Source organism: Agrobacterium sp. 22-3639C2, assembly GCF_053522105.1.
The window spans coordinates 173,015-400,458 of record NZ_JBNWDB010000002.1 but is presented as its reverse complement, the minus strand read 5'-3'; the positions used below and the strand labels follow the sequence as shown (position 1 = coordinate 400,458).

Annotated in this window: 210 protein-coding genes and 5 pseudogenes (2 of these 215 running past the window's edge); 131 read left to right on the top strand and 84 right to left on the bottom strand. The window is 57.6% G+C overall.

The features are described 5' to 3' along the window. Positions 1 to 649: the 3' portion of a substrate-binding domain-containing protein gene (locus tag ACQZ6D_RS09600; protein ID WP_003510665.1), read on the top strand. Its footprint begins 305 nt before the window's first position; 649 of the gene's 954 nt are visible here — the last part of the coding sequence; the start codon falls outside the window, past its left edge; the stop codon is at positions 647 to 649. A 207-nt stretch (positions 650 to 856) separates the two neighbouring features. Here ACQZ6D_RS09600 and ACQZ6D_RS09595 read toward each other — a convergent pair whose 3' ends face one another. Beyond that, positions 857 to 1,750 carry a LysR family transcriptional regulator gene (locus ACQZ6D_RS09595; protein ID WP_003510664.1) on the bottom strand — a complete coding sequence of 298 codons (894 nt, stop codon included), beginning with the start codon at positions 1,748 to 1,750 and terminating at the stop codon, positions 857 to 859. Between the two features lie 537 nt (positions 1,751 to 2,287). Between ACQZ6D_RS09595 and odc2 the strand changes: the two genes are divergently transcribed. The 8 genes from odc2 (at position 2,288) to ACQZ6D_RS09555 (ending at position 17,135) form a co-directional block, all read left to right on the top strand. Then, the gene (odc2, locus tag ACQZ6D_RS09590; RefSeq protein ID WP_003510663.1) at positions 2,288 to 3,421 is read left to right on the top strand and encodes an ornithine/lysine decarboxylase; all 1,134 of its coding nucleotides are present in this window, start codon (positions 2,288 to 2,290) and stop codon (positions 3,419 to 3,421) included. Between the two features lie 193 nt (positions 3,422 to 3,614). After that, on the top strand, positions 3,615 to 4,184 hold the full coding sequence (locus tag ACQZ6D_RS09585) for a GNAT family N-acetyltransferase (protein WP_013761478.1): 570 nt from the start codon (positions 3,615 to 3,617) through the stop codon (positions 4,182 to 4,184). Positions 4,185 to 4,564: 380 nt separating this feature from the next. Continuing rightward, entirely contained in the window at positions 4,565 to 5,143 is a 579-nt protein-coding gene (locus tag ACQZ6D_RS09580; RefSeq protein WP_448729882.1) for a hypothetical protein, read from the top strand. 470 nt (positions 5,144 to 5,613) lie between these two features. After that, the gene (locus tag ACQZ6D_RS09575) at positions 5,614 to 11,079 is read left to right on the top strand and encodes a DUF4011 domain-containing protein (protein ID WP_448729881.1); all 5,466 of its coding nucleotides are present in this window, start codon (positions 5,614 to 5,616) and stop codon (positions 11,077 to 11,079) included. 122 nt (positions 11,080 to 11,201) lie between these two features. Further along, positions 11,202 to 14,045 carry a type I restriction enzyme HsdR N-terminal domain-containing protein gene (locus tag ACQZ6D_RS09570; RefSeq protein WP_448729880.1) on the top strand — a complete coding sequence of 948 codons (2,844 nt, stop codon included), beginning with the start codon at positions 11,202 to 11,204 and terminating at the stop codon, positions 14,043 to 14,045. Between the two features lie 758 nt (positions 14,046 to 14,803). Continuing rightward, positions 14,804 to 15,598, top strand: coding sequence for a TIGR04255 family protein (locus ACQZ6D_RS09565; RefSeq protein WP_025595793.1), 795 nt, complete (start codon positions 14,804 to 14,806; stop codon positions 15,596 to 15,598). Continuing rightward, the gene (locus tag ACQZ6D_RS09560; RefSeq protein ID WP_025595795.1) at positions 15,598 to 16,281 is read left to right on the top strand and encodes a helix-turn-helix domain-containing protein; all 684 of its coding nucleotides are present in this window, start codon (positions 15,598 to 15,600) and stop codon (positions 16,279 to 16,281) included. Before ACQZ6D_RS09565 ends, ACQZ6D_RS09560 begins: the two co-directional genes overlap by 1 nt. Positions 16,282 to 16,289: 8 nt before the next feature. After that, positions 16,290 to 17,135, top strand: coding sequence for a hypothetical protein (locus tag ACQZ6D_RS09555; protein ID WP_448729879.1), 846 nt, complete (start codon positions 16,290 to 16,292; stop codon positions 17,133 to 17,135). A gap of 154 nt (positions 17,136 to 17,289) precedes the next feature. On the opposite strand, the gene istB is transcribed toward ACQZ6D_RS09555, so the two are convergent. From istB to ACQZ6D_RS09535, 4 genes and pseudogenes are all read right to left on the bottom strand, one after another. After that, a complete protein-coding gene (gene istB / locus ACQZ6D_RS09550) occupies positions 17,290 to 18,024 on the bottom strand; it encodes an IS21-like element helper ATPase IstB (protein ID WP_217003783.1) in 735 nt (244 codons plus the stop codon). Between the two features lie 8 nt (positions 18,025 to 18,032). Next, positions 18,033 to 19,523, bottom strand: a pseudogene (gene istA / locus ACQZ6D_RS09545) (IS21 family transposase); the annotation flags it as partial. 279 nt (positions 19,524 to 19,802) lie between these two features. Then, positions 19,803 to 20,480 (bottom strand): SH3 domain-containing protein, encoded by a 678-nt coding sequence (locus tag ACQZ6D_RS09540; protein WP_448729878.1) that lies wholly within the window; start codon positions 20,478 to 20,480, stop codon positions 19,803 to 19,805. Between the two features lie 198 nt (positions 20,481 to 20,678). Continuing rightward, positions 20,679 to 22,415 carry a hypothetical protein gene (locus tag ACQZ6D_RS09535; RefSeq protein ID WP_448729877.1) on the bottom strand — a complete coding sequence of 579 codons (1,737 nt, stop codon included), beginning with the start codon at positions 22,413 to 22,415 and terminating at the stop codon, positions 20,679 to 20,681. A 417-nt stretch (positions 22,416 to 22,832) separates the two neighbouring features. Between ACQZ6D_RS09535 and ACQZ6D_RS09530 the strand changes: the two genes are divergently transcribed. Continuing rightward, complete coding sequence (locus ACQZ6D_RS09530) at positions 22,833 to 23,639, top strand: 2'-5' RNA ligase family protein (protein ID WP_448729876.1); 807 nt, start codon at positions 22,833 to 22,835, stop codon at positions 23,637 to 23,639. A 311-nt stretch (positions 23,640 to 23,950) separates the two neighbouring features. After that, positions 23,951 to 24,373, top strand: a complete 423-nt coding sequence (locus tag ACQZ6D_RS09525) for a hypothetical protein (protein ID WP_041694629.1) — start codon at positions 23,951 to 23,953, stop codon at positions 24,371 to 24,373. Positions 24,374 to 24,584: 211 nt separating this feature from the next. Here the strand turns inward: ACQZ6D_RS09525 and aspS are convergent, their stop codons facing one another. Then, positions 24,585 to 25,901: an aspartate--tRNA(Asn) ligase gene (aspS, locus tag ACQZ6D_RS09520; RefSeq protein ID WP_013761470.1), complete on the bottom strand. Its 1,317-nt coding sequence runs from the start codon at positions 25,899 to 25,901 to the stop codon at positions 24,585 to 24,587. Positions 25,902 to 26,532: 631 nt separating this feature from the next. On the opposite strand from aspS, the gene ACQZ6D_RS09515 reads away from it, so the two are divergent. Continuing rightward, on the top strand, positions 26,533 to 27,153 hold the full coding sequence (locus ACQZ6D_RS09515; RefSeq protein ID WP_448729981.1) for a hypothetical protein: 621 nt from the start codon (positions 26,533 to 26,535) through the stop codon (positions 27,151 to 27,153). A 521-nt stretch (positions 27,154 to 27,674) separates the two neighbouring features. Here ACQZ6D_RS09515 and ACQZ6D_RS09510 read toward each other — a convergent pair. Together ACQZ6D_RS09510 and ACQZ6D_RS09505 are read right to left on the bottom strand one after the other, a co-directional pair. Beyond that, entirely contained in the window at positions 27,675 to 28,292 is a 618-nt protein-coding gene (locus ACQZ6D_RS09510) for a GNAT family N-acetyltransferase (protein WP_013761463.1), read from the bottom strand. A 106-nt stretch (positions 28,293 to 28,398) separates the two neighbouring features. Continuing rightward, on the bottom strand, positions 28,399 to 28,896 hold the full coding sequence (locus tag ACQZ6D_RS09505; RefSeq protein WP_448729875.1) for an AAA family ATPase: 498 nt from the start codon (positions 28,894 to 28,896) through the stop codon (positions 28,399 to 28,401). A 236-nt stretch (positions 28,897 to 29,132) separates the two neighbouring features. On the opposite strand from ACQZ6D_RS09505, the gene ACQZ6D_RS09500 reads away from it, so the two are divergent. Beyond that, a complete protein-coding gene (locus tag ACQZ6D_RS09500) occupies positions 29,133 to 29,585 on the top strand; it encodes an NUDIX hydrolase (RefSeq protein ID WP_448729874.1) in 453 nt (150 codons plus the stop codon). A 128-nt stretch (positions 29,586 to 29,713) separates the two neighbouring features. Here ACQZ6D_RS09500 and ACQZ6D_RS09495 read toward each other — a convergent pair whose 3' ends face one another. The 4 genes from ACQZ6D_RS09495 to ACQZ6D_RS09480 form a co-directional block, all read right to left on the bottom strand. Next, complete coding sequence (locus ACQZ6D_RS09495) at positions 29,714 to 30,634, bottom strand: ornithine cyclodeaminase family protein (RefSeq protein WP_448729980.1); 921 nt, start codon at positions 30,632 to 30,634, stop codon at positions 29,714 to 29,716. Between the two features lie 113 nt (positions 30,635 to 30,747). Continuing rightward, on the bottom strand, positions 30,748 to 31,236 hold the full coding sequence (locus ACQZ6D_RS09490) for an HIT family protein (RefSeq protein ID WP_448729873.1): 489 nt from the start codon (positions 31,234 to 31,236) through the stop codon (positions 30,748 to 30,750). Positions 31,237 to 31,339: 103 nt separating this feature from the next. After that, positions 31,340 to 31,978, bottom strand: coding sequence for a CatB-related O-acetyltransferase (locus ACQZ6D_RS09485; RefSeq protein WP_448729872.1), 639 nt, complete (start codon positions 31,976 to 31,978; stop codon positions 31,340 to 31,342). Between the two features lie 284 nt (positions 31,979 to 32,262). Then, positions 32,263 to 33,252 (bottom strand): carbon-nitrogen hydrolase family protein, encoded by a 990-nt coding sequence (locus tag ACQZ6D_RS09480; protein ID WP_448729871.1) that lies wholly within the window; start codon positions 33,250 to 33,252, stop codon positions 32,263 to 32,265. Between the two features lie 579 nt (positions 33,253 to 33,831). On the opposite strand from ACQZ6D_RS09480, the gene ACQZ6D_RS09475 reads away from it, so the two are divergent. After that, the gene (locus ACQZ6D_RS09475) at positions 33,832 to 34,854 is read left to right on the top strand and encodes an NAD-dependent epimerase/dehydratase family protein (RefSeq protein ID WP_448729870.1); all 1,023 of its coding nucleotides are present in this window, start codon (positions 33,832 to 33,834) and stop codon (positions 34,852 to 34,854) included. Between the two features lie 12 nt (positions 34,855 to 34,866). Here the strand turns inward: ACQZ6D_RS09475 and ACQZ6D_RS09470 are convergent, their stop codons facing one another. Further along, positions 34,867 to 35,748, bottom strand: a complete 882-nt coding sequence (locus tag ACQZ6D_RS09470; RefSeq protein ID WP_448729869.1) for a LysR family transcriptional regulator — start codon at positions 35,746 to 35,748, stop codon at positions 34,867 to 34,869. Positions 35,749 to 35,839: 91 nt separating this feature from the next. Between ACQZ6D_RS09470 and ACQZ6D_RS09465 the strand changes: the two genes are divergently transcribed. The 5 genes from ACQZ6D_RS09465 to ACQZ6D_RS09445 all read left to right on the top strand — a co-directional run bounded on the left by ACQZ6D_RS09465 (position 35,840) and on the right by ACQZ6D_RS09445 (position 39,358). Beyond that, positions 35,840 to 36,754: a DMT family transporter gene (locus ACQZ6D_RS09465; protein ID WP_448729868.1), complete on the top strand. Its 915-nt coding sequence runs from the start codon at positions 35,840 to 35,842 to the stop codon at positions 36,752 to 36,754. Positions 36,755 to 36,833: 79 nt separating this feature from the next. Further along, positions 36,834 to 37,733 carry a DMT family transporter gene (locus tag ACQZ6D_RS09460; protein WP_448729867.1) on the top strand — a complete coding sequence of 300 codons (900 nt, stop codon included), beginning with the start codon at positions 36,834 to 36,836 and terminating at the stop codon, positions 37,731 to 37,733. Positions 37,734 to 37,836: 103 nt separating this feature from the next. Continuing rightward, entirely contained in the window at positions 37,837 to 38,007 is a 171-nt protein-coding gene (locus ACQZ6D_RS09455) for a hypothetical protein (protein WP_448731717.1), read from the top strand. A 248-nt stretch (positions 38,008 to 38,255) separates the two neighbouring features. Next, entirely contained in the window at positions 38,256 to 38,486 is a 231-nt protein-coding gene (rpsU, locus tag ACQZ6D_RS09450) for a 30S ribosomal protein S21 (protein WP_025595849.1), read from the top strand. 245 nt (positions 38,487 to 38,731) lie between these two features. Then, complete coding sequence (locus tag ACQZ6D_RS09445) at positions 38,732 to 39,358, top strand: DUF930 domain-containing protein (RefSeq protein ID WP_448729866.1); 627 nt, start codon at positions 38,732 to 38,734, stop codon at positions 39,356 to 39,358. Between the two features lie 166 nt (positions 39,359 to 39,524). Here ACQZ6D_RS09445 and ACQZ6D_RS09440 read toward each other — a convergent pair. From ACQZ6D_RS09440 to ACQZ6D_RS09410, 7 genes and pseudogenes are all read right to left on the bottom strand, one after another. Then, positions 39,525 to 39,882: pseudogene (locus ACQZ6D_RS09440) on the bottom strand (transposase); the annotation flags it as partial. 559 nt (positions 39,883 to 40,441) lie between these two features. After that, the gene (locus ACQZ6D_RS09435) at positions 40,442 to 40,963 is read right to left on the bottom strand and encodes a PIN domain-containing protein (protein ID WP_448729865.1); all 522 of its coding nucleotides are present in this window, start codon (positions 40,961 to 40,963) and stop codon (positions 40,442 to 40,444) included. Positions 40,964 to 41,295: 332 nt separating this feature from the next. Beyond that, positions 41,296 to 41,835, bottom strand: a pseudogene (locus tag ACQZ6D_RS09430) (IS3 family transposase); the annotation flags it as partial. Positions 41,836 to 41,907: 72 nt separating this feature from the next. Next, positions 41,908 to 42,159: a hypothetical protein gene (locus ACQZ6D_RS09425; RefSeq protein ID WP_448729864.1), complete on the bottom strand. Its 252-nt coding sequence runs from the start codon at positions 42,157 to 42,159 to the stop codon at positions 41,908 to 41,910. 314 nt (positions 42,160 to 42,473) lie between these two features. Further along, a complete protein-coding gene (locus ACQZ6D_RS09420) occupies positions 42,474 to 43,724 on the bottom strand; it encodes a hypothetical protein (RefSeq protein WP_448729863.1) in 1,251 nt (416 codons plus the stop codon). Positions 43,725 to 44,393: 669 nt separating this feature from the next. After that, positions 44,394 to 45,341 (bottom strand): alpha/beta hydrolase, encoded by a 948-nt coding sequence (locus tag ACQZ6D_RS09415; protein WP_448729861.1) that lies wholly within the window; start codon positions 45,339 to 45,341, stop codon positions 44,394 to 44,396. A gap of 242 nt (positions 45,342 to 45,583) precedes the next feature. Then, a complete protein-coding gene (locus ACQZ6D_RS09410) occupies positions 45,584 to 46,105 on the bottom strand; it encodes a 2'-5' RNA ligase family protein (RefSeq protein ID WP_448742091.1) in 522 nt (173 codons plus the stop codon). A 134-nt stretch (positions 46,106 to 46,239) separates the two neighbouring features. On the opposite strand from ACQZ6D_RS09410, the gene ACQZ6D_RS09405 reads away from it, so the two are divergent. Genes ACQZ6D_RS09405 through ACQZ6D_RS09390 form a run of 4 tightly spaced genes read left to right on the top strand, consistent with a single transcriptional unit; the run spans position 46,240 to position 48,831 of the window. Then, the gene (locus ACQZ6D_RS09405; protein ID WP_448729859.1) at positions 46,240 to 46,944 is read left to right on the top strand and encodes a hypothetical protein; all 705 of its coding nucleotides are present in this window, start codon (positions 46,240 to 46,242) and stop codon (positions 46,942 to 46,944) included. Continuing rightward, positions 46,941 to 47,219 (top strand): hypothetical protein, encoded by a 279-nt coding sequence (locus tag ACQZ6D_RS09400; RefSeq protein ID WP_448729858.1) that lies wholly within the window; start codon positions 46,941 to 46,943, stop codon positions 47,217 to 47,219. Before ACQZ6D_RS09405 ends, ACQZ6D_RS09400 begins: the two co-directional genes overlap by 4 nt. A gap of 1 nt (position 47,220) precedes the next feature. Then, on the top strand, positions 47,221 to 47,844 hold the full coding sequence (locus ACQZ6D_RS09395) for a hypothetical protein (RefSeq protein WP_448729857.1): 624 nt from the start codon (positions 47,221 to 47,223) through the stop codon (positions 47,842 to 47,844). Positions 47,845 to 47,862: 18 nt separating this feature from the next. After that, complete coding sequence (locus ACQZ6D_RS09390) at positions 47,863 to 48,831, top strand: hypothetical protein (protein ID WP_448729856.1); 969 nt, start codon at positions 47,863 to 47,865, stop codon at positions 48,829 to 48,831. Positions 48,832 to 48,845: 14 nt separating this feature from the next. Here ACQZ6D_RS09390 and ACQZ6D_RS09385 read toward each other — a convergent pair whose 3' ends face one another. Beyond that, a complete protein-coding gene (locus ACQZ6D_RS09385) occupies positions 48,846 to 49,583 on the bottom strand; it encodes a hypothetical protein (protein ID WP_448729855.1) in 738 nt (245 codons plus the stop codon). Between the two features lie 396 nt (positions 49,584 to 49,979). Between ACQZ6D_RS09385 and ACQZ6D_RS09380 the strand changes: the two genes are divergently transcribed. The 7 genes and pseudogenes from ACQZ6D_RS09380 (at position 49,980) to ACQZ6D_RS09350 (ending at position 56,553) form a co-directional block, all read left to right on the top strand. After that, positions 49,980 to 50,210, top strand: coding sequence for a hypothetical protein (locus ACQZ6D_RS09380; protein WP_448729854.1), 231 nt, complete (start codon positions 49,980 to 49,982; stop codon positions 50,208 to 50,210). Positions 50,211 to 50,547: 337 nt separating this feature from the next. Continuing rightward, positions 50,548 to 50,721: pseudogene (locus tag ACQZ6D_RS09375) on the top strand (DUF4236 domain-containing protein); the annotation flags it as partial. A gap of 108 nt (positions 50,722 to 50,829) precedes the next feature. Continuing rightward, entirely contained in the window at positions 50,830 to 52,203 is a 1,374-nt protein-coding gene (locus tag ACQZ6D_RS09370) for an SH3 domain-containing protein (RefSeq protein ID WP_448729979.1), read from the top strand. 516 nt (positions 52,204 to 52,719) lie between these two features. Beyond that, positions 52,720 to 53,775, top strand: a complete 1,056-nt coding sequence (locus ACQZ6D_RS09365; RefSeq protein ID WP_448729853.1) for a dsDNA nuclease domain-containing protein — start codon at positions 52,720 to 52,722, stop codon at positions 53,773 to 53,775. 51 nt (positions 53,776 to 53,826) lie between these two features. Beyond that, a complete protein-coding gene (locus ACQZ6D_RS09360; RefSeq protein WP_448729852.1) occupies positions 53,827 to 55,521 on the top strand; it encodes a hypothetical protein in 1,695 nt (564 codons plus the stop codon). Positions 55,522 to 55,841: 320 nt separating this feature from the next. Continuing rightward, entirely contained in the window at positions 55,842 to 56,012 is a 171-nt protein-coding gene (locus tag ACQZ6D_RS09355) for a hypothetical protein (RefSeq protein ID WP_448731715.1), read from the top strand. A 10-nt stretch (positions 56,013 to 56,022) separates the two neighbouring features. Next, positions 56,023 to 56,553 carry a hypothetical protein gene (locus ACQZ6D_RS09350; RefSeq protein ID WP_448729851.1) on the top strand — a complete coding sequence of 177 codons (531 nt, stop codon included), beginning with the start codon at positions 56,023 to 56,025 and terminating at the stop codon, positions 56,551 to 56,553. A gap of 99 nt (positions 56,554 to 56,652) precedes the next feature. Here ACQZ6D_RS09350 and ACQZ6D_RS09345 read toward each other — a convergent pair whose 3' ends face one another. Together ACQZ6D_RS09345 and ACQZ6D_RS09340 are read right to left on the bottom strand one after the other, a co-directional pair. After that, positions 56,653 to 56,955 (bottom strand): hypothetical protein, encoded by a 303-nt coding sequence (locus tag ACQZ6D_RS09345; RefSeq protein ID WP_448729850.1) that lies wholly within the window; start codon positions 56,953 to 56,955, stop codon positions 56,653 to 56,655. Positions 56,956 to 57,134: 179 nt separating this feature from the next. After that, entirely contained in the window at positions 57,135 to 57,581 is a 447-nt protein-coding gene (locus tag ACQZ6D_RS09340; protein WP_448729849.1) for a hypothetical protein, read from the bottom strand. A 638-nt stretch (positions 57,582 to 58,219) separates the two neighbouring features. Between ACQZ6D_RS09340 and ACQZ6D_RS09335 the strand changes: the two genes are divergently transcribed. From ACQZ6D_RS09335 to ACQZ6D_RS09320, 4 genes are all read left to right on the top strand, one after another. After that, complete coding sequence (locus tag ACQZ6D_RS09335) at positions 58,220 to 58,621, top strand: MarR family winged helix-turn-helix transcriptional regulator (protein WP_174005870.1); 402 nt, start codon at positions 58,220 to 58,222, stop codon at positions 58,619 to 58,621. 91 nt (positions 58,622 to 58,712) lie between these two features. Beyond that, positions 58,713 to 60,008: an MFS transporter gene (locus ACQZ6D_RS09330; protein WP_113555721.1), complete on the top strand. Its 1,296-nt coding sequence runs from the start codon at positions 58,713 to 58,715 to the stop codon at positions 60,006 to 60,008. Between the two features lie 281 nt (positions 60,009 to 60,289). Further along, complete coding sequence (locus ACQZ6D_RS09325) at positions 60,290 to 60,988, top strand: OmpW/AlkL family protein (protein WP_019564584.1); 699 nt, start codon at positions 60,290 to 60,292, stop codon at positions 60,986 to 60,988. Between the two features lie 212 nt (positions 60,989 to 61,200). Beyond that, entirely contained in the window at positions 61,201 to 61,644 is a 444-nt protein-coding gene (locus ACQZ6D_RS09320; RefSeq protein WP_003510652.1) for a glyoxalase superfamily protein, read from the top strand. 48 nt (positions 61,645 to 61,692) lie between these two features. Here ACQZ6D_RS09320 and ACQZ6D_RS09315 read toward each other — a convergent pair whose 3' ends face one another. The 4 genes from ACQZ6D_RS09315 to ugpB form a co-directional block, all read right to left on the bottom strand. After that, on the bottom strand, positions 61,693 to 62,754 hold the full coding sequence (locus ACQZ6D_RS09315; protein WP_013761452.1) for a sn-glycerol-3-phosphate import ATP-binding protein UgpC: 1,062 nt from the start codon (positions 62,752 to 62,754) through the stop codon (positions 61,693 to 61,695). Next, the gene (ugpE, locus tag ACQZ6D_RS09310; RefSeq protein WP_003510648.1) at positions 62,754 to 63,602 is read right to left on the bottom strand and encodes a sn-glycerol-3-phosphate ABC transporter permease UgpE; all 849 of its coding nucleotides are present in this window, start codon (positions 63,600 to 63,602) and stop codon (positions 62,754 to 62,756) included. Before ugpE ends, ACQZ6D_RS09315 begins: the two co-directional genes overlap by 1 nt. 10 nt (positions 63,603 to 63,612) lie before the next feature. Beyond that, positions 63,613 to 64,494 carry a sn-glycerol-3-phosphate ABC transporter permease UgpA gene (ugpA, locus tag ACQZ6D_RS09305; RefSeq protein WP_003510646.1) on the bottom strand — a complete coding sequence of 294 codons (882 nt, stop codon included), beginning with the start codon at positions 64,492 to 64,494 and terminating at the stop codon, positions 63,613 to 63,615. A 68-nt stretch (positions 64,495 to 64,562) separates the two neighbouring features. Further along, on the bottom strand, positions 64,563 to 65,873 hold the full coding sequence (ugpB, locus tag ACQZ6D_RS09300; protein WP_174005929.1) for a sn-glycerol-3-phosphate ABC transporter substrate-binding protein UgpB: 1,311 nt from the start codon (positions 65,871 to 65,873) through the stop codon (positions 64,563 to 64,565). Between the two features lie 355 nt (positions 65,874 to 66,228). On the opposite strand from ugpB, the gene ACQZ6D_RS09295 reads away from it, so the two are divergent. The 3 genes from ACQZ6D_RS09295 to ACQZ6D_RS09285 all read left to right on the top strand — a co-directional run bounded on the left by ACQZ6D_RS09295 (position 66,229) and on the right by ACQZ6D_RS09285 (position 68,143). Further along, positions 66,229 to 67,335 (top strand): CobW family GTP-binding protein, encoded by a 1,107-nt coding sequence (locus ACQZ6D_RS09295; RefSeq protein WP_162647802.1) that lies wholly within the window; start codon positions 66,229 to 66,231, stop codon positions 67,333 to 67,335. Beyond that, entirely contained in the window at positions 67,332 to 67,610 is a 279-nt protein-coding gene (locus tag ACQZ6D_RS09290) for a hypothetical protein (protein WP_112153953.1), read from the top strand. The genes ACQZ6D_RS09295 and ACQZ6D_RS09290 overlap by 4 nt, the downstream gene beginning before the upstream one ends. Before the next feature lie 95 nt (positions 67,611 to 67,705). Then, on the top strand, positions 67,706 to 68,143 hold the full coding sequence (locus tag ACQZ6D_RS09285) for a YqaA family protein (RefSeq protein ID WP_003510639.1): 438 nt from the start codon (positions 67,706 to 67,708) through the stop codon (positions 68,141 to 68,143). A gap of 83 nt (positions 68,144 to 68,226) precedes the next feature. Here the strand turns inward: ACQZ6D_RS09285 and zigA are convergent, their stop codons facing one another. Further along, positions 68,227 to 69,432 carry a zinc metallochaperone GTPase ZigA gene (zigA, locus tag ACQZ6D_RS09280; RefSeq protein WP_065703001.1) on the bottom strand — a complete coding sequence of 402 codons (1,206 nt, stop codon included), beginning with the start codon at positions 69,430 to 69,432 and terminating at the stop codon, positions 68,227 to 68,229. Positions 69,433 to 69,790: 358 nt separating this feature from the next. Between zigA and aztA the strand changes: the two genes are divergently transcribed. The 9 genes from aztA to ACQZ6D_RS09235 all read left to right on the top strand — a co-directional run bounded on the left by aztA (position 69,791) and on the right by ACQZ6D_RS09235 (position 79,063). Beyond that, positions 69,791 to 70,606 carry a zinc ABC transporter ATP-binding protein AztA gene (gene aztA / locus ACQZ6D_RS09275; RefSeq protein WP_065702999.1) on the top strand — a complete coding sequence of 272 codons (816 nt, stop codon included), beginning with the start codon at positions 69,791 to 69,793 and terminating at the stop codon, positions 70,604 to 70,606. Further along, the gene (gene aztB / locus ACQZ6D_RS09270) at positions 70,599 to 71,465 is read left to right on the top strand and encodes a zinc ABC transporter permease AztB (RefSeq protein ID WP_065659472.1); all 867 of its coding nucleotides are present in this window, start codon (positions 70,599 to 70,601) and stop codon (positions 71,463 to 71,465) included. The genes aztA and aztB overlap by 8 nt, the downstream gene beginning before the upstream one ends. Before the next feature lie 30 nt (positions 71,466 to 71,495). Further along, positions 71,496 to 72,479: a zinc ABC transporter substrate-binding protein AztC gene (gene aztC / locus ACQZ6D_RS09265; protein WP_448729848.1), complete on the top strand. Its 984-nt coding sequence runs from the start codon at positions 71,496 to 71,498 to the stop codon at positions 72,477 to 72,479. A gap of 413 nt (positions 72,480 to 72,892) precedes the next feature. Beyond that, entirely contained in the window at positions 72,893 to 73,585 is a 693-nt protein-coding gene (locus ACQZ6D_RS09260; protein ID WP_003510624.1) for a FadR/GntR family transcriptional regulator, read from the top strand. Further along, positions 73,582 to 74,754, top strand: coding sequence for a PLP-dependent transferase (locus ACQZ6D_RS09255; protein ID WP_003510623.1), 1,173 nt, complete (start codon positions 73,582 to 73,584; stop codon positions 74,752 to 74,754). Before ACQZ6D_RS09260 ends, ACQZ6D_RS09255 begins: the two co-directional genes overlap by 4 nt. Before the next feature lie 37 nt (positions 74,755 to 74,791). Then, entirely contained in the window at positions 74,792 to 76,051 is a 1,260-nt protein-coding gene (locus tag ACQZ6D_RS09250; protein WP_019564577.1) for an ABC transporter substrate-binding protein, read from the top strand. Between the two features lie 152 nt (positions 76,052 to 76,203). Then, the gene (locus ACQZ6D_RS09245) at positions 76,204 to 77,148 is read left to right on the top strand and encodes a carbohydrate ABC transporter permease (RefSeq protein ID WP_448729847.1); all 945 of its coding nucleotides are present in this window, start codon (positions 76,204 to 76,206) and stop codon (positions 77,146 to 77,148) included. A gap of 3 nt (positions 77,149 to 77,151) precedes the next feature. Next, positions 77,152 to 77,982, top strand: a complete 831-nt coding sequence (locus ACQZ6D_RS09240; RefSeq protein WP_003510396.1) for a carbohydrate ABC transporter permease — start codon at positions 77,152 to 77,154, stop codon at positions 77,980 to 77,982. A gap of 4 nt (positions 77,983 to 77,986) precedes the next feature. After that, positions 77,987 to 79,063: an ABC transporter ATP-binding protein gene (locus ACQZ6D_RS09235; protein ID WP_003510617.1), complete on the top strand. Its 1,077-nt coding sequence runs from the start codon at positions 77,987 to 77,989 to the stop codon at positions 79,061 to 79,063. A 10-nt stretch (positions 79,064 to 79,073) separates the two neighbouring features. On the opposite strand, the gene ACQZ6D_RS09230 is transcribed toward ACQZ6D_RS09235, so the two are convergent. From ACQZ6D_RS09230 to ACQZ6D_RS09210, 5 genes are all read right to left on the bottom strand, one after another. Beyond that, a complete protein-coding gene (locus ACQZ6D_RS09230; protein WP_013761442.1) occupies positions 79,074 to 80,072 on the bottom strand; it encodes an ABC transporter ATP-binding protein in 999 nt (332 codons plus the stop codon). A gap of 12 nt (positions 80,073 to 80,084) precedes the next feature. Beyond that, positions 80,085 to 80,909: a carbohydrate ABC transporter permease gene (locus ACQZ6D_RS09225; protein WP_003510506.1), complete on the bottom strand. Its 825-nt coding sequence runs from the start codon at positions 80,907 to 80,909 to the stop codon at positions 80,085 to 80,087. Positions 80,910 to 80,921: 12 nt separating this feature from the next. Next, positions 80,922 to 81,794 (bottom strand): carbohydrate ABC transporter permease, encoded by an 873-nt coding sequence (locus tag ACQZ6D_RS09220; protein WP_013761441.1) that lies wholly within the window; start codon positions 81,792 to 81,794, stop codon positions 80,922 to 80,924. A gap of 71 nt (positions 81,795 to 81,865) precedes the next feature. Next, positions 81,866 to 83,143, bottom strand: coding sequence for a D-tagatose-bisphosphate aldolase, class II, non-catalytic subunit (locus ACQZ6D_RS09215; protein WP_112154401.1), 1,278 nt, complete (start codon positions 83,141 to 83,143; stop codon positions 81,866 to 81,868). Further along, a complete protein-coding gene (locus ACQZ6D_RS09210; RefSeq protein ID WP_162647833.1) occupies positions 83,140 to 84,147 on the bottom strand; it encodes a tagatose kinase in 1,008 nt (335 codons plus the stop codon). Before ACQZ6D_RS09210 ends, ACQZ6D_RS09215 begins: the two co-directional genes overlap by 4 nt. Positions 84,148 to 84,457: 310 nt before the next feature. Between ACQZ6D_RS09210 and ACQZ6D_RS09205 the strand changes: the two genes are divergently transcribed. From ACQZ6D_RS09205 to ACQZ6D_RS09160, 10 genes are all read left to right on the top strand, one after another. Further along, positions 84,458 to 85,771, top strand: coding sequence for an ABC transporter substrate-binding protein (locus ACQZ6D_RS09205; protein WP_112154402.1), 1,314 nt, complete (start codon positions 84,458 to 84,460; stop codon positions 85,769 to 85,771). A gap of 270 nt (positions 85,772 to 86,041) precedes the next feature. Next, positions 86,042 to 86,812: a galactitol 2-dehydrogenase gene (locus tag ACQZ6D_RS09200; protein WP_025595922.1), complete on the top strand. Its 771-nt coding sequence runs from the start codon at positions 86,042 to 86,044 to the stop codon at positions 86,810 to 86,812. Positions 86,813 to 86,828: 16 nt separating this feature from the next. Further along, positions 86,829 to 87,839 carry a D-altritol 5-dehydrogenase gene (locus tag ACQZ6D_RS09195; protein WP_112154484.1) on the top strand — a complete coding sequence of 337 codons (1,011 nt, stop codon included), beginning with the start codon at positions 86,829 to 86,831 and terminating at the stop codon, positions 87,837 to 87,839. Positions 87,840 to 87,955: 116 nt separating this feature from the next. Beyond that, positions 87,956 to 88,969, top strand: coding sequence for a LacI family DNA-binding transcriptional regulator (locus ACQZ6D_RS09190; RefSeq protein ID WP_019566487.1), 1,014 nt, complete (start codon positions 87,956 to 87,958; stop codon positions 88,967 to 88,969). Positions 88,970 to 89,231: 262 nt separating this feature from the next. Then, positions 89,232 to 90,590, top strand: coding sequence for an NAD(P)H-dependent oxidoreductase (locus ACQZ6D_RS09185; protein WP_448730275.1), 1,359 nt, complete (start codon positions 89,232 to 89,234; stop codon positions 90,588 to 90,590). Positions 90,591 to 90,607: 17 nt separating this feature from the next. Continuing rightward, positions 90,608 to 90,910 carry a putative quinol monooxygenase gene (locus tag ACQZ6D_RS09180; RefSeq protein ID WP_038495772.1) on the top strand — a complete coding sequence of 101 codons (303 nt, stop codon included), beginning with the start codon at positions 90,608 to 90,610 and terminating at the stop codon, positions 90,908 to 90,910. Between the two features lie 12 nt (positions 90,911 to 90,922). Next, the gene (locus ACQZ6D_RS09175) at positions 90,923 to 91,825 is read left to right on the top strand and encodes an NAD(P)-dependent oxidoreductase (RefSeq protein ID WP_111800388.1); all 903 of its coding nucleotides are present in this window, start codon (positions 90,923 to 90,925) and stop codon (positions 91,823 to 91,825) included. Between the two features lie 21 nt (positions 91,826 to 91,846). Continuing rightward, on the top strand, positions 91,847 to 92,842 hold the full coding sequence (locus tag ACQZ6D_RS09170) for a DctP family TRAP transporter solute-binding subunit (RefSeq protein ID WP_013761431.1): 996 nt from the start codon (positions 91,847 to 91,849) through the stop codon (positions 92,840 to 92,842). A 141-nt stretch (positions 92,843 to 92,983) separates the two neighbouring features. Further along, positions 92,984 to 93,535, top strand: a complete 552-nt coding sequence (locus tag ACQZ6D_RS09165; RefSeq protein WP_112154404.1) for a TRAP transporter small permease — start codon at positions 92,984 to 92,986, stop codon at positions 93,533 to 93,535. A gap of 3 nt (positions 93,536 to 93,538) precedes the next feature. Next, entirely contained in the window at positions 93,539 to 94,819 is a 1,281-nt protein-coding gene (locus ACQZ6D_RS09160) for a TRAP transporter large permease (protein ID WP_003517952.1), read from the top strand. A 24-nt stretch (positions 94,820 to 94,843) separates the two neighbouring features. Here ACQZ6D_RS09160 and ACQZ6D_RS09155 read toward each other — a convergent pair whose 3' ends face one another. Both ACQZ6D_RS09155 and ACQZ6D_RS09150 read right to left on the bottom strand, forming a co-directional pair. Then, positions 94,844 to 95,740, bottom strand: a complete 897-nt coding sequence (locus ACQZ6D_RS09155) for a LysR substrate-binding domain-containing protein (RefSeq protein WP_003517949.1) — start codon at positions 95,738 to 95,740, stop codon at positions 94,844 to 94,846. 88 nt (positions 95,741 to 95,828) lie between these two features. Continuing rightward, positions 95,829 to 97,025, bottom strand: a complete 1,197-nt coding sequence (locus ACQZ6D_RS09150) for an MFS transporter (protein ID WP_003517947.1) — start codon at positions 97,023 to 97,025, stop codon at positions 95,829 to 95,831. 123 nt (positions 97,026 to 97,148) lie between these two features. Between ACQZ6D_RS09150 and ACQZ6D_RS09145 the strand changes: the two genes are divergently transcribed. Then, on the top strand, positions 97,149 to 98,003 hold the full coding sequence (locus tag ACQZ6D_RS09145) for an AraC family transcriptional regulator (RefSeq protein WP_013761429.1): 855 nt from the start codon (positions 97,149 to 97,151) through the stop codon (positions 98,001 to 98,003). Here the strand turns inward: ACQZ6D_RS09145 and ACQZ6D_RS09140 are convergent. Next, positions 98,000 to 98,890 (bottom strand): helix-turn-helix domain-containing protein, encoded by an 891-nt coding sequence (locus ACQZ6D_RS09140; RefSeq protein WP_080801135.1) that lies wholly within the window; start codon positions 98,888 to 98,890, stop codon positions 98,000 to 98,002. The genes ACQZ6D_RS09145 and ACQZ6D_RS09140 overlap by 4 nt on opposite strands. Before the next feature lie 93 nt (positions 98,891 to 98,983). Here ACQZ6D_RS09140 and ACQZ6D_RS09135 point away from each other — a divergent pair, with 93 nt between their 5' ends. From ACQZ6D_RS09135 to ACQZ6D_RS09110, 6 genes are all read left to right on the top strand, one after another. Next, complete coding sequence (locus ACQZ6D_RS09135; RefSeq protein WP_035199351.1) at positions 98,984 to 100,255, top strand: ABC transporter substrate-binding protein; 1,272 nt, start codon at positions 98,984 to 98,986, stop codon at positions 100,253 to 100,255. A gap of 78 nt (positions 100,256 to 100,333) precedes the next feature. After that, entirely contained in the window at positions 100,334 to 101,194 is an 861-nt protein-coding gene (locus tag ACQZ6D_RS09130) for a carbohydrate ABC transporter permease (protein WP_065688896.1), read from the top strand. Further along, entirely contained in the window at positions 101,191 to 102,027 is an 837-nt protein-coding gene (locus ACQZ6D_RS09125) for a carbohydrate ABC transporter permease (RefSeq protein ID WP_111803012.1), read from the top strand. Before ACQZ6D_RS09130 ends, ACQZ6D_RS09125 begins: the two co-directional genes overlap by 4 nt. Before the next feature lie 13 nt (positions 102,028 to 102,040). Beyond that, a complete protein-coding gene (locus ACQZ6D_RS09120; protein ID WP_112154405.1) occupies positions 102,041 to 103,126 on the top strand; it encodes an ABC transporter ATP-binding protein in 1,086 nt (361 codons plus the stop codon). A gap of 37 nt (positions 103,127 to 103,163) precedes the next feature. After that, the gene (locus ACQZ6D_RS09115; RefSeq protein ID WP_112154406.1) at positions 103,164 to 105,167 is read left to right on the top strand and encodes an aldo/keto reductase; all 2,004 of its coding nucleotides are present in this window, start codon (positions 103,164 to 103,166) and stop codon (positions 105,165 to 105,167) included. A 352-nt stretch (positions 105,168 to 105,519) separates the two neighbouring features. Continuing rightward, positions 105,520 to 106,752, top strand: a complete 1,233-nt coding sequence (locus ACQZ6D_RS09110) for a M24 family metallopeptidase (protein WP_112154407.1) — start codon at positions 105,520 to 105,522, stop codon at positions 106,750 to 106,752. Between the two features lie 12 nt (positions 106,753 to 106,764). Here ACQZ6D_RS09110 and ACQZ6D_RS09105 read toward each other — a convergent pair whose 3' ends face one another. From ACQZ6D_RS09105 to ACQZ6D_RS09095, 3 genes are all read right to left on the bottom strand, one after another. Further along, positions 106,765 to 107,082 (bottom strand): cupin domain-containing protein, encoded by a 318-nt coding sequence (locus ACQZ6D_RS09105; protein ID WP_003517929.1) that lies wholly within the window; start codon positions 107,080 to 107,082, stop codon positions 106,765 to 106,767. Between the two features lie 41 nt (positions 107,083 to 107,123). Further along, positions 107,124 to 107,861, bottom strand: coding sequence for a FadR/GntR family transcriptional regulator (locus tag ACQZ6D_RS09100; RefSeq protein WP_003517927.1), 738 nt, complete (start codon positions 107,859 to 107,861; stop codon positions 107,124 to 107,126). Between the two features lie 134 nt (positions 107,862 to 107,995). Continuing rightward, the gene (locus tag ACQZ6D_RS09095; RefSeq protein ID WP_065705287.1) at positions 107,996 to 108,793 is read right to left on the bottom strand and encodes an NAD-dependent epimerase/dehydratase family protein; all 798 of its coding nucleotides are present in this window, start codon (positions 108,791 to 108,793) and stop codon (positions 107,996 to 107,998) included. Between the two features lie 175 nt (positions 108,794 to 108,968). Here ACQZ6D_RS09095 and kduI point away from each other — a divergent pair, with 175 nt between their 5' ends. From kduI to ACQZ6D_RS09055, 8 genes are all read left to right on the top strand, one after another. After that, on the top strand, positions 108,969 to 109,793 hold the full coding sequence (gene kduI, locus ACQZ6D_RS09090) for a 5-dehydro-4-deoxy-D-glucuronate isomerase (protein ID WP_003517924.1): 825 nt from the start codon (positions 108,969 to 108,971) through the stop codon (positions 109,791 to 109,793). Then, entirely contained in the window at positions 109,790 to 110,533 is a 744-nt protein-coding gene (kduD, locus tag ACQZ6D_RS09085; protein WP_065663049.1) for a 2-dehydro-3-deoxy-D-gluconate 5-dehydrogenase KduD, read from the top strand. The genes kduI and kduD overlap by 4 nt, the downstream gene beginning before the upstream one ends. Positions 110,534 to 110,646: 113 nt before the next feature. Next, entirely contained in the window at positions 110,647 to 111,558 is a 912-nt protein-coding gene (gene kdgD, locus ACQZ6D_RS09080) for a 5-dehydro-4-deoxyglucarate dehydratase (RefSeq protein WP_003517921.1), read from the top strand. Between the two features lie 24 nt (positions 111,559 to 111,582). Beyond that, entirely contained in the window at positions 111,583 to 112,719 is a 1,137-nt protein-coding gene (locus ACQZ6D_RS09075) for a D-galactarolactone cycloisomerase (protein ID WP_111842051.1), read from the top strand. After that, a complete protein-coding gene (locus ACQZ6D_RS09070) occupies positions 112,716 to 113,594 on the top strand; it encodes an amidohydrolase family protein (RefSeq protein WP_112154408.1) in 879 nt (292 codons plus the stop codon). The genes ACQZ6D_RS09075 and ACQZ6D_RS09070 overlap by 4 nt, the downstream gene beginning before the upstream one ends. A 146-nt stretch (positions 113,595 to 113,740) precedes the next feature. Continuing rightward, positions 113,741 to 114,718 (top strand): TRAP transporter substrate-binding protein, encoded by a 978-nt coding sequence (locus tag ACQZ6D_RS09065; RefSeq protein WP_003517915.1) that lies wholly within the window; start codon positions 113,741 to 113,743, stop codon positions 114,716 to 114,718. 77 nt (positions 114,719 to 114,795) lie between these two features. Beyond that, positions 114,796 to 115,317, top strand: coding sequence for a TRAP transporter small permease (locus ACQZ6D_RS09060; RefSeq protein WP_013761414.1), 522 nt, complete (start codon positions 114,796 to 114,798; stop codon positions 115,315 to 115,317). After that, entirely contained in the window at positions 115,318 to 116,598 is a 1,281-nt protein-coding gene (locus ACQZ6D_RS09055; RefSeq protein ID WP_003517912.1) for a TRAP transporter large permease, read from the top strand. It abuts the gene before it with no gap. Positions 116,599 to 116,627: 29 nt separating this feature from the next. Here the strand turns inward: ACQZ6D_RS09055 and ACQZ6D_RS09050 are convergent, their stop codons facing one another. Continuing rightward, the gene (locus tag ACQZ6D_RS09050) at positions 116,628 to 117,554 is read right to left on the bottom strand and encodes an AraC family transcriptional regulator (protein WP_019566472.1); all 927 of its coding nucleotides are present in this window, start codon (positions 117,552 to 117,554) and stop codon (positions 116,628 to 116,630) included. 211 nt (positions 117,555 to 117,765) lie between these two features. On the opposite strand from ACQZ6D_RS09050, the gene ACQZ6D_RS09045 reads away from it, so the two are divergent. The 6 genes from ACQZ6D_RS09045 to ACQZ6D_RS09020 all read left to right on the top strand — a co-directional run bounded on the left by ACQZ6D_RS09045 (position 117,766) and on the right by ACQZ6D_RS09020 (position 124,713). After that, entirely contained in the window at positions 117,766 to 118,647 is an 882-nt protein-coding gene (locus tag ACQZ6D_RS09045) for a carbohydrate ABC transporter permease (RefSeq protein WP_003517909.1), read from the top strand. A gap of 4 nt (positions 118,648 to 118,651) precedes the next feature. Continuing rightward, positions 118,652 to 119,536 carry a carbohydrate ABC transporter permease gene (locus ACQZ6D_RS09040; RefSeq protein WP_019566471.1) on the top strand — a complete coding sequence of 295 codons (885 nt, stop codon included), beginning with the start codon at positions 118,652 to 118,654 and terminating at the stop codon, positions 119,534 to 119,536. Positions 119,537 to 119,538: 2 nt separating this feature from the next. Beyond that, entirely contained in the window at positions 119,539 to 120,639 is a 1,101-nt protein-coding gene (locus tag ACQZ6D_RS09035) for a sn-glycerol-3-phosphate ABC transporter ATP-binding protein UgpC (protein ID WP_112154409.1), read from the top strand. A gap of 43 nt (positions 120,640 to 120,682) precedes the next feature. After that, positions 120,683 to 121,948 carry an ABC transporter substrate-binding protein gene (locus ACQZ6D_RS09030; RefSeq protein WP_112154410.1) on the top strand — a complete coding sequence of 422 codons (1,266 nt, stop codon included), beginning with the start codon at positions 120,683 to 120,685 and terminating at the stop codon, positions 121,946 to 121,948. A gap of 112 nt (positions 121,949 to 122,060) precedes the next feature. Beyond that, positions 122,061 to 123,632 carry a polygalacturonase PglA gene (gene pglA / locus ACQZ6D_RS09025; protein ID WP_112154411.1) on the top strand — a complete coding sequence of 524 codons (1,572 nt, stop codon included), beginning with the start codon at positions 122,061 to 122,063 and terminating at the stop codon, positions 123,630 to 123,632. Further along, positions 123,619 to 124,713, top strand: a complete 1,095-nt coding sequence (locus ACQZ6D_RS09020; RefSeq protein ID WP_112153402.1) for a glycoside hydrolase family 88/105 protein — start codon at positions 123,619 to 123,621, stop codon at positions 124,711 to 124,713. The genes pglA and ACQZ6D_RS09020 overlap by 14 nt, the downstream gene beginning before the upstream one ends. 45 nt (positions 124,714 to 124,758) lie before the next feature. Here the strand turns inward: ACQZ6D_RS09020 and ACQZ6D_RS09015 are convergent, their stop codons facing one another. Both ACQZ6D_RS09015 and ACQZ6D_RS09010 read right to left on the bottom strand, forming a co-directional pair. Then, on the bottom strand, positions 124,759 to 126,021 hold the full coding sequence (locus ACQZ6D_RS09015; protein ID WP_111789576.1) for an ATP-binding protein: 1,263 nt from the start codon (positions 126,019 to 126,021) through the stop codon (positions 124,759 to 124,761). Next, positions 126,018 to 126,749, bottom strand: a complete 732-nt coding sequence (locus ACQZ6D_RS09010; protein ID WP_211391350.1) for a response regulator — start codon at positions 126,747 to 126,749, stop codon at positions 126,018 to 126,020. Before ACQZ6D_RS09010 ends, ACQZ6D_RS09015 begins: the two co-directional genes overlap by 4 nt. Before the next feature lie 203 nt (positions 126,750 to 126,952). Between ACQZ6D_RS09010 and ACQZ6D_RS09005 the strand changes: the two genes are divergently transcribed. From ACQZ6D_RS09005 to ACQZ6D_RS08990, 4 genes are all read left to right on the top strand, one after another. Continuing rightward, positions 126,953 to 127,594 (top strand): hypothetical protein, encoded by a 642-nt coding sequence (locus ACQZ6D_RS09005; RefSeq protein WP_111789602.1) that lies wholly within the window; start codon positions 126,953 to 126,955, stop codon positions 127,592 to 127,594. Positions 127,595 to 127,720: 126 nt separating this feature from the next. Continuing rightward, the gene (locus ACQZ6D_RS09000; protein WP_111789601.1) at positions 127,721 to 128,017 is read left to right on the top strand and encodes a hypothetical protein; all 297 of its coding nucleotides are present in this window, start codon (positions 127,721 to 127,723) and stop codon (positions 128,015 to 128,017) included. Between the two features lie 27 nt (positions 128,018 to 128,044). Continuing rightward, positions 128,045 to 129,268, top strand: coding sequence for an efflux RND transporter periplasmic adaptor subunit (locus ACQZ6D_RS08995; RefSeq protein ID WP_111789575.1), 1,224 nt, complete (start codon positions 128,045 to 128,047; stop codon positions 129,266 to 129,268). Between the two features lie 3 nt (positions 129,269 to 129,271). Further along, complete coding sequence (locus tag ACQZ6D_RS08990) at positions 129,272 to 131,230, top strand: MacB family efflux pump subunit (RefSeq protein ID WP_111789574.1); 1,959 nt, start codon at positions 129,272 to 129,274, stop codon at positions 131,228 to 131,230. A gap of 16 nt (positions 131,231 to 131,246) precedes the next feature. Here the strand turns inward: ACQZ6D_RS08990 and ACQZ6D_RS08985 are convergent, their stop codons facing one another. Further along, complete coding sequence (locus ACQZ6D_RS08985) at positions 131,247 to 131,483, bottom strand: acyl carrier protein (RefSeq protein WP_003517889.1); 237 nt, start codon at positions 131,481 to 131,483, stop codon at positions 131,247 to 131,249. 309 nt (positions 131,484 to 131,792) lie between these two features. Between ACQZ6D_RS08985 and ACQZ6D_RS08980 the strand changes: the two genes are divergently transcribed. Beyond that, positions 131,793 to 132,890, top strand: a complete 1,098-nt coding sequence (locus tag ACQZ6D_RS08980; protein ID WP_019566461.1) for an acyltransferase family protein — start codon at positions 131,793 to 131,795, stop codon at positions 132,888 to 132,890. Positions 132,891 to 133,158: 268 nt separating this feature from the next. Here the strand turns inward: ACQZ6D_RS08980 and ACQZ6D_RS08975 are convergent, their stop codons facing one another. From ACQZ6D_RS08975 to ACQZ6D_RS08915, 13 genes are all read right to left on the bottom strand, one after another. Next, complete coding sequence (locus ACQZ6D_RS08975; protein ID WP_003517885.1) at positions 133,159 to 133,470, bottom strand: hypothetical protein; 312 nt, start codon at positions 133,468 to 133,470, stop codon at positions 133,159 to 133,161. 13 nt (positions 133,471 to 133,483) lie between these two features. Next, positions 133,484 to 133,777 carry a hypothetical protein gene (locus tag ACQZ6D_RS08970; protein WP_013761399.1) on the bottom strand — a complete coding sequence of 98 codons (294 nt, stop codon included), beginning with the start codon at positions 133,775 to 133,777 and terminating at the stop codon, positions 133,484 to 133,486. A gap of 639 nt (positions 133,778 to 134,416) precedes the next feature. Then, positions 134,417 to 134,557, bottom strand: a complete 141-nt coding sequence (locus ACQZ6D_RS08965; RefSeq protein ID WP_003517881.1) for a hypothetical protein — start codon at positions 134,555 to 134,557, stop codon at positions 134,417 to 134,419. Between the two features lie 90 nt (positions 134,558 to 134,647). Continuing rightward, complete coding sequence (locus tag ACQZ6D_RS08960; RefSeq protein WP_003517879.1) at positions 134,648 to 134,932, bottom strand: hypothetical protein; 285 nt, start codon at positions 134,930 to 134,932, stop codon at positions 134,648 to 134,650. Positions 134,933 to 135,079: 147 nt separating this feature from the next. Further along, positions 135,080 to 135,295 (bottom strand): hypothetical protein, encoded by a 216-nt coding sequence (locus tag ACQZ6D_RS08955; protein ID WP_003517878.1) that lies wholly within the window; start codon positions 135,293 to 135,295, stop codon positions 135,080 to 135,082. 30 nt (positions 135,296 to 135,325) lie between these two features. Then, entirely contained in the window at positions 135,326 to 135,562 is a 237-nt protein-coding gene (rpsU, locus tag ACQZ6D_RS08950; protein ID WP_003517876.1) for a 30S ribosomal protein S21, read from the bottom strand. A 27-nt stretch (positions 135,563 to 135,589) separates the two neighbouring features. Beyond that, a complete protein-coding gene (locus tag ACQZ6D_RS08945) occupies positions 135,590 to 135,880 on the bottom strand; it encodes a hypothetical protein (RefSeq protein WP_019566459.1) in 291 nt (96 codons plus the stop codon). A 110-nt stretch (positions 135,881 to 135,990) separates the two neighbouring features. After that, positions 135,991 to 136,200, bottom strand: a complete 210-nt coding sequence (locus tag ACQZ6D_RS08940) for a cold-shock protein (protein WP_003517872.1) — start codon at positions 136,198 to 136,200, stop codon at positions 135,991 to 135,993. 479 nt (positions 136,201 to 136,679) lie between these two features. After that, positions 136,680 to 137,915 (bottom strand): Gfo/Idh/MocA family protein, encoded by a 1,236-nt coding sequence (locus ACQZ6D_RS08935; protein ID WP_019566458.1) that lies wholly within the window; start codon positions 137,913 to 137,915, stop codon positions 136,680 to 136,682. Between the two features lie 20 nt (positions 137,916 to 137,935). Beyond that, on the bottom strand, positions 137,936 to 138,757 hold the full coding sequence (locus tag ACQZ6D_RS08930; protein ID WP_013761396.1) for a sugar phosphate isomerase/epimerase family protein: 822 nt from the start codon (positions 138,755 to 138,757) through the stop codon (positions 137,936 to 137,938). A 51-nt stretch (positions 138,758 to 138,808) separates the two neighbouring features. After that, positions 138,809 to 139,972: a dihydrodipicolinate synthase family protein gene (locus ACQZ6D_RS08925; RefSeq protein WP_035199323.1), complete on the bottom strand. Its 1,164-nt coding sequence runs from the start codon at positions 139,970 to 139,972 to the stop codon at positions 138,809 to 138,811. A gap of 10 nt (positions 139,973 to 139,982) precedes the next feature. After that, entirely contained in the window at positions 139,983 to 141,125 is a 1,143-nt protein-coding gene (locus tag ACQZ6D_RS08920; RefSeq protein ID WP_003517858.1) for a Gfo/Idh/MocA family protein, read from the bottom strand. Between the two features lie 245 nt (positions 141,126 to 141,370). Then, the gene (locus ACQZ6D_RS08915; protein ID WP_003517856.1) at positions 141,371 to 142,069 is read right to left on the bottom strand and encodes a TetR/AcrR family transcriptional regulator; all 699 of its coding nucleotides are present in this window, start codon (positions 142,067 to 142,069) and stop codon (positions 141,371 to 141,373) included. Between the two features lie 119 nt (positions 142,070 to 142,188). On the opposite strand from ACQZ6D_RS08915, the gene ACQZ6D_RS08910 reads away from it, so the two are divergent. The 4 genes from ACQZ6D_RS08910 to ACQZ6D_RS08895 all read left to right on the top strand — a co-directional run bounded on the left by ACQZ6D_RS08910 (position 142,189) and on the right by ACQZ6D_RS08895 (position 146,471). Continuing rightward, complete coding sequence (locus tag ACQZ6D_RS08910) at positions 142,189 to 143,478, top strand: ABC transporter substrate-binding protein (protein WP_013761393.1); 1,290 nt, start codon at positions 142,189 to 142,191, stop codon at positions 143,476 to 143,478. 6 nt (positions 143,479 to 143,484) lie between these two features. Further along, entirely contained in the window at positions 143,485 to 144,438 is a 954-nt protein-coding gene (locus ACQZ6D_RS08905) for a carbohydrate ABC transporter permease (RefSeq protein ID WP_003517854.1), read from the top strand. Next, positions 144,431 to 145,306 carry a carbohydrate ABC transporter permease gene (locus ACQZ6D_RS08900; RefSeq protein ID WP_025595962.1) on the top strand — a complete coding sequence of 292 codons (876 nt, stop codon included), beginning with the start codon at positions 144,431 to 144,433 and terminating at the stop codon, positions 145,304 to 145,306. The genes ACQZ6D_RS08905 and ACQZ6D_RS08900 overlap by 8 nt, the downstream gene beginning before the upstream one ends. 88 nt (positions 145,307 to 145,394) lie before the next feature. Further along, entirely contained in the window at positions 145,395 to 146,471 is a 1,077-nt protein-coding gene (locus tag ACQZ6D_RS08895) for an ABC transporter ATP-binding protein (protein WP_003517850.1), read from the top strand. A 214-nt stretch (positions 146,472 to 146,685) separates the two neighbouring features. Here ACQZ6D_RS08895 and ACQZ6D_RS08890 read toward each other — a convergent pair whose 3' ends face one another. The 4 genes from ACQZ6D_RS08890 to ACQZ6D_RS08875 are packed head-to-tail and all read right to left on the bottom strand — an operon-like array spanning position 146,686 to position 151,406. Next, the gene (locus ACQZ6D_RS08890) at positions 146,686 to 147,462 is read right to left on the bottom strand and encodes a TIM barrel protein (RefSeq protein WP_112154412.1); all 777 of its coding nucleotides are present in this window, start codon (positions 147,460 to 147,462) and stop codon (positions 146,686 to 146,688) included. Then, positions 147,459 to 148,475, bottom strand: a complete 1,017-nt coding sequence (locus tag ACQZ6D_RS08885; protein ID WP_038493786.1) for a hydroxyacid dehydrogenase — start codon at positions 148,473 to 148,475, stop codon at positions 147,459 to 147,461. Before ACQZ6D_RS08885 ends, ACQZ6D_RS08890 begins: the two co-directional genes overlap by 4 nt. Next, on the bottom strand, positions 148,472 to 150,349 hold the full coding sequence (locus tag ACQZ6D_RS08880) for a DUF2264 domain-containing protein (protein ID WP_112154413.1): 1,878 nt from the start codon (positions 150,347 to 150,349) through the stop codon (positions 148,472 to 148,474). The genes ACQZ6D_RS08885 and ACQZ6D_RS08880 overlap by 4 nt, the downstream gene beginning before the upstream one ends. Then, the gene (locus ACQZ6D_RS08875; protein WP_025595969.1) at positions 150,342 to 151,406 is read right to left on the bottom strand and encodes a LacI family DNA-binding transcriptional regulator; all 1,065 of its coding nucleotides are present in this window, start codon (positions 151,404 to 151,406) and stop codon (positions 150,342 to 150,344) included. The genes ACQZ6D_RS08880 and ACQZ6D_RS08875 overlap by 8 nt, the downstream gene beginning before the upstream one ends. A 112-nt stretch (positions 151,407 to 151,518) precedes the next feature. On the opposite strand from ACQZ6D_RS08875, the gene ACQZ6D_RS08870 reads away from it, so the two are divergent. The 7 genes from ACQZ6D_RS08870 to ACQZ6D_RS08840 all read left to right on the top strand — a co-directional run bounded on the left by ACQZ6D_RS08870 (position 151,519) and on the right by ACQZ6D_RS08840 (position 159,754). Further along, positions 151,519 to 152,811, top strand: a complete 1,293-nt coding sequence (locus ACQZ6D_RS08870; RefSeq protein ID WP_080801084.1) for an ABC transporter substrate-binding protein — start codon at positions 151,519 to 151,521, stop codon at positions 152,809 to 152,811. A 169-nt stretch (positions 152,812 to 152,980) separates the two neighbouring features. Further along, entirely contained in the window at positions 152,981 to 153,910 is a 930-nt protein-coding gene (locus tag ACQZ6D_RS08865; protein WP_019566450.1) for an ArsR/SmtB family transcription factor, read from the top strand. Between the two features lie 122 nt (positions 153,911 to 154,032). Beyond that, entirely contained in the window at positions 154,033 to 155,544 is a 1,512-nt protein-coding gene (gene arfA / locus ACQZ6D_RS08860; RefSeq protein ID WP_112154415.1) for an arabinosylfuranosidase ArfA, read from the top strand. Positions 155,545 to 155,551: 7 nt separating this feature from the next. Continuing rightward, a complete protein-coding gene (locus ACQZ6D_RS08855) occupies positions 155,552 to 156,625 on the top strand; it encodes an ABC transporter ATP-binding protein (protein WP_003517841.1) in 1,074 nt (357 codons plus the stop codon). A gap of 78 nt (positions 156,626 to 156,703) precedes the next feature. Beyond that, complete coding sequence (locus ACQZ6D_RS08850; RefSeq protein WP_025595973.1) at positions 156,704 to 157,978, top strand: extracellular solute-binding protein; 1,275 nt, start codon at positions 156,704 to 156,706, stop codon at positions 157,976 to 157,978. Between the two features lie 67 nt (positions 157,979 to 158,045). Next, positions 158,046 to 158,930 carry a carbohydrate ABC transporter permease gene (locus ACQZ6D_RS08845; protein WP_003517835.1) on the top strand — a complete coding sequence of 295 codons (885 nt, stop codon included), beginning with the start codon at positions 158,046 to 158,048 and terminating at the stop codon, positions 158,928 to 158,930. Next, positions 158,927 to 159,754, top strand: a complete 828-nt coding sequence (locus ACQZ6D_RS08840; protein WP_019566447.1) for a carbohydrate ABC transporter permease — start codon at positions 158,927 to 158,929, stop codon at positions 159,752 to 159,754. The genes ACQZ6D_RS08845 and ACQZ6D_RS08840 overlap by 4 nt, the downstream gene beginning before the upstream one ends. 25 nt (positions 159,755 to 159,779) lie before the next feature. Here the strand turns inward: ACQZ6D_RS08840 and ACQZ6D_RS08835 are convergent, their stop codons facing one another. The 9 genes from ACQZ6D_RS08835 to ACQZ6D_RS08795 all read right to left on the bottom strand — a co-directional run bounded on the left by ACQZ6D_RS08835 (position 159,780) and on the right by ACQZ6D_RS08795 (position 169,408). Beyond that, positions 159,780 to 160,514, bottom strand: a complete 735-nt coding sequence (locus ACQZ6D_RS08835; RefSeq protein WP_013761384.1) for an ABC transporter ATP-binding protein — start codon at positions 160,512 to 160,514, stop codon at positions 159,780 to 159,782. Continuing rightward, positions 160,511 to 161,380 (bottom strand): ABC transporter permease, encoded by an 870-nt coding sequence (locus ACQZ6D_RS08830; RefSeq protein ID WP_003517829.1) that lies wholly within the window; start codon positions 161,378 to 161,380, stop codon positions 160,511 to 160,513. Before ACQZ6D_RS08830 ends, ACQZ6D_RS08835 begins: the two co-directional genes overlap by 4 nt. Then, positions 161,377 to 162,372 carry an aliphatic sulfonate ABC transporter substrate-binding protein gene (locus ACQZ6D_RS08825; protein ID WP_448730276.1) on the bottom strand — a complete coding sequence of 332 codons (996 nt, stop codon included), beginning with the start codon at positions 162,370 to 162,372 and terminating at the stop codon, positions 161,377 to 161,379. The genes ACQZ6D_RS08830 and ACQZ6D_RS08825 overlap by 4 nt, the downstream gene beginning before the upstream one ends. A 149-nt stretch (positions 162,373 to 162,521) precedes the next feature. Beyond that, on the bottom strand, positions 162,522 to 163,850 hold the full coding sequence (locus ACQZ6D_RS08820; RefSeq protein ID WP_448730277.1) for an LLM class flavin-dependent oxidoreductase: 1,329 nt from the start codon (positions 163,848 to 163,850) through the stop codon (positions 162,522 to 162,524). 453 nt (positions 163,851 to 164,303) lie between these two features. After that, positions 164,304 to 165,425 carry a sn-glycerol-3-phosphate import ATP-binding protein UgpC gene (locus ACQZ6D_RS08815; protein ID WP_025595982.1) on the bottom strand — a complete coding sequence of 374 codons (1,122 nt, stop codon included), beginning with the start codon at positions 165,423 to 165,425 and terminating at the stop codon, positions 164,304 to 164,306. 41 nt (positions 165,426 to 165,466) lie between these two features. Beyond that, the gene (locus ACQZ6D_RS08810) at positions 165,467 to 166,354 is read right to left on the bottom strand and encodes an ABC transporter permease subunit (protein WP_003517820.1); all 888 of its coding nucleotides are present in this window, start codon (positions 166,352 to 166,354) and stop codon (positions 165,467 to 165,469) included. Positions 166,355 to 166,364: 10 nt separating this feature from the next. Beyond that, positions 166,365 to 167,255, bottom strand: coding sequence for a carbohydrate ABC transporter permease (locus ACQZ6D_RS08805; protein ID WP_003517818.1), 891 nt, complete (start codon positions 167,253 to 167,255; stop codon positions 166,365 to 166,367). Between the two features lie 75 nt (positions 167,256 to 167,330). Next, a complete protein-coding gene (locus ACQZ6D_RS08800; protein WP_111804097.1) occupies positions 167,331 to 168,674 on the bottom strand; it encodes an extracellular solute-binding protein in 1,344 nt (447 codons plus the stop codon). Positions 168,675 to 168,934: 260 nt separating this feature from the next. Next, positions 168,935 to 169,408 carry a VOC family protein gene (locus tag ACQZ6D_RS08795; protein ID WP_025595986.1) on the bottom strand — a complete coding sequence of 158 codons (474 nt, stop codon included), beginning with the start codon at positions 169,406 to 169,408 and terminating at the stop codon, positions 168,935 to 168,937. A gap of 444 nt (positions 169,409 to 169,852) precedes the next feature. On the opposite strand from ACQZ6D_RS08795, the gene ACQZ6D_RS08790 reads away from it, so the two are divergent. From ACQZ6D_RS08790 to chrA, 23 genes are all read left to right on the top strand, one after another. After that, positions 169,853 to 171,637 carry a methyl-accepting chemotaxis protein gene (locus ACQZ6D_RS08790; protein WP_003517811.1) on the top strand — a complete coding sequence of 595 codons (1,785 nt, stop codon included), beginning with the start codon at positions 169,853 to 169,855 and terminating at the stop codon, positions 171,635 to 171,637. 196 nt (positions 171,638 to 171,833) lie between these two features. Then, positions 171,834 to 172,727, top strand: coding sequence for a lytic transglycosylase domain-containing protein (locus tag ACQZ6D_RS08785; RefSeq protein ID WP_112154418.1), 894 nt, complete (start codon positions 171,834 to 171,836; stop codon positions 172,725 to 172,727). Positions 172,728 to 172,874: 147 nt separating this feature from the next. After that, the gene (locus tag ACQZ6D_RS08780) at positions 172,875 to 173,288 is read left to right on the top strand and encodes a hypothetical protein (RefSeq protein ID WP_112154419.1); all 414 of its coding nucleotides are present in this window, start codon (positions 172,875 to 172,877) and stop codon (positions 173,286 to 173,288) included. Between the two features lie 109 nt (positions 173,289 to 173,397). Then, complete coding sequence (locus ACQZ6D_RS08775) at positions 173,398 to 175,272, top strand: sigma-54-dependent Fis family transcriptional regulator (RefSeq protein WP_003517806.1); 1,875 nt, start codon at positions 173,398 to 173,400, stop codon at positions 175,270 to 175,272. Positions 175,273 to 175,448: 176 nt separating this feature from the next. Further along, the gene (locus ACQZ6D_RS08770; protein WP_112154420.1) at positions 175,449 to 176,522 is read left to right on the top strand and encodes a 2,3-butanediol dehydrogenase; all 1,074 of its coding nucleotides are present in this window, start codon (positions 175,449 to 175,451) and stop codon (positions 176,520 to 176,522) included. A 66-nt stretch (positions 176,523 to 176,588) separates the two neighbouring features. Then, a complete protein-coding gene (locus ACQZ6D_RS08765) occupies positions 176,589 to 178,388 on the top strand; it encodes an NAD(P)/FAD-dependent oxidoreductase (RefSeq protein ID WP_448730278.1) in 1,800 nt (599 codons plus the stop codon). A 199-nt stretch (positions 178,389 to 178,587) separates the two neighbouring features. After that, positions 178,588 to 179,568: a 3'-5' exonuclease gene (locus ACQZ6D_RS08760; protein WP_112154421.1), complete on the top strand. Its 981-nt coding sequence runs from the start codon at positions 178,588 to 178,590 to the stop codon at positions 179,566 to 179,568. A 167-nt stretch (positions 179,569 to 179,735) separates the two neighbouring features. After that, positions 179,736 to 180,488, top strand: coding sequence for a GntR family transcriptional regulator (locus ACQZ6D_RS08755; RefSeq protein ID WP_003517798.1), 753 nt, complete (start codon positions 179,736 to 179,738; stop codon positions 180,486 to 180,488). Further along, the gene (locus ACQZ6D_RS08750) at positions 180,485 to 181,270 is read left to right on the top strand and encodes a transporter substrate-binding domain-containing protein (RefSeq protein ID WP_019566433.1); all 786 of its coding nucleotides are present in this window, start codon (positions 180,485 to 180,487) and stop codon (positions 181,268 to 181,270) included. The genes ACQZ6D_RS08755 and ACQZ6D_RS08750 overlap by 4 nt, the downstream gene beginning before the upstream one ends. Positions 181,271 to 181,342: 72 nt before the next feature. Further along, a complete protein-coding gene (locus ACQZ6D_RS08745) occupies positions 181,343 to 182,014 on the top strand; it encodes an amino acid ABC transporter permease (protein ID WP_003517793.1) in 672 nt (223 codons plus the stop codon). Then, positions 182,011 to 182,670 (top strand): amino acid ABC transporter permease, encoded by a 660-nt coding sequence (locus ACQZ6D_RS08740; RefSeq protein WP_019566432.1) that lies wholly within the window; start codon positions 182,011 to 182,013, stop codon positions 182,668 to 182,670. The genes ACQZ6D_RS08745 and ACQZ6D_RS08740 overlap by 4 nt, the downstream gene beginning before the upstream one ends. Continuing rightward, positions 182,648 to 183,373, top strand: coding sequence for an amino acid ABC transporter ATP-binding protein (locus ACQZ6D_RS08735; RefSeq protein WP_019566431.1), 726 nt, complete (start codon positions 182,648 to 182,650; stop codon positions 183,371 to 183,373). Before ACQZ6D_RS08740 ends, ACQZ6D_RS08735 begins: the two co-directional genes overlap by 23 nt. A 313-nt stretch (positions 183,374 to 183,686) precedes the next feature. Continuing rightward, entirely contained in the window at positions 183,687 to 184,772 is a 1,086-nt protein-coding gene (locus tag ACQZ6D_RS08730) for an ABC transporter ATP-binding protein (RefSeq protein WP_019566430.1), read from the top strand. A 30-nt stretch (positions 184,773 to 184,802) separates the two neighbouring features. Further along, positions 184,803 to 186,092 (top strand): ABC transporter substrate-binding protein, encoded by a 1,290-nt coding sequence (locus tag ACQZ6D_RS08725; RefSeq protein ID WP_003517786.1) that lies wholly within the window; start codon positions 184,803 to 184,805, stop codon positions 186,090 to 186,092. 75 nt (positions 186,093 to 186,167) lie between these two features. After that, entirely contained in the window at positions 186,168 to 187,079 is a 912-nt protein-coding gene (locus ACQZ6D_RS08720) for an ABC transporter permease (protein WP_019566429.1), read from the top strand. Between the two features lie 3 nt (positions 187,080 to 187,082). Next, positions 187,083 to 187,898: an ABC transporter permease gene (locus ACQZ6D_RS08715; protein ID WP_003517782.1), complete on the top strand. Its 816-nt coding sequence runs from the start codon at positions 187,083 to 187,085 to the stop codon at positions 187,896 to 187,898. 14 nt (positions 187,899 to 187,912) lie between these two features. Next, positions 187,913 to 188,671 (top strand): aspartate/glutamate racemase family protein, encoded by a 759-nt coding sequence (locus ACQZ6D_RS08710; protein ID WP_038493729.1) that lies wholly within the window; start codon positions 187,913 to 187,915, stop codon positions 188,669 to 188,671. A 198-nt stretch (positions 188,672 to 188,869) separates the two neighbouring features. Next, the gene (locus ACQZ6D_RS08705; protein ID WP_019566427.1) at positions 188,870 to 189,415 is read left to right on the top strand and encodes an RNA polymerase sigma factor; all 546 of its coding nucleotides are present in this window, start codon (positions 188,870 to 188,872) and stop codon (positions 189,413 to 189,415) included. 20 nt (positions 189,416 to 189,435) lie between these two features. Beyond that, positions 189,436 to 189,849, top strand: a complete 414-nt coding sequence (locus tag ACQZ6D_RS08700) for a hypothetical protein (RefSeq protein ID WP_448730279.1) — start codon at positions 189,436 to 189,438, stop codon at positions 189,847 to 189,849. Continuing rightward, positions 189,846 to 190,295: a periplasmic heavy metal sensor gene (locus tag ACQZ6D_RS08695; RefSeq protein ID WP_003517770.1), complete on the top strand. Its 450-nt coding sequence runs from the start codon at positions 189,846 to 189,848 to the stop codon at positions 190,293 to 190,295. Before ACQZ6D_RS08700 ends, ACQZ6D_RS08695 begins: the two co-directional genes overlap by 4 nt. A gap of 76 nt (positions 190,296 to 190,371) precedes the next feature. Then, positions 190,372 to 191,889 carry a DUF1800 domain-containing protein gene (locus tag ACQZ6D_RS08690; RefSeq protein ID WP_448730280.1) on the top strand — a complete coding sequence of 506 codons (1,518 nt, stop codon included), beginning with the start codon at positions 190,372 to 190,374 and terminating at the stop codon, positions 191,887 to 191,889. A 2-nt stretch (positions 191,890 to 191,891) separates the two neighbouring features. Next, positions 191,892 to 193,118 (top strand): DUF1501 domain-containing protein, encoded by a 1,227-nt coding sequence (locus ACQZ6D_RS08685; protein WP_019566424.1) that lies wholly within the window; start codon positions 191,892 to 191,894, stop codon positions 193,116 to 193,118. Positions 193,119 to 193,289: 171 nt separating this feature from the next. Further along, the gene (gene chrA, locus ACQZ6D_RS08680) at positions 193,290 to 194,519 is read left to right on the top strand and encodes a chromate efflux transporter (RefSeq protein WP_019566423.1); all 1,230 of its coding nucleotides are present in this window, start codon (positions 193,290 to 193,292) and stop codon (positions 194,517 to 194,519) included. Here chrA and ACQZ6D_RS08675 read toward each other — a convergent pair. After that, a complete protein-coding gene (locus tag ACQZ6D_RS08675) occupies positions 194,514 to 195,404 on the bottom strand; it encodes a LysR substrate-binding domain-containing protein (protein ID WP_019566422.1) in 891 nt (296 codons plus the stop codon). The two genes, chrA and ACQZ6D_RS08675, sit on opposite strands and share 6 nt — an antisense overlap. Positions 195,405 to 195,537: 133 nt before the next feature. On the opposite strand from ACQZ6D_RS08675, the gene ampC reads away from it, so the two are divergent. From ampC to ACQZ6D_RS08625, 10 genes are all read left to right on the top strand, one after another. After that, on the top strand, positions 195,538 to 196,695 hold the full coding sequence (ampC, locus tag ACQZ6D_RS08670) for a class C beta-lactamase (RefSeq protein WP_112154427.1): 1,158 nt from the start codon (positions 195,538 to 195,540) through the stop codon (positions 196,693 to 196,695). A gap of 191 nt (positions 196,696 to 196,886) precedes the next feature. Next, complete coding sequence (locus tag ACQZ6D_RS08665) at positions 196,887 to 197,699, top strand: FadR/GntR family transcriptional regulator (protein WP_019566420.1); 813 nt, start codon at positions 196,887 to 196,889, stop codon at positions 197,697 to 197,699. 78 nt (positions 197,700 to 197,777) lie between these two features. Further along, positions 197,778 to 199,286, top strand: coding sequence for an ABC transporter substrate-binding protein (locus ACQZ6D_RS08660; protein WP_019566419.1), 1,509 nt, complete (start codon positions 197,778 to 197,780; stop codon positions 199,284 to 199,286). 67 nt (positions 199,287 to 199,353) lie between these two features. After that, positions 199,354 to 200,301, top strand: a complete 948-nt coding sequence (locus ACQZ6D_RS08655) for an ABC transporter permease (RefSeq protein ID WP_003499573.1) — start codon at positions 199,354 to 199,356, stop codon at positions 200,299 to 200,301. 11 nt (positions 200,302 to 200,312) lie between these two features. Beyond that, positions 200,313 to 201,185, top strand: a complete 873-nt coding sequence (locus ACQZ6D_RS08650) for an ABC transporter permease (protein WP_019566418.1) — start codon at positions 200,313 to 200,315, stop codon at positions 201,183 to 201,185. A gap of 22 nt (positions 201,186 to 201,207) precedes the next feature. Continuing rightward, positions 201,208 to 202,992 carry a gamma-glutamyltransferase family protein gene (locus ACQZ6D_RS08645; RefSeq protein ID WP_019566417.1) on the top strand — a complete coding sequence of 595 codons (1,785 nt, stop codon included), beginning with the start codon at positions 201,208 to 201,210 and terminating at the stop codon, positions 202,990 to 202,992. Positions 202,993 to 202,996: 4 nt separating this feature from the next. Next, on the top strand, positions 202,997 to 204,808 hold the full coding sequence (locus ACQZ6D_RS08640; protein WP_026330966.1) for an ABC transporter ATP-binding protein: 1,812 nt from the start codon (positions 202,997 to 202,999) through the stop codon (positions 204,806 to 204,808). Between the two features lie 240 nt (positions 204,809 to 205,048). Continuing rightward, positions 205,049 to 206,503 (top strand): sensor histidine kinase, encoded by a 1,455-nt coding sequence (locus ACQZ6D_RS08635; RefSeq protein ID WP_041694620.1) that lies wholly within the window; start codon positions 205,049 to 205,051, stop codon positions 206,501 to 206,503. Continuing rightward, positions 206,500 to 206,937, top strand: a complete 438-nt coding sequence (locus tag ACQZ6D_RS08630) for a response regulator (RefSeq protein WP_003517744.1) — start codon at positions 206,500 to 206,502, stop codon at positions 206,935 to 206,937. Before ACQZ6D_RS08635 ends, ACQZ6D_RS08630 begins: the two co-directional genes overlap by 4 nt. 4 nt (positions 206,938 to 206,941) lie before the next feature. Continuing rightward, a complete protein-coding gene (locus ACQZ6D_RS08625) occupies positions 206,942 to 207,979 on the top strand; it encodes a sensor histidine kinase (protein WP_026330965.1) in 1,038 nt (345 codons plus the stop codon). Between the two features lie 210 nt (positions 207,980 to 208,189). Here ACQZ6D_RS08625 and ACQZ6D_RS08620 read toward each other — a convergent pair whose 3' ends face one another. Then, positions 208,190 to 208,414: a hypothetical protein gene (locus ACQZ6D_RS08620; protein WP_003517740.1), complete on the bottom strand. Its 225-nt coding sequence runs from the start codon at positions 208,412 to 208,414 to the stop codon at positions 208,190 to 208,192. 129 nt (positions 208,415 to 208,543) lie between these two features. Further along, entirely contained in the window at positions 208,544 to 208,753 is a 210-nt protein-coding gene (locus tag ACQZ6D_RS08615) for a cold-shock protein (RefSeq protein WP_003517737.1), read from the bottom strand. 224 nt (positions 208,754 to 208,977) lie between these two features. Between ACQZ6D_RS08615 and ACQZ6D_RS08610 the strand changes: the two are divergent. Further along, a pseudogene (locus ACQZ6D_RS08610) lies at positions 208,978 to 209,183 on the top strand (type II toxin-antitoxin system VapC family toxin); the annotation flags it as partial. A 66-nt stretch (positions 209,184 to 209,249) separates the two neighbouring features. Here ACQZ6D_RS08610 and ACQZ6D_RS08605 read toward each other — a convergent pair. From ACQZ6D_RS08605 to ACQZ6D_RS08585, 5 genes are all read right to left on the bottom strand, one after another. Beyond that, positions 209,250 to 211,253, bottom strand: coding sequence for a CocE/NonD family hydrolase (locus ACQZ6D_RS08605; protein ID WP_019566414.1), 2,004 nt, complete (start codon positions 211,251 to 211,253; stop codon positions 209,250 to 209,252). A gap of 105 nt (positions 211,254 to 211,358) precedes the next feature. After that, positions 211,359 to 212,972: an ABC transporter ATP-binding protein gene (locus tag ACQZ6D_RS08600; RefSeq protein ID WP_013761346.1), complete on the bottom strand. Its 1,614-nt coding sequence runs from the start codon at positions 212,970 to 212,972 to the stop codon at positions 211,359 to 211,361. Continuing rightward, positions 212,969 to 213,793 (bottom strand): ABC transporter permease, encoded by an 825-nt coding sequence (locus tag ACQZ6D_RS08595; protein WP_019566413.1) that lies wholly within the window; start codon positions 213,791 to 213,793, stop codon positions 212,969 to 212,971. Before ACQZ6D_RS08595 ends, ACQZ6D_RS08600 begins: the two co-directional genes overlap by 4 nt. Then, complete coding sequence (locus ACQZ6D_RS08590; protein ID WP_003517729.1) at positions 213,790 to 214,737, bottom strand: ABC transporter permease; 948 nt, start codon at positions 214,735 to 214,737, stop codon at positions 213,790 to 213,792. The genes ACQZ6D_RS08595 and ACQZ6D_RS08590 overlap by 4 nt, the downstream gene beginning before the upstream one ends. After that, a complete protein-coding gene (locus ACQZ6D_RS08585) occupies positions 214,737 to 216,299 on the bottom strand; it encodes an ABC transporter substrate-binding protein (RefSeq protein WP_013761343.1) in 1,563 nt (520 codons plus the stop codon). The genes ACQZ6D_RS08590 and ACQZ6D_RS08585 overlap by 1 nt, the downstream gene beginning before the upstream one ends. A gap of 234 nt (positions 216,300 to 216,533) precedes the next feature. Here ACQZ6D_RS08585 and ACQZ6D_RS08580 point away from each other — a divergent pair, with 234 nt between their 5' ends. Further along, positions 216,534 to 216,800 (top strand): CBU_0592 family membrane protein, encoded by a 267-nt coding sequence (locus ACQZ6D_RS08580; RefSeq protein WP_003517727.1) that lies wholly within the window; start codon positions 216,534 to 216,536, stop codon positions 216,798 to 216,800. Positions 216,801 to 216,806: 6 nt separating this feature from the next. Here the strand turns inward: ACQZ6D_RS08580 and ACQZ6D_RS08575 are convergent, their stop codons facing one another. Then, a complete protein-coding gene (locus tag ACQZ6D_RS08575; protein ID WP_013761341.1) occupies positions 216,807 to 217,697 on the bottom strand; it encodes a LysR substrate-binding domain-containing protein in 891 nt (296 codons plus the stop codon). 118 nt (positions 217,698 to 217,815) lie between these two features. Beyond that, positions 217,816 to 218,034: a hypothetical protein gene (locus tag ACQZ6D_RS08570; protein WP_003517716.1), complete on the bottom strand. Its 219-nt coding sequence runs from the start codon at positions 218,032 to 218,034 to the stop codon at positions 217,816 to 217,818. Positions 218,035 to 218,332: 298 nt separating this feature from the next. On the opposite strand from ACQZ6D_RS08570, the gene ACQZ6D_RS08565 reads away from it, so the two are divergent. Further along, on the top strand, positions 218,333 to 218,659 hold the full coding sequence (locus tag ACQZ6D_RS08565; protein WP_013761339.1) for a GCG_CRPN prefix-to-repeats domain-containing protein: 327 nt from the start codon (positions 218,333 to 218,335) through the stop codon (positions 218,657 to 218,659). A gap of 257 nt (positions 218,660 to 218,916) precedes the next feature. On the opposite strand, the gene ACQZ6D_RS08560 is transcribed toward ACQZ6D_RS08565, so the two are convergent. Next, positions 218,917 to 219,711 carry an SDR family oxidoreductase gene (locus ACQZ6D_RS08560; RefSeq protein WP_019566411.1) on the bottom strand — a complete coding sequence of 265 codons (795 nt, stop codon included), beginning with the start codon at positions 219,709 to 219,711 and terminating at the stop codon, positions 218,917 to 218,919. 251 nt (positions 219,712 to 219,962) lie between these two features. Then, positions 219,963 to 220,853, bottom strand: coding sequence for a LysR family transcriptional regulator (locus ACQZ6D_RS08555; RefSeq protein WP_019566410.1), 891 nt, complete (start codon positions 220,851 to 220,853; stop codon positions 219,963 to 219,965). Between the two features lie 133 nt (positions 220,854 to 220,986). Here ACQZ6D_RS08555 and ACQZ6D_RS08550 point away from each other — a divergent pair, with 133 nt between their 5' ends. After that, positions 220,987 to 222,501: an MFS transporter gene (locus ACQZ6D_RS08550; protein WP_448730281.1), complete on the top strand. Its 1,515-nt coding sequence runs from the start codon at positions 220,987 to 220,989 to the stop codon at positions 222,499 to 222,501. 151 nt (positions 222,502 to 222,652) lie between these two features. On the opposite strand, the gene ACQZ6D_RS08545 is transcribed toward ACQZ6D_RS08550, so the two are convergent. Next, positions 222,653 to 223,588, bottom strand: a complete 936-nt coding sequence (locus ACQZ6D_RS08545) for an MYG1 family protein (protein ID WP_111789548.1) — start codon at positions 223,586 to 223,588, stop codon at positions 222,653 to 222,655. Positions 223,589 to 223,841: 253 nt separating this feature from the next. Further along, entirely contained in the window at positions 223,842 to 225,125 is a 1,284-nt protein-coding gene (locus ACQZ6D_RS08540) for a cystathionine gamma-synthase family protein (protein ID WP_065663082.1), read from the bottom strand. A gap of 126 nt (positions 225,126 to 225,251) precedes the next feature. Between ACQZ6D_RS08540 and ACQZ6D_RS08535 the strand changes: the two genes are divergently transcribed. After that, positions 225,252 to 225,710, top strand: a complete 459-nt coding sequence (locus ACQZ6D_RS08535) for an Lrp/AsnC family transcriptional regulator (protein WP_013761333.1) — start codon at positions 225,252 to 225,254, stop codon at positions 225,708 to 225,710. An 81-nt stretch (positions 225,711 to 225,791) separates the two neighbouring features. Here ACQZ6D_RS08535 and ACQZ6D_RS08530 read toward each other — a convergent pair whose 3' ends face one another. Then, a protein-coding gene (locus ACQZ6D_RS08530; RefSeq protein WP_025596013.1) for a hypothetical protein crosses the window boundary here: on the bottom strand, positions 225,792 to 227,444 show its 3' portion. The gene runs 375 nt beyond the window's last position; 1,653 of the gene's 2,028 nt are visible here — the last part of the coding sequence; its start codon lies beyond the right edge, outside the window; its stop codon occupies positions 225,792 to 225,794.

The following is a 227,444-nucleotide window of genomic DNA, read 5'->3' as shown; positions in this document are numbered from 1 at the left end:
CAACGCCATCAAGGAGATCAAGGACAAGGGCACCTTTGTCGCGCTCGTCGACCGCGCGCCGAGCGTCAACGACAATTCGATCCGCGATCTCTACGTTGCGGGTAACAATCCGGCACTCGGACAAGTGGCAGGCGAATACATCAAGAAAACCACGCCTGATGCGGAAGTGGTGGTCATTCGCGGTCTGCCGATCCCGATCGACCAGCAGCGCCAGGATGGTTTCGACAAGGGAATTGCCGGCTCCAGCGTCAAGGTTCTCGACCGCCAGTACGGCAACTGGAACCGCGACGACGCCTTCCGCGTGATGCAGGACTACCTGACCAAATACAAGAAGATCGACGTGGTCTGGTGTCAGGACGACGACATGGCGGTTGGCGTGCTGGAGGCAATCCAGCAGGCGAAACGCACCGATATCAAGTATATCGTTGCTGGCGCCGGTTCCAAGGACATGATCAAGCGCGTCATGGACGGCGACAAGCTAATTCCGGTCGACGTGCTCTATCCGCCGGCGATGGTGGCGACCGCCATGCAGCTTACGGCTGGTCATTTTTACGATCAGGTGCCGGTTGCTGGCGAGTATATTCTCGACGCTACGCTCATCACCAAGGACAATGCCAAGCAGTTCTACTTCCCGGATTCGCCGTTCTGATAAGTGGTTTCCGGCTAAGCAACGCCCGCTGAAAGGCAGGCGTTGCATCCGCACTCCTGCACCCCGGACCAGATTCGGGGTGCAGCGCGATCAGGTCGTTGATCGTGATAGAGGCATTCATGGCGCGGGCGCGCCGCGGCTCGATGCCGGATTAAATACGGCATGACGAGGGGAAGGTCGGCGGAAACTATACCGCTCCCCCGCTCTTCATCCATTTTTCCTGAACCACGCCGAGAGATAATCCACGAAGCTGCGCACTTTGGCGGGAAGGTAGCGGCGGTGGGGGTAGACGGCATATATGCCGCGGTCTTTGGAAATATAGTCGTCGAACAGGGTCACAAGCTCGCCGGACTGGATGAAGGGTCTTGCAATAAAGTCCGGCACCATGGCGATGCCAAGCCCTGCACGGGCGGCGCGGAGTGTCGCCTGCGGGCTGTTCACCTCGATCGGTCCACTGATGGTAACGGAGTTCGAGCCGCCATCCGCTTCAAGATAACGCACGGTGTTGTGGAAGCGGGTGTTGGTGTCGATGATGAAGGGCACGCGGGAAAAGTCCTGCGGACCATTGAGCGGGCCGTGTCTGGCGACAAAATCCGCCGTTGCTACTGCATAGACCCGGAAATCGGAGATCTTGCGGGCGATGAGGCCTGAATCTTCCAGACGCGTTATGCGAATCGCAAGGTCGAACCCTTCCTCGATCAGATCGACGAACCGGTCATCGGCGACGATTTCCAGAGACAGTTCCGGATTTTCCTTGGCGAAATCGATGAGGCTCTGGCCAACATCGGCGTCGATGAAGGTGCGCGGAACGGATATTCTGAGCTTGCCCTTCAGATCGGCATTCTTCTCGCGCACCAGATCGGCGAGGTTGTCGATCTCCTTCAAAATGTCAGAGGCAGTGCGGTAATATGTATGGCCGGCCTCCGTCAGCGAGAATTGCCGGGTGGTGCGGTTGAGAAGCAGTGCACCGAGATCATCTTCCAGTTCCCGGACATATTTGGACAAAAGCGCCTTGGAACGCCCGGTCTTGCGGGCAGCGGCGGAAAAACCCTCCGCTTCGACAACGTCGATAAAGGCGCGGATGCGGGTGAGCGTGTCCATGAAGATCCTCCGGTTCGTTCCATATAATTGAACGCTGAGGCGCGACTGTTCAACCCGTAAAATGGTTGCCGAAAAAATCCGCTATATGGTGAAAAAATCCTCTTGATTATGACGGCGAATATTCTTATCTCCCGTGCTGCCCAAAGTCGCACGTGCCCATGTGTGTCCGCCGAGTCCTCGATGTGGTGAGGAGTTCGGTAAGGTACCTGGAACTAACCCCTCCAGTCGCTATTCCGGCCAACCGGGAAATGCGAGGACATATGAAGCAACGACGGTGCGGGCCTTTCTGGTTCTCTGCCGGCTTTCCATCAGCCGGGGTACTGAAGAGGCACACCATCATTGCCTGAAGTGCGGTCGGGTCATTCCCTCCAATCGATGGCAGACAAAGCCGAATGATGCTCTGGCAGGGCGTCATTCATATTTGCGCCTTGAGCGTATGCTATCGATTCTGCGCCTCCACCGGCTGATTCGTATGCATATCTCGAGCGTCCTTTGTCCTCCGGATTTTCCGGAGCCGGTTTTATAGGGAATATATCGATGACGACTGCACGCATTCTCGATTTCATCAAGACCCGACGTCCCGAAGGCCCTTGCCTCGTCGTCGACCTCGACGTCGTGCGCGACAATTTCAACGCGTTCCGGCATTCCCTGCCGAACAGCGCGATCTACTATGCGGTCAAGGCAAACCCGGCTCCCGAAATCCTGAAGCTGCTTGCTTCGCTCGGCTCGAACTTCGATTGCGCCTCCGTGGCTGAAATCCAGATGGCGCTTGATGCAGGTGCGACGTCCGACCGGATCTCGTTCGGCAACACCATCAAGAAGGAACGCGATGTCGCCCGCGCTTACGCGCTCGGCATCGATCTCTTCGCCGTCGACAGCCATGAGGAAGTCGAGAAGGTTGCCCGTGCCGCTCCTGGCGCGCGCGTGTTCTGCCGCGTGCTGACGGACGGTGAAGGTGCCGAATGGCCGCTGTCGCGCAAGTTCGGCTGCGTACCGCAGATGGCTGTTGATGTTCTGGTCTACGCACATCAGCTGGGCCTTGAATCCTACGGCGTTTCCTTCCATGTCGGTTCGCAGATGATGAATCTCGACGCATGGGATGCAGCGCTGGGCGATGCCAAGCGCGTTTTCGCTTCGCTGTCCAAGCAGGGTATTCACCTGCAGATGGTCAATATGGGCGGTGGTTTCCCGACCAAGTACCTGCGCGACGTTCCTGCTGCCGAAGAATACGGCCAGGCTATCGACACGGCGCTGCGCAAGCACTTCGGCAACCAGATCCCGAAGACGATCATCGAGCCGGGCCGTGGCATGGTGGGTAACGCTGGCGTCATCAAGGCGGAAGTTGTTCTCGTGTCGCGCAAGTCCGACAACGACAACCATCGCTGGGTGTTCCTCGACATCGGCAAGTTCGGCGGTCTCGCCGAGACGATGGATGAGGCTATCCGCTATCCGATCCGCACCGAGCGCGATCAGGACGAGATGGAGCCTTGCGTTCTGGCCGGTCCGACCTGCGACAGCGCCGACGTGCTGTACGAAAAGAACATGTACCCGTTGCCGGTCTCTCTGACCATCGGCGATGAGGTTCTAATCGAAGGCGCAGGTGCCTATACGACGACCTATTCGGCGGTTGCCTTCAACGGTTTCGAGCCGCTGAAAGCCTACGTCATCTGATCCGAACGCCGCCCGCTGAGTAAGGCGGCGTCTCGAACAAGCTTCCGTTCCGGCTTTGCCGATTGTGCTGTTGCGCAAATCCCTGCTTGCTGCTCCTCTTCCAGCCGAGGAAAGCGTGTCGGCGGGCCGGAACGGCTCCACCATTTTTGATCAAGGGCCGCGTGTGGGCGGTTGTGTGATGGAGGGCCGAGAGATGGCCGCTCTTCTGAATTCGGTACGTGCATTTTTCACCCCGCAGACATTTCATGTCGATCAGGAAAATCCGGGCGATGTCGTTGCTCGTGAAAACCTGCTCGACCGCGCCATGGGCGCTGGCCGCCGCCGCAAGTCTTCCGAAAAGCTGCGCGCCGGCCGCGTGCCAGCGGAGGGTCTGGCGCTCGTTGCCCGTGACGAGGACGGCCATGTCATCGGCACGGTGCGCCTGTGGAATGTCGAAGCTGGCATTTCGCGAGAAGGCCGCGCTGTCGAAGCGCTGCTGCTTGGCCCGCTTGCGGTTGATGCTGCCCATGAGGGCAAGGGCATCGGTTCGGCGCTGATGCGTGCGGCAATCTCCGAGGCAACCAAACGTGGCCATGGCGGCATTCTTCTGGTCGGCGACGCCGCCTATTATGAACGCTTCGGCTTTTTTGCCGATAAGGCCCAGCACCTGATCATGCCCGGCCCGTTCGAGCGCAGCCGTTTTCTGGCGCTTGAACTCAAAGCCGGCTGGCTGGAAGGTGCGGCTGGTATGCTGGTCGCAAGCGGCCGCAGGCTCTCTGCCTGAGACGAGCCCTGTCACTGATATGAAACCCCGGCTTATTGCCGGGGTTTTTCTTTCTACCCTGTGGCCTGGCGGACGGCCTTTGATTGCCGATAATTGTACGGAGTCACGGATTTTGACCGGGGAAATACTCGGATCGGGGCTTTTTTTGCACGTCATTCTGACCGGGGAGTCAGCTTGAAATGGCCAAAATAGACAACGTATTGATTTTGAACAAGAAAAATTGGTGAAAATCGTTGCCGTTTTTCAGTTCTTGATCGACGTGAGCTCTCGAAATTCTACCTCTCAGTCACGGTTGGCGAGTCTCGTTCCTCAGCCCTCGGAGTTGTCCATTGCGTGGCGAGCAATGATTGGTTCTAAATCGAATTTAAGGAGCAGAGCCAATGAACGATCCGTGGTCGAAAGAACCAAAACCCACCAATCGAGCAATACTTGACCATTTTGAAGATCAAGCAGCACGCACCCGATTGCACGCTGAAGTGATCAGGAAGTGGACCGCGGCAGGTGCAATCCAATATGATTTTGGCGACCTTCCCGAAACGATTGATGACGTCCGCGAGGTTTCATTTTCGGACCTCGGAGTTGAAGACAACGCATTTCTAATTCGCTTCCGTGAGGGGGCTAGCCACTATCTCGACGAGAAGCGCGAACTGTTCGTAGAGAGTGTCTTTGTTTTGAAGCAATCTTACGAAGGCAAGGAGGGAGTATTTGTCACACTCGTAGTAGGTCGATCGGGTCATGGCATGGAACCCTCAGCAGACACTTCCCGGATCGCGAGTGCGTGGATTGATGCAGACCGATCCGTGGATGACGGCTTGACGCACTTCGGGCTGGTAGGCGATCCGGTTATCCTGGGGTCCAAAAATCTGTTCGAGATTGAGATGTTTTTGGGGGAGGCTATTGCCCGTGTGGGCGCTGGCGTGAGGGCGATGACTCTTCCATCAAATCCTTATAGCGCCTAACGCGGTGCGGCTCCGGTGCGGGTCGGCGACAACCATCGCCGCGAACTGAATACTCCGTATGGCCCGTACAAAACCAGCTTGCTCCGCAGCGAAAGTGCTCGTCAAAGCGAGCGTTGATTTACTTCGGTCAGTAACGATGTGCCACAATCCGGGCCTTGACTTCATCGTATAGGCGATTGACCTCACGTCGCCCGCGACTTGTTGTGAAATCACCGGCGTAGTCTCCGTGGAGAAACTCCCGGGCTCTTCCGTAGAAACAAGATTGCAGAACAGGCAAAGGCGAGCAAGTTCGGCGCAGAGCATTGATCGCGTTTCAGCAAAGCGTCTTCAATTTTACGGCTTAGCGAGTGCTGGGCATCACATCTTCAATACAATCTAGGAGTGACGATAAGGATCAAGTAATTCACGCTTGATTTGTATAGGTCCGGCATGAGACACCACGAAATACCCTAATATTACGAGAGTCCTCTATGTCCGACGCGAGTCAATCAAAAGCGCAGGATTTCAGCCAACTGGTAAGGTCGAAGATCGAGGAGATCAGGCCAAGACTACTTGATCTTTCTGCGAAGAACCCTTTGGTCTCCCTGAGTTTCGGTTCTCGTTCCGCAGGGTATGTCCGCGTTGTCGACGAGCTTCCCGACAGGCTATTCTATTCGCTATTGAACGACGTTTCGCTTGATTTTCGCGCGCTGCCACCGCTTGAGGATGGCCCGCCCGACGAGCAGGGTGCCTCCTTTCTTGAGGAGTTTGCAATCGGGCTGGTGACAGACCCCATATATCTTGAGCAGCATTCGAAATTGAACGCGGATGCTGTCGATTATCCAGACCTAGCGCGAACATTGGAGCGGGAGCTAAAGGACCGCATCCGTGAAAAACTCGGGTTGCCGAAACGGATCACGCGAAAAGATGAACCTCTCACCCAGCATGCCCGTAATCACGGCATTGATCCTGGGTTTGACCTGCCTGAACCTAGTGAAAACATAGACTCGAAACATAACGATGACCTCATCCAGACGCTGCTTCTCGGGCCAGATTTAGAGCGCAAGCTTAACGGACTGATGGCCAAGGGGAAAACTTGGCAGCAAGAGACGGGCTTAAACCTGCTTCGTGGCGCGTTTGGTTTCCTGGAGTGGAAGGACCCCAAGCGCGGCGATAACCGCGTTTATTACTCTCCCTTGGTACTGTTGCCGACGACAATGTCGCGCCAGAAAACTTCTGCAGGACCGGTATTCACTGTCGAAGGTGCCGGAGAAGAAGCAGAGACAAATTTGGTACTGCGCGAAAAGCTCCGCCGTGAATTCGATATCGAGCTGCCTGTTTTCGGCGGGGGGTCTCTCGAGGCCTATTTCGAGGAGGTTTCCGCTGTCGAGCAGACAAAGGTTTCTTGGCGCGTCCGTCGTTGGATCGTGTTCGGTGTGTTTCCCGCAGCACGCATGGCCATGTACGAAGACCTTGATACAGCAATATCGGATTTCTCCGAAAACAGTGTAATCGAAAATCTCCTTGTTGGCTCTGAGGTTGGACAAGCCGGAGCGATTGCGAACGAGTACGAAGTCGACGCTCCGGATGTCGAGGCGCACGTCCCTCATCTAGTGAAAAAGGCGGATGCTTCGCAGTTTAGCGTCCTCGTTGATCTCGTGAAAGGCAAGAACATCGCTGTCGAGGGCCCGCCCGGGACAGGGAAGTCCGATACGATCGTCAACTCGATTGCCGCGGCGTTGGCGAAGGGTAAGAAGGTACTTTTCGTTGCCGAAAAATCCGCAGCCTTGAAAGTCGTGCATTCTCGTCTCGAAGAAGTTGGGTTAGGGGAGTTCGTTCTGCCACTCCTTGCGGGAAAGGGAAGCCGCGAGGAGTTCATGGACTCGCTTCGAGCGCGACTTGATGCGGTGGAACCATCGCCCCGTTATCTGCAACAAGAGCGAGAACGGTTTGCTGCGGCTAGAGATCGTCTGGCACGCTACGTCAGCATCCTGTCCGAGGAATGGAACGGTAGCGGCAAATCAGTCCATTCTGTTTTGGGCGCTGCGATTGCGACACAAGATGCCCTCTCGAATCTTACGCCCACGGCAGTGTTGGAACATCGGTTGCCAAAAAACGATCTCAAGGAACACGAGATCGCCAACTTGGTTGAGGCGGTTCGAAGATTGGTAGAGATATCCTCTACAGATGCCGCCAAGCGTCCGTATTGGCGTGGTACCACATCCCTCGACACCAGCCCGTTTAAGATGAACGCTATTATTGCGCGAACCGAAAAGGCGGCGGAGTCTCATAAGCGGTTTAATGAAAACCTTTCGGCGTTGCGTAAGCGGACAGGCATTTCGGCGCTCACGCTTAGCGACGTTACCCAACTGGCTTCATGGATAGATCGTTTAGGCGAACGGAATCCGCAATCTTTGTCGGACGACGATACCACAATCGCGGTCACAGCTTCCGCGCCAGCGATTTCGCAGTTCCTTGACCGATGTGCGAGCGCTCAAGAAAAGGTGGCAGAGCTCAGTGAAGTTGTCATTGATCCTCTGATGCCGCACCTTTCTGATGCACTCAGTCGTATTGCGGATATCTGTGACGTGAACGGGATCGCCAGATTGGACCCGTCCGATCGGCTGCTGCAAATCGAATTTCACTCGAATGCCAAGATCGAGGCGGAACGGCTCAGCGCGGATGTCTCGGCTTTTGTACGCCGTATACCCGGTGCTGCGGATTGGACCGCCCGAGATGTACGCAACGCGCGCAGAATATGGTCGGAAACGAGTGAGCGAGTTGTTGCTCAGCGCCGTGCGAGCCTGATCGACGCGGCTGCGATCGAAACCCTCAAGGGGCTGTTGGGAAGGGCAGAGCTACTTCGCCAGCGGCACGCGGAGTTAAGCGGGGCAGTCACTATTAAAACTCGGTTGAAAGCGTCCGACGTTGAAGGTCCACTTGTTGTGATCAGACAATCGGGAGCATTCAGCTTCCTGTCGGGGGCTTTCAAACAAGCGAAGGCGTTTTACCTTTCAATTTCCAAACGAGGCGCTTTCGACAAGAATACGGCAATCGGCGATCTCCAAGGATTACAAACTTTCCTCGAAGATGAGGAAGCGTTCAACGAGAGGGCTATCCGAAGCGGAGTTTTTGGGCCCAGCTTCGAAGGTCGAGATACGGATTTCCAGGCCTTCGAAGAGTTGGCCCGCTTCTATGTTGAGGTTGATAAAACACTTCCTAGCTTCGAACATCGCGAGATCAGGACTTTCCTGAAGACAGCAGAGGCCGATCTAGTTGGGAGCATGCCTCCCGTTGGAGATTTGCCTCCGGAAATGAAGCTTGGAGCGGTCGAGGAACTCAGCAAGGACTCGTCGACGGCTCTGGCTCAACTACGTGAGGTTCACGAGGAGCTTTCGAGACTGGAAATTCAACTTCTTCCATCTGGAAGGGAATTCGGGCCATCCGCGATAAGGTCGCTAGCCGCTGATATAGACCGTTTGCAGACAGCTCTTCTCCGATTGGATTCATTTCCTCAATCTGCCCAACTCGGAGGACGCTTCGCGGGCTGGAGAACCGATGTTCAGGCAACGAGACCGCTTATTAAACTCGCTTCCCTGTTCGAGGAAGCCGCCAAGTCCGGCGAAATCCTTCGCCGGAGTCTTCAGGACAAGGACTACCCTCTACTGATTGCGGAAACCAGTGCAACGGTTGCTACTGGCGTGGAGGCCAATGCTGCGCTGGCTGATGCATCGCGGGAGGCAGTCTGCGATCTGCGGGCCAACGCCACCGATTTGGATGCATCTGCAATGAGTACATTCCTATCGGCGGCTGCTTCCGATGCAGAGGGACTAGAGACAGCGATCCTGACCTCAAAGGCTATGGCGGACGTGGCTCGCTTCGGAATGATGGAGACTGTTGATTTGCTACAAACGCAAGTCGCTGGATGGGAAAAGCTGCCTCAAATAGTGGAAGCGCTGGTTCGTCGGTCGGCGGCCGAACGCGTATACGAGAAATATGGATCAGAGTTGGCTGGTTACTCCGGCAAGCAGATCGAGGACATCCGAGCCGAATTCAAGCATGCCGATGAAAATGTCAGGAAACTCTCACGTAAAGCCCTCAGATCGGAACTCATCGCAGCGGCAAGGCCGGCTGCCGGAAATTCACGCGGTCGTGTTGCTGATTATTCCGAAATGGGGCTTCTCGAGCACTTGGCAAACCAAAGGCGAATTCGTGTTCCATTGCGCGACATCACGCGTCGTGCCGGCCGCGCACTGCTTGAACTCAAGCCTTGCTGGATCATGTCACCACTTGCCGTTGCTCAGTTCATTCCCAAGGGATCAATCCACTTCGACATATGCGTGATCGACGAAGCATCCCAGATGCCTCCCGAGGATGCTGTCGGTGCTTTGTATCGCGCCCATCAAGCGATGATCGTAGGTGACACGAAGCAGTTGCCGCCTACGAATTTTTTCCAAAAGATTTACGCGGGCGATGATGAGGACGACGACAAGCCCGACGCTGTTACCCAGGAATCTGTACTGGAAATGGCGAACGGTGCATTCCGACCACGTAGGATGCTTCGTTGGCACTATCGGTCCCGCCACTCTGCATTGATCAGATTTTCAAATAGGATTATGTACGACGACGACTTGGTCGTTTTCCCATCATCGAACGAGGATGATCCGTCTATGGGCGTCTTCTCTACATTCACGTCGGGCATCTACAAGGCCGGCTTGAATCCTATCGAAGGCGAGGCGGTGGTAGAAGCGGCACTGGATTTCATGAAAACCGATCCGCATCGATCGCTCGGTGTCGTAGCAATGAATAAGTCGCAATCGGACTTCATTAACGAGCGTCTTCAATATGCAATCGCTAGAGACAAAAGGGCGACCGAGTACGTCGAGCGCTGGAGTGCGGAGAGAGGTGGGCTCGAGGAGTTCTTCGTAAAGAACCTCGAAAACGTCCAGGGCGACGAGCGCGATGTGATTTTCATCTCGACGGTCTACGGCCCGCCTGCACCTGGTGAACGCGTCCGCCAAGCGTTCGGTCCGCTGAACGGCGCAACTGGTAAACGGCGTCTGAATGTTCTCTTCAGCCGCGCTAAAGAGCAAATTCGTACGTTTACGTCCATGACAAGCGACGACCTTCTTGCGGAGGAGGGAGGCAATGAAGGGGCGCTCATGCTCAAGCGTTGGCTCCAATACAGTGCTGGAGGTCTCCTTGAAGCTTCGTCCGGCACTCACGGCGCATTCGATTCACCGCTTGAGCAGTACATCGCCCAGCAGATCGAAACCATGGGATGCACTGTCGTTCCGCAAGTAGGGGTTGTTGGTTATTCGATTGATCTAGGTATCAGACATACGGAATGGCCAAATGGCTTCATTATGGGTGTCGAGTGCGATGGGGCAACATACCATTCTTCAAAGTCGGCGCGTGACCGCGACCGTCATCGACAGGAAGTTCTGGAAAACCTGGGTTGGAAAATTCACCGGGTTTGGAGCACGGACTGGTTCGACAATCCGCGGAGGGAAGCTGATCGTCTTCGATCGGCGATCTCCGGCCGCTTGTCGGAATTGAAGGATCGGGTCAGCCGGCCGCTCTCCCAAAAGCCAATTGTGGTTGAGAAGTCCGAGTCGATGGTTCTGTCGCCCAAGACGCGCCCGAGTGGTGAAGATGATGGACAGGCCGCTCTTGCACTGCGGGCGCAGCCCACGCCCGCGCCAGTGACGGGTCGTGCTGCGGCCAAAACAATAACGGCCAGATTGGGCGACACCGTTCGTCTGCGCTATCTGGACAAAAATCAGGAAACCTATCAGTTCAAGATCGTCAAAGAACCGAGCCAACCCGAACGCGGAATTGTGAATCAGTCAGCCCCGTTGGCGAAGAGCGTCATCGATACGGAAGAGGGTGAGGAGATCGAAATCCTTCTAGGCAGCTTGATACGTCGGGCGGTCGTAGAAAAGATTTCCCGATAGGTCCCGGTTTTTACGCTAACACTGATGTGATCACATATCGATTTTTAGCTAGGCCCTAAACACTTAGGGCACCGAGAAAGGCCCAGTATGCATGCGGCGTGAATTGATGAGAGGAGAGAGAATTGGAGAATACGTTTTGGGACAGTTTGTCCACACTTCGTTTCTCTAACGAGGCAGAGGTAGAAACGCGTTTGGTATTGCCACTACTCGACGCCCTCGGCTACCAAAATTCCGACATCCGGCCGAAGCCTCCCGTTGAAATCCGTGTTGGCAGCAAGAAGCAAAAGGGTAGGTCGCCCGAGGCTGACTTCGTCGTGTACACTGGAAAGCCGCATAATCGTAACACCGCGGCGATCGTCGTCGAGGCAAAGCGTCCTGGAATCCCACTGTATGACGGCGTCGCCCAGGCGGAGTCCTATGCCCAGCATCTGCGCGCACCTCTTATTCTGGTGACGAATGGAGTGGCCATGCAAATTTGGCAGCTCCAGCCCACGTTGGACAATGACTTGGTGTTCCACGCAGATGTCTGTGACCTCGCGTCAAGGCGATTCGATCTTGAGGTGATCGCAGGCGTCGAGGCCGTTCGCATTATTTGTGCCAACCTCGCGCATAAGCATGTTGCTACGATCACGGATGATTTTTCGGCTTTCGATGAAAGGGAGTTGGAGAGACTGTCTGCACTGGGGCCGTGGATGCAACGCACATTGCATGACCCTCCGGCCGATCAAACTGTCAGTTCGCAGAGCCTCCTTGAAAGGTTTAGGAAGGGTGCCATCGTACTAGGGCCGTCCGGCTATGGAAAATCCATGCTCGCGGCTTCGTTGTGCGTCCAGGCGATTGAGCAACGGCGGCAGGGGATGCGACAGCATCTCGTACTCGAAGTCTTTATCCCGGACGTCGCTGTAGACGAGACGGGGATTGAAGAATTCCTGCACGAGCGGATTTCTCGCCAAGTTCCGCATGTAACGGAACTCGTTCTCCGAGATCGGATTAGAAGAGATGGTATCACCATTGTTGCCGACGGTTTCGAACGTTTAGAGCCTCGGTTGCGCGAGAAATTAATTTCCAGTCTACGAAGTTTTTGCCGTGATTATCCGCGCGCTCAGATTTTCGTGATGTCCCGTGCGATTGGTCGGGAACTCATCACTCTTGGCCTGCCAATACTACGTCTCGAAAGCTATAGCGGGAGCGACCTCCAGACGTTGATGAAGCTGCGAAACGTAAGTAAGCCTAGCCTCCTCGGCCGGTCGCCGGCAATGCCGGGTCACCTTGAAGCGCTATGTAAGGAGCCGCTGATCGCCGACCTCGTCGTGTCTTACATTAGGGAACACAATCGCTATCCGACACATGTACGCCCGCTCTACGAAGACTGGGTGAGCAGACTGTTGGTTGACTTCGGCGAGATCGAGAAACTGAAGTACCGAGCCTCGCTCACGGCGCTCGCGAAGGCTACCCGCATCGCGCCATTGACCTTCGAAGAGGCTGCGGCTGCCGTCTCTGGAGATGGCAATGCCACCGTGACGTTAGAACGATTGACGGACGCCAACGCCATAAGCATCACGGAGAGTAGAATCGAACTGACGCATGAGGCTCTTGCTGATTATCTCAGGGCGTTGGCGTTCATTCATGACGCAGGCAGCGACATCAAGTCTCGCGTCGAGGAACTGGACCTAGAGGAGACTTCTCATTTTCCACGTCTTCTTTTAGCTGCGGCCGAGACATCTGAGCAGAGCCAAACCATATGGAATGCGATAGCACGGGCTAATCTCAAGACGGCGATTGACTGCCTCCATCTCACGCCTGGAACCGCAGTGGCCGCCGGTCGGGACTCGCGTGGATCGACGTCTGAAGCCTATGAGTTCCTCACCGTGGTTTTAAACACTCTCGATACCGTGGTCGAGGCGCACCTGAAACCGATGACGACTTCGATAAGGTCCGCTCTGATCGGTACGGATGTCGATGAGATAGGAGTAATGGGTGACCTCAGCCAAGACCACGCCTTCTATGCCTTTCGCGCCCTGAGGCCGGGGATGCCGAGGATCGAGGTCAAGTCTAGGGCAGAAGGCTACCGTAGCTTCGGCATAAATCTCAAAGCGTTCGGCCTGGACTATGACGCAGGCCGCATAATTGGAATTAAGGCGGTTGGTTCGGCGCTCTCAGATGTGATCAAGGCGCGGCGCATTCGGGGCGGTATGGTATGGACCGAGGAGCTCGTTATGAGTCGGATCAACCACTTGGAGCGCGAATACAAGATCATCATGCCCGACGGATACGCGCTGAAGGCTATCAGAAAGGAGCTTCGCGCATTTGAAGACCATGCCGTCTTACCGTATTCCAATCGACGCGGCCAAAGTTTTATGATGCGCGACCTCATCGCAGATGTGGACTTTCTACTGGATTCGGGCGTCAGAAAATTGCAGCCTTGGTGGTGCGATCCGCGGCGGCTTGATTTGAAACAACCTAGTGATCAGCGGAAGCTCGCGAAAGCACTCCAGGCACTTCATAGCAGACGGCAAGTCGCGTATGCTGAGATTGTTAAAAACTCGGTTCCTGCCTTAGCACAGCTACTGGGAAATTTCCGAGAACTCCCTGTTCGAAGAAACATTGAGGTCGAAGTTATTAAGGATGCGACCCACCCTGAAATCTCTCTCAACTATTGGGAGGAGCCAATCGAGTTTTTCTCAGAGGCCGGTGCAGTGGTATCCTTTCCGCCCACTGTGTCGGACGACTGGCGCTCGTGGGAATTTATTGAAGAGTTGCATCAAAGAAACCTCGAACGACTCGCCCGGTTCTCAGGCGACCGATCTCACTTTGAGACCAAAGCTGGGTCGGGGATTCTCCGCAATCTGGTCGTTGGCCGCTGGGACGGAGACGGGCTCCCTGATGAGACGGGTGTCGTTCGGGATGTTATGAACTGGCTGGCAAAAGATGTACGTCAGCTTTTTGAAGAAGTCCCAGGTCATTAGGCTCTCCAAATTAGAGCAAGGGCACACAGTTGTCCGTGATCCTCCTGTCTGACAAGACCCATTGGCCAATTAGAACGCACTGCGGCCGCCGACAGTTATTTCTCGCAATGAAAACAATGATCCGCAGAATATCGTTTTGATGAAAAAATTATCGGTGGTGACGAGCTAGAGCGAATTGTAGCTCTTCACATTGCACGATCGTGGCGTCATTAAAACATTAAAATTTCATCAGACTGTTTTTGTCATCGCTGACCCAATCGTCACATTCGTTGCTTATCCGGCAACGTTTTCTCACATTCGATCTGAAATACACGGCGTAATATTCCTCACGCTCATACGAGTACCAGTTACGGACGAACTCCTGATATGCGCTGCCAACGATTGCCGACGTGCAAAACTTTGCCCGATACCACGGCTATAACCTCCCCTTGGTGAAGTAGCTGGCCGCAGGTATTTTCTGAAAGCGCGACCGCGGTCGACTTCAGCAGCTTTGATCTGAAAGGATTGATCGCCCAGGGTCATCGATATCACCCCTCCCGTCCCGAGAGAGCTTGAAACCAATAGCAAAGGCCGTCACGGTCAAGGCTTCGTCTAGGCGAGGAATGCGTTCAAAATTCAAAGCATGCCATCGAAATATCTTACGTAAACGTAATTGAATGGCAAGTTAAACGAATATTGAAACTTGCCGCACATTATCCCACTTTACGTCGTACTTTACATCGCTATAACATGAATCAGCAGCGAAGGGGCAACGCGATATGACGAAGACATTCGATCCGCTATTTGGCGATTTCATCGATCATATTCCATTGAAATCCGCTCCACTCGTAAAGGTGATCGCGCAAGTCCGCTTTCCTGACGTCACCGTCAATCCGGACCGCGAATTCGTCGCTGGATTTCAGAAGGCTATAAGGACGCGTTATCCCCGTTTCGTTGAGGAGGGCACTCAGAATCTCGTTTTCGGACCGGCGGGTGTCTCCATGACCCCTTCGGTTGTCTGGCGTTTCCTGGACCCTGCGAGCCTCTGGCGCGTCTCGTTGACCCCGACGTTCATGTCACTCGAAACGATGAAGTACCAGTCGGGCAAAGATTTCGCGGATCGCTTCAGGCAGCTTCTCGAATTCCTCGGTGAGACCGTGGCCCCCAGCCATGTATCACGAATCGGAATCAGGTACGTGGACCAAGTACAGATCACCGACGGACTGAACGTCGACGATTTGCTTGAATCTCACATGTCAGAGGTTTCGAGCCGACTCTCCGGGGTCCGCCATATGCTGTCGGAGCTCGAAGCAAAATCAAATGAGGGCATGGTGTTGGCTAGGTGGGGGCATCTACCCGCTCAGGGAACCCACGATCCCGAAACTATGCCGCCCGTAGACAACCCATCGTGGTTTCTCGATGTCGATTCATACGCTAGTTACGAATCAAACCTTCTCGAATATGATGCGAACAAAGTGTCCGGCCTTACCCACGGCCTCGCTAACCGCGCGTATAATTTTTTTCGCTGGTGCGTGAACGACGACTTCCTAGCGAAATTTGGAAAGGATGCCTGATGTCAGCCTTCAAACGTAAACCCTTAGGCTGGGACAGGGGCTCTTCATCACACGGAGGCTCCTTCGGTCTCGTCATCGTGGACGACAACTTTCTCGAAGGTCTTGCTCAGCGAGCAACATCCAGTTCTTCGACACTGGTTGCGCTTCCGACGGCGGGGACTCTTCTAAAGAGCGGTACTGCTGCCCGTGCGAACGTGATGACGGTCGCCGACGGCCAGAAGAATGTCCCGATGTATCTCGCTATGATCAAACGGATCACAGGCTTTTCGTGGGAGAGGATTGGGGCTTTGCTCGGATGCAGCCGTCAGACGGTCTACAACTGGACGCAGGGCGAGCAAGTGAAGCTCAATAACGCGCGCCAAGTTGCAGAACTTTACGAGACCCTCGTCTATGTCGATCGCGGAAGCCAAACCGAAACCGTAGGAGTTCTCGAGACAGAGATAGGTGGCCGCACCATCCTCGCGATCATCGAGGCAGGCGAGTTCTCCGTCGCCAAGAGACTTGCAGGCAAGGGTCGAGGTCGGCCGACTGCGACTTGGACCAGGATGCAGCCGCAAAAGCCATCGGGACGTCAAGATCACTGGACTGATCGCATCGCTGCCGCCGACGACGAGGTTGTTGACGTTAGTCCTGCTTTTGTTCCCAATAAAGTGGTCAAGAGAACGAAACTCAAGAGCAGATAAGACGGCAGATGGCAGACTCGGATGTCTCGGTGGAGGTTCTGACCGGAGAGGAAATCAAAGCGCTGGAGTGCTGGCGGCAGGGCGACTACACGCTCCAGAGGACTCAATTTCCTTTGATCGTCGATACCGATGACGAGGACCTGTATCTTGATACGGTCGAGGCTTGCGGCTGGGTAGTCATTACCCAGACGTGTGACATCGTCAACTATGGCCCCGGAAAAGAATTCGTGTCCTTCTGTCCGATCGTCGAAGCATACGATCCAACGCTCAAAGACGTGAAGGCTGGGGTCACTCCTGCCTTCGCCAAACTCGACCTCGCCGTTAATGAACATCATGTCATCGACTTCGGTAGGATTGCTAGCATACACAAGCGTGCGTTGCTGAAGCTCGAACGATCCAATGGCTTTCCCGACGACGCCGCTCGCAGTGTTTTTCAGCAGGCGCTTGAGCGCCGATTTGGTCGCTTTGCATTCCCAGATTGGCTTAGTAACGGACCATTGCGGCAGCTTCGTAACCGCGCGCGCGAGGCTCACAAATCAGGCGGTCCCCTTGGTGACATCTACAAGGCTATCGACGAGTTCCGGGTGCGTGGAAACCCCGATCTCGATAGTAAGGGGTCGGCCATTGGATTCTTTGCAATTGTAGACTCCGTGAAGGAAAAGAAGACGACGCGGGAGGCAATCCGAGAGGAATTCATGAAACAGGCCAAGAAGTTCGTTTGGTCTGATGAATTCATTAGAGAAGAAGAGTTCCTCGCAATTGCAACCCTCGACGAAGTATCAGGCAGGGACATCAAGCAAAGCTATGCGATCGATTTGGATTTTATTTCAATGAATTCAAATAAAGGTAGCTGAATTCTGCGACTTTATCTGTCAATCGGCTCAGAATATTGACCCCTTATCGGCGTCCAATATTCACCCCCCCTGTAAGCGATCAGCGCTTGGCCTGCCCGGCGCTGGCCGGGGTTGCAGAGGGTAGGCCAAGTGCGGGTGATGGGTATCTTCGGCTTCAGCTTTGAGATCGATTCTTGAAGCGCCAGGACTCGTTTCCTGTTTCCACGATCTCGCAGTGATGGGTCAGGCGGTCGAGGAGTGCTGTCGTCATCTTGGCATCACCGAACACGGACGGCCATTCGCCGAAGGCAAGGTTCGTCGTGACGATGACCGAGGTGCGCTCGTAGAGCCTGCTGATAAGGTGGAACAGGAGCTGACCTCCGGCCTGCGCGAACGGCAGATAGCCAAGTTCATCGAGGATGATGAAGTCGAGGCGCGTGAGGTAATCGGCCATCCGACCTTGCTTGCCGTTGCGCGTTTCCGTTTCCAGGCGATTGACCAGATCGACGACATTATAGAAGCGCCCACGCGTCCCGTTACGGATGAGCGCACGGGCAATCGCGATGGCCAGATGGCTCTTGCCTGTTCCCGTGCCGCCAACGAGGACGACGTTGCGCTGGTCGGCAACGAAGGTGCCGGTGGCCAGTTCTCGAACCAGGGGTTCATTGATGGGCGTATCTGCAAAATCGAAGTCGTCAATGTCTTTCGCCAAAGGCAATTTGGCGATGGTGAGCTGGTAGCGGATTGAGCGTGCCTGTTTCTCGGCGATCTCCGACTGCAGGAGGTCCCCAACAATGTGCGGTGGTTCGTGCTGCCGTTTGATCCCATTGCTCATGACCTCGTCGTAGGCGCTGCGCATTCCGTAAAGCTTCAGCGTACTCATCAGTTCGAGAACCTGCGTGCGTTCCATCAACTTACCCTCCTGAGCCTGTCGTAACGGGCGCAGTCGGCGACCGGCTCATGGGCAAGCCGAAGCGCATCCGGGATTTGCAGCGTTGCCGCGGGAGCCGGATCGCGACTTCGCGCCAGAATGTTGATGACCACCGAGGCCGAGCAGACGCCGTGATCGAGCGCTTCCTGACAGGCAGCCTCAACGGCTGCGAGACCATCGGCGGGAACGCATCCGAGTATGGTGACCATCTGCCGATCACCGTCATCGACGCTCTTCAGTCGCTTGCGGACCTTCTCCATCGCGGCTGGCAAAACCCATTCGCGGAAGGGAGCGCCGTTGCGCAAGGCTCCGGGTTTGCGAGCAAGGACAGGGACATAGTGCCAGGGATCATAGACGGTATCGCCACGGCCGAAGCTGCGCTGGTGTTCCGCGACCGTCACTCCATCCTGTTTGATGACGATCCGGTCGGCATAGGCATGAACCTCGACAGGGCGGCCGACGGCAGTCGACAGGACCGAGTATTTGTTGTTGTCGAAGCGGACGGTGCAGGTCTTCGACACCGAGGCAGGGACGCTGTGGAAACCATCGAATGGGCCGACGTAGCGCACGAGGCTGCTGCGTTCGGCTTCGAACATCTGCCAGATCGTCTGCGCCGTCTGTTCGGGATGGCTATGGGCCTTGGCATAGGCAACGCATTTGTCGAGCAGCCAGACATTGAGTTCCTCCAGGCTTTTGACCCTGAGGCGCGGCGTGAAGAACCGCTCGCGCACAAGGCCGACCTGGTTCTCGACCTGTCCTTTCTCCCAGCCGGATGCGGGCGTGCATGCTACGGGATGGACGAGATAATGGCTGCACATCTGCAGGAAACGGCGATTGTAGAGCCGTTCCTTGCCGATAAAGACGGCCTCCACCGCCGTCTTCATGTTGTCGTAGATGCCGCGCGTGCAAGTGCCACGGAAGAAGTCGAAGGCCTTGTCGTGCGCGTCGAAGACCATCTCCTGGCTCTCACGCATATAGGCCCGCGCGAACATCATCCGGCTGTGGCAGAGCCGGACATGGGCAACCTTCACCGTCGTCGTCACGCCCTGGATCAGGACGATCTCATGGCTCCAGTCGAACTGGTAAGCCTCGCCGGGCGCATAGTAGAGCGGCACGTAGGCCTCGGCCGTCACAGCCCCTCGATCCTTCGACCATCCGTTCGCATAACGCCTGATTGCATCGTAGCTGCCGTCATAACCCAGCGCCCGAAGCTCTTCGTAAATCCGGATCAGCGTCAGCCGCTCGCGAGAAGGCTTGCCTTCGTTCGCGGCTAGGAAGCGTTCGATCTCAGCCTTCCAGGCCCCGGTCTTCGGAAGCGGCTGCCGTTCGCGCTCGTAGGAAAAGTCGGTCTCATCGGATCGCAGTATCTTGCGCACCGTGTTGCGGGACACATGCAGCTCCCGAACGATCCTCTTCACCGACCAGCCCTGCACATGGAAGGCTCGACGAACACGCGCAATCGTATCCACTCGCTTCAACTCCCCCTCCATCCGCCAGCAAAAGACGGATGGTCAGACGAAAAAGGTGGGGGGTCAAAATTGGACGCCGGTCACCCCGCCAGAGGGGTCAATATTCCACGCCGAAACACACCTTGACCTCGTCCGGCCACTGCCGGTGAACCTCAAGTCCAGACTTCCTCGTCGTGAGAACCTCCAATGTATTCTCCATGGAGAAACTCCCGTTGCTTGTCCATGGAAAGGCGATCACAGATTAGGGCGGCGAGGACAATGTGTGATCGGAACACCGGTTACAATGGGTCAGCGATAGGCTTCAATCATCGATTTCGTAACGTCCTGTGCAAAACAGACTGGCGCATAACCGCCAGGCTTAGAATATGCACTTCGGTTGCCGCATCTTCGGCCCCCACGATCTGTGCTGTAGGGACAGGCGCACGTGCCGGGATAGTTGGCAAGAGATTCTGCAATGATCCGCTGGATGATGATGGTGGGTGATAGTGTCGGTGGAGGCTTACTCTTTGGTTCCGACGGTTTTGAGATTTCCTCCCGTTTGGGGTTGTCATCCTGCAAAAACCTGGTTGCGACCCACCCTTCTTTTTGAGTCAGAACATCTTTGACCCGGGACCATTGTGCCTCCGACTGAAGGAGGTCCACTTTTCGTCCTCGATCCAGTCTATCAATGATTTGAGATTTTGGGTTTGGCGCATCGCGCAGTGCGACACCGTTTCCGTTGACAAACTTGGTTCGTATTTCTGTGAAATTCGGCGAAGTGGGCGTCTCATCTCGTGGTGAAGCGGTTGTTGCTGAAGGGGAGGCGGGTTGTTGGTCAATCACCGTCGACGGCGGAGGTTCCGGGACTCGCGCACCAGTCGAAAAGCTTGGCGATGGTGTTGTTACGCCGGACTTCGATGGTGTTTCCCCCAATTTCGAAATGCCGAAGAGGATGAGTCCACAAAGCAGCCAGTATCTTTTTTTCATAGAAGAGCCCCCACGGCATATTGCCGATGGCTAAAATGCTCTGCAAGTAGCAATAGCGGCCACTCTCAACTTAATGGTTAATTTCGATGATGCATGGCCGGCAGGCGGTCGCTCTTGGCTTTCGGCGAGCGCGTGCGTGATCGGGCCGGACGCAGCCAGGTGGTTTTTAAGCTCGGGAAGTTCGTCGCTAAACTGAACTCAACGGAGGTTTTCGGCGATCGTCCGATAGCACGCATCGTCTTTACCGACGTCAGTTTTGGTGATCGGTTTCCAAATATCTCGGTCAAAATCGAAGAACTCGACCACACATGTATTAGTGTCGTAGTTCAGCCACTGAGCGGCCACCAGCCTGCTGTCGCGGCGAAAGTCCAAACTCAGATACATGTGTTCTTCGCCACCACGTGGGAATGACGCCGGGCGGCCCGTTTGATTGTTGGCGACGATAACGAATGAGCACCCTGTACCACAACCGATCTGGATAAGGGTATATCGGCCAGCGAAGTTTGGCCCTTGACGCATACCGTCTCGAATACGGGTTCTGAAACTGTTGAATTCGCGGTCGCGCCCCTTGAAGTCCGGCATTATAGTCTTTCCTGAGAAACGACCTTGGGCCGGGTAGTCGGAAAGGTCTGGCCGCTTGAACGTTGCGCTCGAAGAAACCGCTACCGCACTTTCCTGTTTATAGGATGTCGAGTCACAGGCATGCCATCGCATCTGATAGCCATATTCTCCCTCACGACCATAACACCATCCTGCAGCCTCTAGCTTGTTGCTGATGACTTCGCGTCGTTCGCAGGCCGCGTTTGTTTCCGGCAGGTCGCCGCTGCCGCCGCGGCAGGCACTATTCTGTTCCGTCCATTGGGATATCAGAACTACAGGTTGAGAGACGCCCTTGTCGGTCTGGATAACCTTGCTCGTTTCGGAGATGATCACGCCCGCCCTCTGGTCCCAAACCAGAGCGAACTCGGCCGAGCCGGATGAAATACGGTTCCCGACGTCGCGTTTCGTGTACCAGTCAACAATGCCGTCAACCTTGCAGGTTTGCGTGCAAGTCACCTTCGTCGAGCCTGGCTGCACGCTGTAGGCGCGGACTGGCCATCTGGTCGCGAAGTTACGTTTTTCGTCAATCAGAGCCGCCTTTGGAGTCGTCTTCCCGTAGAATTCGACCGTATTGGCATACGCCCTGGCCATAAAGGCGAGCGCTTCTGAATTACTACGAGACCAGGCGTCGTAGTACGCCGTCACAAAGGCCGATGCTTTTTCCTCTGTTGTTGGCAAATGGGCCTGATTGGTTTGTGGAGTTGCAGGCACCACCGTCGGTGCGGCCTTGGATGGAGCAGCGGATTCCGTTAAGTCGGCCAGACTTCCCCACGTCACTTTATAGCTCTGCATCTCACTGGCGGTGAGATAACGCATGTCGTTGCTGGGAACGGACAGGCTGAGTTGGAGCAGTTTCGGGTCGACATCCATCTCCACAAGGTACGTCATGATCTGGGCGGTCAGTGCCTGAACCGCAGCGACTGCAGTGTGCCCCTCGACAATCGTTTCCGGGGAGAAAGAGGATTGGTGCACACCGATCGCGCCGGGCTCTGCCTGCCGGTTCACGCCTCCGACGAAACCGAGTGCACAGGCTGACGCGCATTCGGCGGACCGGAGCTGCAGCGTCGATAGACCGAGCGATCTGATCATCCTCCCATACGCCATCGCCGTAGCGACGTTGCCGCCGTTGCTGTTGAAGGTGATCAGCTTGGCACCGCTTGCGGCGACTTCACGCGCAAGTTGGTCAGGATTGTCCGATGTCGTGAACTCACCCTTCAGCAGGAGAACAGGTGAAGAGCCGTCAATTGGAACACGCTCAAGGGTGATGTCCGCATGTGAGACCCCGGCACAAGCGATGGATGCCGTAACCGCTACCAATAGAATACGCTGAAACACGACCTCTGCCCCCGTTCGCTTTCAGATGCATGCTATCGCGTCAAATCCCACGCGCAATATGGAAAGCCGCCACACCGGGTTTGACAACTGCCTTGAGTAAGTGAAGAGAGTCGATGATGGTACGTGGTCTGGAATTGGCCATCCCTCGCTGTTGCGGGGATGGCCACAGGACGTCAACGTAAATTGCGCCTATTGGTAAGGCGCTCTCTCCGGGTTTTGAATATATTTCCGTCAAAAAGACCGAAAGATTTCCAACCGTCTTCCTTGATCTCACCATACAGAATACGGACTCTAACAGTTCCGTCACCAATATCTTCTATGATGGAGACCGTGAATGTCCCGCCGATCTCGGAATTCACGTCAAAGACCTCTTCGCCGAGAGCCGGCGCGGTCGCGATAGCTCGCATAAGTGCTCCAATGCTCGATGAAAGTTCGGGCGTGGCGCACAAGCGAAAGGATGAACTTGCGCTTGTGCGCTTAGAGTTCGGTTTGCCTCAGCAAAAATATCTGCCTCATGATATCCCCCTACGTAGGAACTTCTGGCCGAAGGTTCGGCGTAGCTGTCCTGCCATAAGCAACAGATGCCGTCAATCAGCGGGAAATGGCGCAACTGAATTCGGCTGTTTTGATCCAAGGCACACGCTCGACCCGCAACACCTGGTTGATGTAAGGTCGAACAGAAGCGCACAATGGACGCAGCAAATGCTTTATGGAATCTGCCTGAAGAGCTGCAACGCTACGACAAGTGAAATCCTGAAACTGTGGGATGAGGCAAGCTTATTTGAGGCCAAAGGCTCGATGCAGGAATTGGGGTACCCGCCCCATCTGACGCTTGCAGTATTTGACCAGTCGCCAGGAGACGTTAGCGCGATCATGGCAGAGGTCTTTTCGGTGCAGAAAGAGCTTTTGATCACATTCGACGCAGTAAAATACTTTGACAATGATACCATGGTTCTCTGGGCAAAACCCCTCTCGAACCAGGTTTTGTCCGACATACACGGCAGACTACTCGGTCACTTTGATCCGCTGAGCTGTCACGAACATTACCGCGTTGGTCGGTGGGTTCCTCATTGCTCCCTCGCGACTGCGGTGCCGCAGTCTGCCAAACCAACAGCAATCCAGTGGGCCGAAAGCCGAAAAGTAAGGTTCACCGTCGAATTTGACGTGGCAGATTTTGTCCAGTTTCCGCCGGTCGTGGTGCGACACGAACTGCGATTGCGTTGAATGTCCACTCTTGGAGCTTCGTCGCCATGACGGCGGCCGGAGCAAACCGGGTATTGAAGCTCGGTGCGATGCGTTGATCACTGCGACTGGCTATACCAAAGCGTCGACGGTAGTGCCGGTCCATCATGCAAGCAACTTGTTCAGAGCCTTTATGACGGTTTCGGCGCGCTCCAGTGTTGCCATACATCTTTCGTGTTGCCATCAACACAAATGCGTTGAAGCTCGTTGCTCGACCTCTTACACCCTCTTCGCGCGAGTACTCGATGATTACGATAGCATGTCCCTTGTTTAGGGAGCGTGTATCGTTATGCATGAAAGCTGACAAAGGAACGCAGATGTCGATCACTGTAGAGAAAATAATCCCTGCTGCGCGTATGCGCCAGTTCCATCAGATGGTTGATCGGTGGCTTGAGGAGGGTCCGATCAAGCTTGCGACCAATGCCACGATAACCGCAATGGACAATGCCGGAATCCCTAAAGCTGAACAGGCAGCGATCATCGAGGATCGGGACATCATCATGAAACACAACATGCGCCTCGGTGTCATCAGCGAAGTATTCGCATCAGCCATCGAGAAAGCGGTGAATTCGTCTCGGTCGGGAAGTGAAGCTCAGGATGAGATCGCTCGGTTGATTGTGACTGCAATTGGCATCCGTCAGGACGATGATAGTGAACGGGTCACATTCACGTTCACTACTGAAAGCGAGGCAGATGCATTCGATAAATCCATCTGAAAGCATCTGCTGATCCAAAAGGACTTTCCAGAAGTGCTGTCCATGACATCGTAGCGAGAAAGGCAGGAGACTTGTTTGCAAGCGTCTCAAAGTAGTTTTCTTGCAGGGCGTTCCCCACGGCTTCATGTGGCCTAAAACGGCCTTACGGGTTCAAAAGCAGCACCAGACGACGCGCGATCAACGCGCACCGTCTGGTGCATGCAGCGGTCACTCAGGGCCGCAGCCGCTTCGGTGTCCGGCTGAGCAATGTGACCTCCCTTATGCTGGCGGCGTTGAGAAGGCGCATCATGATGCGACCAAGCCCAACCCCCATACCTCCGTGTGGCGGGCAGCCAAATCGAAAGAAATCAAAATAATCGGATAGGCCGTCCAGCTTCAATCCGCGTTGCTCTGCCTGCGCAACAAGGCGGTCGTGGCGATGTTCCCGTTGCGCACCGGTCGTGATTTCGAGGCCACGCCAGAGGAGATCGAAACCCTTCGTAATGTCAGGGCAACCCTCATGGCGCATATGATAGAAGGCCCGGCCGCTCGCCGGGTAGTCAGTTATAAACAAGAACTCATGCCCCGTTTGTGCGCCAATATGTTCGCAGAGGATTCGCTCACCTTCAGCATCAAGGTCGTCCTGTCGCGTCAGCACGTGACCGAGCTGGCTGAGGATTTCGCGGGCTTCGGCAAAAGTCACCTGTGGAAACGGTAATGTAGGTGGAATTACCTTCACGCCGAAATGAGCCTCGATCTCAGGGCCATGAATCTCCGCGACCACCCTGATGGAATGGGCGAGCCAGCGTTGTTCAAAGTCCATCAGTTCATGGTGGTCTTTAATCCAGCTGATCTCCATGTCGATGGAGGTGAACTCGGTTTCGTGCCGCGAAGTGAAGGAGGGCTCAGCACGGAAGACCGGGCCGATCTCAAATACCTTCTCCATGCCGCCGGCGATAGCCAGTTGCTTGTAGAATTGCGGCGACTGCGCGAGGAAGGCCGTGGTGTCGAAGTATTTGACGGAGAAAACTTCAGCTCCGGACTCGCTTGCAGTCCCCATCAGCTTGGGCGAGTGAATCTCACGGAAACCGTACTGCTTCCAGAACTCGCGCATCGCCTCTTCCAAGGTCGTCTGTACAGCAAAGACCAGTTGTTGCTCCGGATAGCGCAAACTTACCTGCCGGTGGTCCAGCCATTTTTCGAGGCCGGAATCGCGCGCTATGGGTATAAGGCTGTCGGCCAGCCCGCACACCTCAGCGCCGTCGAGTATGACTTCCAGGCCACCGAGTTTTACTGCCGGGGCAGCAACGACCGTGCCGGTGGCCATGAGTGCACTTTCGGGTGTCAGAGTATCGAGTGCTGAGGCGAGAGCTTTATTGTCCTTGTTCTGAGTAAGCTGAACCTTGCCTGTTCCATCACGCAGGATGATGAAACGCATGTGTTTTTGATCGCGAATGGTGTCGACGAATCCATGCAGCTTGACACTCTGCCCGATGCTAAGGGGCAATTCCGAAATCGGGCGATCGTACGAAAGGAAGGGATGAGACATGACTTTCTCCAGGAAAAACCGATACGGAGAAGCCAAACCTACAGCCCTTCCGAAACCGGCAGGGCTGTGGTGATCAATGAGCTACGCTAAATCGCGCACACACCATCCACGACCCCGGAGGGGTCGTTATTATTGACGGTCATGTTGGGTCGCGTGCTCATGCGTCGATTTAGCCGCAATGACAGACCGTTGTAAACCGTCAATCGTAAATCACGATACTGCCTTGTGTGATGAACTATCTGCCGCGCTGATCGCCAGCGTTTTGGCGATTGCGAACGATATCCGGATTCGGCGCTGAGCGGCAGAGGCCTCTCGGCCCGAAGCGGTTTTTGCGGCTCGGCAATAGATGCCGCCGCCGCTCCTTCGCACGAATGGGAGCTACGGCACGATCGAGCTCTTCGTTTGTTCGGTGCACAGGCCGCTTTGTTTTTGGCTGGCTAGAATGCCTTTGTTCCAAGGACAGCGTGCATGCAGTATGGCGGTGTCCATAACCAAATCTCCGCCACGCCACCGTCTCGTCGCCACATGGCTCCAGCCGGCCCATCTCATCATGCGTCGACATTGGACCGAAGCCGTGAGGGGATCACAAAAAATCGCTCGAATGACGATTTTTGCGCGTTATGGTAGCGGTATGCGATGCAGGTTAGGGAGGTCGGCTGTGCTGAGAAGTTTATTTCTGTTGGCTGGTATAGTTTCGGCTGTTCCAGCGTTTGGACATTGCTTGACCCCAAAGGAAACCAAACAGGGCGTGCTCCTCACCAGAGAGCAACCGTTCTTCTCCGTCTTCTACAAACCGACGCAGTCAGGGTTAACCGAGCAGCGCCTGATGGCACGGCACGCTTCACTAGAGCCAATATCGGCGGAATATCTGCACCCCTTGCTCGTCACCAAACGGATCAGCGCGAAGGGCTTGCAAGAAGTGACCTACTCGGACGCGACGACGCTCGACGATTTGCCATCAAAGGGAAATTGGCGATCCGGTACAACGCTGTTCGTAAATGGTCAGAAAACGGTTGCGGGCACGACCACCATCACCTTCGAAAAATGGGCCGAGGAAACAATTGGATTCTGCTCGTATCCGGTTTGGGTGGTGAAAAGCCGCGTGGAGCTGCAAGGACTGTCTCCGATAATCTTTGAACAATATTACTCTGCCAACCTGAACCTCGTGCTTCGCTCGATCAGACTCGACCCGTCGGGACATCCCATTAGTGAAGTCCGATTTGACCGGTTTCAGATTGGTTGGAGCAACTGACAACTGGTGGCCACAGGACGGGACTGCTTCGCCGGATATCTGAGACATTCGCCTATCCAATCTCGTCGGTTTGGGATTATCACCAAAGCCCGCCTTCTGCACAACGGTAAGGCCTTGCTTACGACGCGTGGTCCCAACGTGCTCGACTACCATTATGGCCGCAGACGGGGTCGCCGCAGTCGACCTTGCGACGACCCGTTCTGGCGCATTTTCTGCAAGCCGCCGATCTTCCGCTATCGACCTATTGCGGACATACTCAGTCGTAAAAATCGGCGGCGAGCTCTGAGTTTTGCGACAGAAATTCCCTTTTGATTTGAGGCGCGGCCGACTGTCGCGTAATTAGGATTTCTGCGAATCTTCATCACGCCAAGGCACAACGGAGAGGTCAGGCCAGACAGCGATCCACCGCGCAGTTTTAGCATCGTATATTTCGCGGGTGATTTGCTTATCGTTGTGTCGTCTCGCCGGGCAGGAGAATGCGATGCCCAGCATCTTTATCGAAGATGAGCGTACCTGTGGTTTTACGCCACGACGTCTTCCGGTCCTTTGCTGTCGCTGCGCTTCCAGATAAAAGACCATCCATCGATTTTTTGGCCGCTTGCTTTCATCGATAAGGCCTGTTCAATCAATTGATCTCGGATAAGGCCCATTTTTTCCAAAACGCGGCAGCTTGCGTTGTGGTCTGCTGCGCACACTGTGCGGACTTCGGATAATGTTGATCGCTCGCGGACCCACTGCATGACCGCCGAGCCGGCCTCGGTTGCGAAGCCATGTCCCCAGAACGCAGGTCCCAATCCGTAATGTATTTCTGCCGTCTCGTCATCCGGCATGAACATGAGGAAGATGCCGATCGGTCTGTTGGTGCGCCGGTCGATAATGGTCCAGACAAAACGGCTGGTCTTGCCCCAGGTGGTTTCGCCCCACGCATTGATCAGTTTTTCGGTTGTCGATTGCGACGTATGAGGACCCCGTGGCAAAAATTCTGAGGCTTGGACGTTCCCGGTGTATTCGTCGAACAGTATCCTGGCATCTTCCGCACGTGCAGCCCGCAGCACCAGATGCTGAGTTGGAATTCTGATCGGCGGCGAGTTCATCGTAACTTCCGTCTCTCCGGTGGTCGCGTTGTCGTATGTCGGCATGGCCTTCCTACCGGATTGAGGTCACGCAAAAAACCGTTCAGCGTGTTGCCGATGTTGTTTGAATGATCGGATAGTGAGTGAACTGGTCGTGCGCTCGGCAATCGAGTCAGAGCTGCTTTATGATCTCCGAAACGCATTTCTCGACGGACATGTGGAACGTATCCACACGCAGATCAGGGGACCACGGCTCGAAGTTAAGTTCCTGTATCTGGGCCCACGTTGGGTTTGATCGACCTTCAATGGCAGGTGATCGCGTTTCGGCACGATGGCGATGTGTTGTGACATCCGAACAAATAACTTCAACCTCAATGAAGCCACTGCCGGTTTCGGTCGCGACTTTTCTGAATGCAGCCCGGGTAAGATCGATAGGATTGACGGAGTCAGCGATGACGGTCCGGCCCAGACGCAAGTTGTCCTCGGCTACCCGATAAAGCGTAACATATCCCGCAGGTCCGACATCTTGTCGGTATGCGGATGGTGCCGACGAGCTGATGGCTTGTTCAATGGTATCAACGCGCAGGTAACACGCGCCGGTTCTAAGGGCCAAACCCTGTGCAACAGTGCTCTTGCCCGAGCCGGGCAGCCCACCAAAAATAATCAGCATTCATCCCTCCCGTTTCGTTGCGCATACACCATCCGTCGTATTTGGCACGGGGATGGACATCTCTCCGTAGCAGTCGCGTTCAAATTCCATACTGTGAGGCAAGTTTGGGGATGTGAAAAGTTTCTACGGATCGGGACAAAGAGCAGCAATGCTACAGCCACTTCATCTTGAAGTCGGGGTGGGGTGACCACATTTGAACCGTTGCCAACAACTGGCCGCTACTGTAGCCGTGACGGATGACGGTAATTTCCAAATCAACTGTTATCCGTATCAAGGCCCTCGGTCTACATTGGCGAGACTCTAGGCTCCTGGCGTTTGAGGTTTACGATAGGGAAGGCCACCTCAAGGGAGTGCGGCCGATTGGCGGTAGCGTAGAATTTGGCGAAACAGCGAAAGCCGCGGTTGTAAGAGAGTTCAAAGAGGAAATTGATACCGACGTTGACGTTATCGGCGGGCCTATTGTTCTTGAGAACGTCTTCGTCCACGAGGGGCAACCTCGGCACGAAATCCTATTCATTTTTGATTTGGTATTTCCTCAGGGGGCGTTCGAGGCACAAGATCGTATCCGATTCCAAGAGGACGATGGTACCGTAATGGAGGCGGCTTGGTATGATCTACGAGAACTCGACGTTGAGGGGGGACCAAAGCTTTACCCGAAAGGCCTCAAATCCCGATTGATCGAGCGATGATCCGTGACGGCTAAAGACCATAGACAGAGCCAAGCCTTGGAGTTATCGAACAAGGTATCGAGCTGCCATGTCTTGCCAGCTGGGAGCCGAAATAAACGGCAGTAGCTCGGGCGTAGCGAACGTCGGGGTTACAAACTGTCGAAGATTGCCGAGGCCACCGCGACTTCAGTACCGGCCAGCCCGAGGGAGCAGAACAGGGTCATTTGATCCGCTGACGTCCGGCCGGGCACAGTTCCTGCAACGATATCAGAAAGCTCCACCATCCGATTCTCATTGCCTGAACCATTCAGGAAGAAGGGGGAGGTGTAGGCTCGCGTCTGTTCGGAAGCATCTGTCGCAATAGTGCCTGCCATATCCGCGATATCGAGCGCGAGTTCGTATCCATCAAGCGTTTTAGGGCCAATCGTGTTGAGATGCACACCGCGCTTCAGATCGGATGCATGGACAACAGGTTGATTGCTGGACGTGGCACAGATGACGATATCAGCATCGCTCACGGCCTCATAAACACTGTCTGCTGGCCTTATCTCAATTCCCAGGTCCGCTTCCATTTCCCGCGCGAAAAGGCTTCGCCGGGTTTCGTCGCGGCTGTAAACGCGGGCAGAAGTGATTTTCCGAACGGCAACAGCAGCTTCAAGCTGGCTTCGCGCCTGAAGCCCGCTACCCAATACCCCCACGACCCTGGCGTCAGGTGAACTAAGGTGCCGAATTGCGACACCTCCTATCGCACCGGTTCTGATCGCGCCAAGGCGTTCCCCGAGGATAAGCCCCTTCAGCCGCCCGTCGTCCGCAGACCAAACGGCGACGATCTGGGAGTGTTCCGCGCCCTCGAATGTCTCATATACCCGAAAGCCCGCGAGAGGTTTTTCGCCAAGGCTGCCTCCTACTGTAAAGATCAGATCGCCCCGCCCGGGGAACGAGACATGGTGTCGGGGTGGGGATATTGTTTGGCCATCAGCGCGATCGCGAAGAATATTTTCTACGGCCTCTATCGCAACATTCATGAATGAGCCGTCCAGCAGGTCACAGTCGTTCAATATTCTTGTCATCATCGAAACTCCAGTTTCAGCCAATTTGCAACCTGAACCCGCCCTGAGGTCAATAGGCATGGTTAGTTTGAACCGCTGCCTTGTCTGGCGTGAAGCCGAAGCCGCCTATTACCTCACGAGAACCGAATTGCCTGACGTAGTGTCGCGATGGCCTCTGCTACAGACGGCCCCTCGATCAGTGGCGGATCAGGCCGCTCACAGAATTCCCGCCATACAAACAATGTGAGCTCTGCGCCGTCAGTTTGCATCTCCTCCGGTCCGTTCGAGAGTTGCTGGAGGACTCTATAGCGGTGATCTGCCCAGAAGAGGTCTTCGACCCACTCATAGATTGGAATAGCGTGGAAATGGATCGGATACCCAAGGGAATGCCCGTAGCGGCCGATGTAAATCCTGGTCGCGCCCAGGCTCTTCAAGGCACGCTGAACAACCGCGAAGACCCGCCCCATCGAGCTCAGCGCCTCGACGGAAAGATCACTTAAATCGTTCGTGGCTTTCGTCGAAGCTATGATGAGATAGCCGGGAAGCGTCGAGTTGACACGATGGTTTATAGACCAATGAGCATTTCGGGCGATATGAAGGTGCGGCGGAATATCCTGGGTCATCGCACCAATTTATCAGGCCGGCTTGTAGCCGCAATGGCTGGTGTACGGCGCAATCCAGTTGAGACGGGAGGAGCCGTTTGCCGCTGGTGGAAATGTTGAATGTTCACCCGTAGGCGAGCCGGAGCGCAGCCATGTCACCGCTGCCGAGCGCCGCCAGGTTGGCTTCGATTTTCTCGATAGGCCAGTCCCACCAGGCGAGACGAAGCAGTTCGTTGATGAGTTCGCTGGGATAACGCATTCGGATAATAGATGCTGGATTTCCCCCGACAACTGCGTAGGGCGGTACATCCCGGGCGACGACCGAAGCGGCAGCGACGATCGCACCCGCTCCTATGTGAACGCCTGGCATGATTGCCGCGTTCTGGCCAATCCAGACGTCGTGGTCCACGATCGTGTCCTTGACGGGCAGGTCTTTGTAACCAAAGGTCTCCGGCTTGAAGATACGAAACGGGTAGGTGGTGAAGCCGGTCATCGGGTGGTTCGCCGAACTGGTAATGAAGTAGCTTCCTCTCGCGATCTGCACGAATTTGCCGATTACCAGTCGTTCGCGCACACCATGACCGAGATAAGGAGCCAGGATCAGGGCCGTGTCTTCGGGCTTTCCAGCATGAGTATAGTAGCTGAAGTCACCGATCTCCATCCGCGGATGATCTATGACGTTCTTCAGATATACGGTGTCCCGATAAACAGTTCCGTCGGGCAGCGTAATCGGATGGATGGCATTTGCGTCGAGAAGAGCCATACAGAACCTTTCGAATGCCAGCCGGCCAAAGCGGCATCCTGTTTAACCTCGCGGGTGATTTTGTCGCTGTCAGGCTATTTTCTCCCGACCGAGAAATCCATCACGGGTGGTGTATCGTTCCAATGAATAGTTTTGATGGCCACCGTCGGGGTTGAACACATCTACCCTCTGCGACCTCTCCGATAGGGCGCTTCCGTGCAAGCGAGTATATGGAAGCCCGGAGGCGATCCGATGTGATTATCTGTGTGGTCAGCGGCGGGTGTTCCGCTGACCACACAAAGTCTTCAGAACAGATTGCGAGTGTCGCTCCTCGGGTCGTTTGCCACCTGATGAGAAACGTAAAGTTCGGCGCGCGCCTTTCGACGCCACGGTCGAGCCGGATTGTCCGAGTCAATCACAATATCCGCAACGGTTATCGCAGCTATGCCATCTGCCGCGCACAGTGCTTTCCATTGACCGTTCGGTGCAGCAACTCCCGAAGGGACCACCACGCTCTGCGGCGCGTGGGCGGCATAGCTGATCCAGTACGTATTGCTGGCAGCATGTCCCAATACCTCGGCGGCAAAACCTGATGCAGCGGACGGCGTTTCGCCCGTGGTCGAGAACAGGACGCAATCCACGTCTAGCCGCTCGTACTCGGTGAATATCTCCGGATAATGCGTTTCCATTCCGAGCGCGCAGCCGAAGCGGACGCCGCCAACGTCAAATGTCACAGGAGTTCTTCCTGGCGAATACATGAATGAGACTTTTGTGTTCGACAACATTCGCTCGTCGTACCGTGTCACCAGTTTCCCCTGATCAGAGATTACGTACAGACTGTTATGTGGCCGATGCGGAGCGGTGAGCTGATGAACTGAACCAAACACCGTCCATAGCTGAAGCTCCTTCGCGAGCTGGCTGGTCAGATTGAGTTCGTCACGCAAGGTCGCCCATTCGAATTTGGCCCAGGCAGAAGGACCAATTTCTCTGGGTCCATTTGCGGACATGATCCGCTTATTGGGCGAGCAGATTGCCCCCTCAGGGAAATGCACAAGACGCGCACCCGCGTTATGCGCCTCTTCCATCAGGCTGCGCATTTCCCGCCCACCGGCCCGAAGCGCCGAAATGTCACGGGGATCATCGAACAACGATGTTTGCCCGACAGCTAATCGTATCGAACGGATCGCGGAGGTATCCGTTGGCTGCCGAATATGTCGGAGTGCTGAGGTATAGGATTCGCCGGTTTTCGCGGCACGAGCACGCACACGGCGCTTGAGATTACCGTTTTTCGTCATCTTGGAGCCTTCCACGTCCCGGACCCAGTTCCCCAGCAACCCGCCCGAAACGCTCGGACCAAGATAATGACCTGAGACGGAAGTCCCTTTGCCTCCGTTCAAGACCCTGCTGGGGAGAGTCTGGGAGGTTTGGCGCAGGTCACGCCATAATCAGGATGGTAGCGGAATGATGATTCGTCAATGTGGCTCGATGCGAGGGCGGGCCGGAAGAAAACACGCGATCGGGGTCTTACAAATACGGCACGCGGAGTCTCGCCATCGCGGCGATCATGATGTGTCGGCACCAAGAGCACTGGGAGGAAAGTTTACGGGAGCCGAATCGTCGCGGCAGGCGAGGTACACACCGAAGGCGGCCAAATCGGGGGCGCATCGTCGGAATGGAAATGGTCGAATTGCTGCCGCCATCGGACGTAGATGGCCTGTCGGCTCACACAGCGCCACGTATCCTCGTCAACGGCCGGGCGCGACCGTGCGCCAGGTCCTGGGTGGTTGGTTGATCGGCCTTACATCTTTAGACCTTTCGTTGCGAAGCCGGCCTTGTTACCTTCGCCCGAACCCACCCAGTTCTTGGAGACCGACGTGGCAAGGAAGGCATTCATCATTGGCGGAACCGGTCAGATTGGCCGTGCGGTGGGTCTGAAGCTGTTGAAGGAAGGTTGGGGCGTTACCTTCGCAAGTCGGAGTGGTAACATTCCCGATGAGGCACTCGGCTTCAGTGCGGAAGCAATCCTTCTCGACCGTGATCAACCCGGCGCTTTAGCAGGGGCAATCGGCGAAGGTGCGGATGCGGTTATCGACACCGTGGCATACGATGAAACGCACGCGGACCAGCTTCTGGCTATCGCGGGCTCGGTCGGGCAATTCTTGGTGATCTCATCATCTAGCGTCTATCGCGATGAATTGGGCAGGACCCTGGACGAAGCACGAGAGAACGGCTTCCCTGATTTGCCGGAGGGTATGACGGAGCGACAGCCAACCGTCGAGCCCGGCCCGCAGAATTACTCGACCAAAAAGATCGCGCTCGAAAGACGAGTGCTACAAGCGAAGTGCCCTGTCACCATCCTGCGCCCGGCGGCAATCCACGGCACCCATTCCACCCATCCTCGTGAGTGGTGGTTTGTGAAACGCATGATGGACGGTCGCAAAGTCATACCGCTTTGCTTTAACGGACAAAGCCGTTTTCATACGACCGCCGCACAGAACATTGCCGAGGTAACTAGCCATGCGCTGGCCCATGGCAGAAACCTGATCCTTAATGTAGCCGATCCGGTCGCCCCGACGGTGCTTGAGATCGGAACTCACATTGCCGAAGCAATGGGGTGGAACGGGACCTTTGTACCGCTTGACGTTGGCGATCCACGTGTTGGCTCACCCGCTGGCTGGACACCTTGGTCTGTACCCGCTCCATTTACCCTGAGTACGGATGCTGCTCGACAGATCGGGTATGTACCTGTCACAGACTATGCAGGTTCAGTAGCAAATACATGCGAGTGGCTTCGACGCGAGGCCGGCGAAGATTGGCGAGAGCGGTTTCCCGTCCTGGCTCGCTACAGTGTTCCTTTGTTCGATTACGACACAGAGGACGCGTTCTTCGGTAAGTAATGGATAGCAGGGTTACACGAGGTTAATCGGGGTTTGTGCCTCGGCACGAATCCAGTTGCAGAACTGCCTAGCTACTCTCAAATCCGAACGACGCTGGTAACGATATGATCCGATCTCAACCGGATCATATCCAGGTAGGGCGACCAGCGCGCCAGATTGTGTTTCTTTGACGATGAGAATCGGCGGGGCCAGCACCATGCCGAGACCCGCCACGCAAGCATGAAGCGCGGCGTCGTCCGTATCGAACTGATGGGCAAAGTAAATCTCTGTCGGAGAAACACCAGTTTCATCGCACCAAAGCTTCCAGTCCCAATTGCCAGCGGCGCATATCAGGGCAGGTAACTTTGCCTGGCGTCCAAGGCTAGTCGCAAGCAGGTTCGGAGAGACGACAGGCCGACAGAGATCACGCTCAAGCAGCTCCCATCCTTCCGGAACAGGATCGATTGCCCGGAAATAGCGAATGCTTACATCGGAAACCGACATGGTAGAAAAGCCTTCAGGGGTGGCGCTTGTTTCCACCCGGACCCGGGCTTTGGGGCAGATAGCGCGAAAACGATCCAGAGCTGGTATGAGCCAGCGCACAGCAAGCGACATCGATGCTTGCACGGTGATCTCATTCTCGTCACGAGAAAGGGCCTCGGCCGAGTGCTCGATAAGGCGGATCGAGGGCGCAACCTGCTGATAAAATCGTTCGCCGATATCGGTGAGGGAAACAGAATTGTTTCCTCGCCGGAACAAGCTCACTCCAAGCACATCTTCCAGCTTCCTGATCTGATGACTTACCGCGCCCGAAGTGACGCCAAGTTCAGCGCCAGCCGCCGTGAGGCTCGCTGTCCGGGCCACGGCGGTGAACACTCTGACGGCATTGAGCGAGACGCGGCCACCGATCTGCATGAATTTTCCTCAAGCCCCCTTAAATCTCCTCGTTTGAGCGCCGCTCGATTACTCGGCATACATGGCGACGCAAAACCTCATAGGACGTGCTATGCGCTCAACTCAGCTTTACACCAATATCAAAGCCATCGCATGGGTGACTGTGGGGACAGCATTATTTTCTTTGATTTTCGCATCGGGAAGATTCGCCGACGGAAGCGCGAGTTCTTCGCAAATCCTCTTTCTCCGATACATCGGTGGTCTTGCGACGCTTCTGGTGGTCGTGGTCGCGCGGCGCGAACGGTTGTCGGCCTATCGAAGCGCAAAGCCGCTTTCGCATTTCATGCGGGCCATCTTCGGCGCTTCAGGTGGTGGAGCACTGGTCTACGCGTCCGCTAACATGCCGATCATTGACGCCACGGCCATCGGCTTGCTGTACGTCGTGTTCGTTGTGCCCCTTGGCGTTGTGGTCCTGAAGGAACAGATCACCTGGTCGCACCTTGGTGCCATTGGCATCTGCTGCGGGGGAGCGGCATTCATCATGGGGTCACGCGGAGCATTCACCGCGTTCCATGTTGCATACGTTTTCCCGGCTGGCATTGCAGTCCTCGGTGCAGCGCTCCTCGCAATCGAGGGGCTGATTATCAAAATGCTGTCGAGTTCCGATCGCGCGATGACGGTGCTGCTCTATGTCAATACGTTCGGAATCATCCTGATGGCCGGGCCCGCTGCTATGCAATGGGTTCCGCTCTCTCTTGAAACCGCCCTGTCATTAGCTCTGCTCGGGCCGCTTGCGGTGACGGCACAATACTGCATCGTCCAGGGTTATCGCCTCGCATCGCTATCGATCGTCGGCCCTGTCGATTACACGTGGCTGATCTTCGCCGGCTTGATCGGCTTTCTCGGTTTTGGTGAGAAGGTTTCCCTGGGCGTCGCAACAGGTTCGGCGATTATCGCTATCGGTGGCATCATGCTTGCCATCATTAAGCCACCTGCCACGGACCAGGAGAGCACGTCGACGGTTTGACACAAACAACGCCATCTGGCCATCTCATTGGAAGCAGAGCCTCTTTTAAACTCATTCTCTTCGACTGGAGACTGAATTCATGCGCCTGACCTATCTGGTGTTTGCTCTTCTTGGCCTGTTCTGGGGCTCGAACTTCATCTATATGAAATGGGCGGCCGAACTGATTACACCGGCACAAATCACTTTGCTGCGGGTGTTTTTCGGCTTTCTGCCATTGGCGTTCGCCGCATGGCATAAAGCGGTGATCCATCGGGATCAAGTGCAGCACTTGCCGCATTTCCTCGTCATGGCGGTGCTGGCGACAGCATTCTATTATTTAGCGATCGCGGAAGGCACGGCGCTGCTTCCGTCCGGCATAGCCGGCATCCTTGGGGGATCGATCTCGCTATTCACCACGATTGCCACCCTTCTATTCCTCCGCAATGAAAGACCAACCGCTTTGATGCTGGCCGGTGTTCTTGTGGGCTTCGCTGGTATCGTCCTCATCGCACAGCCCTGGGAGGCGACCGATAGGACGATCGACTTAGTCGGAGTGTACTGGATGCTGGCGGGAACGATCGTTCTTGGTATCTCCTACGTTTACGTTCGCCGCTTTCTGTCGCCTCATAATCTCCCGCCTCTGGCGCTCGCCACGTGGCAAACAGGCCTTGCTCTTGTGGTACTCCTGTTCGTCGTGGATCGGACTGGAATGAGCAATATCCTGCAAGACTGGAACGCAGCTGCCGGGGTCGTCATCGGCCTTGGTATCCTCGGAACCGGAATGGCGTTCTTGATCTATTATTATCTGCTGCAGGAGTTGGGTGCGGTCGCCGCTTCGGGCGCGACCTATATCACGCCTAATGTTGCGTTGCTGATCGGCTGGGCTATTGGCGAGAAGGTCGGCATTTTGGAGATTGCCGCCATCATCCTTGTGCTGACGAGTATCGCAATGTTGCAGATCGGTCGGCAGCGATCGATGAAGCAAGCTGCCAAGGGATAGCGGTCGGTATTACTCACCCCTTGCGCAGAATAAACGCCGCGAAGTCCGGCACAAATTTGTCGGGGGCGTTGGTTAGGTGTTGTGCACAGGTGCTCCACCATACGTGCCAGAAACCGCGCGCATTCTGCTGGCGATGTCTCAAGCTGCGGCTGAACTGGTGAATGCGGGTGAGGCCACGCCTGCCCAAGGAAAACTTCAGGAAATGATCGCCTGGTTCGACAGCCGCTTAGTTCCAGGCATTGAAGCTGCGACGGCTACTCGCCGAAAGGTGTGACGTGCATCCGGCCGAGAAGAGGCGAGAGGCAGCGTCTATTTGTAAATACGACTTCGTTCCATGAGATTGCCGAAACTTCCGTGTTATCCAGAGGAGCGCCGTGACAATTGCACGATGTGGGGTTGGCTATGACCTCGCACGTCACTTTGCTTCTAAAAAAAGACCGTCACAAAGGGATGGCCAATCTTGGATTCGACGTCAAATTGCGTATGGTGGCGCACCGTTTTTTACGACCTCAAGAGGCCCATATGCAGGTTTTAGTACGCGATAACAACGTCGATCAGGCACTGCGCATTCTCAAGAAAAAACTTCAGCGCGAGGGCGTTTTCCGCGAAATGCGCCTGCGTGAAGCTTTCGAGAAGCCATCCATCAAAAAAGCGCGGGAAAAGGCTGAAGCAGTCGGCCGCCAGAGGAAGCTCGTCCGCAAACAGATGCAGCGTGAAGGCCTCCTTCCAACAAATCCTAGAAAAGGCAAGTGACCACGATTGGCGTGGCGGTGGCCATTCGATCATCCTTTCGAGCCATCTCTTCTTATTGACGAAACAACGTCAATATCGCCCTGCATCTGCGATCTGCAAAACGCTGATGGCGAGTTGCTGCTGCGTCTGCAGTCCGGCCCAAGCCAACAAGCGTTGGAGCTGTAGTCTTGCCGATGAAGGGAGAAAATGGTCGGCATGCTCCTAGCGTTAGAGTGCCCAGCCTCGCAATTTCAGTGGCGCTGCACATGATCGCCGCCTTGGCCGTTGGCCTCTTGGCTACAAGGAAATCGCTGCCTCCGCCAACCGAGCAAAGCATCGTGGTCGAAATTTTATATGAACCCCAGGCGGTACTCGCGCAGCCCGCTGGTGTTCAAAGGGAAAGTGAGCCCAGCGCTTTAATCCCAGCGATAGACCACGCACCTGAGCAAAATGCGGAATCCGCGCTGACCAGCGAGTCCTCCCCTCAAGGGGACGGGATGGTTCGCGCGAAAGAGTTATATTCGGCGAAAGTGCTGGCAGACCCGCGAAGCAAGCAAGCTTTGGCTGCACTGAGGCAACTCGGCACAGATGATCGCATCGCTCAGCTCTGCAACGTCGAGGCCATGGAGCAGGTCCATATATGGAAATCCGAGTTCCAGCCGGATTTCGTTGTCGCGTATGCCACGGCCGACACAAAGCTTTCCGGTCTTACACTTCAAGCAGACGGCGCAGCGGTCCGAAACAAACGGCATTGGTACGACATGAAGTTTCGATGTGTGGTAACCCAGGATTTGGAAAGGGTAGTTGCCTTTGAATTCTCGCTGGGCGGAGAAATCCCTAAGAGCGAGTGGGAAACACGTTCGCTTCCCGTCGCCGACGGTTCATCTGACTGATTGTCGAAATCTCTGGGAGAGGGGTATTCTACCCTCTCAATTTGCCGCGGTTTTAACGCCGATATCCGAAATCTGTCGGTGAAGCTGAATCTAGCTTCGTTGCTACAGATTGCGGACATCGGAATCCCGCACCCCCGATTGCGTGACGCACTCCCTCCGCCTTGTGTGCGGTCATGCCGGATAGTCTGAGAGCACCGGTAAACGTCGTTGTCTTCCAATAGCCGTGCGGGATCGACGAGCGGCAGCGATCTCGCATTGGACTCGTCCGCGAAGCCGAGACATTTTCGTGCTCAAGCCGGTTTCATCAATGAAGACGAGGCACGCCGGATCGAGATCGAGCTGTTCGTCGGACCAGTCTTGGTGACGTTTCAGGAGGTCGTGGCGTTCCTGCTCCAGTGCATGTGCGGTCTTTTTTTGAAGGTCCAGCCGCGCTTTCTTAGCCAGACGTCGAGCGCGCTGCGACCGATCGATGCGGCTCTTTCCCCAGCCAGTCGCAGGACCATTTCGTCGAGGCGAACGTCCTTTTCATATCCCGGGATGCACGATCCTCGGTTCTTGCTGCTGTGTCCGCACAAGACGAGCGACAGCGCCGTAGCGCAGATCGCCAAGGAGGTCTTGTCGATGACGAAAATTAACTGGAATTCCACCCAGATGAATCAGAAGCTCCCGCTTCCGATCAGAGCAGCCCGTGTCCTGAATTACGTTGCCGACGGAAACGTGAGTTCAGGCTAAAGTCAGTATATGTGATAACTCTCGTCCGTGACAATGTCCGCTAGGCGGTATCCGCGGCTCTCTCCCGCATCTATCGCGGCGTCGAGTCTTGCTTTTCAGGTCAATGAAGTTTCCCGCCAATCGTGAATCGGTTATCATTCACAAATAACGGAGTGGGTGGCACTTGCAGGGATCGGTACACATCTGGGAACGCGCCGAGGCCGAGGCTCGGATTTCGGAAGTCTTCCAATTAGCGAAAGATGGCGTTCCCCAGTTGGTTCGCGACGATGAAGGGCTCCTTGAGATCAAGTTCAAGACAAAGCGTAAAGGGTCCGCTGGAGCTTATCTTTCCGCAGGTGGCCCGAGAGAGCGCTAGGCAAACCGCATCGCTTGTTGGGTTACTGTCTCTGGACATCTTCCCGGTTGAACCACCCACACCGAGAAGCCCGGATTGTAAACGCCGGGGAGCGCAAAATACTGATTGATCAAGGAAAAGTCTTTGCCATTCAGCGTGGCTATTGGCAGATCGTGAGCGATTGAGACGGCCGCAATAAAGAGGTCCTGTCCAGGTTTTCGCTTTTTCGTGTTTTCCGGATTTGTATACCAAAGATGCCTTAGTGGCTCGCAGCAATGGAGTTTAGCGAGAGTTTTGGCGACTTCGTGGTTGATCTCGGGATATAAAAAGTCCCATTCGAGCAGATCATCGAACCAAGCCATGATCTCCGAAGCGAGAGCCGGCTGGCTTGCGCCAATTTCAACAATTCCCTGTTGAATTTCTAAAAGCACTGGAAACGGTATTGCCAAATCTTGCTGGTCGGCGAGCCAACCAGCGACGGAGGGATGTGCTTTTTTATACTGGGCTTGACTCAAAACACTTGTGTCTAACAGAAACATGCCCGGGTCTCCGTCGGGACAATGTGGAAGTGATTTGGTAAGTGTTGATTGCCGGTGTCGTTTGGTCAACGGTAAGTAATTGTGATTCAGAAATCCAATTGCCGCGCTAGCCCGTGAATTTTGAAGACATTCACCTGCAAGCCTTCATAAGTGCGACCATGTCGCCGCTGTTGAGTGCCGCCAGCGGGAGTTCTGTCCGAAGACGCGTCGGCGATTTCCCTATGTCCCGCCGTCTATCAACGCGAGATAATCAAAGACGCCGACATACGTGTCACTGTTGTCGGACACCATGTCTTCGCGGTCGCTATCTACTCGTAGGGGACGGAGGTCTCGCGTGTCGATTGGAGGCGTGGCTCCAATCCCGTACTGTTACAGACAAAGCTTGCATGTGCCGTCCCGCTCGCTCGCCAACCAACGATGCGCCGAACGAAAACGTCGATGACAAAGGCCACGTAGACGAAACCCTGCCAAGTGGCGACATAGGTGGAATTCGAAACCCACAGCCCGTTTGGTGCAGGGGCTTTGAACTGGCGATTCGCCCGGTCAAGCGGGTTCGGGGCCACCTTGTCCGAGAACGTCGTGCGGACCGGCTTTCCCCGAATGATCCCCTGCAGGCTCATCGACCTCATAGACCGACTGACAGTGCAGCGGGCGACATCGAAGCCTTCACGCTTCAATCGCCGCTAGGCCTTGCGAACGCCATAGACGCGGAAATTCTGCTCGAGCATCCGGCGTATCTCGATCTTCAGGTCGATATCGCTGCGGGCGCGAACCGACAGACGGTCCACATCCAAGCGCTTGGCGATGTTCTCGTAGTAGGTTGATGGGGCAATCGGCAAAAGCCTGGAGGTCGGCTCGACCCCGAACGCGCTATCCTAAGCAGTTATGCATCCATTGGCGCGGCTCAGGACGAGTTGAACTGGTTTAAACCTCCACCCTGACCATCAACTGCATTTGCGACCGCCGTCGAAACCGATGCTGCCAATGCTGTCGTCAACGTCAATCGACGGCTTCCCCTGGTGGCAGCGTTCGAGAATGCGTTTGGCTTTGTGAAGTGCAAACGGTGCCGGCAGCGCACTCAACCGTTGCGCATGGATCATTTTCTCTAGCTGCTGGATAGCCCGTTCCAATGGGCTGACAGTAGCTGGTGTGGGTCGCGGGAAATATCGAGCATGACCCGAGTTGATTGACATCATGTCACCTCATCGGTTGTTGTTATCGGCGGGTATAGCGGTAAAGATGACAAATACGCGGCATGGAACTCGGCAATCCACCCTGTGGTAAATGAAAACTTGCGGTCGTCTCGATTTGAAACCCTGTCTGGTGGTGGTGGCCTTCGGTAACAAGTGCGTCGGCGAAGTCTTGTCCAAGGGTTCCGAGGGGGCAGAAACCGAGATCGAATATTAGCTCGCCAACGCTAGTGTTTGCAGACCCGCGCCAACAGCACGCCAAAGCAATGAGTCCGGGGGTCGCGTAAGAACGACTGTTATGGCCGGGACAGGCCATCTGTTTATCGTCGGGTCATTGCAAGAAATTCTACGCGATTGAACGGGCTTGCCGACGTACGGGAGCGACGGGGTGGCGGATCGCTCAAAGGTGCGTGATGATCGAACGTGCTTTCCATGATGCCGACACCGCTAGTAAGCCCTGGAAGCTGGCGGCGAATACTCTGAACATGGATGGACGCAATCATGCCGTCCAGTCGGGCAATGCTGTTCTCGATCAACGTCTCCGATATCGATGCACCACACCTGGCGAGGAGTGTCGCCATCCCTGGAAGCGTAGTTGACGGAATCTCCAGTTGGAAATGCTCGACGGGTTCGCAGACGACCATTCTCGAATGAGAAAGTGCCTCGGCCAGAACCAAAGGTGTGAGCCCCCGGAAGTCTGCCGCCGTGCTGCATGGGGAACTGTGCCGGACGTCAGTGAGCACGACCTGACAGTCAATGACTTGCCAACCGAAAACACCAGCCTTGAGAGTCTCCGATACCGTCTCCTCGATTGCACGGTAGAAGCTGATCGGCATCTGTCCGACATCGGCCTCGATCGTATATGCGTTTCCTGAGCCAGCTGGTCGAGGTTCAACCCTCAGGCCGATTGTTGCAAGAAACGGATTGGGGTCTCTGAATATTGTTTCGAGCGCATTTGCCGACCCGGCTGGTCTTTCAACGTAAATGACAGTGCTTTCCTCGAAAGTCGCATCGACCCCAAATTCCGCAAGAAGGGTGGCCTGAACGATCTCCTTCTGCACCTCTCCGTAAAGTGACAGATACATCTCGCTTGCATCCTCCGTGCTACGCAGATTGATGAGCGGGTCATGTTCCGAAAGCTGCTGCAACGCAAACCACAATGCCCGGCTTTCCGACGGCCGCCGCGCCACGGCACGTGTTTCGATTGTTGGCGGCGCAAACTGGTGCACAAAAGCGCCTCCAGTGTCCGGTCCGATCAAGTCGCCGATCCGCGCTCCCGCGAGACCTCCGACCTTCACGATCTGTCCGGCTCTGGCGTGATCGCATCTGCGTAATCCAGTTTTGCCGAACACTTGGAGGCTCGTTATCTTGGCAGGCCCGGTTGGCAATTCGATAGTGCCGCGAGCGCTTACAGTTCCGGCTTCGAGGTTAATGTAGGCGAGCTTTTCGCCACCCCAGCCGCGTTCAATCTTGAAAACGCTACCCTGGGCAGGGAGCGACGGATCGGGAAGGCGACTGGGCAACAGAGTTTCTATCGCATCAATGAGGTCCGGCAGTCTGATTCCGGTCATCGCAATCCTCCACCAGAGTATCACGTCCAGCGGTTTGGCGCTCGGCAATGTGCGTCTATCGAACACGGGGAACTACCGGATTTTCGAGAAAGCGACGTCGGAAGGTTCCTGCAACAACCACACCCAATCCAAATCCGGCTATCAATCTTGCTAGCAAAAGGTCGGGCAATGAATATGACACCAGCCAATAAAGGGCCCCAAATGCCAAGAATGATGTCGCGATAAGGTAAAGTCGGCCGCCCGTGGCTGGACGACGAAAAGCTACAAAATGAAAGCCGGCGACGCTCCCCATTAGGCATGGTACAAACTGACCGAGAATTATCGTTGGTTTTGCCGTGAGCGCATCCAGCAGACAAAAGACGAACGCCAGGAATCCAGCACCGAGCAATTGCAAAACGACGGCTCCAATAAGACGTGTTCCGCAGGTATATTTGGATTTCGAATAGCGAAAATACGTGACCAAGACGTCCTCCCTTGATGGGTATCGCCATCGATAGGCGACGACCGTCTTGAATTCGTACAACCTCAACTGAAGTTGAGGTCAAGAGATAGATCAGAAATATCCGAGTGTTGAACTATTCGAAATCCATGGCTTCGAAAGCCTTGGGGAGTACGAACGCTTTGTTCGTTGGCTAAGCGATCTAGTTGTTGCTGGAGCTTGCGATGAGATTATCCATGATTTCTTAAATACCGGACTGTAGCGCCGATTAAGCTATTCAAGGTTTCTACGCTGGAGGCCGTGTTGAACACATGGTCCATGGCAGCCTCCCAGACAATGTTCTCTCCAGCATGAGCTGCGGCGAACTTTTTCGCGGTTCCGCGAGGTATTGCGTCATCAAGGGTGCCCTCTGCAATAAAAGCGGGGCCTACGTACCGTGATAGTTCAGCCACAGGAGCAAAACTTGCAACCTCCAAGAAGAATTGTGGTCCCAGGGTGATGGATGCTCCCCAAGGCAACGTCAATTTCGTTGCCCCCTTGCTGTCCAGACCTCGCAGATACGCATCTTGGCCGATCAAGCCGGGGAAAGAAATATGGGGTTCTCCCACAGCGGCCCACAGTGCCACCCCTGATGGGCGATTGGTTCGGCCCGCAGCCGCCGCCGCGACCAGTCCGCCTTGGCTCCAACCAAGCAAGACAATCTTGCCATTTCCCAGACTCGGTTGAGCGGCGATGAAATCCATGGCGGCCAAGCAGTCGTCAATCTGTGTAGAGTAGCTCGTCTCTTCGGTGGAACCATCACTGTCACCCGAGCCGCGAAAATCAATTCGCAGGGAAGAGTGGCCCAGATCACCCAGCGCGGCGGCAACGTACTCAAAAATCCCAATCCCGAGTGATGGAATCACAAGTTCATTCCGCGTGCCTGCAAAGCCATGGAGCAGCAAAAACGTCGAGTTTTCAGGGGTTTTAGCCTGACGTATGGTTCCCATAATCGTCTGCCCGCCAGATTTGAATGAAACAGTTTTCTCTGACGTCATCACGTTTATCTCTCGGTATTCTTGCACGGAATCGACGAGAATATACCGCAACTCGGCGAGTAGGGTGAAGCGCCAGTGCTTGCCACTGCCACTGTTGAACTCTCTTACCACTGCGTCTTTTGCGGTTTGGTCAAACTCCATGCTTCCGCTAAGCGGCCGCACTCCTTTGAGTGGCCTTCATTATCGTAGACCTCAAATGCCAAGAGCCGGGAGCCTCGCCAAGTAGGCCGAGGGCTTTGATATGGATAACGCTCGATTTGGAAATAACCGCCATTCTTACGGCTATCGCGTTGGCCAGCTGTTCGCAATGGTTCTGCTTGCCTCGCCAAAAGTTCGCACAGGGCCAGATCGAGCTTTTGACGGGCGCACACCAATCACAGATATCAACGAAGGCAGAATTCGCTACGCACTATGACGGGCGGGAACTCCACAAAATCAGCCAGATCGAAGGAGACGGAAAAACTAATTCTTTTATTTTTCGCCCACTCTACGGCCGCCGATTTGGCAAAATATGGCACCTTGGTTGCCAGAGAACAGTGAGGAACCCACGACCCGACGCGGTAGTGCTCGTGGCAAATCAGAGAGTCGAAGCGTTTGTGCAACGCGGCATGGAGATCAAACAACGGCTGATCAAAACAAGGCTTTGCCCAAAGGACCAGGTGATCATTATCGAAATATTCAACAGCCTCAAAGGCGACGAGCAGCGCATCCTGAGCTGAAAACACCTCTGCCATGATTGCGCCTACATCCCCAGGGTGGTCCGGAAATACTACAAGTGTAATGTGCGGAGGGTAGTCCAATTCCTGCATCGAGGATACGGGCTCAAATTTGCTCGCCTCATCCCATAGCTTCACGATATTGATGGCTGTAGCGTTGCGGCTCTTTATGCTGATCCCGTAAGGCATTTTTTCATTTCCCCAAACTCGTCCCACCTTACGGAGTTTGAACGCGGCTGATAATACAAAGATGTCCACCTCGTGCCAAATACCGTCACGGCGAGATTCACCCAAAGCGGCCATCGACGTGCGACGGATGGTACATGCTCAACGCAATGGGAGGGGCGAACGTTGATCATTTTTGGTGGACTGCCCGGCTCGGGCAAGAGCACCGTTGCACAGGCTTTGGCCCTTCCGGCGCGTGTTACCTGCGCGTTGATACCATTGAACAAGCTATCAGCTCGTCAACGCCACTGGCCGGACAACACAATGTCGGACCTGCTGGTTATGTTGCGCTTTATCGGGTGGCGGAGGACAACTTGCGGCTGGGCCAGATCGTCATCGCCGACTCCATCAATCCTATTGAAATCACCCGGGCTGCATTCAGAAATGTCGCTACCGAAACGAGCAGCGGATTCATTGAGATTGAAGTTGTCTGCTCGGATGTCATCACACATCGCCATCGTGCCGAAACACGGTCTCCTGCGATAGAGGGACGATTGAATCCAACCTGGGCTCAGATACAGGAACTAAACCTTGAGCCGTGGTCCTCCGACCTGCGTGTAGATACGTTTCACTTGTCCCTCGAAGAAAGCACCGGTGGAATAAGCCGCTTCCCATTGTCCCTTGGGAACGGAACTGATCGCCGCGCGGATGACATCGTCGGCCTCTCCGACGTAGATTGGCTGTTCCCGTCCGCCTTTTGTGAGATCAATACCTCGTCGATGCTTTATGCGTTCATGTTGCGTTCTTATTTTGGTGACGAGTCAACCGTGATAGATTCGCGTATTGCGGGAGGACTGCCGTGAAAAAACCGAAGTTAAGGACGTCGAAACGGAAGAAGAAATTCCAAACCACGGGGCCGGACTCGAGGTACGCGAAGCCGTTCAATCCTGAGAGCTACCGCATCCTGACAACAGGCCTTCGAGGCAGGCTGAAGGACGTCGGCATTCTCGAGGACCAGACTGCGGACATCTCGCAGTACGAGGACGACCGCGAACCACAGGTACCGGGAAAGACTATACGAAATCCATTTAAGGCGTACCCCTGGCAACCGACGCCGTTCAACACCGTGAAGGGCTAAAATGACATACGAGACTGATGTCAAGGACATCGTCGCCGTCCAAGCGGGCTTGGCCGACTTCTGGAGCGATGCACACGGATGGGCACCTGATGATGGAGCCGCACTCTTGGCATCCGCGCGCCTCGACTGGACGCCCTCACTTGCCCGTTCCCTCAGTCGCTGGGTAGAACCCGTAAAGTTGCCGGATGGCGATCTCATCTTGGCGTGGGCTAACCTCGGCAGCATCCTGGAGAGTTCACTTCGGCTGTTCCTCGGCGTTTACATTACGGACTATCGGAATTCGATAGAGGACCTTGAAGCGATCAAGGCCATTGAGCAAAAGGGAGCGAATCAGGGGCAGCCCTATCCGCCGAGTAGCATTCAGTTCGAAAAGATCAGGCAGCTTTTGAGCAGGAAAGAAATCTTCCCAGCCAAAGACCTCGCTTTTGTCGGCCTTGTCCAGAGTCGACGCAACGCGATACACGCCTTCACTAACCGGGAGATCGGTAGCGCGGAAGAGTTCCGCTCGGCAGTTGCAACGTACCGCGTCTTCATCGCCGATCTTGCGACACGTCTTCCCTATCCCGATGAATTAGGATTCCGCTGGTTGGACCGCGCGGGATCAATTCGGATGGGTCGCCCGTAACTACACCGGAGGTATCTCTTGGACAAGCTTCTCCGCAATGCCATCGACTCGATCGAGATTGGCGTCGAAGACTTTCAGTCGAAGGACGGCCGCCGAGCGCTGTCGGCCGTCCGCAACGTCCACGCAGGTGTTCTTCTACTCTGCAAGACCGTCTTGTGGCAGCATTCTCCGGACTCCGAAGGGTCACTCATCTACATCAAAATGGAACCCAAAAAGCGACCCGATGGAAAGATCGAATGGCAACCAAACAGAAATAAGACGGTTGATGTCTTCGACATCAAATCTCGCTATAAGCTCCTTGGGCTGGCGCTCGATTGGGCCAAACTCGACGAGCTGACGAAACATCGTAACACAATCGAACATCTCTATCTGACAACACCCGAAGCAGTGGTCAGAGAAGCACTCGCTAATGCACTGCCGTTGATCAATACGATCATGCGGGACCAGCTAGGTTACACTCCCGAACACGAATTCAGCACCAATATATGGCAACTACTGCTGGAGAACGCGGACATCTTGGCCGAAATCGAAAGGGAGTGTGTCGCCACCTTCGAAAATCTGGATTGGCCGTCGACCGAGGTCGAATTTCCGATAGAGCATCTCAGCTGTACGAACTGTGGATCGAGTCTGATCAGGCAGAAAGACCCTACGAACACAAAACCAATCGCTATAGAGTTCGCGTGCCGGTCGTGCGGAGACGAGCATCTTGATCTCGGCGAGATGATGGAACCCGCTTTAGCCGCGGAATCTGCAGGCCTCACCTATATTGCCATGACTGATGGCGGCGAGCCACCCATAGCCGCATGCTTCGAATGCAGCAAGGCAACCTACATCATCGACGCAGGGGAATGCGTCGTATGCGATGCGTCAGCGCCAGGTAAGTGCAGCGCGTGCAATGAGACGATCCACCCGAACGATTACAATCCAGATTATCCCGGCCTATGCGGTTACCACGCGCATCAATGGCAACGGATCGAGAGAGAGTAAGAGGGTCCCGACGCCTAATGGCGTCGGGACTTCATTACGGGCACATCAATCGACGGCAGGTATGATGTCCGAAGTTCCTCGGGGATTGGAAGCCCGTTGTACTCCTTATAGCCGCGGATGGATATCGTCCCTTCCTTTCGCTCAAACTCGAAATCGACGGGTGAACGTTCGTCTGCCGCCCATTGCCGGAACCGGTTGACGTTGATCTGGTTCAAAAACCGCATTTCGTGCGCTAGGGCGTCGTGAACACTCTGGATCGATGAGAGTATTCGCCGAAGCTCCCTTGCCAGTGCCGTCCGATCCGAAGCGGGCATCTGCTGCACCCATGCATCGTTAACATGGGCAAGGTTATGGAGATCGTTCGCCAGCTTTTCGAGGATCGGAGCGAGCGCCTTCCGATCAGGGTTCAATGCTTTGTATCCGTCGAGCTGGAATAGGACCGTATCAATGTGTTGGGTGACTTCCTCCGGCTCGCCGTCGGTCCCGACTTTCACCGTTTTGATGGTCTCGGTGACACGTAGCATGCCATCTCGGACATTCCGCCAGAGCTTGATCTGTAAGGACACCTCGATCCGGTTTTGGATACCAGGGAAGAATACGTCAGCCTGCTTGGCGATCTTGAGCATTTCGTCGGTCGCGGAACGCCACTGTCTGATCTGGTCGACGCACCGCAAAATGTACTCGAGTTCGCTTTTCTCCCTTTCACGGCGCTTGAGGTCGGCGATGGCGGTTTCGTGGCCTTCATGGTTCAACGAGCCGAAGCAATCCGGCCCAATGAGCCGAACAACTTTCTCGTCCGGGAAGTACGCGATAAGTCCTCCGTCTCGGCCGAACTTTCGGTGATCTGGAGAACAGCAAGGACACGGAGCCCACGTCTTGGATTCTACCTGCTCTTTGCGAAGGTAGAATCGACCAACATAATTTGGGGGAGTGCCGGTCTTCGGTGGAGGAGTATGGCTGTGACCGTGCCAGAGCCAAGGATCATGCCCAGCCTCGATAAAGGCCTTAATTTCTGCAGTAACCTCGTCCCGGGGGCATGTATCGAAAATGGGTTTGTTGATCTTAGCTGTTTCAGGAACCTGTACGTAGTTCGAGGAACTGTTCGACAATGACGAATCACTCGGTTGTTGACGACAACTTTATTTAGCATGTTCTGGTTTTATTCACGAGTCTCAACCAGCGCTATTACTCGCGCGCGCATCTCACCTGGCCGCACGGTCGTCGAGCATCTGCTGCATCTTGCTTTCGGTCTGCTCTCGATCGAACCCCTTGCTACCAATCTCGTCCGCGACGAGGTCCCTGACGAGCTTTCGAATGGCGTCGGCGTCGTAGCGAAGCTTCTTGATCTCAACGCCTTGCCGATGTTCTTGCCCGCATAGACACGCCAGTTACGACATTAGAGCAACTGCTTCCTTGGAATTGGACGTCGCCAGCGTCAGAAGCTCAAGCTGCCTGACCTGTGGCCTTCACCGGAGGCTTACCCAATGGCTGACACTGTCGTCACATTCGTTGCTACTACAGAGCCCTTTTCTCACAATCGATAATCCTGAGGCCTACCCCGGTGCTGGAACGTTCCCACGCGATCGTATTGAAAGTTCCCAAGGGAAGCCTTTCCTCCGATTGCAATCAAAGGCTTCAATGTACTTGCTTGTTCTCGCTACCTAATCGATAGTTGCGCTCAACCTCTGCACGACGAACGCGTCTTCTCGCGAAAGCATGGGAGGCTTTGGTGCGGGGGCGCAATTGCCATTCTACGTTAGAAAATCGGTTTCGGCGGGTCCATTCCGCTTCAATTTCTCCAAGTCTGGGGTCGGTGTCTCTGTAGGCGTGAAAGGCCTGCGGATAGGAACCGGTCCCCGCGGACACTACATACATGCTGGTCGTGGTGGCCTCTACTACCGGGCGACGCTTGGTAATGCTGGAGCAAGTCGGCAATCGTCCGTTTTGCCACAACAACAAGCATTGCCGAAGGTTACTTTCGACAACTGTGATGTCGAAATGATCGAGATCGATTCCGGCGATGTCATGCACATGCGTGACACTTCCTTTTCGGAACTCCTTGACGAGATAAACTCCAAGGCGCGGCAGACCCGCATGTCAGTGGCCCTTTCGTTGACCGCTCTCGCAATAGGTGCGGTGGCAGCCCTCGCGACGGGCGGACCTGGATTGCTAATTTGCGCTGTGGCGCTACCAGCGGGGGCGATCGGCAGTTGGCTGGATTCTTATCGCAGGACAACCGTACTCTACTATGACCTAGAAGGTGACGCGGAAACAGCCTACGGGCGGCTGACAGAAGGGTATGACGGCCTGAACGGGTGTGCTGCCAAATGGCATATCGAGGCCGGAGGCGCTATCCAAAGTCTCACAGCCTGGAAGCGCAATGCGGGAGCTTCCCACCTCGTAAATAGGAAATCGACCACGCTCGCATATACCCTCCCGTCGGTTATCAAGAGCAACGTCACGCCTCCTGCGCTGCATGTGGGCAGGCAGGTCATGTTTTTCATGCCCGATATTGTACTTGTGCAGGACGGTAGTCGGGTAGGTGCCGTTAGCTACACCGACTTGAACGTCCGTTGGCAGGAATCCATGTTCATCGAGACAGACCGCGTCCCAAGTGACGCCAGAATTGTAGATCACACTTGGAAACACCCGAACAAAAGCGGCGGTCCCGACAGGCGTTTCAGAGACAACAGGCAGATTCCAATCTGCCTGTACGAAACAATGCACCTCACGAGCAATAGTGGCGTTAACGAACTTGTGGAGTTTTCCAGGACCGGGGTGGTGGCCGCTTTTGTGGATGGATGCCGGATGCTCGCCGCGCTGCCTCGGGAACGGAAAGCTACGGTCGCGTTGCCACCAGCGCCTGCGAACGGTGCCGTGGATGTCCCTCCCGTCAACGCGACGGAAAGGAAAGGTAGTTTCCTCAAGGGAGCATTACTTACAGTGCTCGCACTTATGGTCGGAATTCCGGCCTTTGCCATCTTTTTCGGCCCCCGTCACAAGGAGGCCGATGCCGGATTGCCACCTAATTTGGTTGCGGAGACATCCGAAACGCTGGCCGCAGGAGAAAAGGATGGGGCGCTGCCCGAGAAAATCAAAATTGAACCCACGCCTCAAGTGCCGACGGTCAACAAAACCGAAATGGTTCAGTCGGGGTCGTCCACCAGTGATAAAGCGGAGCCCACCGCAATCCGCTATACGAAAACCGACGCTAATCTGCGCGAGGGACCTGGCACCAAATTCGCTGTGATTAACGTTGTCCCTAAAGGAGGGCGGGTCTCCGTCATGGAAACTAAAGGTGGATGGAGCCGTGTCCAGGTAGATGTCAAAACGTCTGGATGGATGGCGAATTCTACGATCGTGGGAAATTAACCGTCGACTCCAGCGTCGGAACTGCCGATTATCCGAAGAAACCTAAACGTCCGCGATTTTTGTTCCGGGGAAACTGCGTGTTGGGGTGTCCGCACAGTTGTCCCGCCTACGCTTGCCGTCGACGACGATGTCCTGATCCGCGGGGTCGCAATGGACGGCATCACCGCCTGGAAAGTGCCAAGCGGTGAGTACCCGCTCACGACCTTTGACAGTTCGTTTGCCTCGTTGGTCGTCTCTGATCGAGGTAAGGTCCAGACCTTCGGCCTTCTGTCTGGCCCTGACTTTCTGAGTCGAGACCAACTTGATCTGGCCCTCGTAGACCGCCAGCATACGCGAGGGATAGTCAGTCACTGACTGGTCCGTAAATACTCGGCGATCATTTTTCCGTCCGATGGCTGGAAAAACTACGGAACGTATTGGTCGGAAGCTTGTCCCGAGGAAAAACACTTATAAAGTGTGACGCTCAATAAAACCTTTAGGACCTACTGGCGATTCGAAGACTAAGCGGAGGAATTCTTGACGATAATCGAAAACCTACTGACGGTGCCCGAGCGGGAAAACGGTGGACGGACAGCTTATGACCGGTTCGATTACCAGACCGCCTGGGGACTTATGAAGGTGATCGCTCTTCATTCTTCAGGATCGGATTACGCTGTGGCGTTCGAATTTCATGATGACATTGCCGAATTGGACAATTTGTCGTCTCCTACACGATTGAGCTTCTACCAGGTCAAGACAACAAAAAGTACAAGCTGGAGCCTAGCAAAGATCGCCCAACGGACAAAGTCGGGCGAGACGCGCAAGCCATCTTATGCAGGAAAGATGTTCGACAACGTGGAGCGTTTCGGATCAGCCGTGGACAAGGTGGTATTTGTCAGTAACCGTCCTTTGTCAGAAATGGTCAGCGAGCTCCCGGAAGCCCCATTTAGCTCAGCTGAAAAGGCCAAGCTCAATAAATTTATATCGGCACTTGAGAATGAGTGCGTGGGGTTTAAATCAACAGATCACTTACCGCTTTTCCGTTTCTCAGATTGCGGTCTGCATCTTGACACCTATGAACAGACCCTGTTGGGCGCTGTAACAAAGTTTCTTGAAGACACTATCGGAAGCGGGGTGGACTCCCGTGCGTTTAACTTCATCCTCGTCGACGAATGCAGGCAGCGGTCCAAGAAGTTGGCAGACTTGACTGGTGTCGATGAGCTTAGATCGTCAAAGTTTTTGACCCGCGACGACATCCTAGAAAAGCTCGAGTCCTTCCGGAAACGGCGTCAGCATCGCCCCGAATGGGGTTCGGTAGCGCCATATCTAAATCTACATTTCTCGCAAGCAGCACGCATCGAGAGAGAATGGCGAAATTACGAGATGTCGCGCCTTGAAAGACCTTATGCAGCGAGTATCGAATTTGCCGACGAGGTCAAAAATATTGTTGTCCCCATCATGGATCAGGCGGCGACAATGTGGGACGGCGTTTTAACTGCGTTGCCCAAGGTCCGAAGTCTTATACGGCAAAGGTTCGGCGAGATGACTGAGGACTTTCAGCATGCCGTTATTCTCTACGAGTTCAAGCGATGAGCGCAACCGACAAGTTCCAGCTGTTGATAAGAAATCTGAGAAGAAAAAACGATGAAAAACTTGCGCTTCGAAAGGCTGGAATTGTTGTCACTCGTCGAGCGGACGGCGAGGACGATAGAGTTCCACCCGAAACTGACGGTGGTCAAAGGTCCGAATGATGTTGGCAAGTCGTCTGTAATCAAGAGCCTCTATTGGGCATTCGGCGCAGCACCCAAGTCGATACATAGGAAGTGGAACGAAGCCAAGGTGAAAGCCTTGGTTACCTTTACCATAGATGGTTCAAGGCATTCGATCCTTAGGAGCGGAGACACCATTGCGGTGTTCGACGATCAGGACCAATTGCTTATCTGCACCAGAAACATCACAAAGGAACTTGGACCGTTTATCGCGGACAAACTCAGGTTCGGACTCGTCTTTTCGAATCGGCAAGGCGACCCCGAGATACCCCCGCCAGCGTTTGCATTTCTTCCATTTTACGTGAACCAAGAAGGCGGATGGGAGAAGCCATTCAACTCCTTCGATTATCTCGGGCAGTACACCGATTTCAAGAATTCTGTGATCGACTACCACTCTGGGATTCTCGGGAACGAATATTACGAATTGGCTGCCGAAAAACGAAAGCTCAAACTCGAGCAAGACGTGCTCGCCGGTGAACGTCGAACTATCGGTAAAGCAGTCGAAAAGCTTGGACTTGAAGCTGATTTCTCCGGCCTCGAGCTTACTATTGCTGATCATGAAGAAGCCATCGAGGGATTACTGACAAGACTCAAAGGAATACGAGAGATAAGGCAGCGTCGCGCGCTCCAGTTGGCGGATGCGCTTGATCAACGGAGTTCTTTAGACAATCAGGTACGCGTCGCGCGTCAAGCAATTTCAGAGCTTGAGAAGGACGCGAAGTTTGCCGCCTCTCTGGAGGCTGCCGAAATTCTCTGCCCGACATGCGGAACTGTTCATCAGAACGACTTTGCTAATCGTTTTGGTATCCTTGATGACCGCGAGGCATGCTTTGAGTTCCTGACCCGCAGTCATCAGGAAATGCGCAAGCTGTCCGAGAGCGTGTTGAGGGCCCAGCTCGACCTCCGTGACGCTGATAAAGCTATCGCTGAAATTCAGAGGCAGCTCGACGAGAAGCTTGGCGCAGTTAGCCTGCGGGACGTGATCGAAATGCAAGGCCGCCGCGCGGCAGCAGGACTATTCGTTGATCAGCTAAGCGAACTTGATAAGCAGATCGGAGAAATGAGTAGCCGTATCACTGAAATCGAAGACAAGCAGGAAACCTTCAAAGACAAGAAACGCCGCGACAAGATTGAAAGCTTTTATGCTCAACTCATGCTGAGATATCTTCGTCGATTGGACGTGGCAGCTATTGATCATGCAACAGTATCTAAAATTAACGGCCGTATCAGCGACACTGGTAGTGATCAGCCACGTGCAGTTTTGGCATACGACCTTGCACTTTTGAAAACGATATACGAATTCAAAGGTTCTTTTACTGCACCCATGGTTCTCGACAGCCCCAACCAACAAGACCAAGACGAGGCAAATGTTGCCGAGATGATCAAACTTATAATCTCAGAACGCCCAGAAAATGGTCAGACTATTCTGGGGACCGTGTCGATGCATGGGGTTGAGGTGGAGGATGGCGCTGTTCTTGAATTCGACCGGAAGCTTTCCGTCCTGAAGGCGGAAGAATTTGATTCAATGAATGATCGGATGCAGCCGCTCTTCAATCAGATGCAGGCCTGAGGGACTGGAGCAGGGGCATATGGAACCGTCAATGCTTTGAAGTTGACCTTGGATACAAATGCCCGCTTTTTGCCTTTGCACTCGGCCAATATCATCTAACGGGAAAAATAACAGAATGATTGTCGATGGCCACAGAATGATTGTTCTCCACCTTGAAACATTTTGGTATGCTTTCCAGTTGTCAGGGGTGAGTGATTTTTGGATTTCCAATGTTGCCCAATTTATTGGCTATGTGCGTCAACGTAGGTGGGCCGTCTCATACGCATTGAAAACCGCAGCTATACGTGATATGAGTATATCTAGTTTACGAGGTGATCGAAATGGTTGCGACAGCTTTACGTGAAGCCCCTGTTGAATTTCAGGAAGATAAAGACACATACACAATTCGTTTGCTCCGCATCGCTGCGAGTGCCAAAGACGCAAAGGCTAATGGCGGGATGAATTTGACCAGTATGTCTCGAGAAGAGCGTAGAAAAGTTCTTTTTGGGTAAAAATTAATAAATGAATGATGTTCTAAAGCTTCCCCGAATCCAGGGGAAGCCGCTCGAAGTAATTGTATCACCTCAGTATAAAGCCGATTCTTATTACCGCGGAAAACCTCACCTTGAAGATCATGTCTTAGACATAGTTGATGCTATTGTTGACGGTAAGCAGCTTCCGAGTTGGGCCTACAGAAGCGGCATCGATGATAATTGTCCACCCGACAGAATGCTGTCCCGCTACGGAATAATGCATTTGCATTTGGGTGCCAAAAACTCGAATGACCTTTTGTTATTGATGCAATTTGACGATCATGTTGTCATTTTAGCAATTGGAAACCATAGGCATTTTATCGAAGACCCACCTGGCAGTCTCCTCTACAAATTTCATAAAGCGAAAGTGGAAGAAATAAACAAACTTCGCGAACAGCAAAAACTTCAGGAAGAGGCGTCCGCAGCACTGGAGGCCGCGGCGAAGTTGGAAGAAAAGAGTACCGCAATAAAGAGCGGTCTTCTTCCTCGCAAACATGCGACCCAGATTGCCAAAAACTAAAAGGCAGGGTTTCCCCTGCCTTTGGTGCTGGCCGCAGACCAGAAAGAGACTACATCTCGTTTCCGAGATGGGTGCCGACCCGCAGGTCAGACCCAATATTTACCGGGCACCAACATGGCCGTCAACCGCCCTGCGATGATTTCCCGGAGCTGTCAGTCGTTCAAGGATTTCGTCCTCGACAAGTGCGACACGGCGCTTGTGTTCAAGAACAAGTGCAGCCATTTCGGCGGCATGCTTTTCCCCAGCCCGGTTTTCGATGAACGAACGCAACGGGACAATGGCACTTGCGACACCTTCGAGGATCGCTTCAAAGTCCCTTTGTGACACCTTCGGCACCATGTGCAAGCCACCCCGATTGAAATCGACATAACGCTCAAGTCTGCAGATGCTGGCGGCGGTCATGACCTTGTCGCAGATTGCCCAGACTGTGCGCTCCTTATCCGGCCCCGGATTTTCCGACAGCTGGCGACAGTATGGGGGAAGTGGAAGACCCAGTTCGATTTCTCGAGGCGGTTCGCTCGTCAATGGTACGAATACGACTGCGCCATCCATCGGCGACATAGAGATTGGAGGCCGCAGAATTACCCCTGGGTGATAATCGGTGAACTCCGGTTTACGCGCGCCCTTGGCGGCCCCAATCCAATGACCCTGGTCAACAGCGCGTCGATCTCGCGTCTGATCTCGGCAACCTGCACAGGGTCGAAAGACACGCGGCGCTTCCCACGCCGCTCGCCACCGACCACCCCGAGCGCGCTGATGAAGCTTGTAAGCCTGCGACGATCCATATCGAGATCGGCAGCCAGCGCAGTCAGGCTCACCATCCCATCATCCTCCGCATCGACGGCATTGCTTTTCGTCAGGGCGGCGAAGTGCGCCTTTCGAAGGGTCGCCAGCAGCATCCGTTTTGCAGAGGCCTCTGACAGGGAGCGCGCCTGATTATATGCCCAGCCAAACACGACCGAATGTGATTGATCGATCTCGGCGCTAGAGAGGTTGTCTTTGGCCGAGCGGGCGATGACGTTGACCACACACTACCGACTTCTGGTACACTTGCGTTTCTCTCATGTTCGATCTGCTATGCCTCAGTTAACGCTCTTCTCGCGCCAATCCGGGTCGCACTTATCGTGGAAATCTGAAACCTCTGACCAGAACAAACCTGGAAATTTAAAGATCGCGACAACACTGCGGGACAGTTCACGCAGGTCCCCTCAACGTCGCGTTCGGGCTGTAAAAGCGTGCAGTGGAGAGTAGTGCGGAAGATTGCAGCAGTTGCTAAACCCCCGTTCAAAAGACCGTCTCGACGGTATTTCGCTTGTAAAAAACAGAGCGAGTTACGCCGTAAACAACGGCATGTTTTAATATATTTATAGTAATTTAAAATATGTTATAAATATAACTATGTAATAAAATAAACTTGTGGCTAGCTTTAAAGTGTAACTCAGTGTTGAGCTCTTGGTATCGTAGATTTAATTGCCGGAAGTAGAAATGTAAATATTATTTTAATATGCCTATACGTCGATTCGTCGCTGTGGATTGTAATATATATTTCTAGGAAATGGAACTTGCTCCGGTCATTTTGGTGACTCCGGGTCAAAAGCGATGACTCCGCACATAATTTCTTAACATCTCTTGCGCAGTAGAATTTGCGGGTATATACCCGAGACAAATGCCAAACGATAGTTGTCACTGCATTCTGCTGCGAAGAGCATCCCGAAAGGTCTCGTCCTATTACGATGAGGCGCTGGCGCCGCTTGGCGTCAATATCGGCCAGTTCAGCCTGTTGCGGAACATCAACCGCATGGCGCCGGTGTCGCTCACCGATCTCGCCGCGCGGGTGGAACTGGACCGCTCTACCGTTGGACGCAATACCAAGGTGCTAGCCCGCATGGGGCTGGTGGCCATCGGCCATGGCGAGGATCAGCGCGAAGCGATGCTGACTGTGACGGAGCAAGGGCAGGAGATACTGAAAACAGGCGCGCCCCTCTGGGACGGAGTACAGGACGAAATCGAGGCCAGGCTTGGCCCGGAAAAGACCGCTCAATTGCAGGAACTACTCGCAGCCCTGTAATTTTTTTGATGATAAAACGGGTATCTGCCCGCAATACAGGGTATATACCCGTAAAATTTCGGCCGCTGGCCGCTGGAAATGGATTTTGAACATGCTCTCCACACGCCTTGCCAGCTGGATGGCCGACAGAAACATACATTATGGCTGGCTTGTTGCCGCAACCACCTTTTTGACGATGCTGGCAACCGCCGGCGCGATGGGATCGGCCGGGGTGATGATCCAGCCGCTGCATCAGGAGTTCGGCTGGGATATTGCCGATATTTCATCTGCCATGGCGGTCAGGCTGGTGCTCTTCGGCCTGCTCGGGCCCTTTGCCGCTGCCTTCATGAACCATTTCGGTATTCGCCAGGTCGTGTCGACGGCCCTTGCGCTGATCATGGGCGGCATCGTCGCCTCGTTCTTCATGACTGAGGTGTGGCAGCTGTTGCTGTTATGGGGCGTGGTGATCGGTGTTGGCACCGGCATGACGGCACTGGTGCTGGGCGCGACCGTGGCATCGCGCTGGTTTTCAAAGCGCCGGGGACTGGTGATCGGCCTGATGACGGCCAGTAACGCCACCGGCCAGCTGGTTTTTCTGCCTTTGCTCGCGGCACTGACGGAGGCCTATGGCTGGCGCACCGCGCTGACGCTATCCGTTGCGGTGATTGCGATCGCCATGATTCTCGTGCTGCTCTTGATGCGTGACCATCCCGCCGATGTCGGCCTGCCAGCCTATGGCGAGACGGTGGTGGTAAAACCGCCGAAACAGGACCACAAGTTTCTTGCAACACTGGCATCCCCGATACTGACGTTGAAGAGCGTGTCCGGAAACCCGGTTTTCTGGGTGCTTTTCGGCACGTTCTTCGTCTGTGGACTTTCCACCAACGGCCTTATCCAGACACACTGGATTTCCATCTGCGGTGATTTCGGCATGGCGGCGGTCACGGCGGCCGGCACGCTGGCTTTGATCGGCATTTTCGATTTCTTCGGCACCATCTTCGCCGGCTGGCTTTCCGACCGTTTCGACAATCGCTTCCTGCTCTTCTGGTTTTACGGTCTGCGCGGGCTGTCCCTGATCTATCTCTCCTTCTCGGGCTTCAGCTTCGTGGAGCTGTCGGTCTTCGCCGTATTTTACGGGCTGGACTGGGTGGCAACCGTGCCGCCAACGGTGAAGCTTGCCGCTGAGAGTTTCGGCCGCGAAAAAGCGGGCCTGGTTTTCGGCTGGGTGTTTGCGGGGCATCAGTTGGGGGCCGCCACCGCTGCCTTTGGCGCAGGTTTCTTCAAGAGCGACTTCGACACATACATGCCCGCACTGCAGATTGCCGGCGTGATGTGCATGATCGCTGCTGTCTCGGTACTGCTTCTCAAAAAGCCTGGTTCCGCGACTTTGGCACCGCAGGCCGCCTGAGATTGCAAAGGAGAAGGCTTGTGAAACAGGCCAACTTCCGACTGCCGGGCCCGCTATTTTGACCGTTGTCATGGCTATCCGTTGCGTATTTGTCACACCAAGCACCGGCTAGCTGCCCTGGCTTATCGTTCGCCTTTCGGTTTGATCCATCTCAATCCGCTCACCTCTCCCTTGGCGATAGTGGCCGTAGCGGCTGCGGCAAGCGAGGATTCGCGAATGCCCGCCGCCATCAGCCGGTTTCCCGGGCTTGCCCGGCTGCGGCGCGCGATAGGAGAGATGGAATGACGAACAGGAAGAAAAAAACCGCCTTGCTTGCCAGTGTGACGGTGAGCGTCGCGGCGATGCTGATGTCGGCCAACGCGATGGCGGCAGATCTGGCCCCGCCGGCACCAGCCCCCACCGCTGAAGAGGCGATTGCGGCGGCGAGCCCATGGATGCTGCGCGTGCGTGGTCTCGGGGTCATTACCCATGACAGCGGCAGCGTTGACGGTGTGCCGGGTGCAGGTCTCTCCTATTCGGATACGGTCATTCCTGAACTCGACATCAGCTATTTCTTCACCCCGAATATCGCTGCCGAACTCATCCTCGGCACCACATACGCCAAGATCAACGGCGAGGGTGTGCTGGCCGGCACGCCGGTGGGCAAGACATGGTTGCTGCCGCCGACGCTGACCCTGCAATATCACTTTACTGATTTCGGCGCCTTCAAGCCCTATATCGGCGCGGGCGTGAACTATTCGATGTTCTACAACCAGTCCGAAAAACCCGGCTTCAGCAATCTTGATGTCAAGAACAAGTTCGGCGCGGCCGTGCAGGTGGGTTTCGACTATATGCTGGACGAACATTGGGGCGTGAACTTCGACGTGAAGAAGATTTTCCTGAAGACCGACTGGACCGCAGAACTTGGCGGCACGCCAATCAGTGGCAAAGCGAAACTCGATCCCTGGTTGATCGGTGCGGGTATCACCTATCGCTTCTGACCCCTTGGCCTCGCGCCGTCGCTGCCTTTGACGGGCGGCGCTTTCTGAGCTATATGGACGGCCACGGGCAGAAGAGCCCCGGCCGTCCGCAGGCGTTTACGCCCTTGGTGAAGCTCTTTTTGGAATAACGGTCATCCCCATGTTTTGCATGTCGTCGATGGCAACGCGGACCCCTTCGGAAAAATACGGCATGCGCATGTTGGAGAACCGTTATGAACGTGTCCAAACCGCTTCCCGCGCTTGAGGGATTGAAAGAGCAGGCAAAACGGCTGCGCGCCGCCCTTGAAGGGCAGGGGCAGGCAATCACCCATTCAAAGGCGCTTGAACTCATCGCCGCGCAATATGGCTTCCGCGACTGGAACACCCTGCATGCCACGGCGGGAAACCGTCCCGCATTCAATCCCTATCTTCTTGGTTCGCGGGTGGAAGGCCTCTATCTAGGCCAGCCCTTCGTGGCCTCCGTTCTGGGCGTGCAAACGCTAGGCGGCGACCCGGAACGCTACCGGCTGACCCTGCATCTCGACGATCCCGTGGATGTGGTGACCTTCGAAAGCTTCTCGGCTTTCAGGCAGCGTATCCACTGCAATATCGATACGTCCGGACGCACGGTGGAGAAAACCTCCAACGGTAGGCCACAGGTTGAGCTGGTCTGGTAGTCCGAGCACCCGCCGAGAGGCGGGTGTCTCCTTGTCCTTCGTAAGACCCTAAATCCGCTTCCCCGCCGCATCGAACAGATGGAAGTCCTTCGTCTGGGCGGCAATCCGCAGGTTCTCGCCGATACCAAGCTGCGAGCGGCCGGGAACGCGGAAGACGATGGTGGTGCCGTCTGTGAAGGAGCCATGCACGTAGCTTTCCGCGCCCACCAGTTCCACGGCGTCCACCCGCACGGTGCCAGTGAAAGCGGCATCGGGAGCTTCTGTTTCCGCGAGCGTGATGTCTTCCGGACGGATGCCCAGTGTTGCGGTGGTTTGCGGCAGCGCGCCTGATCCATTCACCGACCACCCGGATGCACCGTTAGCCGATGGGGTGCCGTAGGGCAGGAGGTTCATGGAGGGCGAACCGATGAAGGTGGCGACGAAGGTGGTGGCCGGTTTTTCGTAAAGCTCGATCGGAGTGCCGATCTGCTCGATGCGGCCGGCATTCAGCACCACGAGGCGGTCGGCCAGCGTCATGGCTTCCATCTGATCATGGGTTACGTAGACGCTGGTGGTGGCGAGAGAACGTTGCAGGCGGCGGATTTCGACGCGCATCTGCACGCGCAGCTTGGCATCGAGGTTGGACAGCGGCTCATCGAACAGGAATGCGGCGGGCTTGCGCACGATGGCACGGCCCATCGCCACGCGCTGGCGCTGGCCACCCGAGAGCTGGCGCGGCCTGCGCTCCAGATATTGTTCGATTTCCAGCGCCTTGGCTGCCTCGGTGATACGCCGGTCGATCTCGTCCTTCGGCGTGTTGCGGTTCTTGAGGCCATAGGCGAGGTTCTGCCGCACTGTCATATGCGGGTAAAGCGCGTAGTTCTGGAACACCATGGCAATATCTCGGTCTGACGGTTCGAGATCGTTGACGACGCGGTCGCCGATGACGATCTCACCGCCCGATATGCTTTCCAGCCCGGCGATCATGCGCAGCAATGTTGATTTTCCGCAGCCGGAGGGGCCGACCAATACGATCATCTCGCCATCGGCTATATCCATCGATACGCCCTTGATGGCGTCGACATTGCCGCCGTAAACCTTGCGGACGTCTTTCAGCGCAATTTTTGCCATTACTTCTCGGTCTCCACCAAACCTTTGACGAACCAGCGCTGCATCAGCACCACAACGATAATCGGGGGGATGATGGCGAGGATCGCCGTCACCATCACATAATTCCAGGGCGTCGAAGCGTCGGTGAAATCCACCATGCGCTTGAGGCCGATGATGATCGTGTTCATCTTGGCGTCGTTGGTCACGAGCAGCGGCCAGAGATACTGGGTCCAGCCATAGATGAACAGGATCACGAAGAGAGCGGCGATATTGGTTTTCGACAGCGGCAGCAGAATATCGCGCATGAAACGGAACGGCCCTGCATTGTCGATACGAGCCGCCTCGACCATTTCGCCGGGAATGGTCAGGAAAAACTGCCGGAACAGGAACGTCGCCGTCGCGGACGCCATCAGCGGAAGCGTCAGTCCCGCATAGGTATCGATAAGCCCGAGGTCGACGATGACCTTGTATGTGGGCAGGATGCGCACCTCGACCGGCAGCATGAGCGTGATGAAGATCATCCAGAAGAAGCCCATGCGAAATGGAAAACGGAAAAATACGATTGCGAAAGCCGACAGGAAAGAAATGACGATCTTGCCGATGGCAATGGCGAGCGCCACCACGAAGCTGTTGAACAGCAGCCGTTCAAGGCTGACGCCGACCACTCTTTCGACGCCGCCGACCATGGCATCTGTATAGTTTTCACCAAGATGGTCGCCGGGCAGCAGCGACATCGGTGGGCGAATGATGTCATTCGACGTCATGGATGACGCGATGAAGGTGTAGTAGATCGGGAAGGCCACGATGATGATGCCGAGAACCAGCATCAGATGGGCGATCACGCGGGCGACCGGGCGATTTTCAATCATCAGGAAATCCTCAGCCGTAGTGCACGCGCTTCTCGACGAAGCGGAACTGGAAGGCGGTCAACGCAATGACGATCACCATCAGGATGACGGATTGCGCGGCGGAAGAGCCGAGGTTCAGGTTAACGAAGCCATCATTGTAGACCTTGTAGACCAGTGTTTCTGTCGCCTTGGCAGGGCCGCCGCCAGTAACTGCGTGGATGATGCCGAACGTATCGAAGAAGGCATAGACGGTGTTGACGACCAGCAGGAAGAATGTTGTCGGCGCCAGCAGCGGGAAAACGATGGTCCAGAAGCGCCGCGAACCGCGTGCGCCGTCAATGGAGGCCGCCTCCAGCAATGATTTCGGAATTGCCTGCAAGCCTGCGACAAAAAACAGGAAATTGTAGCTGATCTGCTTCCATGCGGCGGCTGCGACCACGAGCAGCATGGCCTGATTGCCGTTGAGCAGCGGGTCCCACATGATGCCGTTGCGGCGCAGGATATAGGAGAAGGTTCCCATGGCCGGATTGAACATGAACAGCCAGAGCATGCCAGCGACGGCGGGTGCCACAGCATAGGGCATGATCATCATGGTGCGGTAAAAACCCTTGCCGCGCACCACGCGGTCTGCCGCCGTTGCCAGAAGCAATGCCAGCCCCATCGAGACGAGTGCGGTCAGGACGCTGAAAATGACCGTGACGTGCAGCGCGTTCAGATAGCTTTCATCCGAAAGTACGGCGGAAAAATTGGCCAGCCCGACGAAATTGCTGTTCAGCCCGAAGGCATCCTCGCGCATGGTCGACTGGTAGAGCGCCTGACTTGCGGGCCAGAAGAAAAAGATCACCGTCAGGATGATCTGTGGCGCGACCAGCAGATAGGGCAGGATCTTGTTGGGGAATACGACGCTTTGCACGGCGATCTCCTGATGAAATGGGAATACCGCCCGCACCGGGTGAGGATGCGGGCGGGGGCAGGGATCGTTTAGTTGCCGGTTGCCTGCTTGATGGCCGCATCACCGCGCGTGACAATCTTGTCGAGTGCGGATTTCGCGTCCTGCTTGCCGGCCAGCATCGCCTCGAACTCTTCGTTCATGATGTCGCGGACCTGCGGCAGGTTCACGAGGCGCACGCCCTTGGAGTTTTCTGTCGGTGGCTTGCCCATCATCTGCAGAAGTGGCGTTTCGCGGCCGGGATTCTTGTCATAGAAGCCGGATTTCTTGGTTTCCTCATAGGCCGCGATCGTTACCGGCATGTATCCGGAGACCTGATGCAGACGAGACTGGATCTTGGTCTGGGAAAGGAAATGGAAGAACTCGGCCACACCTTTATATTCGGCATCGCTCTTGCCGCCGAAGACCCAGAGGCTCGCGCCACCGGGAATGGTGTTCTGCGGACCATGACCCTCGTAATAGGGAAGCTGGCCGATACCGTAATTCATGCCGGTCTTGATGATATCCCCAAGGCCGCCGGAGGATTCGGTAAGGATGCCGCATTCGCCGGACATGAACAGCTGCTTGGCTTCCGAAGTGCGCCCGCCGTAACGGAAGGTGCCGTCTTTCGCAAGGTCGGCAATGGCCTGGAAGTGTTCGACGAAGAGCGGCGCGTTGACGGCAAGCTTCACATCGGTGCCGCCCAGCCCGTTTTCATTGCTGCCATAGGAGACGTTGTTCCATGCGGCAAAGTTTTCGGTCTGGATCCAGGTCAACCATGTTGAGGTGAAGCCGCATTGGGCAGCGCCGCTTGTCTTGATCTTCTTGGCAGCTTCGAAAACTTCCGGCCAGGTCTTCGGCGGATTTGCCGGGTCAAGGCCTGCCTTCTGGAAGGTGTCCTTGTTGTAATACAGGATCGGTGAGGACGAATTATAGGGGAAGGACAGCATGGTGCCGTCAGGCTTGGAATAATAGGCGACGATGCCGGCCAGATATTCGTCCTTGTTGAAGGTGTAGCCACCTTCCTTCAGTACTTCCGCCACCGGTTTGATTGCGCCGGCAGCACCCATCATCACGCCGGAACCGGCGTCGAAGACCTGAATGATCGCCGGCGGCTGCTTGGCGCGGAAGGCCGCAATGCCGGCATTCAGGGTTTCCGGATAGGTGCCCTTGAAGACGGGCATGATCTTGTAGTTTGTCTGGCTATCGTTGAACTCTTTCGCGAGCGCGTCCACGACCTCGTTATTGGCGCCGGTCATGGCATGCCACCACTGAATTTCCGTCGCGGCGAACGCGTTCGATGTGACAAAAAACGAAAGCGCAGATGCCGTAGCAAGACGGTAGCTGAGTTTTTTCAAGGCGATTCCTCCCATTTTAAAAACAGTAAAAGATACAGCCCCTTATTGCAGCCTATCCTCCTCGATATAGCTGCGGGCGAGCTTTTCTGTATTAGCGGCCTGATTTAAAGCGAACTCTAATGAAAATGCAATAGATGGTGGAACGAAAAAAACGAAAGTGAACGAAACGGTTTTATTATTCCATTTTGGGTCCGCTTTGGTTTTTTCGTGTGCTTGTGGGCATGGCTCGGGACGGGATACCGGAAGCAGTCTGCGGATGCCATGTTCAAGAGCAATTTCTAACAAGAAGTATTGATATGTTATTACATTACGTATTAAATCTCTCCAAGATTTGCTGCTTGAAGGTGCGGATGTGTTCGGAATGAAGCGGAAGAAGGCGGTTGCACTAGAAGACGTCTCGTCCGTCACCCCATCCACCGGAACGGTGCCTGTCACACTGCTTACCGGCTTCCTGGGGGCGGGCAAGACCACGCTTCTGAACGAGCTTTTGAGCGAACCGGAAATGCGTGGTGCCGCCGTCATCGTCAACGAATTCGGTTCGGTGCCCATCGATCACGGCTTGGTCCGCACCGGTTCGGAGCGTTATTTCAGGACCACGACCGGCTGCATCTGCTGCACCGCCACCAGCGATATCCGCACCTCGCTTTACGAGTTGCATCTGGCCTTTCTGGAAGGGGTGGTGCCGGAAATATCGCGTGTCGTCATCGAAACCACTGGCCTTGCCGATCCTGCGCCGATCATCAACAGCCTGATTCCCGGCGGTACGCCTGCCGCCGGCCTGCGCGACCATATCGTCGCCCGCCACTTTCATCTCTCCGGTGTCGTTACTGTTTTCGACATTACCTCCGGCCAGGCGATGCTCGACAGTTTCATCGAGGGCTGGAAACAGCTTGCCTTTGCCGATCACATTGTTTTGACCAAAACCGATCTCACTGACGGGGCGGAGATGGGCTGTGAGAGCCTCTCCGATCTCAATCCTGCCGCGCGTCTGCATGACCGCAACGCGCGCGACTTCAATCTGATGTCGCTGTTTGCGCCGGCGGATTATTCCTTGCGTAACAAGCCGGAAGACGTGACGGGCTGGCTTGCCGCCGACAGGCTGAGCCTGCATGCGGCGCACGGGCACGATATCAATCGTCATGGTGCGGGGGTCGAGGCGTTCGATTTGACGTTCGATGGGGCTTTCGATCCGCAGGCGATCGTTACCTTTCTCGAACTCGTCACCAGCAACGTGCATTCCGGTCTTCTGCGGCTCAAGGGAATTTTCGGTGCGACGGATGATCCGGACCGCCCAGTGGTCGCCCATGCCGTGCAGCACCGGCTTTATCCGCTGAGCCGTCTTGAAAGCTGGCCAGGTGGCAACCGTGCAACCCGTGTTGTCCTCATCGGCATGGATATGCCGCAGCAGCCGATCCGCGATCTTTTCGAGGCATTGGCCTCGCAGGCGGCAAGAAGGGTTTCCCGATGACGGCAAGAGCAAATCCGCTTGCACGCAGCGGCTCTGAGATAGTCTCTAAGGCCCGTCTTGTGAAACACTGGACGCGGGAGCTGCTTGCCCTCCGCGAGGACGAGATCGTTTCCGTCAACGAGATTGCCTGCGTACAGCCGGATTGCCCACCGAAGGAAACGGTAATCCTCGTTTTGTCCGCATCCGGCGAAACCCGGCAATTCTCAATTCACCAGGCGCTGCTGGATATAGATCGTGATGATATCGTCAGATCCGTCGCCGCCAATCCGCCGTAAGGCCCATCTGTATCGAACGCCATGGCGCTTGACGGCAGGTGTCGTCATCCGGCACTTCAGGAGCAGCGGGATTCGCTAAATGTGAAGGGTACGGAATGGCCGATCTGGCGGTATATGCGGGTTTGTTTCTGACGGCTTTTGTCGCGGCAACCATCCTGCCCATGCAGTCGGAGGCCGCACTTGCCGGCCTGATCCTTTTGAAGTCCCAGCCGGTCTGGCTGCTGGTTACTGTTGCCAGCGCCGGCAATGTCGCCGGATCCCTCGCCAACTGGCTGCTCGGCCGTGGCATCGAACGCTTCCGGCATCGGCGGTGGTTTCCTGTGGGGGAAGCCGCGCTGCAACGTGCCCAGAACTGGTACAGGCGTTACGGCAAGTGGTCGCTGCTGCTCAGCTGGGCGCCGCTGATCGGCGATCCGCTGACGGTTGCGGCCGGCATCATGAAGGAGCCGCTGCCGGTCTTTCTTTTGCTTGTTACCATTGCGAAGGTTGGGCGTTATCTTGTGCTGACGCTGGTGACGCTGAATTTTCTTTGAATTGCGTTGCCGATACCTTCTCCCCAGTGGGGAGAAGGCGAAAGAGGCATCCGCGGGTCAAAAAGGTCGGAGTTGAGAACCAATCAAGCCGCCTGCCTGTCCCAGCTGGCGAAGGGGTCGGGCAGGTGTCGCCATGCGTCCGGGGTGAAGGCATCTGTGTCGATCAGGCACGCATCGAGCTGCGCGCGGATGCGCGCTTCGCTCATGGGATCGGAACCGATGAAGACGATTTCCTGACGGCGGTCGCCAAAGACCGGGTCGAGATAGGGCTTCATCATGTCGAGGAACTGCTGCTCGCGCGGCCATTGCTCGCTCGGCACGGCGGACCACCAAAGGCCCATCTTGCCGGTGCGCACCAGTGCGCCGGCCTGGCTTATCTCGCCGACATAAGCTGGCCGCGTGGCCAGCCAGAAGAAGCCTTTGGCGCGCACCACACCCGGCCAGGCGCGGTCGATAAAACGCTGGAACAGCATGGGATCGAAAGGCTTCTTGGCGCGGTAAACGAAGGAGCGGATGCCATATTCCTCGGTTTCGGGAATGTGGTCCTTGAAACCGTGCAACTCCTTGAACCACAGCGGGTGTTCTTCGGCCTTGGCGAAATCGAAGCGGCCGGTGCCCAGCACCTCCTTCAGTTCCACCTTGCCGAAATCGGCCTCAATGAGTTTCGCATCCGGGTTCAGCCCGACGATGATCTTGCGGGCGGCGTCCCGCTCATCCGGCGTGGCAATGCCGATCTTGTTGAGGACGACGACATCGGCAAATTCGATCTGCTCGACCAGGAGGTCTACGATGGTTCGGTTGTCCCCTTCGCCGGCCGTCTCACCACGGTCGGCAAGAAAGTCAGAGGAACCGTAGTCGTTGAGAAGATTGGCGGCATCCACCACCGTCACCATCGTGTCCAGATGCGCGACATCGGAAAGGCTGCGACCGTTTTCATCGCGAAAATCGAAAGTGGCGGCCACTGGCAGCGGCTCGGCAATGCCGGTGGATTCGATCAGCAGATAATCAAACCGGCCCTGCTCGGCGAGCGCGCGTACCTCATTCAGAAGGTCGTCGCGCAGCGTGCAACAGATGCAGCCATTGGTCATTTCCACAAGCTGTTCCTCGGTGCGCGAAAGATTGGCGCCGCCATCTCGCACAAGTGCCGCATCGATATTGATCTCGCTCATGTCGTTAACGATCAACGCGACCCGCAGACCGTCGCGGTTGGCGAGAATATGGTTGAGAAGCGTTGTCTTTCCGGCACCAAGAAAGCCGGAGAGGACAGTGACGGGAAGTTTTTTCGACATGCGGGCCTCGTTTTATTAGCGGTGGTAGCGTGGGAGTCATCGTCGTCACGACTTGCGGTTTGAGAACGACGGAGCTGGTAGCCACATCGCTTGTTGGATGTAACGTAATAACATTACATAAGCGCCGCGTGTCAACTGGCTTTAAAAAAATTGCTTGCCGGGTGCTCCTCTGGTTTGTCCCGGGAATCCAGAACTCGGCATGATCACACCCCCCGAGGCGATCCCGCGGTTGTCGTCCAATGTGAGATGGAACCTACCTTTCCGATAGTTAATGTTATTTCATTACATATTTGTTTGACGAATGTAATAACATTACATATGAGGGGTCATCAAATGACATCATGCCCCGGAGGGATCGATGAACGATCCGTGCCTTGCCTTTAAAAATCTGACACTCGGATATGCCGGCCGCGCGGCGGTGCATCATCTGGATGGCGATATTGCCAAAGGGTCGCTCACGGCGGTGGTCGGCGCCAATGGGTCGGGAAAATCGACGCTGATGAAGGGCATCGCCGGCATTTTGAAGCCACTTGGCGGTGAATGCCGGGTTACTCCAGGCGTTTCCGTCGCCTATCTACCGCAGCAGTCTGAACTCGACCGTTCCTTTCCGGCACAGGTGCGCGATCTGGTCGCGCTTGGTCTCTGGCCCAAACGCGGCCTGCTCGCTCGCCATCGCCAGTCGGACCGGGCGGCCATGGCCCATGTGCTGGAAGCGGTCGGACTTTCTGGCTTTGAAAAACGCAATATCGATTCACTCTCCGGCGGCCAGATGCAACGCGCCCTTTTTGCCCGCGCCATGTTGCAGGATGCGCAACTGATTTTGCTGGATGAGCCCTTCAACGCTGTCGATGAGCGCACCGTCGCCGACCTCATGGTGCTGATCAAAGCATGGGTTGCCGAGGGGCGCACGGTTCTGGCCGTTCTTCATGACTACGAGCTGGTGCGTCAGCATTTTCCGCAAACGCTTCTGCTTGCCAGACGGTTGGTGGGCTTTGGCCCGACACGGGAGGTTCTAAGGCCCGAAATGATGCAGCAGGCACGACGGTTTCACGAGGCATGGGACGGCGACGCTCCATGGTGCGAACCCGCAGCAGCGACGGTGAACGCCGACCTGGCGGAAAAGCCGCAGGATTTCCCCAAACACTCGCAGGCGCATTCGCATATCCATGTCTGATTTCTTCATCGAGCCATTCATCCAGTATGTCTTCATGCAGCGTGCGCTTGCTGGTGCCTTGATCCTTGCTGTCAGTTGCGGGCCGGTCGGGGTGTTTCTGATGCTGCGCCGCATGAGCCTGACGGGTGATGCCATGTCGCACGCCATTTTGCCGGGGGCGGCGGTGGGCTTTCTGTTTTACGGGTTGGAGATTTTGCCGATGACCATCGGCGGGCTGGTCGTCGGTCTTCTGGTGGCATTGGGTGCCGGTGCGGTTTCGCGCTTCACCATCCAGAAGGAGGATGCCTCGCTTGCAGCCTTTTACCTCATTTCTCTGGCGCTCGGCGTGCTGCTCGTCTCCTGGCGCGGCTCCAGTGTCGATCTCATGCATGTGCTTTTCGGCACGGTGCTGGCACTGAACAATGAAGCGCTCGGCCTGATCGGCGGTATCTGTGTCGTCACACTGACGGTGATGATGGTTTTCTGGCGCGCGCTGCTGGCGGAATGCCTCGATCCCCTGTTTCTGCGCTCGGTCAGCAACTGGGGGAGCCCCGTGCACTTCCTCTTCCTCGCCATCGTCGTCCTCAATCTGGTCGGCGGGTTTCAGGCGCTCGGAACCCTGCTTTCGGTTGGCCTGATGATGCTGCCCGCTGCCGCCAGCCGCTTCTGGTCCAATCGCGTCGCGCCAATGTGCTTCATCTCGATCGGCATCGGCATGGTCTCGTGTTTTGCAGGCCTGCTTCTGTCCTATCACGCGTCGCTGCCATCAGGTCCGGCGATCATCCTGTCCGCAGGCGTCGTCTATGTCCTGTCCATCGTCGTCGGCACACGCGGTGTGCTTCGCGATCTTCTCGGTTCCGGTCGTCACAGAACGGCCTGAAAACAGCGTTTGAAAAAAGGAGAACCCTTCATGTTCCAAACCCTACGTCTTGCTACCTGCGTAAGCCTTCTCTCCCTTTCCCCAGTCCTGATGGCGCAGGCTTCTGCGGCTGAACTCAAGGTCGTGGCCAGCTTCTCGATCATCGCCGACTTCGCGAAGAATGTCGGCGGCAACCGCGTCGAAATCACCACGATCGTCGGACCTGACGGCGACGCGCATGTTTACGAGCCGCGCCCGGCCGATGCCGTTGCCGTCAGCAAGGCGGATGTTGTGCTGGTGAACGGCCTTGCATTCGAAGGCTTCCTGAAGCGGCTGATCGATACCAGCGGCACAAAGGCGCCGGTGGTGGAGCTGACAAAGGGCGTGAAACCCCTCAAGATTTCCGATGAGCCAGCCGGTCACGCACATCCGGAAGCCGAGGAAGAGGCGGGTCACGACCACAAGGCAGAGGAAGCGCATGACCATGAGGGACACAATCACGGTGAATTCGATCCGCATGCCTGGCAGTCAATTAAGAATGCGGAAATATACGTGAAGAACATCGCCGGCGCATTTTGCGAGGTCGACAAGGCCGGTTGCGCAACTTACACCGCCAATTCACAGGCCTATATCGCCAAGCTCGCGGCTTTGAACGAGAAGGTGAAGACCGAGATCGCCGCCATTCCGCCGGAAAAACGCAACATCATCACCTCACACGATGCCTTCGGTTATTTCGAGCATGCCTATGGTCTCGAATTCCTGGCGCCGGAAGGTATCTCGACGGATTCCGAAGCGTCTGCCGCCGACGTCGCCAAGATGGTGGATCAGATCAAGCACGACAAGGCCTCGGCGATCTTCGTCGAAAACATCACCGACAAGCGGTTGATGGACCAGATTGCCAAGGAAACCGGCCTGAAAGTTGGCGGAACGCTTTATTCCGACGCGCTCTCGACAGCCGACGGCCCGGCCGCAACCTATATCGATATGGTCAACCACAACACCGATACCATCAAGGCGGCCGTGCTTAGCCAGTAAGAAGACAAAACGGGCGAGGGTGGCACCAGCCACCCTCAGACACCTGACTAACGTATCCCCACATCCTCGGGCCCGTTCCGAGGATCCAGTCGCGTATCGTAAAATCAATAGCTGGCAGATGCTCGCGATAGTCCCGAGCACGACGGAGGAGAAGTTTTTTCCTTCTGTCCTAGGCCCTACGGTCGATTGTGCCGTCTCGCAAATTTTGCCCAGCCGGTAAGCCTTCTCCAGCGTTACCAACGCCCAAATCTCTAATTTCCTTCTATTTTTCCCCGAATACGCGGTTCAACAGGGATGTGATCTCCCAGTTTAGGCTGCTTGCGTTCCCCGTTGACAATCGACCGACCGTTTGAAATGGTAAGATGTCAGACCAATTCAAAGGGTAAGTCTTGGATAGATCCAGCCGCGAACTGATGCAGCCTATTCCACCCAGCGACCGCGTGCGCCAGGTCGAGGCGGCCCTTTCCGATTACGTCGAGAGGGCGGGACTGAAGGCTGGAGATCGGTTGCCGGCCGAGCGAGAGCTGATGGTGGCGCTGGGTGTCGGCCGTTCCACCATTCGCGAGGTCATCCGTAAGTTTCAGGCGCTGGGCGTTATCGACAGCCGCAAGGGCAGTGGCAATTATCTGCTAAAGCCGATTTCCGCCGCAACCGTGCATATGCCTATCTCCATCGATGCCGAAAGCCTGCGCGATGCGTTGTTGATGACGTTGGAAGTCCGGCGTGGCATCGAGGTTGAGGCCTCGATGGCTGCGGCGCGCCGGCGCACGGTGGAGGATATCGCCACGATGGAAGCGCGGCTCGATGAGATGGAGCGGGTGCATCTGGCTGAAGGCACGTCCGGCAAGGCCGACCTTGCCTTCCACCTCTCCATCTATGACGCCACGCATAATTCGCTGTTCAAGCAGCTGCTCGAGCAGATGCGCGAAGGTTTCGAACGTTTCTGGCTGAAGCCTTTCGACCGGCCGGACTTTGCAAGCCGCTCCTTCCCCTTTCACCGCACGCTGTTCAACGCCATCGCCGCCGGCGATGCGGAGACCGCCCGTGAAGAAACACTGAAAATCCTCGCTGTCGTCGAGGAGGATATCAAGGACATGTCGAAATGAACCAAGGCAACGATCTCTTCGATCCCGCCTCCCTGATCGTCGCCCATGACGAGACCCACGCTTTCGAAGCTGTGGTCCCGCCGCTTGTGCAGACCTCGCTTTTCACCTTTTCCAGCTACGACGAAATGGTTTCAACCTATCGCGGCGAAAAGGTGCGGCCGGTCTATACGCGAGGGCTCAACCCGACCGTCAGGATGTTTGAGGAAATGCTGGCAAAGCTTGAGGGCGCGGAAGATGCGCTTGGCTTCGCCAGCGGCATGTCGGCCATTTCCTCCACCGTTCTCTCCTTCGTTTCGCCGGGTGACCGCATCGTCGCGGTGCGCCATGTCTATCCCGATGCGTTTCGCCTGTTTGGCACCTTCATGAAGCGCATGAATGTCGAGGTGGTCTATGTCGACGGCCGCGACGAGGCGGCGGTTGAAAAGGCTATGCCCGGCGCGAAGCTCTTCTACATGGAAAGCCCGACCAGCTGGGTGATGGAGGCCCATGATGTCGGTGCGCTCGCCGCGATCGGCAAGCGCCATGGCGCCGTCACCGTCATCGATAATTCCTGGGCAAGCCCTGTCTTCCAGCAGCCGATCTCGCTCGGTGTCGATCTCGTCGTGCATTCGGCGTCGAAGTATCTCGGCGGGCACAGCGATGTGGTCTCCGGCGTGGTTGCCGGTTCAAAGGCAATGATCGACCGCATTCGTGCAGAGACCTATCCCTATCTCGGTGGCAAGATGTCGCCCTTCGATGCGTGGTTGCTGATCCGCGGCTTGCGCACCCTGCCGCTGCGCATGAGGGCGCATCAGGCATCGGCGTTGGATATTGCCAGCCGCCTGCAGGCGCTCGATGTGGTGGAAAAGGTTTGCCATCCGGGATTGGCGAACCGCCTGCCGCCCGGCCTCAACGGTACGTCTGGCCTGTTTTCCTTCATTTTCAAGGAAGGGGTGGATGTGCGCGCTTTTGCCGACCGCCTCAAACTTTTCAAACTGGGTGTTTCCTGGGGTGGGCATGAAAGCCTGATCGTCCCGGGTGAAGTGGTGCTTGAACAGAAGGCGCAGCCAAACTCCGCCCACACGTTCGGCATCAGCGCGCGTTCCGTGCGCCTGCATGTCGGACTGGAGGGCACAGAAGCGCTCTGGAACGATCTCGAACCCGCGATCAAGGCGGCCTCGGCCGTCTGACGCGTCTTAAAACTGACGACAAAAAGGGGAGAACGACATGAAAAAACTGGTAGCAGCAGCAATCTTTACCGCCCTGATGACCGGAACGGCGCTGGCGGATACGACCTTGAAACTGGTCGAGGTCATTACAAGTCCCGAACGGACGGAAACGCTGAAGGGCATCGTCTCGAAGTTCGAAAGCGCCAATCCCGGCACCAAGGTGGAGATCATCTCGCTGCCCTGGAGCGAGGCCTTCCAGAAATTCGCCACGATGGTCTCCGCCGGCGATGTGCCTGATGTCATGGAAATGCCCGACACCTGGCTTTCGCTTTATGCCAATAACGGCATGCTCGAAAGTCTCGAACCCTACCTCGCCAAATGGGAATACACCAAGGGTCTGAGTGAACGCACGCTGGAACTCGGCCGTGATGTAAAGAACACGGCCTATATGCTTCCCTACGGCTTTTATCTCCGGGCCATGTTCTACAACAAGAAACTGCTGGAACAGGCTGGCGTGAAGGAGCCGCCGAAGACGCTCGACGAATTCGCCGATGCCTCCAAGAAGGTTGCAGCACTTCCCGGCAAATACGGTTATTGCCTGCGTGGCGGGCCGGGCGGACTTAACGGCTGGGTCATGTTCGGCGCGTCCATGGCGGGATCGAACGAGTTCTTCACCAAGGACGGCACCTCCACCTTTGACAGCCCTGGCTGGGTGAAGGGCCTGACCTATGTGATCGATCTCTACAAGAACGGGTTGGCGCCGAAAGACAGCGTCAACTGGGGCTTCAACGAGATCGTCGCGGGCTTTTATTCCGGCACCTGCGCTTTCCTCGATCAGGATCCGGACGCCCTTATCGCCATTGCCCAGCGCATGAAGCCGGAAGATTTCGGCGTCATGACCATGCCGAAGGGACCTGACGGCAAGACCTTCCCGACCATCGGTTTCGCCGGCTGGTCGATCATGTCGGCATCCGCCAACAAGGACCTCTCCTGGAAACTGGTCGAGACGCTGGAAGGGCCGGAAGGCAATATCGAGTGGAACAAGAAGACGGGTGCGCTGCCGGTGCACAAGTCGGCGGAGAAGGACCCCTTCTACGCCAGCGAGCAGTTCAAGGGCTGGTTCGACGAACTGGCGGACAAGAACGCCGTGCCGACGAAGATGCCGACCTATCTTGAGGAATTCGCATTCTTCAAGGATTCGCTTGTTATCAAGACATCGCAGGAAGCGCTTCTTGGCGATATCTCACCGGAAGACCTCGCCAAGCAATGGGCTGACTATATGACGAAGGCGCAGCAGAAGTTCCTCGCCTCCAAATAAACCACACGGTTGGCCGCGCGAGGTTTGAACCCGCGCGGCCGTTCTTGCGGGCTGTCCCAAACGGCAGGCCCCATTTCAAAACGTGCGGACCGGCTGGCCAGAAGCGTTAGAAAAACCTGTCCGCCCCGCCGTCCGATCAGGAGCGATCAATCATGTCCTATGCCCATGGCGCCGGACCCATGGCCGCGCGCAACCGCGCCGGCAAGCCGGCAATGCAGCGTTTTGCCGACTGGGCCGAACCCTGGCTCTATAGTGCGCCGGTTCTCGTGCTCATTGTTGCCGTCATGCTGGTGCCGCTGGTGCTCGGCCTGTCCTATGCGTTTCGTGACGTGCAGCTGCTCAATCCTTTTTCCGGCGGTTTCGTTGGCTTGAAACATCTGGAGGCACTGTCGCAGGATGCGGCCTTTTACCGGGCGCTGAAAAATACGCTGTGGTGGACGGGGGCTTCGGTATTCCTGCAGTTTTTCTTTGGTCTCATTCTGGCGCTGCTGCTGGACAAGCCGTTCGCGGGCAGGGGGCTGGCCCAGGCGCTGGTGTTTCTTCCATGGGCCGTGCCAACCTTTCTTGCCGGTCTCAACTGGGCGTGGCTGTTCAACCCGGTCATAGGACCGCTGCCGCACTGGATGGTCTCGCTCGGGCTTCTCTCCGCGCCCAACAATATTCTTGCCGATCCGCAGCTTGCCATGTGGGGGCCGATCATCGCCAATGTCTGGTGGGGCATTCCTTTCTTCGCCATCACATTGCTTGCCGCACTTCAGGCGATCCCGCGTGATCTTTACGAGGCCGCTTCCATCGATGGGGCAAACCCGTTGCAGCGCTTTACTTCTATCACCCTCCCATTTCTCGCACCCACCATCGCCATCACCGTTTTGCTGCGCACCGTCTGGATCGCCAATTTTGCCGATCTCATCATCGTCATGACCAATGGCGGACCGGCAGACCGCACCCAGATCGTTGCGAGCTACATCTTTACGCAGGCCTTCCGGCGGCTCGATTTCGGTTATGCCTCGGCCATCGCGCTGGTACTTATGGTGCTGCTTCTGGCCTATTCCATGCTCATCGTGCTCCTGCGCCAACGCCTTATCGAGAAGGACTGACCGATGACATCAAGGATATTCCTCACCCTTGCCCATCGCCTGGCGATCCTCGCCTATATCGTCTTTGCGCTGTTTCCGCTGTTCTGGCTGCTCAAGGTCTCGGTCACGCCGAATGACCTGCTTTATAGCGAAGGCGTGCGAATGTGGCCGTCGCACGCGACGCTCGATCATTATCGATATGTCATAGAAAACAGTGCCTTCCCGACATTTTTTAAGAACAGCGTCATCGTTGCCGGCTCCACGGCACTTGCCGTTACGGTACTCTCGTCACTGTCCGGTTATGCGCTGTCGAGGTTCCGCTTCAAGGGCAAATACTGGATCGTCGCGCTGATGCTGATTACCCAGATGTTTCCGCTGGTCATGCTGGTCGCGCCGATCTTCAAGATGCTGTCGCCGCTCGGCCTCACCAACAGCCTGACGGGTCTCGTCATCGTCTACACCGCCTTCAACGTGCCGTTTGCCACTTTCCTCATGCAGTCATTCTTCGACGGTATTCCGAAGGATCTGGAAGAGGCGGCGATGATCGACGGGGCAAGCCGCTTCACGGCATTCCGCCAGATCATCCTGCCGCTGACATTGCCGGGCATCGCTGCGACGCTGGGCTTCGTCTTCACCGCCGCGTGGAGCGAGTTGCTGTTTGCGCTGATGCTGATTTCGGGCAACCAGAGCGCCACATTCCCGGTCGGGCTGTTGACCTTCGTTTCAAAGTTTTCCGTCGATTTCGGGCAGATGATGGCGGCGGGTGTTCTGGCGCTCATTCCGGCCTGTCTCTTCTTCCTGCTCATTCAACGTTATCTCGTGCAGGGCCTGACGGCCGGCGCGGTGAAAGGATAATCCCATGGCTTCCATCGAGCTGAAGAATGTCGGCAAGACCTATGGCGACCTTGCGGTCCTGCACGGGGTCGATCTGAAGATCGAGGACGGAGAATTCATCGTCCTCGTCGGCCCATCCGGCTGCGGAAAATCGACACTGCTGCGAATGATCGCCGGTCTGGAGGAGATTTCAGCGGGCGAATTGACCATCGACGGTGAGCGCGTCAACGACCGCAAGCCGAAGGACCGGGATATCGCCATGGTGTTCCAGTCCTATGCGCTTTATCCGCATATGAGCGTCGCCGACAATATGAGCTACAGCCTGCGCCTGCGCCGCAGCACCAAGGAGACAATCGCGGCGGCCGTGGCCGGTGCTTCGGCGAAACTCGGTCTCGATCCCTATCTGGCGCGCCGTCCGAAGGCGCTTTCCGGCGGCCAGCGCCAACGCGTCGCTATGGGCCGGGCCATCGTGCGCCAGCCTAAGGCATTTCTGTTCGATGAGCCACTCTCCAACCTCGATGCACGGCTTCGCGAGCAGATGCGGGCCGAAATCAAGCGCATGCATGCTGATCTCGGCGCTACCTCGGTTTATGTCACCCATGACCAGATCGAGGCGATGACGCTTGCATCCCGTATCGTCGCGATGAATGCCGGCCATGTGCAGCAGATCGGCGCACCGCTCGATCTCTACGATCGCCCAGCCAATCTGTTCGTCGCTGGATTTATCGGTTCGCCGGGCATGAATTTTCTGGAAGGACGGCTCGGGCGGGAAAATGGCGGTAGTTTCGTCGTGCTCGGCGATGGCACACGCCTCGAACTCGGCCGCGACGTGAAGCTTGCCGATGGTGAGCCGGTCACACTCGGTATCCGGCCGGAACATGTCACCGTCTCGCCTGCGGATGGTGCTGTCGAGGCGACCGTCGATCTCGTCGAGCCGACGGGTCTCGGCATCATCCTGCACCTAACCGTGCATGGATTGCCCTTCAAGCTGTTTTCGTCTGATCGTGCGCTGTTGCAGCCGGGCAAGTCCCTGCGGGTCGGTTTCCCGCAGGAACGGCTTCATGTTTTTGACCGAAACGGTGTCAGGATCGACGAGGCCTGAACTTAAGGCGTCATATCGCGATGCCCTTGTCATCGAACCTGTGGATTTTGGCATCATCTGGTGTGATGAAGACGGTATCGCCGTGTTTGCATTCGAATTCACCGTCGGTTCTGGCGGTGATGGGGCCGATGCCGGGGACGTCGAGGTGGAGGAAGGTGTCGGAGCCGAGATGTTCGGCAACCGTGACCTTGCCCTGCCACAGGCCGGTTTCCTTCGACAGCGTCAGGTGCTCGGGCCGCACGCCGGCGGTGGTCGCACCCTTTTGCCGGGCGTAATCGCCGGTCACCAGGTTCATGCGCGGCGAGCCGATGAAGCCGGCGACGAAGAGGTTGGCGGGCGAGCGGTAAAGCTCCATCGGCGAGCCGACCTGCTCGATATTGCCGCGGTTGAGGACCACGATCTTGTCGGCCATGGTCATGGCTTCCACCTGGTCGTGGGTGACGTAGATCATCGTCGTCTTCAGCGTGTTGTGCAGCTCGGAGATTTCCAGCCGCATGGTGCCGCGCAGCGCCGCATCGAGGTTGGAGAGCGGTTCGTCAAACAGGAACGCCTTCGGTTCGCGCACGATGGCGCGGCCGATGGCGACGCGCTGGCGCTGGCCGCCGGACAGTTGCGAGGGCCGGCGTTCGAGATAATCGGTGAGGTTGAGGATACGGGCGGCATCGTCGACCTTCTTGTCGATGACGGCCTTGTCGAGCTTGGCCATCTTCAGCGGGAAGGCGATGTTGTTCCTGACGCTCATATGCGGATAGAGCGCATAGGACTGGAACACCATGGCAAGGCCGCGCTCGGCCGGGGCCTTTTCGGTGGCGTCGTTGCCGTCGATGACTATTCTGCCGCCGGAGACGTCTTCCAGCCCGGCAATCAGGCGCAGCAGCGTTGACTTGCCGCAGCCGGACGGGCCGACGAAGACGACGAACTCGCCGTCATGGATATCGAGATCGATCGACGGGATGACTTTTGCCTCGCCGAAGAGCTTGGACACGTTCTGAAGGGAAATGCTGCCCATTATTGTCGTTCCTTATTTCACGGCGCCAAAGGTGAGGCCACGCACGAGTTGTTTCTGCGAGAACCAGCCGATGACGAGAATGGGGGCGATCGCCATCATCGAGGCGGCCGAGAGCTTGGCCCAGAACAGCCCCTGCGGTGAGGAGAAGGAGGCGATGAAGGCCGTCAGCGGTGCCGCATTGGTGGTCGTCAGCCGGATGGTCCAGAAGGATTCGTTCCAGGCAAGAATGACGTTCAGAAGCAGCGTCGAGGCAATGCCCGGAACCGCCATTGGTGTCAGCACATGTACGATCTCGTTCCAGAGCGAGGCACCATCCATGCGGGCTGCCTCGAGGATCTCGCCGGGGATTTCGCGGAAGTAGGTATAAAGCATCCACACCACGATCGGCAGGTTGATGAAGGTGAGCATGACGGTCAGCCCAATGCGGGTATCGAGCAGGCCGGCATTGCGGAAGATCAGGTAGATCGGCACCAGCACCGCCACCCCCGGCATCATCTTGGTGGAGAGCATCCACATCAAAATGTCCTTGGTGCGTTTGGTCGGCGAGAATGCCATGGCCCAGGCGGCGGGAATGGCGATCATGAGCGCGATGATCGTCGAGCCGAGCGACAGCACGACCGAGTTCATGAACGGCTTGAAGTAATCGCGCTGGGTCTGCACGGTGATGTAGTTTTCGAGTGTGCCCGAGGGAATGAGGCTGAAGCCTGCGATCGCCTCCGGCTCGGTCTTGATCGAGGTGAGGAAGGCGTAAAGGATCGGGAAGAACAGCAAAAGCGCCACGGCCCATGCCGCGATGGTGAAGCCGATCTTTGCGCGTGTCGTTGTCTTGCGGGCCATGATCGCTTCTCCTTAACGGTCGAGGTTCTTGCCGACGGCGCGCATCAGGAAGATGGCGACGATATTGGCGAGCACGACGGCGATGATGCCACCGGCCGATGCGCCGCCGACGTCGTAGCCCAGAAGCGCCGTGCGATAGATGAGGAAGGCAAGGTTGGTCGAGGCGTAGCCGGGGCCGCCATTGGTGGTGACGAGGATTTCCGCGTAAACGCCGAGCAGGAAGATCGTCTGGATGAGGATGACGACGGTGATGGCGCGGGCAAGATGCGGCAGCGTCAGGTAGATAAAGCGGTTGATGAAGTTGGCGCCATCCATCTCGGCCGCTTCCTTCTGCTCGCCATCGAGCGACTGGAGGGCGGTGAGCAGGATCAGCGTGGCAAAGGGCAGCCATTGCCAGGCGACGATGATGATGATGGAGAGCAGCGGAAACTGCGCGAACCAGTCGACCGGCTGCAGGCCGAAGAAGCGGGACAGATCGGCAAGCACGCCGTAACCGGGATGCATGATCATGTTCTTCCACACCAGCGCCGCAACAGGCGGCATGACGAAGAAGGGCGAGATGATCATGATGCGCACGATGCCCTGACCGAAGATGTCCTGGTCAAGCAGAAGCGCAATCGCAATACCGCCAATGACGGTGATCAGAAGCACGCCGCCGACGATGGCAAGCGTGTTGAAGATCGACTGGAAGAAGGCCGGATCGGTATAGAAATACTGGTAATTGAACAGGCCCGCAAAGCTGACATTGGCAGGGTTGAGGAGATTGTAGTTCTGGAACGAAAACCACAGCGTCATCGCCAGGGGCACGATCATCCACACCAGCAAAAGCAGCACCGAAGGCGCAAGCATAACCCGCGCCAGACCGCTCGTGTTTCGTGTTGCCATTGGTAGTCCCCTCCATGACCGATACCCGCAACGTCTCCGCCGGGGCATCCGAATTTAACTTGACGATTGTCTTAGCAGCGACCTTCGCCCGTCGCCGCATGATAGGTCGCTAGCACCTGATCCACCGCGGCGATCAGAACCTCCTCCATATCCTTGCCTGCAACCGTGGCGAGCGGCAGCTCGCCGAGGTATTGGCGCAGCAGGGTTTCGGGAATTGTCTTCCCGTCAAGCGCCTTATGCAAGGCGGAAACGGCTGCGAGCGCCTCGGGCCTTGTCCAGTAATAGCGAATGCGGTCGCTGTAGCTGTAGTGACGCTGCAATCTGAGCGTGATGTCATCACCATGGTAATGACCCTGCCAGTCGCCGGGCGCGCCGAGCATCAGTTGTTCCATGGTCCGCGCCAGCGGCCGGTCGCCATAGTCGCCGACCATCTCGGATGCGATCATATCGAGAGCGTAGAGTGCTTCGCGGTAAGCGAAGGTCAGCCCCGGACCGACTTTCAGGATCGGATATCCATCGCGCACAAGGGCGCCAAGTGCTGCTCTCGTTTGATAATCCGTCGAGTGTGCCTCAAAGACCAGTTGCGGTTCGCCGTCCAGCACGGCGCTGAGCGCCGTGGCCGCATCCGGATTGTAAGCGACGACATTGTCGCTGCCGAATTCCACGCCGGGCTGCACGACAAAGGCGATGACCCGTTCGAACGCATCGGAAAGACCGCGCTGCGCGAATATCTCACGGTGCAGGTCAATGGTCATGCGCGCCGCCTGCGGCTCGGTGGGCGCCACCGTGTCGAGCACGTGATCGGCGCCGCCCGGCACCGGCACTTCGGTACCGAGAATGTAAAGCGGTTTTGGCAGCCCCGCCTCGGCGGCTGCCTTTTCGGCGACAGCCGCGAGTTTTGCCGCGCGATTGGCAATGGTCACGTCATCCAGTGCGGCCGGCTCACCGGCGCAGCCCATCGACGCATCCAGATGAATCTTGCGAAAACCGGCTGTGACATAGGCTTCGACCATGGTGGCTGCTTTTGTCAGCGCGTCTTCGGCTTTCTCCTTGCGCCAGGGATTGGGACCGAGATGATCGCCGCCGAAAATTAGGAGCTCGCCGGGCAGTCCTTCTTCCTGCGCAATGCTGTTGACGAAGGTAACGAAGTCGCGCGGCGTCATGCCGGTATAACCGCCGAGATGATTGACCTGGTTGCAGGTGGCCTCGATCAGCACGGCTGTTTGACCGGCAGCGGCGCGGCGGATTGCGGCGCGCAGGACAACGGGGTGGGCAGAGCAGACCGAAGTGATACCTGCGGGCTTGCCGGCACGGCGCGCGGCGGCGAGATTTTCCAGAATGGCGGTCATAGGACTTCCTCCGACAATAGCGCGGTCATGAAGGCGTCAAGTTCGGCAAGGCTGGCAGCGCCTTCCATGGGGCCGCGCTTTATGACGTTGTGCGCGCCGGATGCATTGGCATAGGTGAGCGCTCTTTCGGGATGCATGCCGAGGCGGCGGCAGGTGAGGTAAGTTGCGCCGAAACAGTCGCCGGCGCCGGTCGGATCGATTTCGGAGACCGTCAGTCCGGGGGCGTCGATGCGGCCATAGGCGCGGCTGAAGTGGCTGGCGCCTCGCGCGCCGCGCTTCAGCACGATTTCGCCGATACCGGAGGCGAGGAGCTTTTCTATCGCTGCGTCCTCGTCATCCAGACCGGAGGCAGCTTGAAGTTCTTCGCCGGAAGGCAGCAGAAGGTCGGTGACATCAAGGAGATCGTCGATCAGCTTGCGGCCCTCGTTACCCTGCACCAGTTCCTTGCGGATGTTCGGATCGAAAGACACCGAGCCGCCGCGCGCCTTGACGCTTTTGATCGCCTCCAGAATGATCTCGCCGATACCGGCAATCGCAAACGCCGATCCCATGACGTGCACATGGCCGGCCTGTTCGATGAGGGCCTGCGCCTTATCAGTCATGTGCGTTTCGCGCGCTGCGGAATGGGCGATGTTGAAAACGAAATCCCGTGCGCCGTTTTCCCTGTAGCGGACAAAAGCGCTGCCGGTCGGCCGGTCCGCAATGGTGGCGATGGCCGATATGTCCACGCCGTCACGGCGCAGCCGCTCGATGTTGAGGCGGCCGAAATCGTCATCGCCAACAGCCGCGATAATGCCGGCGCTGCCGCCGCAACGCGCGACCTGATCGATGAAAATGGCGGGCGCGCCGCTTGGAAAGGGGCCGATCAGCGTTTGCGGCTCGAGAAAGCCGTCGCCCACTGTTGTCGCCATGATTTCCACGAGGATTTCACCCGCCGTAATGGTCGGGCCTTTCGCGTGCGGCGCCAGTGCGGATACCTGCCTCATCGTCTCCTCCATATGCATTCGGCTCCACCTTTCCGGTGGGTGCAAACCCCCGACGTCCTGGCTCTGTTGTTTTCCGGATATCAGTTAAAATTGACGCGCGTCAAGATAATTTTTGATGATGTTTTTGTTGCGATGCAGCAAGTAAAGCGGATCATGTAATTATTTTTGATGACATTATCGACTTTAAAACAGCGAGTTATAGCAATATATCCAAGAGTGCTCACGTCACAGTTTATTTTTGGATGTTGACAAATGGCGCGATTTTGCGAGATAAAAATTTACGCATGTATTGTTATGCGTGGACATCCGTAAAGGAGGAGCGGGTCTCATGAGCAAATTCATTGGAATTCTGTCGTCGTCTGTGGTTGGAGCGGGCCTTTTGGCCGGACTTGCGCAGGCGGAAGAAATCAACATCGCCACCGTCAACAATGGCGACATGATCATCATGCAGAAGCTTTCCAGCGCCTGGGAGAAGGAAACAGGAAACAAGATCAACTGGATCGTGCTGGAAGAGAATGTTCTGCGCGAACGCGTCACCACCGATATCGCCACCAATGGCGGCCAGTTCGACATCATGACCATCGGCGGTTACGAAGCGCCGATCTGGGGCAAGCAGGGTTGGCTGGCTCCGGTCGATGATCTCGGCGACGATTACGATTACGCCGATCTGCTCGATCCGATCAAAAAAGGCCTGACGGTGGACGGCAAGCTTTACGCGGTGCCGTTTTATACCGAAAGCTCGTTCACCCTTTACCGCAAGGACCTGTTCGACGCGGCCGGCCTGAAAATGCCTGATAATCCGAGCTACGACCAGATCAAGGACTTCGCGGCCAAGCTGACGGACAAGTCGAAACAGCAATATGGCATTTGCCTGCGCGGCAAGCCGGGCTGGGGCGAGAACATGGCTTTCCTCGGTACCATGATCAATACCTATGGTGGACGCTGGTTCGACATGGACTGGAAGCCGCAGCTGACGAGCGAGCCGTGGAAAAAGGCGATCTCGGATTATGTTGCGCTGATGACCTCCTACGGCCCGCCCGGTGCGGCGACCAACGGCTTTAACGAGAACCAGACGCTGTTCGCATCAGGCCATTGCGCCATGTGGATCGACGCCACCTCGGCTGCGGGACGTATCTACGATCCCAAACAGAGCCAGGTTGCCGACAAGACCGCTTTCACGCGTGCTCCGGTAGAGGCAACGCCGAACGGATCGAGCTGGTCGTGGTCATGGAACCTTGCAATTCCGAACACCACGAAGAAGGTCGAAACCGCCAAGGCATTCGTTAAATGGGCGACCTCGAAGAACTATGTGAAGACGGTCGGCGAAAGCGAAGGCTGGGTCGCCGTGCCGCCCGGTACGCGCAAATCCACCTATGAGCTGCCGGAATACAAGAAGGCCGCACCCTTTGCGGATACGGTGCTGAAAGCCATCATGTCCGCCGATCCGTCGAAGCCGACAAAAGATCCGGTTCCCTATACCGGTGTGCAGTTCGTCGCCATACCGGAATTCCAGTCGATCGGCACGGTTGTCGGCCAGCAGATTGCGGCAGCACTCTCCGGCCAGCAGACCGTCGATACGGCGCTCGAAGGCGCCCAGAAACAGGTCGAGCGTGACATGACCCGCGCGGGCTACATCAAGTAGCCGCGTCCTCCCGGCGTGCCGCCCGTTCGTCACTTTGGCGGCGGGCGGCATGGGTGGGGCTGGCGCACCCGCCGCCCTCATTCCTGTGCTTGTCACAGGAATCCAGTCAGCCCAAGCCCTTGGGCTGAAAAGGACTCTCTCGCCACGCAGACGCGCGTCGGCTGTATTCCTGTGACAAGCACAGGAATGAGGGGAGTGAGAAAATCGCATCTAACACAAACGCGCATGGCCGAGTTCATCCATTACCCGCCATGCATCACGGAGATCGACATGAGATTGAAGAACAAGGTCGCGCTGATTACCGGCGCCGCCCGCGGCATCGGCCTTGGTTTTGCACAGGCTTTCGCCGATGAGGGTGCAAAGGTCATCATCGCCGATATCGATATTGCCAGGGCGACCGCTTCTGCAGCCGCTATAGGCCCATCCGCCAAGGCCATCCGTCTAGACGTGACTGACCTTGGTCAGATCGATGCGGTTGTAAAGGCGGTCGATGAGGAATTCGGCGGCATCGATATTCTCGTCAACAATGCCGCGATCTTCGATATGGCGCCGATCAACGGCATTACCGAAGAGAGCTATGAGCGGGTTTTTGACATCAATCTCAAGGGGCCGCTTTTCATGATGAAGGCCGTCTCCAATGTCATGATCGCGCGTGCGCGCGGCGGCAAGATCATCAATATGGCGAGCCAGGCCGGTCGGCGCGGTGAGGCGCTCGTCACGCTTTATTGCGCTTCCAAAGCGGCGATCATTTCCGCCACGCAGTCGGCGGCGCTGGCGCTCGTCAAACACGGTATCAACGTCAATGCGATTGCGCCGGGTGTCGTGGATGGCGAGCACTGGGAAGTGGTCGATGCGCATTTCGCCAAATGGGAAGGCTTGAAGCCGGGTGAGAAGAAGGCGGCTGTGGCCAAATCCGTGCCGATCGGCCGTTTCGCCACGCCGGATGACATCAAGGGCCTTGCAGTTTTCCTCGCCTCTTCCGACAGCGACTATATTCTCGCCCAGACATATAATGTCGACGGCGGCAACTGGATGAGCTGAAAAGCCGGAGATGACCATGCATGCGATTCAATTCGTCGAGAAGGGACGAGCCGTGCTTACGGACGTGCCCGTCGCCGATCTGCCGCCGGGGCATGCCCTTGTCCGGGTCAAGGCTTCGGGGCTGTGCCATACCGATATCGACGTGCTGCATGCGCGTTACGGTGACGGTGCCTTTCCCGTCATTCCGGGCCATGAATATGCCGGCGAAGTTGCGACGGTGGCGGCAGATGTCACGGACATCAAGGTCGGCGACAGGGTTGTCGTCGATCCCAATCTGCCCTGCGGCACCTGCCCCAGTTGCAGGAAAGGGCTTACCAACCTTTGCAGCACGCTGAAGGCCTATGGCGTTTCCCACAATGGCGGTTTTGCGGAATTCAGCGTGGTGCGCTCCGACCAACTGCATGGCATAGGTTCCATGCCCTATCACGTGGCAGCACTTGCCGAACCGCTCGCCTGCGTCGTCAACGGCATGCAGAGCGCGGGTATTGGCGAGATTGGGTCGGTGCCCGGCAATGCGCTTGTTTTTGGCGCCGGCCCCATCGGCCTGCTGCTCGCCCTGTCGCTGAAATCACACGGCATCGCCACGGTGACGATTGCGGACATCAACGAAAGCAGGCTAGACTTCGCTGAAAGTCTTGGACTTCAGACGGCGGTTTCCGGGTCTGAGGAGCTGCTGCGGCAACAGAAGGCGTTCGATTTCGTGGCGGATGCGACCGGCATCGCAGCTGTTGCGGAAGCAATGATCCCGCTGGTCGCGGATGGCGGCACGGCGCTGTTTTTCGGTGTCTGCGCGCCGGATGCCCGTATCTCGGTTGCGCCTTTCGAAATCTTCCGGCGGCAGCTGAAGCTTGTCGGCTCACATTCGCTGAACCGCAACATACCGCAGGCGCTTGCCATTCTGGAAACGGATGGCGATGTCATGGCCCGGCTGGTGTCGCACCGGCTGCCGCTTTCGGATATGCTGCCGTTCTTTATGAAAAAGCCGTCCGATCCGGCCACGATGAAAGTGCAATTTGCAGCCGAATGATCGTTTGGCCGTTGATAACCGTATTCGACCGGCTTTTCGTGCGAAGGCCGGTCGATATAGAGTACCACATGTAATATTTCATGGGGGCAAGCACTTTGGCCAAATCTATCAGGACGATGGAAGAGTTCTCGGAATTCGTCGGCCTTTCCCGCCCGACTGTTTCGAAATACTTCAATGATCCGGCCTCGGTCCGCAAGAAGACGCGGGATGCCATCGAGGATGCGCTGAAGAAATCGGGCTTCCGACCGAATATCTTCGCCGTCAACCTCAACCGCCGCCGCTCCAATATCATCGGCATCATTATTCCCAACTCAACCGACCCGTTCTACATGGCGCTGACGAGCCGTATCGAACTCATCGCCAACGAGGCGGGGTTCCTTGCCTTCGTGCTGTCCTCCGACGGCAAGGCGGAAATCGAGGATCGGGCCATCCGCACCTTCAAGTCGATGAATGTCGCGGGCGCCATCATCGCTCCGCTCGGCGTCAAGTCCCATCGCGCCACGCTAGAGCAGCTGGCGGCCAGCATACCGATCGTTTATGTCGATTCTCCACTCGACGAGACCTCGGCCTTCGTCGGCACCGACAACCGCCAGAGCGTCGGGCTGATGGTGGATTATCTCTGCCGTTCGGGCGAGCCGCCCTGTTTCTTCGACATGCCGCAGGTCAATACCAACGCCGCAACGCGCCGCACGGCCTATGAGGAGGCGATGCAGCGTCTTGGTTTCGAGCCGCATGTCATCGGTGTTCCCGGCACCGTAACCTGGGATTTCGAGCGTTTCGCCTTTGATGAAGCGACCCGGTTGCTGGATGGAGCAGGGCATTTGCCCTCGCGCACTATTTTATGCGCCAATGACCGTATCGCCTTCGGGGTCATCGCCGCCGCCTTCCAGAAGGGCATCAGGGTCGGCCATGGCACGGATTACGATCTCAGGGTCGCCGGCCATGACGATCATCCGCTTTCGCGTTATGCCTGCCCGCCGATTACTACGGTGGCGCAGAATTACAACGAGATCGGCAGGCTATCGATCGAACTTCTTCTGCAGAAGTTGAACGAAGAGGCGGATGACACGACACGGATGCGCGAGCGCATTCTCCTCAGTGCCGATCTGATGCTGCGCAAATCAGCTTGATAGTTTGTTAGAAAAATTAAAAGAAAAATCTGTTTTTCTAAATAGAACTAATATTTGAACGCTCCTACTCTGTTCCCAGGGTTGCTTTGGGAGGCGACCGCGGGAGCCGGCGCAAGTGTGTGCCGGGATCCGGGAGGAACGCAGAAACGTCATGTCTTCGGTGCCGCGAGGGTTAACCCTTCGTAGCCTCGGTATCGCATGGCCTTCGCCGGGCTGACTGGGCACTCTCGCCAGCAATTTCCCCAGCGAAGGATGTCAAAACATGAATCTCTATTCTCTTCTGTCGCAGCGCGCAGCCGGTGGCAAGCCCGTCAGGGTGGGTCTCATCGGTGCCGGCAAGTTCGGTTCCATGGTTCTGGCGCAGGCGCAGCGCATCGCCGGTTTCCACATGGTCGCCGTCGCTGATCTCAATGTCGGCAAGGCGCGGGAATCGTTTGACCGCGTCGGCTGGCCGAAGGAGCGTTATGACGCGACGAGCTGCGCCGATGCGCTGAAGAGCGGCAAGACCTATGTGACTGACGATGTGAACGAACTGTTCGCCTGCGGCGAGATTGAATGCGTGATCGAGGCGACCGGCCATCCGCTGGCTGGCGCGCGCCATGCGCTCGGAGCCATCGACCACAACAAACATGTCGTCATGGTCAATGTGGAGGCCGATGTGATGGTCGGGCCGATCCTGGCCGAAAAAGCGAGGGCCAAGGGTCTTATCTACTCCATGGCTTACGGTGACCAACCGGCCCTGATCTGCGAATTGGTCGATTGGGCACGCGCCACCGGCTTCGAGGTCGTTTCCGCCGGCAAGGGGATGAATTTCGAGCCGCGTTACCGGTATTCGACGCCTGATACGGTCTGGAGCTACTTCGGCTGGACTGACGAGGAAGTGGCCAAGGGCGACTTCAATCCGAAAATGTACAATTCATTTACCGACGGCACCAAGGCGGCCATCGAAATGGCGGCGGTCGCAAACGGCACGGGGCTGGATTGCCCGGATGACGGTCTGGCCTTCCCGCCCGCCGGCCTGCACGATCTCGCCCGCGTCTTTCGCCCCGCTGCCGATGGCGGCCGCATGTCGCGCTCCGGTCTCGTGGATATTGCCGCAAGCCAGGAGCCGGATGGTCGCGAGGTGTTTAATAACATCCGTTACGGCGTTTTCGTCACCTTCAAGGCGCATAACGAATATGCCCGCGCCTGCTTCAAGCAATATGGACTGCTGACCGATCCTTCGGGCTGGTACGCCTCCATGTGGCGTCCGTTCCATATCATCGGTCTGGAAACCTCGATCAGTGTGCTGTCCGCGGTGCTGCGCAACGAGGCCACCGGTTGCTCGAAGGAGTTCCGCGGCGATGCGGTTGCGACGGCCAAGAAGGACATGCAGCCCGGCGAAATGCTTGACGGCGAGGGCGGTTACGCGGTCTGGGCCAATGCCATCCCTGCCACCCGCAGCCTCGACATCAAGGCGCTGCCGATCGGCCTTGCCCATAATGTCAAGCTGAAGCGCGCCATCAGGAAGGACCAGATCGTCAGCTTCGACGATGTGGAACTGGTGAGCGACCTGGAGGTGGTGAAGCTTCGCCAGGACATGGAAAACCAGTTCCGTCCGCAAAAAGACGCTGCGGCGTGATGGACGGAGAACGGGACATGCCGAATGGAGCTTTCGTGGTAATCGCGGAATTCCGGGTCAAGCCTGACGCGATGGATGCCTTTCTTAACGCAGCGCAAGATGATGCCAAGCATTCGGTTCAGGATGAACCGGGTTGCCGGCAATTCGATGTGGTGCGGCCGGAATCCGGAAACAACGTGGTGTTCTATGAGGTCTATGACAGCCGCGAAGCTTTCGACGACCATCTGAAAACACCCCATCTCGACCGGTTTCGCGAGGCGTTTCCCGCCCTCATCGAAGAAGAGTTGCCGGTGCGTTTCCTCAACCGGCAATGGCTTTGAAGGGTGGAAAAAATGCAGGACATCCGCGAAATCGCTGTCATCGGAACGGGCATCATGGGTGCACCCATGGCGGCGCGTCTGGCGGAGGCCGGTTTTTCCGTCAAGGCCTGGAACCGCAGTGCTGAAAAAGCTGCGGTTCTGGCGGTAAAGGGCGTGCAGCCGACGGCCACGGCTGCCGAAGCTGTAGCCGAAGCCGATGTCGTGCTCTGTATGCTGAGTTCCGGGCCGGTCTGCGACGAGGTTCTGCTCGGCGCCTCGGGTGTCGTTTCCACCATGAAGCCTGGTGCATTTCTGCTGGTGATGAGTTCCATTCCCGTCGACAGCGCACGGGAACAGGCGGAGGCGGCAAAGGCTCATGGCGTCGCTTATGTCGACGCACCGGTTTCCGGGGGCGAAAAAGGGGCGACTGAGGGAACGCTCGCCATCATGGCCGGCGGTGAGCAGCGGGATGTGGACGCATTGCGGCCACTCCTCAATTGCCTCGGCCGCGTCACCCATGTCGGTCCGGTGGGTTGCGGTTCATTGGCCAAGCTGGCCAACCAGCTGATCGTCGCCTCGACGATCTGCGCCGTAGCGGAAGCTTTGACGCTGGTTGAAGCGGGGGGAGCCGACCCGGCGCAGGTGCGCCAGGCTTTGCTTGGCGGTTTTGCCGAGTCCACCGTCTTCCGCCAGCACGGCAAACGCATGGTGGAAAGCGATTTCCGCCCCGGCGGGCCGGCGAAATATCAGCTGAAGGATACGTCCACGGCGCTTGCTTTCGCCAAGAGCCGTGGCCTGAAATTACCGGTCGGCGAGGAGGTTGACCGGCTGTTCCGCTCCATGGTCGAGCATGGTGCGGGCGAACTTGATCACAGCGGTGTGATCCTTGAAGTCAAACGCATGAATGCGTTCGGAGGAACGCTCGAAACTGTTTAGAGACAACAAAGGGAGGAACACATGAAAATTTCAAAACTTTACGGGCTGGCTCTCGCCGCCACCATGCTGGTTGCATCGATCGCGCAGGCGGAAACGCTCACGCTTTCGACGCCGGACTCCGATACGTCGGAAATCACGCTCGCGGCCAACAAGTTCGCCGAGATTGTTTCGAAAAAGACTGACGGCAAACTCAAGATCAAGGTGTTTCCGAACGGCACGCTTTATGGCGGCGATCCTTCGGCGGGCGTCAAGCAGCTGGCCGGCGGTTCGCTCGACATGCTCTTGAACTCGACATCGCTTTACGCAACGTTCAATCCGAAATTCACGGCCATCGCCATTCCCTATCAGTTCCGCGATATCGACCAGCTGCGCGTCTATCTCGACAGCGATCTTGGCAAGGAGCTTTCCGGCGATCTGAGCAAGATCGGCATTCTCGGGCTCGATCTCTGGTCGCGGCCACTGCGCCAGATCACCAACTCCAAGGCGCCGATCAAATCGCCTGCCGATCTCAAGGGCATGAAGCTGCGTGTGCCGAACAATCCGCTCTGGGTCGAATTCTTCGGCGCCATGGGTGCTGCCCCGACGCCGATGGCCTTTGCGGAAGTCTATAACGCGCTCCAGCTGAAAGTCGTCGACGGGCAGGAAAATCCGGTCAACGTGCCTGTCAGCGCCAAGCTTTATGAAGTGCAGAAATACCTGACGATCAGCAACCACATCGCTGACGCCTGGGTGCTGGGCATGAACCCGGCCCGTTTCGAAGGCCTCGACGAAGGCTTCAAAACGGCGTTGAGGGACGCGGCCACGGAAACCGAGGCGTGGAAAGCCGAGAACGATGCTGCCGATATCGACAAGTCGCTCGCAACGTTGAAGAAGAACGGCATGGAGGTCAACACGCTGACCGATGACGAGCGCAAGGCTTTCGTGGCTGTCGCGACTGGTCTTTCGGCAAAATTCTCCGCCCTCGTTAAAGATCAGGCGTTTTTCGACAAGACGCAGGCTTTCCTCAAGACGAACTGACGCCGCCAGTGAAAGGAGGGCCGGCGTTGCATCGATTGGCAACCCGGCCGCTCCCATCGTCAGCAAGGGTTGCCTTGCCGTAGCGGCAGGGTGGCATTCGTTTTACCGGATATCCGGTTTCAGCAGTGGAAGGGTATTGTCATGCGCGATACGAAACCGTCGGTGCTCGGCACCATCGTCAAGGTCATCGCTGATGTCGCCGCCGGGGCGGCCTGTTTCGGTATTCTTGTCGTCGTTCTTCTCCAGGTCATTGGCCGCCTCATCGGCAGCCCGCTCCCCTGGACCGAGGAGGCGACGCGCTTTCTCTTCATCTGGATGGTGTTCCTTGGCCTTGCCGCCGGTTTCCGCACTGTTGAAAGCGCGCGGGTCGTGGTGTTTCTGGTGCTGTTCCACCGCCTGTTCAGGCGGTTGGCGGTGCCGATCTATGTCAGTTCTTCGGTGTTCTTCTTCGGCATGATGGGCTGGACGGGCTTCACCCTGGTGCGCCAGCAGATCATGATGAACGAGACCGCCGCGACCTTGCCCATCCCCATGTGGACCATCGGCATGGTTCTGCCTGTCTCGGCCGTCATCGCCGTGCTGGCCATCATCGAATCGCTGCGCAGCAGGCGGGACCTGATCGCGCTACCCGAGATCGGTATCCCCGCGGACGAGATCGCCCACGCCGATATCTCTATTTCAGCAGGACATTGAGCCATGTCGGTCTTTCTTCTCATCGCTTTTTTCGGTCTCAGCATGCTGGGTGTGCCGCTCGCCATCGCTTTGGCGCTCGCCAGTGTCGGCACGCTGTGGCTCTTCACCTCCATGCCCATGGACCTTCTGTCGCAGACGATGTTCTCGTCGATGAACTCTTTCCTTCTCGTCGCCGTGCCACTCTTTATTCTGGTCGGTACGGTGATGGAGCGCGGGCGTGTGGCGGAGCGCATCTTCGATTTCGCCGAGGCGATGGTCGGCTGGCTTCCCGGTGGGCTTGGTCACGTCAACGTCATTTCGTCGGTCATCTTTTCCGGCGTCTCCGGCTCTTCAGTCGCCGATATCGCCTCTGTGGGCGCAATCGAAATCAAGGCCATGGAGCGACACGGATTTCCAAAGGGTTATGCCGTCGGCATGACGCTCTGCACCTCCACGCTCTCTTCCATCATCCCGCCGTCGATCCTGATCGTGATTGCCGGTTCCATCGCCAATGTGTCGATCGGCACGCTGCTCATTGCGGGTCTGGTGCCTGGCCTCTTCATCGCCTTCGCTTTTCTTGTCTTTAACCACTTCTATTCGGTGCATTACGGCTACAATCCACCGACGCCCTTCAATTTCCGTCTGGTTATCGTCACCGGCCTTCGCGCCATCCTGCCGATGCTCACGCCGCTGATCCTCATCATCGGTATCGCCAGCGGCCTGTTCACGCCGACGGAAGCCGCGGCCATCGCGGTTGTTTATGTGGCCGTATTGGGTGTGCTGGTCTATCGCACGCTGCCGGTTCGCGAATTGCCGGAAATACTGATATCCACGGCGCGCATTTCCGGCACCATCCTGTTCATCGCCGCCACCTCGCAGCTTGCCGCCTGGGTCTTCACCTTCGACGGCCTGCCGGAACAGGTGGCCGAGCTTTTGAAGGCGATGAACCTTGGGCCGATGTCGGGCATGCTGGTGATCTTCGTGTTTCTGCTGATCATCGGCATCTTCATGGAGGCTATCCCTGCCATGTTCATCCTCATTCCGGTGCTGATGCCGCCGGTGGAGGCGCTGGGCATCGATCCGATCCACTTCCTGATCGTGACTGTCATGACGCTGACACTTGGCCTTGTGACGCCGCCGGTCGGGGTCTGCCTGTTCGCGGCAGCACAGGTGGCGAACATGAAGATCGAAGACGTCATTCGTGGTTCGCTGGCGCCGATGACGGTGCTGACGCTCGCCATATTCGCACTCGTGCTTTTCCCGGTGCTGACGCTCGGGCCGATACGGTTGATGGGTCTTTATTGAGACTGAAACAGGAAGCCTGAAACATCAGACAACGCGACGGGCACGCCACTCGTCGCGTTGTTTTCGCATCCACTCCAGAAACAGCGTCACTTTTCTCTGACGCAGGTGGGAATGCGGGCAAACGATCCATTGCGTGACGAGCTTGATGCGGGGCGCATCGGCCACGGCCGGGATCAGCATTCCGCGTTGCAGTTCCCGCTCCATCATCAACGTGCTTTCCAGCGCCACGCCGATGCCGAGAACGGCGGCGTCGATGGCCATGTGGCTGCGATCGAACAGAACGCGACGCCAGCGCTTTTCAGCCGTCACGCCGGAAAGCGGGAACCAGTGGTTCCATTGCGCCTGCGCCTTGACCGAGTGGATAAGCCGCTGGTTCTGCAAATCTTCGGGCAGGAATGTACCGGCACCGGGCATATCCGGTGAACAGACCGGCAGGAACTCCTCTTCCACGAGCCCTTCCACAAACAGGCCCGGCCAGCGGCCATCGCCATGGCGCAACTCTATGTCGACAAGCTCCTGCGAAAAATCGGTCGGCTCGTTGGTGCCGTCGAGGCGCACTTCCAGTTCGGGATGCTCCTCCAGAAAGGAGCCGAGACGCGGCAGCAGCCATTTGTTGGAAATGGTCGGGGTTGCCCTGATTGTCAGCGTGGTCACCGAGCGGAAGCCGCGAATACTGTCGGTGGCATCGGTGATCTGCTCGATCTGTGCAGTGATCATCGAGAAGTACCGCTCGCCCGCCTCCGTCAGCGTCACCTTGCGGCCGGTCCGCGCCATCAGCGTCGTGCCAAGCTGGCCTTCAAGTAACTGGATCTGCTGGGAAACGGCTGAAGGCGTAACGCTCAGCTCTTCCGCCGCCCGCGAAATGCTGCCCGCCCTTGCCGCAGCATGAAAGACGAGGATCGATTTTATCGGTATCTGCATGTGGCTGGTCTTCGCTCAACGAATTACGGCAGTCACCGTGATTATCACAGGTGACTGCCGTGACGAAACGCTTGAGAGCGTAGGGTCTTTACCGGTGGCTCGGCAACTTTGGCAAAAGCACCGTCAACAGGCCGAGCAGCGGCAGGTAGGAGCAGATGCGATAGACGAACTCGATGCCTTCCTTATCCGCATAGATCCCGAGAACCGCGGCCCCGATGCCACCGAAGCCAAAGGCGAAACCGAAGAACATGCCGGCGATGAGACCAACGCGCCCGGGTACCAGTTCCTGCGCGAACACGACGATTGCCGAGAAGGCGGAGGAGAAGACGAAGCCGATGACGACGACGAGAACGGTCGTCCAGAACAGGTTCGCATAGGGCAGCATCAGCGCGAAGGGAATGACGCCGAGGATCGAAAACCAGATGACGACGCGCGAGCCGAAGCGGTCGCCGATCGGGCCACCGAAGAAAACGCCCGCCGCAGAAGCGCCAAGGAAGAGGAACAGCAGAACCTGCGCATCCTGCACGCCCAGCCCGAACTTCTCGATGGTGTAGAACGTGAAATAGCTGGAAAGGCTGGCGAGATAGGCGTTCTTGGTGGCGGTCAAAACCACCAGCACGGCAAGCGTCATCATCACGGTGCCGCGTGCCAGCGGAAGTGCGCGGCTGGCCGGAGCCTTGCCGACATTCGCGCGGCGGTGGCGGGTATACCAGACGCCGACCCAGGACAAGACGGCAAAGCCCATCAGCGCGATCAGTGAGAACCAGCTGAGGCTGGCTTGACCGAACGGGATGACGATGAAGGCGGCCAGCAGCGGGCCGATGGCCGTGCCTGTATTGCCACCAACCTGGAAGAAGGACTGTGCCAGACCGTGGCGACCACCGGATGCCAGACGGGCAACGCGGGACGCCTCCGGATGGAAGATCGCTGAGCCGACACCGATCAGGCAGGCGCCGATTACGAGCACCTCGAAGCTGTGAGCGAATGCGAGCGTGATGAGGCCGGCACAGGTCGAGAGCATGGCGACTGGCAGGGAGAAAGGCATGGGCCAGCGATCGGTCACCATGCCGACGACAGGCTGCAACAGCGATGCCGTGACCTGAAAGGCGAAGGTGAGCAGCCCGATCTGCATGAAGTCGAGCGCATAATTGGCCTTCAGCAGCGGATAAAGCGACGTCAGTAGCGATTGCATGATGTCGTTGAGCATGTGGCAGAAGCTGGCTGCTGCAATAATTGAAAACGCCGTGCGTTGCGGGCTGAACCCGGTGCTGGTGACGGTGGCCATGATGTATCCTCTCCAGATTCCCCGCGAGAGACGGGAAACGTGTCTTTATTTCTTCCCGCTTTTATTCATATTGTTTCTGGCCTGCTTTCGTGTTCTGGACGAGTTTCTTTGTGAATGGGCCAAATGGCAAAAATCAAATCGCTAAAACCCGCCCGTCTGGCGGATGACGACCATGAGCGCAGCCTGAAATTGATCGATGGCACCAACGAGCCGGTGTTGGCGCTTCACCGTGCCTATCCGACAGGACACCGTACCCCGGTCCACAGCCATGGTCGGGTGCAGATATGGTGCGCACGCCAGGGCGTCGTGCTGGTCAGCACCGCCGCCGGGCGCTGGATGATACCGCCCGGTCACGGGCTTATCATTCCAGCCGGGCTGAAACATGAGGCTGAGATCATCTCAACGGTGGAGATGCATTCGATCTACGTTCACCCCGATCTGTTTCAAGCCGGGGCCCCAAGGGTGGTGGAAATTACCGCCCTTGCCTCCAGCCTGATTTCGGAATTGCTGGGCGAGGAGTTGCAACCTGCCGCTTTTCACCGGCAGGGACTGGTGCGGGCGCTTCTGCTTGATGAGGTAAACCGTCTGCCGGAACGCCCGCTGGGATTACCCTTTCCCGATAATCAGCGTCTTGCCGGTCTTTGCCGCGAGTTCCTGAAAAAGCCTGTGGCCAGAGTGGAAATCGATGACTGGGCCGCCGCCATGGGCATGAGCCGGCGCTCCTTTACGCGGTTATTTCGTAAAGAGTTGGGGGTGAGTTTTGTCACCTGGCGTCAGCAGGCCTGCATTTTTGCGTCTTTGCCGAGGCTTGCCGCGGGCGAGGCGGTGACCAATGTGGCGCTGGATGCCGGTTATGAAAATATTCCGGCTTTTACCACCATGTTTCGGCGAATGCTCGGCAATTCGCCCCGCGCCTATCGCAAGGCGGCAGGCCAGCGCAGTGCCGGCTACTCCGATTTTGAAGAGGCGGAAAATTAAGCCGCCGTCGCGCGCATATCGCGGCGGAAATCGGAAGGCGACATGCCGGCGATCTGACGAAACGCCTTGTTGAAGGCGCTGACGGAGCCGAAGCCGCTTTCCATGGCAATCTGCAAAATATTGTCCTTGCCGTTCATCAGCATCGCCTGGGCGCGGGAAAGCCTGAGCAAGGTCAGATATTTGATCAGCGTCATCCCGGTGGATTTGCGAAACAGGTTCATCGCATATTTCGGATGAAGCGAGGCGGCGCGGGCAATTTCGGTCGCGTCGATGTCGTCTAGAAAATTGGCGGCAATGAAATCACACATGCGCACCACGCCGATTGAGGGCGCCATGCTCTCGTCGTTCTCTTCCCGTTTGCCGCTGACGGCGGAGGATATGACGGTATAGGGCTCGAGGAACATGCGCTCCACCCGCAGCAGCAATTCCTCCACCGCGTGCTGCGCCTTGGCCGGATCACCCGAAGTGACGTAACGGAACCAGCGGCCGAAATTTTCCTCGTCGGCCCGGTCCGTGTGCGCACTCACCATCGTTGCGCCGCCCATCAGCAGGCTGGAAACCGCAGCCGGCAGCCGCATGCGGAAAAAATGGACGAGCGGCAGATGCGCGCCCGCATAAATCGAATCATCGGAGGAACGGTCCATCTGGTGCGGCTGGCCGCCCCAGAAAATGCACATCTGGCCGGCATCGAGCGAAAGGTCGTGGTCGCCCATCCGGTAATGTACGGATCCCGACATCACATAGTTCACCTCCACCTGCGCATGCCAGTGCGGCCTGAGCATGATGGGCGGGTGGTTGTAAAAAAGCTGGAGCGTGGTCGGCATGCCTTCGATGCTGCTTGCACCCGGCTGGTAGAAGGCTCTTTCCGCAATCTTACTTTCCGCCAAATCGATGTTCCCTTTGTACGAGACAGATTTCCTGCCGCCGGTAATGTGCCCATGTTCGCTAAAGAACGGCAATTGAAAAAAGGGAGGTTTTCAATGTGCTTTAAATTTCTTGGCGCGTCGACGGCTCTGGTGCTCCTTGCAGCGCCGGTAATGGCGCAATCCGAGACCTTAACCATCTGGAGCTGGAATGTCGCCGCATCGGCGCTTAAATCCACTGTCGAAGGGTTCAACAAGCAAAATCCTGACATCAAGATTGTTGTTGAAGACCTTGGAAACGATCAAGTTTTCGACAAGACGCTGGCGGCTTGCGCAGCGGGTGGCGACGGCCTCCCGGATATTGTAACGGTCGAAAATTTCGAGGCGGAACTGTTCTGGAGCCGGTTCCCGGATTGTTTCACGGATTTGACTGCACTTGGCTATACGCCTGAAAAACAGGCGCTTTTTCCTGACTTTAAGCGCACGGAACTGGAGGTCGATGGCGTAGCTTATGCGGTGCCTTGGGATTCGGGTCCGGTGGCCGTTTTTTACCGGCGCGATTTCTACGAAAAGGCTGCTGTCGATCCGGCCACCATCAAAAGCTGGGATGATTTCATCGCGGCTGGCAAGAAGGTCATGGCCGCCAATCCCGGCACCGTGATGGCGCAGGCCGACTTCAACGGCGACAGCGAGTGGTTCCGCATGATCGCCAACGAGCAGGGATGCGGTTACTTTTCGACCGACGGCCAGAACATCACCATCAACAAACCTGCCTGTGTCGCGACGCTTGAAAAGATCAAGCAGATGAAGGATGCCGGCATCATCACGGCTGCGATCTGGGATGAGAAGATTCAGGCCAATACTGCCGGCAAGGCCGCGAGCCAGATGTATGGCGCCTGGTATGAAGGCACGGTTCGCTCCGGCTCTCCCGGTCTTTCGGGCAAGTGGGGTGTCTATATGATGCCGAGCCTTACGCCTGACGGTCCGCATGCAGCCAATCTCGGTGGCTCTTCGCTGGCGATAAGTTCGGCGTCCAAGCACAAGGAAGCCGCCTGGAAGTACATCGACTACGCGCTGACCACCAATGAGGGGCAGGTGACGATGCTGAAGTCCTTCGGCCTCGTTCCCTCGCTTCTCTCCGCCATCGATGATCCTTTCGTCAAGGAAAAGCAGCCCTATTGGGGTGGGCAGGCGGTCTGGACCGATATTCTGGCGACCCTGCCGAAAATCGTGCCCAGCCGTGGCACCGCGTTCCAGTCGGATGCAGATGCGATCTACAAGGCGACGCAGACCAAATATTTCGCGGGTGGTTATCCCGATGCGAAAGCAGCTCTCGACGATGCCGCAAAGCAGATCGAAACGGCCACGGGGCTGCCGGTCGCGGAATGAAGCTCTCGGATGGCCGGCCTTGCGGTTTAGCAGGACCGGCCTCTCCAAGCTTTCCAACCATCGCATCTGGAGGTCGTCATGCCGTCAAGGAACAGGATCGCTTATGCGTTCCTTGCGCCCTATCTTCTGATTTTCGCGACGTTCTGGGTCTGGCCGATCGTCAGCTCGTTCATGCTGTCGTTTCAGAACACCCGCATCAATCCCTGGCGGTTTGCGCCCTCCATGAACTGGGGGAGGCTGGTCTCCGATCCGGCGTTTTATAATGCGCTCTACAATACGCTGATCATTCTGGTCATTCAGGTGCCTGTCATGATCGCGCTTGCGACCGTCATGGCGGTACTTCTGAACTCGCCACTGTTGAAGGTACGCCCGCTTTACCGTTTTGCCTTCTTCGCACCCGTCGTCGTCGGAGAAGTCGCTTATGCGGCAGTTTTCCGGCTGATGTTCAGTGCCGATTTCGGCATCATCAACAAGCTCATCACTTCCGTTGGCCTTTCGCCCATCTCGTGGTTCGACAATGCCAATGCGGCCATGGCGCTGGTCATCATCGCCGTCACATGGCGCTGGGCGGGGTATAACGCCATCATCATTCTGGCCGGCCTGCAATCCATCCCCAGCGATGTCTATGAGGCGGCGACACTGGACAAGGTGAACAAGCGGCAGCAGTTCTTCCACATCACACTGCCGCTGTTGAAACCCATCATCCTTTTCTGCGTGGTCCTGTCCGTCATCGGCACCATGCAGCTTTTTGCCGAGCCTTTCCTCATCACCAACAGGGGTGGGCCGGGCGGCGGTACGGAAACGCTGGGGTTGTTCCTTTACCGGCAGGGCTTCACTTCGCTCAATTTCGGCTACGCCTCGGCCATCGCGTACACCATGGCGGCGCTCGCCATCGCCATTTCGCTTCTTAATCTCTGGGTCGGGAGGGAGCCGAAATGAGATCGAAATCCAGATCGCTTCTCTGGCAGAAGATCGCGCTGCATGCGACGCTGACGCCGCTTGCCCTCATCTGGCTATTTCCGCTGTGGATGATGTTCGTGTTCTCGACAATGCCTGATTTTGGCATTTTCAGCCCCGACATCGTGCTCGTCCCGTCCACCAATTTCATCGAGAACTTCAAAAACCTTCAGGCGGATACCAACTTCCTGCGGGCGATGTTCATATCGATCACCGTTGCGGTCATCTATACGGCTCTCTCGGTGTTTCTGACCTCCATGGCGGGCTGGGCGCTGGCGCGCTATCGTTTTGCCGGACGCTCGGTGGTGATCGCCATCATTCTCGGCACCATCACCTTGCCTTTTGCAGTTGTCGTCATTCCCCAATTCATCATGGTGGCGCGCGAATTCAAGCTCGCCAACACCTGGGTGGCACTCATCGTGCCGCCACTGTTCAACTCGCTCGGCGTGCTGTTCATGCGGCAATCCTTTTCCATGATGCCAACGGAGCTTTTCGATGCGGCAAGGGTCGAGGGCGTCAAGGAATGGCAGATATTCCTGCGCATTGCCCTGCCATTGGCGCGCCCCACCATGGCGGCGCTGTCGATCATCCTCTTCCTCGCTTCGTGGAATAATTATCTCTGGCCGCTGCTGATCAACTCCCGTCCGGAAATGATGACCGCACCCGTGGCACTTGGCACCCTCATCGGGCTCACCAAAGTGTCATGGGGTGGCATCATGGCCGGTGCAGTTCTGCTCACCGCACCCATTCTCATCGTTTTCGTGGCTTTGCAGCGCCACTTCATCGCCGGCATTTCCGCCGGGGCAGTCAAGTAAGGGGAGAGACCGCATGGCGGAACTTTCGCTCAAGAATGTCGTAAAGCGCTACGGTGCGCTGAAAGTCATCCATGGTGCAAATCTCGATATTGCCGATGGCGAGTTCGTGGTCTTCGTCGGCCCGTCCGGCTGTGGCAAATCAACGCTTCTGCGTATGATCGCGGGGCTGGAGGATATATCGGACGGCGATATCAGTATCGGCGGCAGAACGGTCAACGATGCCGATCCGGCCGATCGAGGCATCGCCATGGTGTTTCAATCCTATGCGCTTTATCCGCACATGACGGTTGCCGAAAACCTGTCCTTTGGCCTCAGGATGAACGGTAATCCCAGGGCCGACACGGAAAAGCGTGTCAGCCGCGCCGCCGAAATCCTGCAGATCAACGAGTTGATGGAACGCCGGCCAAAGCAGCTTTCCGGCGGGCAGCGGCAGCGTGTCGCCATCGGTCGCGCCATCGTGCGCGAACCGCAGGTCTTTCTGTTCGACGAGCCCTTGTCGAACCTCGATGCGGAACTTCGGGTGCAGATGCGGGTGGAAATCTCGCGGCTGCACAAGCAGCTTGGTACCACGATGATCTATGTCACCCACGACCAGACCGAGGCGATGACGCTGGCCGACAAGATCGTGGTTTTGAGGGCGGGCAATATCGAACAGGTTGGTGCCCCGCTCGATCTTTATGACGACCCCGCCAACCGTTTCGTTGCCGGTTTCGTCGGTTCGCCGAAGATGAATTTTCTGGAGGCGACCGTCATCGGTACAGGCGGACAAAGCGTTACGCTGTCGCTCGACAGCGATCCTGCCGTGCGGCTGACCCTGCCGATCAAGGACCGGCTCGATGAGGGAAGCAAGGTCTCGCTCGGTATCCGGCCCGAACATTTTGCTGATGTCGGGCAGGGCGATGCCGATCTCACCGTCCACGTCGATGTCGCCGAGCACCTCGGCAATACCAGCTATGTCTATGCCCGTACGGAAGGCGGTGAGCAACTCGTCATCGAGCGGTCGGAATCGCGAGACGTCGCCAATCGTGACCGGCTGACGGTCGGTCTTTCCGCCCGCAAGGCATTTCTTTTCGACAGTCAGGGCAATCGCCTGCGCTGAACCCTTTCCCAAGCACGCAAGTCAAGACGAGGATTTCATGACGACCGACCAACCGATCCGCTGGGGCATTATCGGCCCGGGCACCATCGCCAAGACCTTTGCGGACGGCATTGCCCATTCCCGCACGGGTAAGCTCGAGGCTATCGCCACCCGCAATCCGGACAAGCCCGGCCTTGCTGACGCCTTTCCCGGCGCGCGCATCATCCATGGTTACGATACGCTGCTTTCCGATCCCCATATTGACGCCGTCTATATCGCCACGCCCCATACCGGCCATGCGGAATGGGCGATCAAGGCGATCCGTGCGGGCAAAAACGTGCTGGTGGAAAAGCCCATCGCGCTTTCCGCCTATGACGCCGACGCCATTTTCCACGAAGCGAAAAAAGCTGATGTCTTTGCGGGCGAGGCCTATATGTACCGCCTGCATCCGCAGACGGCAAAACTGGTGGAGTTGATCAGGAACCGCGCCGTTGGCGATATCCGCATCATCCGCTCCAGTTTCGGTTTCAACATGGGGTCTTTCCGTGCCGATCATCGTCTGTTTTCCAATGAGACGGCAGGCGGCGGCATTCTCGATGTCGGCGGTTATCCCGTATCCATGGTGCGGCTGATTGCCGGTGCAGTCGATGGAAAACCCTTTGCTGAACCCGAAAAGATTGTAGGTGCGGCCCATCTCGGCCAGTCGGGCGTCGATGAATGGGCTTCGGCCGTTCTGAAATTTTCGAACGGTATCGTTGCCGAAGTCTCCTGCTCGATCATGGCAGGCCAGGACAATGTGCTGCGCATCATCGGTTCGGAAGGCCGTATCGAAGTCAAGGATTTCTGGTTCGCCGCCGGCCACAAGGGTGGCACCGGCCGGATCGATATTTTCAGGGGCGACAATGTCGAAACCATCGAATTGCCGGAAGACCGTTGGCTCTATTCCTTCGAAGTCGATGCGGCAGGTGAGGCGATAAGGCAGGGCAAGCAGGAATTCGGCGCGCCCGGCATGGGCTGGGCCGACAGTCTCGGCAATCTACGTGTCATGGACCAGTGGCGTGCCGCCGTTGGCCTGGAATACAGCGTCGAAAAAGCAACCTCTCGCATCACGAATATTGCCGGTGGCAAGGTCGTGGCAGGCAATGCGGTTCCGAAGCGGCACATACCCGGCCTCACCAAACCCGCTTCGGTGGTTGCGCTCGGTTTCGAGTTCTTCCCCAATTTCGCCTCCGCGTCCCTGACGCTCGATGCCTTTTATGAGGCGGGCGGCAATCTGTTCGATACGGCTTATGTCTATGGCGGCGGCAAGACGGAAGCCATATTCGGTGACTGGCACACCAGCCGCAACGTGCCGCGCGAAGAAATCGTGCTGATCGGCAAAGGCGCGCATTCGCCCCTCTGCTATCCGGACATGATCGCCAAGCAGCTCAACCAGTCGCTGGAGCGTCTGAAGACGGATTATGTCGATGTCTATTTCATGCATCGTGACAATCCCGACGTGCCGGTCGGCGAATTTGTCGATGCGATGGATGCCGAAGTCCGGCGTGGTCGCATTCGGGGCATTTTCGGGGGATCGAACTGGACGCGCGAGCGTATGGACGAGGCCACCGCCTATGCGCAAGAGAACGGCAAACAGGCTCCGGGCGCACTTTCCAACAATTTCTCGCTTGCCGAGATGCTCGATCCCATCTGGGCGGGGTGTGTGGCGGCATCGGATGATGAGTGGAAGGCATGGCTCCAATCCCGCCAGATCCCGAATTTCGCCTGGTCGAGCCAGGGGCGTGGCTTCTTCACCGACCGGGCGGGGCGGGACAAGCGAGATGACGAGGAAATCGTCCGCGTCTGGTATTCCGACCGCAACTTCGACCGCCGCGACCGGGCGATCGAGCTTGCCCGGAAACTCGGCCGCCATCCGATCCACATCGCGCTCGCTTATGTCATCGCCCAGCCTTTCCCGGTCATTCCGCTGATCGGGCCGCGCACCATTGCCGAACTGGAGGACAGCCTTTCTTCGCTGGATATCAAGCTGACGGCCGAGCAGGTTAAGTGGCTGGAGGCGTGACGCGACACGAGGCGGCGGGTTTTCCGCGGTCTCCGGATGGATGATAAAGTCGGCTACCTCTCCTGCGTCATGCCGGGCTTGACCCGGCATCCAGCCACGGTGTGTCAGCGCCGTGGCCGGAGCCTTTTGCAATGAAGGAATTGACCGTGCTGGACCCCCGACCTCGTCAGGGTGACGGAATGCGGATGCTGTGGTGGTGCTAAAGCACTGTTTTATAGGAGGACTATCCCCAACCTCCTACCTTATCTTGTTTTCCTGCTTCTTTCTCTCAGCAGCCGCTGATAAATCGGGATCTTGATATTATTGCGCCCGCCTGAAAACACGGCGGGTGAAACAATCTACCGAGGTTCTTATGGGCGATATCGATCGAGGCCGTGCGCAGCAGTTGATGGGTGAGGCGGGCATGGATGCGCTGGTGCTTTTCCAGCCCGAAGCCTTCCGTTATGCGGTTGGAGCAAATGCCGGTGTTGCGACGATGTGGGGCAGGGCGGGGTCGGCGATTGCGCTTGTCCCAGCCGATGCTGCGTCCGGGCTTGCCGCCGTCGTCAGCGATCACGCCGCACCTCTTGTCGAGAAGGCCGCGCCTGATGTCGATCTGCGCTGGCATCGCATCTGGATCGATATGGTCGATATGTCGGGTGTCGAAAACGTCTCGCAGGTAGACGGTGCCTATCGCCGAAACAATTCCGGCGGACAGAGGCCGGAGACATTCGATCGCGCCGCCTGCTTTGTTTTGCTGGCCGACCTTCTGCAGGAACGCGGGCTGTCTGCGGCGCGTATCGGTGCCGATCTCGAATTCATGCCGGCCGCCGATTTTTCGGCTCTTCGTGAGGTGACGCCCGCTGTGACCTGGGTTGATGGCTCGACGGTGCTGAAACGTCTGCGTGCGGTGAAATCCGTGCGCGAGATTGAACTTCTCAGGCGGGCCGCAGCGGCCGCTGAGGCCGGGCTGGTCGAGATGGCGGCGGCCGTGCGGCCGGGCTTGGCGCTCAGCCAGCTTTCCAACGCGTGGAAAGCCGGCGCTCAGTCGCATGCCCTGAAGTCGGGTTTTTCGCTTAGCGGCCATTGGGACTATATATCGGTCGGTCCGGCCCTGTCGGATATGACGGCGGTCGTCGCGCCCGGTGCCCTGATCAAGGCCGATGTTGGCACGCTGGTCGATGGTTATTCGTCGGATGGCGCGCGGACGTTTTCATGGGGTGCGGTCTCTCCGCTCGCGGCCAATATTTTCAAAGCGCTGGAGGCAGCTTTTGCCAGCGGGCTGGAAGCGATTCGTCCCGGCAATACATTCGGTGCGGTGCACGCCGCCATGCTGGCTTCGATGCGCAAAGACGGATTCAGCGAATATTATCGCGGTCATTTCGGCCATTCCGTCGGCGGCGGCGTGGGCATCGAGGAATGGCCGTTTTTTTCCCATGACAATGAGGAGGTCATTCTTCCGGGCATGGTCGTGGCACTTGAAGCGCCGTTTTACGGCGAAGGTCTAGGCGCGCTGATGATCGAGGACCAGTTTCTCGTTACCACAGCAGGGGCAGAGTGCATGAACAGCCTGCCACGCACCCTGCGGGATTTGTCCCGGGCCTGAGGCCGGCCAGGTTCAGAGAAAGTCGTCGCGGCGCGGGGTGAAGCAGTCGATCAGCTCGCCCTCTTCCAGGCAGAGGCAGCCGTGCTCGACATGGCCGGGAATGATGAGGCTGTCGCCTTTCTGCAGGTCGTAGGCTTCGCCATCGCGGTAAAAGCGGAAACTGCCGCTGGCGACATAGGTGGATTGCACATGCGGATGGTTGTGCAGCTTGCCTTCGGCGCCGGTCTTGAAGCGGAACGAAACCACCATCAGCTCCGGCGCTTCGGAAAGCACGGTGCGTTCAACACCATCGTCGGGTGAAACGGTGGGGAATGTCGGAAGCTGCTGCATGTCGTTCTCCTCGGTCATGCGATGTCGTTCAAGCTTGAAATTCAGCGCGGCGCGCGCAGCATGGCGCGGTAACGCGTCTGGCTGCTTTTCAGGTGGTGGCGCATGGCGCTTCTTGCCGCCTCTTCGTCGCCGTCCTGTATCGCAATCAGGATCGCTTCGTGCTCACCGACAAGCCGGTTGAGGTCAGCGGGTGAAAGCACGGTTTCCTTGCCGTTTTCGGCAACGGCGCGGCGCGGAATGAGCGTTGGGCCAAGCACCTGTAGAAACTCGCTGAAGCGCGGATTGTTGGTTGCGTCGGCAACGGCCAGGTGAAAAGCGAAGTCGGCCTCTGCTGTCGGAATGCCCTTGGCGGCACTGGCGCGGAAGGCATCGAAGGCTTCGATGATTTTCTCCTCCTGCGCCGGGGAGCGGCGAACGGCCGCAAGACCGGCGGCATCACCTTCCACGGCGGTGCGCAGTTCGAGCATTTCGATCAGGGACGAGACGCGGGCAAGATCGACATTATGGAACGGCCGTCGCTCGACAGGCGCTGGCTCCAGCACGAAGACGCCCGCACCCTGACGCGGCTCGACCAGCCCGTCGGACCTCAGTGAGGCGATGGCCTCGCGCACCACGGTGCGGCTTACGCCGAATTCCTGCGTCATCTGCGCTTCGGAAGGCAGGCGCTCGCCTGTCTTATAACGGCCCTTGGCGATCTGGCTGCGGAGCTCCTCGGAAACCTTCACCACAAGCGTCTTGGCTTGCGGAGCTGCCGGTTCGGAGGTTATCGCTTTTGTCATTGTCATCGCCGTTCTAAAAAAGGGTGCAGGTTAGCGTCCGGTATTCCTCGATACGTCATTCGCGGTCCGGCTTGCAATCCCGCTGCACGCGCAGGAAAGACCGGTTATCATGCCTGTCGGTCCCGAATGGCATTTCACGTCGCCTTGAAGATCGGATTGTCGATGAAAACGCCGCCCTGAAAACGCGCCACCGCATCTTTAGGGTCTGGTTGCGGTGTTGTCTCGGCAATGTGCTGCCGGAAAGTCTCGGCGTTGTCCTTCGGTTTCCAGCCAAGCCAGCCGAGGTGGGAATTGTCCCACCAGCCCGCGTCATTGGCCGATGCGCCCCAGATGACCGGGCAGCCGAGCACCGGCGCGCGGAAAACCGCCTCGATCAGCGATACGAAATCATCCTGCGAAAACCAGGTCGACAACATACGGTGATTTTGCGGTTCCGGCGTGCAGGAGCCGATGCGGACCAGCGCCGTTTCCTGGCCGAATTTTTCGAAATACATGCGGGCGAGGCTTTCGCCGAAACATTTGGACACGCCGTAAAGACCGTCCGGCCGGAAGGGAACGTTGGGGCCAAGCCGCTCTGTCTGGGAATAATAACCGATCGTGTGATTGGAGCTGGCGAAGACGATTCGCGGCTGCCCATGGGCGCGGGCCGCCTCATAGAGGTTATAAAGCCCGATGATATTACCGTGAAGGATCTGCTCGAAAGGCCGCTCCACCGATATGCCGCCAAGATGGACGATGCCGTCACAATCGGCGACCATCGCATCGACGGCGCTGGCGTCGGCCAGATCGCATTGCACGCATTCCTCGTTCGGCCCGGCAGGATCGAGCGGCGAAAGATCGGCAAGACGCAATATCTCGGCCATGGGTGCGAGGCGCTTGCGCATGACGCGGCCGAGCTGGCCAGCCGCACCGGTAACAAGAAGCCGTTTCATTGCAATTCTCCCTAAACGAATGGACTGCGGATCATCGAGGCTGCGGGAAACCCCATTCAACGTCTCCGGCGTGGTCGAGATATCCAGGTTCCTCTTGACCTTGTCATACAGATCGTACAAAAAGCGGATAACATATATTATGTCCTATACGCAACAATCATGAAGGATGAGTTTGATGCTGACCGTCGAAACAAGGCAGGCCGTCAACCCGGAATATGCAAAAACGCTCGATACCGATGGGCTTCGCAAGCATTTCCTCGCCAACGACATGTTCCGTTCCGGCGAAATCAGGCTGATCTATACCCATTACGACCGTTTCGTCATGGGCGGCGCGGTGCCTGATGGTGCCCCGCTGATGCTGGACAAGGTCGAGGAAACCAAGACGCCGTCGTTCCTTGACAGGCGCGAGATGGGAATCGTCAATATCGGAGACACCGGCACCGTCAACGCTGGTGGCGAGACGTATACGCTCAATCGTGGCGACGTTCTGTATCTCGGTGCGGGAAGCGGTGCGGTGACCTTCGATGGCGCGGGCCGGTTCTACATCACTTCATGCCCGGCGCATCGCAGCCTGCCGGCAAAGCTCGTCAGCCTTGCCGACAGCAAGGAGGTCAAGCTTGGTGCGACCGAGACCTCCAACAAGCGCACAATCAACCAGTTCATCCACCCGCTGGTCATGGAAAGCTGCCAGCTCGTGCTCGGCTATACGACGCTAGAGGACGGCTCCGTCTGGAACACCATTCCGTCGCATATTCATGATCGCCGCATGGAGGCCTATCTCTATTTCGGCATGGATGAAAAGTCGCGCGTTCTGCACCTGATGGGTGAGCCGCAGGAAACGCGGCATCTCTTCATTTCCAACGAAGAGGGTGCCATTTCTCCGCCCTGGTCGATCCATTCCGGCGCTGGCATCGGCTCTTACACGTTCATCTGGGCCATGGCTGGAGACAATGTCGATTATACCGACATGGACTTCATCCAGCCGGGGGATCTGAAATGAAAAATCCCTTTTCGCTTCAAGGGCGTAAGGCGCTGGTGACGGGTGCCAATACGGGGCTTGGTCAAGCAATCGCCGTCGGCCTCGCCGCGGCCGGCGCGGAAGTTGTCTGCGCCGCCCGCCGCGCGCCGGACGAGACGCTGAACATGATCGCGAAGAACGGCGGCAAGGCCGCCGCATTGTCGATTGATTTTGCCGATCCACTCGCCGCCAGGGACAGCTTTGCCGACGCCGATTTCGATATTCTCGTCAACAATGCCGGCATCATTCGCCGCGCCGATTCCGTGGAGTTTTCAGAACTCGACTGGGATGAGGTGATGGACGTCAATCTCAAGGCGCTGTTTTTCACCACGCAGGCCTTCGCCAAGGAATTGCTGGCGAAAGGTCGTCCGGGCAAGGTAGTCAATATCGCCTCGCTACTGTCGTTTCAGGGCGGCATCCGCGTACCGTCCTATACGGCGGCGAAGCATGGCGTTGCGGGTCTGACCAAGCTTCTGGCAAATGAGTGGGCCGCGAAGGGCATCAACGTCAATGCCATTGCGCCCGGTTACATCGAAACCAACAATACCGAGGCGTTGCGGGCGGATGCTGCCCGCAACAAGGCCATTCTCGAGCGTATCCCGGCAGGCCGCTGGGGGCATTCTGAAGACATCGCCGGGGCGGCGGTTTTCCTCGCCTCGCCGGCGGCCGACTACGTGCATGGCGCCATCCTCAATGTCGATGGTGGCTGGCTGGCGCGCTAATGTGCGCCGGTTTTCAAAATTCATCATATAACTTGTATGATGACTTGTTGACAAATATGCGCCAAGCGGTTTAGGTGGCTTCCAGTCAGTGAACTTGCAGAGGAATACGGATTATGAACCCTGAACAAATCAAGGCGGCGCTTGGCTCCGGCCTGCTCTCCTTCCCGGTAACGCATTTTGATTCCGAGGGTCGTTTTGCGGCCGATAGCTACAGGGCGCATGTCGAATGGCTTGCCGGTTACAAGGCGCCGGTGCTGTTTGCCGCCGGCGGTACGGGCGAGTTCTTCTCGCTGAAGCCGGATGAAATCCCTGCTATCGTTTCGGCTGCCAAGGAAGTGGCCGGTGAAACGGCAATCGTTTCCGGCTGCGGCTACGGCACCGAAGTTGCGGTTGATATCGCACGCTCGGTAGAAAAAGTCGGTGCTGATGGCATCCTGCTTCTGCCGCATTACCTCATCGATGCGCCGCAGGAAGGCCTTTACGCGCACATCAAGAAAATATGCCAGTCGGTCGGCATCGGCGTCATGGTTTATAACCGCGACAATTCGGTGCTTCAGGCGGATACGCTGGCGCGTCTCTGCGATGAGTGCCCGAACCTCGTCGGCTTCAAGGACGGCACCGGTGATATCGGTCTCGTTCGCCAGATCACCGCCAAGATGGGTGACCGCCTGATGTATCTCGGCGGCATGCCGACGGCGGAACTGTTTGCCGAAGCCTATCTCGGCGCCGGTTTCACCACCTATTCCTCGGCCGTCTTCAACTTCGTGCCGGGCCTTGCCAACGAGTTCTATGCGGCGCTGCGGGCCGGCGAGCGCGCCACCTGCGAACGCATCCTGACGGAATTCTTCTATCCGTTCATGGCGATCCGCAATCGCGCCAAGGGTTACGCTGTCTCCGCCATCAAGGCTGGCGTTCGCCTGCAGGGCTTTGATGCGGGTCCAGTGCGCGCGCCGCTGAAGGATCTGACGAATGAGGAAATCGGCATGCTCGATGCCCTGATCGGCACGCACAAGCGCAAGGTGTGATCAAGGTATAACGGGAGGGGAACGATGAAGATCACAGCGGTGCGCACGCATCTGCTCGAACATCGGCTGGCCACGCCGTTTGAAAGCGCATCCATGCGCTTTGACCGGCGTGCCCACGTTCTGGTCGAAATCGAATGCGATGACGGGACAGTCGGCTGGGGCGAATGCCTCGGTCCGGCGCGACCGAACGCCGCCGTGGTTCAGGCCTATTCCGGTTGGCTTATTGGCCAGGATCCCCGCCAGACCGAAAAGATCTGGGCTGTGCTTTACAATGCCCTGCGCGACCAGGGCCAGCGCGGCCTCAGCATTACAGCCCTGTCCGGTATCGATATCGCGCTGTGGGATATCAAGGGAAAGCATTACGGCACCTCCATCTCCATGCTGCTCGGCGGGCGCTGGCGCGAAAGCGTGCGCGCCTATGCCACCGGCAGCTTCAAGCGTGATGGGGTCGACCGCATCTCCGACAATGCCAATGAGATGGCTGAGCGCCGTGCAGAGGGTTTTCACGCCTGCAAGATCAAGATCGGTTTCGGCATCGAGGAGGATCTTGCGGTCATTGCCGCCGTGCGCGAAGCGATCGGGCCGGATATGCGGCTGATGATCGACGCCAATCACGGCTATACCGTTACCGAAGCCATCGCGCTCGGCAATCGTGCGGCTGAATACGGCATCGACTGGTTCGAGGAGCCGGTGGTTCCGGAGCAGCTCGATGCCTATGCCCGCGTGCGGGCGGGCCAACCAATCCCGGTTGCGGGAGGCGAGACCTGGCACGGGCGTTACGGCATGTGGCAGGCGCTTTCCGCCGGTGCCGTGGATATTCTCCAACCAGACCTCTGCGGTTGCGGCGGCTTTTCCGAAACGCAGAAGATTGCCACGCTTGTCACGCTGCACGGCGTGCGCATTGTGCCGCATGTGTGGGGCACGGGCGTGCAGATCGCCGCTGCCCTGCAGTTCATGGCCGCGATGGTGCCCGATCCGGTGCGGGTAAACCCCATCGAGCCGATCATGGAGTTCGATCGGACGCATAATCCGTTCCGTCAGGCCGTGCTGCAACAGCCGATAGAGGCGGTGAACGGTGTCGTCGCCATTCCCGATGGTCCCGGTCTGGGCATCGAGATCAACCGCGACGCACTCGTTGAATTCAGGATGCCGCAGCCATGAGCGAACTTGTCAGAAAACTAAGCGGGACACCGCCGCAGCCAGCATTTCCGAAAGGGGCGGTCGATACTCAGATGCATATGTATCTGCCCGGTTATCCAGCCTTGCCGGGTGGGCCGGGCCTGCCGCCGGGTGCGCTGCCGGGGCCTGAGGATTATCGCCAGCTCATGCAATGGCTCGGCATCGACCGCGTCATCATCACCCAGGGCAACGCCCAGCAGCGAGATAATGGCAACACGCTGGCCTGCGTGGCAGAAATGGGCGAGGCAGCCCGCGCGGTGGTGATTATCGATGAGAAGACGACTGAAAAGGACATGGAAAGACTTGCCGCTGCCGGTGCCGTGGGCGCCCGTATCATGGATCTGCCTGGCGGCGCGGTGAGCCTATCGGAACTGGAAGCGGTGGATCAGCGTGCCCATGCGGCCGACTGGATGGTGGCAGTTCAGTTCGACGGCAATGGGCTTCTCGATCATTTGTCGCGTCTTGAAAAAATCCGTTCGCGCTGGGTGTTCGACCACCATGGTAAATTCTTCAGGGGTATCGACACGGATGGCCCGGAAATGGCGGCACTTTTGAAGCTCATCGATCGCGGCAATCTCTGGTTCAAGTTTGCCGGTGTTTATGAAAGTTCGCGCGACGCCTGGCCCTATGAAGATGTTGCGGCCTTTTCGCGCCGTATCGCTGCCCATGCGCCGGAGCGGATCGTCTGGGGGACGAACTGGCCGCACAATTCGGTCCGCGAGACGGCTGCCTATCCGGATGATGCCCGCCTTGCGGAGCTCACACTCGGCTGGCTGCCGGACGATGCGGCCCGTCACCGAGCGCTGGTGGAAAATCCAGAAGCCCTGTTCAAGCTGCCGCCACTCAAGGCGGTGTAGTTTCAATTCGGGATGGTTGGGGAAACGGAGGTCCCCATCATCCTTTGCAGATGAAAGGTCTTTGCATGCCGGCCCGGATGGGCGTGAAAAATTCGGTCCGTTAGCCTTGGAGGGGTGGGGCCGCTGTTACAACGGAGGAGGAAGAAATGAAAAAGATTGCAAGCATGATGTGCATCGCGATGGGGATCGCGCTGTCAGGCGTTTCCGCCAAGGCGCAGGAAATCACCCTGCGCTCGGCCGATATTCATCCCGACGGTTATCCGACGGTTGAAGCCGTGAAATATATGGGCGAACTTCTGTCGGAACGCTCCAATGGCCGCATCAAGGTGCAGGTCATGAACAATTCGGTTCTCGGCGGTGAGAAGGATACCATCGAGCAGACCCGCTTCGGCGTCATCGACATGAACCGCGTCAACGCTGCGCCTTTCAACAATCTCGTCAAGGAAACCACCGTTCTCGGCCTGCCTTTCCTGTTCCGTTCGACGGAACACATGCACAATACCGTAGACGGCCCGATCGGCGATGAGGTTCTGGCAGCTTTCGAACCGCACGGCCTGATCGGTCTTGCCTTTTACGATTCCGGTGCGCGTTCCTTCTACACAACCAAGAAGCCCATCGAAAAACTGGCGGACCTGAAGGGCCTCAAAATCCGCGTGCAGCAATCGGATCTGTGGATCTCGATGATGCAGGCGTTTGGCGCCAACCCTACGCCGATGCCGATGGGCGAGGTTTACTCCTCGCTTGAAACAGGCGTTGTCGATGGTGCGGAAAACAACTGGCCGTCCTACGAATCCGCCCGTCACTATGAAGTGGCGAAGAACTATTCGCTGACGGAACATTCCCTCAATCCGGAAATCCTCGTCATCTCCAAGATTTCCTATGACAAGCTGTCGCCGGAAGATCAGAAGCTGCTGCGTCAGGCAGCCAAGGATTCCGTTGGCAAGATGCGTGAATTGTGGAGTGCGCGCGAAAAGGCCTCGGAAGAAAAAGTACGCGCCGGTGGCGCCAACGTCATCAAGGTCAATAAGGAAGAGTTCGCCGCCGCGATGGGGCCGGTCTACGACAAGTTCGTCACCGATCCGAAAATGAAAGACCTTCTTGAGCGGGTAAAAGCCGTCAAGTGACATAGGGAAAACCGGCTCTGGCAACAGGGCCGGTTTTCTTTTGTCGTCATTGGTCTGAGGTTGGAGGAGGAAGGCAAATGCGAAACTTCATGCGGGCGATCCGCCCATTTCTCGGCGCGCTCAGCCGTGCGTCACTTTACATCGCCGGCGTCGGCATGGTCGCCATGACCCTTATCGTCGGCTGGCAGGTGTTTGCCCGTTATATCCTGAATGATTCACCAAGTTGGTCCGAGCCGCTGTCGCTTCACCTCATGTCATGGTTCATCATGCTGGGGGCGGCGGTGGGCGTGCGTGAAAGCGTGCATCTGGGGCTGGATATTCTGCGCTATATGATGCCGCCGCGCATACAGGCGGCGATGGACCTGACCAGTCTGGCACTGATCTTCTTTTTCGGGGTTGGCATGTGCTGGTACGGAACCGTCCTCTCTGCCGGAACATGGACGGCGACGATCCCTGTTCTTGGATGGCCGGGCGGCATGGATTTCTTCCCGCTGATCGGTGGCGGTTTTCTGATCGCGCTGTTTGCAGCCGAACGCTTTATCGATCTCGTCATCGGCGAGGAAATCGCGGCGGATGTGTTTGTGCAGGAGGCCGCGTAAATGGCTTACACAATCCTCTTCGGTGTCTTCACCCTTCTGATGCTGATCGGTACGCCGATTGCGTTCTGCCTCGGCATTGCCTCCTTCGCCACCGTTCTTTATCTCGGCCTGCCGCCTATCGTGGTCTTCCAGCAGATGAACTCCGGCATGAACGTGTTTGCGATGATGGCGATCCCGTTCTTCATCTTCGCGGGTGACCTCATGGTCCGCGGCGGTATAGCTCATCGTCTGATCCGTTTTGCGGCCGGTCTTGTCGGTCATCTGCGCGGCGGTCTGGGGCAGGTCAACATCGTCGCTTCGACATTGTTCGGCGGCATTTCCGGCTCGGCTGTCGCCGACGCCTCGGCCGTTGGTGGCCTGATGATCCCGCAAATGGCCAAGCGCGGTTATGACCGGGATTACGCCGTCAACGTCACTGTCAACGCCGCCATCATCGCGCTGATGATCCCGCCTTCGCACAATATGATACTTTATTCGATCGCGGCGGGTGGCAATGTTTCGGTGGCCGATCTCTTCACCGCCGGCATCATTCCAGGCCTGCTGCTTGCTGCGGCCCTGATGGTCACCGCCTATATCGTCGCGCGGCGCAAGGGTTACCCGTCCGAGCCGTTTCCCGGCTTTTCGAAGCTGATGTATTATCTTCTGGCGTCCTTTCCCGGCATTCTGTTGATCGGCATCATCTTCGGCGGCGTTCGTTCGGGTATCTTCACCGCGACGGAGAGCTCCTGCATTGCCGTTCTCTACGCTTTCCTTGTTGCCATGCTTGTCTATCGTGAGCTGGACTGGAGCGGTTTCGTGGAAGCGGTGATGGGGGCGGTTCGTACGACAGCGATGGTTCTGCTCGTCATCGGCACGGCTGCGTCGTTCGGCTGGTTGATGGCGTTTCTGCAGGTACAGACACTGATGATCGCGACAATCAGCGCGATTTCGGACAATCCGATTATCGTGCTTCTGGTCATCAACGTCATTCTGCTCTTACTCGGCACTTTCATGGATATGGCGCCTATGGTCATCATTTCCACGCCGGTGCTTCTGCCTGTCGTGAAGGCCTTCGGCATCGATCCCGTGCATTTCGGTGTCGTGATGATCCTGAACGCCGGTATCGGTCTCAATACGCCGCCGGTCGGAACGGTGCTCTTCGTGGGATGTGCGGTTGGCGGCATAACGATACGGGAAGCGATGCGAACGATCTGGCCGTTCTTCGGCGCCAGCATAGCCGTGCTGCTCGCCGTCACCTATATTCCGTCGCTTTCACTCTGGTTGCCGTCACTTTTCCGGTAGTTCCAAAGCTTTATCGCAAGAAGGCCCCGCTATGCCGGGGCCTTTTGCATTTCGGTGGCAAGCAGCCTCTGCTGTTCGTGCTCGTCAAACGCCATCAGATTGCCGTGCCTGCTGCGGCGTATCCTGTTCATGTGGTCGCGGGGGCTCAACCCCAATGTGCGCTTGAACATCCGCGAAAAATAATAGGGATCTCCATAACCCACTTCTGCCGCCGCAGCCGCAACTGAAAGCCCGGCTTCAAGAAAATGCATGGCACGTTCCATGCGTTTGAATTCCTGATACTTCCTCGGCGTGCGCCCCACCCGTTTCTGGAACTCACGCAGGAAATAGTCGCGATTATAGGGGGCTGCGTCGGTCGCCCTTGCGGCGATTTCAGGGTCGAGCGGATTGGCGGAAATCATCGTGATCGCTTTCATGACAGCCAGATCCAGGGCTTCGGCACCTTCCGGCTGGAAACTCGGACGGTCGACCCATCCGAGAAATGCATCATCGATAAATGCGATCAGCAACACCATGAACAGGTGATGCTGGCCAAGCGTGACAGAGGAGGGCGGAGCGCTCTGCCGATAGTGGCGCACCAGCGGCTCCAGCAGCGGCCAGCGGCTCAGCGAAAGTTTCGGCTTGAGGTCCATCTGCGCGACAAGGTTGTGACGACCGTAAATATCCAACGTGAAATGCTGTGCCACTCCCCGATAGGTGACGGCCTGTTCATTCCAGCCGATAAAATGCTGCCCCCTGAAAATCAGCATGGCGTCGCCAGGCTCCAGCACCCGTGCTTCACCGTCCACGAGATAATGCCCGCGACCCTCCAGGCAGATAATGAGATCGTCCACCTGATTGGATTTGTCGATCTGCCAGGTGCGGGAGTGCTCCATCTTGATCGTGGCGCGCGTGAGATTAAGCGTGAGCGCCGCAGGCGGAACGGACGAGAGAATACCACCTTCGATTTCGTCCATCTTTTTCCTCGTCTTTGTTAATTCACCTTGGCTCGGAAATTTGGTTTTGTCACCTCACAAACTGCTAATGCGCGCCGTATCAATGAGGGAGGAGATCGGCTGCGGCGAGAAATCGCGCCATCATGCGCCCGCCGTCAGCCGTTCCGGGAGAATCACTTGCACGAAATTGTATTCTGTTATCCGCGCCTTTCCGGGGTGGGGGAGGAGCGTCATGAAATCTAATCGCTTCCTCGGGCTGGGATATCTGACGCCCTACATCATCGGACTTCTGGTTTTCACGGCGATCCCGTTTCTGGGTTCCCTGTATCTCAGCTTCACCCGCTACGACCTGATGAGTGACCCCACATGGGCGGGACTGGCCAATTACGAGCGGCTTTTCACCCGTGATCGCACGTTCATGAAATCCCTGAACGTCACCCTGTTTTATGTGTTTCTGACGGTGCCGTTGAAGCTTGCCTTCGCGCTGTTCATCGCAGCGATACTCAATTACAAGCTGCAATTCATCAATTTTTTCCGCACCGCCTTTTACGTTCCGTCCATCCTCGGCGGTTCGATCGCGATTGCGGTGCTGTGGCGCTACATCTTCGCCAGCGAAGGGCTGGCCAACATGGCGCTGGCGGCAATCGGCTTGTCGCCGGTCGACTGGTTTGGCGATCCCGCCAATGCGCTTTTTACAATTACGCTGCTGCGCTGCTGGCAGTTCGGTTCGGCCATGGTGATCTTTCTCGCCGCGCTGCAATCCATCGACAAGTCGCTTTATGAGGCAGCGGCAATCGACGGCGCAGGCAAGGTAAAGACGTTCTTTTTCATCACCCTGCCGCTTCTGACGCCGGTCATCTTTTTCAACCTGATCATGCAGATGGTGCAGGCATTCCAGGAGTTTAACGGGCCTTACATCATCACCCAGGGCGGGCCGTTGAAGTCTACCTATCTGCTGCCTCTCTATATTTACGATGAGGCTTTTAAGAAGTTCAACATGGGCTATGCCTCCGCCATCGCCTGGGTTCTTTTCACCATCATCACCGTGCTGACCCTCGTGGCCTTCTGGTCCTCGAAAAAGTGGGTCTATTACGCCGGCGACAAGCGGAATTGATGCCATGACCGATATCGCAACCTTAAACGACATGCAGGCCGCCCGCCGGGCAAGGCTCCGGCTGTTATCGACCTCTGTCCGGTACACGCTGCTGTTCGCGGTCGGCTTCATCATGCTCTATCCGCTGATCTGGCTGGTCGGCGCAAGCTTCAAGACCAATTCCGAGATCTTTTCCGGTGCAGGTTTCATTCCTGAGACGCCAACGCTGGACGGTTACATCCGCGGCTGGGAGACTTCCACGCCCTACACCTTCGGCCGGTTTTTCTGGAATTCGTTCTTGATCATCCTGCCGAAGGTCATCGGAACGGCGATTTCCTGCACCATGGCGGCCTATGCCTTTGCGCGCTTCGATTTTCCGCTGAAGAAAATCCTGTTTGGCTCTGTCATCGCCATCCTGCTTTTGCCCAATGTCGTAACCCGCATTCCACAATATATCCTGTTTCGTGACCTCGGCTGGCTGGATAGTTTCCTGCCGCTATGGGTTCCCTCGGCACTAGCCGGTGATGCCTTCTTCGTCTTCATGCTTGTGCAGTTCCTGCGCTCGCTGCCCTCGGATATGGAGGAAGCCGCCCGTGTGGATGGCGCCAACAGTCTGCAGACGCTGGTTTACATCGTCGTGCCGATGCTGGCGCCGGCGCTGATCTCGGTCTGCCTTTTCCAGTTCATGTGGACGATGAACGACTTTCTGGGACCGCTGATCTACCTGTCCTCGGTCGATAAATATCCGGTGAGCCTGGCGCTCAAACTCTCCATCGACACCACCGAAGCCTTCGAATGGAACCGCATCCTGGCGATGTCGGTGCTGACGATCGCGCCTGCGCTCGTCGTGTTTTTCGCGGCGCAACGGTATTTCATTGAAGGGATCTCGTCTGGCGGGGTCAAGGGCTGAAAATGGCAAGCGTTCAACTTAAAAATCTCGAAAAAGTCTATGGCGGCAGCTTCAAGGCCGTGCACGGCATCAATCTCGAAATCGAGGACGGCGAGTTCATGGTCTTCGTCGGCCCGTCCGGCTGCGCCAAATCCACCACGCTGCGCATGGTGGCGGGGCTGGAGGAAATCACCGGCGGTGAAATCCTCATCGGAGATCAGCGCGTCAACGACCTGCCGCCCGGCAAGCGCTCCATTGCCATGGTGTTCCAGAACTATGCGCTCTATCCGCATATGAAGGTGCGCGGCAATCTTGCTTTTGGCCTCAAGATTGCCGGTGTTGCCAAGCCCGAGATCGAGAAGGCAATCGACAATGTCGCGCGCATTCTCGAAATCGAGCCCTTGCTGGATCGTCTGCCGAAACAGCTTTCCGGCGGGCAGGCGCAACGTGTTGCTTTGGGCCGCGCCCTCATCAAGAAACCGGGCGTGTTCCTGTTCGATGAGCCCCTTTCGAATCTCGATGCGAAGCTGCGCGCTTCCATGCGTGTGCGCATTACCGATCTGCATCGCCAGCTGAAGGCGGAGGGCCTCTCTTCGACCGTCGTCTACGTGACGCACGATCAGACGGAAGCCATGACCATGGGCGACCGTATCTGCGTCATGCAGGCCGGGCGCATCATGCAGGTCGCCACGCCGAAGGAACTCTACAACCGGCCCGGCAATCTGTTCGTCGCCGGTTTCATTGGCATGCCGGAAATGAACCTTGTGGATGTGGCGATCGACGGGGCGGAGTTCGTCATCGGTGGGCAACGTCTTCCGATAGGCGACCATCTGGAAAAGCGGCTTTCAGCCAGACCGGCAGACGCCGTCATCGGCATCCGTCCGCAGCATCTTTCGCTCGCCGGTGAGGCCGATGGGCCGGCGCTGCAGGCGAAACTGACCAACGCCGAATTCATGGGGCACGAGGTCTATCTGCATGCCGATCTGGGCGGACAGAAGCTCGTGAGCGTGGTGGGAGCAGCCGAATTCGAGGCGCTTGGGCGCGACGGCATTCTGCGACTGAAGCCGGACCCCGAGAAGCTGCATATTTTCGACAAGGCCGATGGCCGCAATGTCTCGCTGTGAGGAGGGGACGAGCGTGCCTGATTTTTCGAGGAGGAGAAGAACAATGAAGATGACGAGAACAATGGCGATGCTGGCCGGTGCTGCCTATCTGGCCACCGTGGCTGCGCCTGCGGCGGGTGCCGCGGAACTGCGTATGTCGTGGTGGGGCGGCGAAAGCCGTCATGTCGCCACCCAGAAGGCAATTGCCGCCTGCGGTGAAAAATACGGCCACACGGTCAAAGGTGAGTTTACCGGCTTCGACGGATATCTGGAAAAACTGACCACGCAAATGGCAGGCAAGACGGAGGCTGATATCGTTCAGGTGAACTGGCCATGGCTGCCGCTGTTTTCCAAGAATGGTGAAGGTTTTGCTGATCTGCGTCAGCTGAAACCTCTCGATCTTTCGCAATGGGCCGAGACGGATCTGGAAGCGGGTTCTATGAACGGAGTGCTTCAGGGCCTTTCAGTCTCCACCACCGGCCGCGTGTTTTTTTTCAACGCCACCACCTTCGAGAAGGCTGGTGTTGAAATCCCCAAGACATGGGATGAATTCTTCGCGGCAACAAAAACCATCAAGGAAAAGCTCGGCAAGGATCATTACACCTTCAATGCCGTAAAGGAGACTGCCCAGCTTCTCGTGACACTCGCCGTGGTGCAGAAAACCGGCAAGGATCTGGTCGACCCCAAGACCAACCGTGTCGCCTGGACGTCGGAGGAACTGGCGGAAGGTATCTCGTTCGTCGGCAAGCTGGTAGAAACCGGCTCCATTCGCTCCCAGAAAGAGGAAGCGGCCGATGGCAACGTCAATCTTTATGAAAAGCCGTCCTGGTCCGAAGGCCGTATCGCTGGTTCCTATGAATGGGATTCCACCTATTCGAAATATGCCGATCCCCTAAAGGATGGGCAGGTGCTGAAACCCGTGCCGATGCTGAAGCTCGCCGATGCCGTAACGGAAGGCGTTTATCGCAAGCCTTCCATGGTCTTTTCGATCTCGAAAAACTCGAAGAACCCTGAAGCGGCCGCGCAAATCCTGAACTGCCTGCTGAACGAGCCTGAGGGCATCGATGCGCTTGGCACGTCTCGCGGCCTGCCTGCTTCCAAGGCTGCGGCGCAGCGTCTGGGCGACAAGGGTGAGCCGGAAGTGCGCGCCGCCAACGCCATCGTCATGACGGCATCTGGACCGGTAGTTTCGCCCTTCAACGAACATCCGGAAATCCGCTCCGGCTTCATCGATACGCTGGAGGAATATGCCTATGGCCAGCTGACGGCGGAAGAGGCGGCTGAGCAGATCATCGATACCACCAATGACGTTCTGGCCAAATTCGATTGACGACAATGGCCCGCCGCCCTTGCGGCGGCGGGCTCTTTATCCGGTTGCCGGGTGACATGGGCATTCCCGCCGATTGTTTTCGCGGGACATGCACGAACAACGAGAAACGAGCATGAACGAACCCTCTATCATCGCGCTTTCGGCACGAACGGCGGCGCTTTGCCTCGCTGTACCCGGTGCGCGATATCACCTGCCGCAGACGGCATGGCGGCTGACTTCGCAAGATGGTGATTTACGAACCGGAAAATCCGCCACCGTGGTGACGCTGCTGCATGATCTGCGTCCGGATACGCGGTATGTGTTCGAAGCGGATGGGTTCGCAAGCCTGGAGTTCAGGACAGCGCCCTGCGCGGCGCTTGTCGAGGCGATGGCATTTTCGCTGACGCCGGATATTGCGCTTGACGACGAAGCCGGCGCACGCGCCAACGCCCGCGCTCTGGAAGAGGCAGTTGCCGCCGTGCCTGCGGGCGGCACGTTGCGATTTGCTGCCGGCCTTTGGACAGCGTTTCCCGTGCGGTTGAAAAGCGACATGACGTTTCATCTTGCGGAAGGGGCCGTGCTGCGCGCACCCTCCACCCGCAATGGCTGGCCGATCCTGCCTGCCCGCGATGAGACGGGCCGCATGCTCGGCAGTTGGGAAGGGCTACCGGATGCCTGTTTCGCTGCGCCGGTCCATGCCATCGGCGCAGATAATCTCGTGATCGAAGGCACAGGCGTTCTCGATGGTTCCGGCGACAGAGGCGACTGGTGGAGCTGGCCGAAAGAAACCCGTGACGGCGCGCGCCGACCGCGCGGCCTGCATCTCGTTTCCTGCCGCAATGTCGGGCTTTTCGGTTTCACCATTCGCAATGCACCGTCCTGGACGGTCCATCCACAGGGGTGCGAGACCCTGACAGCGGCGGGTCTCACAATCAGCGCTCCGCATAACAGCCCCAATACCGATGGCTTCAACCCGGAAAGCTGCCGCAACGTGACGATATCAGGCGTGCGCTTTTCAGTGGGCGACGATTGCATTGCTGTGAAGGCAGGCAAACGCGGGCCGAACGGCGAGGACGACCATCTGGCGGAAACACGCGGCGTCAGCGTACGCCATTGCCTGATGGAGCGCGGCCATGGCGGGCTGGTGATCGGCTCGGAAATGTCGGGTGGCGTGCATGACGTAACGGTAGAGGACTGCGACATGGTTGGCACGGATCGCGGCCTGCGTCTCAAGACGCGGCGGGGCCGTGGCGGTTCAGTCAGCAATGTCACCATGCGCCGGGTGTTGCTGGATGGCGTGCAGACCGCGCTTTCCGCCAATGCCCATTACCATTGCGATGCCGATGGGCATGACGGCTGGGTGCAGTCGCGAGACCCTGCACCTGTCGACGACGGGACCCCGTTTATCGACGGAATTACTGTCGAAGATGTGGAAATCCGCCATCTGGCACATGCCGCCGGCGTCTTTCTCGGTTTAGCGGAGGCCCCAATCCGCAATATCGCCATTCGCAATCTCACCATCGTCTCGCGTGATCCTGCAGCCGTGGCCACACCGCCGATCATGGCCGATGGGGTGCGCCCCATGCTGCATGAGGGGATCGTTTTCGAACAGGCTGAAATCATTTGCGACGATCCTGCGCTGCTGAGCGCCTCTGGCATTTCCCATTCACAGATTTCAATCGAGAAAACCCATGAAAGCCACTGATTATTTTGATCAATTCACCAGCCGATATAGGCACTACAAGGGCGGAAGCTGGTGTTATGAGGATGGCTGTGTCTATCGGGGTTTGCAGCACCTGTTCGAAGCGACCGGCGAGCGTCGCTGGAACGAACATCTGCATCGTCTGGCTGACACCCAGATAGCGGCAGACGGAGTGCTCGCCGGTTACGATCCTCAGGAATACAATATCGATCACATCCTTGCCGGTCGCATTCTGTTTCCTCTGGCAGCGGAAACGGGCGATCCGCGTTATCTCGCTGCGGCGGAACATCTTGCTGGCCAACTCCGCAGCCATCCGCGTACGGGCTCCGGTAATTACTGGCACAAGAAGCGTTATCCGCATCAGGTCTGGCTGGATGGCCTTTATATGGGACTTCCTTTCCAGATCGAATATGCGCAGGCGACTGGTGACGCCGAACTGATCGACGATGCGCTACAGCAATTCTCAACCGCACTCACGCTGACGGCGGATGCCGGTGGGCTCTATGTCCATGGTTATGACGAAAGCCGCAACCAGCGCTGGGCCGACCCCGTGAGCGGCCAATCCCCGGCCGTATGGGCTCGCGCCGTCGGCTGGCTCGCCATGGCGCTGGTCGATGCGTTGGTGATGTTGCCGGCTGATGGCGCAACGATCGAACTTCGGGAACGCGCGGGCCTACTTCTGGCCGGTATTGTTGCCCGGCAGACTAAAACCGGTCTCTGGATGCAGGTGCTGGACAAACCGGATCTTGCCGGAAACTACGAGGAAACCTCCGCTTCGGCGATGTTCGCCTATGCCTTACTGCGGGCTGCGCGGCTGGGGCTTTTGCAGGGCGAGGAGGCAAAGGCGGCTCTTTCGGCGGGCCGGTCCGCGCTTGATGCCCTGCTTGAGAGACAGCTCAAGGTGGACGAAAAGGGTATCGTCCGTCTCACCGGCATCGTGCATGTCGCGGGCCTTGGCGGTTTCGAGGGCAATTATCGCGATGGGTCTCCGGATTATTACCTGACCGAGCCGGTTGTATCCGATGACGCCAAAGGCGTCGGGCCGCTGATGATGGCCTATGCCGAAAGCCTGCTTTTGGCATGACGGCGCGGTCATCTTAACGGGCATAGGGTATTTTGTGGCATGAGATCATGCCACTTTTGCCAAGATCACCGTCTGGATCAGGCCCTGTTTTTTGTGGTTCGCGATGGTGATCGTGCCACCGAAGCGCTCGATGATTTCCCTGGCGATGGCAAGACCCAACCCCACACCAGGGATCGACTTTCGCCGCCCGAGATCGACCCGAAAGAAGGGCTCGAAAACCCGGCCGATCAGTTCCTGCGGAATGCCAGGGCCTTCATCGCGGATTGTAACGACGACCTCGCTCTCGTCCTCGGTTAGATCGATCCGTGCCGTTTTGCCATGGGTGACGGCATTGAGGATGAGGTTGCGCAAGGCTCTTTTAAGCGCAAGCGGAGCGGCCTTGATGATCATGGCGGCTTCCGGTTTCATAAAGTCGAGGGTATCAGCGTAACCGAGATCAGAAAGTTCGCTGACGATTTCGCCGAGAAGCCTGCCGATATCGATCATCTTGACGGTATCCTGGCTCACTTCCTCGCGCACAAGCAGAATGGCGCTATCCGCGATGGCGTTCAGTTCCTCGAGGTCCGCCAGCCATTTGCCCCGCTCTTCGTCGTTTTCGATGAATTCTGCCCGCAGGCGCATGCGGGTCATTGGGGTTCTCAAGTCATGGCCAGCGGCTGCGACGAGGCGCATTCGGCTTTCCATTGCCGCCTTCAGGCGGCGGGCGAGTTCGTTCAAGGCCCGCGCCGTGGCGCGGATTTCACCCGGACCTGTTTCCGACAAATGGGGTAGCGAACCATCGGGTCCGATGCTTGCAGCGGCGTTTTCCAGCATGTCGAGGGGGCGGGTGATCTTTCTGGCAGCAAAGATGGAAACAGCAGCACTGCCAAGAATGATCAGCCCGATCCACATGCCGAAAATCTTCCAGCCGCCCGGGGGAGGACCCATATGCGGAATTTCCGCGACCAGCCATCCGCTTTTTTCCAGCGCTATAGCCGCCACCGGGGCACTACTTCCTGGCGCGCGGATCACAATTGCGGTGCGCGGCTCGCCAACCTGTGCAAGGGCCTTTTCTAGAAACTCCGAAAGCATTCCATCGAGATCACCTTCAGGCGGCTTCTGTTCGATGCGGAAATAGCGGGGTTGTTGCAGCGAGGGGTCGCGTTCGGCCATGGTCACGGCAAAGGCAAGGCTGCGGGCAACGGGCTCGATGGTGGCATCTGGCGGCGGCGGCTGCAATGTCTGATCTGCCACCACAGTTGCAAGCGCGATGACCGCGATGATGGAGACGATCAACAGTGCGGCGATACGGTTTCTGAGCGAGCTCATCGATGCACCGGCAGGGTTCTGACCTGAACCGTCATCTGGTAACCGCCATTGCGAACGGTCTTGAAGATCGGAGCCCGGGCATCGGTTTCGAGCTTCTTGCGCAACCGGCTCATCAACACGTCGACGGAGCGGTCGAACGGTCCCCGGTCCTTGCCCTGCGTAAGATCGAGCAGCTGATCGCGGGAAAGAAGCCGGCCGGGCCTGTCGAGGAAGACTTTCAGCAGATCGAACTCCGCCCCCGTCAGCTCGATCCTCTCACCGCTGGCGTGGATGACGGAGCGCTGTTCCGGATCGGCGGTGAAGTCCGCAAAACCATAAGCGGTGGATGAGCCGCGAGGTACTTCCTGAGGTACTGCGCGGCGCAGCACGGCCTTGATCCGCGCCGTCAGTTCTCGCGGATTGAAGGGTTTGCCAAGATAGTCGTCGGCGCCGATTTCCAGCCCGACGATCCGGTCGACATCCTCCTTGAGCGCTGTCAGGAGAATGACGGGCGTGCGCGGCCGGCGGCCTTGGAGATCGCGGCAGATATCGAGGCCGGAACCATCCGGCAGCATCACGTCGAGCACGATGAGATCCGGATCGGAGCAGGCGAACTGTTCTTCGAACTCACGCTTGTCGGCTGCCATCGAAACGCGAAACCCCTGCGAGCCGAGATATTTCGCGAGCAATGTGCGTATCTCCGGATCATCATCCACGATCAAAATATGTGTCACCGAAACTGTCGCCATATCGTCCAACCTTTTGATGCCACTATACATAAGCGGCGCAAAGAAACGGCGGATTTTTGCAACGAAAGCTTGCTGCGGCCGCTCTGGCAACATTCGGTTACAAATAGGCCGCGCGTGGAACAAGACCCGCAACATTCGGACCAAAGCCGGAAACGCTTAGCTCCTATCGTCTTCTCAGGTTGGAAAACGAAAAGGAAGGTAAGATGAGAAACGCTCTAATCGCCACCGCCGTCGTCGTGACAACTGTTCTTGGCGCTTCGGCCACCTCCCGGGCTGCGGAGCAGGGTGAACCAGTGCCGCCGCTGGCCAGTCCTGACTTCGGTTCGAATAGTGGTCCGGAGCAAAGGCTGCCGCATGGCCGCAAGATGGCCGGGCCTGAGATGCTACGCCCGGATATGATGGGGCCGGATATTTTGGGCCCGGATATATTGGGGTTGGCGACGAAACTTTCGGCAGCGGAAATCTATCTCGGCGTCACACCTGAACAGCTTGGTCCGTGGCGCGCCTATACCACTGCGCTGATCGATCTTGTTTTGCCCACTTCGGAACTCAAGCCATTGCCGCCGAAGGGACCGGGTGCGACGGGGCTAGAGCCGCGTCTTGCCGGTGAGGAACTGGCCGGCATCACAATGAAAAAGGCAGAACAGGCTAAAGCACTTCAGGACGCAGCGGCTACGCTGAAACCGAAACTTTCGCCGCAGCAGGTGAAGAAGCTTGCTGAACTCGAACGCGCATTGATGCCGCCTCCGCCTCCCGTCCCGCATGATGGCCGTGCACGAGACGGTCGTATCGAGCCTCCGCATGGCGACAGGATGCCGCCGCTGCCTCACGCAGAGCGGGGCTGACGCCACTCTTCAAAGTTTCCTCCTTTAATAGCCCCCCAGCAAAGGAGGAAATCAGCCGGAAACGGCTGAAGCCGGGGGATCGCTCGCCTGCGATCCCCCGCGTGATTTTCAAGCGAGAAGATGATGATGAGATATTTCTACCTGATGCTGGCGACGGTTTTTGGTTTGAGCTTCGTCTGGTCGGTCGCTGCGGCCGGTGACAGGCCGATGCGAGATCCGGCGGCGAAATCCCGGCAGGAAGAACAGTGGCACCAACCCGTCTGTGCCAAGGAACGGCGCGAAAATGCACACGGCAAGCGTCGTCACGGCGCCTGCCGCAAGGCATCCGCCAGAAAGTCTGTTGCCGCCTATGAATGGATCGAAGCAGACAACGGCTTCATCCTTGTGAAACACGACATGAGGTCGGTTTCTTCTTTTGAGTAGACCGGCCGGACAGGACAGGACAGGACGATGAAAATGGTTCGCAAAGCAGGTGTGGCGCTGACGGTTGTCGCGCTCGCCCTGGGTGGCTACTGGTTTTCGTCACAATATACGCGGGCCGCAACGCCCGGTTATATCACCTCGTCTGTGAAGCGCGGTGATATCGAGCAGACCGTTCTGGCGACTGGAACGCTCAAACCCGTTCGTCTGGTGGCCGTCGGCGCGCAGGCCTCCGGTCGCATCACCGCCGTCAAGGTCGCACTTGGAGATACGGTCAAGGCGGGCGATCTCATTGCCGAGATCGATTCCGTTACCCAGAATAACAGCCTGCGCACGGCGCTGGCAGCGCTTGCCAACGTGAAGGCGCAGCGGGTGGAAAAGCAGGCGACACTTGCTCTCAACCGCCAGAGCCTTGTCCGCCAACAGGAAATGGTGTCGAAAAATGCCGCCTCCCGTGCGGATTTCGAAAGCGCCACTGCAGCGCTCGCAGTCACCCAGGCGCAGATCGAAGCGATCGACGCCCAGATCGAGGAGGCACAGGTCGCTGTCGAAACGGCAAAGGCCAATCTCGGCTATACGAGGATCACCGCGCCCATCGAAGGCACTGTTCTGTCTATCGTCAGTCAGGAAGGGCAGACCGTCAACGCCACGCAGTCCGCGCCGACAATCGTGATCCTAGGCCAGCTCGACCGGATGACGGTGCGCACGGAAATTTCCGAAGCAGATGTGACGCGCGTAAAAGCCAGTTTGCCAGTTTACTTCACGGTGCTGGGTGAGCCGCAGCAGCGTTACGACGCGACGCTTACGTCCATTGAACCGGCGCCTGAATCAGTGCGCAGCGACTCCAGCTTCAGCTCCTCGACGTCTTCCTCGACCACATCGTCCTCTTCCAGCACCTCGTCGTCGGAGGCGATCTATTATAATGGCGTGTTCGAAGTGCCGAACCCGGACGGCAAGTTGCGCACCTATATGACGGCGGAGGTCCATATCGTCCTTGGTGAAGCCAAGGACGTGCTAACCGTTCCGGCGGCGGCCCTTGGTAGCAAGGGCGCCAACGATGACTATGCCGTGCGTGTGGTAGACACCGATGGCAGAATTTCCGAACGCAGGGTCCAGATCGGTCTTAACGACAAGGTAACGGCGGAAGTGCGTTCCGGCCTTGCCGAGAACGAGCGCGTGGTGACCGGCGAACTTTCCATCGACACCACCAAAAACGCCATGCCCGGGCCTGGTGGCCCGCCGATGGGTTTTTGAACAATGGCTGATCCTTTGATTTGCCTTAAATCCGTGCGGCGGGATTATCCGTCCGGTGAAGGTACGATTACCGTACTCAAGAATATCGACCTCATCATCGAGGCCGGCGAGATGGTGGCGATCGTCGGCGCTTCCGGATCGGGCAAGTCGACGCTGATGAATATTCTCGGTTGCCTCGACCGGCCGACCTCAGGGAGCTACAGCATCAGGGGCCGGGAGACGGGCAATCTCGATGCAGACCAGCTTTCGGAATTGCGGCGAGAAAACCTCGGTTTTATTTTCCAGCGTTACCATCTGCTTGTCGAACTGACAGCGCTCGGCAATGTCGAAATTCCGGCGATCTACGCCGGAAAGTCACAAAGCGATCGCAGGAGCGATGCCGCCAGGTTGCTCGGTCGCCTTGGCATGGCGGACCGCCTCGATCATCGTCCGGGCCAGCTTTCCGGCGGCCAGCAGCAACGCGTTTCCATCGCGCGCGCCCTTATGAACGATGCCGAAATCATTCTTGCCGACGAGCCGACCGGTGCGCTCGACAGCGCGAGCGGCGACGAGGTGTTGCGCATCCTCGACGAGCTGCATGCCGAAGGGCGCACTGTCATTATCGTCACGCACGATATGTCAATTGCACGACGTGCCGAACGGATCATCGAAATCAGCGACGGCGCCATAATTTCAGACCGCAGGGCGGATGCCGCGCCGGTTCGGAAGGATGACGCCAAACCCTCTATGGTTTCCGGCGGGGCCTCCAGTCTCGCTGGTCTCGCATCCTCGCTGCGGGAGGCATTGCGCATGGCGCTCCTGTCGATGCAGGCGCACAAGCTGCGCAGCTTTCTCACCATGCTCGGTATCATCATCGGCATCGCCTCGGTCATCAGCGTCGTGGCGCTGGGGCAGGGGTCACAGCAGCGCGTGCTGCAGAATATCTCAAGCCTCGGCACCAACACGCTGGAAATCTTCGCGGGCAAGGATTTTGGCGACATAAGGTCGGGCAAGATCACCACGCTGGTCGTCTCCGACGCCGAGGCACTTGCCAAACAATCCTATGTCGCGGCTGTGACGCCCACGGTCTCGACCTCCAGTACGGTGCGTTTCGGCGCGAAGGAGGCGAATGCGCTTGTGAATGGTGTCAGCGAGCGGTATTTCGTCGCCAAGGGCACGAAGCTGTCACAAGGGCGCTTTTTCGATGCCGCAAGCGTCGCGCAGAAAGCCCAGGAGGTGGTGATTGATGAGAACACCCGCAAATCGTTGTTTGCGGATTTCGACGGCAGCCCCATCGGTCATGTCATCCTCATCGGCAAGATGCCGGCCCGCATCGTCGGCATCACGCAGGCGCAGCAGGGCGGTTTCGGTTCAAGCCAGAACCTTTCACTTTATCTCCCCTATACTGCCGTCCAGTCACGCTTTCTCGGCAGCCTGTCGCTGCGCAGCATCACGGTGCAGGTGAGTGACGATATTGACGCCGCAATTGCCGAACAGGCGGTGACGGTTCTTCTCACCCAGCGGCATGGAACGCGGGATTTCTACATTCTCAACACTGACGATATTCGCCAGACCATCACCAGTACAACGCAGACCATGACGCTGCTGGTTGCGGCGATCGCGGTGATTTCGCTTCTGGTCGGCGGCATCGGGGTGATGAACATCATGCTCGTTTCCGTTTCCGAACGTGTATCGGAAATCGGCGTGCGCATGGCAGTCGGCGCACGGCGCAGTGATATACTGCGCCAGTTCCTGATCGAGGCAGTGCTCGTCTGCATCATCGGCGGAACGCTGGGAATTTTGGGCAGCTTCGGCTTCGGGGCGCTTTTCTCCGCCTTCAGCAGCAATTTCGCCATGGTCTATTCCACGGTGTCGATCATTGCTGCCTTCGTCTGCTCGACACTGATAGGCGTCGTTTTCGGCTATCTGCCGGCCCGCAACGCATCGAACCTCGATCCTGTTGCGGCCCTGTCGGCGGGTTGATATCCGCCGCTGCCGGTCAAGCCTTGTTTTTTTCGATGAAGCGGATGGCGTCGCCAACGGTCAGGATTGTGCTTGCGGCCGAATCGGGGATTTCCACTCCGAATTCTTCCTCGATTTCCATGACAACCTGAACCACTTCGAGGGAATCGGCACCGAGATCGTCGACAAAATTGGCGTCATCGACAACCGTGCCGGGATCTGCGCCAAGCTGGTCAACGATGATTTTTTTAATACGGTCGGCGATGGTGGACATGGTGGGACTCCGCGAAAGTTGTTTGCCGCCGAACAACCCGTTTGAATTTGCGCCCAGGACACTTGCTAAAATCGAAACCGGTTTTTGCGAGGCGTGGTACACAGAGTCAGAAGGTCAAAGCATCGATGACATTCGGACGTAGCATGCCTTTGACGGCTGCGAAAGAGCGTGGCTCATGGGGAATTGCCCATAAGAATTCGGGGTATGTTTGACGTTGAACAGTTTTTGACTGGATGCGATGAACCGCTGCGCTGTAAACCTCGTTTTCGTGAAGTAATTATAATCCAGTCCTGTCGAGCATCAACGCCCATGGTCCAGTCTTCCCCGGAACGCTTCATATTGCTCGATGGCATAAGGGGCGTAGCTGCGCTCTTCATCGTACATCGCCATGCCGAACAGTTTTTCGGGAGAGACGACGCTTCGAGCTATCTCGCCGTCGATTTGTTCTTCGCCTTGAGCGGTTTTGTGCTGGCGCATGCCTACAGCATGAAACTGCGCGAAGGGGCGATTACGCCAGGCTTCTTCATGAAGGCGCGCCTTGCGCGACTTTATCCACTGTATGGGCTGGGGCTGGCGTTGATGGCGTCCTATTTCATTTGCCTCTACCTGTTGGGCCTGCCGACGCCGATCGATGATCTTCATCGCCACATCAATCCCGGTGAGCTGGCGATAGCGTTGTTGACCGGGCTTCTTTTCGTTCCGGCACCCTTCACGCTTACATTGAACGGCGCATTGTTTCTGGTGAGTCCGGCATGGTCGCTTTTCAACGAGCTGGTGGTGAATGCGGTTTATGGCCGGTGGGGTGTGCGGGCGACTACGAAACAGACAATCGTGGTGCTGGCTGTCAGCGCCTGCGTCCTTGTCGTGGCGGCTGCTGAGTTTGGGAAGTTGCATGCGGGGTTTCGATGGCACGAAATGTATGCCGGCATGGGAAGGGTGTTTTTCTCGTTTTTCGCAGGCGTGCTGGTTTACCGCTTCCGCAATCGCATAACCGAGCTGAAGCCCATCCAGGCGGCCCTCTGTCTTATGCTGGTCTGCGTCATCCTCGCCGTGCCAATTTCGCGTGAGCTTCGGCCCTTCTTTGATCTCGCGGTGGTTCTGCTCGTCTGGCCGACGGTATTGTTCGTAGCCAGCAGGATAGTGCCGGGTCGCAGGGTGGGAATCTTGTCGACGTTTCTCGGCACAGCTTCCTACGCCGTCTATGTGCTGCATATTCCGCTGCTGGCCTGGACGGATTTTCTGATGCCTGCCGTTGATAGGGAAAACATCGCTTTGCCGGTCGGTGTCGCTTTCCTGATAGGGACGACGTGTCTGTCATGGTACCTGACGGTCCATTTTGATCAGCCAGTGCAGACATGGCTCAAAGGTCGCCTGAGAAAGCGGGCAGGGGTCGGGCAACCCGTGTGATCGCGTCTTGTCGCTGCAGGCTTCAGTAATGCGCGAAGATTGGAGCCGTGATAACAAAGGCCGCGACGAGACTGATGATCGTCAGTTTCGCGGCACGCATGCGGCGCATTCTGCGGCCGCTCCAGTCATACGTCATACTCACCCTCCACGCAGACGCAAACTCTCGGACTGATGTCCGACTAAATCAGTTTCTCCTGATATATCTCATTTGCCAAGTCATTATTGTTACCAGTGATTTTGGCGAACACCGTCCGCTTCGGGAGGCGCTTCAGGGGAAAAGCCGGATAAGTTGATTGTCTTTGAGTTTCAGGCGGCTTGCCTCATCGGAAGAAATGCAATGCTCTATGTTCTTTCGCAAGTCGTCGGGAACTATCGGCCCGCCTGCCTTCAAAAGCTTTTCGGTCATCGAAAAAAGAATGCCGAACTGGGTCTCGCATTCGGCCGATGTCAGAAGCAGCGGTAGCGACGGAACGGTGTTCGCCGTAAAGACGCTATCCGCCGTATCGTACATGGTGACGAGGTACCAGGTCAGAAATAGCCCCAGCCACAGGCCGGTGCTGACCATGATATATTCGCGCATCTGCTCTCTCCCCTCAATGGCGGTGGTAAAGCAGTGGCAGGCCCTGGATTGCATATCGGGGGAGCGGCTTCCACGGCTTGATGCGGTCGTGTTTCTGCACGCCGAACAGGAAACGCATTTCGTCGGTGAGGTCTGCCGGATCGGTCAAACCATCCTGATATAATTCAATAACCTTGCGGGCGGCTCTGTTATGGAGCTTTTTGTCATCATCGTCGGAAAGGTGATTAAAACCGATGCTCTCGAGGACCAATTGGAGCATTTCGAGATCTTGAGAGGAGATCAGGCAGTTACGGGGCGCAGAAGACATGATGGCCTCTTTTCTTACTGGTTCAGAAAGCCGAAGCCTCGCGCGCGCCCTTAAAAGGCTGCACGGGACGCTCCAACGCTTCGAAACGATACGCCGGTGCGGTCGATGACCGTTGCCGGTTTTCGGGGGGCAGGTGCCTCAACGCGCCCTGGGAAATTCCGCACGGGGCGCTGTAGACGGGAGGCATGTGCAAATGGGGCTTGAGACGGCAAGGATGCCTGACGGCGGTAACGCCCTTTAAGTACCGATGGGGAAGGGTGCGCTTTTTGCGCGCAATAGGCAAGTTAATTCCATAGCCCCTGACGAGTATGTGACCGGTGCGGCGACATTCTTTATCTCACCAAGGCAGACAACAAAAAAGGCCGGGGCAATATTGCACCGACCTTCCTCATATCGCCATTAACACCAGTGCCAGTACATCCGTGGTCAAAAGTCTAAAGCGACGGAAACAACTGCGAACGACATATTTTGCGCTCACCAGCAGTTGCTGTATGAACTTTCTAGAAGAGCAATGTGGCCAAAACAAGTCCGCATTTCCATTATATGTTTTATTTGTCGCGACCCTTTGTGTATCGGGTCGCGGTTTGGCAATTCGTGCCGGGGCGTCGCGCTGTTATGAGCGGGCTGTCCGGAACAATCCTACTTCTTCTTGCCATCCGCAGTTGTGGAGTTTGCGAACTTGACCTGCGTGCCGGCAGCTGGTGCCGCAGCCGGAGCTTTCGTCTTGTCCTTCTTCGGTTTGCGGACTTCTTTGTTGCTGCGTACTTGACCCTTGGCCATGGTGTCCTCCTGGTATTGAACAGATATTCGATATTGTGTGGTCCGGGGCATGATCGCGCGCCGCAGGCAGGCTGCGGGGCGGTTTCATCGTCAGGGGAAAGGCAGTCCGTTAAGCGGAAGTTTCCCGAAGGGAAGGGTCGGTTTGGAGAGGCGGATACGCCCTGCGTAGAAGGTTCTCCGCACCATGTCGGGCTGGAGGCCAAAATCAGGAAACGCCGCAAAGCCGGAGGATGCGCCGCGATCCTGATCTAGGCGCATTGCTGTTTCTTCGGCGGCACTGAGAAGCAGGCGAAGCGATGCGTTTTCCCGGTAACCCAAACCGCCGGTGCGGACGAGGTTCCGTGAAAGGCTTGATGAATAAAAGTCGGAAGACATCTCGTCCTCCTTTCGTTTGGGGGCGAGGACACTCTGCCCTCAAACACCAGCACTCTTCAGCGGATTGCTGACAGGCGAAGCGTGCGCCTGTTGCGTATCAGGTTCAAGAAGTTTTTCGGAAAGACGACGTCAAAAAGTGCAACCGGGTTATTTCTTGCCGGATGACTTTTTGGTGCGGGTGGGTGGAGGGGCGGCGATTGCCGCCTCCTGAGCTTCGCGAAGTTGGCGAAGCCGTTCCGTCTTCTTGGCGCGCTGGTCGGATTCGGCGGTTATGATCTGTTTCGCCGCCTTGTCCGTTATGGATGCCTTGTCCTGCGAGGACAGCTTTCCGGGTTTGAAAACAGCCTCTTTAGTCGCGGTCATGGCATTCTCCTTTGCGGAGCGAATTGAAAGTTATCGAGCGCGGGCAACCTTTTTGGGAGCAGGAAGCAATCCCTCGCGCTGCAATTTTTTCTTCGCCATCTTGCGGTGGCGGCGCACAGCTTCGGCTTCTTCGCGGATACGCTTTTCCGACGGCTTTTCGTAAGATTCCCGTGCGCGCATCTCACGGAAGATACCCTCGCGCTGCATCCTCTTTTTCAAGACGCGGAGGGCTTGCTCTACATTGTTATCCCTGACGAGTACCTGCAACTTATCTCCTTAACGCAGCCATCGCTGCTATTTTTTGATTCTGATCGTATTCGAATTGATCCAGCTCGATCCCGCAACGCGCGAAGACGAGCCTTCGATTTCCACGGGCCGCGATGAAGACGCAACCACATCGATTTCATCGAGCGCTATATTACGTTCGAAGTTCTCGTGCTGGAAACGCACCCTGTAGCGAACCGCACCTTGTTGTGTCTCTGGCAGAGCCGTTACGACCCGGCCTGGACCTTTGGGCTGGTTGGCCCCAAGTACGCCCGCCTTCAGAAAGATAGCATCGCCGGAACGATAAGGATTTTTGCGCATGAGAGCCTCCCCATGGCCAAAAAAAACAAAAGGCCGGGATTTAACCCGACCTCTCACAATCACTCAGCGCCACTGCTGGTACATGCGTAGCCAGCGGGGCCGATGACAAATCAAGCTGCGCGAAGGTTGTCAGCGGAGCTCTTGCCGGACTTGCGGTCCTGCACGATGTCGTAGGTGATCTTCTGGCCGTCGTTCAGCGAACGCAGACCTGCGCGCTCAACAGCCGAAATGTGAACGAAAACGTCCGTGCCGCCGTTGTCAGGCTGAATGAAGCCGAAGCCCTTGGTGGCGTTGAACCACTTTACAGTACCAGTGTTCATAACGATTTCCTTTCGTAGTAATCGTTGTTGGTTTCCGCGATACCTTGCGGAATTAGATCGATTATTTGAGAGGAAATCCGACGGGAACGTAGAGTCCCAGGAGCGACGTCACAAGCAATTGTCGATTTGCCGAATATAGCCTCAATTTTTGATTTTGCAATGGGCCGATGCGGAAAAATGCGCCATCTGGCGATTGCACTTGCCGGTTCCGATGTCTCTTCCTGCGTCAGCGGCGCGATTTCGGTTTTTTCTCTTCCCTGTTCATATCACGCCCCACCCATTTGAAAAAAAGGATCAGGCTGGTGCCGATGATGATGAGCGGAATGAAGGATTCGAAACTGGACATGATTAACTCTTTCTTCCCCCGATCGTCGTTTTACCGGTATGGAGGAAGCGCGTAATCTGCAGAATGTTATCCGTTCTTTTTTGGCAATTGCGGCCTGCGGACCGACGTTGAAAGCACCGCAGGCCGAAAATATCTAGATGGGCAGGGATTTCACCGCCGCTGCACCACCCTCGCGGGCGCTTTTCAATGCGGCTACGCCGCAGAGCACGGACATGGCGCCGGCGCGCGAACCCGCCCGCTGCCGCAGCCGGTCGTTCGAACCGGGCTTGAAGATCATGTCGCGCATGCGATTGTCGCCGCCATAATGGCCGCCCGGCTCATGCGGCACCCAGATACGCTCGACACCGCCACCGAAACTTTTTACCAGCAGTATTTCGTCGGCTGGGGGCTCAGTCCACGGCTGCTTTTCATATTGGCGCATCTCGATGCGTCCTTTATGGCCGTTAAACGCGATGTGGTGTCCCTCGATCGGCATATAGGTATTGAGCGAATAGGAGACCTGCACGCCGTTCGCATAGCGAATCGAGGCACTCATCGTGTCGGGGATGTCGATCTCCTCGCGAAAGACGCAGGCGTCACGCATATAGCCATCCACAGTCGACGGGTCCTCGTAAAGCGCGTCCAGGAACGGGTCGGCCCCGAGATCCATGAAATAGTCGCACTCGTCCTTGTGCGGACAGGTACGACAGCGCGTTCCCCGGAACGGTCCGTTCTTGCCATAATGCAGCAATTGCCCAAAGCCCTTCACTTCCACCGGGTCGGAATCGAGATACCAATTCAGAAGATCGAAGTGGTGTGTGGCCTTGTGGACGAACAGGCTGCCTGAATGTTCGGTGAAAGCGTGCCAGCGGCGGAAATAATCCGCACCGTGCTGGTTATCGAGATACCAGTGGAAATCTACCGAGGTAACGGTGCCGATCGCGCCGTCGTCGATCAGCTCCTTGATGCGCGCCGCCGTCGGTGAAAAGCGATAATTGAAGGAAACGTCGACGCGGCGGCCGCTTTCGGCCTCCGCCGCGCGGATGCGGTCAATCTTTTCCGGGGTGGTGGTCATGGGTTTTTCGCTGATGACATCGGCACCGCCCTCGAGCGCGCGGATAATGATGTCGTCATGAGTATCGTCGGGCGTGCAGACGATTACCAGTTCCGGGCGTTGCTCGGCCATCATCCGGTCGAAGTCGTCGTAAAGCGGAGCGGCCGACCCCATCATGGCGCGGGCCCGTTCTGCGCGCATCAGGTTCAGGTCGCAAATGCCGACCAGTTCGACATAGTCGCTCCACCCGGCCAGAAGTTCGCGCCCCCACATGGTGGTGCCACGATTGCCGGTGCCGACCAGTGCATAACGTTTGCGTTTCACCCTTTCAGGCATTTCCTTACTCCCGAACCCAATCAACAAACGGTTTTAAAACGCTCGACGACGGTGGACAGAACCTCGTCCACCGGGCGTGCCTGCCAACGATGCGAAAAAATCTCGACTTCCTGCGGACCGGAAAAGCCGGCGGCCTCGATCATGGCGCGAAATGCCTTCAGGTCAATCACGCCATCGCCCATCATGCCGCGATCGTTGAGCGGATCGGTGGTCGGCACCAGCCAGTCGCAGATATGGTGTGCCAGTATCTGCCCGTTTCGCCCGGCGCGCGCCACCTGTTCCTCCAGCTCCGGGTCCCACCAGACGTGATAGACGTCGATGGCCACACCGGTTCCGGCACCCAGCCGGTCGCAGAGGTCGAGCGACTGTTTCAAAGTGTTGAAGCAGGCGCGGTCGGCGGCATAAAAGGGATGCAACGGTTCAATGGCGAGCGGCACGCCGGCTGCCCTCGCATAGGGAAGAAGTTCGGCCATGCCGTCCTCCACCATCTGCCGTGCACCTTTCAAGTCTCGAGAACCCGCGGGCAGGCCGCCCACGACAAGCACCAGGCAATCTGCCTTCATGGCGGCGGCTTCGTCCACGGCGCGTTTATTGTCCTCAATGGCGCGGCTGCGGCCTTCTGCATCGGGGGCGGGGAAAAAGCCGCCCCGGCAATGGCCGCTGAGACGAAGGCCGTTCTGCTCGACAATGCGTGCTGCTTCAGCAAGGCCTGCAGCGTGAACCTGCTCGCGCCAGGGCGAGATGGTGGTGATGCCATGCGCAAGGCATGCATCCACGATTGCCCCGAAGGAACGTCCCTGCCGCACGGTGGCAAAATTTATTGAAAGGCCCTCAACGCCCATAACGGTACTCCTCCCTTTTGCGAAGGCCTCCAGCCACCTTCGCTCTCGCGCTTAACCAATGCCTCTGACAGCCAGAAACTGCTTCATGCGATGCGTCGCCACATCCGGTTCGGCAAGCACATTGGCCTTGTCCGCCAGCCGGAAAAGCTCGGCGAAATGCCGCGTGGAGCGGGCGCTTTCCTGCCCGCCAACCATGGTGAAATGGTCCTGCAAGCCGTTGAGATAGGCGAGAAACACCACGCCGGTTTTGTAAAAGCGGGTCGGCGCCTTGAAGATATGGCGTGAAAGCGCCACCGTTGGCTCCAGAATGTCGAAGAATTCATTATCCGCACCGCGCTTCAGGCTGGCGAGCGCCTTGGATGCCGCCGGAGCAATGGCATCGAAAATGCCGAGCAACGCGTCCGAATGACCTTTTTCGTCACCGGCGATCAGTTCGGCATAATTAAAGTCGTCGCCGGTATACATGCGAACACCAGCGGGCAGGCGGCGGCGCATGACGATTTCCTTTTCCTTGGATAGAAGCGAAATCTTGATGCCGTCGATCTTGTCTGCATTCTCCTCGATCATGGCAAGGCAGGTGTCCATCGCCGCCATATGGTCGCGGGCACCCCAGTAGCCCTCAAGCGCAGGATCGAACATTTCTCCCAGCCAGTGGATAACCACCTTGTTCTCGGCACGGGAAAGAACCCTGGCATAGGCCTCGAGATAATCGTCCGGGGAGCGGGCGGCAGCGGTGAGCGCCCGGCTTGCCATCAGGATCACGCGCCCGCCTTCTCCCTGAACAAAATCAAGCTGTTCCAGGTAGGAGTCGATAATTTGCTTCAGGTCATATCCGCCGCCGTCAAGATGATCCGTGCCGACGCCGCAGGCGATCAGCGCATCCTTGCGGGTGGCCGCTTCCTTCAGCGAACGGGAGATCAGTTCCTGCGCCTGCGGCCACGCCAGTCCCATGCCGCGCTGGGCCGTATCCATGGCCTCCGCAACACCCAGGCCGAGGTCCCAAAGGCGGTGACGGAAGCGCAGGGTTGCGTCCCAGTCGATGGCGGGCGTCAACCATGGATCGTTGTCAGCGAGCGGATCGGCCACCACATGGGCGGCAGCGAAGGCGACTCGATTGAAATCCGCCGCACTTCGTTTCTCGATGGCGACCGGCGCGCCTGATAGCCTGTAGACCTCGATGCTGCGGTCGTCCTTTGGAAGCTTGAGTTCGCTCACTGTCGCCTCCTCAGGAAAGTGCGGGAACGTCGAGCCAGCGGCGTTCCTTCCATGATCTCAGCCCCAGTTCGGCCAATTGCACGCCCTTCACGCCCTCCATCAGCCCATAGGGCCATGGGTCGTTGTCGACGAGGTGACGCACGAACATTTCCCACTGCGCCTTGAAACCGTTGTCATAAGTGACGTTGTCAGGCACTTCCTGCCAGGTCTTGTAGAAATCGATGGTCTGGGGCTGGTCAGGGTTCCACACCGGTTTCGGCGTATTGGTGCGGTGCTGGGTCCAGCATTTAGTGAGACCCGCCACGGCCGAACCATGCGTGCCATCAACCTGAAACGTGACGAGATCGTCGCGGCGCACACGCACCGCCCAGGAAGAGTTGATATGGGCGATGGCGCCGCCTTCCAACTCGAAGGTGGCGTAGGCGGCATCGTCGGCATCCGCTGCATAGGCGTGGCCCTGTTCGTCGAAACGCTCGGGGATATGGGTGGCGCCGAGGCAACTTACGGATTTCACCGGTCCGAATAGATTATCGAGCACATAACGCCAGTGGCACAGCATATCGAGGATGATACCGCCGCCATCCTTCAGGCGGTAATTCCACGAAGGACGCTGCGCCGGCTGCCAATCGCCTTCGAAAACCCAATAGCCGAACTCGCCGCGCACCGAGAGGATCTTGCCGAAAAAGCCGCTGTCACGCAGCATCGCCAGCTTGCGAAGGCCGGGCAGGAACAGCTTGTCCTGCACCACGCCGTGTTTGATACCGGCGCTTTCGGCCAGTCTGGCAATTGCCAGCGCCTCTGCCACGCTGTCGGAAATCGGCTTTTCGCAATAGACGTTCTTGCCCGCCTTGATGGCTTTTTCGAGCAGGCTGCCACGCATCTGCGTCGTGCCGGCGTCGAAGAAAAGCGTGTCATCCGGGTTCGCAAGGGCGGCGTCGATGTCGGTCGTCCACCGCGCGACATTGTGCTTTTTAGCGATTTCCTCGATTTTCGCACCGTTTCGGCCGACCAGAATGGGGTCGAGCATGACCTTTTCGCCGCTCTTCAAAACCACGCCGCCCTGATCGCGAATGGCGAGAACGGAGCGCACGAGGTGCTGGTTGTAACCCATGCGGCCGGTGATGCCGTGCATGATGACGCCGATACGTTTCATGAATTTCCTCCCAAGGCGGCCTTTTCCCGAAAGCCGCTTCCGTCAAACATGGCAATTTGTAACCATTTGGTTATTTGTGGTCGTGAAGGATGCGATCTGTCAAGGTGTTTTTGGCAGGAAATTCACATGCACTTGCGGCGGCAGAAATCACGGGTTTGTGCCGCGCCGCAAAAGGAAAAGACGCGCTTCGCGGATGCGAATGGCGCGTCGTCGCTGTTGTTAAAGGGAAATTCGGTTTTTACGGCTCAGACCGGCCGCACCGCAGCAAGCAGGGTATCGACGATATGCTGGCCCCAGCGTTCAAGTTCGGCGGGGTCGGTCAGGTCGCGCTGGAAGATCGTCGACAGCGTGAATCGGTTCGAAAGATAAAAGGCGCCGAGCGAGGCGATCGTCAGATAGACGTCGATCGGATCGAGACCGTCACGGAATTCGCCAGTATCGCGGCCGCGCCGCAGCACGTCCTCAAGCTCGGAAATGAAGTTCGAATGCATCGCCGCAATCGTAGCGGATTGCCTGAGATATCGGGCTTTATTGAGGTTTTCTGTTGCGAGAATGCTCAGAAATTCCGGGTGATCCAGAAAATAATGCCAGGTGAAAAGCGCAAGTTCCCGCAAGCCTTCCGAAGGCGCCTTGCGGGTCAGGTCCAGCCGCCGTTCGGTGTGGCGGATGTGGCGATAGGCGTCCTCCAGAACGGCGAGATAAAGCGCGTCCTTGTCGCCAAAATAATGGTAGATCATCCGCTTGTTGGTGCCGGCACGCCGCGCCACGACATCGATTCTCGCGCCCGCCAGGCCCTTCGCGGCCACCTCGCGGCGGGCGGCTTCAAGAATGGCGGCGCGTGTTCTCTCCGGGTTTCGCACCTGTGCCGCCCCGCGTTTGCGCTTGGGGGCAGGCGTTTCCTCGACGGCCGGATCGGGCAGCTGGTTTTTCGTCGTTTCGTCCATCTTAGCACCCGCTTGACAATGTTGGCGATCGGTGTTCCCATGTAACCAATTAGTTATAAAACGGCAATAGTCGTTTACCCCCATCATCAATTTGGCAGTCAATTAGGGAGGAGTTGCCAATGCCCGTGATGCTTCACAGGAGAAGTGTGCTTTCAGCAGGGCTTGCGGCCCTTTCACTCGCAACATTGGGAGGTGGTTCGGCGCAGGCTCAGGCCGCGCGGCTGCGTATGTTGTGGTGGGGATCGCAGGAGCGTGCGGATCGCACCAATAAGGCGATCGCCGCATATAAGCAAATCAAGCCGGATCTCGATATTGCCGGGGAATTTGCCGGCTGGAGCGACTACTGGCCGCGCCTTGCCACGCAGGTGGCAGGCCGCAACGCGCCTGATCTGATCCAGATGGATTATCGCTATATCTTCGAATATGGCCGGCGCGGCGCCCTTGCTCCCCTTGATGACTATATTGGCAAGGGCCTGAAGATAGAAGATTTCGGCAAGATGAACATCGACTCCGGTCGGGTCGACGGCAAGCTTTACGGGGTTAATCTTGGCGTGAATTCCAGCGCTGTCTTCTTCGACAAGGCGGCCTGGGAAAAATCCGGCGCGACCCCGCCAGCGATCGGGCAGACCTGGGAAGAGTTTGCCGAAAACGCCGCCAAGCTCAGCAAGAACAAGCCCAAGCCCGGCTATTACGCCACGGCCGATGCCAGCGGCGTCGAGCCGAGCTTCGAGAACTGGCTGCGTCAGAACGGCAAATCACTCTACACACAGGATGGCGGTATCGGTTTTGATCCGACCGACGCGACCAAATGGTTCACCATGTGGGCGGATTTGCGCAAGAGCGGTGCATGCGTGCCGGCCGATATTCAGGCGCTCGACCAGTTGAATATTGAAACCAACGCGCTGACGACGGGCAAGGCGGCAACGGCATTTGCCCATTCCAACCAGTTTGTCGGTTATCAGGCACTCAACAAAGCCAAGCTGGCGATGACCTCCTATCCGAAAAGCAAGAAGGATGGCCCTTCCGGTCACTACCTGAAACCATCCATGCTCATCAGCGTCGCCAATGGCAGTGCCGGCATCGAGCAGGCGGTCGGTTTCATCAACTTTCTCGTTGCCGAACCACAGGGCGTCGATGTTCTGGGTGTGGAGCGCGGCGTTCCGGCATCGGAATCGATGCGTAACGCGCTGACCGCCAAGCTCGATGCCGTCAGCAAGAGCATGGTGGAATATATTGCCGAGATTACCCCCGGCGTTGGCGATCTGCCGCCGGCACCCCCTCCGGGTGCAGGCGAATTCGCCTTCGTCCTGAAACGTACAGCGGAAGAGATCGGCTTCGGCAAGATTTCGGCGGCTGAGGGTGGTGACCGGCTCGTCAAGGAATCCGAAACCGTCATTAAACGGAAGTGATGGCAGATGGCCTTTCGATCTGAAACTCTCGTGGAGGAGAGCCGTGGCGCGGCTCTCCCGAAGCGGGCAGGCGTGAAGCGGCTTTTGGACCGCAACGTTCACGCATACCTGTTTCTCCTGCCGTGGCTGATCGGTTTCTTCGGTCTCACCCTCGGGCCTGCGCTGGTGTCGCTTTATCTGTCCTTCACCAATTATGACCTGCTTCAATCCCCGGACTGGGTGGGGGCGGCCAATTATGTGCGCATCGCCACTGCCGACCCTAAATTCGCCGCCGCCATGCAGGTCACCTTTACCTATGTGCTGCTTTCGGTGCCGTTGAAGCTGATCTTTGCACTGCTGGTGGCGCTCGCCTTCAATCGCGGCATAAAGGGGCTCACGCTTTACCGGGCGATCTTCTATCTGCCGTCGCTGCTCGGTTCCAGCGTGGCGATCGCTGTTCTCTGGCGGCAGCTTTTCGCGTCAGATGGCCTCGTCAACATGGTCTTGTGGCAGGTTTTCGGTTATGAGGGGCCGAGTTGGATTTCCAATCCGGACTACTCGCTCTACACGCTGGTGATCCTGTCCGTCTGGCAGTTCGGCTCGCCAATGATCATCTTCCTCGCAGGGCTCCGGCAAATCCCGCAGGATATGTACGAGGCCGCCGATATCGACGGCGCGAGCAAGATGCGGCAGTTCTTCCGCATTACGCTGCCGCTTTTGACGCCGGTGATCTTCTTCAACGCCGTGATCCAGACGATCGATGCCTTCAAGGCCTTCACGCCGGCCTTCATCATTTCCGAAGGCACGGGCGGGCCGATCAACTCGACGCTGTTCTACACGCTCTATCTCTATCAGGAAGCCTTCGGTTTCTTCCGCATGGGATATGCCTCGGCGCTTGCCTGGATTCTTGTGATCATCATCGCGCTGTTCACGGCCTTCTCGTTCCTCAGCGCGAAATACTGGGTGCATTACGATGACTGACGCTGTTACCGCTCCCCGGCCGGGACAAGGCCCGCAACGCTCACCGCTAATGTCGGTTTTGCTGCATGCGGTGCTGATCCTTGCCTCCTTTGCGATGCTTTATCCGATCCTGTGGATGATTTCGGGTTCGTTCCGCCCGCAGGACGAGCTGTTCGGTTCCTCCTCGCTCATTCCTTCGTCGGTTGATTTCGGCGGCTATATTCGTGGCTGGACCGGGCTTCAGGTCAGTTTCGGGCAATTCTTCTGGAACTCGTTCTTCATCTCGGTGCTCGCCACCATCGGCAACGTCGTTGGCTGCTCACTTGCCGCCTTCGCTTTCGCCCGCCTGCGGTTCGGTGGGCGCAATTTCTGGTTTGCGCTGATGCTTGGCACCTTGATGCTGCCCTATCACGTTGTGCTCATCCCGCAATATATCCTGTTTCTGGAAATGGGTTGGGTGAATACGTCGCTGCCGCTGATCGTGCCGAAATATCTGGCAACCGACGCCTTCTTCATCTTCCTGATGGTGCAGTTCTTCCGGGGTATTCCGCGTGAGCTGGATGAGGCAGCGGTGATGGACGGTTGCTCGCCCTTCCGCATCTACTGGAAGATCATGCTGCCCCTCTCTCTGCCGGTTCTGGCAACGGCCGCGATCTTTTCCTTTATCTGGACCTGGGACGATTTCTTCGGTCCGTTGATCTATCTGAACGACATCAACACCTACACCGTGCAGCTCGGCCTCAGATCCTTCGTGGATTCCACCGGCAGCTCGGATTGGACGTCGCTTTTCGCCATGTCCAACCTGTCGCTGGTACCGGTCTTCCTGTTCTTCCTGTTCTTCCAGCGGCTGCTGATTGAAGGCATCGCTACCACCGGAATGAAACGCTGAACGGACGAAACGGGACCGAAAACGAATTGCAGAACATCAACACCGTCGCGGCTGCCTTGTCTGCAGCGCGACGGTCGGGAGAAACAGCATGGCAAGCAGCATTACTCTGGAAAAAATCGTCAAGCGGTTCGGCGCCTTTCCGGTCGTCCACGGCATCGATCTCAAGATCGAGCCGGGCGAGTTCACCGTTTTCGTCGGCCCCTCGGGCTGCGGCAAATCTACGCTTCTGCGCATGATCGCCGGTCTGGAGGAAATCTCCGAGGGTGATCTTCGCATCGATGGCGAAAGGGTCAACGAAACAGCCGCTTCCAAGCGCGGTATCGCCATGGTGTTCCAGTCCTATGCGCTTTATCCGCATATGAGCGTTTACAAGAACCTCGCTTTTGGGCTGGAGACGGCGGGTTACAAGAAACCGGAAGTCGAGGCGCGGGTGCAGAAAGCTGCCGATATCCTGCAGATCGGTCCGTTGTTACAGCGCAAGCCGAAGGCGCTTTCTGGCGGCCAGCGCCAGCGTGTCGCCATCGGTCGGGCTATCGTCCGCGAGCCGAAAATCTTTTTGTTCGATGAACCCCTGTCCAACCTTGATGCGGAACTGCGCGTGCAGATGCGTGTCGAAATTGCCAAGCTGCACCAGACGCTCGGCAGCACCATGATCTATGTGACGCATGACCAGGTGGAGGCCATGACGATGGCCGACAAGATCGTGGTCCTGCGTGACGGCCGCATCATGCAGGTCGGCCGCCCGCTTGATCTCTACAACAATCCGGCCAACCAGTTTGTGGCGGGTTTCATCGGTTCGCCAAAGATGAACTTCCTTTCCGCGAAAGTGGCTTCAGGCGACAGCTCCAACCGTACCATCGAGGTCGCCGGCCAGCGCATTCTGCTCGAAAAGCCGGTCGCGGCTGAGGAAGGCGAGCCACTCACTTTCGGCATTCGTCCCGAACACGTAAACCCACAGGCGCAATCGGCCTCGCTTGGCGATGCGTCCATCCAGCTCGTTGAACATCTCGGCGGCTCGACGGTGGTTTATACCAGCACCCCAGATGGCCAGCCCGCTACCCTGCTGCTGGACGGCCAGCGCCATATCCGCATCGGCGAGACCATTCCCTTTGCGTTTGATCTGGCGAAGACGCATCTGTTCGGGGCGGATGGGCGGCGGATATAAGAGGAAAAACCGGGGGGAGGAACAGACCTTCCCTTATTCCTGTGCTTGTCACAGGAGTCCAGCTGACGCGTCTGCGCGGCGATGAAATCAATCAGCCCAAAGACTTGGGCTGGCTGGTTCCCTATAGGGGGTACAGGGATGAGGGCAGTGGGCGGTTGTGATGGATAGCGAATTTTAGTCCGCCGCGTCGGTTTTCGATAAAAAACAAGCGGTTCTAAGAGCGGGCGAGAATCTCGCTCAGCACCGCCGCATCTTCCGAGAACTGGGCGACGTTGTCACCTTTGACGAACTCCAGCATCGCATAAGCCGGTTCCATCCAGTCGCTTGCTGGCAAGGCATCAACGCAAGCCCGCCAATAGTCCGCGCGCTCGCCGAGCGGCAGGCGGCTGGCATCGGCGAGCCAAGCGAAGACGTGCAGGTGGCAGATGCGCGAGCCGAGCGCGGATATTTCCGCAAGGGCGTCATCCAGCGGTAGACCTGGGGCTGGCTGCCAGTAAAAGAACAGGTTAGGCATCGGCAAATCCTGCATGAGCTGCAAGGCCGAGGGCAGCGTGTCGGTCAGCGAATTGGGGTGATATTCGAGGCCGATTGTCATTCCGTAGTCGTCTGCCCGCCGGGCAAGTGCCGCCAACGCGTCGGTTGCCGCACGGCGTTCCTCTGGTGAATAATCCGCGGATGGGCGTTTGCGGCTGCCGGGCCAGATGCGGATATGGCCGGTGCCGAGCGCTTTCGCGGTTTCCAGAACTGCGGTCACATCCTCCGGCGCAAAATCCGGTGCGAAAATGTAGGATCCGTAGGAAGAGACGGTAAGACCGGCTTTCACCGTACGCGCCGCCACATCCCTTGCATTTTCTAAGTCGCCAGGTGGCACATGGATATCGGCACCCCATTCTATCGCCTTGATGCCATTTGCAACGGCAAGGTTAATCACGGCCTGCGGCGTCATGGACCTGAAGGTGACAGAGCAGAGGCCCGGCTCGAAAATTCTCATGCGATCAGTTCCAGATGTTCCGGACGTACCTGCTGTTGCAATGGTTCTGCGCGGCAGAAGCGTTCGATCTCGGCAATCGCCATGTCGCCGAGCCGGGCGCGTTCAAGGCCGACGGCGCCGGCGATATGCGGCGTCAGGAACACGTTCGGAAGGCTGTAGAAAGGTGACTCTGGTGACGGCACTTCCGGATCGGTCACGTCGATGACAGCCTCTATGCGTCCGGTTTTCAGTTCCGCCAGCAGGGCGTCTTCGTCCACTAGCGCGCCGCGGGCCGTGTTGATCAAGGTCGCTCCGTCCTTCATCAGGGCAAGCGCATCGGCGCCGATCATATGCCGGGTTTGCGGCAGGGATGGCGCGTGCAGGGAAATGACGTCGCTTACCGCCATAAGCTCGCGGAGCGATACGAGACGCACACCGAGCTTTTGTGCCTCCACCGCGCTTAAAAACGGGTCGAAAAGGATGAGATCGAGATCGAAGGGCTGCAGCAGATTGATGACCCGACGTCCGATGCGTGACGCCCCGACAATGCCGACGGTCAGGCCGAGATTGCCGATGACCTGCGACTGCAGGCGGTCGACGTTTCGCCGTGCGCGATCCTCTCCGTAGATGCGCCGGAAACCGAAGGTACGCTTGCCGGACAGCAGGATCATTGCCAGCGTAAACTCCGCGACCGGCTGCGCATTCGCCTCGGCCGCGCTGCACACCGTAACGTTTCGTTCGAAAACTGCCTGGGACAGGAAGTATTTCACCGTCCCGGCGGCATGTGAAATCAACCGAAGGTTCGGCATCATTGCCAGTTCCCGCATGTCGATCTCGGGACAACCCCAGCCAGTCAGAAGAATATCTGTTCTCTCCAACTGGGCAGTCACAGCTGGGTCGTGAAAATCGCAGACCGGCCGGGTATCGAGGATGTCGACGCTCTGCGACAGCTTTTCAAGCGCCTGTGGCGTCAGCACATGCTGCGTCCGCTCCGGGTCCATGGCAAGGCTGAGACGCGGACGCGGGCTCATCATTGCGGTTCTCCCGCCGCCGCCATGCTGCTTACCGGAACACCGCGCTCAACAAACAGGCGGTCAAGCGCTTCCCTGTCCGGAAGTGCGGGAACTGTCGCCAAAGCTGTTTCGCTTTCAGGTCCCGCCAGTCCCACAAAGACGGCGCAGGCGAGCAGGGTTTTGCCCGCTGGAATGTCGCCCCGCAATTGCGGCACCGTGGTTTTGGCATTGATGAGATTGGTATTGGGCAGCGCCTTCAACGCCACGCCCTGGCGGGATGCGCTGGAGCCGAGATCGATGATGGCGGATATGTCGGTGCCGCAATCGGCCGTTGCCCGGCCGCTGTCTTCGGTCACCGCATCGCGGTCGCCATCGTTGCGGTTTATCGCAAAGCCGCCTTCGGTGACCAAAAGTGGCCGCGCGGAAGTAATCCGGTGCAACCGGATATGCCACTCTCCCGCGGCAACCAGCGTCGTTTCGACCTCGACATCGGGGAATGGGTTCCAAGTCGCTCGAAGATTGGTGCCAGCCAAGAGCACAGTGCGGTTGGTTTCGCGCACCCGGTAGTGGTGGCCATCTTCGGAAAAGGCCAGCATATTGTCGAAACCATTGGTCTTGAAACCGCGCTCGTCCACTTCCACGCCGAAAGCGTAACGCGAGGAATAGGCGAATTTGGCGTATTTCTCCGGCCCGCCGCGCATGGACAGGTTTTCCTGCCCACTCGTCAGCGCCGTGACGTTGCTCTTACTGCGCATCATCACCATGCCGGGATGAACGAGCGGCCGTGGTTTTGTGGATGTGTCTGGCAGCTTTTCCTCCGCCTGCCAGAAGGGGTGGCTTTCCGGCAGGGCGAGCGGCAGGAAAGCCTTGAAGGCCCAATAGGGCGAACCCGCCGAATTATAGCTTTCCGACATGGTCAGTTGCGGATAGGCGTAACCGATGGAAAGCACGCCGTCGCGGTCGGCAATCGGCTTTCCCGCCCACCAGCGCAGATGTTTCAGATAAAGCCCCTTGATCTCCCCCCAGGGCATCGCTTCCACATCCGCGAAGGCGAGGGCACCCCAGAAGCCGCCGCAGGCGAAACGGTAGGTCATGGAGCGGCCAAAGGCCAGCGCGCCACCATCCTCATCGAACCAGCTTGCGAAATCCCCGGCAAACAGGCGGGCACGTTCCCGGTAGCGTTCGGCGTATGCATCATCCGGTTTGCTGATTTTCGCGTAGATCAGCCCGTAAAAATGCATGGCGAAGGCGATGTAGTGGTCGATGCGGCGATAGTTGCCGTCGCGATACCAGCCGTCGGCGATGTAAAATCCGTCCAGCTCTTTCAGATATGTTTCGGTGAGGCTCCGGTCGAATTCGATACCGAGATGATCGAGCGCCGCATCGACCATCACCCGGAAAAACTTCCAGTTATTGTCGGCATAGATGCGCTCGCGCGCCGCCAGAAGATAATGGCGCACATTCGCCTTTTGCGCTTCGGACAAGGGTTCCCACAGATGTTGCGGCGCAAGCCGAAGCGCAAAGCCGAGGGCGGCCAGTTCCACCAGCCGCTGATCCTTCTGCCGCACGTCGCCCCAGTAATCGGCATGGGCGGGATCGGTGCCATTGGCGATTCCTCTGGCCAGAAGCGGCCAATGGGCGAAGGCATCGCCGCTGAGCGCAAGCGGCGCGATGCCCCAGAGTGGTCGCGCAAATCCTTCCAGATCGGCCGCTGCCCGGTCGAAATGCGCGGCGGTGCCGCTTAGCGTCACTCTTGCACCGCTCTCTGAGAAATAGGGAAGCAGCGGTGCGAAACTGTCGTCCAATGCCCGTCTGACGTCGGCGCGGGTCTTGAGTGGATTGCCGTAAAGCGGATTGAAGCGGGTCATTGGATCATGGTTTGCTGGCTTATGCATCGCGCGCCGCCTTTCCCGTCTTTTTTGCTCGACCGGCGGTCTGTCCTTCCACAAGCTGTACACCCAGCTGAACCTGCCGGGCATTGGCCGATGGCTCCGCCAGCCGGCGGCGCATCAGCTCCACCGCCTCGCGGGCAATCTCGCGGCGGTCTACCCGGATTGTGCTGAGCCGGGGAGTGGAAAGTTCGGCGAAGGGCAGGTCGTCGAAGCCGATGATGGAAAGATCGTCCGGTACCCCGAGGCCAAGCTCTTGTGCTGCTCCCAGCGCGCCAAGCGCGATCGCATCGTTCATGCAGAAAATGCCAGTCAGATCGGGGTTTTTGGCCAGCAGCTGACGAACCGCATCACCGGCCTGCCCGAAGCCGCTATCCGCCGTGGAAAGCAGAAACTCCTCATAGGTGGCACCCTCTTCCTCGATGATAACCTGCCGAAAGCCCCGCATGCGCTCTCTTATAGTGTGACGGTGTTGCGGACCGATATAGGCGACCTTGCGGTGCCCCAGTTCCAGCAGCCGCCGCGCGGCCATCGCCCCGCCGTAAAAATTGGAGGGCGAGACGCAATCCAGCATCATCGAGGGATCGGCGCTATTGACGAGAACCGGTTGCAGCACACCCTGCGTGATGCGGTGGATGATCTCCTCTTCGGGGTCAAGGCCAATGGCGAGAAGGCCATCGACCTCGCAGACCCGCTGTGTAAGGGCTTCGTCGATCTGCCTCTGGTGCAGCAGCCGGATATCGAGTTCGAAACCCTCTGTCTGGGCAAGGCTGCGCAGCATGTCGAAAATATCGTGATAAAAGGCGCCGATATCGCCGGTCGCTCGTTCGGCGGACATGAGGGCGAGGATTTTCTTGCCCTCCAGCGAGATGCCGCCGGTCTGGCTGGTGACTGGCCGCAGCGGATAACCAAGTTCCGCCGCCACGCCAAGAACCTTGGTCTGGATCGATGCGCTGATGCCTTTTTCCCCGGCGAGAACCCGTGAGACCGTGCTGATGGAAACCCCTGCACGCTGGGCGATATCCGACTGGCGCGGGCGGCTGATGTCGGGTGTATCGTTCATGTCTTCTCCTGCGCTTGCAAAAAATTCAATTATGATGCAAATATTGCAAATAATGAAAATTTGCAAGAATTTAAGTGATAAGTGAGAAATTTGCAAAACGCGGGAGGAGCAGATGCAAACTATCGATAGACGTGGATTTTTGGTGACGGCGGCACTGGCAGGTCTTGGCGCGGCGGCGGGCGGTTTCCGCGCGATGGCGGCCGAAACCCGGCTTCGTTGCGTATGGTGGGGTTCGGCTGACCGCAACAAGCGCACCAATGATGTGATTGCCCTCTACCAGAAGGCAGATCCACAAACGGTAATCAGCGGCGAGATGATCGCCGGTTCCGACTATTGGACCAAGCTTGCGACGTCCATGGCGGGACGTAACGTCGCCGATATCTTTCAGCTCGAGCCTTCCACCATTGCCGATTATTCCGGCCGTGGCGCCTGCATGGAACTTGACCAGTTTGTCGGCTCGTCGCTTGATCTTTCCAATTTCGGCAAAAGCGAAGTCGATCTTTGCCGCATCGACGGCAAGCTTTACGGCGTCGGTCTCGGGCTGAATTCGTTCTGCATGATGTATGATGCAGAGACGCTGAAGGAGGCCGGCGTCTCCATGCCGAAGGAGCAGATCACCTGGAAGGCGCTGGCGGAACTGGCGCGCGATTTCAAGAAGAACGCTCCGGCGCGGCGCAATTATTGGGCGGTGCCCTATGGTGCCCGTTATCACTACGTCTTCGATGTCTGGCTGCGCCAGCGCGGCAAGCTCCTGTTCCAGGACGGCACCATCGGTTTCAACAAGGAAGATGCCAAGGAATGGTTCGCCTATTGGGAGGATCTGCGCGAGAACAAGCTTTGCGTCTCTGCCGATATCCAGACGCGCGATGACAATACCATCGAATCCAACGCGCTGACCCTTGGCAATTCCGCAATCGGCTTTGCCTATTCCAACCAGCTTGTCGGTTACCAGGCGCTCAACAAGAAGACGCTGTCCATTGGCATGCTGCCGGGTGAGGGGCCGGGAAAACCGACCGGGCATTATTACCGGCCGGGGCTTATCTGGTGCATTTCGTCCACCTCCACCACTCCGGAAGCTGCGGCGAAGTTCATCAACTTCTTTGTCAACGATCTGGAAGCGGGCAAGGTTCTTGGCGTCGAACGCGGCGTGCCGCCGGCGAAGAAGGTGCGCGAAGCTGTGTTGCCAAGCCTCAACGAGACCGAACGCAAGACGGTGGATTACATCGAGAGCCTGTCCGGCAAGCTAGATACCTATCCGGAGCCTGCCCCCATCGGCGCCAATGAGTTCGACCGTGGGGTAATGCGTCCGATTGCCGACTCACTCGCCTTTGGCCGCGCCACTGTGGATGAGGCAGCGCAGAATCTTGTCGATACCGGCACCCGCACGTTGCGCAAGCGCGGGTAAGGAAAAAGAGGCAGCGCATGCGTTATCGAAACCGCCTGCGCTGCCTCCATTCGCAATCATTCCTTGCGTGTCTGACTTTGAATATATCGACCCGACAAACAATGCTGGACAGCATAAAATATTTAAGCCAGAAATTCTGATCTAGATCGCTAAATCTGAAGATTAGACAATGGCTCCCAATTTCCTACTTATTGACGCTGAGAAAGAATTCGATGTCTTGAAGGCGGCGGCGTCGCTGATCCGTGTGCAGATATTGAAGCTGCTGCACGAGGCCAACGGTCTCAATGTCAACGAGATCGCGCAGAGGCTGGACCTTCCCCAGTCCACCGTGTCGGCCGGTGTGACCGTTCTTGAAGAGGCGGGGCTGCTGCGAACCGAAACGCGCAAGGCGCGCAAGGGCAGCCAGAAAATCTGTTTTGCGACCTGCGACGAGCTTATCGTTTCGTTTCGAAGCCCCGAGACGCCGGCTGTATCCAACTACATTGCCGTCGCCATGCCGCTCGGCCTCTATACGCAGAGTTCGGTGACCGCGCCTTGCGGCATCTGTTCGCCGGAGGGCATTATCGGACTTCTGGATGTCCCTGATACCTTCATGGATCCCGACCGCATGAAGACTGCACTTTTGTGGTTCACATCGGGTCATGTCGAGTATCAATTCCCCAATAATGCCAAGATTCAGGGGCGAAACGTCGAGGAAGTCGAGTTTTCGATGGAGGTCAGTTCCGAGGTGCCAGGAACGCACAGCAACTGGCCGTCAGACATTACCCTCTCCGTCAACGGCAAGGAGATCGGGGTCTGGACCTCGCCCGGCGATTTCGGCGACAAGCGGGGTACGTTTACGCCCGACTGGTGGAAACTGTCCGGCTCGCAGTATGGAATGCTCAAAACCTGGCGCATTACTGCCCAGGGAACCTATGTCGATGGTACGCGCATTTCCGATGTGACGCTTGCGGATATAGATCTGTCCAGCCACCGCTCAATCCGCTTGCGGATCGAGGTAAAGGCGGATGCAAAGCATCCGGGCGGGCTCAACATCTTCGGCCGGGGCTTTGGGAATTACGATCAGGACATCGTATTGCGTCTGCGCACCGCAGACTGATCGGGCCAATTTCATAAAGTATGATTTTCGCGGTTGACAGGCGCGGCTTCCATTGGCAACTATATTATGAAATATGGTTTATATCATATTTTACGATATAAATGCGCATGGGAGGAGAGCCTATGAAAGCGCGGGTTTCAGTCCACCGGGACTTCCGGATTGGGCGTATCGACGATCGCCTATATTCCGCCTTCATCGAACATATGGGGCGGGCGATCTATGGCGGGATTTACGAGCCCGGCCATCCGCAGGCGGATGAAAACGGTTTTCGCAAGGATGTGCTGAAATTCGTCCAGGATCTGAAAATTCCGGCGATCCGTTATCCCGGCGGCAACTTCGTTTCGGCCTATCGCTGGGAAGACGGCATCGGCCCCCGTGACAAACGGCCCGTGCGGCTTGATCTTGCATGGCGCTCCAAGGAAACCAACCAGATCGGCGTCAACGAGTTCGCAGACTGGGCGTCGATGGCAGGCATCGAGATGATGCTCGCCGTCAACCTCGGTTCCCGTGGTCTGGATGATGCACGCAACTTTCTCGAATACGTGAATTTCCCCGGTGGCACCGAGCTTAGCGACCTTCGCCGCAGCCACGGCGCCGAAAAGCCGCATGGCGTGAAGATGTGGTGCCTCGGCAACGAGATGGACGGCCCCTGGCAGATTGGCCACAAGACCGCGGTGGAGTACGGCCGGCTGGCAAACGAAACCGCGAAAGCCTTCAAGGGTTTCGACCCCACCATCGAGGCAATCGTCTGCGGAAGTTCCAACGACGGCATGCCGACCTATCCCGAATGGGAGCGCGAGGTGCTGGAAGAATGCTACGAGAATGTGGACCACATCTCGCTGCATAAATATTTCGGCAATAACAGCCGCGACACGCTGAATTACTTCGGCAAGATCGAAGAAACAGGGCGTTATATTCAGACTATCGCCGGTGTTATCGATTACGTGAAAGCCAAGAAGCGCGCCAAGAACGATGTCTCCATCTGCTTCGACGAGTGGAATGTCTGGTACCATATCCGCGAAGACGACGGTAAACGCATCAAGAGCTGGGACTGGCCGGAAGCGCCTGCACTTCTGGAGGAGACCTACAATTTCGAGGATGCTCTCTTCGTGGCCGGGTTGCTCAACGAGTTCATCCGTCGCTCGGACAGGGTGCGCATCGCCTGCATTGCCCAGCTCGTCAATGTCATCGCCCCCATTCGCGCTGAAAAGAACGGACCGGCATGGCGCCAGACCATCTATTATCCCTATCAGTTCGCCTCGCTTTATGGTCGCGGCGTTGCACTGAACATTGCCGTCGATTGCCCGACCTACGACTGCAACGCGGCCGATGACGTCAAATATCTCGATGTCGCCGGCGTGTTTGATGAGGACGAGGGCGTGGTGACGCTGTTTGTCCTCAATCGTCATTTGACCGAAGCAGCAGAGCTCAATGTCGGTCTCACCGGCTTTTCGCCTGTGTCACTCAGCCTGCATCTTTCCATGGCGGGATATGATCTGAGGATCGGCAACGGTCCGGATCAACCTGACCGCGTCGTGCCGGTGCCGGGCAGCGGCATTGGTGTCGAGGATGGGGTGCTCAAAGGCTCCGTGCTGGCGCTGTCCTATCATGTTCTGCGCGTGAAGGTTCAGTGAGGCGGTGATGGGTGTCCGTCTCAGCAATATCGCCAAGTCCTTCGGCTCTTTTGCAGCCATCCGGGACGTTTCGATGGAGATTCCGACGGGCAGCTTCGCGGTTTTCGTGGGGCCATCCGGTTGCGGAAAATCCACCCTGTTGCGCATGATCGCCGGTCTTGAGGAAACCAGCGGCGGTCACATCGCCATCGACGAGCGCGACGTCACCGCTGTCGAGCCGGCCGATCGCGGCGTTGCCATGGTCTTCCAGAATTATGCGCTTTACCCGCATCTGACGGTGTTCGAGAACATGGCTTTCAGCCTGCGTCTCGCCCGCCGGCCGAAAGCGGAGGTGAATGAGAGGGTGGGGGAAGCTGCCCGCATCCTCCAGCTCGAGGACAATCTGCACAAGAAGCCATCGCAGCTTTCCGGCGGCCAGAGGCAGCGCGTGGCCATAGGCCGCGCGATCGTGCGACAGCCGAAGGTGTTTCTCTTCGATGAACCCCTGTCGAACCTGGATGCGGAACTGCGCGTGCAGATGCGGCTGGAACTGACCCGGCTTCACCGCAAGCTCGGCGCCACGATGATCTACGTCACGCATGACCAGGTGGAGGCCATGACGCTTGCGGACAAGATTTTCGTGCTGAAGGGCGGCATCGTGCAACAGGCCGGCGCGCCGCTCACCCTTTACGACGATCCGGACAATCGTTTCGTCGCTGGCTTCATCGGATCGCCCGCGATGAATTTCCTTGCCGCCGACATCGTCGGGCAGCGGGACGGTATCGTGACGCTTACGCCTGAAGGTGGTGAAAAGCACCTCGAAGCCCGGCTTTCGCATCCGGTTTCCCCCGGTCAGCGGGTCGAAATCGGCATAAGGCCCGAGCATCTGGTGATCACGCAAGAGGGTGCTTTGCCTGTCAATGTCGAGGTGGCGGAGGAGCTTGGCGACCTTTCCTATCTCTATACCCGAACGCGTGCCGGGAAAGAACTTGTCGTGCAGCGGCAGGGCTCGCGTGAGCGGCTGGATGGCCGGTCCGTCTCACTGAGTGCCTCGCCCGATCACATCATGGTTTTCGGCAGCGACGGCAAAAGGTTGCGATAGGCGCGAGGAGGCGCCTTTCGATGCAGTAGCAGACCGCCCCTTGAACGGGGTGTTTCCAACAAACGGGAGGAGTGAACGATGCGACTGATCAAGACATTGCTTGTTGGTACGGTTCTGGGCCTGAGCGCCCTGCCGGCACTGGCGAAGCAGGATATCGTCTGGTGGGACTTTCTGTCGGGCGGCGACGGCGTGCGCATGAAAGCGCTGATTGCTGCCTTCAACAAGGAGCACCCTGACATTCAGATCAAGGGAACGACGCTAGAGTGGGGCGTTCCGTTCTATACCAAGGTGCGCACGGCGTCCGCCGTGGGTGAGGGGCCTGATGTCATGACCTATCACCTGTCGCGCGCGCCGCTCGGTCTTGATGAAAAAGTATTGAGCGAAATTACCACAAAAGACCTTGATGATGCCGGGTTGAAGACCAGCGACTTTTTCAGCGCACCCGTCGAGGCAGCAACCCACGACGGCAAGCTTTATGCGGTGCCGTTCGATATCCATGCCCTTATTCTCTATTACAACGCCGATCTTCTGAAAGGGTCTCCCTATCTCGATGCCGAGGGTAAGTTGACCGGTATCAAGACGATGGAGGATTTCGAAAAGGCGCTGGCCTGGGCGAAGGACAAGGGCGTTCAGACGCCGGTTACCTATCAGTCGGGTGGCGAAGCCGGTGTCTGGCGTGTCTTTTATACACTGTTCTCACAACAGGGCGGCGAGCTGGTCACCAATAACGAGGTGCTTGCCGGCGACAATGCCGAAAAGGCTGCCAAAGCGATCGATACCATGTCGAAATGGCGGGAAAACGGATGGGCGCCCGAGCAGGCGGAATATCCGGCGTCCGTTGCTCTCTTCTCCGCTGGCAAATCCGCCTTCCAGCTTAATGGCGTCTGGGAAGTTCCGACCTACAAGGATCTGGAAAAGAACGGCAAACTCGGCTTCAAATGGAGCGCTGTGGAAGTTCCGCCTTTCATGGGCAAGCGCGCCACCTGGGCGGATTCGCACGCCTTTGCGATCCCCAACCAGGGTGACAAGACCGTTTCCGGCGAGAAACGCGCCGCTGTCATGACGGTTATTGGCTGGATGGAAAAACACGCCATCAGCTGGGCCGATGCGGGGCATATTCCGGCCTATAAATCGATCACCGAAAGCAGTGAATACAAGGCGATGCAGCCGAATGCCACATATGCCTCGCTGGCGGAGGCGGCAGTGTTCGATCCGAAGACCACGATTACCGGAGTTGCCTCACCCGCTTACGATGCGGCGCTTAATATCATCGCTCCGGCCATCCAGGGCTACATGAGCGGCGCGGATGCGGTCGAGCAGATCAAGTCCGAGCTTCAGGGCAAGCTCAAGTAATCCGAGACTGCCCTCTGGCTGTCAGCCGGAGGGCAGCGTGCAATGCGGGAGGTCCCGGAGGCATTCCATGGCTATGATTGAAAACCGGCGCAAGAAGTCGCTCATCGCACTGTCGATGGTGACGCCATTCATCGTGGTCTTCGCCACGTTCTTTCTTTACCCCCTGATCGAGATGATACGCATCAGCTTCACGGATGCGCCGCTGATCGGCGATGGCAACTGGGTCGGCCTGCAGAACTACATAAAATTGCTGAGCGACCGCCTGTTCGTCACCTCGCTCAAGAATAACGGCTATTTCGTGCTGCTGACGGTGGTGCCAACAACGGTCATCGCCCTGTTGATTGCGCTCGCGGTCAGCCGTTTGTCCGGCATCAAGCAGACAATCGCCATGAGCCTGTTTTTCCTGCCTTATGTCCTACCGGTTTCGGTCGTCACCGAAATCTGGGCCTGGATGCTCGACCTGCAGTTCGGCATTCTCCAACCGGTCATTTCGTTGCTGGCGGGCAAACCGGTCGCGGTTTTCAAGAACCCCAATTGGGTCATGCCGATGGTCGCTGTCGTCACCATCTGGTGGACGAACGGATTTAACGTTCTGCTCTTCATTGCCGGCTTGCGAAACATTCCGACCGAGCTTTATGAGGCCGCAGCTCTTGATGGCGCAACGACATGGCAAAAGTTCCGGCGCGTCACATGGCCGCTTCTGTGGCCGGTGACCGCGCTGATCCTGACGCTGCAATTGATCCTGCAACTGAAGATATTCGACCAGATCTACCTCTTGAGCGGCGGCGGACCCTTCAATTCCAGTTTCGTGCTTCTCCTTAAGGTCTACCGGGAAGCCTTCCAGATGAACAATGGCGGTTATGCATCGGCCGTGGCGACCGTGCTCTTCCTGTTGATCGTCATCGTATCCGTTCTCCAGTTCCAGTTGCTACGCATCCGGAGGAATTCATGAGCCTGACCAAAAGACTTGAGAACGTCATCCTGACTCTGCTGACATTTTCGGCAGCACTGGTATGGATTTTCCCGCTTTACTGGGGGTTCGTGACGTCGTTGCGCTCGGACGAGAATGTTGCGGGCAACACGTCGCTACTGCCTGATGAGTTCCAGCTTGGTGCCTATGTGAATGCCATCTTCAATACGCGGCTGTTGACCTGGTATGTGAACTCCATTGGCACTGCCGCGATCGTCACGGTCTCTGTGCTCATCATTTCGATGTTATGCGCCTATGCGCTGTCGCAGATCCGCTTTCCGGGACGGCGACTGCTCTATGGCATCGTGCTCGCGAGTTTCATGGTGCCCGCGCAGACGCTTGTCGTGACACAGTTCATCCTGATGAAGAACCTCAACCTCATCAATACCTGGGCGGGCATCATCCTGCCGCAGCTGATCACGCCAATCGTCATCATCGTCTACAAGCAGTTCTTCGACAGCGTGCCCAAAGAGATGCGGGAGGCGGTGGTTCTGGATGGTGGCGGCGAATACACGATCCTGTTCAAGGTGTTTCTGCCGCTGAACTGGGGCATTACGACCGCCATGGCGATCGTGACCTTCATTACGGTGTGGAACGCCTTCTTCTGGCCTTTCCTCGTCATCACGTCCGAAAACATGATGACGATCCCCGTCGGCATCACGCAGGTCAATGACACCTTCGGCATCGTTTATGCACGCCTGATGGCGATTGCCATGCTGGCGGCTCTGCCGGTCATCGTCGCCTACGTCATCTTCCAGCGGCGCGTGACGGAAGCCATCATGATTTCGTCCGGCGTGAAAGGGTGAGGGCGGCGAAAGATGCCGGTGCCAGTCAGATGACGTGGGCGTTGTGCAGGGCAGTCAGCACCTCGTTCTTGAGGGTGGCGAGTTGCGGCGACCTTCTGTCGCGCGGGCGCGGCTCGTCCACTTCTATCCGCTGCTGGATACGGCCGTCATGGGCACCCATCATGTAAATGCGGTCACCGAGATAAAGCGCCTCGTCAATATCGTGGGTGACGAGCAGGAAGGAAATGCCGCGCTGTTCGACGAGTTTCAGAACTAGGTCCTGCAATTTCATCCGCGTGAAAGCATCGACCGCGCTGAAGGGTTCGTCGAGCAGCAAGATGCGCGGCCGGGTATAGAGCGCTCTTGCTATGGCGACACGCTGCGCCATGCCGCCTGAAAGGGCTTTCGGTAACGCGCTGCCATGGCCGCTCAAGCCCACATCGTTGATCAGTCCTTCTACCCGCTCAACATCATATTTCTTGCCGGCCGCATAACCGATGTTTTCGGCAACTGTCAGCCACGGCATCAGGCGGGGTTCCTGAAAGACGAAGGCGATGGGCGGTGAGTCCGATGCCTGAACTTCCTTTGCCTGCTGAACCTTCACAGCGCCTGAGAAATGCCGGTCGAGGCCGGCGGCGATGCGCAGCAAGGTGCTTTTCCCGCACCCACTTGGCCCGAGAAGAACCGCCGCTTCACCATCGCCGAGCGTCAGGTGAATATCCTGAAGGACAACCGTGTCTCCGAAGGCTTTTTCGCGAACATCGACATTGAGCAAACTCATCGCAGGCGCCCTCCTTGCTGAAGGGGATAAGTGTCGCGCCATCTGAGGCAACGTTCCTCGACTATCTTGAAGAGGCTGTCGGAAATCTTGCCGAGGACGGCAAGGCAGATAATCGCTATCATCACCAGATCGGGTCGGGAGAGTTCGCGCCCATCGGATAGCATGTAGCCGATGCCCTCGGAAGCCGCCAGAAGTTCCGCTGCGACAACGCTCAGCCAGGCCAGCGACAGGCCGTAACGCAAGCCCGTGAACAGATGTGGCAAAGAAGCGGGAATGAAAATCCGCCAAACCAGCACTGGCAGCGGCTGGCGATACATCTCGCCCACTTCCACCAACTTGCGGTCGACATTCCGGATGCCGGAGAAGAGGTTGAGATAAACAGGGAAAAACGCGCTTTTGGCGATCAGCACGATTTTCGAGGTTTCGCCAATGCCGAACCAGATCATCAGCAGCGGCACCCAGGCGAGGCTCGGAACCGCGCGTAGCGCCTGAAACGTCGGTTCAAGGTAACGCTCGGCGGCAACGACCAGCCCGACCAGCGAACCGACGACGATTGCAAGAAGGGAGCCAATGACGAAGCCGACAAAGACACGGGCGGTACTGGCTGCGACATTCGTCCACAAAGGACCCTCGGCGAGCCTTAGAAACGTGTCATAAAGCTCGGAGGGCGGCGGCAGCACATAGGGGCTTACCCAGCCCACGCGCACAAAGAATTCCAGCAGCAACAATGAGCCGACTGGCACGATCGCGCCGCGCAGGTCGAACCGTCCCAGGAAATTCCCCACTCTTTGCACCAACGGCAGTCGGGAGGGAAGTTGTTTCGCAGTCTGCTTCACGCGCTGAAATTCGCGCGGATGGGAATTCATGCTCCCAGCGCCTTTTTCGCCGGTGCCGGATCGATCAGCGATGAAAGGACGCTGTCGACATTGACGCCAGGACGCAGCACGTCGTCGCCGAGCAACGGGGTCACGATACGGATCGAGTTCAGCAGTTCCTCGCCTGGAACAGGATCCTTCCAGTCGCGCTTTTCGATCGTCAGCTTGGTGATCTGGGGATCGTTGCCGGTGACCTTCGTGACGAAATCGATGAATTCGCCGTTGTTTTCACGGATCCATCTTTGTGTCTCGACCCAGACACCGAGGAGGCGTTCGACCGCTTTCGGGTATTTCGCCAGAAACTCCTCGGAAACGCTGAAGACGCTGCCGTCGCGCCAGCTACGCTCATCGAAAATCGCCCTGTCGCCGGCAAGTTCTGCCTGAGAGGTATGTGGATCGATGCCGACCCATGCATCAACCTGTCCCTGCTGAAGCGCGTTGAATCCTTCCGGATGCTGCAGGTTCACGACCTTGAGGTCATCGATCGAAAGCTTGTTTTGGGCAAGGGCGCGCAGGAGGGTGAAATAGGGCGCGGTACCCTTGGTGACCGCAATGGTTTTGCCCTTGAGATCGGCGACGGTCTTGACCGGCGAATCCGGGCGAACCTGTATGATGGAAGAACCGCCCCAGCTTGCCACATAGATCACCTTCAGCGGCACACCATTAGCGCGGGCCAGAAACGCGGAAAGTGCTGCCGAACCGGCAAAATCCGTCGAGCCGACCTTCAGGAATTCGAGCGAATTGTTGCTTCCGCGGGATTGTACCCAGGTGATCTTGGTGCCGACATCCTTGAACGCTTCCTCAAGCCAGCCCTTGTTCTTTATCAGCAGCGTGTGTGAGGAGTAAAATCCCCAATCCAGCTTCAGCTCAGCAGGAAACTCCTGTGAGCTCTGGGCCAGCGCGCTGCCCGTGGCAAAGGGTGCTGCGAGAGCCCCGGCAATGCTGAGTGCCAGGATCTGGCGGCGAGAATGTTTAGCCTTCATAATAGTGTACCTAATTTATGTAATTTGTGTATTTAAAGGGTATGGGCCAGCGTTTATGAGGTCAATCCAGCCTTCTGGAACCTCATCCCAAACTTCAGGGCGGGCGTGGAAAATCTCCCTACCGCTGGCCGGATCGGCGCGACGGCGCGTTATTCAGGGAAAAAACGATTGGCCGGGCGTTGCAAACCGAGATGATCGCGCAATGTCGTTCCCTCATAGTCCTTTCTAAACAGGCCGCGCCTTTGCAGTTCGGGCACAAGCAGGGTCGTGAAATCGTCAAGTCCGGCAGGCAGGAACGGGAAGGTGACGTTGAAGCCATCCGACCCCTCTTCGTATAGCCATTGTTCCATCTCGTCGGCGATGGTTTTTGCCGTGCCGACAAATGCGAGACCCCCATAGCCACCCAGCCGCTGCGCCAGCTGGCGCACCGTCAGCCCCTCGCTCCTTGCAAGTTCGATCACCCTCTCGCGGCTGGATTTGCTTGCATTGGTTTCGGGAATGTCAGGCAAGGGGCCATCGGGATCGAAACTCGAAGCATCGTGGCCGAGCGCAATTGAAAGCGAGGCTATCGCGCTTTCATAATGGACGAGGCTGTCGAGCCTGGCGCGTTTGGCCTTTGCTTCTTCCACGCTATCGCCGACCAGAACGAAAGCGCCCGGCAGGATGACAATGCCGTCGCGGGAACGGCCTGCCGCAACGGTTCTGTCCTTGACGTCCCTGTAGAACGCTTTTCCCGCCGCAAGCGTGGGTGTTGCCGCAAAAACGACCTCGGCAGTTTCGGCTGCAAGCTGGCGCCCCGGCTCTGAAGCCCCGGCCTGAACGATGACGGGCCAGCCCTGCACCGGACGCGCTATATTGAGCGGACCGCGCACGGAAAATTCCGGTCCCTTGTGATTAAGCACATGCATTTTTTCAGGGTCAAAGAACAACCCGCTATCGACCTCCCGGAGAAAGGCATCATCGGAAAAGGAATCCCACAGCCCGGTAACGACGTCGTAAAATTCCCGCGCTCTTCCATAACGCTCCGTGTGGTCAGGCTGTTCGTCCCGACCGAAATTAAGCGCCGCATCCGGATTCGCTGTGGTGACGATGTTCCAGCCGGCGCGACCATTGCTGAGGTGATCGAGTGAGGCGAAACGCCGCGCTACGTGGTAGGGCTCATCGAATGTTGTGGAGGCGGTGGCAACCAGCCCGATGCGGGAGGTGACGGCGGCGAGCGCCGAAAGCAGGGTGAAGGGTTCGAAAGACGTGACGGTATGGCTGCGGCGCAGTGCTTCCGTCGGCATGTTCAGCACCGCCAGATGATCGGCCATGAAAAATGCATCGAATTTCGCGGCTTCAAGCTGTTGCGCAAATCGCGCCAGATGGCCGAAATTGAAGTTCGCATCCGGGAAGGATCCGGGATAACGCCACGCACCCGTGTGAAGACTGACGGGCCGCATGAAGGCGCCGAGATGCAGATTGCGATCGTTTGCCATTGGGCTTCACTCTTTCGTTGAAGTTTTGACCCGAGCGTTTTGTCTGTCGGCCGCCAAGGATCTAAGACCGGCTCGGTCCTCATCGCGACGATAGCCTTGCTGGCGGCTCGGTGCGGCAAAGACTATTGCGATTATGATTTCCAAACAGAAAGATTTTTCCTGAAATCATTCATTTCGCAAGATCGCTTTGCCTGCAACGGGTTTGCCTCATCGTGTTGACATCATATCCGGCAGGCGATGTGCTTCCCGTGGTGATCGCCAAGCAAATTTCGACGTATTTCGCGCAGTGATTCTAGTGAGAAAATGGCTTAAATTCAAAATATTGTTCGATTTAGCTAATGTACTGGATGATTTCGAAATCGTAGTTAGAGATCGAAAACGTCGTTTGGAGATCCGGCGTGGTTGGGACACCCCCAAACCGCGCCGGACTGATCTGTGCTCAAACGTCCGCCATCAAACTGCCAGCAGCTTTTCGTTGCCGATGCGGGTTGTCTCGATGGCACCCTCCGTTTCGATGCGCTTGCCGGTGGCCGGATCGAAAAAGTGGAGGTGGGCCGGAGGCAGTTCGAAGTGGATGCGCTGGCCGGGTTTGACCAACAGATCTTCGCCGATGGCTGCGGAGAAAGTTTCGCCGGCGATTTCCGCATGTACGATGCGGCCGGAACCCAGCTCTTCTACAAAGTCCACGGTTGCGGGCACGCCCGCACCCTCGATGCTGACCAGGCATTGTTCAGGGCGAATGCCGACTGTCACGTCGCGCCCGCGCAGCTCCAGCGCGGTCTCGGGGAAGAGTTTCACCGGCTGGCCGCCCAGCATGACGGATGGAGATTCGACCTCCACCCGCGTGTTAAACAGGTTCATCGCCGGTGAGCCGATGAAGGAGGCTACGAAGGTGCTGGCGGGGCGGTGATAGATATCGAGCGGATGACCGACCTGCTCCACATTGCCCTTGTTCATCACCACCAGCCGGTCGGCCAGCGTCATGGCTTCCACCTGATCATGGGTGACGAAGACGGAGGTGGCCGATAGGCGCTGGTGCAGTTTGCGGATTTCGGCGCGCATCGTCACACGCAGCTTTGCATCGAGGTTGGACAGCGGTTCATCGAACAGGAATACCTGCGGTTCGCGGATGATTGCGCGGGCCATGGCCACGCGCTGGCGCTGGCCACCGGAAAGGGCGGCAGGCTTGCGTTCGAGATAGTCGGAAAGGCCAACGATCTTGGCCGTTTCCTCGATGCGGCGAAGACGTTCAGCCTTGGGAACGCCTGCGACCTTCAGCGCATAACCGATATTGCCTGATACCGTCATATGCGGATAAAGCGCGTAGTTCTGGAACACCATGGCGCAACCGCGCTCGCGCGGCTCCAGCGTGTTGACGACGCGCCCGCCAATGGCGATTTCACCTGACGTGATATCCTCCAGCCCAGCGATCATTCGCAGAAGTGTGGACTTGCCGCAGCCCGAGGGGCCGAGGATGACGACGAATTCCCCGGTTTCGAAAGTGAGATCCACGCCGTGCAGGGTCGGGGTCTTGCCATAGGATTTGCGGACCTGCCGAATATCGATCTGAGCCATGATATTAAGAACCTTGTTGTTGAGAGCCACGCGTCGCGTCGTCACTTGTCGGATGACACGAGACCGCGCACGAACCAGCGTTGCAGGAACGCCACGACGAGAAGCGGCGGCATGATGATGATGAGGGAACCGGCAAGCGTGACGTTCCAGTCCGGCGTGCCGTCCTCCGAAGGCAAAAGGGCACGCAACGACATCATCACCGTCTTGTAGGAGGGATCGGTGACCATCAGCAGCGGCCACAGATACTGGTTCCACGAGGAGACGAAGAGAATGGTGGTGAGGGCCAGCATGTTGGTGCGCGAGAGCGGCAGCAGCACGTCGAAAAAGAAACGCACGGGGCCGGAGCCATCCATGCGCGCCGCCTCCGCAAGTTCATCAGGCAGGGTCATGAAAAACTGTCGGTAGAGAAAGGTGCCGGTGGCGGTGGCGACAAGCGGCAGCGACAGGCCCGCATAGGAATTCAGCAGGTTCCATTCGATGTTGACTTCGACACCGCTTACCAGCGCTATAAGGTAACGGAACGGCTGGAACACATCCGCTGCCACGGCATAGGTCGGAACGGCGCGAATTTCGAGCGGCAGCATCAGCGTGATGAAGACGGACCAGAAAAACAGGTGTTTCAGCGGTGAGCGGAAAAACACGATGGCGAAGGCGGTCAGAGCGGAAAGGGCTACCTTTCCCGCAGTGACCAGCGAGGCCATCACCAGACTGTTGAACATGGCGTTGCCCAGATTGGCGCGGTTCCAGGCGGTGCTGAGATTTTTGAAAAGCTCGCCCTGCGGCATGAAGCTGAAGGGCGTGTGGTTCACCTGCTGCACCGTCTGGCTGGCGCCGGCCAGTACCACGATGAAGGGACCGATAAGAAGCAGAAGTCCCGCGACCATGACCACGTAGGTAAAGGCGTCGGCATAGGGCGTGCGCTGTATCATCTCTCAGGCCTCACTTGTAATGGACGCGCCGCTCGATGAAGCGGAACTGGATGAAGGTGAAGACCATGATGAGGCCGATGAGGACGATGGTTTGTGCCGAGGCGCCGGAATAGTTCAGCCCTTCGAAGGCCTCGGTGACGATGCGGTAAACCATCACATCGGTGGCGCGGTTGGGGCCGCCCGCCGTCAGCGAATGCACGATGCCGAACGTGTCCTGGCCGACGAAACCCTCGGTCATCATCGTCACCATCAGGAAGAACAGCGTGGGTGCGAGCAACGGCACCTGAATGTCTATGGCGCGGCGGATCGGGCCGGAGCCATCCATCGCCGCAGCTTCCGTCAGCGAACGGGGCACGGATTGTAGGCCGGCAAACAGGAAGATGAAGGTGTAGCCCGCCCATTTCCAGATAAAGATGGCGATGACGAGCGCCAGTGCATGTTCGCCGTATTTCGCCGGGTTCCAGATATCTGGCCAGGCGGCGTTGAGTGAAGCGGCCAACCCGCGTTCCGGCGACAGGATGAAGCGGAAGGCCATGCCTGCGGCGGGACCTGCGATGGCGAAGGGCAGGATATACAGAACCCGGAAAAATCCAGAGCCGGGAAGCTGGCGGTCAACGGAGAGCGCCAAGGTGAGGCCGATGAGGATGGCGACGAAGGGGCCGACGGTCGCGAAGATCAGGCTGACGGTAACGGAATGCCAGTAGAATGGATCAGAGAAGACTTCCTGGAAATTGGCGAAACCAACGAATTCTGCCGCGCCGCCGAAGGGCGGCTGGAGGGTGAAGGCCCAGTTGATCACCGCCGCCACGGGCCAGTAGAAGAACAGGAGGATCAGTGCCAGCTGCGGCAATGCGAACAGCAGCGGCAACCATGTGCTTTTGAAAACGGCGCGCTTTTCCATGAAATATCCGAAACAGAAAATGGCATTAAGGGTTTGCCCGCGCGGAGACGGGCAAACCCAGGCGAAAAGGACCGCTTAGTTCAGCTTGGCGCCGGCATAGGTCTTTTCGAAGCGGCGCAGGCCGGCATTCGAGCGCTCGACAGCCTTGTCGAGTTCGGTCTGAATATCGGCGTTCTGCATGAAGATGGCTTCGAGCGAGGTCGAGACTTCCTTGCGGATCTGCGTGAAGCCGCCGAGGCGGATGCCGCGGGTATATTCGGAAGGCGGCGTAAACGTGAGGCTTTCGATTGCCTTTTCACGGCCCTTGTAGGGCGCCTTGTCGTAGAAGCCGTTGGCCTTCATGGCGTCGAAGCCGGTCTTGGTGACCGGGATGTAGCCGGTAACGGTCGACCACCACTCAACCATATCAGGCTGCGCGATGAAGTTTAGGAATGCGGCCGCACCCTTGTATTCAGCTTCCGGACGACCAGCCATGACCCAGAGCGAAGCGCCGCCAACCAGCGAGTTGTGGCGCTCGGTGCCCTTCCAGATCGGCAGCATGGCGACGTCCCACTTCACGCCCTCAGGCATGGTCTTGCCGACGGTGCCATGGCCGGCAATCGAGGACATGAACATCTGGCAGGTCTGCGAGGTGAAAGCGGGCAGGATATCCATGCCGAGCTGCTTGGTCTTGACGACGAACAGCTTCTCGTCCTGCATCTTCTTGAAGAATTTGACCTGATCAACGAACTTCGTCTTGTTGATCGTCAGTTCGGCGTCGAGGCCCTGATAACCGTTGCCCTTGGTGGCGATTGGCTGGTTGTGGATGGCAGAGAACTGTTCCATCAGCATCCAGGTGTCGAAATTAAAGGCCAGCGGGCATTCGAAACCGGCCGTCTTGAGCTTCCGAGCGGCTTCTTCAACCTGTTCCCATGTGTCGGGCTTGAAGGTGATGCCGGCTTTTTCGAAAGCGGTGACATTGTAATAGAAGACCGCGGTGGAGGAATTATAGGGGAAGGAGTTCAGCTCGCCGTCAGCCGTTGCATAATAATTGGCAATGCCGGGGAAATAGTTGTTCCAGTCGATCTTGTAGCCGTTGTCGGCCATCAGCTTCTTGGCGGGAACGAAAGCCTTGGACAACATCATGTCCAGCGTGCCGGCATCGTAGATCTGGGTAATGGCGGGCTGCTTCTTGGCGCGGTAGGCGGCAATGGTGTTCTGCAGCGTGGCGTCGTAGTCGTTCTGCGACGTGCAGACGATTTCGAATTCAGCCTGGGAGTCGTTGAACTTCTTGCAGGTTTCCTGAACCCGGTCGCCGAGATCGCCGGAAAGGCCGTGCCAGAATTCGAATTTGATCTTTTCTGCGTGGGCAGCCGTGGCGCCGAAGGCGGCGGCAATGGCAACGCCTGCCACGAAAGAGGTCAGAGCGGAAGATTTCATAAGTTGAGCCCCGTTGATGGAGTAATGGCATGACCGGCGAGGACGTCACGTCCCCAACACGAAGCCACGGGCTCTGCTAGCAGCCGTCTTTGACGGATCGCTTACACTTTGTTGAACGTTTTGTGATGAGTGAAGGTACAGGCACGCATAGGCGTCCAGGGAAAATCAGATAAACGGGTTTTATCTGATTTTCCGTTGCTTTTCAGTTCTTTACTTGAAATGTCTTTCTTCGCTACTTTTCGCTGAGTGACTTGTTAGCATCAACCCCGACGTGCCGCCTCGATGGTGGCGACGTCGATTTTCTTCATATCCATCATTGCCGCGAAGGCACGTTTGGCCTCGGCGCCGCCGGCGGACATTGCTTCCATCAGCACCCGCGGGGTGATCTGCCAGGAGATGCCCCATCGGTCCTTGCACCAGCCGCAGGCACTTTCTTCTCCGCCGTTGCCGACGATGGCATTCCAGTATCGGTCCGTCTCTTCCTGATCCTCAGTCGAAATCTGGAACGAGAAAGCCTCGGTGTGCTTGAATGTCGGCCCACCGTTGAGGCCGATACAGGAGACGCCTGCCACCGTGAATTCCACCATCAGCACGTCCCCCTCCTTTCCGGAGGGGTAATCGCCCGGCGCCCGATAGACGGAATTGACGGTGCTGTCGGGAAAGGTCTCGGCATAAAATCTGGCTGCGGCCTCGGCATCCCTATCGTACCAGATGCAGATCATGTTCTTCTTCACGGCGTGTTCCTCCCAAAAGAAAGCCCCATTCGGTAAACAATGTCGCCATGCGCCGATCGTTCCGAAAGGAGGGGGAAGGTGCAATTTTGCAAAGGAATAAAGGTTGTGCGTCATGACGGTGCCGGCGCGATGATCAAACACGACGCGCATGGATATTTAAATCCAGCGCCTCACCCTTCGGCGATAGGCATCATATGCCGGGCCCAGCCGCGCCCGTTCTGAAGAATAAATATGAAACAATGTCTCTTTGTAACGTGAAGCGCGTGCTTGATCTAATGTGCAGATTTTTGCGGCAGGAAGACGCGTATTGCCCAAATTTCGCCCGTACCATCAACTCGCGTGATCAACGTCAAGATTATCCTTAAATATTATTTAATAATGTAATCATATTGTTGGTGAACGATTTTCAGTAGAAACTGTCCAGCTGCCATCGGAGGATCGCGCGTGAGTTTTCTTGATCGTGGTGCCAATGCTTTCGCGGTTCTTGCCGCGCTCTCCAAATCTCAAGCCATCATCGAATTTGATATGGCCGGAAAGATTCTCGCCGCCAACGAGAATTTCTGTCGTGCGCTCGGTTACGAGCTGGCGGAAATAGTCGGCAGACACCACAGCATGTTCGTTGAACCTGAAGTCGTGTCATCGCAGGACTACAAGGCCTTCTGGTCAAAGCTTTCGGCCGGCCAGTTCGATCAGCGGCAGTACAAGCGCATTGGCAAGGGTGGCAGGGAAGTCTGGATCGAGGCCTCCTATAATCCGGTGTACCGTCGCGGCAAGCCGGTGAAAGTGGTCAAGATCGCCACGGATATTACCGAGCGCAAGCTGAAGGCGGCGGAAGATGCGGGCAAGATCGACGCCCTGTCGCGGGCGCAGGCCATCATCGAGTTCTCTCCGAACGGCGAGGTCCTGACGGCCAACGAGAATTTTCTGGCGGCGCTCGGCTATTCGCTCGCCGAGGTGCAGGGAAGGCATCATTCGATGTTCTGCGAACCCGCCTACACACAGTCCCCGCAATATGCGCAATTCTGGAAAAGGCTTGCCGGCGGCGATCTGGTGGCGGATGAATTCATGCGGCTTGGCAAGGGCGGTCGCAAGGTTTTCATTCAGGCCTCCTATAATCCGATCTTCGATTTGTCCGGCAAGGTGTTCAAGGTTGTCAAATTTGCCACCGACGTGACCGGACGTGTTGAAAATGTCGAAAAGCTCGCGCAGTCCCTGACCAATCTGGCTGACGGTGATCTTTCGCAGAGCATCGACAAACCCTTTATCCCCTCGCTTGAAAGATTGCGGTCCGACTTCAACGCAGCCTCGAAAAAGCTCAAGAAGGCCATGACGCTGGTCTCTGAAAATGCCGGCGCCATTTCTTCGGGGTCGAATGAAATAAGATCCGCGGCCGACGATCTCGCCAGACGTACGGAACAGCAGGCCGCCTCTATCGAGGAGACGGCTGCGGCCCTCGAGGAGATCACCACCACCGTCAATGATTCAAGCCGCCGGGCGGAAGAGGCTGGAAAAATCGTCGGCCGTGCCCGCGACCACGCCGAACATTCAGGTCAGGTTGTGCGCGATGCGATCAGTGCCATGGACCAGATCGAAAAATCGTCGCGTGAGATTTCGAATATTATCGGCGTTATCGACGAGATTGCCTTTCAGACCAATCTGCTTGCGCTGAATGCAGGCGTGGAAGCTGCCCGCGCAGGCGAAGCAGGCAAGGGTTTTGCCGTGGTCGCGCAGGAAGTTCGCGAACTTGCGCAACGTTCGGCTACGGCCGCAAAGGAAATCAAGAGCCTGATCAACGCGTCTGGTACGCAGGTTGAAAACGGCGTTGGCCTTGTTACCAAAGCGGGCTCTGCCTTGCAGGAAATCGCGGAACAGGTGCGCGACATCAACACCAATGTCGTAGCGATCGTCGATGCCGCGCGAGAACAGTCGACCGCGCTCGCCGAGATAAATCAGGCGGTCAACACCGTTGACCAGGGAACGCAGCAGAATGCCGCGATGGTTGAGGAGCAGACGGCTGCCAGCCACAGCCTTGCACGGGAAGCGGCAGCGTTGTTTGAGCTTCTAGGGCAATTCCGGTTCGATGACGCATCGCACTCGACATCGTCGTCGCGGAGCGGCTTCGAGCAGCAGGCTACCTTTGCCACTCCGCGTCGCCCGGCATCCCGCCCGCTTGCGGTGCGCGGTTCCGCTGCAGTCGCCGTCGAACATGAGGATTGGCAGGACTTCTAAGCACACAAGATGGCCTTGCCGACGCGGAAATGCGACCTTTATTCTGGACGCATGGAAGCCTCGGCAAGGTCCAAACCGAAGCTTCCATTGAAGATGAGCCATAGGTCTGGGCATATCTTGCAGAATGCCTGATAATCGGCGTATCGGGCGTGGGATTTGCGGGGAATTTTGCTTGGCGGGGATATCGACACGCTGCGTGGGTCTTGCTCTGTGGTTGCTGGCGCTTGCCAGTGGCACGACCGGGGCCGAGGAAAAGGCCGATGGCAAAGTCTCCTGCGCCTACACCCATGATGTCGCGCCGGAATTGTGCATCCGTGTCGAAAGCTACAATAACGACCTGTGTCACGCCATCGAGGTTCTGGCCGGGCGCCACGCCGTTCCGCCGGATTATTTCGCCCGGCTCATCTGGCGGGAAAGCCTGTTCCGGGCCAATGCGGTCAGCCCGAAGGGCGCGGAAGGCATAGCACAGTTCATGCCTGGAACCGCAAAGCTTCGTGGTCTCAAAGACAGCTTCAACATAATCGCCGCACTCGAGGCCTCTTCCCGGTATCTGTCCGAGTTGAATAAGCAGTTTGGCAATTTCGGTCTCGCCGCCGCAGCTTATAATGCGGGCGAGGCGGGATTGCGGAATTTTATCGCGACCGGTCGGCTGCCGACGGAAACCCGGGATTATGTGTTTGCGATAACGGGATATCCGGTTGAGAAATGGAAGGACAATCCGCCGGAAAAGGCGGCCCCGGCATTGGATGAGACCCGCTCTTTCATCGATGCCTGTCTGCGTCTGGCCGATACGCGAACGATGAACGATCCTGTCCTCATCTCGTCGGCCGACTGGGCGCCCTGGGGCGTGCAGCTTGCCGCGCATTATAATCCGGCGGTGGCGAACCGGCTTTTTACCCGCGCCATTGGCCAACTATCCGGGCCGCTTAATGCCGAACGAGCTTTGATCGTGCGGCAGCGAGGCGGCAATTTCGGTTCGCGCCCGCGTTATGCCGCCCGCATCGGCCGCGATACACGCGCCCAGGCCAACGAGCTTTGCGGCGAAATCCGCCAGGCCGGCATTCCCTGCACCGTGTTCCGCAACAGATGAGAACACCTGTATGACCCTGTCGATCATAACAAGTTGATCAGCATCTGGGTCGCACCTCCTTTCAGAGCACAATTATCGAGCCTAGATTGCAACGCTGACGACGGAACGTGTCGGCTGATGGTATTATGTGAGGGAAGAAAACTGAAAATGACATGGCTTGAAACGGGATGTCTGGTCGGCGTGCTGGCCGCCATTTCTGGGTGCGCAACGACCGGGCAGACTGACGCATCTCAAACCGTGGCGAGCCTCGTGGGCCAACCCCTGGATGCGGCTGTCGCCAGACTCGGCCGCCCTAACAAGGTGATCATCGACAAGGGCGCGACGGAATCCTATTGGCTGAAGGTGGATGTTGAGACCTATGCCGGCCTCTCCAACAAGCGGGAAATCCGCACCTTGAACGGGCAGGTGCGGATATCGGAAACGGAAGGCATGAAGATCAAGGAGCATCGCCGCGACTGCATCATCAAGATCACCGCGGATCCCGCTTCCACCATTAAGACCAGCGAAATCATCGGCAATCCGGCCAATTGCGAGAACATTATCAATCGCCCAAACACCTGAGGCGGTCGCATTCGAGACTGTTACATCGCGTCGAACGACCGAACCACCGTAAGAGGTGGATTGTGGGCGATCTCCTAATATGCGACCATCCGTGCCGGAGGATGCGTGCATGGTATCGACGCTGTCGCATATACGGGAAATCGAACGTGTCGGCATGGGCGCGGTCAGCCCGCGTGATACGCCGGTCATCCAGTCCTGGCTGCGCTGCCTCAATGACTACAAGCTCGACCCAACGATTGCGCAGGAAGCCTATATCGTGCCCGAGCTGAAGCTTCGGGAGCATCGCGAGCAGGCCGAAGAGCTCATCCGTATCGGCCGCTCCGGTCTCGAAGCCCTGTTCAACCAGATTGCCGAGCAGAATTACGTCCTGCTGCTGTCGGATGCGCGCGGCGTTACCGTCGATTTCATGGGCGACCCGACCTTCGACAACCAGTTGCGGCGGGCGGGGCTTTACCTTGGCTCGGAATGGTCGGAAAACCGGGCCGGCACCTGCGCTGTTGGCGCCTGCCTCGTTTCCGGCGAGCCGGTGATCATCCATCAGGATGACCATTTCGATACCAGCCATATCGGGCTGACCTGCACTGCGGCGCCCGTCTTCGATACGCTCGGCGATCTCACCGCCGTGCTCGACATTTCCCAGCTGCGCTCGCCGACGGCCAAGGCCAGCCAGCAACTGGCGCTGCATCTCGTTGCCTCCACCGCGCGGCGCATCGAGCTTGCCAATCTCATGACCCGCACCCGCAATGACTGGGTGTTGCGTCTTGCCCGTTCACCTGAGTTTCTTGACGTCGATCCCGATGCGGCGATCGCCCTTGATGGCAGCGGACGTATCACCGGCATGACCCATGGTGGCTTCGGCGCGCTGGCGCGCTCCATGAACATGCACGGCCTTGCCACCCGCGATTTTCTCGGCCAGCCGATTTCCTCGGTCTTCGATATCGATGTGGACGACCTGCCGCGCTTTATGCGCGGGCGGCCGAATGGCGAGCGGCTTTTGCGCGCCCGCAACGGTCTGGTGCTTTTTGCCAGCGCGATCGCGCCCGCCGTCAGCATTCGCGCTCCTGTCACGCCAGAGCCACGCTTGCCGCGAGCGCTGAGGGACATGAGCAACGGCGATCCGGCGATGGAAAAGGTGCAGGCGCGGGCAGCAAAGCTTGCCGCCCGCGATATTCCCATCCTCATTCAGGGTGAGACGGGCAGCGGCAAGGAATATCTGGCACGGGCGATCCATGACAGCTGCAACAGCGACGGCAATTTCGTCGCCGTCAATTGTGCGGCAATCCCGGAGCATCTGATCGAATCCGAATTGTTCGGTTACACACCCGGTGCCTTCACCGGCGCCAGCCAGAAGGGCAAGCGCGGTCTCATCGAGGAGGCAAGTGGCGGCACTTTGTTCCTGGATGAGATTGGCGACATGCCGCTTTCTCTTCAAAGCCGCCTGCTGCGCGTGCTTTCGGAAAACGAGGTGCAGCCGGTTGGCGCATTGAAAGCCAAGCCGGTGCGTCTGAGAGTACTGTCCGCATCGCACCGCGATCTTGCCGAACTGGTGAAGGAAGGCCGTTTCCGGCAGGACCTCTATTATCGCCTGAACGCCGCAACGGTGACGCTGCCGGCGCTGCGGGAGCGCGAGGATCTCGGCTGGCTGATCGATCAGTTTCTCCGCCGCATCGAGAAGGAAAACGGCGAGACCTACAGGATCGATAAGGCGGCACGGGCAATTCTGCTTGACCATGACTGGCCGGGCAATCTGCGCGAACTCTTCAATGCACTGCGGGTTGCAGCCGCGCTTTCCGATGGCGGCAAGATCGATCCGGGTTGCCTGCCTGAACACCTCTTTGCCGAAGTCGCCACCGATGATGCTTTGCGCGATGACGACGATCTGCGTCGGGCGCTGAAGGACTGCGGCAACAACGTCTCGGCGCTGGCGCGAAGCCTCGGCGTCAACCGCTCCACCATTCACCGCCGTCTCAAACGCCTGAATTGACTGCGTCCGAACCGGTGCGACCATTGCAACACCTGTTGCACGGAACCTGTTGCATTCTGCCGGCGAGCCTCAGAGCTGAATTTGTAACCAATTGAAAATACGTCAAGATATGGCGCAAGCCATTCTGGCATGCCGCTTGCTGATCCTTCTGTGCAAGAACTACAGGAGGAAATGCAATGAAAGCACTGCGCTTTCACGCCGCCAAGGACCTACGCATCGAGGATGTGGATATGCCGCCCGAGCCCGGTCCGGGTGAGGTGCTCGTCGAAAACAAGTTCTGCGGCATCTGCGGCACGGACCTGCACGAATATTCCTATGGCCCGATCTTCGTGCCGAAGGAGCCGCATCCTTTCACCGGCGCGCACGGGCCGCAAATTCTCGGTCATGAATTCGGCGGTGTCGTAAAGGCCGTAGGCGAGGGCGTTAGCCATGTAAAGCCCGGCGACCGGGTATCGATCCAGCCGCTCATCATGCCGCGTCATGGCGACTATTATGCTGATCGCGGTCTTTATCACCTGAGTAAAAATCTCGCTCTCGCCGGTCTGTCCTGGCATTCCGGCGGCATGGCGCAGGCCGCTCTTCTCAACGACTATAACGTCCAGCCGATACCCGATGCGCTTTCCGATCAGGAAGCGGCCCTCATCGAGCCGACGGCAGTCGCGGTTTATGCCTGCGACCGTGGCGGTGTCACGGCCGGCAGCAGCGTGCTTGTGACCGGTGCCGGGCCGATCGGCATTCTCGTCGCCATGGCGGCCAGGGCGGCCGGTGCCTCGCAGATATTTCTTTCCGATCTCAACGACACGCGTCTGGCGCTGGCGCGGGCGGCGCTTGGCGAGGTGCGCACGATCAATCCCAAGACGGAAAAGGTGGGCGATGTCATCCGCGCCGAGACCGAAGGCAATGTTGGCTGCGATGTCGCCATCGAATGCGTCGGCAATGAATATGCGCTGAAGAACTGCGCCGATGCAGTGCGCAAGCAGGGCGTTGTGGTGCAGACCGGCCTCCACCCCGGCGAAAACCCGCTGAACTGGTTCGACGTGACTTTCAAGGACATCGATATCCGCGGCTCCTGGGCCTATCCGACTCACTACTGGCCGCGTGTTGCCCGGCTGATTGCCAGCGGCCAGATCCCGGCGAGCCGGATCGTTACCAAAAACGTCTCACTCAGCGAGGCGGTCACGGAAGGGTTCGACCAGCTGCTCGACCCGGCCGGCAAACATCTGAAGATCCTGATCGACCTGTCGCGATAGGCCGATTTGAAGTGCGGGGCGGTTGAGGAGCCGTCCCGTTTCCACATTGAGCAGGAGGAGGAATACATGCTCGACAAGACCCCCACCACCCGCCTTCAGGCGCTTCTCGATACGTTCGGGGCAGCACTCGAAGCTGGCCGCATCGATGATGCCGTTAATCTGTTTGCCGAGGATTGCTACTGGCGCGACCTCGTTGCCTTTACCTGGAACATCAAGACCGTTGAAGGTCGCGATCAGGTGCGCGACATGCTGCAGGCGCAGCTTTCGACGGCCAGACCCACAAACTGGCGCATCGCTACCGGCGAGGAGGCAACGGAGGCGGATGGTGTGCTTGAAAGCTGGATCACCTTCGAGACGGCGACAGGGCGCGGCTACGGCCTCGTGCGCTTCAGGAACGGGCAGATATGGACGCTGCTGACGGCGCTTTCCGAACTGAAGGGCCATGAGGAAAAATCGGGCTTCACCCGCCCGCTCGGCGCAAGGCACGGCCAGAACCTTGGTGCCAAAACCTGGATGGAGGAGCGCGAGGAGGAAGCGCGCACGCTCGGTTATGACAAGCAGCCCTATACCGTCATCATCGGCGGTGGACAGGGCGGCATCGCGCTCGGCGCCCGGTTGCGCCAGCTCGGCGTGCCGACGATCATACTCGAAAAGAACGAGCGGCCGGGTGACAGCTGGCGCAAGCGCTACAAGTCGCTCTGCCTGCATGACCCGGTCTGGTACGACCATCTGCCTTACATCGATTTTCCGAAGAACTGGCCGGTCTTTGCCCCCAAGGACAAAATCGGTGACTGGCTCGAATTCTACACCAAGGTAATGGAAATGAACTACTGGACCCGCTCCACTGCCAAATCCGCCAAGTGGGACGAGGCGGCGAAGGAATGGTCGATCGTCGTCGATCGCGATGGCGAGGAAGTCGTGCTCCGGCCAAAGCAACTGGTCTTTGCCACCGGCATGTCCGGCAAGGCTAATATTCCGGATTTCAAGGGGCGCGAGCGCTTCAACGGCGATCAGCACCACTCCTCGCAGCATCCGGGGCCGGATGGGTACAAGGGCAAGAAGGTCGCCGTGATCGGTTCCAACAATTCGGCCCATGATATCTGCGCCGCACTCCACGAAGCGGGTGTCGATGTGACCATGATCCAGCGCTCGACGACCCATATCGTCAAATCCGATACGCTGATGGATATAGGGCTCGGTGCGCTCTATTCCGAACAGGCGTTGGCGAATGGGGTGACGACGGCGAAGGCCGATCTCATCTTCGCGTCGCTGCCCTACCGGATCATGCATGAGTTCCAGATCCCGCTTTACGACAAGATGAGGGAGCGCGACGCTGATTTTTACGCCGCACTGGAAAAAGCGGGGTTCCAGCTAGACTGGGGTGCGGATGGCTCTGGCCTCTTCATGAAGTACCTGCGGCGCGGCTCCGGTTATTATATTGATATCGGCGCCTCGCAGCTGATCATCGATGGCAAGGTGAAGCTTGCCGCCGGTCAGGTGGACGAGATCACCGAAAATTCGATCAAGCTCGCTGACGGCAAGGAGATCCCTGCTGACGTCATTGTCTATGCGACGGGATATGGTTCGATGAATGGCTGGGTCGCCGATCTCATTGATCAGGAAACAGCAGACAGGGTCGGCAAGGTCTGGGGTCTCGGTTCGGATACGCCGAAAGACCCGGGGCCGTGGGAAGGCGAGCAGCGCAACATGTGGAAGCCGACGCAGCAGGAGGCGCTGTGGTTCCACGGCGGCAACCTGCACCAGTCGCGGCATTATTCGCAATATCTCGCGTTGCAGTTGAAAGCGCGCATGGAGGGGCTTCCTACACCTGTCTATGCATTGCAACCGGTTCACCACACACGCTGACCACGGGTATTTCGATCGATAAAGGTAACGTAGAAAGGGGGCGGAACATTCCGCCCCTTTTCTGAATCCAATGCGGGCAATGCCAAACGGACGCCGCCCGGTTTCTGTGGATCACGGCAACCGCTGTTGTTAGTGTGAGCCTCTGCGCATATGTTGGAAAACTCAATATCGATTTCCGGCCAAAGCGGACAGAAGAACAATGACCTCCCAGTTGGATTTTTTCGCTTCCGCGACGGCGCGGCTTCCTCAGGCTGAGCGCGGGCGAAAAGCGGGTGGTCGTGAAACGATGCAGAAATCGGTTCCTGACGATGAGGCTCTGGCCGCACATCTCGAATCCACAGGGAATTACCGCGTCCTGCGCAAGTTGCAGGCGCGCGCGATATGCGAGCAGCCGCGACCGGGGTTTCCACGTCAGGGCGTGATCCTCGACACCGAGACCACGGGCCTCAACCACCGAACTGACGAGATCATCGAAATCGGCGTCATTACCTTCACATTCGACGATCAGGGCACGATCGGGGATGTCACCGGGGTCTATGGCGGTCTGCGACAGCCGGGCACTTCCATTCCGGAAGAAATCACGCGCCTGACGGGTATCACCGATGAAATGGTTGCCGGACAGACGATAGACATCGACCGGCTGACCTCCCTTGTTGAAGGTGCTGATCTGATCATTGCCCACAATGCCGGCTTCGATCGTCCGTTTTGCGAGGCCTTCTCGCCGATCTTCCGCAATAAGGCCTGGGCCTGCTCCGTCTCTGAGATTGACTGGAGTGGTCGGGGTTTTGAGGGCAGCAAGCTCGCCTACCTCATCGGGCAATCCGGCTATTTTCATGACGGCCACCGAGCAGTCGACGATTGTTTCGCTCTGCTGGAGGTGCTGGAACAGGTACGCGCCGGCCAAAGCGGGACGCCCTTCATGGAACTCCATGAAGCCAGCCAGCACTCCCGGGTTCGCATTTACGCGGAGAACAGCCCGTTCGACATGAAGGATCATCTGAAAAAGCGGGGCTATCGCTGGTCTGATGGTTCCGATGGCCGGCCGAAATCATGGTGGGTGGAACTGGCGGAGGAAAAGCTCGAAGAAGAGCTGCATTTCCTCCGAACCGAAATTTACCGCTGGGACGCCGATCCCACGGTCAAGTATCTGACGGCATTCGACCGGTTCAAAGCCGGTTAGAAAGAAACCGCGACGGTCATACCGTCAAGTTTGCACAGCTCTGCGTTTTTTTTGATGTTTGTCGATTTTCTTGCTCAAAATTTGAGCGAGTAGGCGCGAGCTTTTTTCGCTGCATTTTGATTTTAAAACAATATCTGTTCTGGCACGGGCCTTGCTTTCAGTCTTGTATGCAAGATTTACATACCAAGCAGGACCGTCAGATAAACATCGAAGAAGCCATCGTTTCCGGCATTCTTTCGGCGCGCATCCGGCCGGGCACGCGGCTCAGCGAAAATCAGCTGGCTGGACTCTTCTCCGTTTCACGTACGCGGGTACGGGAGGCGATGATGCGGCTGGAAACACGTGGCATCGTCCATGTCAGCGCGCGGCGAGGGTGGTTCGTCGTCGAGCCCTCCGCCGAGGAGGCGATGACCATCTATGAGGCGCGGCGGATTATCGAATCCGGATTGCTTCGCAGCATGCGGATGCTGTCGGAGGAGGGGCGCAAGGTCCTCGTCGCGCATCTTGAGGAAGAGAAAGTCGCAATAGCCGCAGGTGACCGCCAGCGCCTTACCTGCCTCATGGGCGATTTTCATATCCGCATCGCCGAGCTTTGCGGCAATGCCGTGCTCATCGAGCTGCTACGCGATCTGACCGCCCGGACAATTCTGATCTCCATGCTCTACCAGTCGGAGTTTCATGCCCTCCAGTCCCATGAGGGGCATTGCCGTATCTTCGACGCGATGGCTGCGGGCGATTTCGTGAGGGCGGCGGAGCTTTCCATCGAGCATCTGGACGAGGTGGAAACCGGCCTCGACCTCACTCGACGCCCCGATCCTCTCGCCGGCCTTCGCCGGTCGCTCGCCCTACCGGAAATGAATGGCGGCGATCCGGATAAAATTCACATGCAACACAATCAACACAAGGAGAATGACATATGATCTTCAGACGGACCCTCATCGCTGCCGCCGCCATGGCTGCCGCCTTTGGTTTTTCCGCGCCCGCCAAGGCGGATGCCCTTGCCGACATCACCGCACGCGGCACGCTGCGTGTGGCCGTACCGCAGGATTTCCCGCCCTTCGGCAGCGTTGCTGCTGATATGACCCCGCAGGGTTATGACATCGACATGGCCAAGATGATCGCCGACAAGCTGGGCGTGAAGGTGGAACTCGTCCCGGTCACCAGTGCCAACCGTGTTCCCTATCTCCAGACCAACAAGGTCGATCTCGTTATCTCCAGCCTCGGCAAGAATCCAGATCGTGAAAAAGTTATTGATTTCTCTGATGCTTACGCGCCTTTCTTCAACGGCGTTTTCGGCCCGGCCGACGTCGCGATCTCCAAGGCCGAAGATCTTAAGGGCAAGACCATCGCCGTCACGCGCGGTGCCGTCGAGGACCTGGAACTGACGAAGGTCGCGCCTTCGGACGCCACCATCAAGCGTTACGAGGACAATAACGGCACCATCTCGGCCTTCCTTTCGGGCCAGGTGGAAGTTGTCGCGACCGGCAACGTGGTTGCAGCCGCCATCCTCGCCAAGAACCCGCCGAAGCGTCCGGAATTGAAGTTCCTCATCAAGAACTCTCCCTGCTACATCGGCCTCAACAAGAACGAGCCGGCCTTACTGGAAAAGGTCAACGCCACCGTAGCTGCAGCCAAGGCCGACGGCTCGCTGAATGCGATCGCCACCAAGTGGCTTGGCCAGGATCTGCCGAAAGATCTTTGATCATCGTTTGCCATGGTCATCCCGGATCCGCCGGGATGACGCCTTTCTCCACCGGCGCAAGGGGACTGTTTCTTGAGCTATCAATTTGATTTCCTGTGGCTTGGCGAATATTGGCCACAAATTGCCAAAGGCATCGCCATTACCAGCCAACTCACGCTGGTCGGCGGCGTGGTCGGCGTTTCACTTGGCATCGCCTGCGCCTGGGCCCGGGCGCTCGGACCTTCATGGTTGAAGCCCATCGTCGGCACCTATGTGGAGCTCATCCGCAATACGCCTTTTCTGATCCAGTTGTTTTTCATCTTCTTTGGCCTGCCTTCACTTGGTTTCAAGCTTACAGAGCTGACCGCGGCCAATCTGGCGATGATCGTCAATCTGGGCGCCTATAGTTGCGAGATCATCCGCGCCGGTATTCAGGCGACGCCGAAGGGCCAGTTCGAGGCGGGCGCGAGCCTTGCCATGACGCGCTTCGAAACGTTTCGCCATGTGGTGCTCACACCTTCGCTGCAACGCATCTGGCCGGCGCTTTCCTCGCAAGTGGTGATCGTCATGCTCGGCTCGGCCGTCGTCTCGCAGATTGCGGTGGAAGACCTGACCTTTGCGGCGAACTTCATCCAGTCGCGCACGTTCCGCGCCTTCGAAGCCTACATCCTGTCAACTGTCATCTACCTGCTGCTCGCCATCTTGTTGCGGCAGGGCATGCTGGCGCTCGGCAGCTTTCTTTTCCCGAGGAGGGCGGCACGATGACTGAATTCACCTTTTGGGACATTCTGCGCAACCTGCTGCTCTCCACCCGCTGGACGCTGTTGCTATCGCTCGTTTCCTTCATCGGCGGCGGTATGGTGGGCATCGTGCTTCTGTGGTTGCGCATCAGCCCGCGCCGGGCTTTGAACCGCGCTGCCCGCATCTATATCGAAGTCTTTCAGGGCACCCCGCTGCTAATGCAGCTTTTCATCGCTTTTTTCGGCCTCGGTCTCCTCGGGGTTGATGTTCCGGCCTGGCTTGCGGCTGGCGTGGCGCTTATCCTCTGGACCGCTGCCTTCCTTGCGGAAATCTGGCGTGGCTGCGTTGAGGCGATTGCGAAGGGCCAGTGGGAGGCGTCCGCCAGCCTTGCCATGGGCCGCCTGCAACAGATGCGTTACGTCATCCTGCCGCAGGCGCTCAAGATCGCCATTCCGCCAACGGTCGGTTTTTCCGTGCAGGTCGTCAAGGGCACAGCACTCACCTCCATCATCGGTTTCGTTGAACTGTCCAAGGCCGGCACGATCGTCACCAATGCCACCTTCCAGCCCTTCACCGTCTATGGGCTGGTTGCTCTCATCTATTTCGCCCTCTGCTGGCCGCTGTCGAAATCCAGCCAGTTCCTAGAAAGGAAGCTCAATGTCGCTCATCGAAATCACTGAAGTCCACAAGAGCTTTGGCGACAATGAGGTGCTGAAGGGCATAAATCTGGATGTCGAACCCGGCGAGGTGATCGCCATCATCGGCAAAAGCGGCTCTGGAAAATCGACGCTGCTTCGCTGCATCAACGGACTGGAGACGATCAGCGCCGGCTCGATCCAGGTGGCAGGTGCGCAGTTGCTGGACGATGAGCTGCATCTGAAGGCATTGCGGCTGAAGGTCGGCATGATCTTCCAGCAATTCAACCTCTTTCCGCATCTGACGGCCGGCGGCAATGTCATGCTTTCGCAGATGGTGGTTAAAAAGGTCACCAAGCCGGAGGCCGAGGTGACGGCGCGCAGGATGCTGGAGCGTGTCGGGCTGGCGCACAAGTTCGATGCCTATCCGGATGAACTGTCCGGCGGCCAGCAGCAGCGCGTGGCGATTGCCCGCGCCCTTGCCATGCAGCCTATCGCCCTTCTCTGTGACGAGATTACCTCGGCGCTCGACCCCGAACTCGTGTCTGAGGTGCTAGCCGTCGTGCGCGAACTGGCAAAGGAAGGCATGACCCTGTTGATGGTGACGCATGAAATGAAGTTTGCCCGCGACGTCTGCTCGCGCGTCGTCTTCATGCATCAGGGCCGCGTGCACGAGATCGGCCCACCGGAAGATGTTTTTGCCAATCCCCAGACGCCGGAACTCAAGCAGTTCCTTGGCATGATCTAAGCACAGTACCGACGCACGCGACCGGAGCGGTGCGTGCGTCGGCAGTAGCCTTTGTGTTGTGTTTGCCGGGAAAATGTCCGCCATTCCAGTGGTGTCAGCCAGTTCGTTTCGATGGCACTCTTTTCCCGATTTCATGTTTCGCTGTCGGTCGCTCAGATCGCATACAATTTCCGCACCAAATCGAAAACAATCGATGTAAATTTGAGCAGGCCGGTGACGGGACCGGTGGGCACATCGAAATTCCCTTTTTATATCAATGGCAAAGCCGATTGGCACGGCTCCTGCATGACAAAGACGTCGCAGGAGAGTGTTCATGAGCAAAGCCGCAGCAATCGACATCGCTTCCGTTTCCAAGATTTATGGCAACACCACCGCGGTGCATGCCATAAGCCTCAAGATACCGGCAGGAAGTTACTGCTGCCTGCTTGGTCCTTCGGGCTGCGGCAAGACCTCGACACTGCGAATGATCGCCGGCCACGAAAGCATTTCAAGCGGCGATGTCAGGCTTGGTAATGTGGTCGTCACCGATCTGCCGCCCGCCAAACGCGGCACGGCAATGATGTTCCAGTCCTATGCGCTGTTTCCTCATCTCGATCTCGTCGACAACGTTGCCTTCAGCCTCAAGATGAAGGGGGTGGACAAGGAAGCGCGCCGCGCCAAGGCGCTGGAGATGCTGCGGCTGATGCAGCTCGAACCCTATGCCACCCGGCGCCCGGCCCAGCTTTCCGGCGGGCAGCAGCAGCGCGTGGCGTTGGCTCGCGCGCTTATCACCGACCCCGAGGCGTTGCTGCTGGATGAGCCGCTTTCGGCACTCGATCCTTTCCTCAAGATCCGTATGCGGGCCGAGCTGAAGAAGCTGCAAACCTCGCTCGGCATCACCTTTGTTCACGTCACACACAGTCAGGAAGAGGCAATGGCGCTGGCCGACGTCATCGTCGTCATGAATGACGGCCGCATCGAGCAGGCAGCGACACCGCGCGAGTTGTTTGAGCGCCCGGCCACCGCTTTCGTCGCCCGCTTCATGGGCGATCACAATGTCATTTCCGGCCGGTTCAAGGAAAAGAACGGCGATCTCGTCACGCTGGAGGTTGCAGGCGGCGGCACCTTCACGGCGGGCGGCGTTGCCCCGGATGACGGCGCGGTCGATATCGCCGTTCGTACCGACCGTGTGCGCGTCGGCGAGGCGGATCAACCCGGTTTCGGTTTTACCGGCATCGTCTCGAATGTCGAATATCGCGGTGCAAGCGTGAAGATCGCCGTGACCGGCGCGGGCATTGAGGATTTCAACGCCATCCTCAGCGACGTCGCCTTCTTCGAAAAGCCGGTAAAGACCGGCGACGCCATACCGCTTTCATGGAATGCGGCCGATGCCATCGTGCTCGGCCGGGTAGAGAAGTGACCCCAAAAATAACCAGAGGAGAACTTTGAAATGACCGACAACTCCAACAGCAACAAGGGCCTGTCCCGCCGCGGCCTTCTAAAGGCAGGTGCCGCGGCAACAGGCGCGGCCATCGGCTCCGGCCTTGTCACCGGTTTCCCGACCATATGGGCGCAGAACCCGATCACGATCCGCCAGTTCGGCACGGGTGTTTCGAACCTCAATGCGATTGCCGAAAAGTGCAAGGCTGATCTCGGTATCACGCTGGAGATGACGGCGACGGATTCGGATGCGGCCGCGCAGCGCGCCGTGACCCAGCCGAACTCCTACGATATCGCCGACATCGAATACTGGATCCTGAAGAAGGTCTACCCGGCGGGTGTCATTCAGCCGATGGAAATCAAGAAGCTGAAATATTACGACAAGATCGTTCCGCTGTTCAAAAACGGCAAGCTGACGCCCGATAGCGTCGTGGCCCAGGGTACCGCCCCGCACACGGTCGGTTTCGTCGAAAAGCCCGGCGACAAGAAGTTTGCGAAAAGCGAAACCGATTATTTCACCATGGTTCCGACCATCTACAATGCCGATACGCTCGGCATTCGCCCCGATCTCGTCGGCCGCGATATCACCAGCTGGGCCGATATCATGGACCCCAAGTTCAAGGGCAAGGCCTCTATCCTCAACATCCCCTCCATCGGCATCATGGATGCGGCGATGATCATGGAAGCCATGGGCAACATCAAATATGCCGACAAGGGCAACATGACGAAGGAGGAGATCGACAAGACCATCGACTTCCTCATCAAGGCCAAGAAGGACGGCCAGTTCCGTGCCTTCTGGAAGAGCTTCGATGAAAGCGTCAACCTCATGGCGTCGGGTGAAGTCGTGATCCAGTCCATGTGGTCGCCCGCCGTCGCCGCCGTTCGCTCCAAGGGCATCGCCTGCAAATACCAGCCGCTCAAGGAAGGTTATCGCTCGTGGGGCGGCGGCCTTGGCCTTGCCAAGCACCTCTCCGGTGCCAAGCTGGATGCGGCTTACGAGTATATCAACTGGTACACGTCCGGCTGGGTCGGCGCCTACCTCAATCGTCAGGGCTATTACTCCGCCGCCATGGATACGGCCAAGGAACATATGTCGGCCGACGAGTGGGGTTACTGGGTCGAAGGCAAGCCCGCGCAGGGCGATATCATCGCGCCTGATGGCAAGGTCATGGAAAAGGCCGGTGCAGTGCGCGACGGCGGTTCGTTCCAGGAGCGCATGGGCAAGGTCGCCTGCTGGAACTCCGTCATGGACGAGGACCGCTACATGGTTCGTCGCTGGAACGAGTTCATCGCGGCCTGATCTTCTCACCTTTCGCAGACATGAGGCCGCGCCGACGCGGCCTCTCTTTCACAGGCAGCCAGCAGGAGAAAAGCCTTGGTGACAGTCAGATTCATCGGCGTGAGCGAAAAAAAGGACAAGCCGTCCCGCAGCTTCGCCCTGCCGCAGAAGCTTGTGTCCTATATTCAGGCCACACCGCTTTTCCTGATCCTCGGCTTTTTCCTGCTTTTACCGATCGTCATGATCGCCGTCGTCAGTTTCTGGGATTATGATTTTGCCCAGATGTATCCGGGTTTCGTGACCTTCAACTATACCGAGACGCTTGGTTCCTGGGTCACGTGGCAAACATATATCAACACGCTGAAATTCGCCGCCATCGTCTGGGCGATCACGCTGTTCTGCGGTTTCTGGGTCGCTTATTTCCTCGCTTTTCATATCCGCACCACCACCATGCAGATGGTTCTGTTCCTCGTCTGCACCGTGCCTTTCCTGACGTCGAACATCATCCGCATGATTTCCTGGATTCCCGTTCTCGGGCGCAACGGTCTGGTCAACAGCGCGCTGGTCAGCGCCGGCATCGTACCTGCGCCAATCGAATGGCTGCTCTATTCGGATTTTGCCGTGGTGCTGGCCATGGTGCATCTTTATACGCTTTTCATGGTCACACCCATCTTCAACACGCTGATGCGCATCGACAAATCGCTGATCGAAGCGGCGCGCGATGCCGGGGCCACTGGCTGGCAGACCCTCTGGAACGTTATCATTCCGCTTGCCAAACCTGGCATGGCGATCGGCAGCATCTTTGTCGTGACGCTTGTCATGGCCGATTTCTCCACGGTTCAGGTGATGTCCGGCGGGCAGAGCGCGTCGGTGGCACTGATGATGAAGAACCAGATGTCGCTGCTGCAATATCCCGCGGCGGCCGCAAATGCCGTCATCCTGCTCATCCTCGTTCTTCTGATGGTCGCGGGCATCCTGCGCATCGTCGATATCCGCAAGGAGCTGTGACCCATGCATTCGGAAAAACGCGGCCGTGAATTCTATGTCCTCGCCTTCTTTTTTCTGCTCTTCGTGCTGTTCCTCTACGGCCCGCTGTCGGCAATCCTCATCCTGGCCTTTCAGGGGCCGAATGGCGGACTGACCTTTCCACTCAACGGTGTTTCGCTGCACTGGTTCGGCAATCTTTTCGAACAGCAGGCGGTCGGCGATTTTGGCGGCTCGTTCCGCCGTTCCTTCGGGCTTGGCGTCATGGTCATGGTCGTCACGGTGCTCGTCTCGCTTTTGGCGGGTCTCGCTTTCCGGCGCAAATTCATCGGCGCGACGCCGCTATTCTATCTTTCCGTCGCAAGCCTCGTGGTGCCATCGATCATCATATCACTCGGTATCGGCGTTCTTTTCCAACAACTTGGGCTGGAACCTTCATGGTATACATCAGCATTTGGCGCGCATCTGACCTGGACGCTGCCATTCGGCGTGCTCATCATGTTGGCGGTTTTCAACCGTTTTTCTCCATCCTATGAAGAAGCCGCCCGCGATCTCGGGGCATCCGCCTGGCAGACGTTTGCCCATGTGGTGCTGCCGATGATTGCACCGAGCCTGATAGGCGTCGGCCTGTTCGGCTTTACGCTTTCCTATGACGAATTTGCCCGTACGCTGATGACGTCAGGCACCTACAACACCCTGCCGCTGGAAATCTACGGCATGACCACCAACGTCACGACGCCAGTGCTTTACGCGCTCGGAGCCGTCACTACCCTTTTCTCCTTCCTGGTTATTGCGGCCACGCTTGGCCTGATCGTTACTCTGAACCGTCGCCATTCGCGTTGATGAAAAAACAGAACATGCGCATCCTCGTCATTAATCCGAATACGACGCAATCCATGACAGCGACGATCGCCGACGCGGCGACGCGGGCGGCCAGTTGCGATACGGAAATCCTGGCAGTGACCTCTTCCATGGGGCCTGTCTCCATCGAAGGATATTACGATGAGGTTTTCGCGGTACCCGGCCTGCTGCTCGAGCTTGCCAAGGCGCCGACGCTTGGTGCCAGGGCAGCCGTCATCGCCTGTTTCGACGACACCGGGCTCGATGCGGCCCGCGCGCTCGCCGACATACCCGTAATTGGGATTTGCGAAGCGGCGGTTTCAGCCACGGCATTCATCGCGCAGAGGTTTACGATCGTTACGACGATGGAGCGTTCGCGGCTGCCGCTCGAACATCTCGTTCACCGTTATGGCATGTCTGCCCGCTGCAATGTGCGTGCCGCCGATATTCCCGTCCTGTCGCTGGAAGATCCGGCATCAAATGCCAGGGAGAGGCTGCGGGAGGAGATTTCACTGGCCCTGCGTCAAGATCGCGCCGAAGCGATTGTGCTTGGCTGCGCCGGTATGGCGGATCTGACCGCCGAGTTGCGCAGCGAATTCGGCGTGCCTGTTATCGATGGCGTCGCTGCGGCGGTGAAACAGGCAGAATCGCTGGTATCGATGGGGCTTTCGACCGCCAAGCGCGGCGCCTACGCCACGCCACTCGCCAAGCCCTATCGCGGATTGCTTGAAGCGTTCGGGCCGGACAGGCTTGCCGGGGTATCTGTGGACGGTTGAAACAGCCGTTCCAATGTGTTCGGGCGGTGACGCGGTCTGCCGTAAAATGCACGCGAATATTTCCCAGAAATCGGCGACGGATTTTGCGCGGGTCTGCGTTAAAGTGGCAAGGTGCGGGACATCCTCACTGAAGCCGCCGTCATTCCGCATGGATTTCGCCCGTGTCCGACAGGACAGTACGGAGACAAAGCCCGATACATGGTAAGCGATCCGGATGCAGATTTGGTGGCGGATGTCGCTGCGGGAGATGTCCGCGCGATGCAGGCTCTGGTGACGGCCAAACTGCCGAGGATCATGGCGCTTGCCACGCGTATGCTGGGTGATCCGGCAGAGGCGGAAGACATCGCGCAGGAGACCTTCCTGCGGATATGGAAACATGCAGGCACGTGGCGGCAGGGGCGTGCGAAATTCGACACATGGATCCACCGGGTGGCGCTGAACCTCTGTTACGACCGGTTGCGAAAGCGCCGGGAAATATCGGTTGCTGAGCCGCCCGAACAGATTGACGGCAGTGTGCTGCCCGATGCCGCCCTGCCATATGATGGTGACGAGAGCGGTGCCGTGGCGCGCGCCTTGCAGGCCATACCCGCGCGACAAAGGGAGGCGATCGTTCTGGTCTATTATCAGGAGATGTCGAACCGCGAGGCGGCTGATGTCATGCATGTCAGTGTGGACGCACTGGAAAGCCTTCTGGCGCGTGGCCGCCGGGCACTCCATGCGATTTTGAATGAGGGCGACCAATGAACGGGGCGAAGAAGACGCTCATGGATAACAAGGTTTTTTCCGATCTTGTGGCTGCCTATGGTGCCGATCCACAACGCTGGCCGGAAGACCGGCGGCTGGAGGCCATGGCTTATGCGGAGACGGCAGACGGCAGGCGCCTGATTGCGCAGGCGGCACCTCTCGATTTTATACTGTCGGCATATCGTCTTCGCGACCCTTCGGCCATGCTCAACGCGAAGATCATGGCGCAGGCAAAGGCGCAGACCACCAGACGCAGATGGATCGTCCGGTACGGGCTGGGTGCGGGCATGATCGGCATCAGCCTTGCGGGCGCGCTGACGGGAGCGGTTGCCGTCATCAACCTCACGCCACCGCCCGCCCTGACATTGGGCGATACGTTGACCGCGTTCGGAAACCTGCAAACCGAAAACGAAATGACCGAGGAGACGAAATGAGCGATCAGAATTTCCGCTGGATAGTCGTTGTCCTTCTCGTCGCGAATACGTTTCTTGTCTGCGCGCTTGCCGGCGCAGGGTTCGTTTATCTGCGGAACGACCCGGCCGCTGCCGCTGCCCGCATGCCGCTTGCGGGCGAACAATTGCCAAAGACCGAAAGGGAGGCCTTCCGGCGCAGCCTTAGCGATGCACGCAGGACCATGCGGGAAACCTCCGCCGAGGCGCGCCAGGCGCGTATCGAGGCGGCGTCCCTGATGGGGGCAGAAACGCTTGACCCGGAGGCATTGTCCGCAGCGCTTGAGCGTGCCCGCAAGGCGGAATATGAGGTCCGCGCCGCAACCGAGATGCAGGCCGTGGAGTTCGCCCGCACATTGTCGCTAGAGGCGCGGCGCCGGCTGGCGGAAGGCTTGCTCGCCCGTGAGGCGCCGAAACCGGCCACGAAATAATCACATTTCAACAGCGACGGATTTTGGCCCTGGCGCCCGTTGAAAGGTCGATAACGAAACGGAGTTCGTATCGGCCATGTCAAATTCCAGGGAATTGGATGCAGCACTCTGTCTGTGGCGTTTCGGTCTCGGCGCGCGTGAAGGCGATATCCAGGCGATCAAAGACGACCCACGCGATCTGTTGCGGCTGGAAATTACCGAACGCGCCACACCAATTCCTGTCGGCGCACAGCTTCATTCCAGCGCCGATCTTCTGATATCGCTGATGGCGTATAACAAGGAGATCAAGGCCGAGCGTGAAAAACCTGCTGTCCTTGCCGTCGCGGCCACCACCGGCGCCGCGGGTGCGACCGCAGGGGCCATGAGCCCACCATCGCCGGCAATGGCAATTGCCGCAAACGCTATGGACAATGCGGGCATGGTGCCGCCTGCCAGTGCTTCACAGGACAAGAAGCCGGACGTGCCGGCCACCAAGCGCCCCTATTTTCCCCAGCAGATACTGCTTGCGGAGGCGGACGCCCGCTTCAACGGCACGATACGCCAGCCGCTGATCGGTCTTGGCGAGCGGTTGGCAATGTTCTGGGCCAATCACTTCGCGGTTGCCACCGGCAAGGGCGGTGATGTGCACATTCTCGCCGGCGCTTTCGAGCGTGAGGCGATCCGTCCGCATGTCTTCGGCAATTTCGAGGATATGCTGGTCGCAGTCGAGACCCATCCCGCCATGCTGTATTTTCTCGACAATCAGCAATCGATCGGACCGAATTCGCAGGCCAACAGGAACGGCAAGCGCGGGCTCAACGAAAACCTCGCGCGCGAAATCATGGAACTGCATACGCTCGGGGTGGATGGCGGCTATAGTCAGGCCGATGTTACAGCACTTGCCCGCATCATCACCGGCTGGAGCGTCTATCGCGACGAGAAGCGTCCGGGTCCGCTTGGCCGATTTTCCTTCAACGCCAACAACCATGAACCCGGCGACCATGCCGTGATGGGCATCACCTATGGTGAAGCGGGGGTAGAGCAGGGGCGGCGGGCGCTGCGAGATCTCGCGCATCATCCGGCGACGGCCAGCCATCTCGCTTACAAGCTCGTACGTCACTTCATCAGCGACCAGCCACCGCCGGAGCTGGTGGCGAAACTTGCCGCCGCCTACACCAAGAGCCACGGCGATCTTTCTGCCACCTATATGGCGCTGATCGAGGCTGAACAGTCTTGGAGCCCGGCGCTGACCAAGCTCAGACCCCCGTTAGATTTCGTGACGACCGTCATCAGGGCGAGTGGAATAGTGCCAAAACCCGAGCAGGTAATTTCCGTGCTCAACGCGTTGGGACAGCCGCTGTGGAACCCCTCCGGACCGAACGGTTTTGCCGATGTCACCGATAGCTGGGGTTCTTCCGAGGGCCTGGCGACGCGTATCGATGCCGCCAGTCTGTTCGCCCATCAGGTTGCGGGTTCAATCGATCCGCGCGACTTCGTCGCAGACCGGCTGGGGCCGCTTTTGTCCGAGGAGACGAAAAAGGCCGTGCAGCGGGCTGAGAGCAAACCGCAGGGACTGACGATTGCTTTCCTTTCCCCCGAATTCCAGAGGCGTTGACCATGCTGTGTGAACATCTTTCCCCCACCCGCCGCGCTCTTCTTGGCACAGGCGGCGCGCTTTTTGCCTGGGCCTTCATGCCGCGTTTTGCTTTTGCTGCCGGCGGGCGCGACCCACGTTTCGTCACCATCATCCTGCGCGGCGCGCTCGACGGGCTGACCGCCGTGCCGCCCGTCGGCGACCCCGACTATGAGGCGCTAAGGCAACAGATCGCCATGCGCACTGAAGGCGACAATCCAGCCCTAGCGCTGGATGGTTTCTTTGCGCTCCATCCATCCCTTCGCAATTTCCAGCGGCTGTACCGGAAGGGCGAGGCAGCGGTGGTCCATGCCAGCGCTACCGGTTATCGTGACCGTTCGCATTTTGATGGCCAGGATGTGCTGGAATCGGGTTTTCCGACCCCCGGCCATGTCGAGACGGGTTGGCTGAACCGTCTGCTCGAACAGTTGCCGGCGGGTGAAACCATCAATCCAGCTGCGGCCGGGCAGCGGGTGAGCGGCCTTGCCATTGGCGCCAGCGCTCCGCTTGTCATTCGCGGCAAGGCACCGATATTGGGATGGGCGCCATCCGTTCTCAAACCCGCCGATGGCGATCTCGCTCCGCGCCTTGCCGATCTCTACGGCCAGACGGACCCGATGCTGGCGGCATTGCTTGCCGAGGGCATCGAAACCGGCAGGATCGCCTCCGGCGTCGATATCAAGGCGCGCGGTGGTCCGGGTGATCCCGTTGGCATGGAGCAGATGGCGCGCGGTGCAGCACGGCTGATTGCGCACCCGGAAGGGCCGCGCGTTGCGGCGCTGGCCTTCGAGGGTTGGGACACCCATGCCCATGAGGTCGAGCGTCTTTCAAAATTGTTGAGCGGGCTGGACAATGCGCTTGCCGCCTTCGAGCAGGAGCTGGGGCCGGTCTGGAAGGATACGGCTATATTGGTCGCCACGGAATTTGGCCGCACCGCCCGTATCAACGGTACGGAAGGAACTGACCACGGAACGGCAACAACGGCCTTTCTCGCCGGCGGCAGCATCCGTGGCGGGCGTGTCATCGCCGATTGGCCCGGCCTCAAGCTCGCGCAGTTGCGGGATGGGCGGGACCTTGCCCCCACGACGGATATTCGCGCGATCATCAAGGGCCTCGCGGTCGATCATCTCGGCGCAAGCGCTGCCATGCTCGACAAGGCGGTCTTTCCCGGTTCGGAGGCCATCCGGCCCATGAAGGGACTGATCGTCTGAGGCTCGAAATGACGTAAAAACGAAGATATGGAGCGCGTCGAACGATCCCGTTCATCGAGGATGCGCTTCCGCCTCTTCATATCCCTGTCATAATAGTGTCTGATATCGATATCGTTTTTGATACGGACATTGTGTAGACGAACAGCCGTTGCACGCTCAGGGAGCTTTTTCGTGAAGTCGTCAACGCAAACCATCCGCACTGAAGCGGCCACCCCTCGAAGCGGCACGCCCGGCGAAGTTTTTACGGCGTTCCTGAAGCTCGGGGTCACCTCCTTCGGCGGTCCCATCGCCCATCTCGGTTATTTTCGCGATGAGCTGGTCTTGCGGCGTAAATGGATCGATGAGGCGGGTTATGCCGATCTCGTGGCGCTCTGCCAGTTCTTACCGGGGCCGGCCTCCAGCCAGGTCGGTTTTGCCCTTGGGTTGCTGCGGGCAGGGCCGCTCGGTGCGCTGGCGGCCTGGACGGCCTTCACCCTGCCATCCGCTATCCTCCTGCTTCTCTTCGCCATGGTCGCCGCGTCGATAGAAGGGCCGGTCGGTACCGGCCTGTTGCATGGCCTCAAGATCGTTGCGGTCGCCGTGGTGGCGCAGGCCGTCTGGGGCATGGCAAAGAGCCTTGCCCCAGATAGACAGCGTGCCAGCATCGCGCTCGTCGGCATCATCTGCGTCGTGTTTGTCGCGGGGGCTTTTGGCCAGATTCTGGCGCTTGCCTTGGGTGCCATTGCGGGGCTTTGCTTCTGCCGCAGCGAGGCCGCGCGTCAGGCATCCCATCTCGCATTCCGGGTGCCGAAAAGTGTCGGATACATTGCGCTTGCCACTTTCGCGCTCCTGCTGGCCTTCCTGCCGGTCTTCGCGGCGATGGCCGGCTCGCAAGGCCTCTCATTGTTCGATGCGTTCTATCGTGCCGGCGCCCTTGTCTTTGGTGGCGGCCATGTGGTGCTGCCGTTGCTCCAATCGGCAGTGGTTTCCACGGGCTGGGTGACGGAAGATGCGTTTATCGCCGGTTACGGTGCAACCCAGGCCGTTCCCGGCCCGCTGTTCACCTTCGCGGCCTACCTCGGCGCTGTGGTGGGGCCGCAGCCGAACGGTATTGCGGGAGCAGCCATTGCGCTTGTCGCGATCTTTCTGCCGGGCATGCTACTGCTCGTCGGTGCGCTGCCCTTCTGGGAGGGGTTTCGCAAGCACCTTCTGGCGCAGGCTGCCATGCGCGGCGCAAATGCCGCCGTCGTTGGCATTCTCGGGGCCGCGCTTTATGATCCGGTGTGGACAAGCGCCATATTCATGCCGAAGGATTTTGCACTTGCGCTGACGGGTTTCATCCTGTTGACGGTGTGGAAGACGCCGCCATGGATCGTGGTGGTCATCTGCGCGATTGGTGGCGTTCTGCTCGCCCTGTCATAGACCGTCTTGCGCAGGACCGATATTGGTAAACATCCAGTCCGAGAAGGCCTGCATGGCTGGTGTCGGCGGCTTTGATTGCAGCCTCGTCAGCCAGTAGCTGCCAAGCGATATGGTGACGGGGAAGGGCTGCACGATAGTCCCGGATGCAAGATGCCGCGAGAACATCGATGGCGGGGCGAGCGCCACGCCGAGCCCTTGCAATGCGGCCTCCATCATGCCGAGCGAGGTATCGAAAACGATGCCGGCATTCACCTGCGCAACCGGCGTCACGCCAGCCGCGGCAAACCACGTGGCCCATTCGTCAGACCTGTAGCTGCGCAACAGCGTGGCGTCCGCGAGATCAGCGGGGGATTTCAGTGTCTCCGCCAGTTTCGGCGTACAGAGAGGCGAAAGGGGCGCCTCGAAAAGCCGGAATGCATCCGTGCCATGCCAAGAGCCCTGGCCGAATCGAATGGCGAAATCCAGGCCTTCGGCGGCCATGTCCACGCGGTTGTTGTTGGTGGAAACGCGCACGTCGATGAACGGGTGCCGCTTTTGAAATTCCCTCAGCCGCGGCAGCAGCCAGCCCACGGCAAAGGTTCCCACGACGCCCAGAAACAGCAGTTCGCGCACCTGACCGGCTTCGATCCTGTCGAGCGTGATCGCCATCTGGTCGAAAGAGCTGGTGACCGTCGGTAGCAGGGCTTCGCCTTCCGCGGTGATTTTCAGGCCTCTTGGAAGCCGTTGAAAAAGGGAAACCCCCAGTCGTTTTTCGAGGCCCTTCACCTGTTGGCTCACAGCCGCCTGCGTCACGCAGAGTTCTATGGCCGCGCGGGTGAAACTGAGGTGCCGCGCTGATGCCTCAAATGCCCTCAAGCCGTTCAGTGGAAGAAATTGCCGAACCATTCAAGACCTAGATTTTGTTATGCCTCGTCCGAGATATCATGATTTGTTCGTGCAATGTAGGGCGGTTAAACGTCTTTCGCTGGGGACGGCGCAGGCGCCGAAAATCCACTTGAGGTTTTGGAGAACGCGAAAGATGAAACTTAATCGCAGACATATTGCATTGGCCACATTGATCTCGACGAGCCTGTTCACGCAGGCTTTTGCCGCTGATGATGCCAGGCTGAAAGCGATAACGGATGCAGCGATCAAGCCGGTGATGGAGAAGAACGGTATTCCGGGTCTGGCCGTTGGCATCAGTGTCGATGGCGAAAACCACGTCTTCACCTACGGTGTCATGTCCAAAACTACGGGCCAGCCGGTTACCCCGCAGACGCTTTTCGAGCTGGGTTCCATCAGCAAGACATTCACGGTCACGCTCAGTACCTATGCGGAGACGCAGGGCAAACTGTCACTATCTGGCAAGGTCGAAGACTATCTTCCCTCCATGAAGGGCAAACCGTTTGGCGATGTCACGCTGATGCATCTTGGCACCCACACCGCCGGCGGCTTTCCGTTGCAGGTGCCGGACAATGTCAAGACGGAGCCGCAGCTTTTGGCCTATCTCAAGGCCTGGAAGCCTGCATACAAGGCGGGAACGCACAGAACCTACGCCAATCCCAGCATCGGAATGCTCGGATACGTCACCGCAAAGGCCATGGGCCAAAGCTATGACAGCGCTATGCAGGACGTACTGTTTCCGGCGCTTGGATTGAAGAGCACCTTCACCATGGTGCCCAAGGCAAAGATGGCCGATTATGCGCAGGGTTATAAGAGAACCGGCGAACCGGCCCGCATGACGCCAGCCATTCTCTCATCGGAGGCTTACGGGGTCAGATCGACGGCGACCGACATGATCCGTTTCGTCAATGCGAATATGGGGCTGGAAAAGCTGGACGGAAAACTCCAGCAGGCGATCGCCAACACTCATGCGGGATATTTCAGCGTTGGCGCGATGACGCAGGATATGATCTGGGAGCAATATGCCTACCCAGCCGCGCTGAAAACACTGATCGAAACGAACTCCGGCGCCTTGCTCAAGACGGTGCCGGTATCGGAAATTTCGCCGCCGATGAAGCCACGTGGCGATGTCTTCATCAACAAGACCGGCTCCACCAACGGTTTCGGAGCCTATGTGGCGTTCATACCGGAGCAGAAACTCGGTATCGTCATTCTGGCCAATAAAAACTATCCCAATGAGGATCGTGTTGCCGTGGCTTACGAGATTTTGAACGGACTCAAAAGCTCCGAATGATGTCAATGCTGGCGTAAACGCGTACAGGACAAGGGTGGCATTTCGGTCGTAATTCATTTGCTCGCCTGCATTGTCATCCTTGCCTTGAAAACATGCATTCCCGACCCTGAAAATCGGCGTATGCCCATATTTTGAGCGCTTGTAATCAAGGCTCAAAAATGGGCTTGACGTCTGCCGAAATTTCTCACCAAATGAACCAATGTTCGATTGGTTCACACAAGTGGTGCGGCTTGGCGACAAACCCTAACGACAATTCAAACTACGCGCTGGCGAAGCTTCGCGAGTATATTCAGACGAAGAATCTCTCGAATGACGGCCGTCTGCCGACGGAGCGGGCATTTGCCGAGACCTTCAATGTCGGCCGCCGGTCAATCCGCCGTGCTCTGGAGGTTCTGGAGGCCGAGGGTCTTATCTGGCGTCGCCAGGGGGCCGGAACCTTTGTGGGTGAAAAGCCGGACGATTGGTCCACCCAGGTTACCGAAATGGTCGCCAGCACCGATATCATGGAAATCATGGAAGTCCGCCTGCGCATCGAACCGCAACTGGCGCAGCTTGCAGCCATGCGCGCCAAGCCCGCCGAGGTAGAGCGCATGCGCGCGCTCGTCAAGAAGACCGGCGAAAGCACGGATGCCGATGCCAAGGAATTGTGGGACGGCTCGCTCCACCGCCAGATAGCCCAGAGTGCTGGCAACAAACTGTTCCTGTCGATCTTCGATGTCGTGAACCGTATTCGCCAGGACGATGCCTGGCAGTCGATACGCGAACTCGCCCGGCGCAGTGGCACGAATGGCAAGGCGTCTTTCGAACAGCATGTCGCCATCGTCGATGCCATTGCCAATCGCGATCCGGCGCGTGCCGGAGAGGCGATGCGCCAGCACCTTCTCATGCATCAGGAACGATTGATCCGCGCCACTTCGCTCGGGTTTCAGGAGGAGAGCGCTGCGGAAGACCGTGCGGCGAAGAGCATCAACGAAGCCGACAATCCGCTTACCCCGGCCTCTTAGGCCGCGGACGTAAACCCGCCGGTCCTTCGGGGCCGGCCAATGATAAAAGTCAAAGAAAACCAGACCAGAGGATCGAACATGAAGAAAATCTACACACTGACTGCGGCGCTGTTGGCAAGCGCGTTTCTGACCGCACCAGCCATGTCTTCCGAATTGCGCATCGGCCTCAACGATGACGCGGACGTGCTTGATCCCGCGCAATCGCGCACCTTCGTCGGCCGTATCGTCTACACCTCCATGTGCGACAAGCTGGTGGATATCTCGCAGGACATGAAGATCGTTCCCCAGCTTGCCACCGAATGGGCCTGGTCCGAGGGTGGCAAGGTGCTGACGATGAAAATTCGCGACGGCGTGAAGTTCCACGACGGCGAGACGCTGGATGCGGCCGCCGTCGTCGCCACCATCGAGCGCAACATGACCCTTCCGGAATCCCGCCGTAAGAGCGAGTTGTCCTCGGTTGAAAAGGTTGAGGCCACCGGGCCGCTGGAAGTCAAGTTCACGCTGAAGACGCCCGATGTCACGCTGCTTGCCCAGCTTTCAGATCGCGCGGGCATGATCGTCGCGCCGAAGGCCGCCAAGGAGCTGGGCGCGAATTTCGGCTCCAAGCCGGTTTGCGCCGGACCGTTCAAATTCGTCGAGCGCATCCAGCAGGACCGTATCGTCCTCGAAAAATTCGCGGATTATTGGGACAAGGACAAGATCAAGGTCGACAAGATCGTCTACCTGCCAATTCCCGATACCACTGTGAAGCTTGCAAACCTCCGCTCTGGCGATCTCGACATTGCCGAACGTATCTCGGCGTCCGATGCGGAATCCGTCAAGAATGACCCCAAATTGACCTATGCGGATGTGATCGGTCCGGGCTACATGGCCATGTATGTCAACATCAACAACGGCGCGCGCGCTGACAATCCGCTCGGCAAGGACAAGCGCCTGCGTCAGGCCTTCTCTTATGCGATTGACCGCGAAGCGATCGGCCAGATCGTGTTTGAGGGTACGTCCAAGGCCGGCAATCAGTCATTCCCGCCGACAAGCCCATGGTTCAACCAGAACCTGCCGGTGCCGCCCCGCGACATCGACAAAGCCAAGCAGCTGATGAAGGAGGCTGGCTACGAGAAGCTCGATATCGAACTTCAGCACGCCAACAACACCACGCAGACGCAGATGATGCAGGTGATCCAGTCCATGGTGGCGGAGGCTGGCTTCAACGTGACGCTGAAGGCCACCGAATTTGCGACGCTTCTTTCCGAACAGACCGCCGGCAACTATCAGCTCAGCCGTTCTGACTGGTCTGGTCGTATCGATCCCGATGGCAATCTTCACCAGTTCGTCACCTGCAAGGGCGGCATCAACGATGTGAAATATTGTAATCCTGAAGTCGACAAGCTGCTGAACGAAGCACGCGCCTCGACTGAAGATGCGGTCCGCAAGGAGAAATACGATGCGGCAAGCGTCATCCTAAACGACGACATGCCGATCATCTATCTCGGCCACCAGCCCTATGCCTATGCCATTTCCAAGAAGGTCAAGGGCTGGGAGCCTTCGCCTGATGGCATGATCCGCCTTCTCGGCGTCAGCAAGGACTAAGCGCTTCAAATCCGCCGCACGGCTTGCCGTGCGGCCCTCCAGAACGTGCACGAACGGGGGCAATGCCATGCCTGTCTATATCGGCAAGCGACTGCTGGTCGCGATCCCGACGCTTTTGATCATCTCCATCTTCGTCTTCTCGCTGCAGAAACTGTTGCCGGGTGATCCTGTTCTCGCCATGGCGGGTGAGGAGCGTGATCCGGCGACGATTGAATTCCTGCGGGAGAAGTATCGCCTGAACGACCCGGTGCCGCTCCAGTACATCAACTGGCTGGGCGGCGTGGTGACCGGCGATTTCGGTATTTCGCTGAGGACCAACCAGCCAGTGCTGGAACTGATCGGCCAGAAGCTGCCGGTCACCATCCAGCTGGCTGTGATGGCGATGTTCTTTGCGATGGTCATCGGTATCCCGATCGGCATTCTGGCCGCCGTCAAGAAAAACACATGGATCGACTACACCGCCAATATCGTGGCGCTTTCCGGCCTGTCGATCCCGAATTTCTGGCTCGGTATCATGCTGATCCTGCTGGTTTCAGTGAAGCTCGGCTGGCTGCCGGCATCCGGATATGAATCGATATTCGTCGACCCCGTTCGCTCCATCGAGACGATGATCATGCCCGCCTTCGTGCTCGGCAATGCGCTTGCGGCAACGTTGATGCGCCACACGCGTTCGGCAATGGTCGCGGTTTTGAGTTCAGACTATATCCGCACCGCCCGCGCCAAGGGGCTTTCGCCGCGCGAGATCATCCTGTCGCACAGTTTTCGCAACGCGCTTCTGCCCGTCATCACGCTGTTGGCACTGCTTTTCGGTGAGTTGCTGGCCGGTGCGGTTCTGACGGAGCAGATATTTACCATTCCCGGCTTCGGCAAGATGACCGTCGATGCGGTCTTCACCCGCGATTACGCCGTCGTCCAGGGCATCGTGCTCTGCACCGCGGTCGGCTTCATCCTCATGAACCTGCTGGCGGACATTGCCTATGTCCTGCTTAACCCTCGCCTCAGGGCGACGATCTGAGGCCTGATATCATGACCGCTCTCGATCAAAACATGTCCGTACCGGTGCCGCGGCAGGAAAGCCGCGCCTGGAAGAAAATGAAGCGCAACAAATCGGCGCTCGCCGGTCTGATTATCGTGCTTTTCTTCACGGTACTTGCCGTCGCAGCACCGATCCTGCCGATTGCTGACCCTATTGCGACCAGCTGGTCGGCCATCCGCAAGGCGCCGTCCGCCGCCCACTGGCTCGGCACCGACGATCTTGGCCGTGATATCCTTTCGCGCATGATTTATGGCGCGCGCGCTTCGCTGATGGCGGGTGTTGTCTCCGTCATGATTGCGGTGGTCATCGGCGTGCCCTTCGGGTTGATCGCCGGTTATTTCGGTGGCTGGGTGGATATGGTCATATCGCGCATCACCGAAGCGCTGCTGGCTATGCCGTTCCTCATCATGGCTATTGCCCTTGCGGCCTTCCTCGGCCCGAGCCTTACCAACGCGATGATCGCCATCGGGCTTTCCGCCATGCCGATTTTCGTTCGGTTGACCCGTGGTCAGGTGCTGGCGGTCAAGATGGAAGATTATGTCGAGGGGGCAAGGTCGATTGGCCTCAACCACTTCGACATCATGACACGATACATCCTGCCAAATGTCTTTGCTCCCATCATCGTGCAGGCGACCTTGACGGTTGCGACGGCCATCATTGCGGAAGCGAGCCTGTCCTTCCTCGGCCTTGGCCAGCAGGCACCGGCGCCGTCGTGGGGTTCCATGCTGAACACCGCGAAGAACTTTCTGAGCCAGGCACCGTGGATGACGATGTGGCCCGGCATTGCAATTTTCCTCGTCGTCATAGGCTTCAATCTCCTGGGCGATGGCCTGCGTGATGCGCTCGATCCGCGCGAAGCATGATTTCTCATAAGGAACTGACTGAATGACCGAATTTACCACACGCCCCGAGATCCTTGGCACATTCGGCGTCGTCACCTCGACGCACTGGATCGCATCGGCCGTGGGCATGGCAATCCTCGAAAAGGGAGGTAACGCCTTCGACGCAGCGGTTGCCACCGGCTTCGTGCTGCAGATCGTCGAACCGCATCTCTGTGGTCCCGGCGGCGACATGCCTGCCGTCTTTTATTCAAAGAAGAAGGACAAGGTCGAAGTCATCTGCGCGCAGGGGCCTGCTCCGAGTGGCGCCACCATCGAGCACTATACCTCGGAGGGGCTCAAGCTGATCCCCGGCGATGGTCTGCTTGCAACCGTCATTCCCGGAGCCTTCGATGGCTGGATGCTGATGCTGCGCGACTACGGCACGATGAGCGTGCGCGAGGTGCTGGAACCAGCCATCTATTATGCGGAATACGGACATCCGACTCTGCCGCGCGTTTCCGCCACCATCAAGGGGCTGGCGGAATTCTTCGAGAAGGAATGGCCGACATCCTACGAGACCTGGCTGCCGGGTGGTGCCGCACCCGAGCCGCACGCCCTTTTCAGGAATCCTGTACTTGCGGAAACCTACAAGCGGATCGTCACTGAATCCGAAGCGCGTTCGGGTCGCGAAAACCAGATTGAAGCCGCACGCGACGCTTTCTATCGGGGTTTCGTTGCGGAAGCCATCGACACTTACGTCAAGACCGCTGAAGTCATGGATGCAAGCGGCACCAAGCACAAGGGCGTGCTGACGGCGCAGGATATGGCGGACTGGAGCGCGACCATCGAAGCGCCGCAGACGCTTGATTATCATGACTGGACGATTGCAAAGACGCCTGCCTGGGGGCAGGGACCGGTTCTGTTGCAGTCGCTCGCCCTTTTGAAAGGCTTCGATCTTGCGGCCATGGACCCGTCCGGCCCCGATTTCATCCACACCATCGTTGAGGCCATGAAGCTCGCCTTTGCCGACCGTGAGGTCTATTACGGCGATCCTGATTTCGGCCAGATTCCGACGGAATATCTTCTCTCTGAAAGCTACAATGCCGGGCGTCGTAAACTGATCGGCAGCGAGGCATCGCTCGATCTGCGTCCCGGCATCGTGCCGGGTTACGAGAAGCAGGTGGACGCCACCATGGCCATGCTCGCCGAAATGAGCGGCAAGGGCACCGTCTACGAGCCCACCATGTCGCATCTTACCGAAAAACGCGGCGATACCGTGCATATCGATGTCATAGACCGCTGGGGCAACATGGTCTCAACCACGCCGTCCGGCGGCTGGCTGCAATCATCGCCAATCGTTCCGGGATTGGGCTTTGCGCTTAATTCCCGCGCCCAGATGTTCTGGTTGAAGGAAGGCCTGCCGACCTCGCTTGCACCGGGAAAACGCCCGCGCACCACGTTGACACCCTCGCTTGCGCTGCATCAGGGACGCCCTTCCATGGTGTTCGGTACTCCGGGCGGCGATCAGCAGGATCAGTGGCAGCTGCCCTTCTTCCTGCGTTATGCGCATCACGGCAAGAACCTGCAGGCGGCCATAGACATGCCGCTGTTCCATACCTCGCATTTTCCGGGCTCGTTTTATCCGCGCACCAGTTCGCCGGGCGAGATCATGGTGGAAAGCACCGTGGGTGATATCACGCTGCAGGAGCTTCGCCGCCGCGGACACAAGGTCACCGTTGCCGATGCGTGGTCGGTGGGCCGCCTGACTGCCGCAAAGCGGGATGCCGATGGCCTGCTGCGGGCCGCCGCAACCCCGCGACTGATGCAGGCCTATGCTGTGGGACGATGACATCATGAATACGACACCTGTTCTCTCCGTTAGAAACCTGACCACTTCTTTTCTCGTCGATGATGCTTGGAAGAGCGTCGTCCGTAACGTCTCCTTCGATGTTGCTCCGGGCGAAACCGTCGCGATTGTCGGCGAGTCCGGTTCGGGAAAGTCCGTCACCTCGCTGTCCATCATGCGTCTGCTTAGCCCCGCTTTCAGCCGGATTGGGGGTGAAGTTCTCTTGAACGGGCGCAATCTTCTGGCGCTTTCCGAGAAGGAAATGCGGGGCGTGCGGGGCAACGACGTCTCGATGATATTTCAGGAGCCTATGACGTCGCTCAATCCGATCTTCACGATCGGCCGCCAGATTTCCGAGGTCCTCATCCGGCACAAGGGCTTTTCGAAGCAGCAGGCAAGGGCGGAGACGGTCCGGCTTCTCGAAAAGGTTCGTATTCCCAACGCGGCCGGTCGCTTTGACGAGTATCCGCATCAGTTTTCCGGTGGCATGCGCCAGCGCGTGATGATCGCAATGGCGCTCGCTTCCCGGCCGAAACTGCTGATCGCCGATGAACCGACGACCGCGCTCGACGTCACCATTCAGGGCCAGATTCTCGATCTGATCAAACTGCTTCAGGAAGAGGAGGGCATGTCGGTCCTCTTCATTACTCATGATATGGGCGTCGTGGCGGAGATCGCCGACCGCACCATTGTCATGTTCCGGGGCGATGAGGTCGAGACCGGACCAACCGGGGATATATTCCAGCGCGGCAAGCATCCCTATACGCGGGCGCTGCTTTCGGCGGTGCCGAAGCTCGGCTCGATGCGCGACCGGCAGTGGCCGACGCGCTTTCCGGTCCTCGACATGAAAACCGGCCTGTCGACCGATCCGGTAGAAATAGCCGAAACGGTTGCGAGCGGACAGACACCTGTCCTGTCGGTCAAGAACCTCGTGACGCGGTTTCCCATCCGCTCCGGCCTTTTGGCCCGGCAGACGGGTGCGGTTCACGCGGTCGAAAACGTCTCCTTCGATCTGTTTCAGGGGGAGACGCTTGCACTGGTCGGCGAGTCCGGTTGCGGAAAGTCGACGACCGGCCGCTCGATCATGCGTCTTGTCGAACCGACGGCCGGCGAGGTTTCGCTCGATGGTTACGATGTGATGCGGCTCGATACCGTCGGCCTGCGCAATATGCGTAAGTCCGTACAGATGATCTTTCAGGATCCGTTCTCGTCGCTCAATCCGCGCATGACGGTGGGTACGGCGATTTCCGAACCCTTCATCAAGCACAAACTGGGCACCACGAAGCAGGCGAAAGAAAAGACTGCCGATCTCCTCGAAAAGGTTGGTCTAACCGCCGACATGGCGAGCCGCTATCCTCACGAATTTTCCGGCGGCCAGCGCCAGCGCATCGCGATTGCCCGTGCGCTTGCCCTCGATCCGAAGGTCATTGTTGCCGACGAAAGCGTGTCGGCTCTCGATGTTTCGATCAAGGCGCAGGTCTGCAACCTGCTCCTCGACCTGCAACAGAGCCTCAATCTCGCTTTCCTCTTCATCTCCCACGATATGGCGGTGGTGGAGCGTGTCAGCCATCGCGTCGCGGTGATGTATCTCGGTGAGATTGTGGAGATCGGTCCGCGCGCTGCTGTTTTCGACAATCCGCAACATGCCTACACGAAGAAACTCATGGCGGCAGTGCCGGTACCCGATCCGGCGCGACGCGGAATAAAGCGCGGCATATCCAACGATGAACTGAAAAGCCCGATACGGCCGATGGGATTTCAAACGCCGACGCGAAACTATAAAACCGTTTCCCCGGGCCATCTGGTTCAGGTTGTTTAAGGCAATTCTGGCATTCCGGGTTGAAAAACCGTGAAGTTTCGCACCGCTATCGGCTATTCTGAGCGGAATATTTTTTTCAGCCTTGCTCAACGCGCGTCGTCAAAAGTGGTTCCCATATGAATCGAAAATAAAACGTTCGATTCAATGCGCCGCATATTCTAGTTTGCGCGCGAATGAGGTGCATGCCGGGAATTTACAACTGTGATTAGTTTCTCGCCTTTTGCTCAGCGAAGCCTGTTTATGCTCGCTGTGGGTGTTGCAATATTGACCGGAATGGTCGCCACTTCGCTGTGGCTGGTGCAGGTGAACAACCGGTACTCGCAAGAAACAGCCGAGTTACGCCGTGTGCGGGCAGCCATTCTCGATATCCTGACGTCGATGCAGGACATTGAAACGGGGCAGAGGGGTTATCTGCTGACCAACAACATCGAGTATCTGGGCCCTTATCAGGAGGCCTTGAGCCTGTTGCCGCAGAGGCAGTCCAGACTTCTCGAAGTGCTGAAGGACCAGAAGCAATACGAGCAGGATCTGACGGATCTCGGTAATGCCGTCGCCAACAAGCTGGCTGAAACCCAGGAAACCATCGATCTGCAAAAGGCAGGACGCATCACCGAGGCAGTCGAAGTCGTCCGTGATAATGACGGCAAACGGTTCATGAACGAAATCAGGGCGATCTTGTCGAAGCTGCAATCGCAGACCGACGATCGGCTCCGCATCATCGTCGGAGACCAACTTGGCGCCGCCAATACATTGCAATGGGTAACGCTCGGCGGCACGCTGGCGATCCTGCTTGTTGTCGGCGGTTCAATCTTTCTGGTCTTCACATATATCCGTGCGTTGAACCGGTCTCGGGAAGATGTTGACGAGCTAAATCGCCATCTGGAGGAGCGGGTTGAGGAAAGAACCCGTGATCTTCGCAGCGCCAATCAGGAAATTCAGCGCTTCGCCTATATCGTCACGCACGATTTGCGTGCGCCGCTCGTCAATATCATGGGGTTCCTCTCCGAATTCGATACGTCCCTGAAGCCGGTCACCGCCTATGTGCTCGCAGACGGCAAAATGCCTTCCGACGACGTGGTTCGGGATGCCAGACTGGCTGTCGAGGAAGATCTTCCCGAGGCGATCAGTTTCATCCGCTCTTCGACACGCAAGATGGACCAGCTGATCAATGCGATCTTGAAGATATCGCGCGATGGGCAGCGAAAGCTGCAACCGGAAAAAGTCGACATAGAGACATTGCTGTCATCGCTCTCCGAGACGGTTCGTCACCAGATCAATGCCAATGGCGGCGAGATCAGTGTCGAGACATCAAAGTTGACAGTCGTGACGGATCGTATCTCTCTCGACCAAATCCTTGGCAATCTTTTCGACAATGCGGTGAAATACCAGATGCCGGGACGACCGCTGCGATTGACTGCCCGTGCTTATCCGTCCGGGCGGGGTGCCATCAGCATCGAAGTCAGCGACAACGGGCGTGGCATTGGCGAGCATGATCTGGAACGGGTGTTCGAACTCTTTCGCCGCGCCGGTGATCAGGATCAACCGGGGGAAGGCATCGGCCTTGCCCATGTTCGGTCGCTAATAAGAAGTTTAGGAGGAGACATTAAGGTGAGTTCCGAACTTGGCAAAGGCAGTACATTTACATTGCTGTTGCCGAGCGATCTCAGAAAAGTGACGAAAGAAGGCGAAAAATGAAGGCAACCGGTCAAGAGGTAACGATCATTATGATCGAGGATGACGAAGGTCATGCTCGGCTGATCGAGAAGAACGTACGTCGCGCAGGTGTGAATAACGAGATCATGCCCTTTACGCTCGGTGCAAAGGCACTCGACTACATCCTCGGTGAAAACCGCGATGGCGTTGTCAGCAAAGATCGATATCTTCTCGTTTTGCTCGATCTTAACCTCCCTGATATGTCGGGTATCCGAATTCTCGAGGAGATCAAGAGTAACGAATATACGCGCCGTTTGCCGGTGGTCGTTTTGACGACGACGGATGACGAAACCGAGATTCAGAAATGTTATGACCTTGGTGCAAATGTCTATATAACCAAGCCGGTCGACTACGAAGGCTTTGCGAGTGCGATAAAGAACCTCGGCCTGTTCTTCTCCGTAATTCAAGTACCTTGAAGGCATGATGGCATTGCGCGTTTTGTATGTTGATGATGATCCGGCTCTGGCGCGGCTTTCCAGCCGGATCCTCGGTCGTCACGGAATGGAGGTGGTCCATGCCGCATCCGTGGCGTCCGGGCTCAAGATGTTTCAAGACGAGCAGTTCGATATCGTCGTTCTGGACCATTACTTCCAGACATCGACGGGAATGGAGTTCCTTGCCGCGATTCAGTCCTTGCCGGGGCGGGTTCCCGTTCTTTATGTAACGGGATCGAACGAAGCCCAGATCGCGATCGACGCCCTCAAGGCGGGTGCCGCCGACTACGTCATAAAGAATGTCGGTGACGACTTTTTCCCGCTGTTGCTTACGGCTATCGATCAGTCGCTGGAAAACCATCGTCTGCGTCAGACGAAGGAGGAATCCGACCGGTTGCTGGTGAAGGCCAAGGAACATGCGGAAATGATGGTGAAGGAGATGAACCATCGGGTGGCCAACAGCCTCTCGCTGGTATCCGCCATGATTCGCCTGCAGATAAACACCATTAAGTCTGAGGAAGCCGAAGTCGCCTTGCTGGAAACCCAAAGCAGGATTTCGGCGATCGCCGGCGTTCACCGCAGCCTTTACAATACCGACAATATAGGTCTGGTATCGCTCAATTCGTACCTGACGTCGATCATCGATGGGTTGTTTCAGGCGGTTCCCGGATCTTCGTCCATTACCGTCGAAACATCGCTTTGTGACATCAGCCTCAAGGCAGACCATGCCGTAGCTCTGGGTGTCATCATCACCGAGCTGCTGACCAACGCGCTGAAATACGCTTATCCAGATCAATCCGGTACGGTTCGCGTCGGACTTTCGGAAGAAAATCGGCAATTTGTTCTCGTTGTCGAAGACGATGGTGTCGGTTCAAAGCCCGACGCATCTCCGCGTGGTACTGGCCTCGGAACAAAGCTGATTATGGCAATGGCTCAGAACATTGGTGCTCGCGTCGAGCAAACGCATACGCACCCGGAACAGGCCAAGGGAACGCGTTACACGATGACCTGGAGCGAGATGTAAACGCCGATAGCTTCGGTTTTTAAATATAATTCTAATTTAGTGATTTAATATAACTGGCGCCGCGCTTGGGCAGCTGGAACGTAAGCTTGCCTGGGAGTTGACAGGCATGCAACAGCTCAAGGCCCGGCGTCTGTATATACCGGGATGGTCAGGACGCCGTCTGATGCGAATTGGCTTCAGGCACCTGTTCTGACGATGCCGTCAAAACCATCATCGTGCACGGGCACGCTTGGCAAGAAGAGCGGATGTCGCAGAAATGCGATCAGACTGTTCCTTTGCAAGACGTGCTTCCCGAAGGCGCAAGGTCTTGGCGTCGCGGGATTGCGTGATCGAATCAAGCTCGTCGAGCGCTTTGTCTTTTGCGAAGAACGGCGTCTGGATGTTGCTGAAGGCAACCTCGGCCTTCTGGCGCGAGATACTGTATTTTTCTGTCATGGGTGTTCCGGTGGTAAGGCTCGGCATGCGAGCGGAAAACAAAAGGCCAGGCAATTTGCCTGGCCTTGATTGGTTCGGGGTGCTTCCGGCAGTGCCAGTACATCCGTGGTCAAAGGGAAGCAAAACCCGTTAGGCAGCCTGCAGATTGCAGGCCGACATTTTGCCGGACTTGTTGTCGCGTTCCAGGTCGAAGCCGATCTTCTGGCCTTCGACGAGTTCGCGCATACCAGCCCGCTCAACGGCGGATATATGAACGAAGGCATCTGTGCCGCCGTTGTCAGGCTGAATGAAGCCGAAGCCTTTAGTGGAATTAAACCATTTAACTGTGCCAGTGGTCATGATGAACCCTTTCATAGCGATAGAGGAGCCACAGCACTAAAAAGCGCTGCGAACATTGATAGCGATTTTGAAAGGAAAGGTTCGTTCAGAACGCGGTGCCAATCGCGCAACAAGCAAAGCTAAGCAAGCAAATTCGATGGTTCGTTATAGCGTGCTTGCACGGTTGCGTCAACTATTAGTTTTTCTAATTTTTGCGTCTCGACAAAAAGTTGTGCTTGGCCATCCCTTTTACTCGCTCCGCATTGTTTTTAGCGGGAAGGTCTTCACGCAGTATCGCCGTGCAGGCGGATCCCGCACAGACGTTTTGCCAGACTCTTTTGTTGGGGCTCATGCCGCAGTTCAAGGTCTCCCGCTTCTGACACGAGACCTAGGCCGATATCGATCCTGTTTCCCAACCGTGACATTGATCGCTCCTGAGCAGGAAAGCTGACAGATACGGTACCGAGACAATGGTATGTTGTAGGCCCCCGCAAATAGCTGCAAGGGCCATGCGACATCAGATGAGGTCGCGCTTGTAGCGCTCATCCCACTTCCGCGTTTTGACGAGGTTGCCATTTTCGAGTGCCGAAAGTTCTCCGGTCAGGTAGAAATTTTCCCTGTCGGAGCGCATCTCGGTGCGGCTCTCGATCTTGATGCGCCACCCATCCCGGCCAATTTCATATGTCTGGGTGAGGACGTATTTCGCGGAGAGGGGATCTCCGTCGCGAATGGTCAATTCACGCCGCAGGCTATGGCTGAGTTCGGTGTCGATGTCGTCAAACCGCAACACGCCCTCGCCGAACAAGCCGCCCACGCCTTCCGTGACATAGGTGTTGATACCCGTCTCATGGTCCTGTTCGGTCCAGCGGCGGACCGTGCCGGGATCGACCTGCGTCATGGGTGTCGATGGGCCGTGGGCAGGGGACTCGAAACGGACAGGCTTGTCGTCACCGGTGGCACGCACGGGCAGGTCAAGCGCGCTTTCTGCAACGGAAACGCTGATCGTCGCATCGTAAGGCGATGTCCATACCATCGGCCAGTAGGCCGTGGCGATGGCGAGTTGCAGCCGGTGCCCTTTGGCAAAACGATAACCGCAATCATTGAGCTTGATTGCGACATCGTAAAATTTGCCGGGTTCCAACGCTTCCGGATTTTCGTGGCTATCGCGGTGGGTCAGGTTGAAAACCTGATAACTGACACGTGTGACACGACCATCCGGCAAGACGTCGTTGAGGCGCAGTGAAATCTGCGCGACAGGGCAATCTGCGGCAATGCGCAGACGCGCTACCGGCGCACCGAGAATATCGAAATCCTCTTCCATCAAGGCGGTTTCGAAAACGAGCGCGCCACCGTTGTCGAGCCGCTGATCGGTTGGATGTTCACCGGGGCATCCGGTCGCCATCCATTCCCCGCCCGCCTTGCCGTGGCTTTGCGGCGAACGAATGCTGAGAATTGCCGGTTCGCTTGCCGTATCGCGCAGTTTCTTCGCTGCACCGAGGTAAAGCGAGCGGGTTGCAATTTCAGGCGAAGGCCATGTTGCTTCACCAACCCAGCGGCCTTGCGTCGTCGTGCGCGTACCGGTCGGTTCGATCGTGTCGCTGACGAAGGCGCGCAGCATCGGCTCGTCCATGACGCCGGTTTCCTTGCCTTTCAGCCAATGGTCCCACCAGCGCGTTGCTTCCTGCAGGAAGCCAATTGCGGGACCGGGAACACCATCTTGGGGGTAGATATGGCCCCACGGACCGATGATGCCGCGACGCGGGACCTGAAGGTTCTCCAGAAGCCGCGGGACGGCATTGGTATAGCTGTCCGCCCATGCGCCGATGGCAAGGACCGGGCATTCAATTGCGCTCCAGTCTTCGCAGACCGAGCCGTGTTTCCAGTAATCGTCGTAACGTTGGTGTTCCAGCCAGAGTGCGGGAAAGAAGGGAAGCTTCTCCAGGCGCTCGATCCAGCTGTCGCGCCACGTGTCACCGACGATCTCCGGATCGAGCGGACGGCTCTGATAAGCAAGCATGATGGTGCCCCACCACAGATTGTCGTTCAGCAGCAGGCCGCCCATGTAGTGAATGTCGTCGGTATAACGGTTGTCGGTCGAATAGGCGGTGATAACGGCTTTCAGTGCCGGCGGACGGCGGGCGGCGACCTGCAGGCCGTTGAAGCCGCCCCAGCTCTTACCCATCATGCCGACATTGCCGCTGCACCACGGCTGCCGGGAAATCCAGTCGATCACCTCGAGTGCGTCGTCCTGTTCCTGCTTCAGATATTCGTCTGCCATGTGGCCATCGGATTCGCCGGTGCCGCGCATGTCCACGCGAATTGCGGCATATCCCTGGCTGGCAAAATAGCCGTGCATCGGCTCGTCGCGCCCGCGGGTTCCGTCTCGCTTGCGATAGGGAATATACTCGAGAATGGCGGGAACCGGCGATTGTTCCGCGCCCTCCGGCAGCCAAAGGCGAGCACCAAGGCGTACGCCATCGCTCATGGGAATCCAGATATGTTCTTCAACACGTATTGTCATTTGGGGTATTCCAGTCGGGTCATTTGAAGCGGGCATCGCTTTGCCGGGAGACAACAATGAAAGAATGCGAGGCGACACCCATCAAAGAGTGAACCGCCCCGCAGATCATGCGGCGGGGAGGCCACGTTTTGCCAGCACGCCATCCAGCCAGTCGCGCCGCAGTTCGGGGACCGAGGTGATGAGCTGTTCGGTATAGGGTTGGTAAGGAGGTGCAAAAACCTCCTTGGTCGTGCCGGTTTCGACAATGCGGCCATGCTGCATCACCATCGTCCTGTCGGCGAGCCGGCGAACGACGCCGAGGTCATGGGTGATGAACAGATAGGAGACGCCCAGTTCATCCTGCAACGAGCGCAACAGTCTGAGAATTTCTTCCGCCACGAGAGGATCAAGTGCCGATGTCACCTCGTCGCAGATGATAAGATCGGGTCTTGCGGCAAGTGCGCGTGCGATACACACGCGCTGCTTCTGCCCCCCGGAAAGCGCTTTTGGCAGGCGCTCTGCAAACTCCCGGGGCAGACCGATCAGGTCCAGCAACCGGTTCACCTCGGAGGCGCGCTCATCTTCATTCATTCCGAAATAGAACGACATGGGACGGCCGATGATCTCGCCAACGGTGTGGCGTGGATTGAGCGCCACATCCGGAAGCTGGTAGACGAGCTGGATACGGCGCAGATCTTCGCGCGAACGCCTGGAGTACTTGTCCGCAAGCCGGTGTCCAGCCAGCGAAATGACTCCGGAGGATTGCGGCGGCAACCCGGCAATAACCCTGGCCAAAGTGGATTTTCCCGAACCGGATTCACCCACGACTGCCAGTGTTTCGCCCTTTCGGATTTCGCAGTGAACGTTGTCCAGCACCTTCTTGCGACCGTAGTAGGCGGTGACGCCACGCGCTTCCAGCAGGATTTCACCACCCCTGTTCTGGACGGATTCGCCGGACATGCTGGCTTGGCGTTCGGAAACAAGACGGCGCGTGTAGTCTTCCTGCGGGTGCTCGAGGATATCCTCGGCAGAACCGGCTTCTACCTTTTTGCCATGGCGCAAGACCATGATGCTGTCAGCAATCTGCGCGACGACGGCAAGGTCATGCGTGATGTAGAGGGCGGCGGTATTGTAGCGCTGGATGAGGCTGCGGAGCAGGGCCAGAACCTCTATCTGCGTGGTGACATCGAGTGCCGTTGTGGGTTCGTCCAGCACGAGTATGTCAGGGCGGCATGACATCGCCATGGCCACCATCGCGCGCTGTAACTGCCCACCGGAGACCTGATGCGGGTAACGGTCGCCGAAATTCTGATAATCGGGAAGTTGCAGCGCTTGCAGCAGTTCCAGCATCCAGGCTTCGGCTTCCCGCCGGTTCATGACGCCGTGGTAAAGCGGCCCCTCGATAATCTGTTCGCCAATCTTCATGGCAGGGTTGAACGCCGCAGCTGCACTTTGCGCCACATAAGCGATGCGCGCACCGCGCGCCGCCTCACGACCGGCGCGATCCACCGTCATCAGCGAAACGCCATTCACGACGATTTCTCCACCAACGATTCGGCAACCGTTTCGGCCATATCCCATGGCGGCAAGCCCGATGGTGGATTTACCGGCGCCGGATTCACCGATCAGCCCTTTGACCTCACCGCGCTTGAGATCCAGATCGATACCATCAACCAGAATTGCTCCATTCGGTGCAGCAACTTTCAGGCCGCGAATTTGCAGGACCTCATTGTTACTCATCGGTCTGCTCCCTGAATTGCGCTGCGGCCAGCCAGCAGCCAGTCCACGACGAGATTGACGCCGATGGTGAGAACGGCGATGGCAGCGGCCGGATATAGCGGTGCGTAGAGACCGTAAAGAATGGCCTGCTGGTTGTCCTTCACCATGCCGCCCCAGTCTGCGAAAGGCGGCTGAACGCCAAGCCCGAGAAAGGACAGACCGGCCACGAACAGAAAGGTGAAGCAGAAACGCAAGCCGAATTCCGCAATGAGCGGCGGCAGGGCATTGGGCAGTATCTCCCTGAACACCAGCCAGATCAGGCCTTCTCCGCGCAGGCGCGCGGTCTCGGCATATTCCAGCACATTCACGCCCTGGGCGACAATGCGCGCCAGACGGAAGACGCGGGTGGAATCCAGAAGCGCAATGGTCACTATCAGCACGGGGATGGACGAGCCTAGCGCCTGCAGCACGACAAGAGCCGAGATCAGCACTGGAATACACATGACAGTGTCGACGATGCGCGAAAGAACCATATCGAGCCAGCCGCCAAAGATGGCCGCGATGAAACCAAGCGTGATGCCGATTGTGAAGGAGAGCAGGGACGCCGCCAGCGAAACGCCGATGGAGATTTGCGCACCGGCCAAAAGGCGCGACAGCATATCGCGTCCGTTCTGATCAAGGCCAAACCAGTGCATTGCCGAAGGCGGATCGAAAGGCGAACCGACGATCTCCTCCTGCCCGAAAGGCGCGATATGCGGACCGGCTGCGAACAGGACGATGTTGACCGAAATGATGAAAAGACCGACCCATGCGGTTGGAGTGATGGTGCGGAGCATTTTCATCGCGGATGCCTCAGGCGCGGGTTAAGCGCAATTGCCGACACATCGGCAATGATGTTTAGAATGACGTAGGTTGCGCCGAAAACGAGGGCTGCTGCCTGTACCAGCGGAAGGTCCCGCTTCGAAACGGCATCGACCATGAAACGGCCAAGGCCGTTATAGTTGAACACGGCCTCTACCAGAACCACACCGGTGATGAGATAGGCGATGTTGAACGATACGACGTTGACGATCGGGGCCGCGGCGTTGGGAAGCGCGTGGCGAAGAACCACGCGTTTGGTCCGCAATCCCTTGAGATAGGCTGTTTCGACATAGGCCTGATCCATCACCGCAAGAACGGCGGTACGGGTCATGCGCAGCATCTGCGCCACAGTAACCAGAACCAGCGTCAGAGCAGGAAGCGTGGTGGCTTTCAGCCAATCCGCAAAGCCCATGCCCGGATAAGTGTCGGCTAGGCTCGGCAAAAGATTGTACTGCACGGACACGAAAAGGATCAGCAACAGGCCCAGAAAATATTCCGGAAGGGAAACAAAGCCCAGCGCAACGATGTTGACAGCCCGATCGAACAGGCTGCCGCGCCAGATGGCACTGAACAGACCCAGAAGTACGGCAACCGGAACGGACACGACGGCGGCATACAGCGCCAGCGCCATGGTGTTCCAGAACCGCGGCCATAAGAGAGCTGCGACAGGCTGGTGGTTTGCCAGCGAATTTCCAAGGTCGCCGGTTACGAAACCGCCGAGCCAGGAAAGATAACGTTGCAGAAGGGGCTGCTCCAGACCGAGATCGGCGCGCAGCACTGCGAGAGATTCAGGCGTCGCATTCTGTCCGAGTATTGCTGACGCCACATCTCCTGGAAGAAGCTGAGTGCCGGCGAAAATAAGCGCCGACACCAGCAGAAGCGTCAAAATACCCAAAGCAATGCGCTTCAGGATAAGCTTAGTCATTATGCGTCCAACCAGACCTTTTCAGCGAGACGGGCACCCATGAAGTTGAACATCGGATGCGTGGTCACGCCCTTCAGTTTCTTGGATGTCGCATCCAGATAATCTCCGAACATCGGGATCATGGCGCCGCCCTCATTGGAGATGAGCGCCTGAAGCTCGGCATAGATTTCCTTGCGCTTCGCATCATCGAGAAGTGCACGCGCCTCGATGAGTTTCCTGTCGAAGTTTTCGTTCTTCCAGTGCGTATCATTTTGCGCCGAGGTGGACTGGTAAGCGATGGTCAGCATCTGGTCTGCTGTCGGGCGTCCGCCCCAGTATGACATGCAGAATGGAGCTTTCATCCAGACGTTGTCCCAGTAGCCATCGGCGGGTTCGCGCTTGATAGAAACATCGATGCCGCCCTTGGCCGCACTCGTGCGGAAAATCGCCGCTGCATCCACAGCGCCGGAGAAGGCGGCGTCGGAAGCGGAAATCTCTACCTTGAGCGTATCGAGGCCAGCCTGCTTCAGATAAAACTTCGCCTTCTCGGGGTCGTAGGGACGCTGCGCCAGATCCGCGGCATAAAAGCGGTCAGAACTGGGGATCGGATGATCGTTCCCGATGCGGCCGTAGCCACGCAGCGCGGTTTTCAAAAGCTGCTCGCGGTCGATGGCGTGCTTGATGGCAAGGCGGATATTGTTGTCCTTGTATGGCGCCTGCGTGCAATCCATCAGGAATGTGAAGTGCTGGCCGCCAGCCGATTGGACGATGTTGAGGTTGGGGTTACGGCGCAGCAGGTCTACTGTCTTGAAGTCGAGCTGGTTGATCGCATGGACCTGACCCGACATCATGGCATTGGTGCGTGCGGCGATATCGTTGATGACGATGACTTCCACGGCGTCAACGTGAGCGGCATTCGGCTTCCAGTAATTCGGATTACGTGTAAAGCGCGAACGAACGCCCGGATCGTAGCTTTCGAACACGAATGGCCCGGTGCCGACAGGTTTGCTGAAATCCGTCCAGCCTTCGGGCACAACGAGGAAATGGTAGTCGGACAAGATGTAAGGAAGGTCGGCATTGCCGCTTTCGAGGACGATTTTGACCTCGGTGTCGGAAAGCTTGTCGACGCTCTTAAGCGCAGACGCAACCGAGCGTGCTGCAGAGGTGGTTTCGCCACGGTGCAGGTTGATGGAGTAGATGACGTCTTCCACCGTCAGGGTCTTGCCGTTGTGGAAGGTGACACCCTGCCGCAGCTTGAAGACCCACTCCACGGCGCCGGGTTGCGCTTCCCAGCTTTCGAACAATTCAGGCACAGCGTGATTGCTGGCATCGATCTCGACAAGGCCGTTCATGATCATGAAGGCCTGATTGACCGGCACCCAGTCTTTCAGGATGCGGGGATCGAGGTTATCCGTGGTGCTGCCGCCGCCGATACCCAATTTCAAAACGCCACCCTTCTTCGGTGTGTCCGCGCCTTGCGCACTGGCGTCTGTGATGAAACCGGCAGAAAGCGCCGCGAGGCTGGCCGCGCCGGCAAGAAAATGCCGCCGGTCGAGCGAGAAGGAAAAGGGGGAGGATGTCATGTTTGGGTTCCCTGTTTTTTATCGGGGCCGGACGAGGCGCGGCTGGCAGTGGCGTATCGTACTCGACGGTTCGGCACTAGATACCGATGCGCGCAGGGGGGTATGATTTTTGCGCATGGGGTCATGAAATCTGAGCGCATCCGGTTATCTGCGAAGCGGAGTAAAGGGATGCGCCGGAGCGGGTCCGGTGTAGCAGGCGCTCGCCGGGCGGGCGTGTTTATGGAGTGGATACAAATGGGGCTAGCGGATCTTGTCGGCCTTGCAGGAGCGTTTTTTTATCTCTTCGCCTATGCCCTGTTGCAGCTACGACTTCTGACGATAGAAGACTGGCGCTACACTCTCTTAAACGTTCTGGGTGGCGTGTTTCTGATCTACTCGCTGATATGGAATTTCAACCTCGGCTCGCTGATTTCACAGGTCGCCTGGCTGCTGTTCACCATCATAGGCTACGCGCGGTTCCTCCTGGACCGGCGCCGCAAGACACCTCCTGCGCAGGCATGACGGGTTTCAGCGCGCGGTTTTATGGTTGTCTGCAATCAGCCAATCGGACACCTCGCGCACAATTTTACGCTGGTGGCGATCTGCCGGTCGCATCAGGTAAAATTTGCCTTCCGAGCGCATGGCATGGGAATGCACAGGAACGAGCGCTCCGCTATCCAGTTGGTCGCGGATGAGCCAGGTCCACCCAAGCGTTGCACCAAGCCCCTGCGACGCCGCCGCGACGCAGAGGCCATAGTCTCCGAGTTTCCACTGGATTGCATCCTGTGGCGGCAACAGGTGTGACGAGCGCCACCAGTCGCTCCAATCCTGCCATTCCCGCATCGAATCTTCGATGGAGATCAAAACCGGTGCCCTCTGCTCCATAAGATTGGTCATGCCGCGCGCAGAAACGGGGACGACCTCCTCCTGGCCGAGTTCCGATAGCCAGACGCCAATCGGTCTTTCCTTGCGATAGAAAATAGCCAGGTCGAATTCATCCAGACGCAGATGCGCCACATCGTCAGTTACCCGCACCCGCAATTCGATGCCGGGAATATCGCGTTTCAGTTTCTGCAGGCGAGGCATGAACCATTGATCCGCAATCCCGCGAGAGCAGGCAATAGTGATCTGGCTGGCGCCGGTCCACGAGCGGACGCCGTCCGTGACACTTGCGATATCGAGGATCAGCCGCGATATATCGATCGAGTAGTTTTCGCCGATGGTCGTCAGTCGCACGCCTGTCGGCACGCGCTCGAAAAGCTTGGAGCCAATGAACGCTTCCAGCTTGCCGATCTGCCGGCTGACGGCGCTCTGCGTCAGGCCCAGCTCGTTGCCCGCGCGGGAGAAGCTGCCCAAACGGGACGCTGCCTCAAAAACAACAAGCGCCTCCAGCGGCGGCAATCTAAAAGACGGTTGCATTCAGGTTCCCAAAAACAGAGTTTGCGATCCGATACACCGCCGCCGCAAACTCTTCAATTTTTTTGGGATTCCATGCTGCGCTGAGGCTTTGCCACTAGCGCCTGTCTGTTACCCTAGACTAGGGCTGGCGGTCCGGCATTATCAGCCAGAACAATTGCACGAGGTCGCGCCAGGTTCGAGCCAGATCCTCGGCCGTCGATGTCAGCTCCCTGTAAATATAGATGCCCGCAAGCGTGAGAACGGCTGCAAGCGTTAGAACGGCCAACAGCACCCAAGGCCAGATGAGGCGTTTGCTCTTTGGCTTTGGTTCGGGCTTTGTGTCCAGATTGGGGTTCAATCACCGTCTCCTCATTCGCTTGAGGACTATGACGAAAACCGCGGGACTGCAACCGGAGGGGATACATCGCGCCCCTTCAACCCACTGGCACATAAAAGAATAACAGGTCTGCATTGACTGGGGCGGGGCAGTGAGCCGCGCCGCTTTGACGCCGCTTAACCCTTTCGCAGCGGTCGGAACGCGAAGCCGGCATCTGCCACAATTGTGGAGTTTTTGCCACGAAAACATCAAGATTCATTCAGCCACAGTTCACCGGCAAGGGCGCTAAATCCCTCCATCCCGGAAGGAGGGAGATGAAATGCGTAAGATGATTTTAAGCGCTGGAATAATTCTCGGTGCCCTGTTCGGCAGTGGCGCGAACGCGATGCCTGTCGGTCAACCGGCCGCACCCCTGGCATCCAACGTTCAAAGTGTGGACTATGCTTGCGGACGCGGCTTTCATCTATCGCCGCGCGGATATTGCCGGCCCAATGGACCGCCGAGATATGAGCGCGGCTGGGACAGACGTGATCGCTGGGAAGCCCGCAGGGAGTGGCGTGAACGTCAGGCCCGCAGAGAATGGCGCGAGCGCAGAGATTGGCGCGAACATCGCGAATGGCGAGACCGTCGCGACTATCGATGGTAATGAAAACAGGCCCTCTCCGAACCGGGAGGGCCTTTTCCGTCTGGGTGCGTCTTGAGTTTTTAGCGACGATCTTCAACGCATAGATTGATCGGTTTGCGCCAATTGCCGTCATAAATCATTTGGGCCGAACTCTTCCCAAATGATCCAAGGTTTTGACGCGTTTGCCGGGAGTGCCACAGAACTGGTCGGTGGAAGTTCGACCTTTACTATCGGGGGCAATGGACCAAGAAGGTGCGGTCATTCCATAGCCCGTTATTCTAGTTTCCCGGTGCTGCGGCTGATCCTGCAAGAATGCCGCCATCGATGTTCAGTTCGGCCCCAGTCATATAAGTTGCCTCGTCAGATGCGAGCAGGACTGCGAGTGCGGCTACCTCCTCGGCCCTGCCAAAGCGTTGCATGGGCGTTTCTTTGACCAGCGCGGCTTCACGATCTTTGCGATCCGGGCCATTTCCCAACATCGGCTCCCACATCGGTGTCATCACGGCCGCAGGGTGAATTGAATTGCACCGGATGTTCAGGCCCTGACCGGCGCAGTATAGGGCCACGCTCTTGGTGTGGTTGCGGATGGCGGCCTTGGATGAGGCATAGGCCGCTGCCATTGGAATTCCGACAAGCCCTGAGCGTGAGGAAATGTTGATAATCGACCCCGCACCATTTGCTCGCATGGCGCGGATTGCATAACGGCAGCCCAGAAAGGTGCCATCCAGGTTGACCGCATGGACCTTGTGCCAATCAGCAAGTTGGGCATTTTCTGGATCATGGGCTGGCGGGGCCCCTTCGAATGGTCCTTCAAAGCCTGTTATTCCCGCATTGTTGACGACGACGTCCATCTTGGGAAATTGACTAGCAATTTTCGCCCAGTCTGCCTCGCATGCGACGTCGAGACGGACAAACCTCCCGCCGATTGAGCTTGCGGTCAACAAGCCGCCATCCACGTCTATATCGGTAACGATGACCTGTGCCCCCTCGTCAGCAAACGCTTGGGCGATAGCCGCACCAATTCCGCGCGCCGCGCCGGTCACGAGTGCGGTCTTTCCAGAAAGTCTGGGCATGAATGTTCCTTTGATGCAAATGCTGAGCCAGCCAACGCGTCGTTTTGAAAAGACTGCGCTGTCATCGACGTAAGTCCGGATTATCGGCGATCTTTGTCCATGGTCATAAACTCCTCATCAGCATCCTTTATTTAGCCACCATCGTCTTATCGGTCAAGAAATGCACCGTACTAGTCCGCCGATGGCTTCAATGGACGAACTCCACCGGCGCGCATAAGCCCGCTGGCATATGTCATGCGCAGATACTCCAGTCAGGTTTCGACAAACAGCTTTTCGATCGCAAAATCGATGAAGGCGCGCAGCCGCGGCGCCATGAAGCGGGCTGATGGCCAGACAATTGAAAACTGGCCTGGTGCGGCGAGATGCTCGTTCAGGACCGTCTCGAGCAGGCCATCCGTGATGGCGTCCGTCGCCAGGAATTCAGGCATGTAAGCGAGCCCCATCCCGTCAATCGCCGCCGCCCTTATCGCCTCCATATTGCCGCAGGTAAGGGCGATACGCATGCTCGACAGGGGGTTGTCGCCGTTTTCCAGCAGCCATTCCTGAAACCTGCCGGAGGTCGGAAAGCGGAAGCGCAATGCATCATGCTCTGGCAATTGGCTGGGGTGCAGGGGCGTGCCCATTCGTTGAAAATAGTCCGGCGACGCGCATAAAATGAAGCGGAATGGACCAAGACGCCGCGCTATCAGGCTGGAATCATCAAGCTCGCCACTGCGGATTGCAGCATCGAAGCCGCCCTCGATCAGATCGACGCGCCTGTCGTTAAAGTCGAGTTCCAGATCGATATCGGGATAACGCCGGCGAAATTCAGGCACTATCGGCAGCAGAAAGCGGTATCCGATTGTCGGAAGCGTCACGCGCAGACTGCCGCGGGGCAGGGCCAGATTGTCCGTGACTGCTTCATGTGCGTCGCGCAGATCGGTGAGGATGGACCGATACCGCTCAAACAGCATTGCCCCTTCATTGGTCAGGGAGACCTGCCGGGTGGTGCGATTGAACAGCCGTACGCCCAGAGATGCCTCCAGTCGGGCAACGCTCTTTCCGACAGCAGAAGGTGACAGGCCCAGGCTCTGCCCGGCCTTGGCAAAATTCAGCCTTTCGGCAACCCGGACGAAGGCATCGATCTCGCTCAACTTATCCATTGTCACTGATTAGAGAATTTTAATCCGCAATGAAAGGCCCGTGAGGCCGATTGTCGAATTGATGTCGTCTGATGAGGATGGATGCCGATACGCGGCCTTGGTGTCGCGATGCCATTTCACGATTGGAGTTTGCATGAACGACGCCCCTCATAGAGCCTCAGCCAGCCGGAATTCGGTATTGGTGGCGGTGTGTCTTGCCGCCTTGACCCTTCCTTTGAACTTCTCCGCCGGTGCGGTTGCCACGCCGGCGATCGGGCAGGACCTCGGGGGATCGCCTGCATCCCTCACCTGGATCACCAATGCCTTCATGCTGGCTTTCGGAAGTCTTCTGATGGCGGCAGGCGCGCTAGCAGATCGATATGGCAGAAGGCGGGTGTTCTTGATCGGCCTTGCGCTGTTTACCGGCTTCTCCTTTGCGCTTGGATTTGCGCCTTCGGTGTGGATCATCGATCTGCTGCGTGCCGGTCAAGGCGTGGGCGCCGCCGCGGCCCTGGCCGGAGGTACGGCCGCACTTGCGCAGGAATTCGACGGCCACGCTAGGACGCGCGCCTTTGGGTTGCTTGGAACGACCTTCGGCGTCGGTCTTGCATCTGGTCCGCTGCTAACGGGATTGATGATCGAAACGGTCGGATGGCGGGCAATATTCCTTGCCGGCGGCCTGATCGGCCTCCTTGCCCTGATCCTCGGCCCGCCACGGATGCGTGAAACGAGGGATCCCAATGCGGCGGAACTCGACTGGCTGGGCGCTGCAAGCTTTACCCTCACACTCACCCTCTTCACCGTTGCGATGATCGAACTGCCTGTTCTCGGGTCTAACGGTATCATCGCTTTCAGCACAGGATTTGCATTTTCGCTTGCAGCCTTCGTCTTGATCGAAATGCGGGCAGCGCGGCCAATGCTGGACTTATCGCTCTTCCGTTATCCGCGGTTCGTGGGGGTGCAGCTATTGCCAATCTCCACCTGCGCCTGTTTCGTTGTTCTTCTTGTTATCATCCCGTTGCGCCTCATCGGTATCGAGCAACGAGGAGCAATCGGGGCGGGGTTCATCATGTTGGGACTGTCGGCTCCGATGCTGGTGGTGCCTATAGTCGCGACGATGTTGGCGCGTCATGTTTCGCCGGGCATGCTCTGCGGCATCGGCCTGCTGATCGCCGCCTCTGGCCTCGTCTGGCTTGCCGGCTTCACCGCAGAGGATGGAGCCATGATCGTTCTGCCCATGCTCGTCATCGGGGTGGGCGCCGGCCTGCCATGGGGCCTGATGGATGGCTTGTCCGTTGGCGTCGTGCCGGTGGAGCGTGCGGGAATGGCGACCGGTATATTCAGTACCGTGCGGGTTGCCGGTGAGGGCATCGCGCTTGCAGTCGTCAGCGCCGCCCTGTCGGCATTGACCTCGGCATCCCTCGGACGGCTGGCGCCTTTGTCTACGCCCCTCTTGAATCAGACAGGTCAGCGTCTGGCAGTGGGCGACCTGGCGGGTGCAGCGGCAATATCGTCCCACATCGGGGACGACCTGTTGCGGGATGCCTATCAGACTGCGTTTTCGACACTTTGCTGGTGGCTTGCCGCGGTGACGACGCTATGCGCCATCGCAGTCCTTTTCCTGCTGCCCAATAGTGCTGCGGTCGCCGACAAAGTGACGGCTCCGTAGATTATCGGGGACGAACACGGTGTTCCGATTGGGCGTGGAGGAGGGGAGGCCAGTGATGTGGGCCGAAGGACATTTGCGGGCATATCCTTTGATATGCTTCGCCGGCCCGCCTTCAGGGCGATCTCCTACTCATGTTCCGTTGTTCAATGGACTACACTACGGGAGCAGGTAAGATCGCCTCTTTCACAGCCAGTTCTGCCATGGCGAGGGCGGCATCGCGGGTTTTGGCGGCGGCAATAAACCGGCCGTTGTGGCAGAAACTCGCGCCTTCAATGCCACAAACGGCTTCCAGATCGCCATTTGTAAGGCCAGCCCATGCGGCAGGCAGGTCTGCCCGAAGTTCAAAGCCTTCATCTGCGCGACGGATACCGGTCAGACACCAGTCCTTGTCACGCGGGTGAACGACAAACAGCAGATTGTCTGCGCCCGCCTTCACAATGGCGGGCCGAAACGGCATACCCATCGGCAATTCCAGAATATGACCTTCACCGGCATCGACGATAGCCTGCATTACAAGCGCCTCGGCGCGCAGTTTCGCAGCGCTTTTGGCTATTTTCGCCTCGACGAAGCTGCGGGCAATGACGAGCGCCGCGTGGAAACTGCGATCATCGGCTTCGGGGTCGGTCTCGTCAAAAACAGGTTTCAGAGTTTCCAGCAGGACAGGCAGCGTCAGCGCAACCAGCGGCCCGGCGACGGAGGGGCTGACCGCACCATTGTCGACCAGATCGACCGGTAGCACAAAGCTGCCATCGAAAGAGGTATGGACGGTTTCGACATGTTCATCGGGGATGCCGAAGGCGGCAAGATAGTCCCGGCCGAAATGCTTCCAGATCAGTCCGAATGAACTATATGGCTGACCGTCATCCCTCAGCGGCGCGCCGCGCTGATGGTGATCGAATATCCTGCTTGTCGCGTCATAGGTGCCGCCGACATCGTAGATGATGCGGTCCACGCCGGGGGTGATCCATTCCGGCGCCCGGCTGCGGACGATGCGGGCCTGCGGGAAAAGTCGGGTCAGGATGACGCTGGACAGCAGTTCGTCAGCATGGAAGCCACCGGAATGGGTGACGAGAAAATCCGGGATCATGTCAGGATAAGCCTTGTTGCTTGCGGGAGGTCCGCCTGGAATTGAGGCACCTGATACCCTTTGCCCGACGCCATCTCAACCCGTCATTCGCCGCTTCTTTATCATATTGCCGGTTCGGGACCGTCTCCACTCGTAGCGGAAGGTAACGCCGCTCCCCTTATCGCCTTCCTGCACTACGTTGGTTTCCGCGTTTCGTATGTACTGGAAAACCCATAGGTATTGCAGTCGGGGAGGAGCGGCATTTGCCTCTTCGTCAGGCGGCATCCAGAGAGAGGGTCAGGTCGGCGACCAGATCGTCGGGATGTTCGATGCCGATTGACAGCCGGATCGTGGAATCAAGCACACCAATGCGCTGGCGGACGTCGGCCGGAACACCCGAATGCGTCATCGTTGCAGGATGGGAGGCGAGAGATTCCGTACCGCCAAGGCTGACCGCGAGTTTGAATATCGTGAGAGCGTTGAGGAATTTGAAAGACGCTGCCTGCCCGCCCGCAATGTCAAACGAGAAGGTCGATCCCGCACCGGTGCATTGATCTGCAAACACCTTGCCAACCGGGGACGCCGGATCGTGAAACGGCAGATAATGGATTTTCTCGACTTTGGGATGCGCCTTCAGGAACTCGGCCACCACCTTGGCATTGCTGTTTGCCCGCTCCATGCGGATTTGTAGCGTCTCAAGCGAGCGCCCGAGCATCCAGCACGAATGCGGGTCGAGCTGGGTGCCGATCGCTCCGCGTAATGCCTTCACCTGCTTCATGACATCCTTGCGACCGAGCGCTGCTCCGGCAATGAGGTCGGAGTGCCCGCCAACGTATTTTGTCAGTGAATAGAGCGAGATATCGGCACCGTGCTCGATAGGCCGCTGGAACACCGGACCGAGGAGTGTGTTGTCGCACGCGATGATTGGCCTGTGCCCCTGCTTCTGGCCGATCACGTCGGCAACGCGGCTGATCATGGCGATATCGACAATACTGTTTGTCGGGTTGGCGGGGGTCTCGATGAGGATGACGGACACCCTGCCTTTCGCCATCGCAGCCTCTGCGGCGGATATCACCGAGGCCTCGCTGACACCATCGGCGAAACCCACCGCCGAAACGCCGAAATTGTGGAAGGTCTTTGCCAGCAGCGTCTCAGTGCCGCCGTACAAAGGCTGGGAATGGAGTACGGTGTCGCCGGGCCTGACGAAAGCGAAAAGCGTCGTCGAAATGGCGGACATGCCGGACGAGAAGAGCGCACAACTCTCGGTGCGTTCGTAAACGGCAAGGCGGTCCTCGACGATCTCGCTATTGGGATGGTTGAAACGCGAATAGACGAGGCCTGCACCTCTGCCTGCGGGCGGCTCCTTGCGGCCGGAGACATAGTCGAAGAAGTCGCGACCGTCCTCCGCCGACTTGAAGACGAAGGTCGAGGTCAGAAACACAGGCGGCTTCACCGCTCCTTCCGACAATTCCGGATCGTAGCCGTAATTGAGCATCTGGGTTTCAGGATGGAGAGCGTGGTTGCCGATATGGGTTTTAGACGGATGCGGTGCGGTCATTTGCGGAAGGTCCTCCTCAACAGACGTTGAACTGTCCGCAGCTTACATCCAATCAAGCCAAAATACCTTGCATTCTGAAGCGTGGATATGTCTGATGAAGCAATATATTGCGGAGAATTGTGCTTTATGTCGCAAAAAATTGCAGATCCAATCGACCGGCGGATAGTCAAGGAGCTGTCTGCCGACGCAAGGATCACCAACAACGAACTTGCCGAGCGAGTCGGCTTGTCGGCATCTGCATGTCTGCGGAGGCTGCGACGGCTGGAAGAGACGGGGGTGATCAAAGGTTATTCCGCGATCGTTGATCCGGCAATCGAGGGATGGACGATGACCGCGCTTGCATCCATCCGCCTCAGTCGCCAGCACGATGACGAAATCCAGATGTTCGAGGCGGCCGTTCTGGACTGGGATGAGGTTCTGGAATGTCACCTCGTCACGGGTTCGAGGGACTACATGCTCAAGGTCATGTGCGGTGGGCTCGAGGACTACGAGCGCTTCATCAAGGAGAAGATCGCGAAGCTGAAATGCGTCGACACCATCGAGACCAGCTTTGTCATGAACACGATCAAGGCGCGGCGCATCTAAGCTTTGCTAGAAGCTCCGCGCCCGGTGCGTTCAAGCTCCGAGAACCGGAGCTTGAACCGTTTGGGGGTGCGATTGGACGACTTACTCGGCCGTCGCCTGGATATCGACCTTGTCGAGAAGAAGCATCGGGTTTTCAGACGCTGCAACCAGATCAAAAAGACCAAGGCCATTTGGTCCAGTGGAGCGGGCGGTAACCGTAAGAGTACCTGGGTTGTTGATGAAGCGAAGCAACGCGTCCACCGCACTCTTGAGTTTGGGCTGTTCAGCTGCGATCTGCTGCAACCCCGCGCTTGCCACGAGTGTCAGAACACCGCGCACTTGATCCTCGGTCATGTCGTTTTGCAGAGCATACAGCTTGATAGCCTTGGCCATCATACCTTCGTCCTTGATCGTCAGCTTTACCTCGCGACCCGCGAGCCCCAGGAGGGCGGCCTGAGTACGATTGGTATCGAAGGAGAAGAACTCCTCGGTGAACCCGCTCGCCAGACCGGAAAAATTGACGCTGCCAATATCCTTGCCGCGCATGGAGATTTCCCGGATCACCAGGTTCTTGTTCGGTTCATCCCAGCCGGCGGCAAGGGCATAAGACAGGGCGAGTGCCTCGAAACCCAGTTTGCGGGCTTCGACAAAAACTTCCTCGGTCGAATCTTCAGGGATCGGAAGAGAAAGGTCATCCTGCCTGATCACGATATCTGTGGGTATGCCGTTGAAGGGCTTTGTCAGACCCATCTCGAAATTCCTGAGCGTGAACTTGATGCGCTCAGGCACGCCCTCCGTCTTTTCACCAGTCTCGTCGTCTGTCTGTTCCGGGGCGGCGACGTCAACATTGATGCCTCCGACGCGGACGGTGCCCAGTTCCGGTATCAGGTGATTAAACGGGAAAGTCTCGATCTGCTTGTCGTCAAGCCCGACGATTTTGGAGAGACTCTCGATTGTGGAACTCCAGTCAAAGCCCTTGAGGCTTGCCTCGGCGACTTCGATCGTGTCGACGCCATTTCCGATCGACATGCCATTCAGGCCGAAGTCGAGCTTACGGCTGTCCATCTGCATATCGATACGATCAATGCCGACCTTGACCCTTTTGCCGGCAGCCCCTTCGCTTTCATCAGGCGCGTCGGCCTTGAACCCGAGCAACTGCATGTTGCTCTTGCCAATCATATCGAGAATGGACAGGGCCTTGGCGAAAATTGCCTGGCGTTCCTGAGGTGAAAGCTCGTCGGTATTTTTGGTCGCCGAAAGCGCGTTCATCGTTTCCAGAAGCGGCTCGGCCGGCATGCGGGCGCTGAAGCCGTCGCTGCGTATTTCATCGTAAGTGAAATGACCGTCTCCGTCTGAGAACGAGATTTTGCTGACGGAGAGCGGGCCATAGAGAAGCTTTGCGTCCTTATCTTCGGGACCCGCTTTTTCCGTATAGAGCCTTGCGAGGTAAGCGGCATCGAAGTCCTGCCCGGCTATGGCGCCGGTCGATACGACCAAGTGCTTCTTTTTCATCGCGCCAGTGCTGTCCGGTAGATCCATCTGAATGTCGTAGCTGGCATTGTCGATGGAATATCGGGCGATCCGGCCTTTGGCGATGTCCGAGAAGGCTACGTTCTTATAAACAGTCTTCTGCTCGGTGGTGGCGATGGACTGCGTGAATGTCATCTCAGGCGTGGAAATACGCTCTGCTGCAAAGCGCTCTATGCGCTTAGGCAGAGAGTTGGCATTTCCGTCTCCGGATACTTCAGCCGCATC

Bases quoted from the DNA above. Each gene is read 5' to 3' on its own strand.
- ACQZ6D_RS09595 (WP_003510664.1), bottom strand. From the start codon at position 1,750: ATGGACACGCTCACCCGCATCCGCGCCTTTATCGACGTTGTCGAAGCG.
- odc2 (WP_003510663.1), top strand. From the start codon at position 2,288: ATGACGACTGCACGCATTCTCGATTTCATCAAGACCCGACGTCCCGAA.
- ACQZ6D_RS09585 (WP_013761478.1), top strand. From the start codon at position 3,615: ATGGCCGCTCTTCTGAATTCGGTACGTGCATTTTTCACCCCGCAGACA.
- ACQZ6D_RS09580 (WP_448729882.1), top strand. From the start codon at position 4,565: ATGAACGATCCGTGGTCGAAAGAACCAAAACCCACCAATCGAGCAATA.
- ACQZ6D_RS09575 (WP_448729881.1), top strand. From the start codon at position 5,614: ATGTCCGACGCGAGTCAATCAAAAGCGCAGGATTTCAGCCAACTGGTA.
- ACQZ6D_RS09565 (WP_025595793.1), top strand. From the start codon at position 14,804: ATGACGAAGACATTCGATCCGCTATTTGGCGATTTCATCGATCATATT.
- ACQZ6D_RS09560 (WP_025595795.1), top strand. From the start codon at position 15,598: ATGTCAGCCTTCAAACGTAAACCCTTAGGCTGGGACAGGGGCTCTTCA.
- ACQZ6D_RS09555 (WP_448729879.1), top strand. From the start codon at position 16,290: ATGGCAGACTCGGATGTCTCGGTGGAGGTTCTGACCGGAGAGGAAATC.
- istB (WP_217003783.1), bottom strand. From the start codon at position 18,024: ATGGAACGCACGCAGGTTCTCGAACTGATGAGTACGCTGAAGCTTTAC.
- ACQZ6D_RS09540 (WP_448729878.1), bottom strand. From the start codon at position 20,480: ATGAAAAAAAGATACTGGCTGCTTTGTGGACTCATCCTCTTCGGCATT.
- ACQZ6D_RS09530 (WP_448729876.1), top strand. From the start codon at position 22,833: ATGCTCGATGAAAGTTCGGGCGTGGCGCACAAGCGAAAGGATGAACTT.
- ACQZ6D_RS09525 (WP_041694629.1), top strand. From the start codon at position 23,951: ATGAAAGCTGACAAAGGAACGCAGATGTCGATCACTGTAGAGAAAATA.
- aspS (WP_013761470.1), bottom strand. From the start codon at position 25,901: ATGTCTCATCCCTTCCTTTCGTACGATCGCCCGATTTCGGAATTGCCC.
- ACQZ6D_RS09515 (WP_448729981.1), top strand. From the start codon at position 26,533: ATGCGATGCAGGTTAGGGAGGTCGGCTGTGCTGAGAAGTTTATTTCTG.
- ACQZ6D_RS09510 (WP_013761463.1), bottom strand. From the start codon at position 28,292: ATGCCGACATACGACAACGCGACCACCGGAGAGACGGAAGTTACGATG.
- ACQZ6D_RS09505 (WP_448729875.1), bottom strand. From the start codon at position 28,896: ATGCTGATTATTTTTGGTGGGCTGCCCGGCTCGGGCAAGAGCACTGTT.
- ACQZ6D_RS09500 (WP_448729874.1), top strand. From the start codon at position 29,133: ATGACGGTAATTTCCAAATCAACTGTTATCCGTATCAAGGCCCTCGGT.
- ACQZ6D_RS09495 (WP_448729980.1), bottom strand. From the start codon at position 30,634: ATGACAAGAATATTGAACGACTGTGACCTGCTGGACGGCTCATTCATG.
- ACQZ6D_RS09490 (WP_448729873.1), bottom strand. From the start codon at position 31,236: ATGACCCAGGATATTCCGCCGCACCTTCATATCGCCCGAAATGCTCAT.
- ACQZ6D_RS09485 (WP_448729872.1), bottom strand. From the start codon at position 31,978: ATGGCTCTTCTCGACGCAAATGCCATCCATCCGATTACGCTGCCCGAC.
- ACQZ6D_RS09480 (WP_448729871.1), bottom strand. From the start codon at position 33,252: ATGACGAAAAACGGTAATCTCAAGCGCCGTGTGCGTGCTCGTGCCGCG.
- ACQZ6D_RS09470 (WP_448729869.1), bottom strand. From the start codon at position 35,748: ATGCAGATCGGTGGCCGCGTCTCGCTCAATGCCGTCAGAGTGTTCACC.
- ACQZ6D_RS09465 (WP_448729868.1), top strand. From the start codon at position 35,840: ATGCGCTCAACTCAGCTTTACACCAATATCAAAGCCATCGCATGGGTG.
- ACQZ6D_RS09460 (WP_448729867.1), top strand. From the start codon at position 36,834: ATGCGCCTGACCTATCTGGTGTTTGCTCTTCTTGGCCTGTTCTGGGGC.
- rpsU (WP_025595849.1), top strand. From the start codon at position 38,256: ATGCAGGTTTTAGTACGCGATAACAACGTCGATCAGGCACTGCGCATT.
- ACQZ6D_RS09445 (WP_448729866.1), top strand. From the start codon at position 38,732: ATGATCGCCGCCTTGGCCGTTGGCCTCTTGGCTACAAGGAAATCGCTG.
- ACQZ6D_RS09435 (WP_448729865.1), bottom strand. From the start codon at position 40,963: ATGTTTCTGTTAGACACAAGTGTTTTGAGTCAAGCCCAGTATAAAAAA.
- ACQZ6D_RS09425 (WP_448729864.1), bottom strand. From the start codon at position 42,159: ATGATGTCAATCAACTCGGGTCATGCTCGATATTTCCCGCGACCCACA.
- ACQZ6D_RS09420 (WP_448729863.1), bottom strand. From the start codon at position 43,724: ATGACCGGAATCAGACTGCCGGACCTCATTGATGCGATAGAAACTCTG.
- ACQZ6D_RS09415 (WP_448729861.1), bottom strand. From the start codon at position 45,341: ATGGAGTTTGACCAAACCGCAAAAGACGCAGTGGTAAGAGAGTTCAAC.
- ACQZ6D_RS09410 (WP_448742091.1), bottom strand. From the start codon at position 46,105: ATGCCTTACGGGATCAGCATAAAGAGCCGCAACGCTACAGCCATCAAT.
- ACQZ6D_RS09405 (WP_448729859.1), top strand. From the start codon at position 46,240: ATGCTCAACGCAATGGGAGGGGCGAACGTTGATCATTTTTGGTGGACT.
- ACQZ6D_RS09395 (WP_448729857.1), top strand. From the start codon at position 47,221: ATGACATACGAGACTGATGTCAAGGACATCGTCGCCGTCCAAGCGGGC.
- ACQZ6D_RS09380 (WP_448729854.1), top strand. From the start codon at position 49,980: ATGTTCTGGTTTTATTCACGAGTCTCAACCAGCGCTATTACTCGCGCG.
- ACQZ6D_RS09370 (WP_448729979.1), top strand. From the start codon at position 50,830: ATGATCGAGATCGATTCCGGCGATGTCATGCACATGCGTGACACTTCC.
- ACQZ6D_RS09360 (WP_448729852.1), top strand. From the start codon at position 53,827: ATGAAAAACTTGCGCTTCGAAAGGCTGGAATTGTTGTCACTCGTCGAG.
- ACQZ6D_RS09355 (WP_448731715.1), top strand. From the start codon at position 55,842: ATGGTTGCGACAGCTTTACGTGAAGCCCCTGTTGAATTTCAGGAAGAT.
- ACQZ6D_RS09350 (WP_448729851.1), top strand. From the start codon at position 56,023: ATGAATGATGTTCTAAAGCTTCCCCGAATCCAGGGGAAGCCGCTCGAA.
- ACQZ6D_RS09345 (WP_448729850.1), bottom strand. From the start codon at position 56,955: ATGACCGCCGCCAGCATCTGCAGACTTGAGCGTTATGTCGATTTCAAT.
- ACQZ6D_RS09335 (WP_174005870.1), top strand. From the start codon at position 58,220: ATGCCAAACGATAGTTGTCACTGCATTCTGCTGCGAAGAGCATCCCGA.
- ACQZ6D_RS09330 (WP_113555721.1), top strand. From the start codon at position 58,713: ATGCTCTCCACACGCCTTGCCAGCTGGATGGCCGACAGAAACATACAT.
- ACQZ6D_RS09325 (WP_019564584.1), top strand. From the start codon at position 60,290: ATGACGAACAGGAAGAAAAAAACCGCCTTGCTTGCCAGTGTGACGGTG.
- ACQZ6D_RS09320 (WP_003510652.1), top strand. From the start codon at position 61,201: ATGAACGTGTCCAAACCGCTTCCCGCGCTTGAGGGATTGAAAGAGCAG.
- ACQZ6D_RS09315 (WP_013761452.1), bottom strand. From the start codon at position 62,754: ATGGCAAAAATTGCGCTGAAAGACGTCCGCAAGGTTTACGGCGGCAAT.
- ugpE (WP_003510648.1), bottom strand. From the start codon at position 63,602: ATGATTGAAAATCGCCCGGTCGCCCGCGTGATCGCCCATCTGATGCTG.
- ACQZ6D_RS09295 (WP_162647802.1), top strand. From the start codon at position 66,229: ATGAAGCGGAAGAAGGCGGTTGCACTAGAAGACGTCTCGTCCGTCACC.
- ACQZ6D_RS09290 (WP_112153953.1), top strand. From the start codon at position 67,332: ATGACGGCAAGAGCAAATCCGCTTGCACGCAGCGGCTCTGAGATAGTC.
- ACQZ6D_RS09285 (WP_003510639.1), top strand. From the start codon at position 67,706: ATGGCCGATCTGGCGGTATATGCGGGTTTGTTTCTGACGGCTTTTGTC.
- zigA (WP_065703001.1), bottom strand. From the start codon at position 69,432: ATGTCGAAAAAACTTCCCGTCACTGTCCTCTCCGGCTTTCTTGGTGCC.
- aztA (WP_065702999.1), top strand. From the start codon at position 69,791: ATGAACGATCCGTGCCTTGCCTTTAAAAATCTGACACTCGGATATGCC.
- aztB (WP_065659472.1), top strand. From the start codon at position 70,599: ATGTCTGATTTCTTCATCGAGCCATTCATCCAGTATGTCTTCATGCAG.
- aztC (WP_448729848.1), top strand. From the start codon at position 71,496: ATGTTCCAAACCCTACGTCTTGCTACCTGCGTAAGCCTTCTCTCCCTT.
- ACQZ6D_RS09260 (WP_003510624.1), top strand. From the start codon at position 72,893: ATGCAGCCTATTCCACCCAGCGACCGCGTGCGCCAGGTCGAGGCGGCC.
- ACQZ6D_RS09255 (WP_003510623.1), top strand. From the start codon at position 73,582: ATGAACCAAGGCAACGATCTCTTCGATCCCGCCTCCCTGATCGTCGCC.
- ACQZ6D_RS09250 (WP_019564577.1), top strand. From the start codon at position 74,792: ATGAAAAAACTGGTAGCAGCAGCAATCTTTACCGCCCTGATGACCGGA.
- ACQZ6D_RS09245 (WP_448729847.1), top strand. From the start codon at position 76,204: ATGTCCTATGCCCATGGCGCCGGACCCATGGCCGCGCGCAACCGCGCC.
- ACQZ6D_RS09240 (WP_003510396.1), top strand. From the start codon at position 77,152: ATGACATCAAGGATATTCCTCACCCTTGCCCATCGCCTGGCGATCCTC.
- ACQZ6D_RS09235 (WP_003510617.1), top strand. From the start codon at position 77,987: ATGGCTTCCATCGAGCTGAAGAATGTCGGCAAGACCTATGGCGACCTT.
- ACQZ6D_RS09230 (WP_013761442.1), bottom strand. From the start codon at position 80,072: ATGGGCAGCATTTCCCTTCAGAACGTGTCCAAGCTCTTCGGCGAGGCA.
- ACQZ6D_RS09225 (WP_003510506.1), bottom strand. From the start codon at position 80,909: ATGGCCCGCAAGACAACGACACGCGCAAAGATCGGCTTCACCATCGCG.
- ACQZ6D_RS09220 (WP_013761441.1), bottom strand. From the start codon at position 81,794: ATGGCAACACGAAACACGAGCGGTCTGGCGCGGGTTATGCTTGCGCCT.
- ACQZ6D_RS09215 (WP_112154401.1), bottom strand. From the start codon at position 83,143: ATGACCGCCATTCTGGAAAATCTCGCCGCCGCGCGCCGTGCCGGCAAG.
- ACQZ6D_RS09210 (WP_162647833.1), bottom strand. From the start codon at position 84,147: ATGCATATGGAGGAGACGATGAGGCAGGTATCCGCACTGGCGCCGCAC.
- ACQZ6D_RS09205 (WP_112154402.1), top strand. From the start codon at position 84,458: ATGAGCAAATTCATTGGAATTCTGTCGTCGTCTGTGGTTGGAGCGGGC.
- ACQZ6D_RS09200 (WP_025595922.1), top strand. From the start codon at position 86,042: ATGAGATTGAAGAACAAGGTCGCGCTGATTACCGGCGCCGCCCGCGGC.
- ACQZ6D_RS09195 (WP_112154484.1), top strand. From the start codon at position 86,829: ATGCATGCGATTCAATTCGTCGAGAAGGGACGAGCCGTGCTTACGGAC.
- ACQZ6D_RS09190 (WP_019566487.1), top strand. From the start codon at position 87,956: ATGGAAGAGTTCTCGGAATTCGTCGGCCTTTCCCGCCCGACTGTTTCG.
- ACQZ6D_RS09185 (WP_448730275.1), top strand. From the start codon at position 89,232: ATGAATCTCTATTCTCTTCTGTCGCAGCGCGCAGCCGGTGGCAAGCCC.
- ACQZ6D_RS09180 (WP_038495772.1), top strand. From the start codon at position 90,608: ATGCCGAATGGAGCTTTCGTGGTAATCGCGGAATTCCGGGTCAAGCCT.
- ACQZ6D_RS09175 (WP_111800388.1), top strand. From the start codon at position 90,923: ATGCAGGACATCCGCGAAATCGCTGTCATCGGAACGGGCATCATGGGT.
- ACQZ6D_RS09170 (WP_013761431.1), top strand. From the start codon at position 91,847: ATGAAAATTTCAAAACTTTACGGGCTGGCTCTCGCCGCCACCATGCTG.
- ACQZ6D_RS09165 (WP_112154404.1), top strand. From the start codon at position 92,984: ATGCGCGATACGAAACCGTCGGTGCTCGGCACCATCGTCAAGGTCATC.
- ACQZ6D_RS09160 (WP_003517952.1), top strand. From the start codon at position 93,539: ATGTCGGTCTTTCTTCTCATCGCTTTTTTCGGTCTCAGCATGCTGGGT.
- ACQZ6D_RS09155 (WP_003517949.1), bottom strand. From the start codon at position 95,740: ATGCAGATACCGATAAAATCGATCCTCGTCTTTCATGCTGCGGCAAGG.
- ACQZ6D_RS09150 (WP_003517947.1), bottom strand. From the start codon at position 97,025: ATGGCCACCGTCACCAGCACCGGGTTCAGCCCGCAACGCACGGCGTTT.
- ACQZ6D_RS09145 (WP_013761429.1), top strand. From the start codon at position 97,149: ATGGCAAAAATCAAATCGCTAAAACCCGCCCGTCTGGCGGATGACGAC.
- ACQZ6D_RS09135 (WP_035199351.1), top strand. From the start codon at position 98,984: ATGTGCTTTAAATTTCTTGGCGCGTCGACGGCTCTGGTGCTCCTTGCA.
- ACQZ6D_RS09130 (WP_065688896.1), top strand. From the start codon at position 100,334: ATGCCGTCAAGGAACAGGATCGCTTATGCGTTCCTTGCGCCCTATCTT.
- ACQZ6D_RS09125 (WP_111803012.1), top strand. From the start codon at position 101,191: ATGAGATCGAAATCCAGATCGCTTCTCTGGCAGAAGATCGCGCTGCAT.
- ACQZ6D_RS09120 (WP_112154405.1), top strand. From the start codon at position 102,041: ATGGCGGAACTTTCGCTCAAGAATGTCGTAAAGCGCTACGGTGCGCTG.
- ACQZ6D_RS09115 (WP_112154406.1), top strand. From the start codon at position 103,164: ATGACGACCGACCAACCGATCCGCTGGGGCATTATCGGCCCGGGCACC.
- ACQZ6D_RS09110 (WP_112154407.1), top strand. From the start codon at position 105,520: ATGGGCGATATCGATCGAGGCCGTGCGCAGCAGTTGATGGGTGAGGCG.
- ACQZ6D_RS09105 (WP_003517929.1), bottom strand. From the start codon at position 107,082: ATGCAGCAGCTTCCGACATTCCCCACCGTTTCACCCGACGATGGTGTT.
- ACQZ6D_RS09100 (WP_003517927.1), bottom strand. From the start codon at position 107,861: ATGACAAAAGCGATAACCTCCGAACCGGCAGCTCCGCAAGCCAAGACG.
- ACQZ6D_RS09095 (WP_065705287.1), bottom strand. From the start codon at position 108,793: ATGAAACGGCTTCTTGTTACCGGTGCGGCTGGCCAGCTCGGCCGCGTC.
- kduI (WP_003517924.1), top strand. From the start codon at position 108,969: ATGCTGACCGTCGAAACAAGGCAGGCCGTCAACCCGGAATATGCAAAA.
- kduD (WP_065663049.1), top strand. From the start codon at position 109,790: ATGAAAAATCCCTTTTCGCTTCAAGGGCGTAAGGCGCTGGTGACGGGT.
- kdgD (WP_003517921.1), top strand. From the start codon at position 110,647: ATGAACCCTGAACAAATCAAGGCGGCGCTTGGCTCCGGCCTGCTCTCC.
- ACQZ6D_RS09075 (WP_111842051.1), top strand. From the start codon at position 111,583: ATGAAGATCACAGCGGTGCGCACGCATCTGCTCGAACATCGGCTGGCC.
- ACQZ6D_RS09070 (WP_112154408.1), top strand. From the start codon at position 112,716: ATGAGCGAACTTGTCAGAAAACTAAGCGGGACACCGCCGCAGCCAGCA.
- ACQZ6D_RS09065 (WP_003517915.1), top strand. From the start codon at position 113,741: ATGAAAAAGATTGCAAGCATGATGTGCATCGCGATGGGGATCGCGCTG.
- ACQZ6D_RS09060 (WP_013761414.1), top strand. From the start codon at position 114,796: ATGCGAAACTTCATGCGGGCGATCCGCCCATTTCTCGGCGCGCTCAGC.
- ACQZ6D_RS09055 (WP_003517912.1), top strand. From the start codon at position 115,318: ATGGCTTACACAATCCTCTTCGGTGTCTTCACCCTTCTGATGCTGATC.
- ACQZ6D_RS09050 (WP_019566472.1), bottom strand. From the start codon at position 117,554: ATGGACGAAATCGAAGGTGGTATTCTCTCGTCCGTTCCGCCTGCGGCG.
- ACQZ6D_RS09045 (WP_003517909.1), top strand. From the start codon at position 117,766: ATGAAATCTAATCGCTTCCTCGGGCTGGGATATCTGACGCCCTACATC.
- ACQZ6D_RS09040 (WP_019566471.1), top strand. From the start codon at position 118,652: ATGACCGATATCGCAACCTTAAACGACATGCAGGCCGCCCGCCGGGCA.
- ACQZ6D_RS09035 (WP_112154409.1), top strand. From the start codon at position 119,539: ATGGCAAGCGTTCAACTTAAAAATCTCGAAAAAGTCTATGGCGGCAGC.
- ACQZ6D_RS09030 (WP_112154410.1), top strand. From the start codon at position 120,683: ATGAAGATGACGAGAACAATGGCGATGCTGGCCGGTGCTGCCTATCTG.
- pglA (WP_112154411.1), top strand. From the start codon at position 122,061: ATGAACGAACCCTCTATCATCGCGCTTTCGGCACGAACGGCGGCGCTT.
- ACQZ6D_RS09020 (WP_112153402.1), top strand. From the start codon at position 123,619: ATGAAAGCCACTGATTATTTTGATCAATTCACCAGCCGATATAGGCAC.
- ACQZ6D_RS09015 (WP_111789576.1), bottom strand. From the start codon at position 126,021: ATGAGCTCGCTCAGAAACCGTATCGCCGCACTGTTGATCGTCTCCATC.
- ACQZ6D_RS09010 (WP_211391350.1), bottom strand. From the start codon at position 126,749: ATGGCGACAGTTTCGGTGACACATATTTTGATCGTGGATGATGATCCG.
- ACQZ6D_RS09005 (WP_111789602.1), top strand. From the start codon at position 126,953: ATGAGAAACGCTCTAATCGCCACCGCCGTCGTCGTGACAACTGTTCTT.
- ACQZ6D_RS09000 (WP_111789601.1), top strand. From the start codon at position 127,721: ATGAGATATTTCTACCTGATGCTGGCGACGGTTTTTGGTTTGAGCTTC.
- ACQZ6D_RS08995 (WP_111789575.1), top strand. From the start codon at position 128,045: ATGAAAATGGTTCGCAAAGCAGGTGTGGCGCTGACGGTTGTCGCGCTC.
- ACQZ6D_RS08990 (WP_111789574.1), top strand. From the start codon at position 129,272: ATGGCTGATCCTTTGATTTGCCTTAAATCCGTGCGGCGGGATTATCCG.
- ACQZ6D_RS08985 (WP_003517889.1), bottom strand. From the start codon at position 131,483: ATGTCCACCATCGCCGACCGTATTAAAAAAATCATCGTTGACCAGCTT.
- ACQZ6D_RS08980 (WP_019566461.1), top strand. From the start codon at position 131,793: ATGGTCCAGTCTTCCCCGGAACGCTTCATATTGCTCGATGGCATAAGG.
- ACQZ6D_RS08975 (WP_003517885.1), bottom strand. From the start codon at position 133,470: ATGCGCGAATATATCATGGTCAGCACCGGCCTGTGGCTGGGGCTATTT.
- ACQZ6D_RS08970 (WP_013761399.1), bottom strand. From the start codon at position 133,777: ATGTCTTCTGCGCCCCGTAACTGCCTGATCTCCTCTCAAGATCTCGAA.
- ACQZ6D_RS08965 (WP_003517881.1), bottom strand. From the start codon at position 134,557: ATGGCCAAGGGTCAAGTACGCAGCAACAAAGAAGTCCGCAAACCGAAG.
- ACQZ6D_RS08960 (WP_003517879.1), bottom strand. From the start codon at position 134,932: ATGTCTTCCGACTTTTATTCATCAAGCCTTTCACGGAACCTCGTCCGC.
- ACQZ6D_RS08955 (WP_003517878.1), bottom strand. From the start codon at position 135,295: ATGACCGCGACTAAAGAGGCTGTTTTCAAACCCGGAAAGCTGTCCTCG.
- ACQZ6D_RS08945 (WP_019566459.1), bottom strand. From the start codon at position 135,880: ATGCGCAAAAATCCTTATCGTTCCGGCGATGCTATCTTTCTGAAGGCG.
- ACQZ6D_RS08940 (WP_003517872.1), bottom strand. From the start codon at position 136,200: ATGAACACTGGTACTGTAAAGTGGTTCAACGCCACCAAGGGCTTCGGC.
- ACQZ6D_RS08935 (WP_019566458.1), bottom strand. From the start codon at position 137,915: ATGCCTGAAAGGGTGAAACGCAAACGTTATGCACTGGTCGGCACCGGC.
- ACQZ6D_RS08930 (WP_013761396.1), bottom strand. From the start codon at position 138,757: ATGGGCGTTGAGGGCCTTTCAATAAATTTTGCCACCGTGCGGCAGGGA.
- ACQZ6D_RS08920 (WP_003517858.1), bottom strand. From the start codon at position 141,125: ATGAAACGTATCGGCGTCATCATGCACGGCATCACCGGCCGCATGGGT.
- ACQZ6D_RS08915 (WP_003517856.1), bottom strand. From the start codon at position 142,069: ATGGACGAAACGACGAAAAACCAGCTGCCCGATCCGGCCGTCGAGGAA.
- ACQZ6D_RS08910 (WP_013761393.1), top strand. From the start codon at position 142,189: ATGCCCGTGATGCTTCACAGGAGAAGTGTGCTTTCAGCAGGGCTTGCG.
- ACQZ6D_RS08905 (WP_003517854.1), top strand. From the start codon at position 143,485: ATGGCCTTTCGATCTGAAACTCTCGTGGAGGAGAGCCGTGGCGCGGCT.
- ACQZ6D_RS08900 (WP_025595962.1), top strand. From the start codon at position 144,431: ATGACTGACGCTGTTACCGCTCCCCGGCCGGGACAAGGCCCGCAACGC.
- ACQZ6D_RS08895 (WP_003517850.1), top strand. From the start codon at position 145,395: ATGGCAAGCAGCATTACTCTGGAAAAAATCGTCAAGCGGTTCGGCGCC.
- ACQZ6D_RS08890 (WP_112154412.1), bottom strand. From the start codon at position 147,462: ATGAGAATTTTCGAGCCGGGCCTCTGCTCTGTCACCTTCAGGTCCATG.
- ACQZ6D_RS08885 (WP_038493786.1), bottom strand. From the start codon at position 148,475: ATGATGAGCCCGCGTCCGCGTCTCAGCCTTGCCATGGACCCGGAGCGG.
- ACQZ6D_RS08880 (WP_112154413.1), bottom strand. From the start codon at position 150,349: ATGCATAAGCCAGCAAACCATGATCCAATGACCCGCTTCAATCCGCTT.
- ACQZ6D_RS08875 (WP_025595969.1), bottom strand. From the start codon at position 151,406: ATGAACGATACACCCGACATCAGCCGCCCGCGCCAGTCGGATATCGCC.
- ACQZ6D_RS08870 (WP_080801084.1), top strand. From the start codon at position 151,519: ATGCAAACTATCGATAGACGTGGATTTTTGGTGACGGCGGCACTGGCA.
- ACQZ6D_RS08865 (WP_019566450.1), top strand. From the start codon at position 152,981: ATGGCTCCCAATTTCCTACTTATTGACGCTGAGAAAGAATTCGATGTC.
- arfA (WP_112154415.1), top strand. From the start codon at position 154,033: ATGAAAGCGCGGGTTTCAGTCCACCGGGACTTCCGGATTGGGCGTATC.
- ACQZ6D_RS08855 (WP_003517841.1), top strand. From the start codon at position 155,552: ATGGGTGTCCGTCTCAGCAATATCGCCAAGTCCTTCGGCTCTTTTGCA.
- ACQZ6D_RS08850 (WP_025595973.1), top strand. From the start codon at position 156,704: ATGCGACTGATCAAGACATTGCTTGTTGGTACGGTTCTGGGCCTGAGC.
- ACQZ6D_RS08845 (WP_003517835.1), top strand. From the start codon at position 158,046: ATGGCTATGATTGAAAACCGGCGCAAGAAGTCGCTCATCGCACTGTCG.
- ACQZ6D_RS08840 (WP_019566447.1), top strand. From the start codon at position 158,927: ATGAGCCTGACCAAAAGACTTGAGAACGTCATCCTGACTCTGCTGACA.
- ACQZ6D_RS08835 (WP_013761384.1), bottom strand. From the start codon at position 160,514: ATGAGTTTGCTCAATGTCGATGTTCGCGAAAAAGCCTTCGGAGACACG.
- ACQZ6D_RS08830 (WP_003517829.1), bottom strand. From the start codon at position 161,380: ATGAATTCCCATCCGCGCGAATTTCAGCGCGTGAAGCAGACTGCGAAA.
- ACQZ6D_RS08825 (WP_448730276.1), bottom strand. From the start codon at position 162,372: ATGAAGGCTAAACATTCTCGCCGCCAGATCCTGGCACTCAGCATTGCC.
- ACQZ6D_RS08820 (WP_448730277.1), bottom strand. From the start codon at position 163,850: ATGGCAAACGATCGCAATCTGCATCTCGGCGCCTTCATGCGGCCCGTC.
- ACQZ6D_RS08815 (WP_025595982.1), bottom strand. From the start codon at position 165,425: ATGGCTCAGATCGATATTCGGCAGGTCCGCAAATCCTATGGCAAGACC.
- ACQZ6D_RS08810 (WP_003517820.1), bottom strand. From the start codon at position 166,354: ATGATACAGCGCACGCCCTATGCCGACGCCTTTACCTACGTGGTCATG.
- ACQZ6D_RS08805 (WP_003517818.1), bottom strand. From the start codon at position 167,255: ATGGAAAAGCGCGCCGTTTTCAAAAGCACATGGTTGCCGCTGCTGTTC.
- ACQZ6D_RS08800 (WP_111804097.1), bottom strand. From the start codon at position 168,674: ATGAAATCTTCCGCTCTGACCTCTTTCGTGGCAGGCGTTGCCATTGCC.
- ACQZ6D_RS08780 (WP_112154419.1), top strand. From the start codon at position 172,875: ATGACATGGCTTGAAACGGGATGTCTGGTCGGCGTGCTGGCCGCCATT.
- ACQZ6D_RS08775 (WP_003517806.1), top strand. From the start codon at position 173,398: ATGGTATCGACGCTGTCGCATATACGGGAAATCGAACGTGTCGGCATG.
- ACQZ6D_RS08770 (WP_112154420.1), top strand. From the start codon at position 175,449: ATGAAAGCACTGCGCTTTCACGCCGCCAAGGACCTACGCATCGAGGAT.
- ACQZ6D_RS08765 (WP_448730278.1), top strand. From the start codon at position 176,589: ATGCTCGACAAGACCCCCACCACCCGCCTTCAGGCGCTTCTCGATACG.
- ACQZ6D_RS08760 (WP_112154421.1), top strand. From the start codon at position 178,588: ATGACCTCCCAGTTGGATTTTTTCGCTTCCGCGACGGCGCGGCTTCCT.
- ACQZ6D_RS08755 (WP_003517798.1), top strand. From the start codon at position 179,736: ATGCAAGATTTACATACCAAGCAGGACCGTCAGATAAACATCGAAGAA.
- ACQZ6D_RS08750 (WP_019566433.1), top strand. From the start codon at position 180,485: ATGATCTTCAGACGGACCCTCATCGCTGCCGCCGCCATGGCTGCCGCC.
- ACQZ6D_RS08740 (WP_019566432.1), top strand. From the start codon at position 182,011: ATGACTGAATTCACCTTTTGGGACATTCTGCGCAACCTGCTGCTCTCC.
- ACQZ6D_RS08735 (WP_019566431.1), top strand. From the start codon at position 182,648: ATGTCGCTCATCGAAATCACTGAAGTCCACAAGAGCTTTGGCGACAAT.
- ACQZ6D_RS08730 (WP_019566430.1), top strand. From the start codon at position 183,687: ATGAGCAAAGCCGCAGCAATCGACATCGCTTCCGTTTCCAAGATTTAT.
- ACQZ6D_RS08725 (WP_003517786.1), top strand. From the start codon at position 184,803: ATGACCGACAACTCCAACAGCAACAAGGGCCTGTCCCGCCGCGGCCTT.
- ACQZ6D_RS08715 (WP_003517782.1), top strand. From the start codon at position 187,083: ATGCATTCGGAAAAACGCGGCCGTGAATTCTATGTCCTCGCCTTCTTT.
- ACQZ6D_RS08710 (WP_038493729.1), top strand. From the start codon at position 187,913: ATGCGCATCCTCGTCATTAATCCGAATACGACGCAATCCATGACAGCG.
- ACQZ6D_RS08705 (WP_019566427.1), top strand. From the start codon at position 188,870: ATGGTAAGCGATCCGGATGCAGATTTGGTGGCGGATGTCGCTGCGGGA.
- ACQZ6D_RS08700 (WP_448730279.1), top strand. From the start codon at position 189,436: ATGGATAACAAGGTTTTTTCCGATCTTGTGGCTGCCTATGGTGCCGAT.
- ACQZ6D_RS08695 (WP_003517770.1), top strand. From the start codon at position 189,846: ATGAGCGATCAGAATTTCCGCTGGATAGTCGTTGTCCTTCTCGTCGCG.
- ACQZ6D_RS08690 (WP_448730280.1), top strand. From the start codon at position 190,372: ATGTCAAATTCCAGGGAATTGGATGCAGCACTCTGTCTGTGGCGTTTC.
- ACQZ6D_RS08685 (WP_019566424.1), top strand. From the start codon at position 191,892: ATGCTGTGTGAACATCTTTCCCCCACCCGCCGCGCTCTTCTTGGCACA.
- ACQZ6D_RS08675 (WP_019566422.1), bottom strand. From the start codon at position 195,404: ATGGTTCGGCAATTTCTTCCACTGAACGGCTTGAGGGCATTTGAGGCA.
- ampC (WP_112154427.1), top strand. From the start codon at position 195,538: ATGAAACTTAATCGCAGACATATTGCATTGGCCACATTGATCTCGACG.
- ACQZ6D_RS08665 (WP_019566420.1), top strand. From the start codon at position 196,887: ATGAACCAATGTTCGATTGGTTCACACAAGTGGTGCGGCTTGGCGACA.
- ACQZ6D_RS08660 (WP_019566419.1), top strand. From the start codon at position 197,778: ATGAAGAAAATCTACACACTGACTGCGGCGCTGTTGGCAAGCGCGTTT.
- ACQZ6D_RS08655 (WP_003499573.1), top strand. From the start codon at position 199,354: ATGCCTGTCTATATCGGCAAGCGACTGCTGGTCGCGATCCCGACGCTT.
- ACQZ6D_RS08650 (WP_019566418.1), top strand. From the start codon at position 200,313: ATGACCGCTCTCGATCAAAACATGTCCGTACCGGTGCCGCGGCAGGAA.
- ACQZ6D_RS08645 (WP_019566417.1), top strand. From the start codon at position 201,208: ATGACCGAATTTACCACACGCCCCGAGATCCTTGGCACATTCGGCGTC.
- ACQZ6D_RS08640 (WP_026330966.1), top strand. From the start codon at position 202,997: ATGAATACGACACCTGTTCTCTCCGTTAGAAACCTGACCACTTCTTTT.
- ACQZ6D_RS08635 (WP_041694620.1), top strand. From the start codon at position 205,049: ATGCTCGCTGTGGGTGTTGCAATATTGACCGGAATGGTCGCCACTTCG.
- ACQZ6D_RS08630 (WP_003517744.1), top strand. From the start codon at position 206,500: ATGAAGGCAACCGGTCAAGAGGTAACGATCATTATGATCGAGGATGAC.
- ACQZ6D_RS08625 (WP_026330965.1), top strand. From the start codon at position 206,942: ATGATGGCATTGCGCGTTTTGTATGTTGATGATGATCCGGCTCTGGCG.
- ACQZ6D_RS08620 (WP_003517740.1), bottom strand. From the start codon at position 208,414: ATGACAGAAAAATACAGTATCTCGCGCCAGAAGGCCGAGGTTGCCTTC.
- ACQZ6D_RS08615 (WP_003517737.1), bottom strand. From the start codon at position 208,753: ATGACCACTGGCACAGTTAAATGGTTTAATTCCACTAAAGGCTTCGGC.
- ACQZ6D_RS08605 (WP_019566414.1), bottom strand. From the start codon at position 211,253: ATGACAATACGTGTTGAAGAACATATCTGGATTCCCATGAGCGATGGC.
- ACQZ6D_RS08600 (WP_013761346.1), bottom strand. From the start codon at position 212,972: ATGAGTAACAATGAGGTCCTGCAAATTCGCGGCCTGAAAGTTGCTGCA.
- ACQZ6D_RS08595 (WP_019566413.1), bottom strand. From the start codon at position 213,793: ATGAAAATGCTCCGCACCATCACTCCAACCGCATGGGTCGGTCTTTTC.
- ACQZ6D_RS08590 (WP_003517729.1), bottom strand. From the start codon at position 214,737: ATGACTAAGCTTATCCTGAAGCGCATTGCTTTGGGTATTTTGACGCTT.
- ACQZ6D_RS08585 (WP_013761343.1), bottom strand. From the start codon at position 216,299: ATGACATCCTCCCCCTTTTCCTTCTCGCTCGACCGGCGGCATTTTCTT.
- ACQZ6D_RS08580 (WP_003517727.1), top strand. From the start codon at position 216,534: ATGGGGCTAGCGGATCTTGTCGGCCTTGCAGGAGCGTTTTTTTATCTC.
- ACQZ6D_RS08575 (WP_013761341.1), bottom strand. From the start codon at position 217,697: ATGCAACCGTCTTTTAGATTGCCGCCGCTGGAGGCGCTTGTTGTTTTT.
- ACQZ6D_RS08565 (WP_013761339.1), top strand. From the start codon at position 218,333: ATGCGTAAGATGATTTTAAGCGCTGGAATAATTCTCGGTGCCCTGTTC.
- ACQZ6D_RS08560 (WP_019566411.1), bottom strand. From the start codon at position 219,711: ATGCCCAGACTTTCTGGAAAGACCGCACTCGTGACCGGCGCGGCGCGC.
- ACQZ6D_RS08555 (WP_019566410.1), bottom strand. From the start codon at position 220,853: ATGGATAAGTTGAGCGAGATCGATGCCTTCGTCCGGGTTGCCGAAAGG.
- ACQZ6D_RS08550 (WP_448730281.1), top strand. From the start codon at position 220,987: ATGAACGACGCCCCTCATAGAGCCTCAGCCAGCCGGAATTCGGTATTG.
- ACQZ6D_RS08545 (WP_111789548.1), bottom strand. From the start codon at position 223,588: ATGATCCCGGATTTTCTCGTCACCCATTCCGGTGGCTTCCATGCTGAC.
- ACQZ6D_RS08540 (WP_065663082.1), bottom strand. From the start codon at position 225,125: ATGACCGCACCGCATCCGTCTAAAACCCATATCGGCAACCACGCTCTC.
- ACQZ6D_RS08535 (WP_013761333.1), top strand. From the start codon at position 225,252: ATGTCGCAAAAAATTGCAGATCCAATCGACCGGCGGATAGTCAAGGAG.